188 protein-coding genes and 3 pseudogenes (2 of these 191 cut by a window edge) are annotated in these 230,686 nt (G+C 49.6%); 93 read left to right on the top strand and 98 right to left on the bottom strand.

The window, feature by feature from the left end:
• The 4 genes from ACO6UX_RS08795 to ACO6UX_RS08780 form a co-directional block, all read right to left on the bottom strand.
• On the bottom strand, window positions 1-869 hold the 5' portion of the coding sequence (locus tag ACO6UX_RS08795; RefSeq protein WP_269673042.1) for a type II secretion system F family protein. The gene continues 352 nt to the left of window position 1, outside the view; only the first 869 of its 1,221 coding nucleotides appear in the window; its start codon is at window positions 867-869; the stop codon falls past the left edge of the window.
• 325 nt (window positions 870-1,194) lie between these two features.
• Window positions 1,195-1,998 (bottom strand): symmetrical bis(5'-nucleosyl)-tetraphosphatase, encoded by an 804-nt coding sequence (locus ACO6UX_RS08790; RefSeq protein ID WP_422446787.1) that lies wholly within the window; start codon window positions 1,996-1,998, stop codon window positions 1,195-1,197.
• A gap of 17 nt (window positions 1,999-2,015) precedes the next feature.
• Window positions 2,016-2,822 carry a 16S rRNA (adenine(1518)-N(6)/adenine(1519)-N(6))-dimethyltransferase RsmA gene (gene rsmA, locus ACO6UX_RS08785; RefSeq protein WP_422446785.1) on the bottom strand — a complete coding sequence of 269 codons (807 nt, stop codon included), beginning with the start codon at window positions 2,820-2,822 and terminating at the stop codon, window positions 2,016-2,018.
• 328 nt (window positions 2,823-3,150) lie between these two features.
• Window positions 3,151-5,661, bottom strand: coding sequence for a CoA transferase (locus tag ACO6UX_RS08780; protein ID WP_422446783.1), 2,511 nt, complete (start codon window positions 5,659-5,661; stop codon window positions 3,151-3,153).
• 301 nt (window positions 5,662-5,962) lie between these two features.
• Between ACO6UX_RS08780 and ACO6UX_RS08775 the strand changes: the two genes are divergently transcribed.
• From ACO6UX_RS08775 to gcvA, 4 genes are all read left to right on the top strand, one after another.
• Window positions 5,963-7,552 carry a BCCT family transporter gene (locus ACO6UX_RS08775; RefSeq protein ID WP_422446781.1) on the top strand — a complete coding sequence of 530 codons (1,590 nt, stop codon included), beginning with the start codon at window positions 5,963-5,965 and terminating at the stop codon, window positions 7,550-7,552.
• A 60-nt stretch (window positions 7,553-7,612) separates the two neighbouring features.
• The gene (locus ACO6UX_RS08770) at window positions 7,613-8,773 is read left to right on the top strand and encodes an iron-containing alcohol dehydrogenase (RefSeq protein WP_422446779.1); all 1,161 of its coding nucleotides are present in this window, start codon (window positions 7,613-7,615) and stop codon (window positions 8,771-8,773) included.
• A gap of 61 nt (window positions 8,774-8,834) precedes the next feature.
• Entirely contained in the window at window positions 8,835-10,331 is a 1,497-nt protein-coding gene (locus tag ACO6UX_RS08765; RefSeq protein ID WP_422446777.1) for a CoA-acylating methylmalonate-semialdehyde dehydrogenase, read from the top strand.
• 119 nt (window positions 10,332-10,450) lie between these two features.
• Complete coding sequence (gene gcvA, locus ACO6UX_RS08760) at window positions 10,451-11,398, top strand: transcriptional regulator GcvA (RefSeq protein WP_422446775.1); 948 nt, start codon at window positions 10,451-10,453, stop codon at window positions 11,396-11,398.
• Window positions 11,399-11,477: 79 nt separating this feature from the next.
• Here the strand turns inward: gcvA and pdxA are convergent, their stop codons facing one another.
• Genes pdxA through ACO6UX_RS08745 form a run of 3 tightly spaced genes read right to left on the bottom strand, consistent with a single transcriptional unit; the run spans window position 11,478 to window position 16,611 of the window.
• Window positions 11,478-12,491, bottom strand: a complete 1,014-nt coding sequence (gene pdxA / locus ACO6UX_RS08755; protein ID WP_422447919.1) for a 4-hydroxythreonine-4-phosphate dehydrogenase PdxA — start codon at window positions 12,489-12,491, stop codon at window positions 11,478-11,480.
• A 1-nt stretch (window position 12,492) separates the two neighbouring features.
• Entirely contained in the window at window positions 12,493-13,830 is a 1,338-nt protein-coding gene (locus ACO6UX_RS08750; protein WP_422446773.1) for a peptidylprolyl isomerase, read from the bottom strand.
• Complete coding sequence (locus tag ACO6UX_RS08745) at window positions 13,831-16,611, bottom strand: LPS-assembly protein LptD (protein WP_422446771.1); 2,781 nt, start codon at window positions 16,609-16,611, stop codon at window positions 13,831-13,833. It lies immediately after the preceding gene.
• Window positions 16,612-16,868: 257 nt separating this feature from the next.
• Here ACO6UX_RS08745 and ACO6UX_RS08740 point away from each other — a divergent pair, with 257 nt between their 5' ends.
• The 4 genes from ACO6UX_RS08740 to ACO6UX_RS08725 all read left to right on the top strand — a co-directional run bounded on the left by ACO6UX_RS08740 (window position 16,869) and on the right by ACO6UX_RS08725 (window position 21,742).
• Window positions 16,869-17,960 carry an aminoglycoside phosphotransferase family protein gene (locus ACO6UX_RS08740; RefSeq protein ID WP_422446769.1) on the top strand — a complete coding sequence of 364 codons (1,092 nt, stop codon included), beginning with the start codon at window positions 16,869-16,871 and terminating at the stop codon, window positions 17,958-17,960.
• Window positions 17,957-18,709 (top strand): N-acetylmuramate alpha-1-phosphate uridylyltransferase MurU, encoded by a 753-nt coding sequence (gene murU / locus ACO6UX_RS08735; RefSeq protein WP_422446767.1) that lies wholly within the window; start codon window positions 17,957-17,959, stop codon window positions 18,707-18,709. The genes ACO6UX_RS08740 and murU overlap by 4 nt, the downstream gene beginning before the upstream one ends.
• Complete coding sequence (gene djlA / locus ACO6UX_RS08730) at window positions 18,706-19,527, top strand: co-chaperone DjlA (protein WP_422446765.1); 822 nt, start codon at window positions 18,706-18,708, stop codon at window positions 19,525-19,527. Before murU ends, djlA begins: the two co-directional genes overlap by 4 nt.
• A gap of 511 nt (window positions 19,528-20,038) precedes the next feature.
• Window positions 20,039-21,742, top strand: coding sequence for a hypothetical protein (locus tag ACO6UX_RS08725; protein ID WP_422446763.1), 1,704 nt, complete (start codon window positions 20,039-20,041; stop codon window positions 21,740-21,742).
• Here the strand turns inward: ACO6UX_RS08725 and ACO6UX_RS08720 are convergent.
• On the bottom strand, window positions 21,727-22,149 hold the full coding sequence (locus ACO6UX_RS08720; protein ID WP_422447917.1) for an SDR family NAD(P)-dependent oxidoreductase: 423 nt from the start codon (window positions 22,147-22,149) through the stop codon (window positions 21,727-21,729). The genes ACO6UX_RS08725 and ACO6UX_RS08720 overlap by 16 nt on opposite strands.
• An 11-nt stretch (window positions 22,150-22,160) precedes the next feature.
• Window positions 22,161-23,255, bottom strand: a complete 1,095-nt coding sequence (gene zapE, locus ACO6UX_RS08715) for a cell division protein ZapE (protein ID WP_422446761.1) — start codon at window positions 23,253-23,255, stop codon at window positions 22,161-22,163.
• A 362-nt stretch (window positions 23,256-23,617) separates the two neighbouring features.
• On the opposite strand from zapE, the gene ACO6UX_RS08710 reads away from it, so the two are divergent.
• Window positions 23,618-24,094 carry a YhcB family protein gene (locus ACO6UX_RS08710; protein ID WP_101745134.1) on the top strand — a complete coding sequence of 159 codons (477 nt, stop codon included), beginning with the start codon at window positions 23,618-23,620 and terminating at the stop codon, window positions 24,092-24,094.
• 48 nt (window positions 24,095-24,142) lie between these two features.
• On the opposite strand, the gene trxB is transcribed toward ACO6UX_RS08710, so the two are convergent.
• On the bottom strand, window positions 24,143-25,096 hold the full coding sequence (gene trxB / locus ACO6UX_RS08705; protein ID WP_422446759.1) for a thioredoxin-disulfide reductase: 954 nt from the start codon (window positions 25,094-25,096) through the stop codon (window positions 24,143-24,145).
• Window positions 25,097-25,294: 198 nt separating this feature from the next.
• On the opposite strand from trxB, the gene cysZ reads away from it, so the two are divergent.
• Together cysZ and ACO6UX_RS08695 are read left to right on the top strand one after the other, a co-directional pair.
• On the top strand, window positions 25,295-26,029 hold the full coding sequence (cysZ, locus tag ACO6UX_RS08700; RefSeq protein ID WP_422446757.1) for a sulfate transporter CysZ: 735 nt from the start codon (window positions 25,295-25,297) through the stop codon (window positions 26,027-26,029).
• A 33-nt stretch (window positions 26,030-26,062) separates the two neighbouring features.
• A complete protein-coding gene (locus ACO6UX_RS08695) occupies window positions 26,063-26,404 on the top strand; it encodes a histidine triad nucleotide-binding protein (protein WP_422446755.1) in 342 nt (113 codons plus the stop codon).
• Between the two features lie 136 nt (window positions 26,405-26,540).
• On the opposite strand, the gene ACO6UX_RS08690 is transcribed toward ACO6UX_RS08695, so the two are convergent.
• On the bottom strand, window positions 26,541-26,954 hold the full coding sequence (locus ACO6UX_RS08690; protein WP_422446753.1) for an OsmC family protein: 414 nt from the start codon (window positions 26,952-26,954) through the stop codon (window positions 26,541-26,543).
• A gap of 185 nt (window positions 26,955-27,139) precedes the next feature.
• Here ACO6UX_RS08690 and crp point away from each other — a divergent pair, with 185 nt between their 5' ends.
• A complete protein-coding gene (crp, locus tag ACO6UX_RS08685) occupies window positions 27,140-27,793 on the top strand; it encodes a cAMP-activated global transcriptional regulator CRP (RefSeq protein ID WP_422446751.1) in 654 nt (217 codons plus the stop codon).
• 81 nt (window positions 27,794-27,874) lie between these two features.
• Window positions 27,875-28,450: a superoxide dismutase [Cu-Zn] SodC gene (gene sodC / locus ACO6UX_RS08680; RefSeq protein WP_422446749.1), complete on the top strand. Its 576-nt coding sequence runs from the start codon at window positions 27,875-27,877 to the stop codon at window positions 28,448-28,450.
• A 44-nt stretch (window positions 28,451-28,494) separates the two neighbouring features.
• Here the strand turns inward: sodC and trpC are convergent, their stop codons facing one another.
• The 6 genes from trpC to ACO6UX_RS08650 form a co-directional block, all read right to left on the bottom strand.
• Window positions 28,495-29,298, bottom strand: coding sequence for an indole-3-glycerol phosphate synthase TrpC (gene trpC / locus ACO6UX_RS08675; RefSeq protein ID WP_422446747.1), 804 nt, complete (start codon window positions 29,296-29,298; stop codon window positions 28,495-28,497).
• An 11-nt stretch (window positions 29,299-29,309) separates the two neighbouring features.
• Window positions 29,310-30,365 carry an anthranilate phosphoribosyltransferase gene (trpD, locus tag ACO6UX_RS08670; RefSeq protein ID WP_422446745.1) on the bottom strand — a complete coding sequence of 352 codons (1,056 nt, stop codon included), beginning with the start codon at window positions 30,363-30,365 and terminating at the stop codon, window positions 29,310-29,312.
• A gap of 24 nt (window positions 30,366-30,389) precedes the next feature.
• Window positions 30,390-30,974 (bottom strand): anthranilate synthase component II, encoded by a 585-nt coding sequence (locus tag ACO6UX_RS08665; RefSeq protein WP_422446743.1) that lies wholly within the window; start codon window positions 30,972-30,974, stop codon window positions 30,390-30,392.
• Window positions 30,974-32,464, bottom strand: a complete 1,491-nt coding sequence (gene trpE, locus ACO6UX_RS08660; protein WP_422446741.1) for an anthranilate synthase component I — start codon at window positions 32,462-32,464, stop codon at window positions 30,974-30,976. Before trpE ends, ACO6UX_RS08665 begins: the two co-directional genes overlap by 1 nt.
• A 653-nt stretch (window positions 32,465-33,117) precedes the next feature.
• Window positions 33,118-33,342 carry an AAA family ATPase gene (locus ACO6UX_RS08655; RefSeq protein WP_422446739.1) on the bottom strand — a complete coding sequence of 75 codons (225 nt, stop codon included), beginning with the start codon at window positions 33,340-33,342 and terminating at the stop codon, window positions 33,118-33,120.
• A 28-nt stretch (window positions 33,343-33,370) separates the two neighbouring features.
• Window positions 33,371-33,682, bottom strand: coding sequence for a hypothetical protein (locus ACO6UX_RS08650; protein WP_422446737.1), 312 nt, complete (start codon window positions 33,680-33,682; stop codon window positions 33,371-33,373).
• A 181-nt stretch (window positions 33,683-33,863) separates the two neighbouring features.
• Here ACO6UX_RS08650 and ACO6UX_RS08645 point away from each other — a divergent pair, with 181 nt between their 5' ends.
• Window positions 33,864-35,237 carry a hypothetical protein gene (locus ACO6UX_RS08645; RefSeq protein WP_422446735.1) on the top strand — a complete coding sequence of 458 codons (1,374 nt, stop codon included), beginning with the start codon at window positions 33,864-33,866 and terminating at the stop codon, window positions 35,235-35,237.
• Between the two features lie 106 nt (window positions 35,238-35,343).
• On the opposite strand, the gene rpe is transcribed toward ACO6UX_RS08645, so the two are convergent.
• Window positions 35,344-36,021, bottom strand: coding sequence for a ribulose-phosphate 3-epimerase (gene rpe / locus ACO6UX_RS08640; RefSeq protein ID WP_422446733.1), 678 nt, complete (start codon window positions 36,019-36,021; stop codon window positions 35,344-35,346).
• 389 nt (window positions 36,022-36,410) lie between these two features.
• Between rpe and ACO6UX_RS08635 the strand changes: the two genes are divergently transcribed.
• The 7 genes from ACO6UX_RS08635 (at window position 36,411) to ACO6UX_RS08605 (ending at window position 42,211) form a co-directional block, all read left to right on the top strand.
• On the top strand, window positions 36,411-37,394 hold the full coding sequence (locus tag ACO6UX_RS08635; RefSeq protein WP_422446731.1) for a hypothetical protein: 984 nt from the start codon (window positions 36,411-36,413) through the stop codon (window positions 37,392-37,394).
• 250 nt (window positions 37,395-37,644) lie between these two features.
• Window positions 37,645-38,073 (top strand): 50S ribosomal protein L13, encoded by a 429-nt coding sequence (rplM, locus tag ACO6UX_RS08630; protein WP_101745146.1) that lies wholly within the window; start codon window positions 37,645-37,647, stop codon window positions 38,071-38,073.
• A 12-nt stretch (window positions 38,074-38,085) separates the two neighbouring features.
• Complete coding sequence (rpsI, locus tag ACO6UX_RS08625) at window positions 38,086-38,478, top strand: 30S ribosomal protein S9 (RefSeq protein ID WP_101745147.1); 393 nt, start codon at window positions 38,086-38,088, stop codon at window positions 38,476-38,478.
• Window positions 38,479-38,882: 404 nt separating this feature from the next.
• Window positions 38,883-39,476: a ubiquinol-cytochrome c reductase iron-sulfur subunit gene (gene petA / locus ACO6UX_RS08620; protein WP_101745149.1), complete on the top strand. Its 594-nt coding sequence runs from the start codon at window positions 38,883-38,885 to the stop codon at window positions 39,474-39,476.
• On the top strand, window positions 39,476-40,711 hold the full coding sequence (locus ACO6UX_RS08615; protein ID WP_422446728.1) for a cytochrome b: 1,236 nt from the start codon (window positions 39,476-39,478) through the stop codon (window positions 40,709-40,711). Before petA ends, ACO6UX_RS08615 begins: the two co-directional genes overlap by 1 nt.
• Window positions 40,711-41,481 carry a cytochrome c1 gene (locus ACO6UX_RS08610; RefSeq protein ID WP_422446726.1) on the top strand — a complete coding sequence of 257 codons (771 nt, stop codon included), beginning with the start codon at window positions 40,711-40,713 and terminating at the stop codon, window positions 41,479-41,481. Before ACO6UX_RS08615 ends, ACO6UX_RS08610 begins: the two co-directional genes overlap by 1 nt.
• A 181-nt stretch (window positions 41,482-41,662) precedes the next feature.
• A complete protein-coding gene (locus tag ACO6UX_RS08605) occupies window positions 41,663-42,211 on the top strand; it encodes a DUF2058 domain-containing protein (protein ID WP_422446724.1) in 549 nt (182 codons plus the stop codon).
• A 250-nt stretch (window positions 42,212-42,461) separates the two neighbouring features.
• Here ACO6UX_RS08605 and ACO6UX_RS08600 read toward each other — a convergent pair whose 3' ends face one another.
• Window positions 42,462-42,839, bottom strand: a complete 378-nt coding sequence (locus ACO6UX_RS08600) for a RidA family protein (RefSeq protein WP_422446722.1) — start codon at window positions 42,837-42,839, stop codon at window positions 42,462-42,464.
• Between the two features lie 425 nt (window positions 42,840-43,264).
• On the opposite strand from ACO6UX_RS08600, the gene ACO6UX_RS08595 reads away from it, so the two are divergent.
• Window positions 43,265-43,693, top strand: coding sequence for a secondary thiamine-phosphate synthase enzyme YjbQ (locus ACO6UX_RS08595; RefSeq protein WP_422446720.1), 429 nt, complete (start codon window positions 43,265-43,267; stop codon window positions 43,691-43,693).
• Between the two features lie 160 nt (window positions 43,694-43,853).
• Complete coding sequence (locus ACO6UX_RS08590) at window positions 43,854-44,099, top strand: hypothetical protein (RefSeq protein ID WP_206679310.1); 246 nt, start codon at window positions 43,854-43,856, stop codon at window positions 44,097-44,099.
• Between the two features lie 124 nt (window positions 44,100-44,223).
• Here ACO6UX_RS08590 and selD read toward each other — a convergent pair whose 3' ends face one another.
• Window positions 44,224-45,258, bottom strand: a complete 1,035-nt coding sequence (gene selD, locus ACO6UX_RS08585) for a selenide, water dikinase SelD (RefSeq protein WP_422446718.1) — start codon at window positions 45,256-45,258, stop codon at window positions 44,224-44,226.
• 284 nt (window positions 45,259-45,542) lie between these two features.
• On the opposite strand from selD, the gene ACO6UX_RS08580 reads away from it, so the two are divergent.
• Window positions 45,543-46,028: a hypothetical protein gene (locus ACO6UX_RS08580; RefSeq protein ID WP_422446716.1), complete on the top strand. Its 486-nt coding sequence runs from the start codon at window positions 45,543-45,545 to the stop codon at window positions 46,026-46,028.
• 70 nt (window positions 46,029-46,098) lie between these two features.
• Here the strand turns inward: ACO6UX_RS08580 and ACO6UX_RS08575 are convergent, their stop codons facing one another.
• From ACO6UX_RS08575 to ACO6UX_RS08565, 3 genes are read right to left on the bottom strand one after another with little or no spacing between them, the layout of a single operon-like run.
• Complete coding sequence (locus tag ACO6UX_RS08575) at window positions 46,099-46,632, bottom strand: DUF2878 domain-containing protein (RefSeq protein ID WP_422446714.1); 534 nt, start codon at window positions 46,630-46,632, stop codon at window positions 46,099-46,101.
• A gap of 2 nt (window positions 46,633-46,634) precedes the next feature.
• Window positions 46,635-46,802 (bottom strand): hypothetical protein, encoded by a 168-nt coding sequence (locus ACO6UX_RS08570; protein WP_422446712.1) that lies wholly within the window; start codon window positions 46,800-46,802, stop codon window positions 46,635-46,637.
• Between the two features lie 17 nt (window positions 46,803-46,819).
• Window positions 46,820-47,704 carry a PLP-dependent aminotransferase family protein gene (locus tag ACO6UX_RS08565; RefSeq protein ID WP_422446710.1) on the bottom strand — a complete coding sequence of 295 codons (885 nt, stop codon included), beginning with the start codon at window positions 47,702-47,704 and terminating at the stop codon, window positions 46,820-46,822.
• A 165-nt stretch (window positions 47,705-47,869) separates the two neighbouring features.
• On the opposite strand from ACO6UX_RS08565, the gene ACO6UX_RS08560 reads away from it, so the two are divergent.
• Window positions 47,870-48,472, top strand: a complete 603-nt coding sequence (locus ACO6UX_RS08560; RefSeq protein WP_422446708.1) for a LysE family translocator — start codon at window positions 47,870-47,872, stop codon at window positions 48,470-48,472.
• 78 nt (window positions 48,473-48,550) lie between these two features.
• On the opposite strand, the gene ACO6UX_RS08555 is transcribed toward ACO6UX_RS08560, so the two are convergent.
• The 6 genes from ACO6UX_RS08555 to ilvA form a co-directional block, all read right to left on the bottom strand.
• Window positions 48,551-49,636: a hypothetical protein gene (locus ACO6UX_RS08555; RefSeq protein ID WP_422446706.1), complete on the bottom strand. Its 1,086-nt coding sequence runs from the start codon at window positions 49,634-49,636 to the stop codon at window positions 48,551-48,553.
• Between the two features lie 209 nt (window positions 49,637-49,845).
• On the bottom strand, window positions 49,846-50,907 hold the full coding sequence (locus ACO6UX_RS08550; protein WP_422446704.1) for a ShET2/EspL2 family type III secretion system effector toxin: 1,062 nt from the start codon (window positions 50,905-50,907) through the stop codon (window positions 49,846-49,848).
• A gap of 188 nt (window positions 50,908-51,095) precedes the next feature.
• Complete coding sequence (locus tag ACO6UX_RS08545; RefSeq protein ID WP_422446702.1) at window positions 51,096-52,181, bottom strand: hypothetical protein; 1,086 nt, start codon at window positions 52,179-52,181, stop codon at window positions 51,096-51,098.
• A gap of 199 nt (window positions 52,182-52,380) precedes the next feature.
• The gene (locus ACO6UX_RS08540; RefSeq protein WP_422446700.1) at window positions 52,381-53,448 is read right to left on the bottom strand and encodes a ShET2/EspL2 family type III secretion system effector toxin; all 1,068 of its coding nucleotides are present in this window, start codon (window positions 53,446-53,448) and stop codon (window positions 52,381-52,383) included.
• Window positions 53,449-53,829: 381 nt separating this feature from the next.
• Window positions 53,830-54,900 (bottom strand): hypothetical protein, encoded by a 1,071-nt coding sequence (locus tag ACO6UX_RS08535; protein ID WP_422446698.1) that lies wholly within the window; start codon window positions 54,898-54,900, stop codon window positions 53,830-53,832.
• Between the two features lie 472 nt (window positions 54,901-55,372).
• Window positions 55,373-56,935 carry a threonine ammonia-lyase, biosynthetic gene (gene ilvA, locus ACO6UX_RS08530; protein WP_422447915.1) on the bottom strand — a complete coding sequence of 521 codons (1,563 nt, stop codon included), beginning with the start codon at window positions 56,933-56,935 and terminating at the stop codon, window positions 55,373-55,375.
• A gap of 125 nt (window positions 56,936-57,060) precedes the next feature.
• On the opposite strand from ilvA, the gene rpiA reads away from it, so the two are divergent.
• The 9 genes from rpiA (at window position 57,061) to ACO6UX_RS08485 (ending at window position 70,398) form a co-directional block, all read left to right on the top strand.
• Complete coding sequence (gene rpiA, locus ACO6UX_RS08525; protein WP_422446696.1) at window positions 57,061-57,735, top strand: ribose-5-phosphate isomerase RpiA; 675 nt, start codon at window positions 57,061-57,063, stop codon at window positions 57,733-57,735.
• A 213-nt stretch (window positions 57,736-57,948) separates the two neighbouring features.
• Window positions 57,949-59,073 (top strand): branched-chain amino acid ABC transporter substrate-binding protein, encoded by a 1,125-nt coding sequence (locus ACO6UX_RS08520; protein ID WP_422446694.1) that lies wholly within the window; start codon window positions 57,949-57,951, stop codon window positions 59,071-59,073.
• A 168-nt stretch (window positions 59,074-59,241) separates the two neighbouring features.
• The gene (gene livH, locus ACO6UX_RS08515; RefSeq protein WP_422446692.1) at window positions 59,242-60,168 is read left to right on the top strand and encodes a high-affinity branched-chain amino acid ABC transporter permease LivH; all 927 of its coding nucleotides are present in this window, start codon (window positions 59,242-59,244) and stop codon (window positions 60,166-60,168) included.
• Window positions 60,165-61,505, top strand: a complete 1,341-nt coding sequence (locus tag ACO6UX_RS08510; RefSeq protein WP_422446690.1) for a high-affinity branched-chain amino acid ABC transporter permease LivM — start codon at window positions 60,165-60,167, stop codon at window positions 61,503-61,505. Before livH ends, ACO6UX_RS08510 begins: the two co-directional genes overlap by 4 nt.
• 18 nt (window positions 61,506-61,523) lie before the next feature.
• On the top strand, window positions 61,524-62,291 hold the full coding sequence (gene livG, locus ACO6UX_RS08505) for a high-affinity branched-chain amino acid ABC transporter ATP-binding protein LivG (RefSeq protein WP_422446688.1): 768 nt from the start codon (window positions 61,524-61,526) through the stop codon (window positions 62,289-62,291).
• Window positions 62,292-62,308: 17 nt separating this feature from the next.
• Window positions 62,309-63,010 carry an ABC transporter ATP-binding protein gene (locus tag ACO6UX_RS08500; RefSeq protein ID WP_422447913.1) on the top strand — a complete coding sequence of 234 codons (702 nt, stop codon included), beginning with the start codon at window positions 62,309-62,311 and terminating at the stop codon, window positions 63,008-63,010.
• Window positions 63,011-63,858: 848 nt separating this feature from the next.
• Window positions 63,859-68,037, top strand: a complete 4,179-nt coding sequence (locus ACO6UX_RS08495) for a response regulator (RefSeq protein WP_422446686.1) — start codon at window positions 63,859-63,861, stop codon at window positions 68,035-68,037.
• On the top strand, window positions 68,034-68,864 hold the full coding sequence (locus tag ACO6UX_RS08490; RefSeq protein ID WP_422446684.1) for a CheR family methyltransferase: 831 nt from the start codon (window positions 68,034-68,036) through the stop codon (window positions 68,862-68,864). Before ACO6UX_RS08495 ends, ACO6UX_RS08490 begins: the two co-directional genes overlap by 4 nt.
• A gap of 190 nt (window positions 68,865-69,054) precedes the next feature.
• Complete coding sequence (locus ACO6UX_RS08485; protein WP_422446682.1) at window positions 69,055-70,398, top strand: diguanylate cyclase domain-containing protein; 1,344 nt, start codon at window positions 69,055-69,057, stop codon at window positions 70,396-70,398.
• Window positions 70,399-70,568: 170 nt separating this feature from the next.
• Here ACO6UX_RS08485 and ACO6UX_RS08480 read toward each other — a convergent pair whose 3' ends face one another.
• Window positions 70,569-71,834, bottom strand: coding sequence for a 6-phosphofructokinase (locus ACO6UX_RS08480; RefSeq protein WP_422446680.1), 1,266 nt, complete (start codon window positions 71,832-71,834; stop codon window positions 70,569-70,571).
• A 231-nt stretch (window positions 71,835-72,065) separates the two neighbouring features.
• Here ACO6UX_RS08480 and mpl point away from each other — a divergent pair, with 231 nt between their 5' ends.
• Together mpl and ACO6UX_RS08470 are read left to right on the top strand one after the other, a co-directional pair.
• A complete protein-coding gene (gene mpl / locus ACO6UX_RS08475; protein ID WP_422446678.1) occupies window positions 72,066-73,439 on the top strand; it encodes a UDP-N-acetylmuramate:L-alanyl-gamma-D-glutamyl-meso-diaminopimelate ligase in 1,374 nt (457 codons plus the stop codon).
• A 9-nt stretch (window positions 73,440-73,448) separates the two neighbouring features.
• Entirely contained in the window at window positions 73,449-74,072 is a 624-nt protein-coding gene (locus ACO6UX_RS08470) for a flavin prenyltransferase UbiX (RefSeq protein ID WP_422446676.1), read from the top strand.
• Here ACO6UX_RS08470 and ACO6UX_RS08465 read toward each other — a convergent pair.
• The 6 genes from ACO6UX_RS08465 to tesB form a co-directional block, all read right to left on the bottom strand.
• Window positions 74,040-74,990, bottom strand: a complete 951-nt coding sequence (locus ACO6UX_RS08465) for a hypothetical protein (protein WP_422446674.1) — start codon at window positions 74,988-74,990, stop codon at window positions 74,040-74,042. The two genes, ACO6UX_RS08470 and ACO6UX_RS08465, sit on opposite strands and share 33 nt — an antisense overlap.
• A 58-nt stretch (window positions 74,991-75,048) precedes the next feature.
• Window positions 75,049-75,357, bottom strand: coding sequence for a hypothetical protein (locus ACO6UX_RS08460; protein WP_209203357.1), 309 nt, complete (start codon window positions 75,355-75,357; stop codon window positions 75,049-75,051).
• Between the two features lie 109 nt (window positions 75,358-75,466).
• Entirely contained in the window at window positions 75,467-75,913 is a 447-nt protein-coding gene (locus ACO6UX_RS08455; RefSeq protein WP_422446672.1) for a hypothetical protein, read from the bottom strand.
• Window positions 75,914-76,083: 170 nt separating this feature from the next.
• Window positions 76,084-76,305 carry a c-type cytochrome gene (locus ACO6UX_RS08450; RefSeq protein WP_209203359.1) on the bottom strand — a complete coding sequence of 74 codons (222 nt, stop codon included), beginning with the start codon at window positions 76,303-76,305 and terminating at the stop codon, window positions 76,084-76,086.
• A gap of 265 nt (window positions 76,306-76,570) precedes the next feature.
• The gene (locus ACO6UX_RS08445) at window positions 76,571-77,671 is read right to left on the bottom strand and encodes a polysaccharide deacetylase family protein (RefSeq protein ID WP_422446669.1); all 1,101 of its coding nucleotides are present in this window, start codon (window positions 77,669-77,671) and stop codon (window positions 76,571-76,573) included.
• A gap of 258 nt (window positions 77,672-77,929) precedes the next feature.
• A complete protein-coding gene (tesB, locus tag ACO6UX_RS08440; RefSeq protein WP_422446667.1) occupies window positions 77,930-78,805 on the bottom strand; it encodes an acyl-CoA thioesterase II in 876 nt (291 codons plus the stop codon).
• 387 nt (window positions 78,806-79,192) lie between these two features.
• Here tesB and ACO6UX_RS08435 point away from each other — a divergent pair, with 387 nt between their 5' ends.
• Window positions 79,193-80,425: a VTT domain-containing protein gene (locus ACO6UX_RS08435; protein ID WP_422446665.1), complete on the top strand. Its 1,233-nt coding sequence runs from the start codon at window positions 79,193-79,195 to the stop codon at window positions 80,423-80,425.
• Here the strand turns inward: ACO6UX_RS08435 and ACO6UX_RS08430 are convergent.
• Window positions 80,391-81,128, bottom strand: a complete 738-nt coding sequence (locus ACO6UX_RS08430; protein ID WP_422446663.1) for an FAD-binding oxidoreductase — start codon at window positions 81,126-81,128, stop codon at window positions 80,391-80,393. The genes ACO6UX_RS08435 and ACO6UX_RS08430 overlap by 35 nt on opposite strands.
• A 12-nt stretch (window positions 81,129-81,140) precedes the next feature.
• Window positions 81,141-82,037: an SDR family oxidoreductase gene (locus tag ACO6UX_RS08425; protein WP_422446661.1), complete on the bottom strand. Its 897-nt coding sequence runs from the start codon at window positions 82,035-82,037 to the stop codon at window positions 81,141-81,143.
• A 245-nt stretch (window positions 82,038-82,282) separates the two neighbouring features.
• Between ACO6UX_RS08425 and ACO6UX_RS08420 the strand changes: the two genes are divergently transcribed.
• The 8 genes from ACO6UX_RS08420 (at window position 82,283) to ACO6UX_RS08385 (ending at window position 91,797) form a co-directional block, all read left to right on the top strand.
• Window positions 82,283-83,839 carry a response regulator gene (locus ACO6UX_RS08420; protein WP_422446659.1) on the top strand — a complete coding sequence of 519 codons (1,557 nt, stop codon included), beginning with the start codon at window positions 82,283-82,285 and terminating at the stop codon, window positions 83,837-83,839.
• A 100-nt stretch (window positions 83,840-83,939) separates the two neighbouring features.
• Window positions 83,940-85,178 (top strand): glutamate-5-semialdehyde dehydrogenase, encoded by a 1,239-nt coding sequence (locus ACO6UX_RS08415; protein ID WP_422447911.1) that lies wholly within the window; start codon window positions 83,940-83,942, stop codon window positions 85,176-85,178.
• Window positions 85,179-85,334: 156 nt separating this feature from the next.
• The gene (gene rsfS / locus ACO6UX_RS08410; RefSeq protein ID WP_101746053.1) at window positions 85,335-85,682 is read left to right on the top strand and encodes a ribosome silencing factor; all 348 of its coding nucleotides are present in this window, start codon (window positions 85,335-85,337) and stop codon (window positions 85,680-85,682) included.
• Window positions 85,682-86,149 (top strand): 23S rRNA (pseudouridine(1915)-N(3))-methyltransferase RlmH, encoded by a 468-nt coding sequence (rlmH, locus tag ACO6UX_RS08405; RefSeq protein WP_422446657.1) that lies wholly within the window; start codon window positions 85,682-85,684, stop codon window positions 86,147-86,149. The genes rsfS and rlmH overlap by 1 nt, the downstream gene beginning before the upstream one ends.
• Window positions 86,150-86,359: 210 nt before the next feature.
• Complete coding sequence (gene mrdA, locus ACO6UX_RS08400; RefSeq protein ID WP_422446655.1) at window positions 86,360-88,225, top strand: penicillin-binding protein 2; 1,866 nt, start codon at window positions 86,360-86,362, stop codon at window positions 88,223-88,225.
• Window positions 88,225-89,370, top strand: coding sequence for a rod shape-determining protein RodA (gene rodA / locus ACO6UX_RS08395; RefSeq protein ID WP_422446653.1), 1,146 nt, complete (start codon window positions 88,225-88,227; stop codon window positions 89,368-89,370). Before mrdA ends, rodA begins: the two co-directional genes overlap by 1 nt.
• A gap of 296 nt (window positions 89,371-89,666) precedes the next feature.
• The gene (gene mltB / locus ACO6UX_RS08390) at window positions 89,667-90,737 is read left to right on the top strand and encodes a lytic murein transglycosylase B (protein ID WP_422446651.1); all 1,071 of its coding nucleotides are present in this window, start codon (window positions 89,667-89,669) and stop codon (window positions 90,735-90,737) included.
• A gap of 166 nt (window positions 90,738-90,903) precedes the next feature.
• Window positions 90,904-91,797: a septal ring lytic transglycosylase RlpA family protein gene (locus ACO6UX_RS08385; RefSeq protein ID WP_422446649.1), complete on the top strand. Its 894-nt coding sequence runs from the start codon at window positions 90,904-90,906 to the stop codon at window positions 91,795-91,797.
• A gap of 35 nt (window positions 91,798-91,832) precedes the next feature.
• On the opposite strand, the gene ACO6UX_RS08380 is transcribed toward ACO6UX_RS08385, so the two are convergent.
• Entirely contained in the window at window positions 91,833-92,276 is a 444-nt protein-coding gene (locus ACO6UX_RS08380; RefSeq protein WP_422446647.1) for a hypothetical protein, read from the bottom strand.
• Between the two features lie 231 nt (window positions 92,277-92,507).
• Here ACO6UX_RS08380 and ACO6UX_RS08375 point away from each other — a divergent pair, with 231 nt between their 5' ends.
• The 5 genes from ACO6UX_RS08375 to lipA all read left to right on the top strand — a co-directional run bounded on the left by ACO6UX_RS08375 (window position 92,508) and on the right by lipA (window position 96,566).
• Entirely contained in the window at window positions 92,508-92,975 is a 468-nt protein-coding gene (locus tag ACO6UX_RS08375; RefSeq protein WP_422446645.1) for a GNAT family N-acetyltransferase, read from the top strand.
• A gap of 122 nt (window positions 92,976-93,097) precedes the next feature.
• Window positions 93,098-94,309, top strand: a complete 1,212-nt coding sequence (locus ACO6UX_RS08370) for a D-alanyl-D-alanine carboxypeptidase family protein (RefSeq protein WP_422446643.1) — start codon at window positions 93,098-93,100, stop codon at window positions 94,307-94,309.
• Between the two features lie 104 nt (window positions 94,310-94,413).
• Window positions 94,414-94,680 carry an HP0495 family protein gene (locus tag ACO6UX_RS08365; protein WP_101746054.1) on the top strand — a complete coding sequence of 89 codons (267 nt, stop codon included), beginning with the start codon at window positions 94,414-94,416 and terminating at the stop codon, window positions 94,678-94,680.
• A gap of 14 nt (window positions 94,681-94,694) precedes the next feature.
• Window positions 94,695-95,402 (top strand): lipoyl(octanoyl) transferase LipB, encoded by a 708-nt coding sequence (gene lipB / locus ACO6UX_RS08360; RefSeq protein ID WP_422446641.1) that lies wholly within the window; start codon window positions 94,695-94,697, stop codon window positions 95,400-95,402.
• Between the two features lie 153 nt (window positions 95,403-95,555).
• The gene (gene lipA, locus ACO6UX_RS08355) at window positions 95,556-96,566 is read left to right on the top strand and encodes a lipoyl synthase (RefSeq protein ID WP_422447909.1); all 1,011 of its coding nucleotides are present in this window, start codon (window positions 95,556-95,558) and stop codon (window positions 96,564-96,566) included.
• A gap of 38 nt (window positions 96,567-96,604) precedes the next feature.
• On the opposite strand, the gene ACO6UX_RS08350 is transcribed toward lipA, so the two are convergent.
• The gene (locus tag ACO6UX_RS08350) at window positions 96,605-99,187 is read right to left on the bottom strand and encodes a tetratricopeptide repeat protein (RefSeq protein ID WP_422446639.1); all 2,583 of its coding nucleotides are present in this window, start codon (window positions 99,185-99,187) and stop codon (window positions 96,605-96,607) included.
• 414 nt (window positions 99,188-99,601) lie between these two features.
• On the opposite strand from ACO6UX_RS08350, the gene ACO6UX_RS08345 reads away from it, so the two are divergent.
• Window positions 99,602-100,312, top strand: a complete 711-nt coding sequence (locus ACO6UX_RS08345; RefSeq protein WP_422446637.1) for a DUF3581 family protein — start codon at window positions 99,602-99,604, stop codon at window positions 100,310-100,312.
• A gap of 278 nt (window positions 100,313-100,590) precedes the next feature.
• On the top strand, window positions 100,591-102,432 hold the full coding sequence (ilvD, locus tag ACO6UX_RS08340) for a dihydroxy-acid dehydratase (RefSeq protein ID WP_422446635.1): 1,842 nt from the start codon (window positions 100,591-100,593) through the stop codon (window positions 102,430-102,432).
• Between the two features lie 40 nt (window positions 102,433-102,472).
• Here ilvD and ACO6UX_RS08335 read toward each other — a convergent pair whose 3' ends face one another.
• The 9 genes and pseudogenes from ACO6UX_RS08335 to ACO6UX_RS08295 all read right to left on the bottom strand — a co-directional run bounded on the left by ACO6UX_RS08335 (window position 102,473) and on the right by ACO6UX_RS08295 (window position 110,684).
• Complete coding sequence (locus ACO6UX_RS08335; protein ID WP_422446633.1) at window positions 102,473-103,087, bottom strand: LysE family translocator; 615 nt, start codon at window positions 103,085-103,087, stop codon at window positions 102,473-102,475.
• A 68-nt stretch (window positions 103,088-103,155) separates the two neighbouring features.
• Window positions 103,156-103,593 (bottom strand): hypothetical protein, encoded by a 438-nt coding sequence (locus tag ACO6UX_RS08330; protein WP_269673074.1) that lies wholly within the window; start codon window positions 103,591-103,593, stop codon window positions 103,156-103,158.
• Between the two features lie 526 nt (window positions 103,594-104,119).
• Window positions 104,120-105,169 carry a DNA polymerase III subunit delta gene (gene holA / locus ACO6UX_RS08325; RefSeq protein ID WP_422446631.1) on the bottom strand — a complete coding sequence of 350 codons (1,050 nt, stop codon included), beginning with the start codon at window positions 105,167-105,169 and terminating at the stop codon, window positions 104,120-104,122.
• Window positions 105,166-105,741 carry a hypothetical protein gene (locus ACO6UX_RS08320; RefSeq protein WP_422446629.1) on the bottom strand — a complete coding sequence of 192 codons (576 nt, stop codon included), beginning with the start codon at window positions 105,739-105,741 and terminating at the stop codon, window positions 105,166-105,168. The genes holA and ACO6UX_RS08320 overlap by 4 nt, the downstream gene beginning before the upstream one ends.
• Before the next feature lie 293 nt (window positions 105,742-106,034).
• Window positions 106,035-107,034, bottom strand: a pseudogene (locus tag ACO6UX_RS08315) (peroxidase family protein); the annotation flags it as partial.
• Between the two features lie 227 nt (window positions 107,035-107,261).
• Window positions 107,262-108,152, bottom strand: a complete 891-nt coding sequence (locus ACO6UX_RS08310; RefSeq protein WP_422446627.1) for an aspartoacylase — start codon at window positions 108,150-108,152, stop codon at window positions 107,262-107,264.
• A gap of 204 nt (window positions 108,153-108,356) precedes the next feature.
• Entirely contained in the window at window positions 108,357-108,803 is a 447-nt protein-coding gene (locus ACO6UX_RS08305) for a hypothetical protein (RefSeq protein WP_422446625.1), read from the bottom strand.
• A 192-nt stretch (window positions 108,804-108,995) separates the two neighbouring features.
• Window positions 108,996-109,964 carry an IS1595 family transposase gene (locus tag ACO6UX_RS08300; RefSeq protein WP_422446623.1) on the bottom strand — a complete coding sequence of 323 codons (969 nt, stop codon included), beginning with the start codon at window positions 109,962-109,964 and terminating at the stop codon, window positions 108,996-108,998.
• 66 nt (window positions 109,965-110,030) lie between these two features.
• Entirely contained in the window at window positions 110,031-110,684 is a 654-nt protein-coding gene (locus ACO6UX_RS08295) for a hypothetical protein (RefSeq protein WP_422446621.1), read from the bottom strand.
• A 360-nt stretch (window positions 110,685-111,044) separates the two neighbouring features.
• Here ACO6UX_RS08295 and ACO6UX_RS08290 point away from each other — a divergent pair, with 360 nt between their 5' ends.
• Complete coding sequence (locus ACO6UX_RS08290; protein ID WP_422446619.1) at window positions 111,045-112,406, top strand: hypothetical protein; 1,362 nt, start codon at window positions 111,045-111,047, stop codon at window positions 112,404-112,406.
• A gap of 119 nt (window positions 112,407-112,525) precedes the next feature.
• Here the strand turns inward: ACO6UX_RS08290 and leuS are convergent, their stop codons facing one another.
• Window positions 112,526-115,168 (bottom strand): leucine--tRNA ligase, encoded by a 2,643-nt coding sequence (gene leuS, locus ACO6UX_RS08285; RefSeq protein WP_422447907.1) that lies wholly within the window; start codon window positions 115,166-115,168, stop codon window positions 112,526-112,528.
• 273 nt (window positions 115,169-115,441) lie between these two features.
• Between leuS and ACO6UX_RS08280 the strand changes: the two genes are divergently transcribed.
• Together ACO6UX_RS08280 and ACO6UX_RS08275 are read left to right on the top strand one after the other, a co-directional pair.
• Window positions 115,442-117,103, top strand: a complete 1,662-nt coding sequence (locus ACO6UX_RS08280) for a putative transporter (RefSeq protein ID WP_422446617.1) — start codon at window positions 115,442-115,444, stop codon at window positions 117,101-117,103.
• Window positions 117,104-117,213: 110 nt separating this feature from the next.
• Window positions 117,214-117,729, top strand: a complete 516-nt coding sequence (locus tag ACO6UX_RS08275) for a hypothetical protein (protein ID WP_422446615.1) — start codon at window positions 117,214-117,216, stop codon at window positions 117,727-117,729.
• A gap of 39 nt (window positions 117,730-117,768) precedes the next feature.
• On the opposite strand, the gene ACO6UX_RS08270 is transcribed toward ACO6UX_RS08275, so the two are convergent.
• Window positions 117,769-119,049: a cation:proton antiporter gene (locus ACO6UX_RS08270; RefSeq protein WP_422446613.1), complete on the bottom strand. Its 1,281-nt coding sequence runs from the start codon at window positions 119,047-119,049 to the stop codon at window positions 117,769-117,771.
• Window positions 119,050-119,354: 305 nt separating this feature from the next.
• On the opposite strand from ACO6UX_RS08270, the gene ACO6UX_RS08265 reads away from it, so the two are divergent.
• Window positions 119,355-120,014, top strand: a complete 660-nt coding sequence (locus ACO6UX_RS08265) for a YdcF family protein (protein ID WP_422446611.1) — start codon at window positions 119,355-119,357, stop codon at window positions 120,012-120,014.
• 60 nt (window positions 120,015-120,074) lie between these two features.
• Here the strand turns inward: ACO6UX_RS08265 and ACO6UX_RS08260 are convergent, their stop codons facing one another.
• Window positions 120,075-123,056 carry a hypothetical protein gene (locus tag ACO6UX_RS08260; protein ID WP_422446609.1) on the bottom strand — a complete coding sequence of 994 codons (2,982 nt, stop codon included), beginning with the start codon at window positions 123,054-123,056 and terminating at the stop codon, window positions 120,075-120,077.
• Window positions 123,057-123,208: 152 nt separating this feature from the next.
• On the opposite strand from ACO6UX_RS08260, the gene ACO6UX_RS08255 reads away from it, so the two are divergent.
• The gene (locus ACO6UX_RS08255; protein WP_422446607.1) at window positions 123,209-124,183 is read left to right on the top strand and encodes a hypothetical protein; all 975 of its coding nucleotides are present in this window, start codon (window positions 123,209-123,211) and stop codon (window positions 124,181-124,183) included.
• A 36-nt stretch (window positions 124,184-124,219) separates the two neighbouring features.
• On the opposite strand, the gene lnt is transcribed toward ACO6UX_RS08255, so the two are convergent.
• The 5 genes from lnt to miaB all read right to left on the bottom strand — a co-directional run bounded on the left by lnt (window position 124,220) and on the right by miaB (window position 129,788).
• Entirely contained in the window at window positions 124,220-125,779 is a 1,560-nt protein-coding gene (lnt, locus tag ACO6UX_RS08250; protein ID WP_422446605.1) for an apolipoprotein N-acyltransferase, read from the bottom strand.
• Window positions 125,779-126,621, bottom strand: a complete 843-nt coding sequence (locus ACO6UX_RS08245; RefSeq protein WP_101745588.1) for an HlyC/CorC family transporter — start codon at window positions 126,619-126,621, stop codon at window positions 125,779-125,781. Before ACO6UX_RS08245 ends, lnt begins: the two co-directional genes overlap by 1 nt.
• Before the next feature lie 85 nt (window positions 126,622-126,706).
• Window positions 126,707-127,168 carry an rRNA maturation RNase YbeY gene (ybeY, locus tag ACO6UX_RS08240; protein ID WP_422446603.1) on the bottom strand — a complete coding sequence of 154 codons (462 nt, stop codon included), beginning with the start codon at window positions 127,166-127,168 and terminating at the stop codon, window positions 126,707-126,709.
• On the bottom strand, window positions 127,168-128,337 hold the full coding sequence (locus ACO6UX_RS08235; protein WP_422446601.1) for a PhoH family protein: 1,170 nt from the start codon (window positions 128,335-128,337) through the stop codon (window positions 127,168-127,170). The genes ybeY and ACO6UX_RS08235 overlap by 1 nt, the downstream gene beginning before the upstream one ends.
• 101 nt (window positions 128,338-128,438) lie before the next feature.
• The gene (gene miaB, locus ACO6UX_RS08230; RefSeq protein ID WP_422446599.1) at window positions 128,439-129,788 is read right to left on the bottom strand and encodes a tRNA (N6-isopentenyl adenosine(37)-C2)-methylthiotransferase MiaB; all 1,350 of its coding nucleotides are present in this window, start codon (window positions 129,786-129,788) and stop codon (window positions 128,439-128,441) included.
• Between the two features lie 382 nt (window positions 129,789-130,170).
• Between miaB and ACO6UX_RS08225 the strand changes: the two genes are divergently transcribed.
• Both ACO6UX_RS08225 and ACO6UX_RS08220 read left to right on the top strand, forming a co-directional pair.
• Window positions 130,171-130,497, top strand: coding sequence for a DUF1820 family protein (locus tag ACO6UX_RS08225; RefSeq protein ID WP_422446597.1), 327 nt, complete (start codon window positions 130,171-130,173; stop codon window positions 130,495-130,497).
• Window positions 130,498-130,583: 86 nt separating this feature from the next.
• Window positions 130,584-133,004: a hypothetical protein gene (locus ACO6UX_RS08220; RefSeq protein ID WP_422446595.1), complete on the top strand. Its 2,421-nt coding sequence runs from the start codon at window positions 130,584-130,586 to the stop codon at window positions 133,002-133,004.
• Window positions 133,005-133,235: 231 nt separating this feature from the next.
• Here ACO6UX_RS08220 and ACO6UX_RS08215 read toward each other — a convergent pair whose 3' ends face one another.
• The 5 genes from ACO6UX_RS08215 to ACO6UX_RS08195 form a co-directional block, all read right to left on the bottom strand.
• Window positions 133,236-133,889: a hypothetical protein gene (locus ACO6UX_RS08215; RefSeq protein ID WP_422446593.1), complete on the bottom strand. Its 654-nt coding sequence runs from the start codon at window positions 133,887-133,889 to the stop codon at window positions 133,236-133,238.
• A 52-nt stretch (window positions 133,890-133,941) separates the two neighbouring features.
• Window positions 133,942-135,237: a glutamate-1-semialdehyde 2,1-aminomutase gene (gene hemL, locus ACO6UX_RS08210; RefSeq protein ID WP_422446591.1), complete on the bottom strand. Its 1,296-nt coding sequence runs from the start codon at window positions 135,235-135,237 to the stop codon at window positions 133,942-133,944.
• A gap of 80 nt (window positions 135,238-135,317) precedes the next feature.
• Window positions 135,318-135,962, bottom strand: coding sequence for a thiamine phosphate synthase (gene thiE, locus ACO6UX_RS08205; RefSeq protein ID WP_422446589.1), 645 nt, complete (start codon window positions 135,960-135,962; stop codon window positions 135,318-135,320).
• A gap of 121 nt (window positions 135,963-136,083) precedes the next feature.
• Complete coding sequence (locus ACO6UX_RS08200; protein WP_422446587.1) at window positions 136,084-137,400, bottom strand: dicarboxylate/amino acid:cation symporter; 1,317 nt, start codon at window positions 137,398-137,400, stop codon at window positions 136,084-136,086.
• A 665-nt stretch (window positions 137,401-138,065) separates the two neighbouring features.
• Window positions 138,066-138,308: a hypothetical protein gene (locus ACO6UX_RS08195; RefSeq protein ID WP_422446585.1), complete on the bottom strand. Its 243-nt coding sequence runs from the start codon at window positions 138,306-138,308 to the stop codon at window positions 138,066-138,068.
• Between the two features lie 111 nt (window positions 138,309-138,419).
• Between ACO6UX_RS08195 and ACO6UX_RS08190 the strand changes: the two genes are divergently transcribed.
• Window positions 138,420-138,836 carry a hypothetical protein gene (locus ACO6UX_RS08190; protein ID WP_422446583.1) on the top strand — a complete coding sequence of 139 codons (417 nt, stop codon included), beginning with the start codon at window positions 138,420-138,422 and terminating at the stop codon, window positions 138,834-138,836.
• Window positions 138,837-138,927: 91 nt separating this feature from the next.
• Here ACO6UX_RS08190 and ACO6UX_RS08185 read toward each other — a convergent pair whose 3' ends face one another.
• Window positions 138,928-139,338: a MarR family winged helix-turn-helix transcriptional regulator gene (locus ACO6UX_RS08185; RefSeq protein WP_422446581.1), complete on the bottom strand. Its 411-nt coding sequence runs from the start codon at window positions 139,336-139,338 to the stop codon at window positions 138,928-138,930.
• Window positions 139,339-139,496: 158 nt separating this feature from the next.
• On the opposite strand from ACO6UX_RS08185, the gene ACO6UX_RS08180 reads away from it, so the two are divergent.
• The 3 genes from ACO6UX_RS08180 (at window position 139,497) to ACO6UX_RS08170 (ending at window position 141,335) form a co-directional block, all read left to right on the top strand.
• On the top strand, window positions 139,497-139,919 hold the full coding sequence (locus ACO6UX_RS08180) for an organic hydroperoxide resistance protein (RefSeq protein ID WP_422446579.1): 423 nt from the start codon (window positions 139,497-139,499) through the stop codon (window positions 139,917-139,919).
• Between the two features lie 187 nt (window positions 139,920-140,106).
• Complete coding sequence (locus ACO6UX_RS08175) at window positions 140,107-141,051, top strand: C2H2-type zinc finger protein (protein WP_422446577.1); 945 nt, start codon at window positions 140,107-140,109, stop codon at window positions 141,049-141,051.
• Between the two features lie 41 nt (window positions 141,052-141,092).
• Window positions 141,093-141,335 (top strand): hypothetical protein, encoded by a 243-nt coding sequence (locus tag ACO6UX_RS08170; RefSeq protein ID WP_422446575.1) that lies wholly within the window; start codon window positions 141,093-141,095, stop codon window positions 141,333-141,335.
• Window positions 141,336-141,360: 25 nt separating this feature from the next.
• Here the strand turns inward: ACO6UX_RS08170 and ACO6UX_RS08165 are convergent, their stop codons facing one another.
• The 4 genes from ACO6UX_RS08165 to ACO6UX_RS08150 form a co-directional block, all read right to left on the bottom strand.
• Window positions 141,361-142,407 (bottom strand): START domain-containing protein, encoded by a 1,047-nt coding sequence (locus ACO6UX_RS08165; protein WP_422446573.1) that lies wholly within the window; start codon window positions 142,405-142,407, stop codon window positions 141,361-141,363.
• Between the two features lie 341 nt (window positions 142,408-142,748).
• The gene (locus ACO6UX_RS08160) at window positions 142,749-144,518 is read right to left on the bottom strand and encodes an SGNH/GDSL hydrolase family protein (protein ID WP_422446571.1); all 1,770 of its coding nucleotides are present in this window, start codon (window positions 144,516-144,518) and stop codon (window positions 142,749-142,751) included.
• A gap of 22 nt (window positions 144,519-144,540) precedes the next feature.
• Window positions 144,541-145,059: a C2H2-type zinc finger protein gene (locus ACO6UX_RS08155; RefSeq protein WP_422446569.1), complete on the bottom strand. Its 519-nt coding sequence runs from the start codon at window positions 145,057-145,059 to the stop codon at window positions 144,541-144,543.
• A 200-nt stretch (window positions 145,060-145,259) separates the two neighbouring features.
• Window positions 145,260-145,835, bottom strand: a complete 576-nt coding sequence (locus ACO6UX_RS08150) for a hypothetical protein (protein ID WP_422446567.1) — start codon at window positions 145,833-145,835, stop codon at window positions 145,260-145,262.
• Window positions 145,836-146,630: 795 nt separating this feature from the next.
• Here ACO6UX_RS08150 and ACO6UX_RS08145 point away from each other — a divergent pair.
• From ACO6UX_RS08145 to ACO6UX_RS08135, 3 genes are all read left to right on the top strand, one after another.
• On the top strand, window positions 146,631-146,783 hold the full coding sequence (locus ACO6UX_RS08145; protein ID WP_422446565.1) for a hypothetical protein: 153 nt from the start codon (window positions 146,631-146,633) through the stop codon (window positions 146,781-146,783).
• A gap of 51 nt (window positions 146,784-146,834) precedes the next feature.
• Entirely contained in the window at window positions 146,835-148,019 is a 1,185-nt protein-coding gene (locus ACO6UX_RS08140; RefSeq protein ID WP_422445646.1) for an ISAs1 family transposase, read from the top strand.
• Window positions 148,020-148,365: 346 nt separating this feature from the next.
• Window positions 148,366-149,463 (top strand): hypothetical protein, encoded by a 1,098-nt coding sequence (locus tag ACO6UX_RS08135; protein ID WP_422446563.1) that lies wholly within the window; start codon window positions 148,366-148,368, stop codon window positions 149,461-149,463.
• 13 nt (window positions 149,464-149,476) lie between these two features.
• Here the strand turns inward: ACO6UX_RS08135 and ACO6UX_RS08130 are convergent, their stop codons facing one another.
• The 3 genes from ACO6UX_RS08130 to ACO6UX_RS08120 form a co-directional block, all read right to left on the bottom strand.
• A complete protein-coding gene (locus tag ACO6UX_RS08130) occupies window positions 149,477-150,586 on the bottom strand; it encodes an anhydro-N-acetylmuramic acid kinase (protein ID WP_422446561.1) in 1,110 nt (369 codons plus the stop codon).
• A 131-nt stretch (window positions 150,587-150,717) separates the two neighbouring features.
• On the bottom strand, window positions 150,718-152,163 hold the full coding sequence (locus ACO6UX_RS08125; RefSeq protein WP_422446559.1) for an OapA family protein: 1,446 nt from the start codon (window positions 152,161-152,163) through the stop codon (window positions 150,718-150,720).
• A gap of 202 nt (window positions 152,164-152,365) precedes the next feature.
• The gene (locus tag ACO6UX_RS08120) at window positions 152,366-153,400 is read right to left on the bottom strand and encodes a hypothetical protein (protein WP_422446557.1); all 1,035 of its coding nucleotides are present in this window, start codon (window positions 153,398-153,400) and stop codon (window positions 152,366-152,368) included.
• A 391-nt stretch (window positions 153,401-153,791) separates the two neighbouring features.
• Between ACO6UX_RS08120 and tyrS the strand changes: the two genes are divergently transcribed.
• A complete protein-coding gene (gene tyrS, locus ACO6UX_RS08115; protein WP_422446555.1) occupies window positions 153,792-155,099 on the top strand; it encodes a tyrosine--tRNA ligase in 1,308 nt (435 codons plus the stop codon).
• A 310-nt stretch (window positions 155,100-155,409) separates the two neighbouring features.
• Here the strand turns inward: tyrS and amrA are convergent, their stop codons facing one another.
• Together amrA and amrB are read right to left on the bottom strand one after the other, a co-directional pair.
• The gene (gene amrA / locus ACO6UX_RS08110; RefSeq protein ID WP_422446553.1) at window positions 155,410-155,988 is read right to left on the bottom strand and encodes an AmmeMemoRadiSam system protein A; all 579 of its coding nucleotides are present in this window, start codon (window positions 155,986-155,988) and stop codon (window positions 155,410-155,412) included.
• Window positions 155,989-156,149: 161 nt separating this feature from the next.
• On the bottom strand, window positions 156,150-156,929 hold the full coding sequence (amrB, locus tag ACO6UX_RS08105) for an AmmeMemoRadiSam system protein B (RefSeq protein ID WP_422446551.1): 780 nt from the start codon (window positions 156,927-156,929) through the stop codon (window positions 156,150-156,152).
• Between the two features lie 213 nt (window positions 156,930-157,142).
• Here amrB and amrS point away from each other — a divergent pair, with 213 nt between their 5' ends.
• The 4 genes from amrS to ACO6UX_RS08085 all read left to right on the top strand — a co-directional run bounded on the left by amrS (window position 157,143) and on the right by ACO6UX_RS08085 (window position 159,639).
• A complete protein-coding gene (amrS, locus tag ACO6UX_RS08100; RefSeq protein WP_422446549.1) occupies window positions 157,143-158,243 on the top strand; it encodes an AmmeMemoRadiSam system radical SAM enzyme in 1,101 nt (366 codons plus the stop codon).
• Window positions 158,244-158,370: 127 nt separating this feature from the next.
• Window positions 158,371-158,640: a DUF1778 domain-containing protein gene (locus tag ACO6UX_RS08095; RefSeq protein WP_422446547.1), complete on the top strand. Its 270-nt coding sequence runs from the start codon at window positions 158,371-158,373 to the stop codon at window positions 158,638-158,640.
• A gap of 17 nt (window positions 158,641-158,657) precedes the next feature.
• Window positions 158,658-159,170, top strand: coding sequence for a GNAT family N-acetyltransferase (locus tag ACO6UX_RS08090; protein WP_422446545.1), 513 nt, complete (start codon window positions 158,658-158,660; stop codon window positions 159,168-159,170).
• 40 nt (window positions 159,171-159,210) lie between these two features.
• Window positions 159,211-159,639 (top strand): YkgJ family cysteine cluster protein, encoded by a 429-nt coding sequence (locus ACO6UX_RS08085; RefSeq protein WP_422447905.1) that lies wholly within the window; start codon window positions 159,211-159,213, stop codon window positions 159,637-159,639.
• Between the two features lie 302 nt (window positions 159,640-159,941).
• Here the strand turns inward: ACO6UX_RS08085 and adhP are convergent, their stop codons facing one another.
• From adhP to malE, 10 genes are all read right to left on the bottom strand, one after another.
• Window positions 159,942-160,961, bottom strand: a complete 1,020-nt coding sequence (gene adhP, locus ACO6UX_RS08080; RefSeq protein ID WP_269673119.1) for an alcohol dehydrogenase AdhP — start codon at window positions 160,959-160,961, stop codon at window positions 159,942-159,944.
• Between the two features lie 313 nt (window positions 160,962-161,274).
• Window positions 161,275-162,882 (bottom strand): maltoporin LamB, encoded by a 1,608-nt coding sequence (lamB, locus tag ACO6UX_RS08075; protein WP_422446542.1) that lies wholly within the window; start codon window positions 162,880-162,882, stop codon window positions 161,275-161,277.
• A gap of 353 nt (window positions 162,883-163,235) precedes the next feature.
• Window positions 163,236-163,727 (bottom strand): DUF2244 domain-containing protein, encoded by a 492-nt coding sequence (locus ACO6UX_RS08070; protein ID WP_422446540.1) that lies wholly within the window; start codon window positions 163,725-163,727, stop codon window positions 163,236-163,238.
• Window positions 163,728-164,112: 385 nt separating this feature from the next.
• On the bottom strand, window positions 164,113-167,541 hold the full coding sequence (gene pulA, locus ACO6UX_RS08065; RefSeq protein WP_422446538.1) for a pullulanase-type alpha-1,6-glucosidase: 3,429 nt from the start codon (window positions 167,539-167,541) through the stop codon (window positions 164,113-164,115).
• 29 nt (window positions 167,542-167,570) lie between these two features.
• Complete coding sequence (locus ACO6UX_RS08060; RefSeq protein ID WP_422446536.1) at window positions 167,571-168,350, bottom strand: outer membrane protein; 780 nt, start codon at window positions 168,348-168,350, stop codon at window positions 167,571-167,573.
• A 368-nt stretch (window positions 168,351-168,718) separates the two neighbouring features.
• Window positions 168,719-170,980: a 4-alpha-glucanotransferase gene (malQ, locus tag ACO6UX_RS08055; protein ID WP_422446534.1), complete on the bottom strand. Its 2,262-nt coding sequence runs from the start codon at window positions 170,978-170,980 to the stop codon at window positions 168,719-168,721.
• A 21-nt stretch (window positions 170,981-171,001) separates the two neighbouring features.
• Window positions 171,002-172,138, bottom strand: coding sequence for an ABC transporter ATP-binding protein (locus tag ACO6UX_RS08050; RefSeq protein ID WP_422446532.1), 1,137 nt, complete (start codon window positions 172,136-172,138; stop codon window positions 171,002-171,004).
• Between the two features lie 82 nt (window positions 172,139-172,220).
• Window positions 172,221-173,111 carry a maltose ABC transporter permease MalG gene (malG, locus tag ACO6UX_RS08045; RefSeq protein ID WP_422446530.1) on the bottom strand — a complete coding sequence of 297 codons (891 nt, stop codon included), beginning with the start codon at window positions 173,109-173,111 and terminating at the stop codon, window positions 172,221-172,223.
• An 87-nt stretch (window positions 173,112-173,198) separates the two neighbouring features.
• On the bottom strand, window positions 173,199-174,755 hold the full coding sequence (gene malF, locus ACO6UX_RS08040) for a maltose ABC transporter permease MalF (protein ID WP_422446528.1): 1,557 nt from the start codon (window positions 174,753-174,755) through the stop codon (window positions 173,199-173,201).
• Window positions 174,756-174,789: 34 nt separating this feature from the next.
• Window positions 174,790-176,007, bottom strand: a complete 1,218-nt coding sequence (gene malE, locus ACO6UX_RS08035) for a maltose/maltodextrin ABC transporter substrate-binding protein MalE (RefSeq protein ID WP_422446526.1) — start codon at window positions 176,005-176,007, stop codon at window positions 174,790-174,792.
• A 544-nt stretch (window positions 176,008-176,551) separates the two neighbouring features.
• Between malE and ACO6UX_RS08030 the strand changes: the two genes are divergently transcribed.
• From ACO6UX_RS08030 to dmsD, 4 genes are all read left to right on the top strand, one after another.
• The gene (locus ACO6UX_RS08030; protein WP_422446524.1) at window positions 176,552-179,008 is read left to right on the top strand and encodes a glycogen/starch/alpha-glucan phosphorylase; all 2,457 of its coding nucleotides are present in this window, start codon (window positions 176,552-176,554) and stop codon (window positions 179,006-179,008) included.
• Window positions 179,009-179,012: 4 nt separating this feature from the next.
• Window positions 179,013-181,220 (top strand): 1,4-alpha-glucan branching protein GlgB, encoded by a 2,208-nt coding sequence (gene glgB, locus ACO6UX_RS08025; protein WP_422446522.1) that lies wholly within the window; start codon window positions 179,013-179,015, stop codon window positions 181,218-181,220.
• A 47-nt stretch (window positions 181,221-181,267) separates the two neighbouring features.
• Entirely contained in the window at window positions 181,268-182,017 is a 750-nt protein-coding gene (locus tag ACO6UX_RS08020) for a class I SAM-dependent methyltransferase (RefSeq protein ID WP_422446520.1), read from the top strand.
• Between the two features lie 94 nt (window positions 182,018-182,111).
• The gene (gene dmsD / locus ACO6UX_RS08015; protein WP_269676953.1) at window positions 182,112-182,705 is read left to right on the top strand and encodes a Tat proofreading chaperone DmsD; all 594 of its coding nucleotides are present in this window, start codon (window positions 182,112-182,114) and stop codon (window positions 182,703-182,705) included.
• 100 nt (window positions 182,706-182,805) lie between these two features.
• Here the strand turns inward: dmsD and ydiJ are convergent, their stop codons facing one another.
• On the bottom strand, window positions 182,806-185,883 hold the full coding sequence (gene ydiJ, locus ACO6UX_RS08010; RefSeq protein WP_422446517.1) for a D-2-hydroxyglutarate dehydrogenase YdiJ: 3,078 nt from the start codon (window positions 185,881-185,883) through the stop codon (window positions 182,806-182,808).
• 177 nt (window positions 185,884-186,060) lie between these two features.
• The gene (locus tag ACO6UX_RS08005; RefSeq protein WP_422446515.1) at window positions 186,061-186,627 is read right to left on the bottom strand and encodes a DUF4202 domain-containing protein; all 567 of its coding nucleotides are present in this window, start codon (window positions 186,625-186,627) and stop codon (window positions 186,061-186,063) included.
• A 110-nt stretch (window positions 186,628-186,737) separates the two neighbouring features.
• Here ACO6UX_RS08005 and ACO6UX_RS08000 point away from each other — a divergent pair, with 110 nt between their 5' ends.
• The 5 genes from ACO6UX_RS08000 to ACO6UX_RS07980 all read left to right on the top strand — a co-directional run bounded on the left by ACO6UX_RS08000 (window position 186,738) and on the right by ACO6UX_RS07980 (window position 192,339).
• Window positions 186,738-187,406 (top strand): hypothetical protein, encoded by a 669-nt coding sequence (locus ACO6UX_RS08000; RefSeq protein ID WP_422446513.1) that lies wholly within the window; start codon window positions 186,738-186,740, stop codon window positions 187,404-187,406.
• Between the two features lie 176 nt (window positions 187,407-187,582).
• Entirely contained in the window at window positions 187,583-189,199 is a 1,617-nt protein-coding gene (locus ACO6UX_RS07995) for a VRR-NUC domain-containing protein (protein ID WP_422446511.1), read from the top strand.
• A gap of 234 nt (window positions 189,200-189,433) precedes the next feature.
• Window positions 189,434-189,616 (top strand): hypothetical protein, encoded by a 183-nt coding sequence (locus ACO6UX_RS07990; RefSeq protein WP_422446509.1) that lies wholly within the window; start codon window positions 189,434-189,436, stop codon window positions 189,614-189,616.
• Between the two features lie 175 nt (window positions 189,617-189,791).
• The gene (locus ACO6UX_RS07985) at window positions 189,792-190,970 is read left to right on the top strand and encodes an RING finger domain-containing protein (protein ID WP_422446507.1); all 1,179 of its coding nucleotides are present in this window, start codon (window positions 189,792-189,794) and stop codon (window positions 190,968-190,970) included.
• Between the two features lie 211 nt (window positions 190,971-191,181).
• Window positions 191,182-192,339, top strand: coding sequence for an RING finger domain-containing protein (locus ACO6UX_RS07980; RefSeq protein WP_422446505.1), 1,158 nt, complete (start codon window positions 191,182-191,184; stop codon window positions 192,337-192,339).
• Window positions 192,340-192,673: 334 nt separating this feature from the next.
• On the opposite strand, the gene ettA is transcribed toward ACO6UX_RS07980, so the two are convergent.
• Window positions 192,674-194,341: an energy-dependent translational throttle protein EttA gene (ettA, locus tag ACO6UX_RS07975; RefSeq protein ID WP_422447903.1), complete on the bottom strand. Its 1,668-nt coding sequence runs from the start codon at window positions 194,339-194,341 to the stop codon at window positions 192,674-192,676.
• Window positions 194,342-194,457: 116 nt separating this feature from the next.
• On the opposite strand from ettA, the pseudogene ACO6UX_RS07970 reads away from it, so the two are divergent.
• The 3 genes and pseudogenes from ACO6UX_RS07970 to ACO6UX_RS07960 all read left to right on the top strand — a co-directional run.
• Window positions 194,458-194,570, top strand: a pseudogene (locus ACO6UX_RS07970) (IS200/IS605 family transposase); the annotation flags it as partial.
• A 211-nt stretch (window positions 194,571-194,781) separates the two neighbouring features.
• Window positions 194,782-195,783: a hypothetical protein gene (locus ACO6UX_RS07965; protein WP_422446503.1), complete on the top strand. Its 1,002-nt coding sequence runs from the start codon at window positions 194,782-194,784 to the stop codon at window positions 195,781-195,783.
• 267 nt (window positions 195,784-196,050) lie between these two features.
• Window positions 196,051-197,454 carry an SET domain-containing protein gene (locus ACO6UX_RS07960; protein WP_422446501.1) on the top strand — a complete coding sequence of 468 codons (1,404 nt, stop codon included), beginning with the start codon at window positions 196,051-196,053 and terminating at the stop codon, window positions 197,452-197,454.
• A 49-nt stretch (window positions 197,455-197,503) separates the two neighbouring features.
• Here the strand turns inward: ACO6UX_RS07960 and ACO6UX_RS07955 are convergent, their stop codons facing one another.
• Window positions 197,504-198,490, bottom strand: coding sequence for an SET domain-containing protein (locus ACO6UX_RS07955; protein ID WP_422446499.1), 987 nt, complete (start codon window positions 198,488-198,490; stop codon window positions 197,504-197,506).
• Window positions 198,491-199,012: 522 nt separating this feature from the next.
• On the opposite strand from ACO6UX_RS07955, the gene glyA reads away from it, so the two are divergent.
• The 4 genes from glyA (at window position 199,013) to ACO6UX_RS07935 (ending at window position 202,511) form a co-directional block, all read left to right on the top strand.
• A complete protein-coding gene (glyA, locus tag ACO6UX_RS07950) occupies window positions 199,013-200,278 on the top strand; it encodes a serine hydroxymethyltransferase (RefSeq protein ID WP_422446497.1) in 1,266 nt (421 codons plus the stop codon).
• A 424-nt stretch (window positions 200,279-200,702) separates the two neighbouring features.
• Entirely contained in the window at window positions 200,703-201,164 is a 462-nt protein-coding gene (gene nrdR, locus ACO6UX_RS07945) for a transcriptional regulator NrdR (protein WP_101746570.1), read from the top strand.
• Window positions 201,165-201,848, top strand: a complete 684-nt coding sequence (locus tag ACO6UX_RS07940; protein WP_422446495.1) for a zinc metallopeptidase — start codon at window positions 201,165-201,167, stop codon at window positions 201,846-201,848.
• Window positions 201,849-201,887: 39 nt separating this feature from the next.
• Window positions 201,888-202,511, top strand: coding sequence for a LysE family translocator (locus tag ACO6UX_RS07935; protein ID WP_422447901.1), 624 nt, complete (start codon window positions 201,888-201,890; stop codon window positions 202,509-202,511).
• 1,402 nt (window positions 202,512-203,913) lie between these two features.
• Here the strand turns inward: ACO6UX_RS07935 and nrdG are convergent.
• Window positions 203,914-204,399: an anaerobic ribonucleoside-triphosphate reductase-activating protein gene (gene nrdG, locus ACO6UX_RS07930; protein WP_422446493.1), complete on the bottom strand. Its 486-nt coding sequence runs from the start codon at window positions 204,397-204,399 to the stop codon at window positions 203,914-203,916.
• 67 nt (window positions 204,400-204,466) lie between these two features.
• Window positions 204,467-206,599, bottom strand: coding sequence for an anaerobic ribonucleoside-triphosphate reductase (gene nrdD, locus ACO6UX_RS07925; RefSeq protein WP_422446491.1), 2,133 nt, complete (start codon window positions 206,597-206,599; stop codon window positions 204,467-204,469).
• 435 nt (window positions 206,600-207,034) lie between these two features.
• Between nrdD and ACO6UX_RS07920 the strand changes: the two genes are divergently transcribed.
• From ACO6UX_RS07920 to ACO6UX_RS07910, 3 genes are all read left to right on the top strand, one after another.
• The gene (locus tag ACO6UX_RS07920) at window positions 207,035-208,039 is read left to right on the top strand and encodes a C2H2-type zinc finger protein (RefSeq protein WP_422446489.1); all 1,005 of its coding nucleotides are present in this window, start codon (window positions 207,035-207,037) and stop codon (window positions 208,037-208,039) included.
• 287 nt (window positions 208,040-208,326) lie between these two features.
• Window positions 208,327-209,319, top strand: a complete 993-nt coding sequence (locus tag ACO6UX_RS07915; protein WP_422446487.1) for a C2H2-type zinc finger protein — start codon at window positions 208,327-208,329, stop codon at window positions 209,317-209,319.
• 117 nt (window positions 209,320-209,436) lie between these two features.
• Window positions 209,437-210,177 (top strand): UPF0149 family protein, encoded by a 741-nt coding sequence (locus ACO6UX_RS07910; protein WP_422446485.1) that lies wholly within the window; start codon window positions 209,437-209,439, stop codon window positions 210,175-210,177.
• A gap of 279 nt (window positions 210,178-210,456) precedes the next feature.
• On the opposite strand, the gene ACO6UX_RS07905 is transcribed toward ACO6UX_RS07910, so the two are convergent.
• From ACO6UX_RS07905 to ACO6UX_RS07880, 6 genes and pseudogenes are all read right to left on the bottom strand, one after another.
• Window positions 210,457-212,208: a mechanosensitive ion channel family protein gene (locus ACO6UX_RS07905; RefSeq protein WP_422446483.1), complete on the bottom strand. Its 1,752-nt coding sequence runs from the start codon at window positions 212,206-212,208 to the stop codon at window positions 210,457-210,459.
• A 194-nt stretch (window positions 212,209-212,402) separates the two neighbouring features.
• A pseudogene (locus tag ACO6UX_RS07900) lies at window positions 212,403-212,513 on the bottom strand (aldehyde dehydrogenase family protein); the annotation flags it as partial.
• Between the two features lie 240 nt (window positions 212,514-212,753).
• Entirely contained in the window at window positions 212,754-213,932 is a 1,179-nt protein-coding gene (locus ACO6UX_RS07895) for a pyridoxal-phosphate-dependent aminotransferase family protein (RefSeq protein ID WP_422446481.1), read from the bottom strand.
• Window positions 213,933-214,048: 116 nt separating this feature from the next.
• Window positions 214,049-214,534, bottom strand: a complete 486-nt coding sequence (locus ACO6UX_RS07890; RefSeq protein WP_422446479.1) for a MaoC family dehydratase — start codon at window positions 214,532-214,534, stop codon at window positions 214,049-214,051.
• A gap of 392 nt (window positions 214,535-214,926) precedes the next feature.
• Window positions 214,927-215,871 (bottom strand): alpha/beta hydrolase, encoded by a 945-nt coding sequence (locus tag ACO6UX_RS07885; RefSeq protein WP_422446477.1) that lies wholly within the window; start codon window positions 215,869-215,871, stop codon window positions 214,927-214,929.
• A gap of 36 nt (window positions 215,872-215,907) precedes the next feature.
• Window positions 215,908-217,254, bottom strand: a complete 1,347-nt coding sequence (locus ACO6UX_RS07880) for a hypothetical protein (RefSeq protein ID WP_422446475.1) — start codon at window positions 217,252-217,254, stop codon at window positions 215,908-215,910.
• A gap of 204 nt (window positions 217,255-217,458) precedes the next feature.
• Between ACO6UX_RS07880 and ACO6UX_RS07875 the strand changes: the two genes are divergently transcribed.
• Together ACO6UX_RS07875 and hrpA are read left to right on the top strand one after the other, a co-directional pair.
• The gene (locus ACO6UX_RS07875) at window positions 217,459-219,138 is read left to right on the top strand and encodes an AMP-binding protein (RefSeq protein WP_422446473.1); all 1,680 of its coding nucleotides are present in this window, start codon (window positions 217,459-217,461) and stop codon (window positions 219,136-219,138) included.
• A 146-nt stretch (window positions 219,139-219,284) separates the two neighbouring features.
• On the top strand, window positions 219,285-223,181 hold the full coding sequence (gene hrpA, locus ACO6UX_RS07870) for an ATP-dependent RNA helicase HrpA (RefSeq protein ID WP_422446471.1): 3,897 nt from the start codon (window positions 219,285-219,287) through the stop codon (window positions 223,179-223,181).
• A 45-nt stretch (window positions 223,182-223,226) separates the two neighbouring features.
• Here hrpA and ACO6UX_RS07865 read toward each other — a convergent pair whose 3' ends face one another.
• Window positions 223,227-224,168, bottom strand: coding sequence for a porin (locus ACO6UX_RS07865; protein WP_422446469.1), 942 nt, complete (start codon window positions 224,166-224,168; stop codon window positions 223,227-223,229).
• Window positions 224,169-224,666: 498 nt separating this feature from the next.
• Here ACO6UX_RS07865 and ACO6UX_RS07860 point away from each other — a divergent pair, with 498 nt between their 5' ends.
• Window positions 224,667-225,647, top strand: coding sequence for a DUF3418 domain-containing protein (locus ACO6UX_RS07860; protein ID WP_422446467.1), 981 nt, complete (start codon window positions 224,667-224,669; stop codon window positions 225,645-225,647).
• Window positions 225,648-225,875: 228 nt separating this feature from the next.
• Here ACO6UX_RS07860 and hldE read toward each other — a convergent pair whose 3' ends face one another.
• The 3 genes from hldE to msbA form a co-directional block, all read right to left on the bottom strand.
• Window positions 225,876-227,318 (bottom strand): bifunctional D-glycero-beta-D-manno-heptose-7-phosphate kinase/D-glycero-beta-D-manno-heptose 1-phosphate adenylyltransferase HldE, encoded by a 1,443-nt coding sequence (gene hldE / locus ACO6UX_RS07855; protein WP_422446465.1) that lies wholly within the window; start codon window positions 227,316-227,318, stop codon window positions 225,876-225,878.
• A 246-nt stretch (window positions 227,319-227,564) separates the two neighbouring features.
• Entirely contained in the window at window positions 227,565-228,857 is a 1,293-nt protein-coding gene (locus ACO6UX_RS07850; protein ID WP_422446463.1) for a hypothetical protein, read from the bottom strand.
• A gap of 423 nt (window positions 228,858-229,280) precedes the next feature.
• A protein-coding gene (msbA, locus tag ACO6UX_RS07845) for a lipid A export permease/ATP-binding protein MsbA (protein ID WP_422446461.1) crosses the window boundary here: on the bottom strand, window positions 229,281-230,686 show its 3' portion. Its footprint extends 409 nt past the window's final position; the window shows 1,406 of its 1,815 coding nt (coding positions 410-1,815); its start codon lies off the right edge, out of view; the stop codon is at window positions 229,281-229,283.

The raw sequence follows: 230,686 nt of genomic DNA, 5'->3' as shown, positions 1-230,686 counted from the left end.
AGGGGAACCCCGGCGGCAAAGGTGGTTGACAGGGTTCGGCCAAAACGGGCAACGGCGGATTTATCCAGAATTTCACCAATAATCGGCAGCTTCAGCATCAGGCGATCCAGACCGTCTCTGGCTGCCTTGGATGACTTCAGTGTCCGTGATATCAGGAAGCCGCCAGCGACCAAAGCGCCGAGGACGATATGCCAATATTCCTGGACAACCTCTGATATGTTGATGACAACCTGGGTAAAGGCGGGTAGCTCAGCACCGAAGCCCTGAAAAACCTCTTCAAATTGAGGGACTACCTTCACCAGAAGGATGACGGTAACGATCATAGCAATAAGCACTACGGCAATTGGATAGTTCATCGCTTTCTTGATTTTTGCCTTGAGGGCTTCGGTTTTTTCTTTGTAGGTAGCGATTCGATCCAGCAATGTCTCAAGTGCTCCGGACTGTTCACCAGAGGCAACGAGATTGCAGTACAGGTCGTCAAAATAATCCGGGTGTTGTCTGAGGGAGTCGGCAAAAGTACTGCCAGAGGCTACTTCATTCTTGATCTTGCCAACCAGATTTCTCATGGCCTCTTTCTCGATACCGCCAGAGGTAATGTCAAAGGCCTGAAGCAGTGGTACCCCTGCCTTCATCATGGTTGCCATCTGGCGGGTGAACAGGGCTATGTCCATGGGCTTGACTTTGCCCCCACCGCCAAGGCTCAGGGAGAGGCTTTTTTTAGAGACTTTGGTCGCCAGGATGCCCTGTTTTCTAAGCTCAGCCTTGACCAGCGCAGCACTGGCACTTTGCATTTCCCCTTTGATCTTTTTGCCGGCTTTATCTTTGCCCTGCCAGACAAAGGTGGCTGTTTTGGTTGGTTTTGCGGCCATTGTATGCGCGATCCATAGCTGTTCTTCTTGATGAGCAGATTATAAGTTTACTTTCGCCCAGTTTATATCAGGGCGTTCATAAAAACAGATAATCCTCTGAAATTGAGAGCTGATTACTGTTTGTTTCGGTCAAATACAGTGGGTCATTAGGGCCTGCTGAGGTTTCACTGCACGTTCAGCGGGATGTGCAGTCTGGCTTTTATAGCCGCCTTCAGGCTGCGGTGAGCCGGTTTGATTAGATCCCCGGTCCACCTTGTGGAAGTAGGCTGCAGGAGCCAACGGACCTGTTACCCTTGGTCAACAGAGCCTGATCTGTCGTGTGTTTTTAATTGAAAACTTCGGTTCGCTGGAAACCGTCCACATTGATCGCAGTCAGGCTTTTACCCCAGACGCAGCCAGTGTCCAGGGCGTGGATATTATCATGACCACTGACCCCTTCCAGCGCTGCCCAGTGACCAAAAATGATCTGCTCTCGAAAGCAGGGGCTCCCGGAAAAGCTGAACCAGGGCGCATAACCGTTTTTCGGGACAGACCCTTTGCTTTCCAGGTCCAGCACGCCATGGTCATTGCAGAAACGCATCTGGGTAAAGTAGGCTGCGGTAAGCCGTAGCCTTTTCTTCAGCTTAAGCTCATCATCCCATGGCTGAGGTTTGGTGTTTTTGAAGATCTTTTTAAGCCATTTGACATGGTCTTCAGAGCGTAGAGCCTGCTCCAGTTCCCGGGCTTGTTCGATAGCCTGGTCAATAGTCCAGACAGGAGGAATACCGGCATGCACCATGGTGATCTTTCTCTGGTCGTCATGGTGCAGCATTGGGCGAAAGCGTAGCCACTGGAGCAACTCATCAGCATCAGGGGCTTCCAGCACTTCAGTCAGGGTGTCTTTGCTTTTCTGCTTGCGAATGCCACAGGCCACGGCCAGAAGGTGCAGATCGTGATTCCCGAGAACGGCGATACAGCTATTGCCAAGACTTTTCAGGTAGCGCAGTGTTGCCAGAGATTCTGGGCCGCGATTGACCATATCACCAGCAACCCAGAGGACATCGTGGTCAGGGTCAAACTTGAGTTTATCCAACAGTTGTCGCAGAGGGTCATAACAACCCTGGATGTCCCCGACTGCGTAGGTGGTCATTGGCTGTTCCCGGGCTGTTAATGTTGTCTATCAGTCAAGTAGTCGGCTATTCGAACAAAATCGGCAAGGCTCAGTACTTCTGGCCGGGCGGCAGGATCCATGGCCAGTGTTTCAAGCTCTTCTGCCTTGAGATGCTGCTTGAGTGTATTACGGATGGTTTTACGCCGCTGGCTGAAAGCATCCCGAACAACCTGTTCCAGTTTCAGAATGTCTTTACAGGGATGAGGTAGCTCATGATACGGAGTCATTCGCACGATGGCTGAGTCGACTTTGGGCGCAGGCTTGAATGCTCCGGGCCCTACCGTAAACAGGTAATCGACCTTGCAGTAATACTGCGCCATGATACCCAGGCGGCCATAGTGTTTTTCCCCCGGTGCGGCAGCCAGGCGCTGAACCACTTCTTTTTGCAGCATGAAGTGCATATCCTGAATCATGCTTGCAAAGCTTAACAGGTGAAAGATTAACGGGGTTGAAATGTTATAGGGCAGGTTACCGATGATGCGCAGTGGCCGGTCATCGGTTGTCAGGCTGGCAAAATCGAACTTCAGAGCATCGGCTTCGTGAATATGAAAGTTCGGGTTCAGGCCAAAGCGCAGGAGCAGAGTAGGAATCAGGTCCCTGTCCAGCTCTACCACGTCCAGTCCACCGGCACGCTCAAGCACGTCGGCGGTCAGGGCTCCCTGGCCGGGACCAATCTCAACCAGATGCTCGCCATGTTTCGGGTTGATCGACGCAACGATCTCACCGATAACGCCATGATCGTGAAGAAAGTTCTGGCCGAAACGTTTGCGGGCCTTATGGTAAGGAACGTCTGTCTGGGGCATGAGGAGTATTGCTCATCTGGGGAGAAACAGTCGATGACCATCAGCCATGAAAAATAGATTGCATGGATATCGGTCAAACTGGCAATAATAACGCCCGACTGCTGTTTTCGCGAGACTTTCCGACAATAGATTCACCGGCAGCCAGTAGTTCCCCGAAGAATGCCTCATCCCCAACGGCGAAATTCGAGATGGTTGCCATGCTCACTTCAGATCATCAAGTAATCCTCAGGGAACTCGCATTATACAGAACCTTTACTTGCCGAAGCGCTATCACCAAATGTAGTACCCTTATGGAAGAAGGTGGCAGGTTATGGCTGCCACCTGATTATCAGCTGGGAAGGAACTCCTTGCCCCAGCCAGTACCTGCAATTCCACGCTCAATCATTGATTGAATAGACTCACTGTCATAACCCATTTCAGCTAACACTTCCCTGGTTGAATGACCAAACCTTTCAGTAGGCGTGGCGGCTACGATAGTTGACTCTGTGGGTCGAATGGAATAATGGTCGATCTGTGTGATCTGGTGGCCGCTGGGATGCTCAGGATAGATCGAGAAGGCAAAGCTGCCCAGGCCGGTACCTGCTTTACCATCGGCAACACGGCTGTATTGCTCTCTGAGATGTTCAATAGCCTGTGGAATGGCCGAAGCTACATTTACCTTATCCAACGCGGACTTCCAGTAAACGGCTGGAGCCCTTTTAAAGGCTTCTGTCAGGTAGTCTGAGAGATTGTCAGCAGTCACTATACCTCCGAGACCTTCTACCTGACCCAGTCTGCCCAGCTCGGAGTCATTGCTGTCCAGATAAATCCATCCCTCCTGTGTTTCATAGAAGTGAGACAGCGCGTTATAACCCAGAGCCTGTCGACCTGAAGGCTCATTAAACGGAACTCTTCCCTGGTAGTCAAAGGCAAAGGGAATCTGTGCCAGATTGGTTACCGCAGACAATGACGTTCTTGCCCGGGTAGGCTGACCTGTTTTCTGGCGGTGGTAGAGAGCAACCGCCATAGCCAGTCCGCCGGAGAAACCGCAGTTGACGTCCAGTGTGCCGAGGTGGGCGTGTTCTTCCGGTGTCTGTGAGCCACCAAAGCGACTCATGATGCCACTGTTGGCCTGAATGATGTCGTCATAACCAATGTAATTGGTTTTTGGACCGGGCAAAGGACCGCCCAGGCAATCCAGGCGGCAGAAGAGAACGCCCGGGTTAATGGCTTGCAGTGATTCGTGGTCCAGACCCAGAGGCTTCATCTGGCGTTCAGGCGCATTGATAACCACTATATCCACTGACTTGACCAATCTGTTGAATACCTCTCGTCCTTCTTCAGACAGGATGTTGACCAGCGCGCTGCGTTTACCAACGCCGGTCTGGAAGGTAAACAGGGTACCAATCAGAGGATCATAAAGAGGGGTGACCGGATCCAGCTTAATCACTTCGGCACCAAAGCGTGCCATAAAGGCGGTAGAGTGTGGGCCGGCAATAACATTGGTCAGATCAAGAATTCGCAGTCCGTCCAGCCAGTGCGCGGGGGCTTTCTGCTGGCGGCGAGCGGCAAACCGGTTCTGGTCATCTTCGTCCGTGACTGTATTCAGCGCAAAGAGGGCCTCTTCATAGCTGACATTCTTGCGCGGAGCGGGAGTAATCATTTGTCCGGCAAACTCTTCCAGCCAGGCAATGGGGCCAGGTTGTTTCATCAGACCATAAACGGGGTCATTAACCTCAACGATCAGGCCAGACTGGTTGGTGTGCTCATCATTCACCCACTCCCGGGTTGTTCTGTGAGGAGCGCCTGGAATCTGTCCTTCACCGAAAATCTCTCCCCATTCTTGTGAGGTTTTGGTCAGGAATACTTTCTTCATTTTGGCTGCAATGATGTCAGCCCATTTCTTCGGTAATGGATAGACGCCTATGGACGTTTCACCATCCCACTCCTTAATGGGCTGGTGCAGATCTTTAACGTCTGGCAGTCCCTCAGCCAGCAGCTCGTCATAAATACCCAGAGCCTCCAGGCAGCGGCGGGCATGATTACGGTGGGATGGGCATACGCAGTAGAACATACGGCCATCGGCGCATTCATAGGTTCGGTAGAAGGGGTCCAGGTACTCCTGAAGCGCATCATAGCTGAGAGCCATGGGAATGTTGTTGCTCTTGCGATGCTCGATCTCATGTTCACGCATGGTTTTGTAGCGCTCTGGCAATCCTTCGACAACGTAAGAATTATAGGAGAGGCCCTCCATCATTGCGGCAACAATAGGGACTTCAATGTGATCACCTCTACCGGTTTTCTCACGTGCGGTGAGCGCCAGAACCACTGAGCTGGCTGCCAGGGATGTGGCGTAGGAAGAGGCCAGAGGCAGAGGGGAAAAACTTGGGTTCAAACCCATCAAAATTCGGTTGAATCCCATGTCCGTGAAGGCACCAGCAGTAGCAGCAACAACCGCTTCAGTGGCTTTCCACTCCCTTCTCAACTGGTCATTACTGGCAAAGCCGGGAATCGACAATGAGATAAGGTCGGGGCGTGATTCTCTCAATTGCTGAAAATCGATGCCCAGACGTTTCATTACGTCGGGTCTGAAGCTCTCGATGACGATATCGGCTTTTTCAATCAATGACAGTGCCTGGAGCAAGCCAGACTCAGTTTTAAGATCAAGCTTCAGGCAGAGTTTGTTTCTATTTAGAACGGCATTGGCGGGATGGTCCCATTGAGGACCTTCGGGTGGATCAATATGGACAACGGTTGCGCCCAGATCGGCCAGCGCCATGGCAACAGCCGGACCGGCAATCTGCTGGCCAAAATCAACAACCCTGACACCATTCAATGGCAATTTATTCTTATTGTGCATCTGGTAATCCTGCTAATAAAGAGGCAGCGCTTTATTAAAATACGGTGCGTTCATTGCACGCGTTTATGCAAGGAAAATGTTATGAATGGATTGCCCGATCGACCAGCAAAAAAAAATACCCCTGAGACCTGATTTTTTTTATTGCTGGAAAAGGCTTGTTATAAAAATAATTTGGTCTCAGGTGTCTATTTTATTGTTTCTCATTTTTTTTCCAGCCACTGATAATGATGGCGTGCTCTGATATGCAGATTGCATTTGATGATGTCCCTGAGGATCAATACCTCAAAAAGAAGGGTTAAAAATGAATAATAAAAATAATAATACGACGCCGTATGCTGGCTTGCTTGCGGGAGCCAACCCAGTGATGGCCGTTGGTTCCGCTTTACTGGTTCTGGCATTTATTGTTTTTACCGTTGCCGATCCTGAATACGCCGATGGCATTTATACGGCGGCAAAAAACTTTATTGCTACGGATCTGGGCTGGTATTACATAGGGATAATGTCGTTTTTCCTGTTTTTTTCTGTCTGGCTGGTGTTCAGCCGCTACGGTGATATTCGTCTGGGCAGTGATGATGACAGACCGGAGTTCAGTAATTTCGCCTGGTTTTCCATGTTGTTTGGTGCTGGCATCGGAATTGGAATCCTGTTCTGGAGTATTGCCGAACCGATTTACCACTTTCAAAGCAATCCGTTCATCAGTGATGACGTGGCCATGACGGCAGAAGCGGCCCAGGTTGCCATGAGAATCTCGATTTTTCACTGGGGTTTGCATGGTTGGGGGTTGTTTTCTGTTACTGGTCTGATTCTAGCCTATTTTGCCTATCGCAAAGGGCTTCCCATCACTATCCGCTCAAGCCTCTACCCCATCTTCGGTGACAGGATTTATGGGCCTATCGGCCATGCAGCTGACTTGCTGGCAGTATTCGGAACCGTATTCGGCATAGCTACTTCGCTGGGACTGGGTGCACAACAGATGAATGCCGGGCTGGGCTATCTATTGGGCATAGAAGTGTCGACCACCAATCAAGTGATCCTGATCGCAGTTATTTCGGTTGTGGCAACGCTTTCGGTACTGACCGGTTTGAACAAAGGAATTCGTATCCTTAGTGTTTTCAATATGCATCTGACCATAGTCATTCTGGGTCTGTTCGTCATCTTTGGGCCTACTGCCTATCTGCTGGGTGCATTCTTTACCAATACCGGTGACTATCTGTTGAATGCCGTTTCCCTGGGGTTATGGGTTGATCCAGAGCCAGGCGCTCAATGGCAGGGATGGTGGACTATCTTCTATTGGGGCTGGTGGATTGCCTGGGCTCCTTTTGTCAGCATGTTCATTGCCCGTATCTCCAAGGGCCGGACCATTCGTGAGTTTGTCCTTGGTGTTCTCGTTGCACCCACGACACTGGCAGCTTTCTGGATCACTATATTTGGTAACAGTGCCTTCTATCTGGAACTTTACGGTGACGGCGGTGTTACAGAGGCTGTGAACAAGGATATCACTACTGCTCTGTTTACCACTGTGCAGCTGCTGATTGAGAGTGAGTTGATGTCCGCGCTGATGGCGGGCATCTGCACCATTTTGCTGGTGACTTATTTTGTTACCTCCGGGGACTCGGCGACCCTGGTGATCTGTACCCTGGTGTCCATGGGGAGTGATAATCCGCCTGCCCGGTACAGAGTGTTTTGGGGACTGGTGATTGGTGCCTCGGCAGCCGTTTTGTTGTATGCCGGTGGTCTTAAGGCTCTGCAAACAGCTTCTATTGTCGCGGCACTGCCATTCTCGATCATTCTGTTTCTTGCCACTTATGGTCTTATCAAGGCCCTGCGCGAGGAGGCTTTACCAGGTGAAGAGGCTTACAAGGTGTCCATGGCAAGAAATGGACGTTCCTGATAGATATTGGCTGTGCGCAAGAGGTACACAGCCATTTCAGTAGATTAGACGAGGTTTGTTATGTCTACGCGAGTGATTTTGCCCCGCATCATGCAGGTGGGGGCGGGGGCCAGCCTGGCTCTTCCTGATGTTCTGACTAGTCTGAGCTGTGCGAAGCCTCTCATTATTACTGATGCCATGATGGTTCAGCTAGGTTATGTCCAGGCACTGCAGGACTGTCTGACAAAAAACGACATTGATTCCAGTGTTTTTGCAGATACCGTTCCGGAACCCACCGTCGGCTCCATTCAGGCGGGTGTTGAAATGGCCAGGCAGGGAAGCTACGACTGTGTTGTTGCTCTCGGTGGAGGCAGCCCTATCGACAGTGCAAAGGCAATAGCTGTTCTCTCATGCCTTGGTGGTGAAATGCGGGATTATAAGTTCCCAAGGATCATGGATCAGCCCGGACTGCCGGTGATTGCTATACCCACTACGGCCGGTACGGGTTCTGAGGCCACTCGAGTCACCATTATCACAGATGAATCCTGTGACGAAAAAATGCTCTGTGTCGGGGCTGCTTATATGCCGTCAGCAGCTCTGGTGGACTATAACCTGACATTGAGTGTGCCTCCCCGTACGACAGCAGACACAGGTATTGATGCACTGACCCATGCTATGGAGGCATATGTCAGTAAAAAAGCCAGCTTGTACAGTGACAGTCAGGCTCTGGAAGCCATGCGCCTGATTGCACCGAATCTGCGTACCGCCTATCACAATGGCAAGGATGAAAAAGCCCGTGAAGCCATGATGCTGGGCTCAACCCTCGCGGGTGTCGCCTTTTCCAATGCCTCGGTAGCTCTGGTCCATGGTATGAGCAGACCTATTGGAGCTTTTTTCCATGTTCCCCATGGCTTGTCTAATGCCATGCTGTTGCCGGCTGTTACTGAGTATTCAATTCCCGCTGCGCCTGATCGTTATGCCGACTGTGCGCGGGCTATGGGTGTTGCCGAACAGAGAGACAGTGATGAAGTGGCAAACCATAAGCTGCTGACCGAACTGAAAGCTCTGAATGATGAGCTTTCAGTTCCGGGTCCACAGGAATTTGGCATTGATAAAGTTGCATTTTTTGAAGTGCTGGACACCATGGCATTGCAGGCTCTGGCATCCGGGTCACCTGCTAATAATCCCAGGGTGCCTGACGCAGAAGAAATTAAAGCCATTTACCAGCAGCTCTGGGACTAATTCAACACAAGTCAGTCAGAGAGTTAAGAAAAACATTTCTAACAAAACCATAGAGTGAATCATGAACACAATTGGCCATCTGATCAATGGTAGAGCAGTCAATGATGATATACGTCATCAGGCGGTTTATAACCCGGCAACCGGTCAGGCTGAAAAGCAGGTTGCTTTGGCTTCCAAAGCTACAGTAGAGGAAGCTGTTGCTGCTGCAGAAGCAGCTTTCCCTGCGTGGAGAAACACGCCTTCCATCAAGCGTGCCCGTATCATGTTCCGATTCAAGGAGCTGCTTGAGCAGAATGCTGAGCGTATCTGCGAATTGATTGGCCAGGAGCATGGCAAGATTTCCCACGATGCCATGGGGGAGCTGCAGCGTGGTATTGAAAACGTTGAATATGCCTGCGGTGCGCCAGAGCTGTTAAAGGGAGAACACAGCAGTAATGCCGGACCAGGCATTGATTCCTGGAGCGAGTTCCAGTCTCTGGGGGTTGTTGCCGGGATCACTCCCTTTAACTTCCCGGTCATGGTGCCACTCTGGATGTACCCGATGGCCATTGTCTGTGGCAATACCTTTGTTCTGAAGCCTTCCGAGCGGGTGCCAAGTTCAACACTGTTCGTGGCTCAACTGCTGCACGAAGCCGGTCTGCCAGCAGGTGTCATGAATGTTGTCAATGGTGACAAGGAAGCTGTGGATGCTCTACTCCATGATAAAAGAGTCGAGGCTATCAGCTTTGTTGGATCTACCCCCATCGCTGAGTATATCTACACGACAGCGACAGCCAATGGCAAAAGATGCCAGGCATTGGGTGGTGCTAAGAACCACGCGATCGTAATGCCTGATGCCGAGATGGATAATGCTGTTAATCAGCTGCTGGGCGCAGCTTTTGGTTCCTCCGGCGAGCGTTGTATGGCATTGTCTGTAGCCGTTGCCGTGGGTGATGCAGCGGCCGACCAGTTGGTAGGCAAGCTGAAAGAAGCCATGCAGTCCCTGAAAGTGGGTGCTTACAGCGACAGCTCCAATGATTTTGGACCGGTCATTACCCGACAGCACCAGGAAAAAGTGGTCGGTTTTATTGACAGTGCCGAAGAGCAGGGAGCCGAGATCGTGGTTGATGGTCGCCAGCCCGAGGTCGCCGGTTATCAGGAAGGTTACTTTGTCGGTGGTACCCTTATTGACAGAGTAACGCCAGAAATGACCAGCTATCAGAACGAAATCTTTGGCCCCGTTCTGCAGGTTGTCCGAGTCAACAGTATGCAGGAAGCCATGGACCTGATTGATCGTCATGAATACGGTAATGGTACCTGCATCTTTACCCGGGATGGGGAAGCCGCTCGCTATTTCTCCGCACACATCCGGGTAGGAATGGTTGGCATCAATGTGCCTTTGCCAGTGCCAGTGGCTTATCATAGCTTTGGTGGCTGGAAGCGCTCACTGTTTGGTGATCTCCATGCTTATGGTCCGGATGCGGTTCGTTTTTATACACGTCGCAAGACCATTACTCAGCGCTGGCCCTCTGCGGGCGTCCGGGAAAATGTCCAGTTTTCCATGCCCACCATGAAGTAAGCGGAGCCCAGGTAATAGCCCCGGAAACAGTTTGATTGTCGTTTTGTTACAAAAAATGAACAGTCTTTCGGTTGTCTGGGGTTAATACTGCATGGTCTAGCCATGTAGTGATTATTATAATGAAAAAGCGACTACCTCCTCTGAACTGGCTGCGCTCCTTTGAGGCATCTGCCCGCCTGCTCAGCTTTACCCATGCAGCCAATGAATTGAATCTTACCCAGGCTGCGGTCAGCCAACAGGTTAAAGGTCTTGAGTCTCAGCTTGGAGTAGCCCTGTTCAAGAGGCTTCCCCGTGGGCTGGAAATGACGGAAGCCGGCATGGCTTATCTTCCTGCTGTTCATGAAGCAGTCAGCTCGCTGGTTGTGGCGACGGAAGAGCTGTTTGGTCAGGGCAGGGACAGATTGTTAACTGTCAGGGTGAATCTGGTATTCTTCACGACCTGGCTGACTCCCAGAATGGGCCGTTTCAGGGAAGAGTTTCCTGAGATCGGCATACGTTTTACCAGTAATATCTGGGCAGAGGACAAGGACAGGGAAGCAGACCTTGAAATACGTTATGGCCGGGGTGACTGGCCAGATCTGAAGGCTGATTGTCTCACTGAGGACGAGCTCTTCCCCGTTTGCAGTCCAGAGCTGGCCAATGGTCTGCCACTGCCCGAGTGTCCCGAACAGCTATCAGAACATACCCTGTTGCATGTTATTGGCTATGAAGAAGGCTGGGGGTACTGGTTCAATCAGCTGGATTGTGAATTCCGCGAAAACTCTCCAGGCCTGCAGTTTGATACCCTGATTACAGCACTGGAAATGGCGAAGTATGGTCAGGGTTTTGCGCTGGGCCGGACATCCCTTGTCGCAGGAATGTTGACCAGTGGTGAGCTGGTGGCACCATTGCGGCAAAGAGTCAGGGCTTCTGAGGGATTCTATCTTACTTCTCCTGCCCGTCAGTACTTGCATCCCAAGGCGAAAGTATTCAGAAGCTGGATTCTGGAAGAGAGCCGGAAAAGCAAAGCCTCGTCATCAAAAAGTCAGCTTAGTGAAGATATAAAAGTAGCGGATATTGCATACTGATTGATACAGGAAACTTATTTTATTAAAGGACTAATCCTATAGACCCCACACTGATTTCTCAGAATCAATGGGGAGGATGTCAATCAGGGAAGGAAAGCATCTCCAGTGCCGTTTCGATGGCGGTGTATAAACTGCCTGAGTCAATGTTCCCGGTGGCCGCAAGATCCAGGGCGGTACCATGGTCAACAGAGGTTCGAACAATTGGCAGCCCCAGGGTAATATTGACGGCCTGGCCAAAGCCCTTGTATTTGAGTACCGGTAATCCCTGGTCATGGTACATGGCCAGTACGGCATCAGCCTGTTGCAGCAGTTTTGGGTTAAACAGGGTGTCAGCGGGTAAGGGGCCGGTCAGGTTCATCCCCTGAGCCCTGCAATTCTGCAGAACGGGAATAATGGTTTCAATCTCTTCCATTCCCAGGTGGCCACCCTCGCCGGCATGGGGGTTCAGTCCACAGACAAGAATATGAGGCGTTCGGATCGCAAACTTGTCCTGTAACTCCCGATGAAGAATGTGAATAACCTGGGTCAGGGAGTCATGGGTAATCGCTGAAGAAACTTTTGAAAGCGGCAAATGGGTGGTGGCCAGGGCGACTCTTAAGCCCTCTGTCGCCAGCATCATCACAACTTTCCCGGTGTGGGTCTGTTCAGCAAGAAACTCAGTGTGGCCACTAAAGGGAATACCAGCGTTATTGATTACTTCTTTATGAACAGGGCCGGTCACCATTCCAGCAAAAAGGCCGTTCACGCATCCATCCAGGGCTAACTTCAGGGTATCGAGAACATATTGACCGTTAGCGGGGTTAACGGCACCCGCTGTTGCCGGGGTGGCCATGGAGACCGGGGCAACCACCAGGGTGTTTGCCCGGGAAGGTTCTCTGATATCCGGGCTAAAGAGTTGCAGGTCAACGGAAAGGCCCAGCTGTATTGCCCGTTGTGCCAATAGCTCCGGATCAGCTGCGATCACCAGTTGCACCGGTTTGGAAAGCTCGTGGCCCTGGGTTGCCAGCATCAGGCAAAGGTCGGGACCGATGCCTGCAGGCTCCCCGGCGGTAACCACCAGCCGGGGAATGGGTTGGGTGGTGAAACCGGTCATATCAGAGCTGGATCTCAACGTAGGCCTGATCGCGGATTTCCCGCAGCCAGACTTGCAGTTCTTCTTCAAACTTGCGATTACTGAGCAGTTCTCTTACCTGGTTGCGGCGAACCTGGGTGCTGATGTCAGACTGCCGTTTGCCCAGCACTTCAAGAATATGCCAGCCGTAGGTGGTGCGAAATGGCTCACTTACTACTTTTTCCGGAATGATGTTCATCACGGTCTGGAATTCCGGAACCAGTGTTTCTGGAGAGATCCATCCCATATCACCGCCATTGAGCGCGGAAGCGGTATCGTCAGAATACGCTTTGGCAAGCTCGCTGAACGCTTCCCCCGCCTGAACCCGCTGATACAGTTTCTTCGCCTGCATCTGGGACTCAAGGTTACTGCGAATTTCATTGGGCTTGATCAGGATATGGCGAACATGAACCTGACTCTGAACCACTTTTTTATTCCCCCTGGTATCCATAAGTTTGATGATATGGAAACCGGCAGGGCTGCGGATAGCGTCGGAGGTCTGCCCCGGGGTCATGTTAATGGCCTGTTCCGCAAAAAGTGTGGGGAGCTGGTCGGCTTTTCGCCAGCCGAGGTCGCCACCTTCCAGGGCATTCTGCCCCCTGGAGTTGGCAATGGCCAGGGCCTGAAAGTCTGCCCCCTGGCGCAGTTGTCCGGACAGGTCATCAGCAAGGCGCTCTGCACTCTGGACCTGGTCGGGTGTAGCATTGTCAGGTGTGGCAATCAGAATATGACCCAGACGATATTCCGTCTGCACTTGCGCCAGCCCCTCAGGAGAGCCCAGGAAGTTATCAATTTCCTGTTCGCTGACCTGGACCCGCTGGGCAACCTGGCGCTGGCGAACACGGTTTAGAATCATTTCCCGGCGAATTTCTTCACGGGCCTGGCTGAACGACAGGCCATCCGCTTCCAGGTTTTGCCGGAACGCTTCCAGGGTCATCTGGTTGCGCTGGGCGATTCGGGCAATGGCGTCATTAAGAGCCCAGTCATCAATGCGGATGCCTCCGCGCTTGCCCATCTGGATCTGAATGTTTTCCAGTATCAGCTGTTCCAGTACCTGGTTTTTAAGCACATCTTCCGGCGGCAGGTCGATATTTCTGGATGCCAGCTGGCGATGCACAGCCTCAACACGGGCATCCAGCTCACTCTGCATGATCACGTCCTGATCAATTTTGGCAACGATTCGATCCAGTGCCAGCTGGTTTCGGATGGTGCCTTTCTGTGGGGTTTGCGCCGCGTCATTTGACTGTGCGTAAACGCCACCACTGCTGAAAGACAGCAGGCACAGGGAAGCCAGTGCCATGCTTTTTAATCCCTTCATCATTTACTTCTCATCCCCTGCGTAACCTTTAATACCTTTGATGTACTGTTTTGTGGTGCCACCGGTCAGATCGCCAAGTCCTCTCAGGACAAACTGGAGAAATACGCCGTTTTTGCTGTCAGGGTGATCAATGTTGTCATCATCCTCAACCCACTTGCGCCACAGTACACGTACCTGATAACAGCAACTGTTATATTCGACTCCGGATAATATCTCAAGGTTCCGCCTGTTGGTTAAATCGTACTGCCAGCGGCCCATGGCTGACCAGTTGTTGGTCACAGGCCATGCGATAGAGAGGTCGGTCTGGCTGAGGTTGTTGTCGGTGGTCAGGCCGGTATTTTGATCCAGCTCGTTTTTAACAAAACGATCAGCCTGACGCAGGAAACGATAGCCAGCGTTCATGACACGGCGATCATCCGGCTTGAATTGGTAGTAAAGACCGTAGCTGTCCAGTTTGTTGTTACTGGTATCCCACATCAGATCCTGACGGATGTTCATGCTGCGATTAATGTTGTAGACCAGTTCCGATGCCAGTGGTGACACTGAATCCTGCATTTCTTCCAGCAGACGCTTGGTCTCATCACCCGGGTCGGTATCCAGGTCCTGGTCAATAACACCCTGGTCAATACCGGCGATAGGGCTGATCCAGAGTTGACGATCTTCAAAATAGATGATCTGACCAATGCCAAAGCGCACCCGCTCAAAGCCATCATCTTCTATCAACCGGGTTGTCAGGCCCAGGGAGAGCTGGTTGGCATCACCTAACCGGTCGTGGCCGGAGAAGCGGCTGTCGCGCCAGAGTGAGTTGTAGTTGAAGTTCATCAGTGCGGTATCAAACACCGGGTTCATCTCCTGCCCCTCTTTATAAGGGGAGTAGAGATACTTCATCCTGGGCTCAAGAGTGTGGGTGAATTCGGTGCCACCGATATTGGTGAATCGGTCAAAGTAAAGGCCGCTGTCAATGCTGAATGTGGGCACTGTTGTCTTGGGTGACTCGGTGTAATCTGCTGCGGTGAAGTTGCCGTAGGCAAGACCCAAATCATCAATTACATTCTGTTGGTTCAGGTCCGTCAGCCGGTATTCAACATGTTGCACTTTCACCGCCGGGCGGATAAATGCATAGCTCCAGTCAAAAGAGTAACCTGCCCCGGTTTCCAGGTAGAGCCGTTCACCATTGGCGCTTTTAATACCGTAACCTTCGTCGTATACGCTCTCGAAGTATTCGTTATCCGATGTTGTTTTCGATTCTTCCTTAACATAATGCCAATTATCATCACGGGAGAACTTCGTGTAGTCGGCCACATAATTCAGGTTCAGGCGGCTACTGGCCAGCCAGTTACCAGACAGTTTGATCTGTGGCAGTTTGTTATAGGGGTCATCTGCCGTCTGGTTCATATTCTGGTATTGGTGAGCATCCACACTAAACTGCCAGTTGTGGTTGGTATCCCCTCCCAGGTAGCGGGTACCTATCCGCTGGTTCAGCGGTGCATTGGCAGACAGGTTAAGGCTGGTGCTGAAATCATCCAGATAGTTTTTATCACTGGCTTTGGCGTAGTCGACTTCTGCCGTCCAGCGACTGGTCAGGTTGGTCTGCTGACGATAGTTGAGCAACCAGCGGTGGTCATTGTAATAAGGGTTCTCTTTTTTCAGCTGATCTTTGTCCAGAAATCCGGAAAGCCCCAGTTCACCCCGGGTGTTACCCACCAGATAGCGGAACTCGTTCTCCAGCATTAATCCCCGTTTGCTCATATATCTGGGCGTCAGGGTGGCATCATAGTTGGGTGCAATATTCAGGTAATAAGGGATGGCAAAGTCCAAACCGTTATCACTGCTTTGGGATAACGTAGGGTAAAGGAAACCGGACTTTCTGCGGTCATCAATTGGGAAAGACAAATAGGGCGTGTAGAGGATTGGCAGCCCTTGCACACGAACGACGGCATTTTTGGCCAGACCCTGACCACTACCCATATCAAGGGTTACCTGTTGCCCGGACAGCTGCCAGCCTTTGTCACCCGGAGGGCAGGTGGTGTAGGTGGCGTCAGACAACTCAAGTGTAGTGTCTTCATTGCGGACGATGCGTTTAGCGCTGCCTCGGGCTTTCTGCTCATGCATCACATAAGCGGTATTCTCAAGGGTTGCACGGCCACTGTCGAGCTTTAGATCACCTTTGTCACCGACCAGCAGGACGCCACTGTCCCGAAAGCGAACGTTGCCTTCGAACTGGCCATGGTTCCGACTTTTGTCCAGCGTGGCGTGGTCACTTTCAAACTGCCGACTGCCCTGACGGACCGTAACATCACCCTTGAAGGTGGCAACTGAGTCTTTGTCATAACTTGACTCATTGGACTCGGCGACAATGGGTGCATTATTGCTATCCCCGCTATAGTCCTTGCCAGGTCTGGGCGGCTCGATATAAGCGCCGCAGCTATAGAAAGGCTCAGTTGATCTTCTCTGTGCCGAGAGGTCCCGGATAGGTTGCCAGTCCAGTTGTTGTTTGAGGGCGGCGTTTTGGCCGCTGGTGGCAGGCTTTATCGGCGTCGCCGGTTTTTCCGGGTTTCTGACCTGCTGTTTGGCCCCGGGCTTCGGTTGCACTGGTTTGGATTTGCCGGTGGCAGGATGACAACTCCAATGACCATTAGCCAGTGTCTGGCAGTGCCATTCGCTCTGTTGACCACCCGAGGGTTCAGCGGCAATGACTCTGGCTGCTGTCTGGCTGGCAATAATGCTGGTTGCAATGACCAGTGTCAGTGCTTTTGGGGTAAAGGGTAATGGGGGCATATCCATAAGCTCAGCAATCCTGGGGCAACATTCTTACTGCATTTGAGTCGCAATATTCTATATGCATTTGCACAGGAAATGCAGTGTTAAATCCATTGGGAACTTTGGACACGAGAGCCTGAAATGTCAAATGGCCACAGGCTTTTCATTTTCTCCCGGGGCGGGAACCTTATGTCAATAGAGCCTAAGCGCCAATAGGCCAGAATAGCTCTCTGTGATAGTCTTGGGTATTGATCTGACATTGCTAATGGGAAGCAAAAGCGTTGGCCACAACAATTTCAGAGCTTCAGAACGTTTCTGAAGCATCTTGTCGTCGGGAACAACTGGCACAATGGGTTGTCACAGTGTTATCTGGCGGACAAAGCCCTGCCTTTGATCATGGGGACCTTGATGCAGGTGCTTCAATGCCTTTACAGGCCATTGGCAGTGACGCCGGTTTTCGAAAATATTATCGGGTTAAAACCCCTCAGCGGACGCTGGTTGCCGTAGATGCTCCTCCGGCAACGGAAGATACCCGCACCTTTGTTGAGATAGCCACTCACTGGCGGGCAGGCGGGGTTCACGTTCCTGAGGTGTTTGCGGTTGATTATGAGCATGGCTTTATGCTTCAGGAGGATCTGGGGGATACGCCAATGCAGGTTTTACTGCAAGGTTCTGCCGCCAACCAGCACTATCCGCAGCTTCTGGACACCTTACTCACCGTGCAGCAACAGTTGCCTGATAACCTGCCTCCCTACGATGAAAAGCTGATCCGCCTTGAGCTGTCTCTTTATCCCCAGTGGTTTCTTGGGGCACTGATGGGATTTGATGCTGAAGATCCTCACATTATGCAGCCGCTGACGGGGCTGTTCTCCTCGCTGGTAACAACGTTTCTTGAGCAGCCAAAGGGAACGGTTCATCGTGATTACCATTCCCGAAACCTGATGCTGGCACCGGATGGCACTGTCGGGGTTATTGATTTTCAGGGAGCGCTGCATGGGCCATTGCTATATGACGTCGTGTCTTTATTGAGGGACTGTTACATAGCCTGGCCTGAAGAAAAGATAGATCGCTGGTTATCCTCTTTTATTGCCCGTCATTCGGTGCTGGCAGATTATGACCGGGAACAGCTGAAAATCTGGTTTGATCTCACAGGCTTACAACGTCATCTGAAATGTCTGGGGATCTTTTCCAGATTGTGGCTGCGTGATGGCAAACCCGGCTACCTGAACGATATTCCAAGAACCCTGGGGTATGTGGTGTCCATCTGCCAGCGATACCCTCAATTCAAAGCCCATGCCGAGTGGCTGCAAGAGTGCGTTGAACCTTTGGTTAAAGGGCGGCTCAAACAGGTAATGGAGGAAGCTGGCGTATGAAGGCCATGATACTTGCTGCAGGTTATGGCAAAAGACTCAGACCCATTACCCTGTCCATTCCCAAACCGCTGGTACCAGTGGCAGGAAAACCCCTGATTACCTATCATATCGAGCGGCTGGCGCAGGCTGGTTTCAGGGAACTGGTCATTAATCATGGCTGGTTGGGAGAAAAGATTGAGGAGGCACTTGGCTCAGGTTCCGGCTGGGGGGTAACTATTCAGTATTCTCCTGAAGGTGAGCCTCTGGAAACCGGCGGTGGGATTTGTCGAGCCCTGCCGCTGTTGGCTCAAGGTCAGGCGGGCGAAAGTGATGCACCGTTTGTGGTGGTGAATGGGGATGTATATACGGATATCTGCCTGAAAAATCTGCAGCTCCCGCAAGGAATGCTGGCGCATCTGGTGATGGTCGATAATCCGGACTTCCATCCTGCAGGGGATTTTTGTCTCGACGATGGGATTCTTTTTGAGAAAGCAGCAATGCCGGAAAAAGCCGGACTGACATTCAGTGGCGTCAGCATACTATCCCCGCGATTATTTGACGGCTGTCAGCGTGGCACAGCCTTTGCCTTGGCTCCGTTATTGATTGAGGGCATGCAACAGGGCCGGGTCAGTGGCCAGTACCACCATGGTTTCTGGACGGATGTGGGTTCTGTTGAACGGCTACAGGCACTGGAAGGCTATCTTCAAAAACAGCAGCAGGACCGGCCGCAAAGCCAAAACAATCTTCAAGATCAGAGCAGGACTTCATGACCGCAATAGTAATTGGCGCGTTGGTTGGATTCATGACCGGTGGACCCTTTGGCGCTATTTTGGGCGCATTTGTGGGTTCCTGGATTAACCGGACCTATTTAGGTGGGCAGGGAGCTGCTGGCTTCGGGACTTCTGCCGCTTATCGTCAAAAAGCCCAGACCGCCTTTTTCAGGGCAACGTTTCTGGTGATGGGCCGTGTGGCAAAAGCGGACGGCCGGGTAAGTGAGTACGAAATAGAGACAGCACGAGCCATTATGGACAACATGCGCCTCTCAGAAGAGCAGCGCAGGATGGCAATAGAGCTGTTTAACGAGGGCAAGAAGCCGTCTTCCGATATTGAAGGTGCGCTTCGGTCATTTCGTGAGGTGGCCGGTGCCAGCACACTGATTCCCATGTTTCTGGAGATTCAGCTGTCGGCAGCCTATGCCGACGGTGGGTTGAGCCCTTCAGAAAAAGCGGTATTCAAGCAGGTTTGCAGTATTCTGGGGGTGGGCAACTTTGCTTTTGAGCAAATTCACAAACGGTTTATTGCCCAGAGAGAGTATTACCAGCAAGGTGGCTATCATTCCGGAGCCGGTGGCAACCGATCATCTTCAGGAATGGATCTGAAGCGGGCCTATGATGTTCTGGGCGTGTCAGACAGTGCCTCAGATGCTGAAGTCAAGAAGGCTTATCGTAAGCTGATGAGCGAACACCATCCGGATAAACTGGTGGCAAAGGGTTTGCCTGAGGAAATGATGGCGGTTGCCAAAGAAAAAACCCAGGAAATTCAGGGCGCTTATGATCAGGTTCGGGCAGCCAGGAAGGCCGCAGGATAGTTAGAATAAGCAGCTGTCTTTATGAAGATTTTGGATGGTTGCTACTTTTATACAGCCTTCAGGGGAACTTTTTCAGGGTTAAGTTGACTAAATGATCAACAGGCAAATTCTTTAACTTAATCATCTGGAGGCCGGGGCTGTGATTTATTCAAAACGTAAGCAGTATATGTACTGGTATGTTCCAGCCACTACAAGGATTGACCTTGATTCCAATCGTTCAGTGATCTATTGCTTTTCAGAGTTGCCGCGAAAGGTGAGATCAGCACTGAGAAGAAAAAAGAAGTATCTCATTTTCAAAGAAATTAATGAATTCTCCACCTCTATCGTTGAGAGGGAAGTTCAACCTTCTGTTTAATTCTTTCTATAGATTCTTTGGGTGTTCTGTCATTTTGTGGAAATAATCATAATTCCTGAAATGACTCGATAGAACTAAATCGGTTAATGAAGGTCTGATCTTTCATTGTCAGCAAGTCATCTCAAATGGGTGAAATCACGGGGTGGTGAAAGTTCGATGAATGTAACACTTAAAGTCAAATATCATTGGGACCTAAGAGATTTTTATCGTGTAGATAAACCTTACGATGGGTTTGGGGATGTAACAAAGCTAAATATATATTCAGACGAAAAAAAGGACGAAAAAAAGAACGAAAAAAAGAACGAAAAAAAGAAATCCCACCGTGTCTACAGTGGCCGGATTGTAAGGGCGGTATCCTGCGATCATCCTATCCTGGTCGATCCGTGCAGGGTAGGCAGTTGCCTTGTAGAAATGGATTTATCCAGCCGTTATATGGTGGTTGGCGATGCCTGGCGTGGCACTGATTTTCAAGGGATTGTCAGGAGATTAAGTGAGAAAAGTATTTACGCCTTGACTGAAGTTCAACGACATGATGTTAATGCCGTAAAACTAATGATTGAAAAAAGTTATTACACCGATGACGGTGAGTTAGAGGACACTACATTTACAGATAATCTGTCTCCGGCAAACATGGCTGAAGCGGGATTCGTATTCGTCAGGGATGGGGTCGTATGTTGCTATCATGGCTACATTGGACGTCATAAACACTATACGAATATTTCTTCAGAGTGGCATGGCTGTCAGACTTCACCAACGCTCAGGCATCAAGAGTTGTTTAATAGCCCACCTTGTATCGAGCTTAAAAAATGCCAGTTTCCGATTTTGACCACTGAGTCTGGTGAAGATGCCACTGGAGCAACTTACCGGATGCTTATTCCTGGTGGTGTTGGCGGGCACCCAAAAGTCGGTTGTAACGCAGCAATGCTGGTGACTAACAAAAATCATGAGTTACCGGTAATGGATAGAGAAACCGCACAGCACGAAGTGTTGCTGGTAATCATTGACACACTGAAGAAAAAGATCAGGAACAGGGTTGAGAAAAGTAATATCGGTATTCCGGACTTCACCCAACAGGCTCAGCAGTTGATATACCTTGAACATTTTATCCCCTTATTCGGGAAACTTCAGCTGGCTACAGAGCGATTGATCATGCTGATGAATCGGGTTCAATTGCAGTTGGCAGATAAAGATGACAAGGATACGATCAGAAAAAAAACAGATGAGATTGCTGAAGCTCTGAAAGTGGATGGCATTAAAAAAGAAATGGGCAAAATTATTGAGGCAATCACTGATTATGAAAAGGCAAACTTTTTGTCAGTTATGACTAAATACCCTGCATATCTAAAGCGTGTGGGTAATATTGATGGTATGCCTGGTCTCGATATTGTCGAGCAAGAGCTGGTTAAATTGAGCGAAACTTATTCCGAACATTTTTTTCAGGATGGTTTTTTTAACAGGGTTATCAACACTTCGGATTTTGACGATTTATTTGCTAAATTTCAGCACCTTTTCTGGAACAGATCAGACGACAATAAATTAATTGTTGATATAACGGCTTCCCGAAGTGAACTTTTGAAAAGCATAAATGCGGTTCACGAAAAGGCCGAAGAGCTGTTAACAATCTACCTGGAGGCCTGTAAAAGCAACGTTTCTGTTGATTCAGGCAATCCTGCTCAAACTTTGCAAAGCCCCCTGTTAGGTGAGATTGTACCCGATTGGCTCAAACCGGCATCCCTTGCTAGTGGTCAAACATCTATTGCCCGGGGAAAAACAAAAAATGCTTTTCGACTGCCCAACTGCTGCATAACCGGCTGGTTGACTGATGCGAACCACGTCCTTCACCGTCATTTACCACCCTGATTTCTGGTCACTCTGCACAGTGAAAATATCAAGCTGTTGAGGGCTTGCAGAGAAGTATTGCTTTGAATAAGGATATTGTATTGCGCCAGATCGGTTGCGAGTGTTTTTACCAGGCTGTTGACGCCTGAACGCATGACATTACTCATCACCAGAATATCGATGGGTTCCTTTACGGCGGAAGAGGTCAGGGTAAGAATGCTGCCGCCGTTTACTTTAAGCGCAGGCAGCGTTGCCCTGATCAGTCGTATGGCGCTCATCAGCGTCAATTCAAAAGCAGCCTGCCAGGCTTGATCATCAAACTCTTCAAAGAATCCCGGTGCCGGGCCTCCGGCATTGATGACCAGCCCATCGATATGAAAACTTTGTTTTGAATACCAAGATCCATACGATGAAACTCCTGTATTTATTTTCGACGCACTTATGGCTTATGAGGCCGGGCAAGATACTCTGTAGACTGCATCTCCTGCAGACGACTGCGCGTTCTCTTGAACTCAAACGACAGAGTACCACTGGCATAGAGTGCTTCAAGATGAACTTCACAGGATAAAATAAGTTTTACGCCACGGTCATAGAACTCGTCAATCAGATTGATGAAACGACGGGCCTGATCATTCCGGTTGGCATCAAACTGAGGGACATCCTGAACAATGACTGAATGGTACAGGCAGGCAAGCTCGATATAGTCATTCTGGCTGCGGGGGCCATCGCACAGATCCGTAAAGGTAAACCAGGCCACATCTCTGCCTGACTTTACGGTGTTAATCGGGCGTCCTGATATTTCGATGCTCTGGCCCGACTCAATATGTTCCGGGTCAGCAGCCAGCTCTGAAAATATCCGCTCCAGCTTTTCATGGTTGGCTTTATTGAGGGGGCAATAGTAGGTTTCAGCTTTTTCCAGAAGACGCAGGCGATAGTCAATATTGCCATCAACATTCACCACCAGGGTGTGCTTTTTAATCAGGTCGATGGCCGGAAGGAAGCGGGCCCTTTGCAGTCCATCGCTGTAGAGAAGGTCGGGGTCCACATTCGATGTGGCGACCAGGGTGACGCCCCGCTGAAACAGCTGATCCATCAAACCGGCCAGAATCATGGCGTCCGTGATGTCGGAAACAAAGAACTCATCAAAGCAGATGATCCTTGCTTCTTTGGAAAGACGTTCAGCGACGCTTGATAGCGGGTTTTTCTGCCCCTCCAGTGTCTTAAGCTCGGCATGCACCCGGCGCATAAAGTGGTGGAAGTGCATGCGCAGCTTATCCTGAAAGGGCAGGCAGTGATAAAAGGTGTCCATAAGCCAGGTTTTACCCCGGCCAACGCCCCCCCAGAAATAGAGGCCACGTAATGGCTCACGGGGCTTGCCGAGGGCACCTTTGATCTTCTTGAGGAGTGATCCCCCGGGTGGTTGGATCAGCTGTTCATAGAGGTTTTGCAAGTGTTTTACCGCCTCAGCCTGGGCCGGGTCCCTGCTAAAACCTTTTTGGGTGATATCCCTGTGATAACAAGCTTGCGGGGTCATAATCAAATACTGGATAAAGGAGCGCTGCTTATTGTTTTCATATTTGCCAACGGGGCAAAAGCTGTCAATGTAACTGGACTCCGGTCAGGTGGCAAGGCTTGCTGAACTGAACCTTTTCAGGCCGGGTTCGGTCATTATAGGCTTTGATGTTCTTTTATCACTCTTTGACGAAAGCAACTATACAAAGTAAGTGGTGGACAAAGTCTGCGAGTTTTGCTCGAATCTGGCTTTTGCCGGTATGGGCTAGGCCAACTTCAATGGAATCTATACAATCTGTTTATAGGCAGGCGCTAAAGCACATGGCGTTGTGATTTAATGACAAGGGCGCGGGCCCCACTGAGTGAGGCGATACTGTGGAAAACATGAACGTACTTTGGTTTATCGGTAGTCTGGCGTTTCTGACGGGGATTCTGTGTGGTGCGCTCGTTTACCATTTACTGTCCGGTGCAAAATCCCGTAACGGCAGGCTGGAGAGTCAGCTGGATGAACTTCAGCAGGAATTCAAAGAGTACCAGGAGCGTGTGGGAGATCACTTCACCACATCAGCCCACCTGATCAATAAACTGACCGATACCTACCGGGATGTCCATGAGCATCTGGCCAATGGTGCGGAAGCGCTCTGTAAGGATGAAGAAGTCCGCAACCGGCTCGGCGACTCCCTGTTAAGCAGTAACGCACTGCTGTCCGGGAAGATTCATAAGCGTCGTAATGAACGCACGCCACCCCTGGAGCAGCCCAAGGACTATGCGCCTAAATCCAGCCCTGATGAACAGGGAGCGTTGGCTGAAGAGTATGGTTACGGTGAGTCTGCGAAAGAAGGAACCACCACCGATAAATAAACGGTGACTTACAAGGCTTCCTGTCGAGGAAGCCTGTAGTAGCTCTATTTAAGCTTCCAGGGCATCCAGATACTTCTCGGCATCCAATGCTGCCATGCAGCCAGTACCTGCAGAGGTAATCGCCTGACGATAGATATGATCCATAACATCCCCGGCGGCAAAAACTCCCTCTTTTGATGTCAGTGTGGCATTGCCTGCCAGACCGCTATTCACCCGGATATAGCCATCTTTCATGTCCAGCTGACCGGCAAAAATACCGGTATTTGGCGTATGGCCAATGGCGATAAAGCAGCCCATTGCGGATATTTCTTCAGATTCACCACTCAGCACATTTTTAACCCGGACGCCGGTGACCCCCATGTCGTCGCCCAGAACTTCATCCAGAACAGAGTCAAGAACCAGTTTGATATTGCCGTTCTGCACGCGATCCATCAATTTGTCCTGAAGGATTTTTTCTGAGCGAAATTGCTGGCGTCGATGAATCACGGTAACGGTTCTGGCAATGTTAGAGAGATAGAGTGCTTCTTCCACCGCCGTGTTGCCGCCACCGACCACGACCACATCTTTATTTTTATAAAAGAATCCATCACAGGTTGCGCAGGCAGACACCCCTTTACCCTTGAAGGCTTCTTCACTGTCCAGGCCCAGATAGCGTGCGCTGGCTCCGGTGGCGATAATCAGGGCGTCGCAGGTATACGTGTGGCTGCCTTTCAGGGTGTAGGGCTTTTGGCTGAAATCCACTTCTTCGATATGATCAAAAATAATTTCAGTACCAAAGCGTTTGGCGTGGGCTTCCATCTCCATCATCAGGCCGGGGCCCTGAAGCCCTTCCTGTCCACCTGGCCAGTTATCGACATCCGTTGTGGTGGTCAGTTGGCCCCCCTGTTGCATGCCGGTAATCATGACCGGGTTGAGATTGGCCCTGGCGGCATAGACAGCGGCGGTATAGCCCGCAGGCCCGGAACCAAGAATTAACAGGCGGGAGTGTCTGGTTATGCTCATTATGTACTCCATTAATAAGGGGTAATGATTAAATGGCCTTATAATAGCTATAGCCTTTGAGCCATGGCAATTGGCAAAAATTATGGGTCTTATTGTCTGTCCCTATTGCTCAAGAGAAAAGCACAAGAGAAGAAAACAAGAGAAATAGCTGTTGCTGGTGTAATATTTCGGTTTCTGGCAAGCATTAACAATAAAGTGATGATACATAATACCCCTGTATCAGGCCCCGGTTACTTTATCCAGGGACTGAAAATGATTTTACTGCCACAATTGCGATGGTTTGTTTTGATTCCGCTGGTCATTAATATCCTGGTGTTTTCCGGGATTATTTATTGGGCATCGGGCCATTTCTCTCTGTGGATGGAGCAACTCACCGGCTGGATGCCAGAGTGGCTGGCGTTTCTGGAGTATCTGCTATGGCCGCTGTTTTTTCTGGCCCTGGCGGCCGTGATGTTTTTTACCTTTACCATTATCGGGAATTTTATTGCGGCCCCGTTTAATGCACTGTTGGCGGAAAAAGTGCAGCGAATGGAAGGCGCAGAGCTGCCTGATCTTAAACTGTCTGACTGGCTGACAATTGTGCCGAGAAGTATTGGCCGGGAGTTGCGCAAACTGTTGTATTTCCTGCCCCGGGCAATTGTGCTGCTGATACTGTCTTTTGTTCCGGTGCTGGGATTGGTGTTGTGGTTTTTATTCAATGGCTGGATGATGGCTATCCAGTACTGTGACTATGCAGCGGATAACCGGGGTGTCTCATTTTCCGACATGTTATCACGATTGAAACCAAAGCTATCAACGTCGTGGCCTTTTGGTGCGGTTGTTAACCTGGCCATGTTGATACCGTTGATCAATTTGCTGATTATTCCTGCTGCGGTCGTTGGTGCAACGCTGTTGTGGGAACGGGAAATAGAGCAGCCTGTGACTGCAGGGTGACTGGATTTTTTATATAGGCAAGGAGTGGGTTTAATGAGTTGTCTTTTCTGTAAAATTGCTGAGGGCGATATTCCCGCAGATAAAGTATTTGAAGATGATCAGGTGGTGGCCTTCAGGGATATTAACCCGGCGGCTCCAACCCATATTCTGGTCATTCCCAAAAAGCATATTGCGACCATGAATGACGCCGTAGCAGAAGACCAGTCACTGCTGGGCAAGATGATGCTGGTGGCAAAAGACATCGCGGCCAGCGAAGGGGTAAGTGAGGATGGTTTTCGCCTGGCCGTGAATACCAACAGCCAAGGTGGGCAGTCGGTCTACCATATACACCTGCATTTGCTGGCAGGGCGTCAAATGCAGTGGCCGCCGGGCTGATCGTGAGCTTTAGAGGTTTTGTTAAGGGCCTTAAAAAGCAGGGGACCACAAAGACACAAGGTTTTTTCTGGGCTTGCCTGATTAAGGCTTAGCAAACAAAACAAGGCTTCCTTCGTGTCTTTGTGGTTTAAATCCTTTATTCGGTTTCGATAATCTCGTAACTGTGGGTGATTTCAACACCACCTTTGCCTAGCATATGGGCAACCGAGCAGTATTTTTCGGCGGATAAGTTTACGGCACGTTCCACCTGGGATGCTTTGATCTTGTTGCCTTTCACCACAAAAGACAGATGTATTCTGGTAAATACGGCGGGAATGGCATCAGCACGTTCGGATTCAATGTCCACATGGCAGCTGGTCACGTTCTGACGCGCTTTTTCCAGGATATTGATCACGTCCACCGAAGAGCACCCACCTAAACCCATCAATACCATCTCCATGGGGCTCGGTGCGCTCTTATGGTGTTTATCGGCATCCATAACGATGGAGTTGCCACTGTCTGTCAGTCCCAGAAAACGCTGGTTATCAACCCACTTGACTTGTGCCTTCATTTGAAATTCCTGTTCTCGTTTGACTGTTTCTATTTGGGGGCAATTCTAAAGCCTTTGCGTCAAAACAGCCATTCAATCAGAATTCTGTATTCTTCGTAACAGCACCCATTCATCGAATAGTGCCAAGACAGTCAAGAAAAGTTTGCGGTATGATGTGACCAAAACAAGGCAGTTGTGGTGAAAAGATGTTGGCAAAGAATTTACCTGTCAGACCAGCCTCCGGAGTAAAACACTTTTTGTCTGTTTTTTTGGACATGTGCTCCCGGAAAAACTATCCGGCCAGAAGTACCATACTCTGTGCCGGTGACACTTCAGAGACCCTTTATTACATCGTCAAGGGTGCTGTATCCGTGGTTATCGAAGACGATGATGGTCGTGAGATGATCGTCGCCTATCTGAATCAGGGGGACTTTTTTGGAGAAATGGGTCTTTTCGACGAGGATCAGCAGGAACGCAGCGCCTGGGTTAAGGCCAAGACCGCCTGTGAGGTAGCGGAAATCAGTTACCGGCAGTTCAGGGATCTGGTGCAGAAAGAACCCGAGATTCTGATGATGCTGTCTGGCCAGATGGCTGCCCGTTTGAAGGATACCACCCGGAAGATGGGGGATCTGGCATTTCTCGATGTTACCGGCCGGGTGGCCAGAACCTTGCTGGATTTATGCCGTCAACCCGATGCCATGACGCACCCTGATGGGATGCAGATCAAAATAACCCGTCAGGAAATTGGTCGTATTGTCGGTTGCTCCCGTGAAATGGTTGGACGGGTTCTGAAAAGCCTTGAAGCCCAGGGGCTTGTTTCGGTAAAAGGAAAAACCATGGTTGTGTTTGGCACCCGATAGAATAGCCGAAGCAATCAGCCCTTGTTGAGTGTCATTGAAACCTATACTGAGGCTTATATGTTTTCTCAGGGGTTTCATAACATGGTTAATAAAGGTATCAGGTTCCTGGCTCTGCCGATCGCACTATCTGCTTTGCTGTCCGGGTGTTCAAATAATACGGGTCAGGGTGAAGGCAAGGTAGAGGAAAAGCTGGAAGTTGCGATGTTTCAGGTGACTCCGGCAGGTAATGGGCCAACAATAGGCAACATATTTATACATCATGCTGACGATGATGATGTCACCAAAGGGATTAGACTGCAGCCGGCACTGCATGATCTGCCACCCGGGAAGCATGGCTTTCATGTTCATGAAAACCCCTCCTGTGAGCCAGGAGAAAAAGGTGGCCAGAGCGTTGCTGCCCTGGCCGCAGGTGATCACTATGACCCAAACAGCACCGGTCATCACGAGGGGCCCGAAGGTCACGGGCATTCAGGGGATTTGCCGGTATTAATGGTTGATGAATATGGAAACGCGGTCAGCCCTGTTGTAGCACCTCGACTTTCACTCTCTGAACTGAAGGGGCGTTCACTGGTGATTCATGCTGGTTCCGATAACTATTCTGACAACCCTCCCCTGGGTGGCGGTGGTGCCAGAATAGCCTGTGGGATTATTCAATAGTTGACGTGATAAAGATTGGCCACCCCTCTCAGGGCGGCCTTTAATCATAAGTAACTGCCAAACAATCCGCTGAGCGCTTCTCCCGGATCTTCCTGACGCATAAAAGCCTCACCCACCAGAAAGCTGTTCACATTGTGCGAGACCATGGATTCCACATCCTGCTTTGTGTGTATACCACTTTCCGTAACCACCAGCCGACCATCGGGAATCCGGTTTAGCAACTCAAAGGTATTATCCAGACTCACTTCAAACGTATGCAGATTGCGATTGTTGATACCGAGAATAGCGCCCGGTAATGGCAGTGCCCTTTCCAGCTCATCGGCCCCGTGCACCTCAACCAGAACGTCCATTCCAAGGTATTGTCCCAGCTCATTAAATTCACTGAGCTGTTGGTCAGACAGTGCGGAGACAATCAACAGGATACAGTCAGCACCAATCATCCGGGCTTCATATATCTGATACGGGTCGACCATAAAGTCTTTACGTAGTACAGGCAGAGAGCAGGCATCTCGAGCAGCCTGTAAAAAGCGATCACTCCCCTGAAAAAAATCCTGGTCCGTCAACACGGACAGGCAGCAGGCTCCGGAGCGTTCGTAGCTTCTGGCGATGTCAGCAGGCTCAAAGTGTTCCCGAATAACACCTTTACTGGGAGAGGCTTTTTTGATTTCCGCAATGATGGCGGCCTGCTGCTTTTCCACCCGTAACAGCAGGTTGCGGGCGAAGCCCCGTGTTGGGGTGTTTTGTTCGGCCAGCGTTTTCACTTCATCAAGCGGCCTGATATCGCGGCGCTCAGAAACTTCTTCATGCTTCCGTGCAATGATTTTATTCAGAATCGTCGGTAGCGACATGAATTGGATCCTCACACTGACCAGGTGGCTGCTTCTGCAGAAAAAACGCGGGTGAAGCTGGCCAGCTCTTTCATTTTCTCCAGCGCCAGGCCGCTATCGATAGCGTCCCGGGCCATCAGAATACCTTCCTCAAGGCCACCGGCAACCCCCGAAAGATAGATAGCGGTACCGGCATTCAGGGCGATCATGCTGGCAGCTTTTTCAGCGTGTTTTCCCTCCTGTTTACCGAGGGCGTCTTTGATCAGCGCCAGTGATTCATCACTGTCTTTTACATCCAGCCCGATCAGGCTTTGGGAGTTGATATTGAAATCTTCCGGTGTCAGGGTGTATTCGCGGATGTTGCCATCCTTCAGCTCAGCAACGTGAGTGGCACTGGCAATACTGATTTCATCCAGTCCATCGACGGAGTGCACCACCATAACATGCCCATTGCCCAGTTCACGCAGTACTTCAGCCATAGGGCGGCATAGCTCCCGGTTAAAGACACCAATCAGCAGATTTTTTACGTTAGCCGGGTTGGACATCGGCCCAAGAATATTAAACAGAGTACGAATACCCAGCGCCCGGCGCACACCGACCACATTTTTCATGGCTGAGTGGTGGGCTGGTGCAAACATAAAGCCGACCCCCACCTCAGTAATGCAGCGGGCCACCTGATCAGGGCTGATATCCAAGTTGACACCAGCCTGCTCCAGAAGATCGGCACTACCGCTTGAGCTGGAAACCCCACGGTTGCCGTGTTTTGCCACTTTGGCACCGGCAGCCGCACAGACAAATGCCGACGCTGTCGAGACGTTGAACAGGTGGGCTCCATCCCCGCCGGTACCGACAATATCCACCAGGTGCCCAGTGTTAACCTCAACCCGGGTAGCCAGCTGTCGCATAACCATGGCCGCCCCGGTGATCTCTTCAATGCTCTCACTTTTCATCCGCATGCCCGTCAGAAAAGCCGCAATCTGGCTGTCACTGCACTGGCCTGTCATGATCTGTTGCATGACCTCGACCATTTCATCCCGGCTCAGGTCAAGATGTTGTACGACCCGGTTGATGGCTTCTTTTATCTGCATGTCTTCATTCCCTTAGCTCAATGGTTATATGGACTGTTTGAGAAAATTGGCCAGAAGGTCATGTCCCTGTTCGGTCATAATGGACTCCGGATGAAACTGCACGCCCTCAACGGGCAGTTCTTTGTGGCGAACGCCCATGATCTCGTCATTGCTGCCGTCGGCAAATTGCGTCCATGCGGTGACCTCAAGACAATCAGGAAGACTCTCTTTATCAATCACCAGTGAGTGGTAACGGGTTGTGGTGACCGGGTTGGCCAGTCCCTGAAACACCCCGAAATCCTGATGGAAGACCGGGGAAACTTTCCCGTGCATCACCTGTCGGGCACGAACAATCCTGCCGCCATACACCTGGCCAATGCTCTGATGGCCAAGACAGACTCCCAGGATCGGAACCTTACCCTGAAAATGTCGTATAACATCCATGGATATGCCAGCTTCGTTTGGCGTGCACGGGCCCGGAGAAATAACGATATGGTCTGGCTTTAGCGTTTCGATGTCATCAATGGTGATGTGATCGTTCCTGTGGACATCGACAGTAGCCCCCAGTTCCGAGAAGTATTGAACCAGGTTAAAGGTGAATGAGTCGTAGTTGTCGATCATTAACAGCATCAGTGTTTCATCCCTTTAATGAATCCGGTTTGGGCCATGGCTACCGCACGAAACATTGCACGCCCTTTATTCATGGTTTCTTGCCATTCCAGGTCAGGGCTGGAGTCAGCAACAATACCGGCACCGGCCTGAATATGGAGCTGCCGGTCTTTGATAACCGCTGTTCTGATGGCAATAGCGGTGTCCATATTGCCGTTCCAGGCCAGGTAGCCCACTGCGCCGCCATAGACCCCCCGTTTTACCGGCTCCATTTCATCGATGATTTCCATGGCCCGTACTTTGGGTGCCCCGCTTAACGTCCCTGCGGGTAGCGTAGCTTTTAGTACATCCAGGGCATCCAGTCCACTTTTCAGTTCGCCCGTCACATGGGAGACAATGTGCATAACGTGGGAGTAGCGCTCGATGACCATCTTGTCCGTCAGTTTTACTGAGCCTGTGGTTGCTACACGTCCAACGTCGTTTCTTCCCAGGTCGATCAGCATCAGGTGTTCTGCCAGCTCTTTGGGGTCATTGAGCAGCTCCTGTTCGAGCGCTTTATCTTTCTCTTCGGTATCACCGCGTTTTCGGGTGCCGGCAATGGGCCTTACGGTCACCTCACCATCTTCCAGCCGGGCCAGAATTTCAGGAGAAGAGCCCACCACATGAAAATCCCCCAGATCCATGTAGTACATGTAGGGGGAAGGGTTGGTGCTTCGCAGAGCCCGGTAAAGATTCAGCGGTGAACTGTCATAGGGGATCGACATTCTCTGGGAGAGAACCACCTGCATTGCGTCGCCTGCCAGAATGTAATCCCGAATAGCGCCAACGGAATCTTTGAAGGCTTCTTCGCCAAAGCCTGATTGAAAATCACCTTCACAGGCGGGGTTCAGAGAGGCCTGGACCGGAGGTTGAATGTGGCTGGTTTGCAGCTGGCGTACAAGGTTGTCCAGGCGGGATTGTGCTTTTTCCAGCGCGGCTGGCTGGTCAGGGTCCGCATGGGTAATCAGGATCAGTTTGCCACTGAGGTTGTCGAATACCACCAGTTCGTCAGACACCATTAACAGGATGTCCGGTGTATGCAGTTCGTCCTTCGGGGCGCTTTGTGCCAGTTTGGGCTCAATGTAGCGAATCGTATCGTAACCAAAATAACCCACCAGGCCGCCGGTGAATCTGGGCAGTTCCGGCAACTCCGGCACTTGATAACGTTGCTGGAATGCCTTGATAAACGCCAGTGGGTCGCTGGTGGTGTGTTCTTCGACAATCTGGCCATCGGTTTCGATCTGAATACGATCGCCATTGACCCGGAGCAAGGTGCGACAGGGCAGGCCAATCATCGAGTAGCGGCCCCACTTTTCACCGCCCTCCACGGACTCCAGCAGGTAGGAGTAGCGGCCATTGGCGAGCTTGAGATAGGTGGTTAATGGTGTGTCCAGGTCTGCCAGAATCTCACGTACAACGGGGATGCGGTTGTATCCTTCTCTGGTCAGACGCGTAAACGCTTCAGGCGTCATAGCAGCTCTCTCGAATAAGCTAACAGGATTATTGATTGAAATTATCTATGTTTGGCAACAACCATGTTGCCGTTGGGCTAAGTGAAATTGGCAGGCCTATGGCCAGCGCCAGGAGGCAGTGTGGAGGGAAGTTGAAGACAAGGAAGTATCGGAACAGCCGTTATGGTCGTTGTATCTGAGTCGAAAGCGATGTTGGTGAAAATGGTCTTGGCTTTGACAGGGCTTCACAGCAAACTCCGTACCAGGGCAGGATTTATCCAGACTCTTTAGTACTGCTTTATGTCATTATGATCTGCGCTAAGGGTATATGACTACAGGGGCTATTGCAAATCAGCGAGTATGCTGCCCCGGTTGGGGGCCCGAAGATGAAAGTGCATCGGGCGGGGCAATCAGTGTATCTGGATTTGAGCATGGGTTGCGTATGGCTTTGATATTGATCTTTTCCTGAAATCAGTGGTCAAAGGGCTGCTTGATATGAATCTACAGCCGATGATGTTTTCCCCAGGCTTGATATCTATCCAAAGGCCGCTCCTTCAGTGCTTAAGATAGAAAGAAAACTCTTTTTTGACCTCAGATTATATTTTCCCGGCTTCGATGGGAGTGGGGAGGTGTCAGGATTTTCTTGAGTACTACACATGATTTTATCCGTTTTTTCACTGATAAACTGTTTTAGTGGTTCCCGCCACGATGATGCGATTCTCATTCGCTGCTTCTATATGTCTTAACAATTCGTTAGTCCGTTTAACATTGAACTGCGAAGCATCGTTTCGTTTCGGAAGCATACTGTCAATTTCATCAATCATAATAATGGCCCCTTTTACCTTACAGGCTTTTTCAAACATATCGGCAACCTTTTGCCAGTCAACATTGTTCTTCACGGAATGATTGTGCCTACACACTTACTGATTAATATTGACCAATATCTGCAATGGTAACTTTGCCTATTTTACTAAGACTCAATATGAATGGTTTCAAAAGTATTGACTGAAATTGTAACTGTCTTTCACTGAGTTTTAAGTCAACCGACCAGCCGGGACGCTTATCTGACTTGATCTTTTTGACAAGATTAAGGCGTTGTTCATCAGTTAATTGCTCAGCATGCCTTTTTAAGGCGGATACTGAAGAAGATAAAGATTCTTGCGAAGATCTTATCTTGTTCAAATACCAGAGAGTTTTAGCGCTGAGTGATCCGTCATATGTCGTCGAATTTGCATTCATGGTATGACCGTCATATTGATAATGTGCATGCCGTTCGACTCCCCGTTTCTGAAAAGGTTCCTGAATCTTATTGATGCAGGGCTGCTATTGTTTGTTAGCCATTCTGATCAATTTGTCAGTTTATCCGGTTAATCAATAGGGTAGGTTCTTGATATGGCTAAAACTATGCAGGGTGATTCACATGATAGGAAATTCCAGGGATACTCAGGGTCTGTTGCAGGCTGAAGTTCAGGGACTGGTGCAGACTCAAGGCTTGATGCCGAGCAATTTCAATAATCCAAAAGCGACATCTGGCCAGCGTTCACATAAAGGTTACGGGTCGTCAACGATCAGGAAAAAGATCACCGATTACCTTATTAGCAGGCCTTTGGTTTATATCTGCAATAAAGCATTGTCAATCTATTTGAAAATTGCACTATGTATGAAAGGAGCAGTTGATCGCTCAGAAACATCACTGAGTTCGGCAGAGACAGAAAAGGTCAATGGTTTCCTGAGTGACTTGCATACTCGTGCCAGCAAGCTGATACAGAAGCTTGATGTTAACGAAGTGAGGGAAAAGGTTAAGCAGTCTTTCATAGATCTTGAGCTGATGGATTGCAGAGGTGAGTGGACTCAGGAAATATTCGAAATAATCAGTGGTAACTTATCCGATGATACTTCGCAGGAAGCAATAGAAAAGGCAGTCAGTGAGGTTTTCAGGAATATCAAGGACAATGATTATTTGATGCGTGCTATTCATAACATTATTAATGTCAGTGAAACGAACGAAGGCATGCTCGAAAAGGGTAAAAATGAAATTATTCATGAACTGGAATCGGTATTGCCATTTGCTCTGGCGCTCAATTTACTGACCAAAGCCCAGATTCAAAATGCCGAAGTGCTGGAAGCGTGTGTTCATTTGTGGAAAAAAAAGCGAAATGAAATGGGGGGAGCTATCAGAGGGCTGGGTTTCATAAAAGCGATTAAGCTCATCTCCGTTGAGCAGCCTATTGTGAAGATGTTGAAAGGTCGAAAGCAACGAAATTATCCCCATTCGCAGGGGCGTTGTATTTTGCCCTTTAATATTATTGAAGCGACCGCCGTGGAGGCAGTCAGTGGCCGTCACGAAAATGCCTGTGCAGGCTTGACCCTGGCCCAGCATTATCCGGGTAAATACACCCAATGTGCTTCTGAGTTGGATGAGCAGGGGCAGGAACCTCTGTTTAATTATCCGCTGCCGAAGCATTGGAGTGATCTCTATACAACCTGGAATATGCAGTTTTGCGCTACCAGCAATGAGCGACCCGAACTGCTGAGTAAGTTGTTGATACCGGCGGTGAGTGGTTATCAGGATAAGCCCAGGGCCTATATATCGCGAAGGGCATACGCGTTATATACAGCGCTTAACTATCTGTTTTTCAGAGCTGAGAAGTCGAATCCGGTACCCAGCCTGCCAAGGGTTGCCCGGCAGGCATGGGGGCACAGCAATCGGGTTTGTTCACGTCTTTACCAGCGTAAGGTTAAGGTAACTTCAAAGGCCACTGTTTGGGGAAATGGAATAGCAGTGACTGCATGACACCATTCCCGCACTCAGGCACGCTTTCTACCAGCGTGCCATCCAGGTCGTACATGACCAGGGTCAGGTTGTTCAGAAATGGATGGCCGCTGGATGTTGTCATGGTTTATAAAGCCACGACTTCAGCCAGCTCGGAGCGCATTTGCGTCACGACATCCTGATAGTTGTCAGCACCAAAAATGGCGGAGCCGGCAACAAAGGTATCCGCACCGGCCTCGGCAATCTGGCGGATATTACTGGCCGACACACCACCATCTACCTGAAGACGGATATTCAGCCCGCTATTATCAATCAGCTTGCGCACCCTGCACAGTTTTTTCAGGGTTGAGGGGATAAACTTCTGACCGCCAAAGCCGGGATTGACCGACATCAACAGGACCATATCCAGCTTGTCCATCACATACTCAAGCGCATCGGGGGATGTTGTCGGATTGAGTACCAGCCCAGCCTGGCAGCCACCTTCGCGAATCAGTTGTAAGCTACGATCAATATGTTCAGATGCTTCCGGATGGAAAGTGATCATACTGGCACCGGCTTCAATAAAATCACCGATGATACGATCGACAGGGCTCACCATCAGGTGAACATCGATGGGGGCAGTGACGCCATGCTTTCTCAGTGCCTTGCAGACCATCGGGCCCAGGGTGAGGTTCGGGACGTAGTGGTTGTCCATAACATCAAAGTGAATCCAGTCCGCTCCGGCGACCAGAACATGATCGACCTCTTCGCCCAGGCGGGCAAAATCTGCGGAAAGAATACTCGGGGCAATAATATAGTCGCGCATGGTTTTCCTGATCTGCCTGTGTATGATTTCCGGCGATTGTAGCGGGTTGTCAGGGCCCTGTCAGGTACAACCGGCTCTGACACATCGCAGGGATAGACCGGCCACCATTTCAGGCTGAGACCGCAGCGTAATGCCAGCACAATTAGTCACAATGGTTGACATCGTCTATGCTTTTACGTCACGCACTGTGCTGACTGAGCATCTCGTTATCTTCTGGTCAACGGTCTATCGACTGGAGGAGGGACCGCCTCGAAAAAAGGGTAAAGTTCATTTGGTTGGCAGCATTGTTGGTGAGGCTTGTGGTAAAAATTAAGACGATTTTTTCAAGCGCTTTGGTGTGGGGAATGAGGCGATATTGTTGTATCGCACTGATTATCACCGGCCAGGCAATGGCGAATTATCAGGGCCAGTCTGACGACGTTGTGGCTTCAGACTATGTGGGCTCCGTGGAATTGAGGGATATCTTCGGTGTTAAGGGGGATTTGAAATATACCGGGGGGTGCCAGCAGGGGGTTGCCGAGTCCTGTCGAATAATGATTTCAGTCCCGTCAGAGGCGGAAGAGATTGATCAAATGGAGGAAGTGGAGGATGGAGTTTTTGGTTATGTCAATTACCTCTCTTACCTTAAACGAACCGGGCAATTGTTGTTGGTGGACTATGAGGCAATATTGACTGAATCCGCATCAGAGGTTTCGGGTTACAAGGTGCGATTTACCACGGAAAGTAAGGTCAGGCGGTTGGTAAAAAAAATTGATTCAAGGACAATGCCTGCCCCTTTGCAGAAAAACCCGTTATTACTTTTTTTAATTCTGGCAACCCATCAGTCAGCCCTTGATTTGATGCTGTCCCCGGAAAGAACGCTTTACATTATGAGCCTTGAGTGGATGGATCTTAAGTCACTGTACATTAGTAGCGCGGGGCGGGGAGGTATTTATGGTTATCGATATTACAAATTTCCCAGGGATAATGAGCTTTTTCTCGATCTTGGCGGGCCTTTAAGTATTAACGGCCTCTCAGAAGGTGTCGGGTTCAGTTTTGCCGATAATGACAGAACGCAGCCTCCTGTGAGAATGGTGACCGGGTATCACGGGGATCAGAAAAACGGTTTTGTTAACAGGGTCTCTTTTATCGTCACTTACGCTGCCCTTGCCGGTGGTTTTGGTGTGAGTTTATGGAGTCGAAGCATTATTGGCTTCCTGCTGAACTCCCTGTTACTGGCCGTTGAAGTCCGAACCAGTGCTGCTTCCTCAGAGCTTGAGAGGTTTGGCAGAAGGGTGCTTCCGGAAGGTCTTCAGTTTAACCCGGACTTTCAGGGGCGGCATATTTTAAAAGTCCTCAGGGCTTCTGACAGCGATTTGCGGGTTGCTCGTTAGTCATGTCGCCGTGCTATGTAAATTAATGATGCAAAGTGTGGTTCCGGGTTTTTAACAGAGATCCGGTTCGCAGGGGGCTTTATTTCCTCTTGCCAAACGGTATAATACCGCTCCCGTTTCCCGATTGAGCGCCCAATGTTTTGAACAGGCCGGTATTGCTGATCTGGGGCTATTAGCCTGGCTCTTGCCCAGCAGGGAACGGCCATGTAGGAACAGGTATCGCGTCAGCGGTATCATAGAGGCGAATTTAATGAAAACTTTTAGTGCTAAGCCAGAAACCGTAAAACGTGACTGGTTCGTAGTTGATGCCGAAGGCAAAACCCTGGGTCGTCTGGCAACAGAAATCGCTCTGCGTCTGCGCGGCAAGCATAAGCCAGAGTACACTCCTCATGTGGACACTGGCGACTACATCGTTGTAGTAAACGCTGAGAAAGTACGTGTTACCGGACGTAAGTCTACTGACAAGATGTACCACCGCCACACCGGTTACATCGGCGGCCTTAAGTCCATCAGCTTTGACAAGCTGATCGACCACAAGCCTGAGCTGGTAATCGAGACGGCTGTTAAGGGGATGCTGCCCAAGAATTCTCTGGGTCGTGCCATGTACAGCAAGCTGAAGGTTTATGCCGGAAGCGAGCATCCACATGCTGCTCAGCAGCCTCAGCAACTGGAAATTTAATCAGGGGTGGTTATGTCTGTAACTCAATACTACGGAACTGGACGTCGTAAGTCCTCAACCGCACGTGTTTTCCTGAGAGCTGGTTCTGGCAGTATCACTGTCAATGGCCGTTCCCTGGACGAATACTTCGGCCGTGAAACTGCTCGAATGGTAGTTCGTCAGCCTCTGGAACTGACTGAGCTGACTGAAAAGTTCGACATCAAGATCACTGTATCTGGTGGCGGCGGTTCTGGTCAGGCTGGTGCTATCCGTCATGGTATCACCCGCGCGCTGATGCAGTACGATGAGACTCTGCGCTCTCCTCTGCGTAAAGCTGGCTACGTTACCCGTGACGCTCGTGAAGTTGAGCGTAAGAAAGTGGGTCTGCGTAAAGCCCGTAAGCGTCCACAGTTCTCCAAGCGCTGATATTGTGCTCAGACCACCGGCCGGTTTTCCGGCTGGTTGCCTGGATTACTGGAAAGCTTCCCTTTGTGCCTCTTTCGGGAGAGCGTATCGGGAAGTTTTTTTATGCCTGAAACTTTTATTAAAAAACCTGTGCCTTGTTTTGGGCATTTTTTTTATGCGTTAAAACCAGTATCATTACGCACTGCCGCTTATGTGGGTAAGTATAATGCGAGGCGGCTTTATTGTTGAGAGTTGATTGCAGCTGTCAGGTTGTTATTTGAGGTGCGGGTGGTTCTGCGAGAGAGCTTTTGAGTCTTTGTCCTTTCCGGGTTAACAAAAGCCCTGTTTCAGAAGTAAATCTGTTATCACACCCATGAACAAAAAGAAGTCATTGGGCGTTCAGCCCGGATGGGGAGAGTAGGTTAATGAGTGACAACGGCATAAACAAAGGCCGGCGCCGCTTTCTCGTGGCAGCGACTTCGGTGGTGGGGGCTGCCGGTGCTGTAGGGGTTGCTACGCCTTTTCTGAAGTCGTGGAACCCGAGTGCAAAAGCTAAGGCTGCCGGTGCACCGGTAAAAGTCAATTTAAGCAAACTGGAACCCGGGCAACAGGTTGTCTATGAATGGCGGGGTAAACCAGTCTTTGTGCTGCGACGTACCAAAGATATGCTTAATGAACTGCCATCACAGGATGGGCGTTTGCGCGACCCGAAATCAGAAAGCTCAGAGCAGCCTGAGTATGCCACCAATCCGTACCGTTCACGGACGGAAGATGTTCTTGTTCTGGTCGGTTTGTGTACCCACCTCGGGTGTTCTCCAAAATATCTGCCGGAAGTCAAACCCATGGAGTTTGATGCCAACTGGAAGGGGGGGTATTTCTGCCCCTGTCATGGTTCGCGGTTCGATCTGGCCGGTCGGGTGTATAAAGGAGTTCCTGCCCCAACGAATCTGGTCGTGCCACCTTACTCCTTTGAAGGCGATGATATTCTGATTATCGGTAAAGATGAGGAGAATGCGTGATGGGAAATAAAATAATGGCCTGGGTTGATGCCCGACTTCCCGTCACCCAGGCGTGGGAGAAGCATCTCAGCAAATATTATGCGCCCAAAAACTTCAACTTCTGGTATTTCTTTGGTTCTCTGGCCCTGCTGGTTCTGGTTAACCAGCTCCTGACGGGCATCTGGCTGACCATGAGCTATGTTCCCAGCGCTGAAGCTGCTTTTGCTTCTGTTGAGTACATTATGCGGGATGTGGAATATGGCTGGTTGATCCGCTACATGCACTCTACCGGCGCATCCATGTTCTTTGTGGTGATTTACTGCCACATGTTTCGTGGTCTTCTCTACGGGTCCTACAAGGCACCACGGGAGTTGATCTGGATCTTTGGTATGGCCATATACCTGGCGCTGATGGGTGAGGCCTTTATGGGGTACCTGTTGCCCTGGGGGCAGATGTCCTATTGGGGGGCGCAGGTAATTATTTCCCTGTTTGGCGCTATTCCGGTAATTGGTCCGGATCTTCAGCAGTGGATTCGTGGTGACTTCCTGATTTCCGGTATTACCCTGAACCGCTTCTTTGCACTGCATGTCATTGCGCTGCCGATCGTTATTCTTGGTCTGGTGGTTTTGCACATCCTGGCATTGCATGAAGTGGGCTCAAACAATCCGGACGGTATAGATATCAAGAAGAACAAAGGGCCGGATGGTGTGCCTCTGGATGGTATCGCTTTTCACCCCTATTACACCGTTAAGGATATTGTCGGTGTTGTGGTCTTCCTGTTCGTGTTCTGTGGCATTATTTTCTTCTTCCCGGAGATGGGCGGGTTCTTCCTTGAGCATGCCAACTTTGAACCGGCCAACGGCCTGAAGACGCCCGAGCATATTGCACCAGTCTGGTACTTTGGGGCGTTCTACTCCATTCTCAGGGCGATTACCTTTGATATCGGGCCAATCGACTCCAAGCTGGGTGGGGTTGTCGCCATGGGTGGTGCCATTGCCATTCTCTTTGTTCTGCCCTGGCTGGATCGCAGCCCGGTCAGGTCATGGCGTTACAAGGGCATGATCAGCAGAACCAGCATTGTGGTTTTTGCCTTTGTCTTTATTTTGCTGACCTGGCTCGGAACGCAACCGGCTACTGAGACTTATACACTCATTGCCCAGATCTGTACGCTGATTTACTTTGCGTTCTTCCTGTTGATGCCTTTCTACACACGATGGGAGAAGACCAAACCTGTACCTGAGAGGGTGACCGGCTAATGAAAAGAATAATACTGACCATTAAGTTGTTTCTGGTTTCGGTGCTGTTTTCATCGTTGGCGGCAGCAGCCGGTGGGGGATACCCTCTTGATGAGGCCAATGTGGACCCTTCTGACAAAGCTTCGCTACAGCGGGGGGCGAAGTATTACCAGAACTACTGTGCAGGTTGTCATGCGACCCAGTATCAGCGCTATGAGCGGGTAGCGGATGACCTTGGCATTCCCCATGACCTGATGATGGAGCACCTGGTGTTCGATAAGTCTGCCAAGATCGGTGATCTGATGCATAACAGCATGGACCCGGACGAAGCGAAGGTCTGGTTTGGTGCTACACCTCCGGACCTGACACTGGTGTCCCGCGTTAAAGGTGGGCCTGACTGGCTTTATACCTACCTCCGGACCTTCTACGAAGACCCAAGCCGCCCTTATGGGGTAAATAACAAGGTCTTCCCGGATGTTGGTATGCCCCATGTGCTTCTGGGGCTTCAGGGAGTACAGATCGATAATTGCGGTGATACAGACCCAACGGCCCGTGACCCGCTGACCGGAGACAAGATCTGTGGCCTGACGGTTGATCCGGAGCGTAAGGGGAGTATGACGCCCTCCGAATACGATCAAATGGCCTATGATTTGACCAACTTCCTGGCTTACTCTGCGGAGCCCATGCAAGCACAGCGTAAGCAGCTGGGTATTTATGTATACCTGTTCCTGGCGCTGTTCTTTGTGTTTGCCTATCTGCTCAAACGGGAATTCTGGAAGGATGTCCACTAAGCATTAGTCGCCGTTATCGGCTCTCTGAACCTACAAGCCCACAAAGGAAGGCTTTTCTTTGTGGGCTTTGTGCTTTTTGTGATTATCAAAAAGCAGACAATGGCGGGTTTCATCTCTGGCTGTCAGTAGAAGGGCTTGCTAAGATTCCAGTTTTTTGAATCCCCCTCTGGTATTTAAGACGATGAGTAAATCACTTCGTGACCAGCTGATGAAAGCTGGCCTTGCGACAAAACAACAGGCATTACAGGCCAAGACCAGTAATAAGAAAAAGAAACAGCAGGCTGCCCGCTCTGGTGATATGACCGATCAGGAAAAACGCCGTATTGAGCTGGAGAAAGAGAGGCAGGCTCAGGCTGAGAAAGATCGTGAGCTGAATCGACAGCTTGAAGATGAACGTCAGCGTAAGGCGTTGGACGCACAGGTTCGTCAACTGATTGAGACTAATGCATTGTCCCGTAATGGGGGCGATGCAGAATATAAGTTTGTTTATGAAAACAAAATCAAGAAAATTTATGTGACTGATGAACAGTTAACCAAGTTGGAAAGGGGCTTGCTGGCCCTGGCGATACTGGGCGACGATTTTCTGGTCATCCCTGCGCCGGTGGCCAGTAAGATTGCCGAGCGTAAGCCAGAAGCGATTGTCATACAGAATGATAAGTCTGGCGATCTGACCGAGGAAGAAGAAGACTGGTATGCGGATTATCAGATTCCGGATGACCTGATGTGGTAACGGGGGCTTAAGTAGTTGGCCAAATGGAATCATATATTTCTGGCTAAGTGGGCAGTTGCTATGCAAGGCGCAACGTAGGGAGCATAGCCGTAGCTATGTGACCGGAGTTGCAGCGCCGCAGAGTGACTGACAACTTAGTCGGAAATATATGATTCCATTTGGTTAACTACTTAACCCCCCCGTTCAATTAATGGGTTCTCAAAATCTTACTTAATGAATGAGAACCATTGTTGGCTGCTCTGCCAACGGGTTAGCCAACCGTTGCCAGGGCTTCAATTTCTACCTTCACATCTTTTGGCAGACGAGCAACTTCAACCAGGCTGCGGGCAGGGAAAGGTACTTTGAAGTACTGCTTGTAGACTTCGTTAATATTGCTGAACTCATCCATATCACGAACGAATACGGTGACTTTTTTCACCCGGTTCATGCCGCTGCCGGCCGCTTCCAATACCGCTTTCAGGTTTTTCAGGCACTGATGAGCCTGCTGTTTGGTGTCTTCAGATACTTCTCCGGTTTCCGGATCGATTGGCAGCTGGCCAGATGTGAAAACCAGGTTATCAAAGCGCATACCCTGAGAATATGGGCCGATAGCCGGAGGAGCGTCAGGGGTTTCGATCACTTTGTCCATGATGATTAAGCCGCTTTGTTTAAGGGAAAGGGGCGAGATTTTAGAGATGTCGCGTGTGTTTGTCATCGGTTCAAAGTGAATTTAGGGGTTTATTTTTGACCGGTTTCTCAAAGGTCATGACTGTTATGTTTATTCTTCAGGTGTCGTTTTTTGGCAGGTATGCTTTGTGTAGAACTTGATGGCAAGGAGAAAACTCAGCCGAAAAGCCTCGTCCTCAAAACTCCTCTCCATATAGTGTTTTTTGAATTCTGAAAGCTTAATCTGGACTTATATAAACTGTCATGGGTAGATAGCCCGGTTTCCGGATTATGAACATCACGACAGATTTCAAAACTGTCACACTTTTATCGTAAAGTGACATCATGGATACGGATCCTTTTATGACTGACGGATTGTTATCGGCACCTTTGAGTGAGGGTTAAATTATGTGGTTCCAGAAACAGGTTCAGCTGCGTCCCTACCGGAGGGGGTTTCATGTGGTTACGGCCGAAATTATTGGTCAGTTACCGGAGCTGGAGAATTATAAGACAGGGATTTGTCATATCTTTTTACAGCATACTTCTGCTTCACTGACACTCAATGAGAATGCCGACCCCAATGTCCGTCATGATATGGAAGCCTTCAGCAATCATTATATCCCTGAAAATGAAGAGTATTTTCTCCATGTGATAGAAGGCAGTGATGATATGCCGGCCCACATTAAATCCAGCCTGTTTGGTGCCGATGTAATCATTCCAATCACGGACGGTTCGCTGGCTTTGGGTAATTGGCAGGGGATATGGCTGGGGGAACACAGAGACAGTGGCGGAAGTCGTAAGTTAATCATCACTTTACACGGTGAAAGTTATACGTAATGATAAAAAACAAGCAGCAACAATGTATTTTTTATACAGGAGGGTGAGACCAAACTGGCATTTTTACAATGCTGGACTATAACTATAAAAATTGGACAAGAAGTCAATCTCAATATTTCGGAATGGATATTCCGAAAACCAGTACCTAGAGGACATAGCTATGGCACGGAAAAAGCCGACTAAAGCTGCTGCTGGTTTTGATGGCGCTGATATAGGGTTTCTGGGGAGCCGCGACGAACCTGCTGAAGAGAGGACGGTCGAGTCTCGTAAAAAACTCAGGGCAAGTCTGGATGCCCAGGTAGAAGAGTTTTTGAAGAAAGGAGGCCAGATTGAGGAGATTCCATCGAACATTACCGCAGACCCACCGAAAAAGCCCTCCGGTGAATATGGTAACAGACCAATATAGTTTAACCGTTAAAGCCCGGTATTCGCCGGGTTTTTTTTTGAATATATATTTTATACCAGAAGTGCACGACAGCATGGATGCAAGACTGCCCATGAAAAATGATCAGTGAGCGCTTCCAGAAGATTCAAACGACTTCTACCCAATTACCACCGTCGTAAGGCGATAGTTCTCCAATTGGCTCCAGAGACAATTCAAATCTTGCCGCGACGTTATGGAAAGCTTCTTCCGCCGCCGGATCTACCGCGACCAACAGTCCACCGCTGGTTTGGGGATCACAGAGAATGTGTTTCTGTTGCTCGGTAATATTGGCGGCTTTGTGGCCATAGCTGGCATAGTTTCTTTCCGTTCCGCCGGGAATGCAGCCCTGTTGACGATAGGTTTCCACATGAGGAAGAAGTGGCAGTTTGTCGGTATACAGCGTGGCTTTTACCTTGCTGCCTTCACAAACCTCCAGAAGATGGCCAAGAAGACCAAAGCCAGTAACATCGGTGATGGCACTGATGCCATTCAGCAGAGACAGATCGGCACCCATGGTGTTCATTACGCACATGGAGTCACGGGCAATATGCTGGTGCTCCTCCTGCAACAGCTTTTTCTTTTGCGCGGTTGTGAGAATACCAACGCCAAGCGGCTTGGTCAGATAAAGCTTGTGACCCGCCTGGGCCTGATCATTTCTCTTCAGATGCTCAAGGGATACACGACCGGTGACGGCAAGTCCGAAGATGGGTTCAGGGGCGTCGATACTGTGGCCTCCGGCCAGAGGTATACCAGCATCGGCACAGGCCTGACGACCACCGTCTACTACCTGAGCTGCGACTTCCGGCGGTAGCTTGTTAACGGGCCAGCCAAGAATGGCTATGGCCATCAAGGGCGTGCCGCCCATGGCGTAAATATCGCTGATGGCATTGGTGGCAGCGATGCGGCCAAAGTCAAATGGATCATCAACAATAGGCATAAAGAAATCAGTCGTGCTGATGATCCCTTCACCATTGCCCAGGTCAACAACGGCTGCATCATCTTTGCTGGCATTACCTACAACCAGATTAGGAAACTCAGGAAGAGTAAGGTTGGTTTGCAAAATACCGTCAAGAATCTGTGGTGAAATTTTACATCCACATCCCGCACCATGACTGTATTCTGTGAGCTTCAGATCCTTCATTAATACTGCCTCTGAGCTAACGCTTGAAATGCGCGTACTTTAGCACCGCGAACCCTTTTATTAAATGCCTTAAGGGCGAGAAGGTTGCACACATTTGCGGGGCACCCATAGAAAACAGAGGTTTCTAATGTCATTTCTCTGTGATAAAAGGTAATTTTAGACGTCAGTGTAAGTAGCTAGCTGTATAAAACTATACATTTTGGATTACATATTGCTACTCCCCTGGATCAGGTTGATCCAAAGCGAAAGAAGAATAGCGATAATTGATGAATCAGGAGAATCGGATGGGAGCACTAACTTTGCCTTGTTCTTCTATCGATGATTTGCTGCAGCAACAGTCGGCAGCGTTGCAGCAGTGGCTTGCCAGCGGTGATCGCAAGATCGAAGGTCTGGTTGTTCGTAAATTTCCCGCCTGGCTGGAGTCTGATCAATTTATTAAAGCAGGTTCAGGTGCCCAGTTTGATACTGCGCGTTTTCGCCTGATGATGTGTAATAAATATGATATCTGGCGAGTTAATATAGATATGATCTTTCATCCCAGGGTGCGGCTGTTGGATGACGGCTCTACCGCCGGTCCCGGAATATTATTTAATGTGCTGGATGATGAAGATCAGAGTGTTCTTATTGATTATTTTGAGGCAGGTGTTCCTGCCCCGGCGGATTCAATAACGCCGGAGCATTGGTGTACGTACTGGTTTAAGAAGCTGACCAGAAGTCATCACATCAATCGGATTTTCGCTTATAAAGAGTACGAGGCAGAAATTGATTGACTGTTTACCGGTGGTTTTATAGCTGACAGCAGCTTTTTAAACTGAAAAAGCTGCTGAGTAGCATAAGGCGTTATCCACTTTTTGCTTTATCCAGCCATGCCTGGGAAAAGGACTGAAGCATTGGGATAACAACTGCCCAGATAATGGCCAGGATCAACAGCGTCTGCCATAAAGGCTGGGCAAGGGTTACATCACTTATTTTTGACCCGGCCAAATAGCTTAATGGTCCCCCAAGGAAGCCCAGTATGGCTCCGTAGAGTTTGTGGGTTCTGGACCAGTCAAGGCTGTGCCTTAGAGTGGTGGCGAATATCAGCCACAGACAGGCCAGCCAGAGTGGTAAAATACGTCCAGCGTCATCCAGTTGAGAGCTAAACTGCAGGATTTCCAGATTTCCAAGAAAGCTATCGATAGCGCACCCCAGTAAAAAGGTAAGAGCCAGTATTTGTTTTTCCTTATGCCAGTTACCTATCCATAGCAAGTGGATAAAAAGGACTATTACGGCTGCAGCCAGGGCAATTTGATCCCCCCCAAGAACACAGGCAAGCCAGCCAAGCTGGAAAAGCAGATAATTAGCAATCAGTTTTATTTTGTCGTTTGTCATCATTATTAGAACACCAGTGGTCGATAGATAGGGTCCAGTTCTACGGTCAGGATGTCCCGAATGGTTTCCAAAGCGAACTGAACTTTATTGTCACTATCAGGGCTGCTGATACAAAGGCGTACGGCCTGGGGAACTGAGTAGCTGCCAACGGCAAACAGTTCTGACTGGAGCACTTTTACTCCTTTATTGTTCAGATGTCGTACAAAAGTCTCGGCCCGCCAGGGTTCGGGTAGCTTGATCCAGCCATGAAAACTATAAGTTTGTGCCTGCGTGCTATCTCAATGATTTGCTCTCGCCGTTGTATTGGCATAATAAGCGCTGTCGGATTTTGCAGGGATGGCATTAGATACAGCAGTTTCGGGCGGTGTTGCAGGCAGCACTGTTCCAGTGCTTCTGGAATCAGGCCATGCTCATCCATCGGCAAACCTATATGGTGAGTTTGCCATTGCCTTGCCGCATTGATGAACCCCAGATAGGTAAGGGACTCGGAAACGATGGTGTCCCCTGGCCGGGTGGCTGCCTGAAGAGCCATCATATTGCCATGCTGGCCCCCATTGGTGATAAGAATATTGTCTGGATTTACATGGATCGACAGCGTTGCAAGCCATCCGGCAATGATACTGCGATGCCTTTCAAGTCCGGTTTCAGGCAGATAGTCCAGCAGAGAAGTCATGCGCAGAGGGTCTGATGCAATCATTTGCAGCGTCTCGGCCAGTATCTCTTCTCTCGGTGCCGGAACCTGAAGGGTCAGGCTCATATCAATAAGCGTAGGCTCTGGTTTTTGAGGTACATTGAATTGGGCCTGCTGCCAGACCTTACCGGTAACAAAAGTTCCACTGCCCACTCTGGCGGTAATCAACCGTCGTCTTTCTGCTTCAGCATAGCCCCGGGTAATAGTACCAATGGTTACGTTAAGAACATCGGCAAGCCAGCGATGAGTAGGCAGTTTATCGCCTGAGTGTAATGATCCATTTTTAACGGCCTGCTCGATGGCATCGGCGAGAGCCATATATTTGGGGCCGGAATTGAAGGAAAGGCTTTTCAGCCAGCCCGGGAAGCTTATTTCTTTATCCATTGTCTTTTTATTATGTTTGAAATGATATCTTTGTCATGGTGACAATTTATTAATTGCACGCTTTTTTGTCCATGCATCATACTTCATTGAAGCCTTTGTATCGTCGTTTGTTTGATTGTATGGGGGCAATTTTCAAGGGCATTATTAAAATTTACAGAGGGAAAAATGAATGAGATAGAGATACTCTGGTTACCATTGGTAGCCTTTGCCTTGAGTTCCAGTATTACACCGGGGCCCAATAATATTATGCTGGCAGCCAGCGGGGTAAATTATGGCTTTGCCAGAAGTATTCCCCACATGCTGGGTGTGTCTATTGGGTTCTTTATTCTGTTTCTTGGGGTTGCATTTGGACTGGGGAGTGTCTTTGAGAGGTATCCACAGCTGCAAACGGGGTTGAAATATATTGGGTCCATGTATCTATTGTGGCTGGCATGGAAGATTGCCACGGCTGCCAGTGTTTCAGAACAGGCGGACAGTAAAAGACCAATGACTTTTCTTCAGGCCATCAGTTTTCAGTTTGTGAATGTGAAAGCCCTGATGATGGCCGTCAGTAGCGCTGTTGTATTTACATTGCCTGGTGATAACTACACGTTTTCTGTTTTACTGGTTGGGGTGATATTTACTCTAATCAATCTGCCTTGTTGTTCAGTCTGGGTGGTTTTTGGCTCAGGACTGAGGCGATTTCTGAAAAATGAGCAAAGTTTAAGGGCTTTTAACTGGTCTCTGGCTTCACTGACAGCTGCATCGGTTGCGTTATTTTATGTTTGAGAAACGGTATCTTTTTTATCAGCCGGGACCGCTAATCCAGGTTTATAAAAAATGCCAGGTAAGTTGTGGGGTGATCTGTCAACCATTACGTCTACCTCTGAATAAGGGATGATGTTCATGCCCTGCTTCCGAGCCACATCGCAAGCTGTCAGGTGAGCCACCAAAGCACTGGACATCACATTCATCAGCAGATTTCTTCCTGTCATCAATATTAATTAGTGATCCATCAAAGATGTTACGGTAACTGGCTTGTAGATCTTTGTCGGTAATGTGTGCAGCCAAACCCGGTTCCGAGAGCAGGAATGTTTTGTGCATAATTGTTTCGTTAGGGTCATAAAAAATAACCTTCATGCATCCATCCTGCTTCTTTAATCTCAGAGCCATTACGTGACTAAATCTTGAATCACCTTTTGTATTAAACAAAAAATTCTTTTCATCGCCAGCAGGTATATTCCAATACTTTTCTACCAGCCCTGAAAGAGCCTCAGAAAACGCTCCCTCGTGGAAATAATATCCATCGGCATAAAAGGATTTTGGAGTGGTTCGGATGTTTTTCAATCCATCTGGAATATGGTGTGCGTCTACTGCTGGAAAAAAAGATGTATTTGCAAAGGTTGATTGTATTTTTTTTGGGGTATCTATTGTTTTAAAAGTCTCTTTTCCCCGACCAAACACTTTTGTGGCATAAGCCCAGGCGATATGTCGGCAGACTATTTTTCTTCCAGCTGCTACGGTGTCAGTATCAGAGCGACGTACTGTGCAGTTAAGGCACTTGGAGTGCCAGGGTTTAATGGAGTAATACATGGGAATTGGAGCAACACTGCCATCCTGTTTGAAAGCAAGTTTAACCTTAAGTATGCGCCCTTCATCATGCAGTTTGTCTATCTTATTGGAAACATAGCTGGTTGAGCTCTTGCAGGCTGACGGGATGCTGATGTTATAAGCACTTATTGGCTTATGGAGTCTTTTGGTAAACCATGCATTTGGGTGTTCTTTCATCAGCTTTTGGGTGTTACCGTCTAAAACGCTGACAGAATAACGACCAAACAGTGCCTTGATGCCATTAACAAGAGATTTTATGACCCTGATTGGCAGTAAGGATTCTGAATGTATGCACCATGAATGTGATAGTGCTGACAATACACTTAGCTTGATATGATCCATTACATGATATCCCTTGCTTGATTCTCATGATTCATTTGCTTGAAACCTTCAGAGTACAAAAGTTCCACGGCTATCCCTCAGCTCAGGAAAGAGTGATGTTTTATGTTTGAGAGGTTGTATATTTTTTATAAGCCGGGAGCGCTAATCCCGGTTTATAAAAAATGCCAGGTAAGTTGTGGGGTGATCTATCAACCAATATCTTTTCTCCATCATGCCCCGAATAAGGGATGATCCAGATGCCCCGGTGCTGCAAGCAACAGGGTAGGTGAGCCACCAAAGAACTGAATATCACATTTATCAGCCGACTTTTTCCTGTCATCAATATTAACAAGTGCTCCATCAAAGAGGTAGCTTGCCCCGAGATCTTCGCCGGTAATGTGTGCAGCCAAACCGGGTTCCGAGAGAAGGATTGTTTTGTGCATGAGTGTAGCGTTAGGGTCGTAAAAAATAACCTTCATGCATCCATCCTGTTTCTTTAATCTCAGGGCCATATGGTGGGATTCTAATTCATCACCTCGTGAATCAATAAGAAAATTCTTTTCATCGCCACAAGCCATATTCCAGTACTTTTCTACCAGCCTCGTAAGAGCCTCTGAAAACTTTCCCTCACGGAAATAATAGCCATCAGCATAATAGGATCTGACAGTAGTTGCGCCGTCTTCTAATCCCTCTGGGTGAAGGTGCGCAACCATTGATGGATTAGCATATGTATTGGCAAAGGTTGTTTGTATTTTTTCCGGGGTGTTTATTGTTTTAAAAGTATCTTTTCCCCGACCAAACACTTTTGTGGCATAAGCCCAGGCGAAATGTCGGCAGACAATTTTTGCTCCGGGTGCTTTGGTGTCAGTATCAGAGCGGTGGGCTTTACCATTAAGGCATATGGGGGAGCAGGTATTATCGGAGTTATACATGGGGATTGGGACAACACTGCCATCCTGCTTGAAAGCGAGTTTAACCTGAAGCCTACGCCCTTCATCATGCAGTTTGTCTGTCTTATTGGAAACATAGCCGGTTGGGTGCTTGCAGGCTGACGGGATGCTAATGTTATAAGCACTTAATGGTTTATGGAGTATTTGGGTAAACCGTGCATTTGGATGTTCTTTCATCAGCTGTTGGGTGTTACCGTATAAAACGCTGACAGAATAACGACCAAACAATGCCTTGATACCATTAACAAGGCATTTTATAGCCCTGATTGGCAGTAAGGATTCTGAATGTATGCACCATGAATGTGATAGTGCTGACAATACACTTAGCTTGATATGATCCATTACATGATATCCCTTGCTTGATTCTCATGATTCATTTGCTTGAAACCTTCAGAGTACAAAAGTTCCACGGCTATCCCTCAGCTCAGGAAAGAGTGATGTTTTATGTTTGAGAGGTTGTATATTTTTTATAAGCCGGGAGCGCTAATCCCGGTTTATAAAAAATGCCAGGTAAGTTGTGGGGTGATCTGTCAACCATTACGTCTACCTCTGAATAAGGGATGACGTTCATGCCCTGCTGCTGATAAACATCGCAAGTCGTCAGTTGATCCACCAAAGCACTGGACATCACATTCATCAGCAGATTTCTTCCTGTCATCAATATTAATTAGTGCTCCATCAAAGATGTTACGGTAACTGTCTTGTAGATCTTTGCCGGTAATGTGTGCAGCCAAACCTGGTTCTGAGAGCAGGAAGGTTTTGTGCATAAGTGTTTCGTTAGGGTCATAAAAAATAACCTTCATGCATCCATCCCGCTTCTTTAATCTCAGGGCCATTGCGTGGCCCGAGCCTTTATCAACTTTTGACCGAAAATAGAAATTCTTTTCATCGCCAGCAGGCATATTCCAATACTTTTCTACCAGTCCCGAAAGAGCCATAGAAAACGCTCCCTCGTGGAAATAATATCCATCGGCATAAAAGGATCTGTTAGTAATTGGGCCTTTTTTTATTCCATCTGGATTACGGAGCGCATGCCTTAAAGGAATATCAGGTGTATTTGCAAAGATTGACTGTATCTTTTTTGGGGTGTTTATTCTTTTAAAAGTCTCTTTTCCCCGACCAAACACTTTTGTGGCATAAGCCCAGGCGATGTGTCGGCAGTTTATTTTTTCTCCAGGTGCGACGGTGTCAGTATCAGAGCGACGCGCTGAGCCATTAAGGCACTTGGAGTGCCAGGGTTTAATGGAGTAATACATGGGGATTGGAGCAATACTGCCATCCTGTTTGAAAGCAAGTTTAACCTTAAGTCTACGCCCTTCATCATGCAATTTATCTATCTTATTGGAAACATAGCTGGTTGAACTCTTGCAGGCTGACGGGATGCTGATGTTATAAGCACTTATTGGCTTATGGAGTCTTTGGGTAAACCATGCATTTGGGTGTTCTTTCATCAGCTTTTGGGTGCTACCGTCTAAAACGCTGACAGAATAAGGACCAAACAGTGCCTTGATGCCATTAACAAGAGATTTTATGACCCTGATTGGCAGTAAGGATTCTGAATGTCTGCACCATGAATGTGATAGTGCTGGCAGAACACCAAGTTTGATATGATCCATTACATGATATCCCTTGCTTGATTCTTATGATTCATTTGCTTGAAACTTTTAGAGTATAAAAGTTCTAAAAAGTTCCACGGCTATCCTTCAGCTCAGGAAAGAGTGGTGTTTTATGTTTCAGAGGTTGTATATTTTTTATAAGCCGGGACCGCTAATCCCGGTTTATAAAAAATGCCAGGTAAGGTTATGTGGTGATCTATCAATCAGTTTCTCTTCTCGGCAGGAATCGGGGATGATCGATATGCCCAAGAGCAAGTGCATTCATCCGGAACTGATAATATGAGCCACCAAAAAACTGGATATTACACTCATCAACAGACCTCTTCCTGTCATCAATATTAACAAGAGCTCCTTCATCAAAGAAGATACTGGGTCCAAGATCTTCAATGGTAATGTGTGCAGCCAAACCGGGTTCCGAGAGAAGGAATGTTTTGTGCATGAGTGTATAGTTAGGGTCGTAAAAAATAACCTTCATGCACCCATCCTGCTTCTTTAATCTCAGGGCCATTATGTGGCCAATTATATTGTTCCCTCGTGTCTCAAAAAGAAAATTCTTTTCATCGCCATTCGCCATATTCCAGTGGTTTTCTACCAGCCTCGTAAGAGCCTCAGGAAACATTTCCTTCAAGAAATAATATCCATCAGCATAATAAGTTCTTTCAGTTTTTGGGCCCTCAAGGTACGCATCCTTTGATGGAGTATCAGGTGTATTGGCAAAGGTTGACTGTATTTTTTCCGGGGTAGCTACTTTATCAAAATCTTTTCTCCGGCCAAACACTTTTGTGGCATAAGCCCAGGTGAAATGATCGCAGCTTATTTCTTTTCCAGGCGCTACGGTGTCAGTATCAGAGCGGTGGACTTGACAATTAAGGTTTATGGGGGGGTAGGAATTATCGGAATTATAGATGGGGATTGGGGCAACACTGCCATTCTCATTGAAAGCCAGTTTAACCAGCATTCCGCGCCTTTCTTTGTATAGTTTTTCTATTTTATTGGAAATATAGGGAGTTGAACTCTTACAGGCTGACGGAATGCTAATATCAAAGACATTTAATGGTTTGCGGAGTTTTTGGGTATACAATGCATCTGGGTGTTCTTTCATCAGCTTTTGGGTATTACTGTCTAAGGCGCTGACAGAAAAACGGCCAAAATAGGCCTTGATGCCATTAACAAGACATTTTATTGCCCTGATTAGCAGTAAGGATTCTGCATTTTTGTGCCATGTATATAAAAGTGCTGACTGAGCATTCAGTTTGATTTGATCCATTACTTAATATCCTTGTGTTATTTAATTTTTATAATTAATTTGTCTAAAATCTTAGAGTGCAAAAGTACTAATAAGTTCCGTGGCTGTTCCCCTTTTCAGAAAAGAGTGAAGTTTGTTGTTGCAGGCAGGGTGGTTTGATGGGGGGGGATTTATTGGGTTTAGTTGGAAAGTTGTGTGCTTGTCATAGGAAAGCAGGTGCCAGTTTGGAAGATCGGAGAAGGTTTTTTTTAACCCGGAGGTCATGTTTTTAACTGGTCTATGGCTTCACTAACAGACATTTCGGTAGTGCTGTTTTATGTTTGAGAGGCTGTATGTTTTTTATAAGCCGGGATCGCTTATCCCGGTTTATAAAAAATGACAGGTAAACTATTTGGTGATCTATCAATCAGGAGCTCGTCTGAATAAGGGATGATCTATATGCCCGGGTTCTAAAAGCAGCGAGGAAGGTGGGCCACCAAAGAACTGGATATCACATTCATCAGCAGATTTCTTCCTGTCATCGATATTAACGAGTGCTCCATTAAATAGGAAGCTCGCTCCAAGATCTTCAACAGTAATGTGTGCAGCCAAACCGGGTTCTGAGAGAAGGATTGTTTTGTGTATGAGTGTACCGTTAGGGTCGTAAAAAATAACCTTCATGCATCCATCCTGCTTTTTTAATCTCATGGCCATATCGTGGCCAGCTAATTCTTTATCTTTTCGTGAACCAAAAAGAAAATTCTTTTCATTACCAGCAGCCAAATTCCAGTACTTTTCTGTCAGCATCGTAAGAGCTTCAGAAAACTTTCCCTCACGGAAATAATATCCATCAGCAAAATAAGATTTTTTTGTAATTGGGCCATTTTCTAATCCATCTGGATTATGGTGCACAAATGATGAAGGACGATCAGGTGTATTTGCAAAGGTTGACTGTATTTCTTTCGGGGTAGCTACTTTATGAAAATCTTTTCTCCGACCAAACACTTTTGTGGCATAAGCCCAGGCGAAATGTCGGCAGACTATTGTTTTTCCAGGTGCTACGGTGTCAGTATCAGAGCGGTGGACTTGACAATTAAGGTTTATCGGGGGGTAGGAATTATCGGAATTATAGATGGGGATTGGGGCAACACTGCCATTCTCATTGAAAGCCAGTTTAACCAGCATTCCGCGTCCTTCTTTATACAGTTTTTCTATTTTATTGGAAATATAGGGGGTTGAGCTTTTACAGGCTGACGGAATGCTAATATCAAAGACATTTAATGGTTTATGGAGTTTTTGGGTATACAGTGCATCTGGGTGTTCTTTCATCAGCTTTTGGGTGTTACTGTCTAAGGCGCTAACAGAAAAACGACCATAATATGCCTTGATGCCATTAATAAGGCATTTTATGGCCCTGATTAGCAGTAAGGAATCTGCATTCTTGTGCCATGTAAATAAACGTGCGGCCTGAGCATCCAGTTTGATTTGATCCATTACGTAATATCCTTGTGTTATTTAATTCTTATGATTAATCTGCTCAAATTCTTTAGAGTATAAAAGTACTAATAAGTTCCGTGGCTGTTCCTCTTTTCAGAAAAGAGTGAAGTTTGTTGTTGCAGGCAGGATCGTTTGGTGAGTATCTATTGATTGGATTTTTGGGCTCGAGGCCCCACCGGCATGCGCCATAAAACTTAGAGATCATGGTGCATGACGTTAGGCTCGGGTGTCGGTTTCTTCAGGTGACGACCTGCATGTTTAGCCTCCTGGTACACGGTTTAAAGGTAATTGATGGGTTCCTTTTATTGGCGTCCAAACTCCGTTCGTCCTGAGCGTCCTTCGACCCCGCTCAGGATGCACGGTCGAAGGGCGTAAGCTTCATACCCTGAATAAAGACTGTGCCAATCACCCTTCGACTCCGCTCAGGGTGAACGGAGATTGTACACGTCAAACCCATTGAAACCATGCACTAGTCTCCCAGGAACGCCTTATAAGCCTCATTCTCATTTTCAGACCAGTAACGGTAGCCAATGGCATCAAGATATTCAGGGATATGCTGGTGCTCCTCTTCCGGGACATCCAGGCCTATCGCAACCCGTCCATAGGCCGCTCCGTGGTTGCGATAGTGGAACATGGTGATATTCCAGCGCTGGCCCAGTTTGCTCAGGAAGTTTAATAAGGCTCCCGGGCGCTCCGGGAATTCAAACCGGTAAACCTGTTCATTGTTGACCGCTTCGCTATGCCCGCCCACCATGTGGCGAACATGGAGTTTGGCCATTTCATTGTCGGTCAGGTCAACCACGGGGTAGCCGTGCTGCTGGAGTTCATTAACCAGACGGTCGATGGGCATCTGATCAGGGTGGACCTGAACACCGACAAAGATTCTGGCTTTGTCCGGGTTATGGTAGCGATAGTTAAACTCGGTGATATTTCTGCGGCCCAGCAGTTCACAGAACTGTTTAAAGCTTCCGGGTTGCTCCGGAATGGTAACAGCGATGATCGCTTCCCGCTTTTCACCCAGCTCTGTGCGTTCCGAGACATAGCGCAAACGGTCAAAGTTGATGTTGGCACCGCTGTCAACGGCCAGCAGTGTTTGGCCCCGGACCCTGTCCCGACTGACATACTTCTTCATACCGGCAATGCCCAGGGCACCGGCAGGTTCACAGACAGAGCGGGTATCATCAAAGATATCCTTGATCGCGGCACAGATTTCGTCGGCGGTGACGGTGATGACCTCGTCAATACACTCCCGGCAGATCCTGAATGTCTCTTCACCAATCTGCGCCACCGCTACACCATCGGCAAAGATGCCCACATGGGGCAGGACAACCCGTTCACCCGCATCAAGCGCCGCCTTCAGGCAGGCCGACTCTTCAAACTCAACACCGATGACTTTGACGTCGGGCCGCAGGTACTTGATATAGGCGCTGATACCTGCCGCCAGACCACCGCCGCCCACCGGGATGAACACCGCATCCAGGGCACCGGTCTGTTGACGCAGGATCTCCATGCCGATAGTGCCCTGACCTGCGATGGTATCTATATCATCATAAGGGTGAATAAAGGTGTAGCCGTGCTTTTCAACCAGGGTAAAAGAGTGAGCCAGAGCCTGGTCAAAAGCGTCGCCATGCAGTACGACCCTGGCTCCGTAAGCCCGTACCGACTTCACTTTGATCTCGGGGGTGGTGACCGGCATGACGATGGTGGCCTTGATTCCCATTTCCCGGGAGGCCAGAGCTACTCCCTGGGCATGATTCCCGGCCGAAGCGGCAATAACGCCACGTTCTTTTTCTGCCGTTGTGAGCTGGGCCAGCTTGTTATAAGCGCCCCGAATTTTGAAGGAGAATACCGGTTGTAAGTCTTCCCGCTTCAGGAGAACCCGGTTATCCAGGCGCTGACTGAGGAAGCGGGCCTCATCAATCGGGGTTTCGATGGCGACATCATAGACCCTGGCTTCCAGTATTTTTCGAATATAACGGTGTGGCATGCTGTCCTGCTGGTGTCTTCTGTTAGCTTTATTGAGTTCAGGCAGTGCTGCGAAGCTCTCATTCTATAGGAATAAGCTTCAGGATGGCACTCGTCCAATTTGCCGGAAAATGGTGTAATATACGGCGCGTTTTCAGCCCTATTAACCGCTCAGTATTATCAGGAAACCCCATGAATCAGGATCAGCTCAAAAAGGCCACCGCCGAAGCCGCATTGCAATATATCCTGCCCCATCTGGAAAAAGATATGGTGATCGGTATTGGTACCGGTTCTACTGCGCGCTTTTTTATTGATGCGCTGGCTGAGTACAAGGATGATTTTGATGGCTGTGTCTCCAGCTCTGAGGCATCTACCGAGCAGCTGAAATCCCATGGTATTCCTGTTTATGATCTGAATACGGTGTCTGACCTGCGCTTTTATATTGATGGGGCAGATGAAGCCAATGAACATCTTCACCTGATTAAAGGAGGTGGTGCGGCACTGACCCGGGAAAAGATCATTGCAGCGGTAGCCAGAGAGTTCATTTGCATTGCCGATGAGAGCAAGGCGGTGGGTGTGCTGGGTGAATTCCCATTGCCGGTGGAAGTCATTCCCATGGCTCGCAGTCATGTTGGCCGGGAGCTGGTAAAGCTGGGAGGGGACCCTGCCTACCGCGAAGGGGTGGTGACCGATAATGGTAACGTGATTCTGGATGTCTGGAATATGAAGATTCTGGACCCGGTTGCGCTGGAACAAAAAATCAATGGCATCGTTGGTGTGGTGACCAATGGTCTGTTCGCCTGTCGTCCTGCTGATGTGCTGCTGTTGGGTACAAACGACGGTGTTAGAACAATTACCGGCAAATGATTAAAGCGGGTTCTCTGGAACAGCTGTGATCTTTAGTTATTGATAGGTGGATTCCGCTGTTGCCATAAAAAAACCGCAATATTAGGCTGGATCGAATAGAAAAAATCCTTAATATAGCTATTGCTAATAATAAAAATGCTTGGCGACCTGCGTTGAGCGTAGTGAATGCTCTGTAAACTCAGGCATGAAAAACAACAATAAAGAGTGACTGACATGCTGAAATCATTCAATAAAAAAATGGCAGTCTTGACTGCCGCAGTGGCACTGGGCAGTGCATCCATCGCATCCGCAGAAGATACCATCAAAATCGCCCTGGCAGGCCCGGTAACCGGACCAGTTGCCCAGTACGGCGATATGCAGTTTATTGGTGCCAAAATGGCCATTGAGCAGATTAACCAGGCGGGTGGCGTCAATGGCAAGGAGTTGGAAGGGGTTGTCTTCGATGATGCCTGTGACCCCAAGCAAGCCGTAGCGGTTGCCAACAGGATTGTAAACGACGATATACGATTTGTTGTCGGTCATCTCTGTTCTTCTTCAACTCAGCCTGCTTCTGATATTTATGAAGATGAAGGTGTCTTGATGATCACCGCTGCCTCAACCAGCCCGGACATCACCACCCGTGGCTATGAGCTGATTTTCAGAACCATTGGTCTGGACAGCATGCAGGGGCCAACGGCTGCGAAATACATCATTGATGCGGTAAAACCACAGAAAATGGCGGTGATTCACGACAAGCAGCAGTACGGAGAAGGCCTGGCCTCCAGTGTTCGTGACGAAGTTCAGAAGGCCGGAGTTAACGTTGCGCTTTATGAAGGTGTAACGGCCGGCGACAAAGACTTCTCTGCCCTGATTGCCAAGCTCAAGAAAGAGGATGTCGATTTCGTTTATTACGGTGGTTATCACCCTGAGCTGGGCCTGATTTTGCGCCAGAGTGCAGAGAAGGGGCTGGATGTTAAGTTCATGGGGCCTGAAGGTGTCGGCAACAAGGATATCTCTGCCATTGCCGGTGAGGCCTCAGAAGGCCTGCTGGTCACTCTGCCCAAGAGTTTTGACCAGGATCCGGCCAATGCCCGGTTGGTGGAGGCATTCAAGGCCAGGAGTGAAGATCCTTCCGGCCCGTTTGTCTTTCCCGCTTACTCTGCGGTGCAGGTCATGGCAGATGGCATGAAGCTGTCCGCCAGTGAAGACCCTGAGAAAGTTGCCGGCAGCCTGCGTGCCAATAACTTCAAAACACCAACCGGTGACCTTGGCTTTGATGGCAAGGGTGACTTGAAGGACTTCAGCTTTGTCGTTTATCAGTGGCATTCTGATGGCAGCAAAACTGCCCTGACCAAGTGATCGGAACAGTGCCCTGCCTCCATGGGCAGGGTATCAATAAAGGAAATAGTGCAGTCTAATAACCAGACGGCACCAGTCTAACAATGAGAAAGCAGTAAAAGGCCTGCAGGGAGTGCAGAACGCCATAAGCGTTATTGCAACATGCGGGCCTTTTTTATGGATTCGACCATGCCTGAGTCAGCCTATTATTTTATCCAGCAATTGCTGAACGGCCTTACTGTCGGGAGCACCTATGCCCTGATAGCCATCGGTTACACGATGGTCTATGGCATCATTGGAATGATCAACTTTGCCCACGGCGAGATATATATGATCGGCAGCTATGTTGCCTTTGCCGTGCTGGCCGGTCTTGCCTTGATGGGGGTTGACAGTATTGCCCTGATGCTGGCCGCCGCCTTTATCATCAGCATTATTATTACCAGTACTTATGGCTTTGCCGTTGAGCGTGTGGCCTATCGACCATTAAGAAACAGTAATCGACTGATTGCCCTGATCTCGGCAATTGGTATGTCGATTTTTCTGCAGAACTATGTCCGTATCGCCCAGGGCTCGAGAGATGTCGCAATGCCCAGCCTGATTACCGGTGGCTGGACGTTTGGGCCCGCTGATGCGTTTAATGTCACTCTGTCGTACATGCAGGTGGTGATTTTCATTATTACGTTTATCACCATGACACTTCTGACGCTGTTTATTTCCAAATCAAGGATGGGGCGTGCATGCCGGGCATGTGCAGAAGACCTGGGCATGACCCGGCTGCTTGGCATCAATACCAACCAGGTTATCTCCATGACCTTTATTATCGGTGCGGCACTGGCGGCAGTGGCCGGTGTTTTACTGGGGCTCTACTACGGCGTTATTAACCCCTATATCGGTTTTCTGGCGGGTTTGAAAGCGTTTACAGCGGCGGTTCTTGGTGGCATCGGCAGTATTCCGGGAGCTGTGCTTGGCGGCCTGATTCTTGGTGTTACCGAAGCGTTTACCGCTGGGTATTTCAGTAGCGAATATAAAGACGTCGTCGCCTTTAGTTTGCTGGTACTGATTCTGTTATTCCGACCTTCAGGGATTCTCGGCAAGCCGGAGGTAGAAAAGGTATGAATAGTCAGTCATCTACCACACTGCGCTGGTTTCCCGCTTTTATGGCAACCGGAGCGCTGTTGCTGCTTGCTGTGTTAATGCTCGGGGTTCAGCTATCCACTGAAAATACAGAGTTGGTCGTTTACTTTGCGGCCAGTGAACGGTGGCAGCTGATTCTTGCCGGTGCTGTTCTGGTTTTCCTGGTTCAGTTATTCCGCAACCCCATCTCTGCTTTCTGGCAGGGAGCCAAAAAACACAACCCACTACCGCAGGTTCAGCTGCCATCACTGGATGACAATAAACCTCTGAAGCGGCTGCTGATCAGTTTTGCCGTGGCCGGGCTGCTGGTCTGGCCTTTCTTTGTTTCCCGTGGTGCGGTGGACCTGGCAACGCTGGCGCTTATTTATGTCATGCTTGGTCTGGGCCTTAACGTGGTTGTTGGTCTGGCAGGTCTTCTGGATCTTGGTTATGTGGGCTTCTATGCCGTTGGAGCATACAGCTATGCGCTGTTGAGCCAATACTTTGGTCTCGATTTCTGGAGCTGTCTGCTGATTGGCGGTGTTATGGCGGCATTCTTCGGCTTTATCCTGGGGTTTCCGGTATTAAGGCTTCGTGGAGACTACCTGGCCATTGTTACCCTTGGCTTTGGCGAGATTATTCGTATTTTGCTGAATAACTGGACCTCAATTACCGGAGGGCCGAACGGGATCAGTCAGATTCCAAAACCAACGTTGTTTGGTCTGGAATTTTCCCGGCGAGCCAAAGAAGACGGCAATGTACCATTTCACGAGTTCTTCGGGATTGACTACAGCAGCGGCTATAAAGTGATTTTCCTTTATATCCTGGCGCTGCTTCTGGTGCTGTTAACGCTCTACATTATTAATCGCCTGTTAAGAATGCCGATTGGCCGGGCCTGGGAAGCACTTCGGGAAGATGATATTGCCTGTCGCTCACTGGGTTTGAATCCAACAGCCATCAAACTGTCGGCCTTTACCATCGGTGCGGCGTTTGCCGGATTTGCCGGTACTTTCTTTGCGGCCCGGCAGGGTTTTATCAGTCCGGAGTCTTTTACCTTTATTGAGTCAGCCATCATCCTTGCGATTGTGGTCCTGGGAGGCATGGGGTCACAGATGGGCGTTATTCTTGCCGCCATTATCATGACCGTACTGCCCGAGTTTGCCCGGGAGTTTCAGGAGTACCGGATGCTGATGTTTGGCCTGATGATGGTGTTGATGATGATGTGGCGTCCGGAAGGATTGATGCCCATGAAACGTCCACATCTGACGTTGAAAGATCATCCGTCGGATAAAAAAGATGATGCTTCTGTTAATCGTCAGCCCATTGCTGAAAGCGTTTAATCTGCAGGGAGTTATAAGATGAGTCAGTGTTTGCTGGAAGCATCGGATCTCAGTATGCGCTTTGGCGGTCTGCTGGCCGTGGATCAGATGGCGCTCAAAGTTCGTAAAGGCGAAATTGTCTCCATGATTGGCCCGAACGGTGCCGGGAAAACGACAGTGTTTAATTGTCTGACCGGCTTCTATAAGCCAACCGGAGGGAAGATTATTTTTCAGGGCCAGGCGGTAGAAAAGCTGCCTGGCTTTAAAATCGCCCGTTTGGGTGTGGTGCGAACTTTTCAGAATGTGCGGTTGTTTAAAGCCATGACGGTTCTGGAAAATCTGTTGGTGGCCCAGCACCGTCATTTAAACACAGGGTTGTTGGCCGGGCTGTTTAAAACACCTTCGTTTCGCAAGAGTGAGGCCGAAGCGATGGAGCGGGCCGCTTACTGGCTGGATAAAGTGGGCCTGACTGAGTTTGCCAATCGTGAAGCCGGAAACCTGGCCTACGGTCAGCAGCGACGACTGGAAATTGCCCGCTGTATGGTGACCGACCCACAACTGTTGATGCTGGATGAGCCCGCTGCTGGACTGAACCCTAATGAAACCCGGGAGCTGGATAAGTTGATTTCCGATCTCAGGAAAAATCATGGTGTGTCAGTGCTGCTTATTGAACACGACATGAAACTGGTAATGGAAATCTCGGACCGGATCTATGTTATTAATCAGGGGAGGCCCCTGGCATCCGGAACACCGGAAGCGGTGCGCAATCATCCTGAAGTGATCAAAGCTTACCTGGGGGAGTCCTGATGAATAACGATAAACCACTGCTAAGCCTTGAGCATGTTTCTACCTTTTATGGCCAGATTCAGGCACTGGAAGACGTGAGTGTAGAGATCCGGGCCGGTGAAATTGTGACGTTAATTGGTGCCAATGGTGCGGGAAAAACCTCTCTGCTGATGACACTCTGTGGTGATCCACGGGCGAGCAGTGGACAGATCTTTTATGGTGGGCGGGACATTACCCGGGACGATACGGCGAATATCATGCGCTCCGGTATCGCCCTGGTGCCGGAAGGTCGGCGTGTCTTCTCCCGGCTCACTGTGGAAGAAAATCTCAGCATGGGTGGCTTTTTCACTGATGAGCAGGATTATCGTCAGCTGTATCGCCATGTTCTTGAGCTGTTTCCACGTCTTGAGGAGCGCCTCACCCAGCGGGCAGGCACCATGTCCGGAGGTGAACAACAGATGCTGGCCATAGCAAGGGCACTGATGAGTAAGCCCAGGTTATTATTGCTGGATGAACCATCACTGGGCCTGGCTCCTATCGTGATTCAGCAGATTTTTGACATTATTGCCAGGCTGAGGGATGAAGGAATGACGATATTTCTGGTTGAGCAAAATGCCAACCAGGCGCTGAAGCTGGCAGATCGCGGCTATGTGCTTGAAAATGGGAAGATTGTTCTGCATGACTTCGGACAGGCTCTGCTAGTGAATAAATCTGTCCAGGAGGCCTATCTGGGAGGGTGATTGCGGTATTTTCCTTTGATGTCTGAAGGGATTGCCATACGCGGCTTTGAGAGAACTTCTATCAATGGCTCCCGAGCTCTGTTCGTCCTGAGCGTCCTTCGACCCCGCTCAGGATGCACGGTTGAAGGGCGTAAGCACCATACCCTGAATAAAGACTGTGCTAATCACCCTTCGACTCCGCTCAGGGTGAACGGAGATTGTACACATCAAACTTATCGAAATGATGATGTACCAGCAGGAGCCGCTTTGGTTTCAATAGGTTAACTGGGTAAAGCTCTAGTATCAGCCATATTTTGGAATCAAAATAACAATTTAAATTTTTAATAGTAATTAAAATTATCATTATTTTTTATTTATTCATTTGAAATCAATCTGTTAATGGTGTGGTAGTTCTGGTTAAAAGGCCGTGTTCCCAGTACTATACTTTCCCTATAACTGAACCAGCAGTACAAGGAAGTGCACCATGAAACCTGAATACGATAAGCTGACCACACCGGAAGTATTGATGTTAGCCAGCTCACTGAGCGTTTTGGCGGGTTCACTGGTTACCCTTGGAATGCTGATTCAGTAGTCATCCGGCAATATCAGGGTTAAGTCTACGGTTACAAAGACCTGGCGAGTGCCCGCCAAGGTTTTTACCAGTCCAAAACAACACTCTCCTCCAAATCATCAGCATACCCTCTGGTGACTTCATCTTGATTTATAACCACCTGCAGCAGTCATCTCTGTGATGGATTTTTCTTTGGTTCTTATGGCACCAAACCCTAAGTTTTTTGTGCAATTTAACGATGATTAAGAGATGGAAAAGTTCCAGACTCCATCCTTTGCTAAAGCACAGAGATCAGGCCATGAGTTCAGAATCACCCAGTGAAAACAGTCAGCGAAAGACGGGTGGCCTGGCACTCACGCTTTTTCTCTGGTTTATTGTTTTATCCATTGGGCCTGTTGTGATTATTGGGCTGAATGAGTACAAGACCGGAAAAGAAGCCATTATCAAAGATCGTTATGATCAGCTTTCATCAGTAAATTTTCAGTTAACTCAACGCATTAATGAATACTTTGATACGGTGTTAACCAATTTATTCATTATGGCATCATCTTCCGAAGCATTTATTACCGAACTGGTGCTGGCTCCCGGCTTTAAAAGCCAGCCGGTTTCTGAGTTTATTAATTCCAGGGAATACGGGGATATCTATGAAAAGTACTCCATGGAGTATGTGGATTTCCTGCGATTCTATGACTACTCCGATGTGATTCTGGGCGATGCGGCAGGCAATATTCTCTTCACAGTGAATGAATACAGTGATTTAGGCAAAAACCTGTTCTCTTCAGAACTGGAAAATACGTTGTTTTCCCAGGCTGTTAAAGCCAGCCTGAATGGTCAGCAGCCAAAGTATGCCGACCTTGCTGCCTACCCGCCCATAGGCAATGAGAAAGTCATCTTTTTAATATTACCGCTGGCGGATTCTTTCCAGAAAGCGGTGGGTTTTATTGCGGTGCAGATTCACCCGAAAAATATTCAGGTGATGTTTGATAAAGGTGAGTCCAGTGACGTCGGTCTCTCGTCGTTTCTTGTCGGTAAGGATCGTAAAATTCGCTTTGGTACCCGGTTTGAAAATCAGGAACAGCTTAAATTTGGCGATGATAATCCGCTGATTAACCTGTGGTTAAGCCATCTTGAGGATGATGGGAGCTACAGAGAGGAAGAAGACCATTTCGGAGGATTTTCAGCAGATAATGGTCATGCTTTTGAGTCTATTGGCCAGCATGAGCATGATCTGGAATCCATTTCAGAAGATCTTGACGCTTTAAATCTGGACGAGCAGGACGTGTTCGGTCGGGCGGCTAAAGCGAGCTTGAACCATATTCGCAGCTACATTCATGGTGAAGAAGTTCTGGGGATTTATCTGCCAATCAATATTGCCGGAACCCCTATGGTCATCCTTTCAGAAGTAACGCACCGGCATGCTTTTTCCTCAGTTCAGGACTTTCAAAAACGTCTTTTTGTGCTTATCGCCATCACTTTTGCCCTGGTGGTGGTTATTGCTCTGTTTGTTACCCGACAACTGGTGAAGCCCATCCGCCGGATCACCCGGTGGGTCAATCGAGTCGCCGCAGGTGACTACGCCGAAGGGACTGTCCTGAACGGTAATAATGAGATCAGCGAACTCAGTCGCAGTTTTGCCCAGATGACCGAAAGGTTGCGTACCGTCAGTGCGGAAAATACCCGGAAAAACTGGCTTCAGGAAGGTATGGCCGGGCTGTACAACAGTGTGCGTGGTGAGCAGGCAATGGCTGAGCTGTGTCGTAACATTGTGACTTATATTGCCCGCTATCTGGATATGCATTCCGGTGCCATGTTTGTAAAAGATGATAACAACCGGCTGCAGTTGATGGGCACCTATGCCTGGAGTAAACGCAATCAACAGGCAAAGTCTTTTGCCATGGGTGAGGGGCTGATTGGTCAGGCAGCATTGGAAAGGGAAACGATGGAGATAGCCGATGTACCCGATGGCTATCTTGAAATTGAGTCCGGACTGGGCTCTGCCGGGCCGACTCATCTGATCATTGTCCCGCTGTGCTATGAAAATGATCTGAAAGGGGGCGTTGAGTTTGCACGGCTTGGTCCAATGACGGATGAGCAGCGCCTGTTTCTGCAACATTCTGTTGAAAGTATTGCCATTGCCATTAACTCTGCCCAGTATCGAACCCGGGTTAATCAGCTGCTTGATACCACCACCCAGCAATCAGAAGCACTAAAGGAACAAAAAGAAGAGCTGCGTTCGGTTAATGAAGAGCTGGAAAATCGGGCCGGTATTCTGGAAGAGTCTGAAGAAGAGCTGAAAGCCCAGAGTGAGGAGCTGCAGAAATCCAATGCCGAACTGGAAGAACTCAGCGAACAGTTGATGCTCCAGAAAGAAGAGATTGAGAGAAAGAATAAAGATATTGAGCTGTCCAGTAAAAAGATAGCGGAAAAGGCGGAGGAGCTTGCCCGGGCCAGTCAATATAAATCTGAATTTCTTGCCAATATGTCCCATGAGCTGCGCACGCCCCTGAATTCTTTATTGCTCCTTTCCCAGATGCTGGCAGAAAACGACGAAGGTAACCTGACAGAGGACCAGGTGGAGTCTGCACAGGTGATCTATAACGGTGGTAAAGAGTTACTCGAGCTGATCAACGACATTCTTGATCTGTCCAAGGTTGAAGCGGGAAAAATGTCGGTCAACCTTGATGATACGCCCCTGAATGAGATCAAAGGCAGTATTGAAGCCATGTTTAACCCGCTGGCAGAAAGCCGTGGCCTGCAATTTCAGATCAGCATAGAGAGCGGTACCAGCCGGTCTGTTTTCACTGATAGCCAGCGGCTAATGCAAATTATTAAGAACTTCCTTTCTAACGCGTTCAAATTTACCGAGAAAGGCAGTGTTCAGGTAAGGATGTTTAATGAAACCCGCCCTGGCCATTTTTCAGACGACACCTGGACTGGTTTTGCTATTAAAGATAGCGGGATCGGGATTCCCAAAGAGAAGCAGGAATCGATTTTTGGCTCATTCCAGCAGGCCGATGGGTCTACCAGCCGAAAATATGGCGGCACCGGGCTTGGTCTGGCGATCTCCAGAGAGATGGCAGAACTTCTGGGGGGCTTTATTGAGCTGGACAGCAAGGAGGGCGAAGGAACTACCTTTACCCTGTTCCTGCCGACTAATCCCGTGTGTTCTCTTGGTCCTGAGAAAGTACTGGCAGAAAACTATGTGTCCGATGTGTTTGACCAGTCTATGGGAGCGTCAGAGGCTCCTGCTCAAAAGCCAGAAATAAATAATGCGCCCCAGGAGGCGGAGTTATCTGTGCCTGCGGCATCGTTTGATTACCAGCTGCTGGTTATTGAAGATGATCCTCACTTTGTCACCATTCTTGGTCAACTGGCGGGTAAACATCACTTTGGCTGTATGCATGCAGAAACAGGAGAGCAGGGAATTGCCCTGGCCCGACAACATCAACCATCGGCCATTATTCTGGATTTAGGCTTGCCGGATATGGATGGGCAGGAGGTGCTTGCTCAGTTAAAAGGCGATGAGTCAACCAGGCATATTCCGGTGCATATTGTTTCGGGTCGGGATCCGGAGTTGGTTTCCAGTCTTGGCGCTATTGGCTATTTGAGAAAGCCCGTGACGGTTACCGATATTGATCAAGCGTTTTTGACCCTTGGGCAGGCCATTAGTCAGGAAATTCACGATGTACTGATTCTCGATCTGGATGAAGAGCAAAGATCCCTGGTAGGCAGCATGCTGGAACAAAAAGGGCTCCATGTAGGGTATGCCAGCACCGCAGAAGAGGCTGAGAAGAGGCTTGTTGATCAACAGTGGCATTGCCTGATTATGGACCTGGAGCTGGAAGAGGTACGAGGGTTGGAGTTCCTGGAAAAAATGACAGGCAAATTGGGATCAGATATGCCGTCAGTGGTGATTCACACCGCGCACCCTGTCGATAAGACTGAGCACTCCCGGCTGCAGGAATTCACCAATGCCATGGTGATGAAAGGTGATAGAGCCCTGGAAAGAATCACGGATGAAGTCAGCCTGTTCTTGCATACCGTTAATAAGGATCAGGAGGATGATACGCCCGATGAGCCGGTGGCCGGGTCAGAGAAGCGTCTTGATGGACACAAGATCCTGCTGGTTGATGATGACTTGAGAAATACCTTTGCCCTTTCCAAAGCCCTTCAGGGCATGGGGCTGGAAGTTGTGCTGGCAGACAATGGCAAAAATGCGATCAGTAAGCTTGAGGAAGAAGACGGCATTGAACTGGTGTTAATGGATATTATGATGCCCATTATGGATGGCTATGAAGCCACCGCCACTATTCGGCAAATGAATGAATTCAAAGATCTTCCGGTGATCGCCCTGACCGCCAAGGCCATGGCGGGTGACAAGGCCAAATGCCTTGAGGCAGGCGCCAATGATTACATGAGCAAACCGCTGGATATGGACAAGCTGACAGCAATGCTGAAGGTGTGGCTGCTGCGATGATGGAGACTTGCCCGGTAGCGGATCTGGAACTCGACTTACTGCTGGACGCTGTCAAGAAGCACTATGGCTATGACTTTCATGACTATGCCAAAGCATCCATGATCCGTCGGGTAAGAAAATACATGGAGCAGAGCGGCATCAACCATATCAGTGAGTTGATTCCCTTGTTCCTGCACGATCAACGGGCATTTTATCGCTTTGTGAAAAGTATTTCCGTTGTGGTGACGGAAATGTTTCGGGACCCGGATGTGTTTAAAGTCTTGAGGGAAGAGGTCATTCCTGTGCTCAAGACTTACCCGTTTATCAAGATATGGCATGCAGGGTGTGCATCCGGTCAGGAAGTCTACTCTATGGCGATCCTGTTGGCAGAGGAAGGGATACTGGATCGTTGTCAGATTTACGCCACGGACTTCAATGATGATGCTCTGAATCTGGCCAAAAAGGGGATTTATCCGGCAGAAGATATTGAACTTTATGAAAACAATTACCGCCTTGCCGGTGGGAAGCATAAGCTCAGTGATTATTTGGTCAGCCTCTATGATTCAATCAAGGTCAACAGTCGTTTATCGGAACGGCTGACCTTTGCCAATCACAATCTGGTGACGGATGGGGTTTTTGGCGAAATGCATTTGGTGATGTGCCGCAATGTACTGATTTATTTCAATGAGCAGTTGCAGGACAGGGCGTTAACTCTGATTCACGACAGTTTATGCCCGAGGGGATTTCTCTGTATCGGGCGCAGAGAGAACCTGAAGTTCAGCCAGATCAGTGAGCATCTTGAAGATGTCAGTAATAAGCTGCGAATTTACAGGAAGCTGGGCTCGTGAATTCAGTCGGCTGACAGAATCAATCCGACCTTCACCACCCCTTGGTAACATTTTGATTTTAAACGATTAAATATCGTGCCAACCATATATTCGAATAGAATATATGGTTCAAAATCAAATGATTACGTTATTTTGGTGGTGAAAGTGGGATCAATGGAACCTTTTGGGAATAAGACAGGGATTGTCTGGTATGGAGACAAAAAGCAAAGTCAAAATTCTGGTTGTTGATGACCGTCCGGAAAACCTGCTGGCGATGGATAAGTTACTTAAGCCGCTGGGGGCTGAGATTCACAAGGTGGATTCTGGCGAGAAGGCGCTGTCTGAAGTTCTGGCCCATCACTTTGCGGTTATTCTTCTGGACGTGCAGATGCCCGGCATGGATGGCTTTGAGACGGCGACATTGCTGCACAGTAACAAGCAAACGGCCAATATCCCCATCATTTTTGTGACGGCGATTAATAAAGATCAAAGCTACGTAGCCAAGGGTTATCAGTCGGGTGCTGTTGACTATTTGCCTAAACCGATTGTGCCGGAAATTCTTCTGGGTAAAGTGAAAGTATTTTTACAACTTGAGGAACAGCGGCTGGAGCTTGAACAGGTAACCAGGGAGTTGCAATGGATCAGTCAGAAGAACAAGCTGCTGCTGGACTGTGCAGGAGAAGGTATTGTCGGGGTGGATAAAGAGGGCAGGATAACCTTTATCAATCCGACAGCCTGTGAGTTGTTAGGCGGCGTTGAAGCAGCTTTTCTGGATCAGCATATCAGCCAGTTTCTTTTGGACGACACCACGGGTGAAACAGCTCAGGAGCAATGGCAGAAGTCAGCTATTTATCATGAGTGTCTGGAACAGGGCGGGACACTTAAACAGTCCACCGAATTAATCAACGTGAGCCGGGGACGGTTTCCGGCGGAATTCAATATTGCGGCCATCGTTAATAACAGGAACGCGGTTCAGGGAGCCGTGTTTGTCTTTCAGGATATAACTGAGCGCAAACAGCTGGAAGATCAGCTAGTGAAAATGGCCAAGTACGATAGCCTGACGGGGCTGGCTAACCGGACGTTATTCCTGGAGTTTCTGCAGTCCTCAATGGACCGCAGTGACCGCTACCAGAATAAGACAGTGGTTATGTTCCTGGATCTGGATCATTTTAAACAGATCAATGATCAGCTTGGCCATGATGCAGGGGATCAGTTACTGACCAGTGTTGCCAATCGTCTGGAGGGTTGTATTCGTAAGGTTGACCTGATTGCCAGGCTCGGTGGTGATGAGTTCGCCGTGGTTCTGGACGATGTCAGGAACCCGGAAGATGCCAGAACGGTTGCCAATAAAATTCTTGCGGCACTGAAGGAACCCCATGAACTGGGCGATGTTGCAAGAAAAGTAGGTACCAGCATTGGTATTGCGCTTTACCCTGAGAATGGCAGTGATGCTGACGGTTTGATCAAGGCGGCAGATGAAGCCATGTATGTAGCGAAGAATGAAGGTCGGAATGACTTTCGGTTTTATTCCGACCTTAACCCGGATATTTCATAAACTGCCCCGTTCTCGCTTGTCCTTTGCCACTCTAAGGGAGTTTTGTTCAGTCGACCGTACTCCCCGGTACGGCGCTCCCTCACAAAATCCCTTAGAGCGACAAAGTCCTACGCGAGATTCGGGGCAGTTTATGAAATATCCGGGTTAATCAATGAACGCTTAAGTTAACATTACACGTCGAATGCTGTATCCAGCTGTTTCTCGACAAACACTTTTTTCAACCTGGCAAAACGAGGTAAGCCGTTCAGGTAAGCTGGGTACTCCTCGCCTTCAATCAATGGTTCAAGGTAGCCCCGACAGGTTTGGGTAATGTTGAAGCCATCTTCATTGATAAAGTCCAGTGGCATTGTACGTTCAAAGTTGGCGACTTTTTCCAGTGCTACCTCTTTGATCGCCCAGCGATAGGGCATGTCAGACTCTCGAACGATGGCAGGCATTACGGCATTGTGACCGGTTACGGCCAGTTCAACCGCTGCTTTACCCACAGCGTAGGCCTGCTCTACGTCAACACGTGAGGCAATATGGCGGGCTGAACGTTGAAGGTAATCGGCGACAGCATAGTGGTATTTGTAACCCAGCTCCTGCTTGATCATATTACACAGGGCCGGAGCTACACCGCCAAGTTGCTGGTGGCCAAAGGAGTCAATTACGGTTGTGGACGCGGAGATAAAGCTGCCATCTTCGTATTTGGCTCCCTCTGAGGCAACGATCACGCAATAACCTTCGTTATTGACGGTTTCCTGAACTTTTTTGAGAAACTTTTCTTTGTCCAACGGCAACTCAGGGAACAGGATAATGTGCGGTGGATCACCATCCTGGCGGGCAGCAAGGCCGGTAGCTGCTGCCAGCCAGCCGGCATGTCGTCCCATGACTTCCATGACAAAGACCTTGGTTGAGGTATCGCACATGGAAGCAATATCGTGGCTGGCCTCTTTGGTGGATACGGCAAGGTACTTGGCCGCCGAACCAAAGCCCGGACAGTTATCGGTAACCGCCAGGTCATTATCGATGGTTTTGGGGACTCCGATACAGGTAATCGGGTACCCCATTTTTTCACTGAGCTGGGACACTTTCCAGGCAGTATCCATGGAGTCATTACCACCGTTGTAGAAAAAGTAGCCAATATTATGGGCCTGAAAGACTTGAATTAACCGACGATATTCCGCTTCACTCTCTTCAAATGACTTCAGCTTGTAACGACAGGAACCAAAGGCACCGCCCGGCGTCCTGAGTAATGCGCCGATGGTTTCATCGGACTCGTAGGAGGTGTCGATAAGCTCCTCACGCAAAGCGCCCAGTATGCCATTATGCCCTGCGTAGACTTTACCGATTTTATCCGGGTAACGACGAGCTGTTTCAATAACCGCGCAGGCGCTGGCATTGATAACAGCGGTAACACCGCCAGACTGTGCGTAAAAAGCGTGCTTCAATGTCATCGGTTAAATTCCGGGTGTTGCTGTGTGTTGTTTTGTGTTCTTGACTGGTTGCAGATGATACCCGATCAAGAGTTTATTGGTAGCGCTGTTATGTATCAATTTTATGGGCTGATGGTCTTTCAATGTCAACGTCCTTTTGCGCATAGGGCAAAAACAATGTCAAAATTCTGGTATCAGGGACTTTAGGATCTGTGCCCAAACCTGGAGCACTTTTTTTTGGAGAGATCGGGAATGCACATACACATTCTGGGTATTTGTGGAACTTTTATGGGAAGTCTGGCCATGCTGGCCAGAGAGCTTGGGTTTGACGTGTCAGGCTCTGATGAGAACGTTTATCCCCCGATGAGTACACAACTGGAAGAACAGGGTATTTCATTATTTCAAGGGTATGGTGCTGACGCGCTCAACCCGTCACCGGATCTTGTGGTGGTTGGCAATGCCATGAAACGGGGGATTCCCGCTGTAGAGTACGTGTTAGAGAAGGGGCTTCCCTACGTTTCAGGACCCGAATTTTTTGCCAGGTACATAGCCCCTGACCGCTGGGTATTGGCCGCTGCCGGTACCCATGGTAAAACCAGCACCAGCAGTATGCTGGCCTGGATTCTGGAATATGCCGGTATGTCTCCGGGCTTTCTGATCGGGGGCATACCGAAAGATTTCGGGATTTCCGCAAGACTTGGCGGTACTCCCTTTTTTGTGATTGAAGCGGATGAGTACGACACCGCTTTCTTTGATAAGCGCTCAAAATTTATTCACTACCAGCCACGAACCCTGATTATCAATAATCTTGAGTTTGACCATGCGGATATTTTTGATGATCTTGCGGCTATCCAGCGGCAGTTCCACCATCTGGTCAGGACCATTCCGGGTACGGGGCGAATTATTTATCCTGCCGGTACTCCCGAAATAGAAGCCGTTATGGCTATGGGCTGCTGGTCTGAGCAGGAAGAGTTAGGTGGCATTCATAGCCACTGGCAAGTTGCACCGGTCAGTAGCGATGGCAGCCACTTTAAGGTTTTGTATAAAGGCACTGAGGTTGGAACCGTGAACTGGCAGCAGGAAGGTGATCATAATGTTGCCAATGCCTTGGCCGCCATTGCTGCCGCTCACCATGTCGGTGTCTTGCCAGATACAGCCTGTGAGGCGCTTTCTGTCTTTCAGGGGGTAAAGCGGCGGATGGAAATGGTTGAGGAGGTTGGGGGAGTAAGGATTTATGATGATTTTGCCCATCACCCAACGGCGATTGCCACCACCCTCGCTGGGCAGAGGGCCAAACTGGGGGAAAATGCGAATATTCGAGTGATCATTGAACCCCGGTCAAACACCATGAAAATGGGCGTGCATCAGGAGACATTGATCGCCTCTACCGCAGAGGCTTCCGAAGTTATCTGGTTTAAACCACAGGGGCTTGACTGGCCACTGGCCGAGTTAGTGCAGGATAGCGCGATAAAGTCATCGGTTATGGATTCCACAGAAGCCATTGTGCGTTATCTGGTTGATACCGCCTCGGCTGGTGACCATTTGCTGGTGATGAGTAATGGTGGGTTTGAAGGGATTCATGGCCGTATAGCCAGTGGGTTGAAAGCAAAACTCCAGAAAAAATAAGGTTAAGTGATGAGTCGGTCAAATCCTGAAAGAGTAACATTAGCCATCACGGGGGCTTCCGGAGCCCAGTACGGGCTTCGGCTACTGGAAAGCCTCGTTGCGGCAGAGCGGCAGGTGTTTGTTCTGGTTTCCAGGGCAGCCAAAGTGGTTCTGGCCACAGAAATGGACCTTGAGATCGGTGATACGCCGGACGCTATTGAGCAATTTTTTACCAACCGTTACCGTGCTGCTCCCAGACAGATTCGTGTGTTTGGTGAGGATGACTGGATGTCGCCTGTCGCTTCAGGCAGTGGTGCTCCCAGCTCAATGGTGATTTGCCCCTGCAGTACCGGAACCTTGTCGGCCATTGCCTGTGGTTTAAGTAATAATCTGACACAGCGGGCAGCAACGGTGGTATTAAAGGAGCGACGCAAGCTGATCATTGTGCCCCGGGAGGCCCCCTATTCTGAAATACATCTGGAAAATATGTTGAAATTGAGCCGGATGGGGAGTGTTATTCTTCCTGCGTCTCCGGGCTTTTACAATCGGCCGGAAACCGTGGATGACATGGTCGATTTTATTGTTGCCCGGATATTGGATCAGCTGGGAATTTCTCAGAAGTTAATGCCGTCCTGGGGGGATCATTGTCTTTGAAGGGGCTGGTTGTTCTGCCCCCGGAATAAAAGGTTTCAGGTTGTAAAGCCATAACGCCAAGGCATCCAGATAGATGGGCAGATTGGTTGCCGGGTCTGCCGGACCTGCCGCCAGATCAATGTCAAAACCCGGCAACTCCTGTCTTACGACTTCTTTCTGGTAAATCCCATGGGGCTGTTCTGAGATAACCAGGGCAGTTCCCGGTAGTGGGCCTGATTTCACCCAGTGCTTGAGTGTGTCGCGGGTATTGGGCCTGTGCCAGAAGCCGTTCTTCCAGTTTCGTGGCGTATCAATAAACTCAACCGGGAGGGTTCTCATTGCTTCTGGAATGGGCACCAGTTGATGCAGCATGATTGCCGCCTCTGTTTCGGTAAAAGGGAGTGGGTCCGGGGTCTTCTGGTCAGGCTTTTTGGTGAGAATGTCCAGGTAGTCAGCCCCCGGGGTGAGAGGGCGTTGGCCCACCAGAAAAATCAAACGCTTGAATCGGACACCCTGACGCCACCACTCAGTTAACAAGTCCAGCCTGCGTTTCATGCCAGGGGCAGTGGCTCCCAATAGCAATGCATAATCATATTGCCTGGTTAATGGCCCGATGGGGGATATGAGTCCAAGCTTTTCAAGCAGATCAAGGACTCTGAACCTTTTGTCTGTTGATATATCCAGCCCTGGTAATTCCCACCGTTCCTGTCCCGGTTTTCTGCGCCAGACCTGGGTGGTATCGATCATGGACTCCAGGGTAGGGGCATGGGAAATGCGCAGCTCTGTTAACAATTCATCCAGTGTTAATGTGAGCGTTTTATAGTGTTGACCAGGATCGACGGTATCCGCCTGGGAAAGCATGGAAAGATACATGAGTGTCCCTACCAGAAACCGCTGGTAATTGAATCGGTAATGGAATCGACTCTTCCAGCTGGGCATTGTTTTTGTCCCTGAAGATGGCGCAGGGACAAGCATAGCTGGTTCTCTTAACAGGTTATTAATGCTGAGTTGACGCAGAAGTAGCGGTCTGGGCCTGTTGCTGGAGAATAAGCTGGCTCAGCTCAGGCTGTTCCCAGTTCTCCGGGTAGTGTTTGGCCATTGCTTCCATCATGACGGTGTATTCATCAGCCGGTTTTTTCAGCAGGTAAGTCAGGAAGGTAAAGATTCGGTCAGACATTTCTTTATTGATCTGATTCAGTTGTTGATCGTTTATCTGTCCTTTTTTCTGACACTCTTCAATGGTGGATTGACGAATGCAGTTGGCGGATATGATCAGCGCCAGTTTCTCGATGTTTTGATCTTCCATGATGGGCTCCATGCCTGTATAGATAAAATACGTTTACCTATATAAAACTAGTTGCTGTGGGAGGGGTTTCAAGCCTGACAAATAAAAACAGGAAAAGAGATTCCCCCGATTAAGGTTGAGACGACTTAAGATTGGTTAAATCGGGTTTATCCCGATCATTATTATACTCAACGCCCAGTTGCCAGCCTGTAGCAATCAGCAATCCGCCAACAGTCCCCCACAGCGGTCCGACAGGGGTTAAGACGCCTATAACGAACCCTGCCACACTGCCAATTCCGGTTTTGGTAAAAAAGGGCGGTAACATTTCACCCAAGTGTCTGGACACATAATTGACAAGCTTTACCGCCCGACTGTGGAGGCCTTTGAAAAAGCTTGAGATATTACTCCATGCGGAATGCTCTTCACTGGAGCTGGCGGACATGCGGGTTTTGGTAAAAATGCTGACGATTTTTCTGCCAAAGCTGTTGCCACCTTCATCACTGTGGCTCAGTGAAGCATCAGTAGAAGGGGTTGATGCGTTGGGGTTAATGCCAGCAGAGGGGTATGATACGGTCATTTCAAGCACACTTATAATGTTGGTTTGATAATTAAGACCAACAAAAGCAATTAAGGTTCCCACCTTTACTTGAAAATTTAATAGATCCTGACTGATGGGTAGAAAAACAGATCTTAAAGGGGGCATCCGGGTTTTGTTAATTCACCGGGACATCCCAATTTGGAAGAAACTTATAAGCATCCGGTTATTGAGTACCACTCGCTGATACTCTCGATTTCTTCTTCAGATATCAGCCTGGCAATATTACTCATTGGCTGGTGAGTGGTTCTGGCACCGTTTCGGTAGTATTGCAGTTGTTTAACCATGTATTCTTTTTTCTGACAGGCCAGATTAGGGTTTAGTGGCGTTGTACCAATACCGGTTGGGCCATGGCACCCCGCGCAGAGCTGCATCGCTTTTGCCTGTGCTGCTTCAAGGTGTTGGGGGGGCTGCTGAATTTGAGTAGCAGACTGCTGGTCAGTGCACCCAGCCAGAAGAAAAACGGCGACTGGTACTATTTTTTTGATTTTTAAGACTATTTTCATCAAACCATCGACTTCACTTAAATTGATAGAGCGGTTAATAAGCCACTTTACGTGTGCCACTACATGTTAGAGCCTATCGACGTTTCGTTGCAGGCACGCAACGAAACGTCAACATCTCCAGTCTTCAGCTTGGTCAATCCAGCGCTTTACCTTCATCTGTCAATCTGAGCCAAGCATGGGAGTACCAGAAGTAGTGCCGACCACTGTTGGATGGTGCAGTACAGTTGTAGCGAGTTCGGCCTACTGGTAATGGTTTATTGGCTTGAGTCCTGAACAGAGTCATCTCTTTGTTAAGCCAGGTTACCTTCAGCTCACCCTGGCCGGAGGCATAACACTTAAGCTGTTTTTTCTGGTAATCCCCTTCAGCCAGGGTCAGCTTCAGTTCGGGCTTAAGGTTATCCTGTGTGATCAGTGATGAGTCGGGACTCTGGCTGGTCACTGGCAGAGCCCTGCTGTTGACTTTAATGGCAAAGTCATTCACCCCATAAATACCCGCCATGGGGAAACGTGGCAGACGAGTGAAGTCAGAATATTCACCAGCGGCTCCGGACTGCTGACCAAATCCTGTATAACCCATCTCATCCAGTGTAGCTCTGAGTTCCGGGGTGGTTTCGCCAAAAGTCCAGGCAAACATCTTAACACTTTGACCGGTTTGTTCCCGGATTCTGGCTTCTGTCATATCCAGGTCCTGACGGAACCGGGAAAGCCACTGTGCCCTGGTTTCTCCGGGCAGTCTTTCTACACTGTGGGCGTGGTGCATGGTGTGGTTTGCCAGGGTAGCACCTGCTTCCGTCATTTCCCGCAGTTGCGCCCAGCTGAGAAACTTCTGATAGTTTTTATCCACCGGTGCGGGCGTGACAAAAATGGTAAATGGCAACCCCTGCTCCCTGAGTATTGGAAATGCCTCGGTGTAAATGCTCAGATAGGCATCGTCAAAAGAGATGGCGACTGTTTTTTCCGGTAATGCCTTTTTATTGCGAAGTGTTTCAACCAGATCAACCAGTGGCATCACATTGAACTTATTCTCCGCAAGATAGTTGATATGTTTCCTGAATGTTTCGGGGGTGACACTGGTGATTTTCGGGGTTTCATGACTGACATGGTGATATTGCAATATGACTGCAGAACCGGATCCCTGACTCAAGGCCGGGATTATCGAGAGCAGTGTAAAAATGCAGGGCAGGTATTGCCTTAATCTACCGACAACGGGCTTCAACAGAAATGACAAGCTCACAGTATTCCCTTAATACGGTTTCCCCCAGCTGGATTCGGGGCAGTTGATGACATATCCGGGCTGGGATTTTAACCTTCAACAAGGGGGATTTACTATCGTACTAATGACCACTTTTGGCTACTCAGGTATCCAGAGCCTGGTTCCATTTCCTACATCCGGACAAAAAAAACCACCGATCAGCAAAGGCAGGGCTGATTGGTGGTCCAGATTTCAATAGCGAACAATTAAAAGTTTATGAGCGGTCAGCTCATTCTTCCTTTAGACCTTGGTCTGAACCCTGATCGGCCTGACCAGCCCCTCCTGGATGGTAGACGCTACCATTACTCCAGCCTGATTGAATATCTGGCCTCTTACCAACGCTCTGGCACCGCTGGCATGGGTGCTTTCAATAGAGTGCAGTAACCACTCATCCATCCTGAATGGGCGGTGGAACCACATGGCATGGTCCAGACTGGCTATTTGAACGGGTTTCTGGAAAGCAGCAGCCCCATGGGGATACATGCTGGTGGGTAAGAACTGAAAGTCTGAGGCATAGGCCAGAAGGTATTTATGCAGTCCGGGGTTATCGGGCAGTTTTCCGTTGGCTCTTATCCAGATTTTATGATGTGGTGCCCTGGTGTCATCTGCCATTGGATCAACCGGGTCAGCAAAGCGAATCTCAATGGGGGTATCGCTGAGCAGTCGTTTTTGCAGCGGCTTGGGGATCAGGTCGCTGTGCCTTTGAATCAGGGCTTTTTCGCTCAGGGCTTCTTCCGGGGGTATGACGTCTGGCATCGGGTCCTGATGTTCAAACCCACTTTCGTTTACATGAAAGGATGCGGACAAATTGAAAATAGGGCGTCCATTTTGCACGGCGACTACCCGGCGGGTATTGAAGCTTCTGCCATCGCGAATGCAGTCCACCGTGTAAACAATCGGCTTGCTGCTGTCGCCCTCGCGAAGAAAATAGCTATGCAAGGAGTGAACATGACGTTCAGGATCCACCGTCTGCCTTGCCGCAGACAGCGCCTGGCCTAATACCTGGCCACCAAATACCCGCCCCCAACCAAGGTCCTGACTCTGGCCCCGGAATATATTGTTTTCAATCGGTTCCAGTTTCAGTTGATTAATCAGTTCTTCCAGTACATCACTCATCCTGTAACTCCCTGGCTGCATACCGTTGTTGAGATTGGCGGTAGATATTGTGTTGATGCTTTGAGTTATCGGGTAACAACAGGCCCGCTTTTACCCTGTAAAACTGGCGCAGTTTAAACGCTCAGGCCTGCTTTGCAAATCAGGCTGTACCAGCAGGAAGGATTAGCCCGCAGCCCGTTATAGCTGATAAATTGTGAGTTTTATAAATCTGCCCGGTTAGAACGGTAAGTTCGGGCTGTTTACGATCAAGCATCTGGCATTATTTCTGGTAACGGTCCGATGTCATCATTACCGGGTAGTCTATTAGAATAAAACTGTAGTCTAATTCTGATAACACATCAGTCCAGATCAATAGCAAGGTATTTCCCACCAAGGCCACGGTAACTCATGGATAACGCTTATTTTGATCCCATTCATATATGGTTACAGCAGAACACTGGCCTGATTGGTCCTGCTATAGCAATGGTGGCCTGTCTGGAATCACTGGTTGTGGTGGGCATTGTTCTGCCGGGTGTGGCCCTGCTGTTTGCATTAGCGGCTATTGCCGGGGCGGCTTCCGTTTCTATCTATCCAATCCTCCTGTGGGCTTTTCTGGGAGCTGTTGTCGGGGATGGGGTCAGTTACCTGCTTGGCTATCATTACCACGAGCGAGTCAGGGGCTGGTGGCCATTTAATCGTCATCCTCAATGGTTGGAACGTGGTGAAGATTTCTTCAGGGAGTATGGTTTTTTAAGCATTGTGATCGGGCGCTTTGTTGGTCCTGTCCGCCCTATCATACCGGCAGTAGCGGGTATGATGGGTATGGTTCCCAGGTACTTTTTTACCGTTAATATTCTCTCCGCCCTGGCCTGGTCTCCGGTTTACCTGCTTCCGGGTTATCTGACGGGAGCCGCACTTCAGTGGCATGATAAAGTGCCCGAGCAATTGTTGGTTGTGTTGTCAGCCATTACCGGTGTTGCCATCCTGCTTCCGCCATTGCTGATCAGTGCTCATCGTCACTTCAAGCCCCAGTTTATCGGGTATCTGGTGCTGGTATCAGGGCTGCTTACCTTACTGATTACTGCTCACCGGGCAGGGTTGCTGGAGAGCGTTAATCAAGGTGTTGACCAATGGCTGACAGCGGTTCAATTGCCCTGGTTGCAAAAGGTGATGTACTGGGTGGCCCAGATTGGCAGCATTCCTGTTTTGAGTATTGTTTCCGCAGGTGGCTTATTATGGCTTTGCCGTTCTAATCGGTTTGCCACTCTGTTTAGTCTGCTTTTTGGTGGTGTATTAATGGTTTGCTCTGTCTGGCTTATCAACTGGTTGGCAGACAGTGACAGGTCTGTGATATGGCTTGATCTTTATGCTTTGCCCTCTGTGCATGCAACCGTCATCGTCTATGTACTGTTTTCTTTTGTTGCCTTGGTAGCAGTAAACCGTCCATTTAAAGTCCAATGGCTATCGGCCAGCGTCGCTTTGGGGCTGGTGATGATTGACGCTTTTGCCCGGTTGGTTTTGCAGGTTAACTGGTTTGGCGACGTTATTACGGGATTGTGCCTTGGTTTATTCTGGGGACTGGTTGCTCTTGCGCTGAAAAGCGGAATCAATGCCCGGAGTAAACGTATTTTTCCCGTTTGATCTGCCGGGGGGATAGCCCTCTGTCTTTGAGCAGGGTCACACAATCATCAATCATGCCCGGATTTCCGCAGAGATAAACCACATCGTTTTCAGGGTTCAGGTTGAGGGCGTCAAACTGGTCTTGCACGTGGCCAGTATACTCATGGTTTGCTGTATTGACGGTGGACTCACGGCTTAAACAGGTGCGGTACTTTAAGTTTGGCAGTTGGGCAAAATCTTCAGAGTAAATGCTTTCCTCTCGATACCTGAAACCCTTTACAACGGTGACAGCTGTTCCCTTATCACTAAGCGTTTTCAATTGCGGAATCATACTTCGATAGGGCGCAATCCCCGTACCAGTTCCCACCAGAAGAAGCTGTCCGGGAAAGGTGTCCGGCAGCGTGAGGGCCCCGAACGGGCCAGAAATATTCAGTTCGGTTCCGGCAGGGGCTTTCTGGAAAAGCCCGGAAGCAACCCCACCACTGACCAGGCTGAGCGCTATTTGCAGCAGGCCGGTTGCCTTAAAGTCCTCCGGTGCGTTGGCAATGCTGTAACTTCGTTTATGAAGTTTTCCATCCATCTCAAACTGCAGCTGCACAAACTGTCCGGCAATAAAATTAAAACTCGCTCCTTCGTCCTGTGCCAACTCAAAGCTCAGCTGCAGTGTATTGGCACTGAGCTGTTCAGTCTTAAAGAGTTTTGCAGAGAAAAGAGAACCGGGCATTAATGGCTATCCTCATGACGTTATTTCAGTGTTACCGCTTTCATAATAGCTTCTGATCATCCGGGCGAGGGCTCCTCTCCAGGGTTTATTATGAACGCCAAAGGTACTTAAAATTTTCCGGCAGGAGAGGGTTGCATTGGCTGGTGCCTGAATACCATTACGATCGTTCAATTTATCCATACGCAGTTTTCGGATTTTCAGGTCCTGAAATTGCGATGCCTCAGAAATCACCACCTCGGCAAAACGGTTTTCCGAGATAGACTCTGCACCGGCGTAATGATAAGTACCCCAGGGTTCAGCCCCACAGCCCAGTTGCTGGATGATCGCGACAATAACTCTTGCCGCATCGTCGCTGGGGGTCGGGCACCCCTGTTGATCGGATACCACGGCAACCTCTTGCTCTTTGCTGATCTGGTCCAGAAGGTACTTCAAAAGGTTGGTGCGCCGGTGGCTGATGACCCAGGATAGACGAAGAATGATATGCCTTGGACAGCGCTCACTGATTTGCTGTTCTGCCTGCCATCGGCTGGTGGCCAGAACACCGGCAGGGTTAGGTATATCTTTTTCGGTATAAGCTTCCTTTTTGCTGCCATCAAAAATCCGGTAGGTGGAAATATAGACCAGAATGGCCTGCTGTCGGTGGCAACCATCCGCCAGTGTCGCCATGGCATCCCGGTTGATCCGGAAGCATTTGGAGGGCTCGTTTTCGGCCTTCACCGGATCGTTATAACCTGCACAGTTGACCACGATATCTGGCTGGTAATTTTTCAGGCAGACATCAATGGACTCAGGATTGTCCAGATTTAATTCATCCCTTTTCGGAGCGATACAATGGATCTGCTTGTCAAGGAACAACCGCTGTACTTCCTGGCCGATCAGCCCGGTACCACCAATCAATAGTATTTTCATAAGCACTCGGCCGTTATGAGTTAATGATCACGGGCGATTCAACGCCATTGAATCAATACGGGAAATAGCTCTATTGAAACATGAATAAGAGAACTCAGGAAAAGAATTCTCAATGTTGAAGACATTGGTCAGAGTGATTGATGGCAGTAAGGTCTCTGATAAAAGCCGAAGTTATAGTAAGATAAGCCACTTATTTCCGTCTATTTTTACATTGATGAACCTTCTGAAATCAGGATCTGCTGACGATGTATCTGGCTGAAGCTCCTGTAGAGCAGCATGAAGAAGAGCGTATTCTTCTTGTGGATGACAATCCGACAAATTTGCAGGTATTACTGCAAACCCTCAGTGGCCGTGGCTATAAGCTTCTTATTGCCAAGAATGGAGAGAGTGCTCTCAGGATCGCTGTCAAGGCAAAACCCGCTTTAGTGTTGCTGGATATTATGATGCCCGGCATGGATGGCTATGAGGTCTGCCAACGGCTGAAGGAAAGCCCGGAAACCCGCAATATAACCGTGATTTTCCTGTCCGCCCTGGATGACACCAAAGACAAGGTCAGGGGCCTGGAAACCGGCGCAGTGGACTTTATCTCCAAGCCATTTCAAGCGGAAGAGGTCATTGCCCGGGTACAGACCCAGTTGAAAATCCATAAGCTTGAACAGGCACTTTCCGCGAGAAATCGACAGCTGGAGGCTGATAAGGCCCGCATTCTGGAAAGTATGAATGAAGGGATATTCGGCCTTGATCGACTGGGACTGATTACCTTTGCCAACCCGGCAGCCTCTGCCATGACCGGCTGGTCCATAGAACAACTGACGGGGCAGAACCTGATTCAGTTGATGCAAGGGAGTGAAGATGCCCCATCAGGGCCACTGGTACCGATTGAGGTATCCCTGAACAAAGGTGTCAGTAAAACTGTTGAAAATGCCACGTTCCTGCACAGTGACGGTTCGCCATTTCCGGTGGATTTTTCCTGTACGCCGATTATGGAAAACAGTGCCCCCAGTGGCGCAGTGGTTGTGTTCAGGGATATTTCCGAGAAAAAAAGGCAGCAGGAAGCCCTGCAGAAGGCCCTGGATGAATTGGAAAGCCAGAAAGAGCAGCTGACCCATGTCTCCCGGTTGAGCACCATGGGTGAGATGGCCGCTGGCTTTGCCCACGAGGTAAATCAGCCATTGACCGCGATTTCCAATTACGCCCAGGTGGCCAGAAGGATGCTGGCCCGGCTGGAATTGGCGGATGACCTTGGTCTTTCCGAGGCCATGGAAAAAGTCAATACCCAGGCCCGACGGGCCGGGGAAATCATTGCCCGTATTCGTTCTTTTGTGAAGAAACCGGACCATGTTCTGGGCAGCGTCGATCCCAACCGGTTGATTCAGGATACCTACAAGCTTGCCGAAGTTGACGCCCGTAACAACCATATGGAAATCCATCTGGAGCAGGAAGAGGGGCTTCCGAATGTGAAGGTTGACCCTGTGCAGATCCAGCAGGTGGCATTGAACCTGATTCGTAATGGCATGGAAGCGATGAGAGATATGGAGACCCGCAGTATCGGTGTCTATGTTCGCACCGAAAAGCTGGATGATAACTTTGTCAAAGTGTCGGTCATTGACCGTGGCCATGGTCTGGCAGATGATGCCGAAGAAAAACTGTTTACGCCGTTTTACACTACCAAGGCGGATGGTATGGGTATTGGACTGACGGTATGTCACTCCATTATTCAGTCCCATGGTGGTCGGTTGACATTCCAGCGTCACCCGGAGGGCGGGACGATATTTGAATTTACCATGCCGATTGCGGACTGATAATATGGCTGTTTTGCAGCCTTTTATTGCAGAGAATAAACGATAGTGGTGATGCAAGTTGCCGGGAGAAAAGACATTGGCTGATCAAGTGACGGAGTACATGCATGGACTGGGCCAGAGAGCCCGGCAGGCCAGTAAGGAGATGGCTGTTGCTGATACTGCGATGAAAAACAGGGCACTTCTGGCGATAGCAGACGCACTGGAAGCGGATCGTTCACAGCTGAAGTTTGTCAATACCCGGGATCTGGACGCTGGCCGGGAACGTGGGCTTGATGCCGCCATGCTGGATCGCCTTGAACTGACCGATGCCCGAATTGATACCATGATTGAAGGTCTCCGTCAGGTGGCCGCCCTGCCAGACCCCATCGGCACTATTGATGATATGAAGTATGTGCCCAGCGGTATTCAGATAGGCAAAATGCGGGTGCCTCTGGGCGTCATTGGCATTATCTATGAGTCCCGTCCAAACGTTACCGTGGAAGCAGCGAGCCTGTGTCTGAAATCTGGCAATGCGGTTATTCTCCGTGGCGGCAGTGAGTCCATTCACTCCAATCAGGCTATTGCCCGGTGTATTCAGCAGGGGCTGGCCCAGGCAGGGCTGCCTGAAGATGCGGTTCAGGTGGTTGAAACTATTGACCGTGCCGCTGTCGGTGTGCTGATCACCATGCCTGAGTATGTCGATGTGATCGTACCTCGTGGTGGCAAGGGACTGATTGAGCGCATCAGTGCTGACGCCCGGGTACCGGTGATTAAACACCTGGACGGTGTCTGCCATGTTTATCTGGATGATCGGGCCGATCACAGCAAGGCCGTCCGGATTGCCATGAATGCGAAAACCCATCGCTATGGTGTGTGCAATGCCATGGAAACGCTGCTGGTGCATCAGGATGTGGCTCAGCCTTTGCTGCGGGAGCTTTCAGGACTTTATTCCCAGAAGGGTGTTGAGTTGCGGGGATGTCCTATTACCTGTGAGATTCTGCCCGGTGCGGTAGCAGCAACTGAAGAAGACTGGTCAGAAGAGTACCTTGGCCCTGTTCTGGCCATTAAAGTGGTTCTGGATATGGATGAAGCAATCGTTCATATCAATCGCTACGGTTCTCATCATACCGATGCCATCGTCACTGAGGACTTTACCCGTGCCCGCCGCTTTATGCGGGAGGTGGATTCAAGCTCTGTTATGGTGAATGCATCCACCCGTTTTGCCGACGGGTTTGAATATGGGCTGGGTGCTGAAATTGGTATCTCTACCGACAAAATCCATGCCCGTGGGCCTGTCGGCCTGGAAGGGCTGACTTCGCAAAAGTATGTGGTTTTTGGGGATGGCCATATTCGCCAGTGATACTGCTCTGATAGTGGATTTCCGCCTCTGGTGCGTATCGGGCATTGACTTCTATGATTAATGCTGAGAGCCTGCCCTGTTTAAATGGCCTGATTCGGCACAGGGTAACAAACCATGCTCTGCCGGATCGTCAATACGAGGTTAATTTTGCAGTCTATGCATTCTGATGAGTTAAAACAGCTTGTTGTCGAAGCTATTGAAGAAGTAAAAGGTAATGAAATCACCTGTTTGAATGTTTCGGGTCAAACCAGTGTTACCGATTTTATGGTGATTGCCTGTGGTACCTCCAACCGTCATGTAAAGTCGCTGGCGGATAATGTCATTGAGCAGTGTAAGAAACAGGGTGTTCGACCGTTAGGGGTTGAAGGTCAGGACAAGTCCGAGTGGGTTCTGGTGGATCTTGGTGATGTCGTTGTCCACCTGATGCTGCCTGCTACCCGCCAGTTCTATGACCTGGAAAGACTTTGGGACAGTGCTGACCTGGTTGTCGCTGAGCCCTCCTGATGCGGATTCGGCTGATATCGGTTAGCTCAAAAATGCCGGGTTGGGTTGAAGAGGGCTATAAGGAATACAGTCGTCGGCTGGGTGCGGACGTGAAACTGGAGCTTGTTGAGATTCCTCTCGGTAAGCGCAGTAAAGGCTCTGACATTAATCGCCTTCAGGAGAAAGAGGCTGGCCAGATGCTCGCTGCTGTGGGTTCAAGCGACCTGGTGGTCACCATGGAAATTATGGGCAAGGCCTGGAGCACAGAGAAGCTGGCGGACAATATGGGGGCGTGGCTGCACAGTGGCCGCAACGTCAGTTTACTGGTCGGCGGGCCGGAAGGTTTGCATGCATCATGTCTGGCAAAGGCGGATCTCCGCTGGTCATTGTCGCCATTAACATTGCCGCACCCGCTGGTCCGGGTTGTGGTGGCTGAGCAGGTTTACAGAGCCTGGAGCATTCTTCACAATCATCCCTACCACAAGTAAAACTGATGTAACCTTGATTGACGAAGTACTTTCACTCAAGTAAAAGTGAAGGCTAGCTTTCTGGTGAGAGTTTTTATTTGAAATGCAGTGTTTTTTCTTGAGAAACACTGCATTTTTTACGTTTAATATTTGTGTATTAACAGGCTAATGTATCAGTTGATGCATTTAAGAGCAGCCCCTTGACCATACGACTGATGACTGAGATATAACATGCCGCAGGATACCTTAAAGGACCATGGGGCAGAAAAAAGACTGGTAAATATCCGGATTTGGGCTGCCATTGGCTTTATGGTGCTCCTTGCTATGGGGCTGGTTTCCCGCCTCTTCTATCTTCAGGTTGTTCGCTACAATGAGCTGTCCACGCAATCGGATGAGAACCGTGTACTGGTTCAGCCGATCCCTCCTACCCGTGGCCTGATATACGACACCAATGGCAAGCTTCTTGCCGTTAACAAGCCCAGCCATATATTGTCGATTGTTCGGGAGCAGACCAAAGATCTTGCTGGTTTGCTGGATGATATTGGTCATATTTTGTCTCTGACCGACGGTGAGCTGCAGCGTTTTCATCAACGGGTTAAACGACGCCGACCTTATGAAGCGGTCCCTCTGAAGTTTGATCTTACCGCCGAAGAGATTGCCCGCATTTCGGTGAATCTTTTCCGTTTGCCGGGGGTGGACATCAATGCTGAACTGATCCGGCAGTACCCCGAAGGAAAGCATTTTGCCCACAGCATCGGCTATGTAGGCCGAATTAATGATCGGGATTTGAAACGTCTGGACCCGACTCTCTACTCCGGGACTCATACCACAGGCAAGATTGGTGTAGAGCGCGCCTACGAGTCGGTACTTCTGGGTAAACCCGGTCACCAGGAGGTAGAGACCAATGCCCGTGGCCGGGTATTGCGCGTATTGAAAAAAGTTAGCCCGCACGCCGGTCAGGATCTTAACCTTTATCTGGACAGTGAGCTGCAAAAGGTGGCCATTGATGCAATCAATGGCCGCCGAGGGGCTTTGGTGGCCATGGACCCGAAAACCGGCGGAGTGCTGGCAATGGCCAGCAATCCATCCTTTGACCCCAATCTGTTTGTGACGGGGATTGATAGTAAAACGTTCAATGCGCTCAACAGAGATATCGAGCGACCGTTGTACAATCGGGCATCATTAGGTGAGTACCCACCCGCTTCCACAGTAAAGCCGGTGATGGGGCTGGCACTGCTGGCGAATGATATCGTCAAACCAGAGGACAGAATTTTTGATAAAGGCTGGTTTCAGCTACCGGGCAGTGATCACCGTTTTCGTAACTGGAAACGTTCCGGTCATGGCTGGGTTGATTTATCCCGCGCGATATCAGCATCCAATGATACCTATTTCTATATTCAGGCCGGGAAGCTGGGTATCGATAATCTCCATGATTTTGCTGATCAATTCGGCTTTGGCCACAAAACCGGCATTGATATAAGGGAAGAGCGTCCGGGCCTTTTGCCCTCCAGTGAGTGGAAACGAGGTGCCTATGGCCAGCCCTGGTATCCGGGTGAAACGGTGATTGCGATCATCGGGCAGGGGTATATGCTGGCAACCCCCTTGCAGCTGGCAGAGTCAACGGCGCTTATCGCCAACCGTGGCAAGTATGTTCAGCCCCGCCTGGTGAAAGAGGATATTCCTGAAATCCAGGGGGAATTCTGGGGGGATGACATCACCATTGGCCGGACTCCCGAGGCGGAAGCCAAGAACTGGGAACTCATTATCAAAGCCATGGAAGATGTTGTTCACTCTCCGGGGGGAACCGCACACTGGCGAATCGGTCGGGGACTCAAGTATCGTATGGCCGGTAAAACCGGGACAGCACAGGTGGTCAGTATTCCCCAGGGAGAGGAGTACGATGCTGAGAAGCTGAAAGAGTTCGAGCGGGATCACAGTTTGTTTGTCGCATTTGCACCGGTAGAAGATCCCCTTATTGCCGTTGCTGTTATTCTGGAAAACAGCAATGGTGCTGCCAATGTCGCCAGAAAGGTTATGGATTCCTACCTGCTGCCAAGATTAACGGTCAACAGCCATCAAGTGAAGGGAGAGAAATAATGGCCAACCAGGATTTTGTTCGCCAGATTGATCTCCACGGGTTTGGCCGCGGCCCGGGACTGTCCATGCGCTGGCATATTGATTTTATGCTGCTCGGGTTTCTGCTTTTACTCTGTGGTGCGGGGCTCTTTATTCTTTACAGTGCCACCGGTCGGGATATGTCGGTTGTTATTCGACAGGCAACCTACCTGGGCATCAGTCTGACCGTCATGCTGATCGTGGCCCAGATTCCGCCAAGGGTGCTGATGCAGTGGGCCAAGTGGTTTTATGTGGCAGGGGTGCTGCTATTGCTGGCCGTTCTGTTTATGGGCGTACAGTCCAAAGGTGCGCAGCGCTGGATTCAGCTGCCGGGTTTCCGGTTTCAACCATCGGAAGTGATCAAGCTGATTATGCCGATTACCATGGCAGCTTTTCTGGCCAGGCGTCCACTGCCTCCTTCGTTTAAAGATGTGATTTTCTCACTGATTATTATTGCTGTGCCGGTGGTACTTATTGCCAAACAACCTGACCTTGGCACGTCTATTTTGATTGGCTCATCGGGCCTGTTTGTGCTGCTGCTGGCCGGTTTGCGCAAGCGCATGATATTTTCTGCCATCTGTCTTGCGGCACCAGCGATCTATGTGTTCTGGCAGTTCTTTATGTATGACTATCAAAAGCGGAGGGTGCTGACATTTCTGAACCCTGAAAGTGACCCGTGGGGAGCCGGTTGGAATATCATCCAATCCACCATCGCCATTGGTTCCGGTGGGCTTTATGGCAAGGGTTGGTTACAGGGCACGCAATCGCATCTTGATTTTCTGCCAGAGAGCCATACGGATTTTATCATTGCCGTTCTGGCGGAAGAGTTTGGCCTGATGGGATGTCTGGTGCTCTTTGCCCTGTATACCCTGATTCTGGGGCGGGGACTATTCATCACCCTGAATGCCGAGACGCTCTTTGGTCGTTTATTGGCAGGTAGTATTACTCTGACGTTTTTCGTGTATATCTTTGTCAATATCGGGATGGTCTGTGGACTCCTGCCAGTGGTGGGCGTTCCATTACCCATGGTTAGCCGGGGAGGGACTTCTTTGGTGACCCTGCTGGCCGGTTTTGGTTTTCTGATGTCGATACATACCCATCGCTCTTTTCTGAGGGCTTCCCAATAGATCTTTACCTTTCTTCCATAGAATTCAAAACCACTGTCGATTAATGTAGAGGCAGGTTGGGTTATGTATGTAGTTAACCAAATGAAATCATATATTTCTGACTAAGTTGTCAGTCACTCTGCGGCGTTGCAACTCCGGTCACATAGCTACGGCTATGCTCCCTACGTTGCGCCTTGCATAGCAACTGCCCACTTAGCCAGAAATATACGATTCCATTTGGCCAACTACTTATCGTTGTCGTTGTTTTGGTGTTTGTGAGAACCCTGAGTTTGTTATTTTTGAATAGGTACGGATACATGAAAAATTTTCCCGGGGTATTCCGTCGAATGTTTCGTGGTGGCCTGCTGATGGCTGCTGTGGTTGCTACACCTGTCACCTGGGCACTAGCCCAGGAAAATCACGACAGTGACTATCTGGGCAGGCAGGATGTTGATGCTTTTATTGATGAACTGGTAACTGAACACCGTTTTTCCAGGACAGAGCTTGAGGATATTCTGGCCGGGGCGGAGCGTTCCGAGCGGGCACTGGAGTTGATCAGTCGCCCTGCCGAAGGGACTCTGGAGTGGAAAGACTACCGCAAGATATTTATCACGCCAGAAAGGATAGCGAAGGGTGTCAGCTTCTGGGAAGAAAATGCCGAAACCCTGGCCCGTGTTGAACAGGAGTTGGGGGTGCCAGCCAATATTATTGTGGCGATTATTGGTGTAGAAACCTATTACGGTCGGCAGACCGGTGGCTTTAAAGTGCTGGATGCGCTCACGACGCTGGGCTTTGACTTTCCCCGAAGAGGTGAGTTTTTCCGCAAAGAACTGAAAAATTTTCTGCTGCTCGCCCGTGAACAGAATCTGGACGTTGATGAACTGACCGGGTCCTATGCCGGAGCCATGGGCATTCCTCAATTCATGCCGTCCAGCTACCGCGCCTATGCGGTCGATTATACCGGCGATCAGCAGGCAAATATCTGGCTAAGCGATGAGGATGCCATCGCCAGCGTTGCCAACTATCTGCAAAAACACGGCTGGAAATACGGCAGTGGTGTGGCAGTTCAGGCAAAGGTTTCAGGCGTTAAGCATGAGCAGATGGTCTCTTCAGGATTGAAACCGGACAAAAAACTGAGTCTTGTGCAAAAAGCCGGGTGGGCTGTGCCGAAAATGGTACCGAAATCCTCTAAAGTTCTGGCGATGAAACATGAAGGCAGTGCTGGCGCTGAGTATTGGGTCGGACTGCATAATTTTTATGTCATTACCCGCTACAACCGTAGCCAGATGTATGCCCTTGCCGTTTATCAGTTGTCCAGAGAAGTGAAGGACAGTTATAAACAGTCTCTGGCATTGCAAAAGCAGGTTGCGAAAGGTAAACAGGGATGATGGTTTTCCCGGGGTGGCTGATCTTTGCTGAAGGCTCACTGTAATGAGCCTTTGGCGGCTTCCCGGTTGAGTGATAACGAACCCTCAGGAATATTATTTGTTAACGTTGAAAAGTATGTTTGATCAAATGGGACGATCTGGAGCCGGTCTCTCAGGCCTGGTATCAATGAAGAAAATCGTGGGAATTAACACCCGGGGGTTCCGGCTGGTTCCGGCCATCATGCTATCAGCCCTGGTTGGCTGTAGCAGTAGTCCACAGGTTCAGGATGGCCCACCGGCTGATTCCGTTGATATCAGTACCATTCCTGACGCAGTCCCGTCGCCGATACAGGTCCCTGTTAAAAATACACCCTATACCCTGGGTGGGATTCACTATCAGCCGATGGCCTCTGCCAATGGTTATGCAGAAAAGGGCGAGGCTTCATGGTATGGCACCAAGTTTCACGGGAAGCAGACGGCCAACGGTGAAATCTATGATATGTTCAAGATGACAGCGGCCCATAAAACATTGCCACTGCCCTCCTATGTCAAGGTCACTAATCTGGAGAATGGTCAGTCGGTGGTGGTGCGGGTCAATGACCGTGGGCCATTTCATGGTGACCGATTGATCGATCTTTCTTATGTTGCGGCAAAAAAGCTGGGGTTCGCTGATTCAGGGCTGGCAAATGTGGCAATAGAAGGCATTGACCCGGAGACCTTTGCCCGTTCTCCCGCCCATGAACGGGATGGAGAGTTGCTCTACCTGCAACTGGCCGCCTTTAAAAACTACCATAACGCGCAACTTTTACGTCGGGATCTCTTTTCCCGGGCGGGTGTCCAGGCGAAAGTGGTCAAGGGGGATGCGCCAGAACCGCTGTATCGGGTGAGGATTGGTCCGGTAGAAAGTCCTGATCATCTGGAGGAGTTGCTGGAGGGGTTAAGCTCGGCTGAGTTTGCGTCGCCCTATCTTGTGTATGAAAAGCCTGTCGATGAAAAGTCCATGGGTGATGCGGGAACTTCCGAAAAGATGGTGACTGAAGTAGAGGCAGAACAGTCTGAACAGGTAGTCAAAGCCCCATAAGATTCGGGCTATGGATAGGATGGATTAACTCTGTCCTATTCTCTATCAACCAGTATTTTCAGCATGCCTTTGATTTCGGCCAGCTCGTCTTCTACACGGGTCAGACGATCTTCAACGCCGGTCAACCTGCCTGAAACACCGATCAATTTCCCTTCTACCCCCGTCAGGCGACCTTCAAAATCCGTCAGATGTTCATCGGTTTGAGTCTGCCACTGTTCCATACTGTTGATGCGCTGAATCAGAGCTTTCATCAGTTCTTCAACATTGATCAGGCGCTCATTCATCCCGCTGCTCTGGCGGGTGAGTTCAAAGACCGTTTGTCGTATGGTGACAATGTCTTCGCTCATTTCTGTCAGCTTGGCATTCTCTTTTGCTGCTGCCCGAGCTTTGGGTTCATTGATACCGAGTTCAATCAGACACTCGTACAGGTCTTCATTTAACATTGAGTCACTCCCACTGTCCCATGTTTTATCAATCATAGAGTTATTGATTACTGTTACGGTTGAAAGGCATTGCTGGCTCATAGTCGTGTATTCACAGATAAAAATAGAGGGCGTTTGGCAACCTTGCCCGAATAATTCATTGTCACCGTAAGGCCTTGGGGCGTAAGGTTTGTAGTGTTTTTTTAGCTACCCTGCTTTCCGCAAGGTCAGGTTTTTCAGTGCTTTGGGGTACAATCATGGTTATAGATTTCTTTGCTATTAATCCTGATGAAAATTGTTAATTTGCAAGACCTGCCCTCATGCATCGAAACGGTTGCGCGTTGGCATTACAGGGAGTGGGGGGCTTTATACCCCGGGAGTGATTTGAGTGACTTTCGGGAGGATATGGAAGCTTCTTTGCTGACCGACCTGATCCCGCAAACCTGGGTGCTTGCAGAGGGAGGGAGTGTCTGGGGATCAGTCAGCATTCTCACAGAGGATCTGCCAAACTATCCGGAGTTTTCACCATGGCTGGCCAATGTCTATGTGGAACCGTCGAAGCGGGGGTATGGCTATGGTCAGCAGCTGGTAAAGGTGGCAATGGGATATGCACGGCAGCAGAACCTGGGTCCGCTATTCCTGTATACTCCGGATCAAGTGAGCTTTTATGAGCGGTTGGGTTGGCGTACTTTTCATGAGGATATCCATCATGGGAAAAAAGTATTCCTTATGACGAATAGGCCTGCTCGCGTCTGACCTGACGGGAGGTCTGCTGTGCCAATCGATGAATTGTTATCAGTTGTTGCAAGTTGCAGTTAACCTCTAAAGACTTGAACATTATAATGATGAAAATCCATATATTCAGAGCATTTACCTGCATGGGCAAAAGAATTTTATCTTCCCTTCATAAGCTGGCGGCCCCCCACTGGCTGAGAGCGTTGGCCATGACTGGTCTTGTTTTTGCCGGCCAGGCCAGTGCTTTTGGACAGATTCCTTCACCGCCGGAAGTGTCCCTGAAAAGCTACATTCTGATGGACGCCGCCAGCGGTGAAGTGCTGGCCTCACAGAATCCCGATGAGCCCATGCATCCGGCCAGCCTGACCAAGATGATGACCGCGTATCTGGCTGAAATGGAAATGGCTGCGGGTAACATCCACCGTGACGATCAGGTTCTGGTCAGTGAAAAAGCATGGAGCCTGGGCGGTTCCACTATGTTTATTGAAGTTGGGGAACGGGTAACGGTTGAAGATTTGCTGAAAGGTATCATTATCGTTTCCGGTAATGATGCCAGCGTTGCGGTTGCTGAACACATCGCTGGCAGCGAGGGAGCCTTTGCCCAGTTGATGACCAGTACCGCCCAGCGGCTTGGCATGAACAACACGCTGTTCCAGAATGCTTCCGGCTGGCCAATAGATGACCATTACTCGACCGCCCGTGACCTGGCCACTCTTGGCAAGCATATCGTTCAGGACTATCCGGAATATTACGGCTGGTATGCTGAGAAGTATTTTCAGTACGGCGTCGATAAAAAAACCGGTAAACCCCTGCGTCGTCAGGCAAACCGTAACCGTCTGCTCTGGACCAACCCCTATGTGGATGGTCTGAAGACCGGGCATATTGAAGACACCGGCTACCACCTGGCAGTAACCTCCAAGCGTGATGACCGCCGGCTGATTGCTGTGCTGCTGGGCTCCGCCAGTGAGAAGCAGCGTGCGGATGACGCCCAGAAACTACTGACCTATGGTTTCCGCTTCTTTGAAAATGTGGACGTGAAAAAAGGTGGCGAGCCTCTGCAAACCGTTAAGGTCTGGAAAGGGGACATCAGTGAAATTACTGCGGGTATTACCGAAGACCTGATTGTCACTGTGCCCAGGGGGACGGGTAAGAACCTGACCGCCTCTCTGAAGATCGACCCAAAGCTGGAAGCCCCCATCAAGAAAGGTCAGACCATCGGTTCAGTGAACGTTATGCTGGAAGATGAACTGGTTCGTGAGGTGCCGCTGATTGCTCAGCAGGCTGTTGAGCCGGGAGGTTTCTTCAAGCGTATCTGGGATAGTGTTGTCTTGTTCTTTACCGGGCTGTTTGCATAAACCGGGTTAAAGAAAAGCGTGAAAAGCGCTGTATTCCCGAGGGTGCAGCGCTTTTACTGTTTATAGTCCGACGTACAGTCCGACAATGATGTAGGTAGATGGTTATGAATGAGCCACAGGCCCCGAAAATTGAATTCCCCTGTGATTACCCTATTCGTATCGTAGGGCACTCCGCTCCCGATTATAAAGATTTTGTGCTGCGGGTGGTGGCCAAACACGCACCGGACTTCGATGGCCATGCCAAAATGAAAACCAGCCGAAATGGCAAGTACATGTCAGTGACCGTGGTTATTCATGCCACTGGCGAACCTCAACTGCAGGCACTCTTTGAAGATTTGAAAGCCAGTGGCCGTATTCAGATGGTTTTGTAATGGACAGGGCTTTGATGGCTGAAAGCACCCAACAGTCTGACGGTATTGAAAATGACCTGATCGTTCGTTATCTCGGGCGGAGAAACTACGAGCCTGTCTGGCAGGCTATGAAAGCCTTTACTGCCACCAGGGATGATCAGACCCGGGATGAATTCTGGGTGGTGGAACATCCCCCGGTTTTCACCCAGGGGCAGGCTGGCAAGCCGGAACATGTTCTGTTCCCGGGAGATATCCCGGTTATTCAGGTGGATCGTGGTGGCCAGGTTACCTATCATGGCCCGGGGCAGCTGGTGTTTTACTTCCTGATGGATGTGCGCCGGAAGAAGAGTGGTCCAAGGGCTGTGGTTTCTGCCTTGGAAAGTGCCGTCATTGCAATGCTGGCCAGTTATGGTTTAGAGGCACAGAACAGGCCGGATGCGCCGGGTGTTTATGTCAATGGTGCCAAGATTGCCTCCCTTGGGCTTCGCTTTCGTAAGATGTGTTCTTACCACGGTTTAAGCCTGAACGTCGATATGGATCTGGAACCGTTTAACCGAATTAATCCCTGTGGTTATCGCGGGCTTAATGTGGTGGATATGGCATCGCTGCTGGGAAATGTCGATATGGAGGAAGTGAGTCGGCGTTTACTGGTATGCTTTCAGAAAGCACTCAGTTACATCAATATTGATGAAAGAACGGCGATTGATGAGCTGTTGACGGCAGATAGCGGAGATAAAGGTTAAGCCCTTTACCAGTCCAGTTAGCAGTAATCCAAAAAAACAGGGGGAGGCATGTCTACTCATTCCGAAAACAGCGGTCTTGAATCGTTTGACAGCCATGAGCCATTAAAAGGTCATGAGCTGGTGAATAGCGGCCTCACCGGAGAAAGCCCACGGATGAAACCGGAAAACATTATTCCTACCGTGCAAATAGACGGTAGCGTCAAAGTAGAAAGTGGCACCAAATTTGTCAATGACAAAGGTATCACAGCCATTAAAAATGGCATTAAAGCCAGTGCCGGGGGGCAGCATGCCCCGATTCAGCGGAAACCATCCTGGCTCAGAATAAAAGCAAGTCACGGCACAAAGTACAAAGAAGTTAAAAGTACCGTGCATGAGCATAAGCTCAGTACGGTCTGCGAAGAGGCCATGTGCCCGAATATCAACGAGTGCTGGAGCTCTGGTACTGCAACCATCATGTTGATGGGTGATACCTGCACCCGGGCCTGCCGGTTCTGCGCGGTGAATACCGGGAATCCCAAAGGGTGGCTGGATCATGATGAACCAGAGCATACCGCTAACTCGGTCAAGCTGATGAATCTGAAATATCTGGTGCTGACCTCGGTGAACCGGGATGACCTGCCGGATGGCGGTGCCGGGCATTACGCTGCGGTGGTTCGCCGGGTTAAAGAAGAAAACCCGGATACAGATGTAGAGGTTCTGACGCCTGATTTTCTCGGTGTCATGTCCCATGTTGAAAAGGTTGTTGATAGCCCCATAGCGGTCTTTGCCCAGAATGTAGAAACCGTGCGCCGACTGACTCACCCCGTGCGTGACCCCAGGGCCAGTTACGAGCAGACACTGGCTGTGCTGGAACATGCCAAGAAATACCGCCCTGATGTCCTGACGAAAACCAGCCTGATGCTGGGGCTCGGTGAAACCGATGATGAGATTCTGGAAGCCCTGGATGATCTGAGAGCCATTAATGTGGATATCGTTACCTTTGGCCAGTACCTGCAGCCAACGGTTAACCATCTTCCCATTGAGCGTTATGTCACGCCGGAAGAGTTTGAAAAATATCGGCAATGGGGATTGGAAAAAGGATTCCTGGAAGTCGTTTCCGGTGCGCTGGTGCGATCCAGTTATCGTGCGGAGCAAGTCTTACAGAAGAACAACGTGGGTCTTTGATACGAATGGTGGTGGGGGCAATCCCCCCACCTTTGACGCTATTGCTCTGTTGCCAGTTTTTTCCTTAGTCTTTGAATATTGCCTAAAGGGGTCTTTTTGGCGATGCGATGGCGTAACGAGGGTTCGTTTTTTAATCGAATTCTCCAACTATTAAACTCATTGGCTGTGCTGTAAAATTCCCCCGATTTTTGTTTGAGCCTGTTTTTCTCTTTTTGGTCATCACAATCTGATGCCATATCACCATGTATGTGGCCAATAAGGGATAAAAAAGAACCGGTGACGAATGTCAGTGACAGGCTATGTTCAAATTCGGCTAAATGATGCCTGGCTATAGCGCAGGGCTGAATGATCCACTGAGCCTTATAGTCGGCTAAAGTCTGGTCACGAGGGTGGAGGCAGCATAGCCAGCCCAGCGCTTTATCAATAATCAGTTTTCGAATGGCCAGTTGGGTTTTTGGAATGTCGTCAGATAATAAAACCGTGCCGCAAGCCTTCCGATCCAGGCCGTAATCGGTTAGAGCTTTGCCGGATTGAGCCAGTATATTTAACTCACCGGACTTCTGTTCTTGTTTGGCTGACGCATTGAAGGCTTCCAGATGTTCAGATCCGTTTGCTATCACTCTGAGGCTCCATAAATCCATGTGAGCAAAGCTTGCCTGTTGTATTGTGAGCTGAGTTTCCTGGCAGAAGTGTTCTAATACGGCTCGAGCCTGTTCAAAGTCGCTGTTGTGCAATAACTGTGTAACGGAGAGGCTGATGTAGGACAGCCGGATTCGAGGGATTGATTTAATGCTTTCCCCTTGAATGGGGGGTTCTTCGATGCTTGTGGAGCGCACAGGGCTGGCGTTGATAGAACATTGATCTTCGCCAGGGCTTGGTTTTTGCTCTTTCAGGTCTCTGGGTACACTTCTCTGAAATCTCTTTTTACCCGGTATTTTTGTGGTTTTCTCTTTTCTGGTTGAGCCTGGACGGCGTCGTTGTTTTCTGGATCCCTTTATTTCATCAGATGTTATTTCATCAGATGTCGCTTCCAGAGCGAGAGGTTTTGTTTCGGAGAGTTCCAGTTCATCAATAATTCCCTGAATATAGAATGATACGTCTTTGGCATCGATAAAATCATAGTGCTCTATAGCCCTCTGCAAAAGGGTAATAACTTCCTCTATTGAACCGAGATCATTCTTTCTGTTCTTGATCAGCAGCAAAGCCAGTTGCAGGTTGGCCGCACTGATACCTTGTTGTATGGCCAGTCTGGAGTGGTGAATGGCTTCATCTAATCGGTTGCTTTGCTCATACACCTTGCTGAGTAACCATCGGGCTTCAGGCACCCGGGATTTTAACAGTTCACTTTCTGCTTTTTCAGGTTCTTTTTTCAGGTAGTACAAAACCGCGGATAAATAGAGCCTGCTGTCTTTGTTGGGGACATCGATAAGCTGGAAGGTATCTGGACTAATCAGAAAATTACAAATAGTATTCAAAACTGGCAGGTGTGTTTCTGTTGATGCAATTTCCTGTATTGAAGGTAATACTTTTTTCCTGAATTCGGGGATCTGGAGGAAACGGATGAGCTGTTCCAATGCTGACAGGCTAATGTCCGGTGAGTTATATGCCAGCTGACCATTTTCACCAAACCGAAATACGTAGAATAATAACGAATTCGGGTTTAAATCAGGAATGTCTGTTGAACCGGGAATGATAGGAAAATTACTGCATTTCACTTTATTAACCACATTGAGCGCAGAGCCGAACCATTCTGAAATGGTTAAATTTTTTGCAAGCCATTGATGCGCGTCTTGTCTTCTTTTAAATAATTCGGAGTCATCAATAAATTTTATGATATTGGCTTTTATAGTTTCAGGGTCTCTAAAAAAAAATATGTATTGTAATGAGTTGGTAATGCTTGTGATGATGACAGTGGGCAGTAAGTCTTCATCATAAGGTACCATTTTCTGGCTCCTCAGATCACAGCAAGTGACTCTGTGATTGATTTTGGCGAGCGGTATATTGGCCATTTTTTCATGTTCGAAAAATGATAAAATACGTTTGCTGATTAAAACATGGTTAGCCGATTCTACTTTATCTTTAGATTTTTTTATCCATTGTAACCAAATGCTTATTAAGAAAAGGTCTTGAATTTGCTCCGGGTCCGAAGGTGTGCAACTCAGTAAAAAATCAATAATGTGATTTTCAAACTGTTCCAGATCATCCCCTATGGTTAATAAGCTCTTTTGCGGAGTTTCTGCTCTGGATTCCACGAGTTCCTGTAGCTGCCAGAATTTCACATAAGTGGTCTGGAACTGGTCCAGAAGATGAGAGAGTGTTTCTGCTGATGGCATTTGAAAATATCGTTTTTCTCTTTCTAGAGTGACATTGTTCCCTCGATGACACAGCTTTTTTTTCGTTTCCAGTTGTGCGTTCGTGTACTGAACAACCGGATGTTCAGTTGCTTTGACAGATCGGTTACGTAGATCCAGTGATTCCTGTGTTTGCCGCTCTTTTGGCAGATGTGCCTTCAAAGTCGTTATCGCTTCAGTTAACGCTAATGCTTCCAGAAATGCCCCGTGATCGTTTGAGGTTTGAGGGACAAACGGTAGATGAGGGGATAGGTTATAAGAGTTTGCCATCGGTTTGGGTCTAGCGTCAGGGGTTGAATTGCAGTTGAACTGTATGTTTAGACCACGGCAATAACGTTAAGTTCGGTAATGATGCTTTAAACAAAAAGCTACGATTTACTGATAGGCTTCAGGGGGCTACTCACTTAAGATGTGTTTCCTGAAACTACGGCCTTCGCAATGCTTGCTTGGTATTCATAAAATAAGTGGTTGGTCAACCACTTATGGTAAGGTGCTGGCTATTGCTCTTATGCCTCTGAGTAATACCCGCTTTCCCGTCCCTACTGTTCTGTGGGCGAGAGCAGGGTAGAATGTTCGCTGTTTTACATGGGTATTTGTCACTAATGACTGAACATCCGATAGCCAGGGGCATTGAGTGCCGTCTGACTGAAGGGATGACTGCGGCAGGAATTCAGCTTTAACACTATGTTTATTGATCAATACTGTACCTCTCTGGCAGACAACCGCTTTTCCTTTACCCGCGAACAGGCCAGCCAGTTTGCGAAGCGCATTGCCAATGATTTTAACCCTCTGCATGATGTGGATAACTCCCGCTTCTGCGTTCCGGGTGATCTGCTATTTGCCAAGATCCTGCTGAGCGAAGGCCTGTATAGCGATATGCGTGTCACTTTCAATGGTATGGTCACCGACGGTGTTGAGCTGGAAATCTGTACCAACGATAAAGGGCATAAGAGCATTTATGATCTTTCCGGCAAGCTGTATCTGGATATTGAGCGCCACGGAGCCTGCAGCCACGATACGTTGATGATTGAGCAGCTGGTGCGCAGTTATGTGGCCTTCTCCGGTGAGAGTTTCCCTAATGTCTTTGTGCCGCTGATGAAATCCCATGGGGTAATGATCAATACCGTCAAACCGCTGGTCATTTACGACAGCATGACCTTGAAAATGGCCCGTGTTGACCTGGTAAACCCGCACCTGGAACCAGCAGGCGCGACTCTGGACGTTAATGGCAAGCGCGGTAAGGTAACGCTTAACTTTGTTTACCGTGAAAATGGTGATGTGGTGGGGATGGGGGAGAAAACCATGATTCTCTCCGGCTTGCGGCCCTATGACCAGGAAGCCATTGATATCATGATTGAAAAACACAGCGCCCGGCAGCACCAGTTTGCCGGCTGAGCGTCTTTTTTTGGCCCTCCTGGTAATGGCCACTTTTCAATGGCTACGTCTTATTTTCTGTGATGACTTTGAAGAGTGGATTCGATTCCGGTTTTTCCAGTGGTATTTCCACATAGTCAGACAAATCGCCTGAATTTTGATATTCTAACCGGCCGCCATTGGATGGCGATAAAAACCCCGTCAGCAAGGAGTGCATTGGCTTTCTAAAAAGTTACCGTGTACAGACAGAAGCAAGAATAAAACCATTTGCCATTGACCGTTAGTAGAGGGACTGTTTCATGCCAGCCTATCGCTCCAGAACATCCACCCATGGCCGTAATATGGCCGGAGCCCGTGCGCTATGGCGGGCAACAGGTATGAACGATGGGGATTTCAACAAACCCATTATTGCTGTCGCTAACTCATTTACCCAGTTTGTACCTGGCCATGTTCATTTGAAGGACATGGGGCAACTGGTTTGCCGTGAAATTGAGCAGCATGGCGGTGTGGCGAAAGAGTTCAACACCATTGCCGTGGATGATGGCATTGCCATGGGGCACGATGGCATGCTCTATTCGTTGCCCAGCCGGGACATCATCGCTGACTCCGTGGAATATATGGTCAATGCCCACACAGCCGATGCGCTGGTCTGTATTTCCAACTGTGACAAAATCACCCCGGGCATGTTGATGGCGGCCATGCGCCTGAACATTCCGGTGGTTTTTGTTTCAGGTGGGCCAATGGAAGCGGGTAAAACCAAACTGTCACAACATGGGCTTGACCTGGTTGATGCCATGGTGATCGCCGCTTCAGATGCCGATGATGAAACTGTTGCCGAGTATGAGCGTTCAGCCTGTCCAACCTGTGGTTCCTGCTCAGGGATGTTTACCGCCAACTCCATGAACTGTCTGACGGAAGCGCTGGGTCTTTCCCTGCCGGGCAATGGTTCCATGCTGGCTACTCACGCTGACCGTGAACAGCTGTTTCTGGAAGCAGCTCGCCGTATTGTTGACATCACCCGGCGTTATTATGAACACGACGATGAGAGTGTACTGCCCAGATCCATCGCCAGTTTCAAGGCGTTTGAAAATGCCATGAGTCTGGACATCGCCATGGGTGGATCGACCAATACCATCCTGCATCTGCTGGCGGCTGCCCAGGAAGGTGGCATACCTTTCGATATGCGTAATATTGACGAGTTATCCCGTCGGATCCCCCAGTTATGCAAAGTGGCACCCAACACCCCGAAATACCATATGGAAGATGTTCACCGGGCGGGTGGGGTGATGGGTATCCTTGGTGAGCTGGATCGTGCCGGATTATTGCACAATGATATTCCCATGGTGCACAGCGCCACCGTCAGTGAAGCCCTGTCCCGTTGGGATATTATCCAAACCCGTGATGAGTCGGTAACAACGTTCTTTAAGGCCGGTCCTGCCGGTATTCGTACGACAGAAGCCTTCAGTCAGGATTATCGCTGGGAGACACTGGATTATGACCGGGCAGAAGGCTGTATTCGCTCACTGGAACATGCCTTCAGTACTGAGGGGGGGCTTGCAGTGCTTTATGGCAACATTGCCGCCGATGGCTGTGTCGTCAAAACCTCGGGTGTTGATGATGATAACCTGGTCTTCGAAGGTCCGGCCCATATCTGTGAAAGTCAGGAGGACGCGGTCAACGCTATTCTGGAAGACCGGGTGCAGCCGGGAGAGGTGGTGATTGTTCGCTACGAAGGGCCAAAAGGTGGGCCGGGTATGCAGGAAATGCTCTACCCCACCAGTTATCTGAAATCGAAAGGGCTGGGTAAGGCCTGTGCGCTGCTGACGGATGGACGCTTTTCCGGGGGGACTTCCGGACTGTCCATTGGTCATGCTTCTCCTGAGGCCGCATCCGGTGGTGCCATTGGCCTGGTGGAAAATGGGGATATCATTCGGATAGATATTCCCAACCGAAGCATTAATGTCCAGTTGACCGAAGACCAGCTGGCCGTCAGACGGACAGCCATGGAGGCCCGGGGGAAAGCTGCCTGGCAGCCGGTTAAGTCCCGGCCAAGAAGGGTCTCCACGGCACTTAAAGCTTATGCCCGTATGGTCACCAGTGCAGATAAGGGTGCCGTTCGGGACTTGAGCCTTTTTGACTGATCACTGAGTCAGAAAAATAGGATTCCATCTGGTTAACTACTTACATACACACAATACGAAGAGCCACCAGAATCAACAGGATGCCACACAGCCGGTTGATCAGCGTGGCTCTTTTTCGTAGCGCTGGCAGCACTTTGCCATGGCCTGCTACTGAGGCAACCAGGCAATACCAGACGCCATCGCAGAGTGTGGCAATGGATGCCATCAGTATCTGAGTGATTACCGTGGAATCAGGCGTCACAAACTGGCTGAACAGCGCCAGGAAAAATACGGCAATCTTGGGGTTCAGGAAAGAGACCAGAAAGCCGTTAATTGCCGCCTGTTTCAGGCTCAGCTGTTGCTGTAACTGATGCTGGTCGTTAATTAACGAGGATGCACAGGTAATAGCCTTATACCCCATCCAGGCCAGATAGGCAGAACCTGCATAGGTAATGAATTTATAGAGCCAGGGCGTTTCAGTAATCACAACACCGATACCCGCCGCCACCAGAAACGCATAAATACCAATCCCCAGGGCATGGGAAATCGACGTAACCAGCCCATGGGCCCTGGACCCCTGCACGGTACTTTTCATGACGGCCGCCAGACTTGGGCCCGGTGAGATGGTACCAAGCGCACAAATGGCCAGGATGGATAACCAGGAAGATGCTGTCATTGCACTACTACTTCTATGTGTTGTGATGTTGTATTGGCTGCGAAGTATAGTGCTTTGCCAGCGGTCTTTTAATTAACTTTGCTGGTTCTGTCCGGTTTGGCAAGGACATCCCTGGCTTTTTCCAGCGCGGCATACTCATCAATAAACCAGCCGACACAGCGTTCAGTGCTAATCGGCACTCCTGATTCATTAATGGGCTGATAAACGATCCACCACCGCTCTTCTGGCCGGGGGTCGTTGTATACAAAGACATATTTCATATCGCCCCGGTCAGTAATGGAGACCATTACCTTATCGTAGGGGGTATGCGGGCACACGTCTTCCATCAAAAACACATAAGTAGGCCTGCCCTGATTGAACTCAATGTACTGAAACTCCTTTATCCGGCGAAAGGTAGCAAGCGCCTTTTCGATGTCCGAATTCATCAGGTAGCCGGGAATATTGTTGTTATCCCACCAGAATTTGCCGTCCAGTGATGGCTTTTTAACAAGAAATGATCTGTTCATACTGCATAGTCCCTTAAACATTGTTTTAACTTTTAGACCGTGCGTACCAGATTAGGTTCCATGTCATGTTCGCCGACAGCTCCTGGTGCAGCTTAGCGTTGATACCCATGCTGTTCGTGCTGAGGCCTGTCGAAGGATGTGGACTCCGAACCAACAACGAAGACCGTGCCAATCACCCTTCGACTCCGCTCAGGGTGAACGGAGATATTACTGAACAGCGCCCCCCCCGTTCATCGTGAAGCTTGTCGAAGTACGGTTGCACCATCCTTCGACAAGCTTCAGGATGAACGGGGTGTACGGGTATTAACGCTTTTCTGCACTAGTGCATGGTTTCAATGAGTTTGACGTGCACAATCTCCGTTCACCCTGAGCGGAGTCGAAGGGTGCTTGGCACGATCTATCAGAGTCCGGAGTTTCCGCCTTTAGGCCCTATGATGGATACTTCGACAGGCTCAGGACGAACGGAGTGCGGAGGCACGACAACCCGTCAAACTCATTGAAACCATGTACTGGCTACTTTCTGGAGTCACTTGATGACCTGAATAGGGGGTAAACCTGCCAGATTCAGGGTCAGGGTCAGCAGTTTATCCCAGGCGTTACCTTTCTCTAACCCTTTGATACAACGATCAATCTTTCCTGTATCCAGCAGCATCTGACGCAGGTTTCGCTCGCTGCTCCGGCGAATGGCCTTTTCCAGCAGTGATGACCTGCGCTTGAGCATAAATGGCACGAACCCCAGCGCTTTAGCGGATTGTTCAATGGCCAGATCCCTTGCCATCCCCCGGGATAGCTGTCGGCTCAGATGGCTAAGCAGGCGTATCTCCCTGGCCAGAGCCCAGAGAATGATCGGAGGCTCAATGCCCTCACCTTTCAGAATGCCCAGGATGCGCACACACTGTTTGATATTGCCGTCCAGGGCGCTGTCCAGCAGTTGGAACACATCGTATCGGGCGCTGTCCGACACCGCTTCTCGCACAGTAGCTTCATCAATGGTTTTATCCCTGGCCAGAAGCTTGAGCTTTTCCAGTTCCTGGGATGCCGCCAGAAGATTCCCTTCCACACGCTCGGCTATCAGGCTCAGGGCGTCCGGGGTTGCCCGGTAGCCATCCACTTTAAGCTGTTGAGCGAGCCAGCCTGGTAGCTGTCCGGATTCGATTGGCCAGATGGGAATAAATACCCCGGCCTGTTCCAGCGCCTTGAACCATTTTGATTTTTGCAGGGTATTGTCCAGACGATCCGTGATCATCAGCAGCAGATTGTCCGGTGAGGGGTGGCTGAGGTATTCCAGCAGCGCTTTACTGCCTGCATCTCCGGGCTTGCCATTGGGTATTCGCAGCTCAAGAATCTGCTTCTGGGCAAACAGCGACAGGCTGTTGGCCGTGCTGAGAAAATCCCCCCAGTCAAAGCCGTTTTCAACATGATAAACATGGCGCTCGGAAAACCCGGTGTCCCTGGCATATTGGCGAATTTGATCACAGCACCGGGCAACCTGAAGCGGTTCATCACCGCTGACGATGTAGACAGGTGCCAGCTGTTTCTTCAGCTGTGCACCCAGTTGGTCAATACGAAGCTTCAAGGCAGAGGGTTCCGGCTGGATTCAGTGTTCTCCATCTGGGCTTGCGCCGCAGCCCTGGCTTGTTCAGCGGCCGCTGACAGCTCATTTTCAGACAGGCTGTGAATCCGGCGCAGGGTTGTGGTAACCAGTTCCTGCTGTAGCTCAGAAAGGATAATCCCTTGTTCGGATTCCGCCGCATTCGGCGCATCCTGGTTCTGGGTGATGTAACGTTCGCGGGTTAACTGAACCGGAGCAAACAGCGGCAGGCCAGAGGCGGTTTGTAACTGGTAAACCACCTGCATGGCAATTCTCTGCTCAAAATAGCCCGCACTGGCAACGGTCTGCTGATCCGTATCACGTTCAACGCGGATGATGTTGATGCGCCATGGAGCCGTCTCGCTGATATCGATGCCACTGCGTTCCATCGCTCTGGAGAGGGAGCGAATATAGACAGGATCATTGCCGGTGATGGACAGTTGGCTGACTTCACTGGCAGTACTCATTGCGCCTCTCAGATGGAAGCCACAGGCCGTTAACAGGCTGGTTAACAGCAGCAAGGTCAGCGTGCTCACTGAACGAAAGGGGTAGGTCATGATCTCTCCAGCAATGATGCTTCAAGTGTTCAAATTCGACCTGTAACTCTACCATGACGGCGGTAGGCAGAAAAAAGAAAATTGGCTTTGAGAAAAAAACACGCCGCAATGAATGCGGCGTGTGTATCGGGTTTTAGCAGGTGTTGCGATTAAGCCAGGTCAAATCGATCAGCATTCATCACTTTGGTCCAGGCGGCGACAAAGTCACGAACGAATTTTTCCTGATTATCGTCTTGGGCGTACACTTCTGCGTAAGCTCGCAGAATTGAGTTGGAACCAAATACCAGGTCAACACGGGCGCTGTCCCAGGCCGTAGTGATCATATCGCTGTTGCTCAGGCCGCTGGCGGCAATTCTGGCCTTGAGCGCAGCCACATCGTAATCGGTCTTGCCTGCAGGTACCGGGTCTTGCCAGATCAGCGCTTCCTGTGGTGCATCCGGGCCGATGTAACGGGTTTGTGGTCCCATATCCCGGTGGGTCAGCTTGAACCAGGCACGGGCAAACACGTCGGAGAAGTAGGCGTGGTCATCACGGAAGCGTTCGGAAATCTTGCGATATTCCGGATCCACCTTCAGCGCCATATCCGCATCGGTCATGATGGGGTTGTAGCGGATGGATGGGTCTTCCACATCCACAGGCTTGTCTTCTTCGGCAATGTTAATGGGCTCATATTGCCAGGCACCGGCCGGACTCTTCTTCAGTGCTTGGCTTCAGCCACTCTTTTTCCGAGCCCCAATAGATATCTTTTTCAGGGTGCCAGATATCTTCCCGGCCGAAAGCGAAGCCAAAGGTCTTCAGCCCCATGGATTCATAAGCGACAGTGCCTGCATAAGCCAGCAGGTCAGCCCAGCTCAGTTTGTTACCGTACTTTTTCTTGATCGGCCATAATAGACGACGGGCTTTGTCCAGGTTGGCGTTATCGGGCCAGGAATTCAGCGGTGCAAAACGCTGGTTACCGGTACTGCCACCGCCACGGCCATCGGCAATACGGTAAGTACCGGAAGCATGCCAGGACATACGCACCATCAGGCCGCCGTAGTGTCCCCAGTCGGCAGGCCACCACTGCTGGGAGTTGGTCATCAGATCTTTAAGGTCTTGCTTCAGGCCTGCAAAGTCGAGAGTTTTCACCGCTTCCCGATAGTTAAACTCCGGTGCCATCGGGTCAGTTTTTTGGTCATGTTGATGCAGAATGTCGAGGTTCAGGGTTTTTGGCCACCAGTCAACATTCGACTTGCCGCTCTCTGTTACCACACCGTGCATAACAGGGCATTTTCCAGAGTGGGGTTTATTCATTGTCCGGTTCTTCATGTGGATTAAATCGGAGACATTATTTGACTTGCGTGTTGTTGTTTTAATTTATGTCAATATTTCTTCTTTTCTATCAGTATTTTACGAAGCCCGTTTGATGATTTTCGGGGGGGGGGCGTGTTTTTCAGGTGGGTGTACTGATTGCTGGTGGTTAGCCGCCTGCGGCTTCTGCTTCAGAAAAGGAAAGTGAGCATCGTTAGATCAATAGATGTTCAATCCAGTGAGACTTCAACTTTGTCGGTGATGATGAAAGCCGTATCTTCAAGGTAGTAAGCGGCCTCATTAATAAATACCGGATAGCCAGGTTCCCCGGAATATCGGATGTCATCACCCTGAAATGTCATAAAAATGGGGTGATTGGTTTCTAGCAGGCGATAGTCCCGATCCTGAAGGTCTTTGTGAACCATTGCGGTCAGATTCCCTTGTTCATTTCTGGGGTAAGGTACTTTTTCCCTGAACCTGAATACCGTCACGGCGTCAGGAAGTTTAGGTTCCTGGCGAGTTTTGCACAGAGTCAGGAACTTAACGACCAGATCCACCACTTTCTCGGTGGTTTCAAAGAGGTCATGACGAAGCACGGCATTGGCTAAGGGACCAACCTCAATCACAATACCAAAACGTGAAATGCTGTTTAAAGACGGGTGCTGACTATGGTCAACATCGCTGAGCAGGATCCGGGCTTCGGGAATATTTTTCTGCACATAAGCCGCAGTGTGAAGGTTAAGTGGCTCACTATTTCTGACGATCAGGGTAATGCCCATATTGGCGGTGGTACTGTGGAGATCAACCAGGAAGTGCTGGCCTATGGCATCCTGAGATAAGTGTCGGGCGATTTCTCTTGCCCGCTGACACTCATGGGCGTCTTGAGTGCCGGTGAGAACCCGGTCAGAAAATGAGCGGTTCAAATCCTGATCAATAAACCGCCTTGCCCGGGCAAAGGCTTCCGGATTGGCAAGGAGCGTTGCCACTTCCAGGGCATTATCCTGAAAAATCCCCACTTGCTCTGCCTTACTTATGAAGTAGGGGCCGATGTATTCATTGCCGTGGGTTCCACCAATAATAGTGACTTTTTCAATGATCTGATGGTTGCCATTTTTCATCATTAACCTCTCTGGCAGTGCAATTGTTTATCTGATTTTTTATGACTGCCTGGCTGCATTTGTTATCAATGAACAGCGTATGCGTGATGTGTTTTACCCAATCTTAACCATTGGTTAAATGATACTTCCGGGAGGGATTTCTAGCTGAGAGTAGTTATAGTCTGGTGTTTACGCCAGTTTTACTGTGCCGGGAATCATTCCCGGCGTTTACATTTTTATTTCAAGTTGAACAATTCTTTCAAGTTTTATCGGGAGAACCAGTTCACCTCCTGCCTGCTGGCTTTTAAGCTGAAGCTCACTGTCACTGAGGCTGTTAATAATGCCCTCATACTGGCGTCCATTGCTCAGGGTAATTCTGATTTGCCGCAGCTCACCTTCAGTCAGACTGGTCAGCTCCACAGGCTGGTAACGGATATGCTGACCCACATACACTGCTCTCAGGTCTATTTCCTGTTCAGGCAGGGAGGCTGATTGGTCATCATAGGGTTCAGATACGGGGTTTGCCCTGCGCCCGTCTACTTCCGGCAATTCGACGTTGCTAAACAGTATGGCCTGCAGATCACCCACTTTTTTACTTATCTCCCCCGGAACAACCGTGAGTATTGGCGCAATGATCTCGCTATTGTTAATCGATACAGAGCGCTGGCTGAGCACCGGAACGTCATCTTCCCGGTACTGCCGGTTGAAAAGAAACGGGGATTGAAATTCCAGGCTAATGGAAACGGTCTCTGGATTGTTGAGGAAGTCCTGGTATGCCTCTCGAATAGAATCACCCGGAATAATGCCCCATAATGCTGCGTAGTATTGATTCTCCCGTGATACTTCCCGGGCAACATACTCAGCCGGCTATGTTGCCTTTAAAGGTTGAAAGTGAATAAATTCCAAAATCTTGTTGGCCAACCGATCAGCTGTTAAAGCATTAATGCCAGTTAGAGCCCTTCGCCAGCCCAGGTAATGTGACAGATATTTTGTTGCAACTCCGTGAAAAATCCCTGTAATCCACTGCTTCAAGTGGCTGTGATATGCATTCACACGTTGCAGGTGAAAAACACCTTCTATAACCCGTATTCCAGAGGATGACACCAGTTCTTTAAAGGTGAACCCCAAGGTTCTCGCAAGCTTCTCATGTGCAAGGCTTGCATCGGCGCATACGACTGCTTCAATATTTATTCGACCGTTCAAATGACGACAAAGCTCGTCTGCACTCTGATTCTCCAGAATGCCATCAACCGTCTGATTATCGCGGTCTCTGGCTACCATGACCGGTATTTGTCGACACTCTGTCTTCTTCTCATTACCCCGCTTCCTGGCAGCTCTTGGAAGACCTTTCTTCTGACCTTTGAAGGATTCACGGAAGAAAGTTTCATCCAGTTCTGTGATGCCACTAAGCTCCGGTGCCTGGTCGTGCTCAATAGCCTGTAAAAATCGATGCCTCCAACGGAATGATGTTTTCAATGAAACGCCGCATTGCTTGGCAGCCGGGCGAAGCGTCAAAGAGTAAGTCATCCCCTCAAGATACTGCGGCCAACGCTCAGGATGTCTTAAACGGGCCAGAGGCGTTTTGGAAAAAGAGTTCAGGGTCTTTCGACAAGACTTGCACCGGAAACGTTGTCGTTGGTTCCGCATCCCCCAGCGTTGTAGGTCTTCTGACCCGCAGTGAGGACATTTTGGAGCCCGGACAAAACTATCTTCGATAGACTTGGCAATATCGGAAGGAGAATTCTGCTCTGACAGAGCGTTAATAAGTGTATTTCGCTGCTGGCTGGATAATAACGGTATAGCATTAAGAAGGTCTTGAAACTGTTGGGACTGCATAACAGAATCTCCCATTACATGGTTTTACGACAGTTTAGACCCATCAACCCATAAGGGAAACATAGCCTACTCAGCCGTTGAAACACCAGAGCGTTGAGCGCAGAACCTGACTTTCCGGCTTATATACCCATCATCCTGATACCAGAAAGAAAGTTGCTTCAGTCCCGCAGTTTCGGTTTTGAATGCTGCCCGGTCAAGATGGCTCAGGTTATCGATGGACAGGCCCAACGTAGTAAATCCCAACCCCTGAATTTCGCTTTCAATGGTAAGGTCAAGCGTTTGGTTGAAGTCATGGAATTGATATCGGAGTCCGAGATTGACTAAATTGGCAGAGGTATAACCCATTGATTCAAGCTGTGCAGGGGCAAAGAGACGCTGGTCATGACAAGCTCCGGCAAGGCTGTTTAATGACTCATTCCTTTTGGAAAAATGGGCTTCCAGGTGAGGGTGGTCCAGAAAAAATAAGTTCATGCCCTGCAGCTCTACAGTCAGGGATTGCGGTATCAGAGAGTAATCACCGGTTAAGGCTGGCTGGTACAGTCCATAAAGCTCTGGAAAGCGCAGGGATATTCGCTGTATTTCCAGTCTGGGCTGCTGGCCGGATGGTAGATCCATCGTTGCATTGTGCAGCTTGATAGTGCCGCTCAGGCCTATATCAATTTTCTCATAGCTGACACGGGCATAAGGAGAGAGGCTGGCGACCCATTGATTTACCATCAAGGTGATTTTACTGGATAAAAAGTACCTGATTCCCGGCAAAATAACGGCTGCCAGAATTGTGACAAGCGTAAGTCCTTTTAACAAGCGAAGCACTTCATCACTCTGAATTATCCATAAAATCTTATATGGTCAGGAATTTTGCCAGCAATTCACAAGGGAAGCCAGAGTCCTCTTTGATAGGTTCAGCTCCCGTTTGGCGGATGGACTTTACTGATTGTTGTCAGGTTCCGGGAGGCTGGCCGCCCCACCATGCCGGAACTTATCCGGATTTTCAGTGTCATACTTCTAAAGGAACAAATAATAATTAACTCAATATGATGGCAGAGTGCATTCTTTGCTTCAGGCTAAGCAGGAGGCCCCATGGCAGAAGCTGTATCCATGCAATTAGCGGCATCCATGCCGCCGGATTTGCCCAATTCCGCCCAAACAGCCAATGTCAGCTGCACTGAACTGACCAAAGAAAAGAATCTGTATGTTACCGATGCTATGGGTAACTCCAGGCAGGTGCGGCTGGTGGAGCGTTGGGAGCTGCGGACTGTTCAAAACAGGATTTTTGCCAGGCCATTAGGAAGTGAGTTAAGAACGGTTATTGAGAGGAACGTTACAAGCCGGTGCCCGCAGACACCATCTTCGCTGACAGCGCCGCCTTTTATGCCAGTTGCGGTTTCACAGCCAGCTTTTATCAGCAATGCGGCCTCGGGTAACAGGTTATTGACTGCCTGGACGGCCTTACCCGACAGGTCGATTGCCTCTCTCTTTACCACACCACCTGCACTGCATGTTGTGGTCTGTGGACCTGACCTGACTGAAAGCCCGTCAGCGCAAATGATCATTGAGGTGATTACAAAAGTAGCACAACTGATTGCCCTGTTAACGGGGGGCAGTGTTCAGATCATTGATGGCGGACAGGGGGAGCCTGAGGATCACGCAGCGTCCCAGGGGGGCAGGGTGCCCTTGTCTCAACGACATTCAATCAGTGAACTGTTAGGTAACCTTATTAACAATCTCATGTTGCAGGGGCGTCCGGAAGATATTCAGAAAGCGATGGAGTTATCCAGATTGGCGGAGAAGCTGTCGCTGGCTTTAAAAGATGCTAACTCAGTGACAGACTCTGCTTTATTGCAAGAAGTTGACTCTCTTTTAAATCAGTACGCCACCAAAGCTGGTATTGCTGGTGAAATTGCCCCTGAAAAAGGACTTGCCCTTGTTAACCGGCAATACCTCTCGGAGTTATTAAAGCCGGGGGTAGCTAATGGGCTTGGCTGCGGGGTGGAGCATGATGGATTATCTGCACCAGCAAAGTCCGGGGTGCATAATGGGCATGGCGAGAACAGGCTGAAAAACGGGGAAGGGCCTGTTTCCCCGGGGAGCAAGAGCGCAAATGAAGCTGTTCGCCCTGAGTCAGGTAACAAGGTCGGCACCAGTATCAATATCGGTGTCAATAACAGTGCAACCCCTATCAGTTCCGCGCAGGCAATGGGTTCGTTAAACCAGTTGCTTGCTTCAATGGGGTTGGCCAATATCGCAGCACAACCACCACTGGCTGTGGAAAGTGGTCAAAAGCAGCCGCCTCCCATTATTTTACCTAATCTAACTCCAAATCCTTTGAATCGGTCTGATAGGAAAAGGAAAAGCAGGAAAGAACGTGAAGAAGAGGAAGAAAAAGAAAGGGAAGGGTCACCCTTTTTATTCGATGATGAGCCTTTTGATGATGACGAATAAAGGAAATAGCCTGCCCGGGAAAAACAAACTCTTGCCCTGACTTCCCATTTTTAGGGCGAAAAATAAAGGGGCGTTTGCCCCTTTATGATTTTTCCGGAAGGATGTCCGCTACCTTGCGATTAATTGGCAACAATATTCACCAGTTTACCGGGAACCACAATCACCTTGCGGACTGTCAAACCATCGGTAAATTTGCTGACGTTTTCATGCTCCAGAGCAAGCTTCTCAATGGCGTCTTTACCCAGGCCTGCCGGTACTTCCAGTTTTGCCCGCACCTTACCATTGACCTGAACCACCAGGGTGATGGCCTCTTTCTTCAGCGCTTCCTCGTCAGCTACCGGCCATGAAGCATCCAGTACCGGCTCAGAGTGACCCAACGCCTGCCAGATACTGTGCATGGCATGAGGCGCAATCGGTGCCAGCATCAGCGTGGTAGCCTCAATGGCTTCGTGCATGACGGCGCGATCCTGACTTTGTGCATGGCACACCTGGAACTTGCTGATGGCGTTGTTCAACTCCATGATCGCGGCAATGGCGGTATTGAAGGTCAGGCGGCGCTCACAGTCATCAGAAACCTTGTTGATGGTTTCATGCACTTTACGGCGCAGATCCTTTTGCTCTTTGGTCAGGGCGTTCAGATCAAGAGCGGCCACAGCACCACCGGCAATATGCTCTGCGGCCTGCTTCCAGAAGCGACGCAGGAAACGGTTGGCACCTTCTACAGCACTTTCAGACCACTCCAGGGTTTGCTCCGGTGGCGCAGCGAACATGGTGTACAGACGGATCGTGTCAGCGCCGTACTGATCAATCAGGTCCTGCGGGTCGATACCGTTGTTTTTCGATTTGGACATCTTGCTCATGCCCGCATGTTCAACCACTTCACCTGTCGCTTTCAGGGTAGCCTTAACCAGACGTCCTTTGTCGTCAAACTCGCTGTCGACATCGGTCGGGGCAAGCCACTGTTTGACGCCTTTTTCATCAAGCTTGTAGAAGGTGTCAGCCAGTACCATGCCCTGGCAAAGCAGGCGCTTGAACGGCTCATCGCTGTCGACCAGGCCGGCATCACGCAGCAGCTTGTGATAGAAACGGGAGTAGAGCAGGTGCATCACCGCATGTTCAATACCTCCGATGTACTGGTCCACCGGCAGCCAGTAATTGGCCTGCTCAGGGTTCAGCATCTGGTCATCAGACTGTGGCGAGCAGTAGCGGGCGTAGTACCAGCTGGACTCCATGAAGGTATCAAAGGTATCAGTCTCACGGGTGGCAGGCTGGCCGTTATGGGTGGTTTTTGCCCACTCAGGGTCGGCCTTGATGGGTGACTGAACCCCGTCCATTTCCACGTCTTCTGGCAGCAGCACCGGCAGATCCTCCAGGGGAACAGGAACCTCAGTACCATCTTCCAGGTAGCGCATCGGGATTGGTGCCCCCCAGTAACGCTGACGGCTGACACCCCAGTCACGCAGGCGATAGTTCACCTGACGCTCACCTTTGCCTTCTGCAATCAGGCGGTCGGCGATGGCATTGAACGCCTCTTCTGAGCTCAGGCCGTCAAACTCACCGGAGTTCACCAGCTTACCCTTGTCCGTAAAAGCCGCTGCGCCAAGGTCAATGGCTTCGCCATTGGCCGGCTCGATAACCTGTTCGATGGGCAGACCAAAACGGGTGGCAAACTCGTAGTCCCGCTGGTCATGGCCGGGAACGGCCATCACTGCACCGGTACCGTAATCCATCAGTACAAAGTTGGCCGCCCATACGGGTACTTCACGACCCGTGATTGGGTGAATGGCCCGGATGCCGGTATCGACACCGACCTTTTCCATGGTGGCCATTTCGGCTTCAGTCACGGCATTGGATTTGCAGTCATGGATGAAGGTGGCAAGGGCAGGGTTATTGGCCGCTGCCGCTTTGGCCAATGGGTGCTCTGAGGCAATGCCCACGTAGGTCACGCCCATCAGGGTATCTGGTCGGGTGGTGTAAACCTTGAACTCCTCAGGGGCGCTCTCACCCGCAGCAGCGCCAGGCCCATTGGCAACCTTGAAGGTCATCTGTACGCCTTCGGAGCGGCCAATCCAGTTGCGCTGCATGGCCTTGACCTGCTCTGGCCAGTGCTCGAGTTTATCGAGGTCGGCCAGCAGTTCATCGGCGTAGGCTGTGATTTTAACGAACCACTGGGGCAGTTCTTTGCGTTCTACGACCGTATCACAACGCCAGCAGCGGCCATCTTCAACCTGCTCGTTGGCCAGTACGGTGGCGTCGTTTGGACACCAGTTAACGGTGGCCATTTTTTTGTATACCAGACCTTTTTCGTAGAGCTGGGTGAAGAACCACTGCTCCCACTTGTAGTAATCTGGCTTACAGGTTGCCAGCTCACGGTTCCAGTCATAGCCGAAACCCAGGCGCTTGAGCTGGCCTTTCATGTAATCAATGTTTTCGTAGGTCCAGGGGGCTGGTGCCGTCTTGTTTTTGATGGCGGCATTTTCGGCAGGCAGACCAAAGGCATCCCAGCCCATAGGCTGCAGGACATTCTTGCCGCGCATACGCTGGTAGCGTGAAATCACATCACCAATGGTGTAGTTACGAACGTGCCCCATGTGCAGTCGGCCACTGGGGTACGGGAACATGGAGAGGCAGTAGTACTTTTCTTTGCCCTTCTCTTGTGAAGAGCCTTCTGAAGTGCCTTCGGTGACAGCAAAGCTGTCATTGTCTTCCCAGAATTTCTGGGCTTCGCTCTCAATCTGATGCGGTTGGTAATGCTCTTCCATCATCGCTCAACGGGCTTAATGTAAAGGATCGCTTTGATGCTTTCCTGAAAGCAGTCCGGTGAGGAAAGCTTTGTGGAAAACCAATCAAAGAGTCAGGGAAACTAATAACCCGCAAGGATACAACACTGCCTGCGCAACTGCACTTTTCCTGATGATTTATCCACACAGATTGTCTCGTATTGATCTATATCATCCGGCCTGACTGTCAGTGTTTGGTAAGGTGGCGATCCTTTTTTAATCTTCATCATTCATTCTCACTTTCTGGAAAACATAATGAGCGATATCGCGATATCCATATCGATCCTGTCGCTGGTGGCCGTGCTGGGCCTGTGGATAGGTAACTGGCGCATCCGTGGCGTCGGTATGGGCATAGGTGGCGTGCTGTTCGGGGGTATTCTGGTGGGGCACTTTGTCTATCAGATGGATATCCATCTGGACAGCCACACACTGGAGTACATCAAGGAGTTTGGCCTGATTCTGTTTGTTTACACCATCGGGATTCAGGTGGGGCCGGGCTTCTTTTCATCGCTGAAAAGCCGCGGTCTGAAACTGAATGCCTTTGCCGCAGGGCTGGTACTGCTGGGCGGGGTGGTGGCCACCGTGCTTCATCTGATGTTTGATGTTCCCCTGCCCGTTGTCCTGGGGGTTTATTCGGGCGCTGTGACGAATACGCCTTCTCTGGCGGCGGGTACCGGCATTCTGGCCGAGCTGGGAATGCCAGAGAGCATGCTGGCACTGCCAGGTTCTGCTTATGCGGTGGCTTACCCGTTCGGTATTTGTGGCATTCTGCTGAGCATGTGGTTTATCCGGCGACTGTTCAAAATAGACGTTAACGAGGAAGCGGAAGCCTTTGAGAAAGTGTCCGGTACCGGAAAGGAAAGTCTGTATACCATCAATGTGGCCATTCGAAACCCGAATATTGATGGTCTGGCGCTTCAGGATGTTCCGGGGCTGAATGACGGCGAGCTGGTCTGTTCCCGACTGAAGCGGGGGGAAGAACTGGTTGTCCCCAAAGGCAATACATCAGTGGCGATGGGGGATATTCTCCACCTGGTTGGCAGTCGGCAGAAATTGCAGAATGCCCGCCTTATTCTCGGCGAAGAGGTGCACGCGTCCCTGACCACCAAGGGGACGGAGCTCAGAACTTCCCGGGTGGTGGTAACCAATGAGAAGGTGCTGGGTAAAAAGCTGATCGACCTGAAATTCAAACAGCGTTATGACGTGGTGGTTTCCCGCCTGAACCGCTCCGGTGTGGAGCTGGTGCCCAACCGGGACGCGACGTTGCAGTTTGGTGATATTCTCAACCTGGTTGGTCGCCCTGAGTCGATTGATGCGGTGGCCAATCAGGTGGGCAATGCCCAGCAGAAGCTGCAACAGGTTCAGATGATGCCGGTGTTTATTGGTATTGGTTTGGGGATTCTGCTGGGCTCTGTGCCCCTGACGATCCCGGGCCTGCCAGCGGCGCTCAAGCTGGGGCTGGCCGGTGGACCACTGCTGGTGGCGTTGATTCTTGGCCGAATAGGCAGTATTGGTCGTTTATATTGGTTTATGCCGCCCAGTGCCAACCTGGCGTTGCGGGAGATTGGTATTGTTCTGTTTCTGGCTGTGGTTGGTTTAAAGTCCGGGGAAAACTTTGTGGATATCCTGGTGCATGGGGATGGTTTGCAATGGATGCTCTACGGCGCAGTGATCACCCTGATGCCGTTGCTGGTGATCGGTATTACCAGCCGTATGTTTGGTGGGCTTAACTATTTGAGCCTCTGTGGCCTGCTGGCAGGTTCCATGACGGACCCGCCTGCGCTGGCCTTTGCCAACAGTCTGCATGAAAAGTCCGGAGCGGCGGCACTGTCCTACGCAACGGTTTATCCGCTGGTGATGTGTTTGAGAATTTTGTCGCCGCAGATACTGGCAGTGTTGCTGTGGGGGCTGATGTAAGGAACTGTCCTGAGGGTTGGAACTAAACAGCGCTGGTAATGGTCAAAGCCGTCTTAGTACCAGAAAACATAACCGATTGTTGTTTCAGAGGATCTAGAGGAACTCAGATTATGCCTGGCGTTTTACAGTCCTTTTCAGTGATCACACCCTCAGGTCAACAGGTAGATGTTGCCTTTAGCAATGATTCATCGCAGATATCCGCACTGAGAAGCCTGGAATGCATTCAATGCAGGAATATCACCTACAACGGCAGGAAAATTGATGGTTGTCATCATACGATCTGCCAACCTTGCATAGATAATAACGATTCATTAGCAATAGGTGAGCATAATTGCGATGGTATTGTCGTTACCGGCAAAACATTAACCAGCTACAGTATAGAAACGAGGATGTTTCTGGATAACCTGATTGTTCTCTGCCCCTTTAGCAATTGTAACCAGAAAGCCCTGCTGTCAGATGTTGATCAACACATCAGAGACCACCCGGCTGTTGATCAACACATCGAAGACCAGATAAACCCCGCTAATGGTTCGCTCAGTGAGGCTCAAATTGCTAATGATCCGGGTGAATTGTCTCCGAACTCCCGGTCGTTTGAACATGAAGGTATATTCTTTTTTGTTATTTAATCCAATGCCTCTTTGTGGCATTAAAAACTCAGCAGAGTTTCAATCACTTCTTAACTCATTGCTGGGGGATATCGGTGTTGGCAGTCTGAATACCACCAGGTACGTAGAAACTATAAAGGTCAGAATTGCCGCCCCTTCGATCAGTAATGCGGTCTCCTGCTGGATTCTTCCTGCCGTCATGGCTCCGTAGGCCAGGAGTAGTGAGAATTCACTGCTCTGCCCCAAACGTAACCCCATTTCTGCCGCATTATCGTGTCGTTCGCCTGCCAGATGCTTCAGCAGATATTTAAACAGTATGGGCTTGGCAATTAATACGATCGTTGACGTCAATAGAATAGCCATCAGCAGATGGCTTTTCAGCATCGGTTCAAACTGGGCTCCAACCGAAAAGAAAAACAGAATCAGAAAGAACTCCCTCAACGGTTTCAAACCCTCGGCAATAATCAGTGAGATTGGCGATGTAGCAATACTGACTCCGGCAATAAAAGCCCCGATCTCATGGGACAGACCAAAAGACTCCGCCAGTTGAGCTGCTGTCAGGCACCAGCCCAGAGACACCAGAAAAATATACTCAGAGATAATGTCAAAACGCCCCATTAGCGGTAGCAGGACGTATCGGACAAAACACCAGGCCCCCAGGGCAAATGCACAGGTTTTCAACGGCAGTAATAGCGCTTCGATATGGGCCCCACCGTTGCTGCTGTAAAGAATCAGAATGGTCAGAATGGCCAGAATATCTTCAAACAGCAGAATACTGATCATCACTTCACCGGTTCTCTTATGGTGCAGTGTTGTGGTAGGGATCAGCTTTAAACTGAGTACGGTACTGGAAAAGGCAAGAGACAGGCCAGCGATCAACGCTTCTGTCAATGAAAAATCAAAGAGCAGGGCAAGAGTGGCACAGATCATGGCACCAACAACGCTCAGGCAGAGAAAGGTTACCAGCGCCGTTTGTTTTAACTGTTTGAGCAGGTTTCTGGGGTGCAGGTGTAACCCCAGCAGAAACATCAACAGAATAATCCCCATGGTGGAGATCGCTTCAATATGTCCATCATCCATGACCACATTCAGACCCTGGGGACCAATCAGCATACCAAGGCCTATATAAGCGAGAATAATGGGTTGTTTCAGCCAGACAAACAGGGTGCCCAGTAACGATGCACCACCAAAGATGACTGCCATTTCCAGAACAAGATGCTCAAACGGTCCTTGCACAGCGTAAACCTTATCGTTAAAACTATGGGACTGTTCAGGATAGTTGATCAAACGGGTTGGGATTGTCCGATTTTCAATGAGCGTGTCACAATAACGTGCCGTCACTAAAGTTTTCCCTTTCCGGCCTGTGGGGCTAGGAGCCTGTCGGACTTAAGACTGTCCTACGCGGCAACTGCTCCTGCGTTGCCCTAGCTCCTGCATCCATGCAGTCGTGCGGTTGCGATAAATTGGTCTAAAAATTCCTGCTTCTTCGTCAAATAGCCCCGCTATTCTCCTCAGAAGCAGAAATTTTCATCCTCAATTTCTCGCAATCCTCGCTACGGGGTCGCCTAGACGGACGCTTAAGTCCGACAGGCTCCTAGAAAAACAAATGGACTCCTTTTTTCATGTTGCTGATTTGGCTGATCATAATGGGACTGATTTTTAAGTCATGGATTGCCTGGCTGGCACTGGTCATTCTTTATCTGTTCTCAACCCAGCCGGTTTCATCGCTGCTTATTCGCAGTCTTGAGCGTTACCCGGTCTTTACGCCGGGGCAAACACAACCTGTAGAGCCTCAGGCAGTGGTGATTCTTGGTGGTGGTTTACCTCGTATCAGCCCCGAGATGTCAGGCTTTCGCCCTTCTATGTATACCCTGGAGCGACTCCGTTATGGCGCATGGCTGAGCCGTCAGACTGAGCTGCCGGTTATGGTCAGTGGTGGCGGTTTCCGACCGGAAGCAGCCACCATGGCAGAAAGTCTTAAGCATGATTTTGCTGTGGAAACCCGGTGGTTGGAGGATCAAAGTACTACAACCCGGGAAAATGCAGTGTATGCCCGTGAAATGCTGCCTGAGGATATTCAGTCGGTTTTACTCGTGACCCATGGCTGGCATATGCCAAGGGCCGTTCTCAGCTTTGAACGAGCGGGTTTTCATGTGATTCCGGCACCGGGTATGCTGGCCAATGCCTCAAAAGACACTTTCCGTATCAGTCGATGGTTGCCCAGTGCCCGTTATTTGAGCGACAGTGAACGTGCTTTCAGAGAGTACGCCGGGTATTTATGGTACTGGCTGATCTATCGCAGCTGAGTGTTGTGTTTAACCTCGAAGGCCAGCCTGGGGCAGTGTTATTTAGAAAATTTTTGTCGTTCAATTCATATCAAGCCCATAGTCTTCATCAACAGATAACATGAAGTAAGCCGAAGTCCCATGTTGACCATCAGAGACATCGTATCCGTGAAGACTATCACCGCCAACGGTGTTTTCTCGTCTAAACAGCATATAATCCATTACATTGGTGTCGGTGCTGCATTCTTCAAGCCAGCAAACTAAAGCATAATGCAGTTTACTTTCTTCAGGAAAACTCTTGAGGCATTCTAATACCTGATCCTTATGGATTTGTTGTCCATTAACACACAGGCTGTTGATATAGCAGTGCGCCAGGAAGAAGAAACGTATACGTAAGTTCTGAAATGAGTGTCTCAGTGTTTTGGTGGATTCCAACACCTGTTCTGCTGACAGGTTTTCATGGTCAATTGCCCATTCATTCTGCATAGCCATGAATTTCAGGATACATTGCAGTCGGTGTTGCTCATCGTCCTGAACCGGTGCGTTGTTTGAGATTTGCCAAGCCTGTTGAAGTATATCCTGAGCTTCGTTGGTGTCACCGTACCGCAGAGATTGTTTCAGCCTTTGAATCAGATATTTGGTTTGCACAGCCGAATGATCGCCGGGTATTTCATTAAACGCGTCTAATACTTGCTGGTTATCCCAGATACTTTCCAATACTTTCGTCTTCAATGGCAGCTGAGAATACAAAATAGTGTTTTCGAGCAACCAGCCACCCCGTTCATAATCCACCGCATCCAGCGAGGCCTGCTGGTCATTCAACAGCAGATCTCTCAGGCAACATTCCGCTTTGAAGTGCGCTGCTGCCAATTGGCCCGCCGGATTGTTGGTGAAACCCCGGACCACTTCCTCCGGTGTAATTTGCAGGCCATTCAAGGCCAGGCTCCTCAGGCAACATTCCGCCTTAAAGCAAGCCAGTTCCATTGTTGCCATGGCACCCTGATAGTCATTAACCACTTCATCCGGTGTAATCTGCTGGCCATTCAGCGGCAGGCCCTTCAGGCAACATTGTTCCTTAAAGCGCGCTATTCCCAGTTTGCCAATCTGACTGTCCGGAAAACCCTTAACGACTGCATCTGGTGTGACCGGCTGGCCATTCAATGGCAGGCCCTTCAGGCAACATTGCTCCTTGAAGCGGGCCCTTCCCAGTTTGCCTTCCGGACTATTTGGGAAACCCCTGACTACTTCATCCGGAGCCACCTGCCGGCCATTCAATAGCAGTCCTCTCAGGCAACATTCTGCTTTTAGGCGAGCGGGCTCCAGGGTTGCTCTGGCGGCCTGATAATCCTGCATCACCTCTTCCAGTGTCACCTGTCGGCCCTTCAGTGGCACGCCCTTCAGGCAACACCGTTGCTTAAAGCGCGCCTGCGCCAGTTTACCTTCCGGACTATCCGGGAAATCCTTAACCACCTGATGTGCTGTGACCGACTGGCGATGCAGCAGCTTGCCCCTGAAACAACATCGTTCCTTGAAGCGGGCCCTGCCCAGTTTGCCTTCCGGACTATCCGGGAAATCCGTAACCACCTCTTCGGGGGTGACCTGCTGGCCATACAACAACAAACCCCTGAGGCAACATTGTTCCTTGAAGCGCGCTATCCCCAGTTTGCCTTTCCGACTGTTCAGGAAATCATTCACCACCTCATCCGTTGAGACCTGACGGCCCTGCAACAGCAGGCCCTTCAGGCAGCATTCTGATTTGAAGTGTGCCAGTTCCAGTAGTGATCTGGCGGCCTGATAACCCTTAACCACGGCATCCGCTGTGACCCGCTGGCCATTCAACGGCAGGTTCCTCAGGCAACATTGTTCCTTAAAGCGCGTCAGCTCCAGCAGCGCTTTGGTTGTCTGATAACCGTTAACTACCTCATCCGGTGAGACCGGCCGACCATTCAACCGCAGTCCTTTCAGGCAACATTCTGCTTTAAAGCGAACCATCTCCAGTGGTGCCCTGGCGGACTGATAATCCTTCATCACCTCATCCGGTGAGACCTGTCGGCCAAACAACAGCAGGTGCTTCAGGCAACATTCTGCTTTGAAGCGCGCCAGCTCCAGAGATGCCCTGGCGGCCTGATAATCCTTGACCACCATATCCGGTGTGACCCGTCGACCATACAGCAGCAGGTTCTTCAGGCAACATTCTGCTTTGAAACGCGCGATCCCCAGTTTTCCGGCCGGACTGCCCGGAAAACCCTTAACCACCGCATCCGGTGTGACCAGCTTGCCATCCAACCGAAGTCTCTTCAGGCAACATTCCGCTTTGAAGCGTGCCAGCTCCAGTGTTGCTCCGGCCGCCTGATAACTCTGAACCACTGCATCTGCTGTGACCCGATGGCCATGCAACGGCAGGCTCTTCAGGCAACATTCTGCGGTGAAGCGGGCTACCCCCAGTTTACCGGCTTGACTGTCCGGAAAAGCCTTAACCACCTCATCCGGTGTAATCTGCTGGCCATTCAACGGCTGGCCGCTGAGGCAACATTGTTCCTTAAAGCGCGCTCTTCCCAGTATGCCGTGTGGAGTATTCGGGAAATCCTTGATCACCGTATCCGCTGTGACCGGCTGACCATTTAATGGCAGGCCCTTCAGGCAAAATTCTTCTCTATAGCGTGCTATCGCCAATCTGCACTTATCATTGCCATCTGGCTGTCGGTTGAATTCTTGGATGACCTGCTCCGGGGTGACTTTTTTATTGTCAAGAAGAATGTTCTGTGCACAAAGCCTTTGCAGGAAAAAGCCAGCTCTGAGAGACGAACGGTCACTGCCATAGGCTTTAAACACCTCAGCCGGGGTGATTTGATGTCCCTTTAACAGCCTTTTATTCCAAAAGGCAGCCTCAATACGCCTGGCATCATTCAGGGGTGGGGCTGTGCCTCTGTGAAACGGATGCGTTGAGACATTTTTACCGTTAAATCTACATCCGACGCGGTCAGGAATCCTGTTTGAGCCGACTTGTTGCTTAACCCGGCCCGCAGGCTTCGGGGGGGAATGAGTGGATGCTGCTGCTTTCAAAAAGACACCCTGCACACCTGGACATTAAATATCGCCGTTTGACCTTGCAGCGGCTGTCCGGTTCCATTTTTATATAAGGAACATTGGACGAAACTTTTTTCTGGATTGCCAATCAAAAGTTCAAACTACTTCAGCTTCGAGAGGATATTTTGATGGATGCCCCCGGAACTCAGCCCCTTGATCCGTACAGACATGTGTCTGGTGAGGCGATTGCCAGTGGTGGAATTGCTTCAACTATGGAGCAGAAGGTGCTTGATTTTTCCAGGTGCAGACATGTATCTGATTTTGCTGATAAGGCAAAACCTCTGGCTTCTGTGGCTGCTGAAGCGTTACGTATCGGCAGGGATGTTGATTGCCCTTTTGGCATGAACCCTCTTCACTGGGCATGTGCAGCAGCAGATTCTCAGGCATTTCAGGTGATTTGTAATTCAGTTTCCCGTGAGCGGATTGTTTCACTGTTTAATGAACCCAATGGGGCCAGATCAGTCGATGAAATGGCCTATGAAGTTGCTGGTAAAGTGGGGCCGGCAATCAACAGGGACTGTCCGGATCAAATACTGGTTTTTCTGTTAAACAGTGCTCCCGAAGCACTGCGGACGGAATATTACCAACTGTTTAAATCCATCAAGGCAATATTAACTCCGGGGGATTTAAAGGGGCAGGCTGCCAATAATACGGGTAATAACCGGTTTAATCTGGCAGCCGGTGGCAGGGAGGAGGTGGTGCGGTGGTACTGTGATATGTTCAGGGCTGATCCTGACTATCAAATCGCCATCAATCATCCGACCAATGCGGGTGTAAGGCCACTTCATCACGCAGGCAGAAGTGAACATCCCGAGAGGGTTAAAGTATTTGCATTATTGTTAGCAGAAGGAGCCTGGCCGAGTTTGGAAAATCTGGATGACCGGGGTAATTCGCCATTGGATCATCTCCAGCCTGATGACCGGATGATCGATCAGATAATTGGTTATGTTGAGGAATATCTGGGATTATCCGGGCTGGAAGAAGCTGTAAGACAGAGTAGGCTGGAAATGATAGTGTCTGAACTTATCGCTGCGTTTGAACGATTTGAGCAGGAGGTGGATTTAACCAGGGACGTCGCTCTTGGGAAGACAATGGCCCCCTGAGGGGCTGTCCGGGGGGGCTGGGTCTATCCCACGGCATCACTGACTTCTTTTTCGGGGGGTTCTTGCATACAGCGGCAGAAAAATCAGAAACAAGCCTAGCAGTAACACCGGCCAGGAGCCGTACATCATAAATGGTGTCTGGCCCTCGCGAACCTCTGCGGTTGCTGACAAAACGCCATGGGTAAAGCGCGGAATCGTTTTTACCACACGTCCCTTTTCATCAATCAGGGCGGTAATGCCATCATTGGTGGCCCGGATCATAAAGCGTCCGGTTTCCAGTGCTCGCATCCGGGCAATCTGGAAATGCTGGACAGGGCCAATGGATTTGCCAAACCAGGTATCGTTGCTGATGGTAATCAGCAGCCCACTCTCTTGCGCCATTTGTGCGACAAAGTTCGGGTAAACCACCTCATAACAGATATAAGGGGCAATGGTTACCTCGCCCGCCTTGAGTAAGGTCTGTTCTGAGTCTCCACGGGAGAATTCTGACATGGGCAGGTTAAAGAAATCAATCAGCCCGCGCAGCAGGGACTCCATGGGAACGTACTCACCAAATGGCACCAGCTTCTGCTTGTCGTAGCGGCCGGGGCCGTCTGCGGGTAAATAGCCTTCTCCCAGAGACAGAATACTGTTGAAGTAACGGGTTTCGCTGCCAGCATTATCATCCACTGGCATACCAAGAATTAATGTACTGTTATTCTGACGGGCCAGTCTGTCCAGCTGGGCCATCAAGCCCCGGGCACGGTTATAAAACAGTGGAATGGCATTTTCCGGCCAGATAATCAATTCCTGCTGCCACTGGTCTTCACTCAGGCCAATGTAATTAATGATGGTGGTGTGAATAAAGTCAGGGTCCCACTTCAGGTTTTGGGGAATATTTCCCTGTACCGCGCTGAAGGAGATATCGCCGGTTTTTTCTGTCCATGCCATGTTGTTGAGCGGCCACGAAAGTCCCCAACCTGCCAGGGCGATGAATAAAGCAATAATATTGGGTGTTCGCTGCTGTTTAGCCGGAATAATCAGGGCAAACAACAGGCAGGCGGTGGCTACCATCAGCAGGCTTAAGCCATAGGTTCCGATAACGGGAGCCAGCGTTGCAAAGGGCGTGTCCAGAAGTGCATAGCCCGATAACAGCCACGGAAAGCCAGTCAGCAACCAGCTGCGCACCCACTCAAACAGTACCCAGAGCCCTGAAAACATCAGTGCCTGCTGCCAGGGGGGCATTGCCCCGGCTTTTCGTTGATTAAGCCAGCTGTAAAGCAGGAAGACCGGCATGATCATCAGGGCGGAAATGCCCAGGACAAAAAGCCCGGTCAGCAGTCCGGCCAGCATGGGGGAAGCGGCCCCAAATTCATGGATACTGACGTATATCCACGATGTGCCAGCCCCAAACATCCCGACGCCAAAAAGAAAACCGCACATTGTTGCGGTCTTGACGGGTAATGTTCGGGTCAAAAGAAAGATCATGCCAACAGCCAGCATGGGAACTGGCCAGATGTCAAAAGGGCTGAAGCCCAGGGGCATGGCCGCACCTGCGGCCAGCGACAGCAGGTAGCGCACAACCTGAAGAGATGAACGGGACGTCGCAGCAGGCATCAGCAGGGGGTTACCCGCAACAGTCGAATCCGACGACCATCGGCGTTCAGTACATCAAAGCGGAAGCCGGAAATTTCCACGGATTCATTGCGGGTTGGCATATGGCCAAACTCCTGCATGACGATACCACCAATGGTATCAAACTCATCATCCGGGAACCTGGTGGCAAACTGCTCGTTAAAGTCTTCAATGGGCGTCAGCGCTTTGACAATAAACGCGTGTTCAAGGTCATCCGCCGGTTTGATAAAGGTATCTTCGTCAACATCGGTTTCATCCTCGATATCGCCAACAATCTGCTCAAGCACATCCTCAATGGTGACCAGTCCGGCCACTCCACCAAATTCATCAATAACGATGGCCATGTGGTTACGGTTGGTGCGAAACTCCCTGAGCAAAACATTCAGGCGTTTGCTTTCCGGGATAAAAGTCGCTGGTCGTAAATGGTTCTTGATATTGAATTTGCCCCCGGTGTTAAGAATCAACGGCAGCAGATCCTTGGCCAGCAGAATACCGATGACTTCATCTTTGGTATCGCCGATAACCGGGAAGCGGGAGTGGGCCGACTCAATAACCTGGGGCAGGAACTCTTCCGGGTTCTGGTCTTCATCCACACAGACCATCTGGGAGCGGGGGATCATGATTTCACGAACCTGCATGTCCGCGACCTGAACAGCGCCTTCGATGATGCTCAGCGCTTCATCATCCAGCATGCCCCGGCTTCCGGCATCTCGCAGTATGCCCAGCAGCGCGTTGCGGTCTTTGGGGTCCTGGTGAAATATGCTGGTCAGTTTGTCCATCCATGATGGTGACGGATGATCTTCCGTCGAATGGTCGTCGCTCATTGCCCTCTGTCTTCACGGCTATGCCCACCTCCCGGTGGGCGGTTTACTGATGAATGTGTTAAACGTGATCCAAAGCCTGTCAGGATTACTCTCTGTCCTGATAGGGATCAGGATAGCCGAGCTGACCGAGAATTTCCGTCTCCAGAGACTCCATTTCTTCGGCTTCCTGATCGTCAATGTGATCGTAGCCAAGCAAGTGAAGTGTGCCATGAACCATTATATGAGCCCAGTGGGAATTGAGACTTTTTTTCTGTTCAATAGCTTCCTGCTCAACAACAGGGACGCAGATTATCAAATCACCCAGTAATGGCAACTCCAGTTCGGCAGGCAGATCGGAAGGAAAGGACAGTACATTGGTTGGCCCTTCCTTGCCCCGCCATTGCCGATTCAGCTCGGCACCTTCATCTTCATCGACGATCAGGAGGCTGATTTCAGCTTCCTGACGGTGCTGGCCAACGGCAGCTGCGGCCCACTTTTCCAGCTCACTCTGTTCGGGAAGCTGTGTGCTGCGGCTGTTAATCATCACATCAATATGAACCGAGGCCATTATTGTGCGCCTTTGGGTGATGAAGAGCCCTCGGCTGGTAAAGAGCCCTCAGCTGGTAAAGAGCCTTCAGCGGGTAAAGAGCGTGCAGAGCGGGGAGCAGAAGGTTGCTTACCCGGTCGGGAATACTTTCCTGTTGACTGCTCCTGGGTCAGTTTGTCGAAACGGTCATAGGCCTGCACGATCCGTTGTACCAGGGGATGGCGTACCACATCCTTGGCGTTAAACCAGGTAAAGCCGATACCGTCGACCCCTTTGAGGACTTCAATGGCACTGGCCAGACCGGAGCGTGTCCCCCGGGGCAGGTCAACCTGGGTGATATCACCGGTAATCACGGCGGTAGAGCCAAAGCCGATACGGGTCAGGAACATCTTCATCTGCTCCTGAGTGGTATTCTGGGACTCATCGAGAATAATAAATGAATTATTGAGTGTACGACCCCGCATGTAGGCCAGCGGGGCAACTTCAATCACATTTTTCTCTATCAGTCGGTCAACCCGCTCAAAACCGAGCATTTCATACAGGGCATCGTAGAGAGGCCTGAGATAAGGATCGATTTTCTGGGACAGGTCGCCAGGCAGAAAGCCCAGTTTTTCCCCCGCTTCCACCGCAGGACGCACCAGCAGAATGCGACGGATCTGTTCTTCTTCCAGGGCCTGTACCGCAGCGGCAACGGCCAGGTAGGTTTTCCCGGTACCCGCAGGGCCAATACCGAAATTGATGTCGTGCTGCAGAATCGACTTTACATAACTTTGCTGGTTAGGCCCCCGGGGCGTAATCAGGCCTTTGCGGGTACGCAGAGAGATCAGCTTGTCTTCGGGTTCTTCGTGTATCCACTCAATGGCCGATTCCTGCAGGAACAGGTGAACCGTGTTCGGGCTGAGGGGTTCGTCCTTACCGGTTTCTCTGAACAGTCGCTTGACGACTTCGCCCGCTACCTCCGCACGGCCATTGTCACCCTGGATGGCAAAGACATTACCACGATGACGGATGGTGACACCGAGACGTTCTTCGATCTGTTTCAGGTGCTGGTTGAATTGCCCACAGAGTTCGGCGAACCTCTGTGGCTCATCAGGCTCAAGAGAGAAGCGGCAGACGTTTTGATCAGTGGCATTATGGCCAGAGGCGTTGTTACTTCCGGAAGAGTCCTGTCCTTGTGTTTTGGTATTCAAAGTCAGTGTTTAGCCTTTACTGCAAGTGGATTCAGGTAAGATATTACGATGGTCTCTGAATGTAAGCCAGTCAGGAAAAAGAGGCATTACGCCTCTTTTTCTCAGGCCACGCTGTCCAGCTCGGAACTGATCAGCGTGCCACGCAGAGAGTGCGGCAACGCTTCAACAATCTCGACATCCGCAAAGTGGCCAATCAGGCGAGGGTCAGCACACTGGAAATTCACTACCCGGTTGCACTCGGTACGTCCTGATAATTGTCCCGGATCTTTCCTGGAGTAACCGGTCACCAGAATCTTCCGGGTGCTGCCCACCAGACGACGGCTGATCTGAATAACCTGCTGATTAATGCGGTTCTGCAAAATCTGCAGGCGCTGTTTCTTCACTTCCTCGGGAACATTGTCTTCCATATCGGCGGCGGGAGTTCCGGGGCGCTTGCTGAAGATAAAACTGAACGAGGCGTCAAAGCCCACTTCTGCAATAAGGTTCATGGTGTCTGCAAAGTCCTGATCGGTTTCTCCCGGGAAGCCGACAATAAAGTCCGAGGAGAGCTTCAGGTCAGGGCGGATAGCCAGAAGCTGTCGTATTTTCTTCAGGTAGTCTGCTGCGGTGTGCTCCCGTTTCATCAGTTGCAGGACCCGGTCAGAACCACTCTGTACCGGCAGGTGCAGATGGCTGACCAGCTCGGGAACTTCGGCGTAGACATTGACCAGGCTGTCTGAAAACTCCAGTGGGTGAGAGGTGGTAAAGCGGATACGGTCAATCCCGTCAATGGCAGCCACCACCGTGATCAATTCCGCCAGGTCACAGACGGAGCCATCGTGTTTTTCACCACGATAGGCGTTGACGTTTTGCCCCAGCAGGTTGATTTCCCGAACGCCTTTTTCCGCCAGGCCATAGCATTCAGCAATAACGTCATCCATGGGGCGGCTGATTTCCGCACCACGGGTATAAGGAACGATGCAGTAAGTGCAGTACTTGTCACAGCCTTCCATAATGGAGACAAACGCCGTTGGACCATCCACACTGGGTTCCGGCAAACGGTCAAACTTTTCAATTTCCGGGAAGGTAACATCCACCACAGGAATATGGTTGGCCTTGCTGGCATCGATCATTTCCGGCAAACGGTGCAGGGTCTGTGGGCCAAACACCACATCAACCTGGGGTGCCCGTTTACGGATCTCATCACCTTCCTGGCTGGCAACGCAGCCGCCAACGCCGATGATCAGGTCCGGGTTTTTCTCTTTCAGTTTTCGCCAGCGACCCAGCTGGTGGAACAGTTTTTCCTGGGCTTTTTCCCGCACGGAGCAGGTGTTTACCAGCAGGACATCCGCCTCTTCCGGATTGTCCGTCAGCTCCAGGGTATGAGTCTCGCCGAGCAGATCAGCCATACGGGCGGAATCGTACTCGTTCATCTGGCAACCATGGGTTTTGATATACAGTTTTTTGCTCATTTCACACTTTACTGGCTTGTGCCGGGAGGCTGTCCGGGAATAGTCCACCCTGTGGGCGCTATTCCCAAACAGCCTCCTGGAGGGCTCAAACCTGCAGCGAGGCCAAGCCTGTTGTTCATAAACCGGGCATTATAGCTACCCTGCACCATGGAGGATAGTCAAGGATGAGCCCGGTTAAACCGTGATTACATAGATTGTATTGTGGTCATTGCAGAGTGCGGGCGTGGGATGACGAATAATCGATCCGGTCAGATTTGTACATTCCAGTGTATTTAGGCAAACCATTGCAGTCAGGCTTTGTGTTATGATCTGCGCCCTGAAATCCTATGGTCAGCTCAAGCCGTAAAACGTCTGGGCAGAATTAACGTGGTACTAGAACCTAATGGCGAAAACCCCCATTTTCCGTGTGATTTTTCAAAATCAGGGCGAAGTGTTTGAAATCTACGCCCGACAGATCTTCCAGAGTGAACTCTGGGGTTTCATTGAGGTTGAGGAGTTTGTCTTCGGTGAGCGCAGTCAGCTACTGGTTGACCCGGGCGAAGAGAAACTGAAGGCAGCGTTTGAAGGTGTAAAGCGCAGTTACATTCCACTGAATACCATTATTCGTATTGATGAGGTGGAAAAAGAGGGAACCGGCAAGGTTTTTGAAGCACAGGGTGATAATGTCCGACCCTTCCCCGTGATGCCCCATATTCCCAGCAGGGACTGAACTTAACCGCTGGTTAGGCAGTCACAGCTCGTATCCATGGCATCAGCACCGTCATCCTTTGGCCTGTGCCGGTAGTGGGGGATATTATGGATTCACTGTCAGATTCTCTTAAGTCACTGGAAGTTGGCAGTGCTGTCCCAGGGGGCAGTGATGCGATGTCTGCTTCTGGTTCAGCCTCAGCCATCGCGTGGGGACGAGAGTTGGCAGTGGTTAATGTCTCATCACCGGCATGTTCAGGGTTCCCTGTTGCTACGTTCCCCGATGCCGCTCCCTGCACCTCTGCAACCGCTGTATCTGATCATGGCCCCGGGCTGTTAATGGGTAACCCTGTTAACAGCGAAAAGAACAACCATTTATCGAGCCGGGAAAAAGTGGTCGCGGTGATGTCCGCCTTTGGTACATCGCACCCCTTCGATAGCCGGGCGATAATGCGCATTTTAGCTGCATGCATTTGTGATGAAGAAGAGCAATTGTCTCCCTTCGTCAGTAATGGTAAGAAATGCAATTTTCTGTTGTCAGGATTTCTGGCTTTGCAATATGCCGGGGAGCCTGAAGCCACTGAACCCATCCTGGCAAAGCTTAAGAATATTGATAAGGATTTTCTCGACCTTTATCTCAGGGCTGTTGAGCTATATTTGCTGATTTCCGGACAGTCACCCTCTTCTATGGATTATGAGCAGGTGCAGGAGCTTTCTCAGTTGGTCCGGGAGACTGAATTTTTTCCCGCCGCCTGGCTGCTGGTGAAGCTGAGTTGTAATACAGATAAGCTGCTGCTGGTTTCACCCTTTCTTATCCCGCGTCTGCTGGTTCCGTTCCTGAATCGGAGCTCTGAAATGATTATGTTGGAACGGACTTTTGCCCGGGAGCTGATGGATGCATTCACTACCCTCCTCAAGCTGACTGACAAACACTTCAAAAGCTGTCTTGAAAAAATGACGCCCCGTGACTTGTTCATGCTGGATTTGGGGGGGCTGATAATGGGTACCAATGCCAAGCCTGAGATCAAAAAGTTTGCTGACTATCCGGAAGGGCTGAGGCAGATCATTACTTTGGACTGGAGTGACATTATTCGTTCCCGACAGGAAGGTGGCAGGCTCGAACTTCGCTCCAGGCGCAACCGCTATAACCATAACGATCTCAGGCAAGTGTTTGAGGAATCGGGGGCGAAGTTGCGGGTATCGAAAGGGACAATAAATAATCTGCTTGGCGGGGTATTCAAGGATGCAGGCAAGGGGGATACGAAAAGAAGGCTGTATAAGTACTTCGAGCAACGTCTTGAGGCGAAGGAGTCACGCTTTGTAAGTGGGCTTATGAAGTTGACCAAAGGGCTAATGTACCTTTGTTCCACAGGGTTTGAAAAACATCCGCTGATCGCCCTTATACATCTGGCTAATGCGGCAGACAGTGGCTTGTCCCCGCTGCTGCTCAAAGATGCGGGTGATATTAACCTGGGTTTTGGTCGGTTTGAAAAGTCCCGGGAACTGTATCAGCAGCTGCGCAGCTTACCCGGTTTGCCAGAGTCCCTCAGGCGAAGGCTGGATTCATTAATTGAAATCTGTGAGTTAAATATTCCTGCCGTAACCAGCACTGCAGCAACAGATGCTGTTAAAACGCCGGTTGTCGTTGAATCTGGCAGCAGGAAAAGCAGGAAAAAAAGAAAAACACATCAGCGCAGCAGGGCGGAGTTCAGAGGGAACGTGGTTGCCCCGAAGCAGCACAGTCCGGATACGGAGCAAACACCTGAAGTTGCCCGGCCGGTTAAGCAGAGGCATTTGCCGTCGGAGTCTGATTTGCCTGAACAATCAGATTCTGAAGACCGCGAACATCCGGATAAAACCCCGGAAGCGGTACAGATAGACCAACTTTCACCGGTTACATCTTTGAGGCCAGCGCCTGAGAAGGTGGCCGGGGCAACGGCCCCACGGCAGCTGTTTATGCCAAGGGAGGGGCGCTTCAGCGATAGTGATTTGATGGTTCAGAGGTTTGTCCGGGAGATTAATGCCCATCGAAACAAAAGTGATCTTGCCAGTGAGCAGTTGTGTATTGAACAGTGGCTGATGCAGGACCAGGTCTATGGGCGTGTTTGCGAAGATGCAGCCTGGTTCTACTTGCGGCAGTGTATTTTTCCCGAGCAGATGAACGCGGTCATCCTGGCCGGTGACCAACTGAATGATGAGAAGGAGGCAAAATGGCAAATGTTGCACTTTGCCCTGGATTGGGTCTCCCGGGCCATGGCCTGTTACCTGGCACAGCCCATAGAGAAGCGTATCCTCAGTGGCCGGTTGCAGGAGATGCTGATTCAGCGGCACCATCAGAACCCGGAGCAAAAAAAGGACGCTGAGGCCTGCAAGCGCCTGCGATCCGGATGCTCCGGTTTTGGCCATGTTTTTTCTGAGTTGAGTGGCCTGGTCAGCAGCCACAAGCTAAGAAAAGTTTATGATGACAAGGGGCATGAGTTTTTTGCGTTAAAACGCATTGCCGATCCTCTGTATTACCTGGGGGTGTGATATTGCCTAGTACATGGTTTCAAAGAGTTTGACGTGTACAATCTCCGTTCACCCTGAGCGGAGTCGAAGGGTGCTTGGCACGATCTATCAGAGTCCGGAGTTTCCGCCTTTAGGCCCTATGGGTCCTTCGATACTTCGACAAGCTCAGCACTCAGGACGAACGGAGTGCGGAGGCACGACAACCCTTCACACTCATTGAAACCATGTACTAGGTTCCCGGCTTGATAAGGCTCAGGCCGATAACTGCTTGTCGTTGTCGTTTTGATACCGGTTTTTAAAGAGCAGATACAGTCCACTGCTCAACAGCAGGTTGCCCAGTCCAATCAGGTACCGGAATAAATCCAGCCTCAGATAGCCAGCCAGTGTGCCTTCAGTACCGATGATCAGCGCGCCGGTAAAATAGCTGGTAACAGAAGCGATGATCAGCCACTTCGGCCCGGACTCCACCGTTGAACGCAATAGCAGGCATGACGCGAAAATCAGTAGCACAGCCATTTGCAGGTCACGGTAAATAATGTCTAAACCGTACCATCGACAGACTTCGTAAACCACGCACACACCCAGTATCAGCCGACCCCAGGCGGCCCGACTCCAGCTGCTGACGCTAACGCCAAGACAGGTGGCAATTCCGGTCAGAGGCGGCGCAAGAAACATGGCAGCATTCACCAGCATCTCGTGGGGGCCTGACCAGGCACTGGAGATACCATAACGCAGGCTGCCAGTAATGGATGCCAGCGCCATTAGCAGGAATCCCAGCAAGGCAGCAGTGGCAGAAAAGCGATGAACGTCAGCGAAACTCTTTTGCTGTGCCATAAGAAAAACAGCAAAAAGGCAGGCAAAGGCCAGCACGGCATCGGAAATAGCCAGAGAACTCATTGTTTGCAAAATTGCTTAACCAGTCATTTAATAAAATACTCCGAAGATCAGCCTTCCGGACTCAGGATAATCGGGCGAATGCTTTCTCTGCCGCACTCCATGTAGCGTCCAGCTCTGCCTGACCATGGGCTATGGATATAAATCCAGCCTCAAATGCTGAGGGTGCCAAGTATACGCCATTATCCAGCATGCCATGGAAGAATTTGGCATAGCGCCCGGTGTCACAGGCCATCACTTTGGTGAAGCTGTCTATGGTATTGTCGGTATGATGCTGGTCGGTGAAAAATAGACCAAACATGCCGCCTACCTGGGATGTGGTAAAAGGAATACCGGCGGCTTCTGCTTTTTCTCTGAGACCTTGCAGAAGTACCGTGGTTTTCTCCGTCAGGGATTCATGAAAGCCGTGGGTAGACAGATTTTCCAGTGTGGCCAGACCGGCAGCCATGGCCAGCGGGTTACCAGAGAGTGTTCCGGCCTGGTAAACAGGGCCCAGTGGTGCCAGGTGCTCCATAATCTCCCGGCGACCACCAAAAGCACCCACGGGCAGACCACCGCCAATAATTTTACCCAGTGTCGTCAGATCCGGCGTTACGTCGTAATAGGCCTGGGCACCACCCAGTGCAACCCGGAAACCGGTCATGACTTCATCAAATATAAGGACAGTGCCGTATTCATCACACAGCTTGCGCAAGCCTTCCAGAAAACCGGGAACGGGTGGAATACAGTTCATGTTGCCAGCCACCGGTTCAATGATGATACAGGCAATTTCATCACCAACCTGCTGGAAGGTTTCTTCCACCTCGGCAAGGTTGTTGTAGGTCAGGGTAATGGTTTTTTCCGCCAGTGCAGCGGGCACTCCCGGTGAATTGGGCACACCCAGGGTCAGGGCACCGGAACCGGCTTTTACCAGCAGTGAGTCGGAGTGGCCGTGGTAGCAGCCTTCAAACTTGATGATTCGGTCACGACCGGTAAAGCCCCGGGCCAGACGAATGGCGCTCATGGTTGCTTCAGTGCCGGAGTTGACCATGCGCAGCAGCTCCATGGAGGGCACCATCGCCCGTACCATCTTGGCGAGTCGGGTTTCCAGCTCCGTGGGTGCACCAAAGCTCATGCCAGCCAGGGCCTGATCACGCACGGCAGCGATCACATCCGGGTGGTTGTGGCCGAGGATCATGGGGCCCCAGGAGCCGATGTAGTCAATGTATTCCCTGCCGTCCACATCATAAAGATGCGCGCCACGGGCTTTTTTAAAAAAGATGGGCTTGCCGCCAACTCCTTTAAATGCTCTGACCGGTGAGTTTACTCCCCCGGGGATGACCGTCTGGGCATCGTCAAAAAGTTGTTCAGAACGAGACATGGTGGCAATTCCTTAACATAGGCTGTGCGGCTTAACCCCGGGGTTTTGGCCGCTATTCTTTATTGTGCAACTGTGGAAGGTTAAACAGCTTTACGCTGTGTATCGTTAAACAGAGCTATAAAATTCCGGGCCCGATCCCGGATATTCTGTGCCGCAAACAGGTTATTAACGACGGCAACCATATCAGCACCGGCAGAAATCACCTCAGAAGCATTGTCCGTGGTAATGCCGCCAATGGCGACGATGGGCAGGTCAAACATTTCCCGTGCCCGGGTCAGAATGGCAAGCTCGGCATTTTTAGCATCGGGTTTGGTTCGGGAGGGGAAAAACTTGCCAAAGGCAATATAGTTGGCTCCCTGTTCAGCAGCCGCTTTTGCCTTTTCCAGAGAGCCCTCGCAGCTGATGCCGATAATGGCATAATCACCCAGCCGGGCTCTGGCATCGGCAATACTGTCATCCTGCTGGCCAAGGTGAACGCCATCGGCTTCCACATCAAGGGCCAGCTCAATGTCATCGTTGATGATCAGCATGGCCTGGTATTGATGGCAGAGAACCTTCAATGCTCCGGCCTGTCGCAGTCTTTTACCGGAGTCGAGGCTTTTATCGCGGTATTGCAGGATTTTCATACCGCCCATCAGAGCCTGCTCTACCGTTTCGAACAGTATTCTGTCATCGGGTTGCAGTTGACTATCGGTAATACCGTACAGGCCGTGAAATCTATGCATGCTCCATACCCAATTATTAAATATCCGGCAGATTATACCAGTTTATCGTCCTTGTCTTTAATGGACGTTCATTATTAAACATAAGACCAGTATTCATCATATTCCGTGGAAAAAATGTGTTCTAACAAACATCAGGTTTGCCCGGTAACGCATCAGCATCGATGGCAGCTCTCTCACTGACTGTTGAGCTATCTTCGTCGGCTTCAGGGTGGGCTTCGCCCACTGAGCAGAGAATGCCGGCAACCGTGTTGCCAACAACATTGGTGACCGTGCAGCCGGCATCGGTAATCCGGTCAGTCGCCAGAATAATCGCCATGGCTTCAACGGGTAGCCCCATGGTGTGTAACAGTACTCCGGTGGAGACTGCTGCACCGCCGGGTATACCGCCAGTAGCAACGGCCAGAAGGAAGGTGGTGAAGCCCATGGTGCCCATTTCCAGAAGGCTCAGGTCAATATGCCAGGCGTTGGCCACAAACAGGGCGGCAACGCTCATATAGATAGCAGAACCGGACATATTAATGGTGGCTCCCAGGGGAACCGTGAAGCCGGCGATATGTGCTGGGACCTGGAACTTTTCGATCAGTGTCTGATAGGTAATGGGGATCGAAGCGTTAGAGCTGGCAGTAGAGAGGGCAAAAATGACCTGTTCACGGGTGTGACGGATAAACACCAGAGGGGAACGTTTAATCACCAGCCCGATCAGCACCGGATAAATAACAAACAGCCAGAGGCACATAATGAGCAGGCAGGTCAGCACATAGGACAGCACACTTAAAATGCTGCTGCCGTTTAATGTGGCAGCCAGTTTGGCGGTCAGAAAGAAAACCCCGATGGGAGCCATACTCATGACCATGCCAATCAGTTTCATCATCACGCTGTTGGCCAGTGAAATAGCATTGCTGACACTGTGGGTTTCGTGGTTTTCCAGCTTCTTTATGGCAACCCCGGTAATGATTGCCATAAACAGGATTTGCAGAATATTGCCTTCTACCAACGCCTGAAAGGGGTTCACTGGTACCACGTTAATAATCATATTCAGCAGTGAAGGGAGTTCAGACTGGCCAGAGCGAACCAGTTGGTCAACGTGGCCAAGATTGGCTCCGGTACCCGGTGCCACCATCAATGTGATAACAATGGCTGACAGGATGGCAAAAAATGTATTGCCCAGATAGATGCCAAAGGTTTTAACCCCCAGTCTACCGACTTGGGTGATGTCGTTAATGCTGCACACAGCGTGGGCAATGGAGACAAAAATAAGGGGGACAACCAGCATTTTAATCATTGCCACAAACATCACACCAACGGCATGAAAGAGGCCACTGACCAGATATTTCTGGATAATACCTTCGGGAGAGGCAGCCAACTGGATAATGATACCAGTGGCCATTCCCAGTATCAGGGCAATCAGTATTTGAGGGGCTAAATTTTTCTGCATCATACATTCTCCTCTCAATATGAAAGTGAAACGGCTCTGCTGACTTATGCCCCCTTACTTATTTGGAACGCTTTATCAGTAACAAGTTCCCGACAAAGATGAAAAAATGCTATTTCCTTATGGTAAATCCTTATTTTAGTTGAAAATTATCGGATTTCCTGAAGCCGTGATCAGGGCCGGATTTGTGCAATTGAAGGCATAACCAGCCAGTTTCAGGCGAGTAGGGGGGGCTTTTGATGTCCCCCGGAAAAGTATTTCAGCCATTATTCGCTGCTAATGTTGCCAAAGCACTTTTGTGAAAGTTTTGGAGGCCAGGCATGTTGTCACCATGCCTGGGAGGCTGACCGAGAATAGACTGCCCTACTGCGGTGGCAGCAAATTGGTCTAAAAAGTCGGAAATTTTTAGCAAATAGAACCACTATTCACTAAAAATTTCCGACTTTTTATCCTCAATTTTCTGCCATCCTCGCTACGGGCGCTATTCTCGGTCAGCCTCCTGGATATCAGCCCTGAGGTTTCGCAAGCCCTGGCCTGAGAATGTTGAAACGGCTTATGCCGTGGAGAAAATCATCCGTGATGCTGATGCTGTGCCTAATACCATGATTATTTTGCACGATCGTATTACATCATTCTTGACAGCGGCAGACATTGACTACCCTGTTACTTGATTACCAGATGTCCGGCTTATTCATCGCCTCGACACAGTGTGGTTTGCCAGCGATTGGCTCAATCTCCTTACTAACCAGCGACTGGCCTAACCAACCTTCCGGATGGGACAACGGCAGTGGTGCTTTGATCACGGTTTCACTGACAGGCGCAAAACCTGTTCGACAGTAGTAATCAGGATCACCATAGGTGAATACCAACTCTGTGCCATTGTCTTTTAATGTACGCAGGCCAAAGTGGATCAATGCCTGACCGGTACCTTTACCCTGGTAATCAGTGCCGACAATGCCTCCAAATTAATGACAGTCTGTCTCTTGTGCTACTCTGAGACTTTCGTGATCCTGAGGAAAAGAATAATGAACATAAGCATTTCTTATACGCCTGCTACTTCCGGGCAGCAAGCTGAAACACCTAACCTGGTAAAAGCACTTACAGGCTATGGGGTGTTCGCAGGGTTTCTTATTTGCATTAAAAAAGTCCAGGATCCAGGATTGGTGGCGTTGGCTGCTTCCAGTGCGGTTGGCGCAGGCCTGGGTTACTTATGTGGGTATTCAATTCACCATTCATTATTGGCGGTTGTCGATGGTGTGCGAAATGTTACCAATGGTTTGAATGCGTTGTTCCCGGGTGCAGATAATCACACCGTTACTCCCACAGCAGCCTCAATCAATCAGTGGTTGGAAACCAACGATCAGGATAATAACGTCAGGTTATCTAATAATCCCGGCAACGACGTTGCCCGCCAGACATTGAGTCGACGGCACAGTGTTTAACGGTTGTGTCACATCCTGAAGGCACTGGTATGTCTTTCCCGGGCAGAGAGTGTGCATTGCAGGGGTGTCAGGCCTTTTTTGCATTAATGTTCTACAGCGTTGCAACTATTTTTTCGCACAGCTTTTTTAAAGTGATTAATTCATCAAGGTCAAGCTGGATTTTACATTTCATTTGAGCAGGCACCTGCAACGCCTCTTTTTTTAATCCGGTTCCTTCCTCAGTCAGTTTTAACACGCGCACGCGTTCGTCCTGCTCACTGCGTCCACGTTCGACCAGGCCCTTGCCCTCCAGCCGCTTCAAAAGAGGGGATAATGTGCCAGAATCCAGATGCAGTCTTGCGCCAATATCCTTTACACTGATGCCATCATTTTCCCACAACACCATCATCACCAGATATTGGGCATACGTCAGATCCAGCTTATCCAGTAATGGACGATAAGTCCGAACCACGGCATTTGATGCACTATAAAGCGGAAAACACACCTGATGATCCAGCAACATGTGCTCTTCCGCAGAGAGTTGAGTTTTCTGTTCACAAAGAGCCATCAGCCGCACCCATAAAATAAATTGCACACAATATACTTGTCTTTCGCTCTTTTTCAGATAAAATATTGTCAGCAATTAAGTTGTTCACAATATAAATAGCAAAGGATATTACCATGACTTCTATCTATAAAACTCAGGCAACTGCTCTGGCTGGTCGTAACGGACAGGTAAAAACAGACGATGGTATGTTAAATCTGGAGCTGTCCTACCCAAAAGAAATGGGTGGTACTGGTGCGGCGACGAATCCTGAGCAGCTGTTTGCCGCGGGTTACGCTGCCTGCTTCTCAAACGCCATTCTTCATGTTGCCCGTGAAAGCAAGGTAGCTTTGCAAGCTGCCCCGGTCACATCCGAAGTGGGCATTGGCCCGAATGCCAGTGGTGGCTTTGCACTTACTGTCAGTCTGACAGTAAACCTGGATTTACCCCGGGAGCAGTCTTTGGAACTGGTTCGGGTTGCACATCAGGTGTGTCCATACTCTAATGCCGTCCGTGGCAACATTGATGTTCAGATATCCGCCAATGGTCAGCTTATTTAATCCGGAAATGCACGCCTGAAAATTGTCTTGATGGGACGTAATGATGCATGCAAAAGCGGGCGTCATTACTTTTCAATGCAGCCTCCTGAGTCGGATGATTTATCCATATTCCGGATGAAGCATCCTGCAACCATACAACCATGAATATGTCATAATTCAAGTATCAATCAAAAAAGATGACAAATTCATGAATTCAGTTAATGTCACGGCTAACCAGCCCGGTTCGAAAGTTGAAGTTATCGCTCCATTTTTAGCAACTAAGGCCAGTTCCGGGCAAACAGCATCGGTTTCAACATCTTTTAACCGACAGGTAAGAACTCAAGACAAGCCTTATTACCCTGGCTTAAAACGTCAGCCCGGCGAAGAAAAGCGTGTCACTCAAGACTTCAGCGAGAAAAGATGCACATTAACCACCCTTGCAAACCCGGTTTCTGGCAGACAGGGTCAACAGTTTTCAGGATCGGGTCAGAACAGTCAACGCTACGAGTTTTACCCCTTGGTTGAATGTTATGGGCAAAACTTGCAGACCAGTGAACAGGAGTACCAGCCACCCAGTAAAGTAGCCCTGCCATTAAAAGAAAGAAAAACTTATCGATGTAGATGGGATGGTTGTGGTAAAACATTTACTCGAAGCAATAATCTGCAAGTACACCAACGTACTCATGTGGGGCTGAAGCCGTTTAAATGTGATTTTGCGGGTTGCAGAAAAACATTTGCCAGGAATTATGATCTAAAAGCACACCAATTCATTCATACGGGGCATTGGCCGTATGAATGTGATTCTGAGGGTTGCAGAAAAGCGTTTGCCAGGAAGTCTGATCTAAAAAGACACCAACGCATGCATACGGGGGAGAGACCATATGAATGTGAGTATGTGGATTGCAATAAGAAGTTTACCACGAGTCAAAATCTGCAAGTACACCGACGCATTCATACGGGGGAGAGGCCATATAAATGTGAGTATGTGGACTGCAATAAGAAGTTTACCACGAGTCAAAATCTGCAAGTACACCGACGCATTCATACGGGCTATAAGCCATTTAAATGTGAGTTTGTGGATTGTGGCAGGAGATTTATCACAAAGAACAAGATGAAATTACATGAACGTAGTCATTTAAATGAGAGTTCTTGAATTCGGTAAGAGTTTTGCCATGGAGCTAAATCTAAAATAATATGAATTCAAGGTATGTCAAAGCTTCCGGATCAGGTTCAAAAATTGAAGCTATCGCTCAATTTTTATTGGCTAAGGCCATCGGGCAAACAGCATCGGCCTCAGCATCTTTTAACCGACAGGTAATAGCTCAAGACAAGCCTTATGACCCTGGCATCAAACGTAAGCCGGGCGAAGAAAAGCTTATCCATTTCCATGTGAGTTTGGGGGTTGCGATAGGGGATATATCACGAAGCAAAATCTGAGAAGACACGAACGCACTCATAAGGATCAGTCATCATAATTATCCTGGACTTCCCGGGTAAAGTCGTTCCAGTCGATCTTTGGTGTACGCCATTTATATTTTGTATCAGAGCCATGGTTCTCTGAAGCCCAGGTGTCGTATTTCAGGGCACAATCATGCAAGTTAGTAATCGTGTCAGGAATCACCTTGCCCAAGAGGTTGTTAACCAGCCACGCCGGTATGGAACCCTTTGGATCAGAGTGCGAGATAAATATCAGTTTAGTCCCGCCAAAATGGGTCGGTATCATGTAATACCCAGTGATAAATGAGCGAGCCCTTACAAATCCTTCCCGCTCAGGACAGTCTGCATGGTCCACGCTGTGGTTCATAATGATATACTCACCGTTGGTAAACTCCATCCAGGAGCGCATGTTGCAGAAATCACGTTTCGAGATCGGCCAAGGGGGTTGCACTGCGTAATATCCAATGTCATTCCGGTAATCCAGCTGACAGATGTCGCGCCCCTCAACCATCTTCTTGTCCCAGGTTTTGCGGTAGTCTGCATCATGCAGTGTGTTGAACAGTGTTTCGGGATTAATATCGTCCCACTGGACAGTTGCACGGACAATGTTGAATCCGGTGCCTTTCTCACCAGGCTTCAGATCCTCTGGCCTGGACTCCACGAGAATAGCTTTCTGGCTATCCTCATAGACTTTTGTCCACTTGCCATCCTGGCTCCCGGCGAAGTCACGCAGTTTAACGAAGTCGGGCAGTTGCATCAGCTTGTACCTCTGCCCCTTTGATTCAACAAAGACAGGGGTAACCGGACACCTTGCAGCGTTCCCATCCGGGGAATGTGTTACCTGAAAACCTGGTGATATTTGCCTGTCTTCTAATGGCTTTTTTGCTGATGTTGTTGCTGGTGCCTGCTTGCCACCCTCAGGTAAGGCTTGAATAGAGTGGGCTACATTTTCTTCTACGGAAACTAAATTAGTATGCCATGTACCGACATCATTCTGACGCTGGGTCCCCGGCCTGCTAATTGATCTACTACTGTATTCATCAAATTGGGGATTACCTTGACATGCTCGCATTTTGTAACCAGATAGTCTTGATCAACTCGCACAATGCCACTATAAAAGCCCATGAAAAATAAATGTCAAGTCGAGTAATGTCGGTTTTATCTGCCCTGATTGTCAGGGCAGTCGTTTTCAGCCTCCTGGCATTAAGTAGCTAACCATATGAAATCATATATTTGTGACTCCTTGTTCAGGCACTCCCGGCAACTGCTCCTGCGTTGCTCTAGCTCCTGCATCCATGCAGTCGTGCTTCGTTACAACTCCGGTCACATAGCTACGGCTATGCTCCCTCCGTTGTGCCTCGGATAGCACCTGCCCAAGTAGCCAGAAATATGTGATTCCATATGGCCAGCTACTTAATTACTTAAAACCAATGGATGTTTGCGATGTTGTGCCTCTTTTATGGCCAGTGCCTCAGGGTAGTTGCTGGTATCGCAGGGAATGTTAAACCGGTCTTCCAGGATCTGACACACTTGTTCTGCAATGGCATAATGGGCCTCTGCACTCGGATGCACACTGTCGCTGTAAAATGCTGTTTTTCCCGGAGCTATCTGAGACAAATGATTGCAGACGGGGTGCCAGCTGTCATCAAATGCCGCATTGTTTAGCAGTTCCCGGGTAAAAATGTTGCGCTGCTGTTCAGCCTCTTTTCGCTTTTGTGCAATAAGGGCCCGGCGATCTATTTCAACCTCTCCATCGTCATCTATACCCGGTATCGGAATATTCAGAATAGGGTGCACAAAATCCCATTGAGGATCTTGTCGCAGAACTTCAAACACTTCTTCACCATCAATTTTCATGACACGATAACCAGAGTGCTGAGGAAATGATTCCCTTAGCAGGTTGATTCTCATACTCAGGCTGGCATTGTATACCCGCCATTTTTCATGCAACTTCTGTCGTTCGGGGGCGTTAAGAAACCTGGGCGTGGAAGTGATATCGGGCAGTGAAAACACGATAACCCGCTGAGCACCTGCTTGCAGCACATTGTAAATATCCTGTGCCTGTTCCTGGGCAATATCGTCAGGTTCCTGCCAGTTATTCAGGAAATCATTACCGCCATTAAAAAAGACCACCAGGGTGTCCGGCAGGATCAGTGGGCTGGAAGTGTCTTTACCGACCTTGCCATTGCGCTCACTCAGATAGGACTGAACAATCAGACCCTCACAAGGGGGTATAAGGCTGCCCTGAAAGAGCGTGACAACAGCATCCATGACCCCCTCCACAGAACTCAGGAAGGCACCGGGTCTGCCCAGCTTACTTTCAGCACAGAGTATCCAGCTGCCTGCCATGGCCCGGTTATCAAGGTTCACTTTGTGCTGATTCGGGTATGACATCATTCTGACCAGCACCTCGGGCCACATCAAATCCATCTCTCTGCCGGTGGTCCACTTCCCTTTTTCGTAGTGCTGGCTGTCCGGCAGGAGAGGGATCTGGTCTGCAAACTGGCTGGTGGTTGACAGTAAGGTCTCTTCAGCCACGGCAGGAATCATAGAGAACAGGTCTGCCCTGATAATTTCACCCAGGGCCTCGGTCTTATTGGCCAGAAGTCTGCTGATACTTTTGATGGAAGGCATCTGACGGGCAATATAGGAATGCTGAATAGTGCGGAGAAAGCGGGTGGTGCGTTGTACCGCCCCGAGCAGGGGACTGTCCAGCTTCTGTTCCATGTATTCAAGGCCTGCCAGTATGTTCGTCAGCAGTGATTCCAGCTGGTTCACCGCATGCTCTTCCAACCCGGTCATTAGCTGCCGGATAAAGCTTTGTTCACGTTTTTCTGCCTGAAGTTCTATCCGGTAGAGTGCAAATGTTTGTTTAATATTCCGGATGCTGCTGGCGCGGGAGAAGAACTGGCTCAGATCAATGGGGGGCTCTTCGACCATCGGGTTGAAATCCCCCCTCAGGGTTTTCAGCAGATTGAAGGTAGAAAGCGCTGAATCAGGTGTATGAAAATCATCACCATGACTGTCTGAGAGGCTGTCCCCAAATACCAGTAAGGTATGAGGGCTCCATGGCTCAGGTTTGATTACTACAGGACTGCTTATATTCGGCTCATGGTGCGCACTGGTTTGCAGGGAAAACAAAACCAGGCAGCAGGTGATCAGTGTATACCAACAGTTTTTCATGGTCTGGCCCTGACTGAACTACTTACCCATGTTCCTCAATTTTAACCCAGTTATCATGATTTACAGGCTGAATCTGATGGCAGTTTTTTATATGAGTATATAAGTTAGAAGATTGAGAAAAAGATTTAACGCATATCAGGCAAAGATATGGTTTAACCCCAGAGTGGACAGAGGCATGTCTTTCTAAACCAGCTTTTTGAGTAAACCGTTTTTTACATACGTGGCATTTATAGTTTTTTGTAATCAGATGAACCGATCTCTCGTGTAGGCAACGTGCAATATCAAATCTGAATGTTTCACCACACCCTTTCCGGCTACATGTAAATTTTTTGCTCTTTGAGTCTTTTGCCACTGGATTGCGGCTGGATAACCTTTCCGATCCGTTAGTTAAATTGTTTGGCTGAGGGGAAGCTAAAGAAACAGGAATTTGTTGATAAACGGCAGGGCGTGATTGATCATTGGCCTGAGTATGGGCGACAGGAGCCAGGCCAAGGAGGCCGCAAAAACAGATTTGTCGTAAATTATTGTTATTGCTCAACATGGGATGACTGAATTATTCAATAATACTTTGGATCACTGATCACTTCTCTTTATAAATGTTCCTTCGCGACAGGCTAAGCCCAAGGATGTGTGAGGCTCCATGAGCTGAAATCATTCGTTGAAAGCAGGTTCGACTCCTGCCCGGTAAAGACTCATCTCATGCCGTAAGCGAGTATTTCGTAGTCAGTGTAACGGTCTCTTCTACCTCTTTTGGGGCATAGAGGTAGATTCAAGCCCATTATTTTTTGCTTTATTCCTTACAAAGGCGGCAGCTTGCTTACCAGCGATTTTTGCTTGTTCTTTATCACCGGTATTCCTGAGAACTTTGTAGTAAGCCTTAATATAAGCCTTCCGTTGCTCGGTCTGTCCGTAAGCCCTCTTGGTAGCCTTCCCTTTCTCGGACTGCTGGTAAGTCTTCGTGACAGCCATCCCTTTCTCGGACTGCTGGTAAGTCCTCTTGACAGCCTTCCCTCTCTCGGACTGCTGGTAAGTCTTCTTGACAGCCTTCCCTTTCTCGGACTGCTCGTAAGCCTTCCGGCAATCCTTCTTTTTCTCGGACTGTGCCCGGGCTTTGGCAGCCTTGATTTTCCCGGATTGCTCGTGAGGTACAGCGAGCGTGAGGAGCCGAGGTTCATCAGAACCGGACGATTCATGTGCTTTAAACTGACTGGTTTCAATTGTAACTTGCTCTTGTGGGTCTTTATTTAATGGATCAACTTGAACAACTGGACGTGATGGTGGCTGAGAAAAAACAGCTAATGAATTTTCCGGAGACAACTTATGGGTTATTTGCTCAAATTTTGTTGTGGATGGTAAATGAGAAATTGAAAAATCACTCAGTGAATGTGGAGCCGGTAGTGTGTCCAGATTTATTACATCCTGATTTAAATACCCATCATAGAATGAGTCAGGTGTCTGTATAGAGTGGCCAGCCATACTTGGCTGTGAATCTAAAGGATCATTTGGTATTGAGTGTGCATCCAGAAACTCCTGTAACCATGAGTAGTCAGAAATGAAAATTGAGTCAAAATCGGATATGTACATTGAATTTTTGAATTATTGAGATATTGAATTAAAGCTTAAGACCTCTCATACTTTATAAAAGTTCCCTCCTGACACAAGTCGCTTACTATTTATGTCAAAAATGCATAAATGATTGATATGGATATCAGCAATAACGATGTAAAACTCTTTGGAAACCTTAGCTGTTCCCGACTGCCCGTGAGCCACTGCAAGCGAGAAGGGCACAATTCCAGCAGAACCGGGCGATTCAGAAGCTTTAAACTGTGAATTGAAGTTGTTGGTTGGTATTAAATGTGCTGTTAGAAAATCCTGTAATCGGGAATAACCAAGAATGATATTTGATTCTACGTTAACTTTGTTTATGGAATTATCTAATTGTTGAAATATTAAATTATAGTTTATGACTAATAATTTTTATAAAAGTATTGTTTTATTTTCTTTTATTAGGAAACAAAAGGATTCTGTGCAGATTATTTGCTTAAATGCTGTTTGGATTGTTTTGATTCTCATCTTATGAAAAAAATACTGATAATCAGGTAATAAAGTACTATGGGCATTACAGGCACAGCTTCAGGTAATGAAGTTCAGTATCAGCAGGCTATTTATCCTGCTGATGGCACACTGAAGCCATCATCTTCTCAGGACGCCATTGAATCTAAAGGTTTTACCGGAACCAGGGCCGTGGTCAGGGCGGTAGCATGAGGTGCACATATGTACTATTAACATACCTCCGGTATAGCCAGAGGTACGACAATGGCCAACTACACACCAATGGTCGTCAGGATTCAATCGCTAACTGAGCCTCGTAGCGATATACACGTTACATACCCTCTTCCAGAAGTCTTATTTATCGTTTATGTCAGTATTTTGAGTGGTTACACCACATGGCAAGGCATGGAGCGGTTCGCTAAATACAACCGACGCTGGTTTCGTCAGTTTTTTCCTTATAAATTTGGCTTCCCTACCCATCACACTATTGCAACAGTATGCAAGCTGCTTGACCCAGAAGCTTTTACGCAGTTATTTATCGATTGGGTAAGCGACACAATATCTGAGATAAATGCTCGTAAAATGGGGCCTCATCCAGAAAAAAACGACAATGTCATAGCTATTGACGGCAAGGCTCTGCGTGGCTCACGTCCAGCTAAAGGCAAGAAGTTGGTCCATATGGTCAGTGCTTACAGTTCAGAACTTAAGCTTATATTAGGTTTTACCCCCGTTGATAAGAAGTCCAATGAGATTACTGCCATTCCCGAAGTTATCGATGTGCTTTTTCTCGAAGGAGCCTTGATTACCAGTGATGCCATGGGGTGTCAGAAAAATATTTGCAAAAAAATCATTGATAAAAAAGCTGATTACCTGCTCTGCGCCAAGGACAATCAGCCGACTCTGAGCAGTAATATCGAAGCATATTTTTCAAAGTACATTGAAGAACACCCGGATGATCCGGAACCTGCTGATGACGAACCAGCCTTTGCAGAATCGATGGAGAAAAATCGGGGGCGTCAAGAACACCGGCGTTGTTGGGTTTTTAACGACATTGAGGATATAGACCCCAAGCATGAGTGGCCTGGCCTTAAGCAGTTTTCGGTTATCCAGAGAGACAGATTGGTTGGTAAAAAACAAACAACTGAATTGCATTTTTATATAGAGAGCCGAGAGATGACAGCCTCCAGTGTGCTGGCAGCAGTACGCAATCATTGGAGTATAGAAAATGGACAACACTTGTCACTGGATGTCAGCTTTCAAGAAGATGCCTCTAAAATCCATGAGCGAACAGCGGCAAAGAACGTTGCGACTGTAAGGCGGTGGTGTTTTAATGTACACAAACAAAGTAGCCGGTTTGAGAAAGAGAGTATGTCAGGCCGGATTGAACTGGCAGGGTTAGATCAGGACTATCGAACCGAGCTGGTACTTGAGAAGTTTTATCCTGACTAAACAGCGAGTTTAAATTCAGGCTGCAGAAGCAGCACAAGGTACAAGCTTCGTGTGAGGCCGGTGGCCTTTTGTGTCAATTTTCCATATTTTGGTTTCTTTTCATCAATCCTGCCTAAAATACGCGCTGGATTGTCTGAGAATATTCGATCTGCAATGTTGGCAGTCATGAGTAGAGCAAAAATATGAACTATGGTGCATCTGATGCGACCACCCTGGGGCCGTGGTAAAGGAGGATTCAGACGCCGTTGTTAACTGCAGAACTGAGCCGATCGAGGAACCCGGAGTCCAGAGTCACAGTAAAGCCATATCGCAAAGAGAAGTGACCCAACCCGGTTGTCAGGCAATCTTGCTGGGGAAAAAAACGGATGAAACCCTTGAGGCTATATGTGGAGGAACCTGTCTGGCACTTGTGGGGCTGGCACTTCTGCTCGCTGCCGGGAGTGGTATTTTTAGCTTGAATGAGAGTTCTTCATCAACTGGCAACCATTACAATTCAACACCTCCCTCAAATCTGGCCTTTAATAAAAACACTACGGCATCATTACAAGATGCTATCTCTGCTTCCTCAGCACAGAATAATGAGGACTCTTCCGGTATTGGCGGATTATACGTCGCTGGATTATTTTTTATCACTGTGGGGGTTGCAGGTATTTTATTGACACGCTTTTGTTCCGGCAGTGATACCAAAAAAACGGATAAAAGTCAGAGCAGTAAAATTCTGGATTCAGAATCTGGCCCTAAAGATCAAATAAATAACAGCAAGTCCGTTGAAATTTCCATGGAAGATATTTCAACCCTTCGGCAAAGGGAATCAGTCAACCGCGATACCAGGCCTGACCTGCTGCTGAAAGCGGATTATCAGCAAGCCGGGTCATGGGATGTGGAAAGCGTTAATCAGGATGCCGGTTCTTCAGTTAATGTGGAATATCCACTTTCCTATGACAGTGATGAGGAAGAATTTCAGCCATTTTTACCCTGTTTAGTCAATGTTGAAGCCGAGGTTATGCCTGTGCCTGCTGCTTTTCCATCAGAAAGTCTCGATATGGTGAATATGTCTTCCAATCGTAGTGGTTCACCTGCCCTGCTGATAGCAGATGAACCGTTTGATGAGACGGCATTCTACCCCTGTGCAGGGAATGATGCTGACAGACTGTATCAATTTATTGAAGATAATGCCTTTGAGTCCCTTGAGCCTGAGGTAAGCCAGGCCTTTAAGCGGCACGTGTCCAAAATGAGTTACCTGGATTTCAAGGCATTTGCCAACAATGTTGGAGTCGGAGATGAAGTCAGAATCAGGCAATCCATCAATAATATGGTTACTGGCAGATTCCCTGATGATACTCCTGAACAGAGAGAACTGCTGGTTCAGACACTGGTGGAGGTTATCAGTACATTTCCGGTCGACTCTGCGGGCACAGCGGTTTGTGGAGAAGCCATCGTGTAATGCATTGCCGCTGTCACGGGTAATAACGTCCACCGAGCAAACGCAAACCCGATGCCCCGGTAACCGCAGGCAGGTTGCCGGGTAGCTGCAACATATTCTGTCTTGCTAACCAGGCAAAGGCGATCGCTTCTACCCACTGAGGATCAACACCAAGCTCCGAGGTTGATCCCAGCTTGATGCCGGGCATTTCTTCTTTCAGCATTGCCATCAGGGCGCTGTTATTGGCACCGCCGCCGCAGGTAAACACTTCATCGGTATCGGGGGCATGTTGCTGTATGGCATCGGCAATGCAACGAGCGGTTAAGCGACAGAGGGTTGCCTGTATGGTGGAAGGGGACAGCCCACGAAAGCCTTCGAGCATTGCGTTGAGCCAGGCCGGGTTGAACAGTTCCCGGCCGGTACTTTTGGGAGCGGGTAACCGGAAAAAGGGATCGCTTAACATGGTTTCCAGCAGGATCGGGTCATAGGGCTCCCGGGCAGCATGAAAGCCATCCTTATCATAAGGTTGCCCCCATTGCTGTTGGCACCAATAGTCCATTAAAAGGTTCCCGGGGCCGGTATCAAAGCCGGTTACCGGTTTTTGCTCACCGTTGTCAGCGGGCAAGATCGATATATTGCTGATACCGCCAATGTTGACGATTACCCGGTGGCCGGTTTCGCTGGTAAAAACCGCACGGTGAAAGGCGGGTACCAGTGGGGCTCCCTGACCACCGGCGGCCATATCCCGGCGTCTGAAGTCGGCAATAACGGTAATGCCGGTCTGCTCTGCCAGGATATTAGGGTCACCGATCTGCAGGGTGTAGCCTGACTCGGGTAGGTGTCTGATGGTCTGGCCATGACTGCCAATGGCCTTGATTTGATCAGCACTCAGTCCTGCTTTGTTCAGCAGCGCATTGACCGTTTCTGCAGCGACATAAGCAATGGCCGGGTCCACTTCCGCCAGCAAACGAATTTCATCATGACCTGGCTGGCAGAGCTGTTGAATTTTTTGCTTCAGCTCAGTGGGCCACTCAGTACTGTGGTGGGCCAGGAGGGTTGGACTCTTTCCAGCAAAGTGAACAGCGGCAGCATCCATGGCGTCCAGGCTGGTACCTGACATAAGCCCTATATAGATATCAGACATGGTTCGCCTCTGAAAGGAAGGTTTATCGGGACATTATGGTTAACGACAAAGACAGTGAAGCGCAAAATAAACAGCCAGATGGCTTTGCGCCTTACGTGCCCACATTACGGTTTTTTCAATCACTTGCAGGGCTACTGCGTGGCCAGCAGCGTTTCCCTGTGCTTCTCAAGCCTGGCTATCATCAGTTCGGATTTTTTCCGGAAGTTAGCCATTTCGTTTTTGGCGATAGGGGCTGCATCCGGGAGCTTAACCGTCATCGGGTTTCTGTGCACGCCATTCACACGAAACTCATAATGCAGGTGAGGCCCGGTGGCCCAGCCGGTTTTGCCCACATAGGCTATGGTCTGGCCCTGACGAACTCTCTGGCCTTTTTTCAGACCGGCCAGTTTATTGGCATGGGCATACACAGTCACCACATTATTCGGGTGCTGAATAAATACCACATTGCCAAAACCATTCTGCCAGCCGGAGAACTGCACACGGCCATCGCCTGCGGCTTTAATCGGGGTATTCATCGGGGCGGCATAATCGACCCCCCGGTGAGGGCGTTTGGTCTTGAACACCGGGTGCAGACGGTTGGGGTTAAATCTTGAACTGATACGGGTAAAATCCACCGGAGTGCGGAGAAACGCCTTCTTCATGCTTTTTCCGTCCGGGGTATAGTAGTTGGTATCGCCGTTGCTGTCGGTATAACGGATGGCGGTATAGGTCTCTCCCTGGTTGGTGAAGCTGGCTACCAGAATATTGCCATCGCCCAGTTTTTCCCCTTCCAGGTACTTCTCTTCAAAGAGCAGATTAAAGCTGTCACCACTGCGGATATCCTGAACAAAATCGATATCCCAGCCAAAAATGCCGGCCAGCTCCATGGTCAGATTCTGGGACAGGCCTGCTTTCTGGCTGGCAAGGAAGAGAGAGCTTTCAATAATGCCGCTGGCATAGGTGGGGTGGATTTCCGGTGACAGGGTTACCTGTTCTGCCCGGTAGCCATCGTCTTCCCTGTTAAAGAAAATGCTTTCCAGCCTGGACTTGACGTAGCGCAGCTGGGTCAGGGTTCCTTCCTGATTAATCCGGAACTCCAGGGATTCCCCCGGACGTATGCTGGCCAGTGTTTCGCCATATTTGGGGGTGTTGGCAACCTGGTAAACAACACTGGCATTTAATCCCTGGCTATTAAACAACACCGATAAATTATCACCAGATTTAATGGTGACACTGTGCCATTTTCCCAGTTTTTGCTCCAGGTCGTAGGCGGCTTTTGCCAGAGCCCTGGCTTCTGCTTCCTGTTCTGCTTCTTTGATAGCTGTTTCTGATTGATCAGCGTTCTGATTGCTGACAAATGGGGAAGATTCGGGAATTGTGGGGCTGCTGGTCAGCTCAGTGTTGGCTTCCTGAGGCTGGAATGCGTCAATGGACATCGGGATTTCATTGCGCCTGGCTTCTACGTCACCAGAAGGTAGAAGAGCCATCAATCCCATGACGCTGGCAGCGATGGTACTTGCCAGCAGCAAGTGTCGCCTGGGGAACTGTTTCAGGCGCTGGTTGATCCGTGTTGCGCCCCTCGGGATGGCTTTATTCATTAAGATTTTAACGCTGTCTTCAGTGTGGTGATCAGTAAATTATAACGGTAAAAAATATCGTAAAACATATCCGTCAGAAAAGGTACGTCAATACAAGGCCAATTATCCTGTTTTTTCATTAGTGTCTTGATTATCACGAATCATTCTATTGCCTTGTGGTTTGTCTTTCCAAGGCGGAATGAAAATGCAGGGCTGTTCATCGTCAGAGTTTATGCACTGAAACGGATGTTGGCATGCGATCGCCCGTGGGTGAGTTAATAGGTGAGTGCGGGCTTGTTTGTAGTAAGGGTTGCTGTTCCGAATGTGGAAAGGGTGCAGGACAGGTGGCTGACTGCTGAGTGGTTTGAGCATTGGTCAGTGGCTCATGTAGTGAAGCTGTGCGGTGTTGGTTTTCGGGTTCAGGTTGCTGTTGGGAGCCTTGGCTATTATGGCTTGTTTCTACTGCTGGCGATGATGGGGGACTCTGGCTTGAGGTTACGGCGGTTGGCGGTAGTTCGACAGGGGGATGGCTGGCCGGGTTATCAAGAGGTCGGCTATCCGCTGCCGGATCAAGGGCTGGGGATTGCCTATCCGGATGGTCAGAAGGCAGAGTTGCAGCCGCCTGGAAGGGTGATTGAGGCGAGGGGGGCGTTGGTGTATTGAGATGGATATAAGGTTCTGCCTTAAACAGCCAGTGCGGCGTATGCAGAAGCATTGTACCCACTATACCCAGCACAGATATGGAGAGGGTTATGGATATGACCATACCGGCAAGGTACATCCAGGTGTATTCAGAATCCGGTGAAGTGCCGGACTCCATATAGTGCTTCCACTTGTTGGCACCTTGCCTGACGTACTCTTCCACCGGGGGATTCTGGAGATAAGCCGCTTGCTGTGCTTTATCTCCAGGCTGTTTATCACCAGTGAGTTGTTGTTCAATTCTGCTATTTTCTGCCACTGGTACCTTTTGAACCGTTCTATCCCCCAGGTTCTCATGGGCATATTGCAGCAGCCCGGTAAAACCACCCAAACAAACACTGGACAGGACGGCCACTTTTCTGCAGGCAAAATTCAGACACTCGGCGGCTGTTGACAGGGATCGCATTACCACCCAGGCAGCATCACCTGCGGAAAAATTTGAACCCGTCTGCCCAGATTTGTACGAAGGTTCTTTTTCCTGGGAGGCAGCGGATGTTGCCGGTAGAGCAGCAGAGTAGGTTGAAGCTGTTGGTGTCGACAGTGGTTGTGGCAAATCCAAGACTTTTCCTCCCGCTATGATGGTGCCGGTATTGCGGAGATTTAGCAGAAATATCAAACAGTGCCCGATTGGACAGATTCGTTACGGGGCATGAATCAGCCAATGTATCAGACATTCGCAGGCACTCTGGATTGATTCGACAGTTAGGAATTAACGTAAGTTCCAGTCTGATCAAGTAAAGGCCTGGTAAGAAAAATAGACTGAAATTTACCTTATTTAGAGGTCAGGCATTTGTTCCGGCACGGTTTTGTTGTATTTTGGGCGGCTTGATTTTTTATTGATTGTTTCCTGTCCACCGGAGCAGGGAGTTGTTGCTTGATTTGATGTCAGAGCCCCTGGCATCCACCGCAGTAATCCGGTTGAATCATCGAATCGTCGCAGGAAAAGGCAAATGTCCGATAGTCAAAACCCGTTGCTGAAAGATCTTCAGGCCCGCCAGCTTATCGCGCAGACCACTGCGGTTGAGGAACTGGACACTCATCTGAGCGAACAGCCCCGGGTGCTCTATTGTGGTTTCGATCCTACGGCTGACAGTCTCCATCTTGGCCATCTGGTGCCATTGCTGGTGCTCAAGCGTTTCCAGCAGGCGGGTCATAAACCCATTGCCCTGGTGGGTGGGGCCACCGGCCTGATTGGTGACCCAAGCTTCAAGGCGGCTGAACGTCAACTGAATACCCCGGATGTTGTGGCGGGCTGGGTTGAGAAAATCAAGGGGCAGGTGAGTCAGTTTATCGACTTCGATTGCGGCGAAAACTCCGCCGTTGTGGCCAATAATCTGGATTGGACCGGCGACCTCAATGTTCTGGACTTTCTGAGAGATATTGGCAAACACTTTGCGGTGAATGCCATGATCAACAAGGAGTCGGTACAGCAACGGCTGAACCGGGAAGGCTCCGGTATCTCCTTTACCGAGTTCTCCTACGCCCTGCTGCAGGGCATGGACTTTGCCGAGCTGAACCGCCGTTATGACTGTACCCTGCAGATTGGTGGCAGTGACCAGTGGGGTAATATTGTTGGCGGTATTGACCTGGCCCGCCGTCAGAATAAGGCCCGTACCTTTGGGTTAACGGTACCATTGATTACCAAGTCCGATGGCACCAAGTTTGGTAAAACAGAAGGCGGTGCGGTCTGGCTGGACTCCCGAAAGACCTCCCAATATGCCTTTTACCAGTTCTGGATGAACACCGCTGATGCCGATGTGTATCGTTTCCTGAAGTTCTTCACCTTCCTGAGCATGGAAGAGATTGAGGCCATTGAGCAAGCGGATGCTGAGCGTCAGGGCAGGCCGGAAGCCCAGAGAATTCTTGCCCGTGAAGCTACCCGCCTGGTGCATGGTGAGGAAGGTCTCAAGGCGGCGGAGTGCATCACCGAAGCACTGTTTTCCGGGGACATTACCCAGCTGTCAGAAACCGATATGGAACAGCTGAAGCAGGATGGCCTGCCCAGTGCCACCATCGAGCACAGCGGGCTGGAAGGCCAGGCTATGACGCAGCTGTTTGCAGAAGTCGGCATGGTGAAATCAGGCAAGCAGGTTAAAGATGCGCTGGCTAATAACGCGGTATTCTTTAATGGTGTCGCTCGTGGCTCGGCAGATAATATGAACCTGCCAGAATGCTTTGCAGCCCGGGGTGCCATGTATGATCGGTTCTTCCTGGTGAAACTGGGTAAGAAAAATCACTTTCTGTTTGAAGTGGTTTGATCGAATTGCCGCTCTTTGCTCTTTATTAAGAGAAGAGCGGTTCATTAAAAGCGTGCTCTTAAAAGCTCATGGTCATCGGGCAGTCTATTTTCTGTCAGCCTCCTGGTACATGGTTTCAATGAGTTTGACGGGTTATCGTGCCTCCGCACTCCGTTCGTCCTGAGTGCTGAGCTTGTCGAAGTATCGAAGGACCCATAGGGCCTATAGGCGGAAACTCCGGACTCTGATAGATCGTGCCAAGCACCCTTCGACTCCGCTCAGGGTGAACGGAGATTGTACACGTCAAACTCATTGAAACCATTTACTTGCTTCAGTGCCGCCTCTCTTTGAACTTAATACACTGATAACGAAAGCACTCCATATCATCAGGCCACAACCCCGGAGTCATACCGGCTTTGCTTTTCAAATGGGCCAGAAACTGCCGGGGGGCAGGCAGCTGTTTCCACACCTGCGGTAAGAAGGTTGCGCTGTATTGAGGGTTGCGAATCAATAGTCCGTCGATGCCGGGATTCAGCTGCTGCAAAAGGTCTTTCTCATCAGCAATGTCCATGCGTTCCTGAGGGGTCAGTACGGAAACTTCAATGTTGATATCGGTCAGCTCACTTTCCGTCACCGGGGGAAACCGTGGGTCTCGGAATGCGCTGGCGAAGGCATTGTGAATCACATCATCCAACAGAGTCCGGTAAGCCTGGGTTGAACCGATACAGCCCCGCAGTTCCTCGCGCTTTTGCAGTGTTACAAAGCTGGCGGCCTGTTGCAGAAAGAAATCTGCCAGGTCTTCTTCCGGTAATGGTTTCGGTGGCAGGCTCCGGGTACAGCCTTCACTGATGGTCTTGCGGGCAAGGCGCAATAATTCTCTTTTCTGACTTTCTGTAGGGGCAATTTGCACAGTAAAAATTCCCGTTTTCCTTCGTTAGAGGCATTGATAGCCTCCTTCTGATTTTTATCGCCACTCAACGGGACCACTGAATAACGGCTCCATGTTATCTGACAGCAGTTGAGCGTCTGGTTTGTGGATGTGTGCAGGGCGGATTCTGCAGAATAATCGCTCTATTGAATAACAAAGGCTCCATAGCCCACTACCCTGCTTTTATCGCCAGCAGTATCTCCGGAGTTGCGTACATCAAGCGTAATAACATCCATTCCCCGGTGCTGGGCAACCTTCAACATGCCATTAAGAGGATAGCAGCCACAGGCCTGTCCACCGGTTAAATTACAGCTGAGCTGTTCAATGGCTTTAACCGTCTGGTTATCCCGGTAACAGGCCTCTTCATAGGTGTGGTAATGACTGAGGTCGGAGCTGATAATCATCAGGGTTTCCTCTTCTCCCCAGAGGTGTTCGATCACCTCAGCGACCGCTATAGGGCTGGTGTCGCCAACAACGATTGGAATCAGTTTGAAGTCATCCAGACATTCCTGCAGAAACGGGCACTGGACTTCAAGACTGTGCTCGTGGGTATGGGCTTCATCAACGGTCTCTACCTGGCTGAACTGTTTCAGTTCCTCCATGGCTTCAATATCCAGCGGAATATTACCAAGCGGTGTGGCAAAGGCTTCACAGTCCGGCAGGGCCATACCCTGCAGCGGAACTCTGTGACTGGGGCCGAGCAGGGCAACCCGGCGAATATTCCGGCGCATTGAATTCAGCAGGCGGTAGGCACTGGCCGCAACCGGGCCGGAATAGATAAAGCCGGCATGGGGAACAACCAGCACTTTCGGAGAGAAATCCCTGGGGTGGGCATCGCTAAGCATCTCTTTGACCGTGTTGGCCAGGGCTTTGGGTGAGTCTGGGTAAAAGGTTCCGGCTACAGCGGGTTGGCGAATAATCATTATGGGTTCTCCCCCGGGAGTGGCTGAGCCTACCGGCACATTTCAAGCGAAATAAACCACTCTCTTTATTTGCATCGCTCAAATAATGTCGGCAGAGCCTATAATTATAGCCTTGGTTAGGGCCTGTTGACGTTTCGTTGTGTGCTCAGCGTATCGGGGCCCTACTATCATCAGGATGACAATCAGGCAGTGAACCTGGTCTGGAGATGGAACATGCTCAGGGAAAAAACACCGTCCACAAATGTGTCAACAAACTATTGGCATGCACTTGAGGATGGGCGAATCCAATGTGATCTTTGCCCGAGAGCCTGCAAACTTCGTGATGGGCAGCAGGGGCTCTGTTTTGTCCGTGCCTGTGAAAATGGTCAGATTGTGCTTACCAGCTATGGCCGCTCCTCCGGTTTTTGTATTGACCCTATTGAGAAAAAACCGTTGAACCACTTCCTTCCGGGAACCCCGGTTCTGTCATTCGGTACAGCGGGCTGTAATCTTGCCTGCAAATTCTGTCAGAACTGGGATATGAGCAAATCCCGTGAGATGGACACCCTGGCCGATCAGGCATCGCCCGAGGAACTGGCGGATACGGCTGAACAGCTGGGCTGTCGGTCACTGGCGTTTACTTATAATGATCCGGTGATTTTCCTGGAATATGCCATTGATGTTGCCCAGGCGGCTCATGAAAGAAATTTGCAGTCGGTGGCGGTGTCTGCCGGTTATATCTGTGATAAGCCCCGTGTTGAGTTTTTCCGCTATATGGACGCAGCCAACATTGACTTAAAAGCGTTCAGCGAAGATTTTTATCGAAAGATCTGTGGTGGCGCTCTGCAACCGGTTCTTGAAACTCTGGAATATCTGAAACATGAAACCTCTGTCTGGTTTGAGATCACCACATTGCTGATTCCCGGGGAAAATGATTCCGAGCATGAACTGAACGACATGTGTCAATGGATTGTTGAACACCTGGGCGTGGACGTTCCTATTCACTTCACCGCATTTCATCCCGACTGGAAAATGCGGGAGCATCCCCATACACCTGCCGCTACCCTGACCATGGCCCGACAAATAGCGCTGAATCATGGTATTCGCTACGCCTACACTGGCAATGTCCATGATTCTGACGGTGGCAGTACCCGCTGTCATCAGTGCCATAGTCTGCTTATTGAGCGTGACTGGTATGTGCTGGGGGAATGGGGAGTCGATGCGTCTGAAGGCAAGGGGGTCTGCCAGCAGTGTGGGACACCGGTTGCCGGTGTGTTTGAACAGCAGCCGGGTATTTGGGGCAGTCGTCGGGTGCCGGTGAAGATTGTGGCTTGAGTTCTGGTGCTTTGCCAAGTTACATTCGCTAAATAATCCGTCATTTATCCGTACAACTTGCTTATAGGAGTGCTCAGGTCTAAGCTTTTCCTATACGGAAGATATCCGTACAAATGGAGGGTGAAATATGGCTAATGCACGCCTGGACCTGAGACTTGATGAGGAAATCAAGGCTAAGGCAGAGAAGGCTTCAGCTCTACTGGGACTGAAGAGCTTGACCGAATACGTGGTCAGGCTGATGGATGAAGATGCTACACAGGTTATTTCTGAATATGAAAAGATGACAGTTGAAAACGATGTCTTTGATCGCTTTACAGAAGCCTGCGAAAAGGCAAAGGCACCAAATAAGGCTTTGCTGGCGGCTCTGACATTTACCGAAGAGAAAGGTGTCAAGTGAGCTGGTCAAGGGAGTTTGTGGAACTCGATAAAGGTATCCACGATAGAGCGTCATTTGATTGTGGTGAAACGGAACTTAATTTGTTTATCCAGACTCAAGCCTCAAAACACATGCAGGCAGGTATCAGTCGTACAATGGTTCTGCCTGCATCAAACCCTTTTCCAAATCAAAAAATACCAATTTGTGCATTTTACAGCATTACGCCAGGCTCCATCTGTCGAGACACTTTACCTGAAGCTCTGGTAAAGAAGCTGCCACGGTACCCTGTTCCTGTATTTTTGATCGCACAGCTTGCGGTTCATCGAGAATTTCAGGGCGAGGGGTTAGGAAAAATCTGCCTGGTAAATGCCTTGAAATACCTGTGGGAAATAAACGCTCATATGCGTGCATACGCCATTATTGTTGATTGTTTAACCGATGCCGCAGAGAAGTTTTATGCAAAATATGGATTTGCAGTTCTGTGTGAACATAATGGTAAAGTTCGCATGTTTCTGCCCATGAAAACAGTAGCCCGGCTTTTTAGTTCGTAGCCAATTACAATAACAGGACTTATTACTTATCGTGTCAGATATGGTTAACCGGATCGAAACCAGGGACATCACTGCCAGCAACAAGTGTGATCATTGTACTGCCCTTTGTTGCTCTTACATTACCCAGGAACTGGACACTCCCCGCAGTATGCACGCGTTTGATGTGTTGCTCTGGCAGGTGGCCCATAAGGGCGTGCATATTTTCAAGGATGGCAATGGCTGGTACCTGCTCTGTCAGACCCGGTGTGAATTCCTGTTGCCGGATAATCGCTGTGGTATCTATAAACGACGCCCCATTATCTGCCGGGAACACAGTAACGAAGCCTGTGAGAGGGACGCTCCCATTAATGATGGCTGCGAGCTCTATTTTCAGACCTACGATGAACTGGATGCCTATTGTCGTACACGTTTCAAAAACTGGGACAAGCGGCTGGAGAAGTATGAAGTAGAGCGGGCAAAACGACAGTAGTAGACCATTTTGCCCAGGCTAGGGTTATGGCATAAGGGTTATGGCATAAGACAGATGAAAAAGCGTTTTTGGGAACCACAGAGAGCTAGTACATGGTTTCAATGAGTTTGACGGGTTGTTGTGCCTCCGCACTCCGTTCGTCCTGAGCCTGTCGAAGGGCGGAAACCCCAGACTCTGATAGATCGTGCAAAGCACCCTTCGTCCGTGCATCCTGAGCGGAGCCGAAGGACGCTCAGGGTGAACGGAGATTGTACACGTTAAACTCATTGAAACCATGTTAGAGCACTAAGTAATTGAATAAATTACTGGGCCAGTTCCATAACAACACGCCCGGCAATATCACCTTTCTCCATTTCGTCAAAAATCGCGTTGATCTCTTCAAGGGTTCGTTTCTGGATAATCGCCTTCACTTTACCCTGGGCAGCAAACTCCAGGCATTCCTGTAAATCCTTGCGGGTACCTACGATGGAACCAACAACAGAAACGCCGTTGATTACCGTATCGAATATAGGAATGGGCATATCCTCCGGGGGGAGTCCAACCAGTACACAGGTTCCTCCCCTGCGCACGGAGCGATAAGCACTGTCAAAGCCCGCTTTGGAGACTGCCGTACAGACAGTCGCGTGAACACCATTACCCAGCAGCGACTGAATTTTTTCTTCCGGCTGCTCCCGGATAAAGTCGATAAAGTGAGTGGCTCCCAAGTCTAGGGATAACGCTTTCTTTTCCGCCCCGGTATCCACCGCAATCACATTAAGACCCATGGCTACGGCATACTGAACGGCCAGGTGACCAAGCCCGCCCACACCGACAACGGAAACCCAGTCGCCAGGTTTGGTACGGCTGACTTTCAGGGCCTTATACGTGGTAACCCCGGCACAGAACAGGGGGGCGGCATCGACAAAACTGATGTTGTCGGGCACTTTGACCACATAGTCGGCAGCTGCCAGGCAGTATTCGGCATAGCCGCCATCGATGGAATAACCGGCATTGTGCTGGGCAAGGCAGAGTGTTTCTTTGCCTTCCAGACAGTACTCGCAGTAGCCACAGGCGGAATAGAGCCAGGGAATACCTACACGGTCGCCCGGTTTGATATGAGTGATCTGGTCACCAACTTCGGTGACCGTTCCCACACCTTCATGGCCGGGCACCAGTGGCAGTTTTGGTTTAACCGGCCAGTCTCCATGGCAGGCATGAAGATCGGTATGACAGACACCACAGGCATGGATTTTCACCAGTGCATCCCGTGGGCCTGGTTTGGGTAGCGGTAGATCTTCGATGGTAAGCTGATCTTTGAAATGATGAACGACGGCTGCCTTCATGATGGGTTACCTTGTTGTTCCGAATTGATACCTGTTTGGTTTCTTTGTTGCGGGGAGTGTGGAGTGACGCGGTTTTGTGTTTACGGTTGGGATTGGTATGCGTTCCCACGGAGGAGAGGGTGTTGCGGAAGGCCTTAAAAAGCAGGAAACCACAAAGGCACAAAGACACAAAGTTTTTCTGGGCTTACCTGAGCTATGTCAGTCAAATTAAAGAGGCTTTCCTTTGTGCCTTCGTGTCTTTGTGGTTCAAGGCTTTTATATCTTTTGCAACACCCTTAGGACCGTGGGGGCGAGGGGGAACCAATCTAATGGATTAGAACCAGATTTCCATCTGGGCTCCGTAGGTCCAGCCGTCGGATTTGCTTCCATAGGCCTTCATGAGTTGCTGGGCTGAGGTGAAGGTGTCGAAGTATTCGAGGCCTAATGCACTGCAAGTTTCTGGAGACTCACTGCAGGGTTTTTGGACACCCGTGTCAGGACTCGAGGATGAGCTAAACTGCTTATAGCCTTCTGCTTTATCCCACTTTGCATAAGTTGCAAAAACTCGAATTTGGGGCCTTACCCAGTTTCCGAACTGAGGATGAAACTGTTGAGCTAACGTAAATTTCCAGAGATTGCTTTTGAACGTGTTACTACTAAATAAATTCTTCTTCTGACTGCCTGATTCATCAACTTTTGCTTCGAAATTCGAGTGGGCATTTTTTACATGATCGTATCCGAGCTCAATAGTGGTACTGGTTAGATCATTCCAGTTCCACGATGGACGAATACCGGCAGTGACCCAAGTAGACTTTTGACCATTTTGCGGATAGAACGATTTATCGTATTTTACCTCGGTGACACCGACAACGTACATCATATCCAGTTTTGGCATCAAAGTTACCGCGCCGTGATCCATAATGCGCCAAAGCTTATTGCCCTTAAACCAGTCGGTGGTTTGCAGATACATTCCAGCTGTCCCTGCACCAGGACCTGTCATTGCATCGGTAGCGTACTGGACAATAAACTTATTAAATCCCTCCAAGACATCCCAAGTCAACTCGCCAGTGAACATCCAGCCATTCTTGTCAAAAAAACTTTTTGAGTAAGTTTCTGCTGGGTTGGTAAAGGTGTTGCCGTCAGGGAATTTATCAATAAGTAACTTATCAGGAGGGCTTCCGATACCATAATCTAATCCGACTTCCAGCTTCAGGTGATCCATCAATGGGATATCGTTCCACCGGATATCAATAATGTTGGTAGTGATGGCCTCGGTCAGATAACCCATACCACCAGAGGCTCCAACGCTGCCATTATTCCACTGGTTGTACATTACCCCATTCTGATTCCTCACCCACGCAACATCCAACTTACCCATCCCCACATCAATATTCTCAATACCAACACCGGGACCAGACACATTCCAATAGTAATAATCGATCATATGAACATCATGACGATTATATAAACGCTTGCCGACCCACAGGGTTGAGCCCGGCAGTGCGTCACCAAAAACACCTGTGGCCCTGATATTCATCTCACGGGCCCAGGGTTCAGTGGGTTCAACGTCGGTTTGCTGGCCAACTTTATAGGCAATATTGGTATCCAGGTAAAACTGCACATCGTCCTGATCAAAGAGATCTGCACCAAACTTCAATTCCGCATAGGTTTCGCACTCATTACCCAGACGGTATTTAGAGGGAGCACCTGCCGCTTTAAAACATAACTGCTCACCACCCTTATCAGTGCTGCCAATTCCTGAACGGGCATAACCGTTGAAGTTAATATCGTCACCGGTGACTGCCAGCGCGCAGGTTGAGGCTGACGCAATAGCCACTGCACCACAATACTGGCACGAACGACGGGATATTGATGAAACTGCTTCAGATAACGCTTTTAACCCAGTGCTCAGGGTTGAAGGTGTTTGATGCCTGGAAAGCATGCTTAGCCTACCTTGTGTGTGTTTTTCTGGCTCCGGCTTTTTTCATCCTGCCGCTGAATAAAGGCATGATGTTGTTGAAATAGGCCTGGTGAGGGGCATATATAAAAGCTGGTAGCCGTCAGTTAATGTGTGTTGAAAAAGCAAGGCCCGCTTTCCGTGCAGGAAAAGAGTAATAGTTGCGTCGTATAAATTGGGCCGTATTGAATGGCGTAACACAGCTTCGACGAAAGGTTATAGGGTATCCCGATTTTTTATCTCCGGCTGAGAACCAGCCAGCCAGAGTCTTTTAAGAATTTAGTTCAGGGTTTGGAGATGGGCAAAAAAATGTTTACTTTAGTGCTGCTTCTTTGTGGTCACTGAGACATATAAGCGTTGCTGAACAGTCTTTTCAGGCGCTCAATCAAGATCAGTTTATCCTGCCTGTTCAGAAAAGACCCCAGCTCCAGTTCCTTGCCGTGAGAACGAATATGAATGGAGGGCGCTTTCCAGGGATGAGTCGCTTCGCGAATAATCAACTGACACCACAGGCGGTGATAATGGTGAGTGCTCAGTGGTTGATAAAAGCCCTTCTGAATCGTGACCTGATGCTCCTGAAACGTGATCAGCTCTTTCCGCTGACGTTGCCATGCACAGTAATAGATACCCACAGACAGGGCAGACACTTCCAGTATGGAAAAAGGCAAGATCACTTTAGCGCCAGCCAGATAGAAGCCGACAGCGATGGCCAGGGACACTATGGTTATCAGCCCCAGTAACAGCAGATTCTGCCGCCAGCTCATGGAGTTATTGGGCTCCAGTAGTATCGTTCCTTCCTGGCTGCTTTCTGAAAAATCGATCGTCACCATCACTTCTTAACCTTTTTATGGCCAGGCTCTGCGGGTCAAACCGGAATTTTGAAAAAACGCCGGTTTTCGTCGCTGGCAAAGTAAATCCTTCGTTGCAGTTCCATCAGGTCTTGAGGGTGGGAGTGGGAGATGCAGGTCAGCGTCCATGCCTTGTACGCAGGCTGTCATAAAGTGATCACCAGTTCTGGAAAAAACACCAGTTTATTGGAGTCACAGTGTGCAGCAGGCATTACCGCTTCAATTTGTGGGGGGAATGTCCCCAAGTCTTCACCGAAGATCACAAAGAGGACGCCGCTTCCCGCAGAAGCACAAGCGGCCTGTCTTTTTCGGGCAGCGGGAAGCGGGCAGCGCTTATTAAACTGTCGAAGTTATTAAATGACCGTTCCTAAGTCTCTTTCTGGACAAAAACGACAATGGACAAAGGCGGAATCCGTAATTGACTATTGGAGGATCTATGGTAACCCTCTGGTATATCCTGCAGCAAAAAGGGGTGAAGTGAATAAGTACCACTTTCAGATTCCGGCAGATCGAAAGCCATTTCGTCACCGGATGGGTTCACAGCAACAATGATCACCTCATACTGGTCATCAATACTCTGAAATGGTGCCTTATCGCTGATGCGTTGAACAATCAAACCCGGAATCTGGTCCGGCCCGGTGTTCAGATAAGTAATCCGATCGATAACGTCCTGCTCTGTTTTGAGGCGAAATAGAGGAGAACTTTTACGAATTCTCAGCATCTTCTGAAAACAGGCATCTGCGGCAGCTATATTCTCCTTATTCGGTCGTGTGGTGCTATCTGAGATGATCTTTTTAATCAGGGCCCAGTTCGCTCCGTCCTTGTCTGCTCTTGGCAAGCCCTGATTCCAATAGTTATTGTCGTCGTCAGGCATCCGGTTATACCAGTCGCCGGAATCGTAACTGTCTCTTTCCATGGATTTCGAGCGCAACCGTTCGGAGCCGGCATGAATAAAGGGAACACCCTGGCTTAACAGCGTGATGCCCAGCGCCAGATTATGCAGCTTGACACGGTTGGCCGTCGGCATACCTTCAGGAAGCTTGTACATCAGGATATCCCACAGGGTTTGGTTGTCATGCTTTGAGACGTAGTTGATCACCTCTTGTGGGTCGAGGCTATAACCGGCGGGAGCACCGTTGTAGTCAAAATCAAAACCGTAACGAAGGGTGCCGTGACAATCAACAAATCGGAAGTTTTTCAAATTGGCGGCCATACCCAGGCGGATGATATCCGTATGGGCGCACAAAGCCGCCTTTGCCTCTGCTGTTTTTTCGTTTGGGTGATAATGGAGTCCTGAGGCATAGCCCTGGGTTTGCCGCAGAGCATCACCCTGATCAAAAGGGCTACCACCACGGATCCGGTCTCTCATCCGGTCAGTGAATGTGCCGACCCCTGTCCCGGCCATATTAAACTGATTGGCGTTAATGCCTCTGGCATTGCCAGCGACTTCACCAAACTCCCAGCCTTCACCATAAAAATAGATACCAGGGTTAATGGCTTTAACGGCCACCAGTGCTTTCTCAATATTGCGCTTGAGATGGTGCCCCATCAAGTCGAAACGAAATGCATCCACTTTGTAGTCTTTAACCCAGACCTTGAGAGAGTCGATCATGAGTTTCTCCATCATGTGGAACTCAGAGGCGGTATTTGAACAGCAAGTTGAGTTTTCAACGATGCCGCTGTCGGGGTTTAAGCGTTGGTAATACCAGGGGACAATTCGATCCAGCACAGAATGGTTGCCAACACCGTGGGCATGAGTGTGGTTATAAACAACATCCATTACCACGCCCAGATTTGCAGCTTTCAAAGCTTTCACCATTTCCCGGAATTCAATGATTCGCGTGATCCCGTCTGGATCAGTGGCATAGCTGCCCTCAGGAACGGTGTAATGCAGCGGGTCATAGCCCCAGTTAAAGCTGTCGACAGGGCGGATGTGTTGGTAGAGGTATTGAGCCCGGTCTGTCTCAGAATCAAGGGATTGCAGATAAGCCTGAATGGTCTGGCCTGACTGCAGGTTGCCACAAAAAGTACGGAAGTAGTCGGTATCAGCCTGTACTTCCTTTCTGGCGCACAGTTGCTCCATAGTCTGGGAAATATCAATCCGATTCGCCGGGACTTCATCAACGGTAGCTATATCAAAAGCTGGCAGCAAGTGTATATGGGTCAGGCCTGCAGCTTGCAATTGTTGCAAATGGGTGTTGGCTTTAGCTTCCGTAAAGGCCTTGAATTTGCCAGGATTGGCCAAGCCGGAGGTATTAATGCTGTAATCCCGGATATGGGTTTCATAAAGCACCATATCTTCAGGGGCTTGCTGAGAATATGGGATACTATCCCAACCCTGAGGCTTAAGCGATGCGGCGTTGAGGTCAACGACCTGAGAGTATTGACTGTTAGTCGATAAACTCAGGGAATATGGGTCAGTCACTTCATAAGTTTCGATCTTGTCAGTCTGAGGATGGAAGACAGTAACCTCATAGCGATAAAAAGATTGGTCATAACCCTTATTGTCAGCTCTGTAGCTCCAGACGCCCGCAGCGCTTTCAATCATGTCATGAAACTTACGGTCGGTTGCTTTGTTTGCAGACGTTTTGCTTGCAGACGTGGTCACCAGGCGCACATTCCGGGCAGTTGGTGCCCAGAGTTTAAAGTCGATACCGGAGTCACCCACAATGGCTCCTAATTCACCGTTGTACTTATACAACTCATCAAGCAAGCCCTGAACCTGAACCTTTGTAGCGTATTTGGGCTGGTTTCCTTTATAGGCCACCGCCAGCAACTGACCTTTCAGGGCTTTTTTAATGACCGCAAGATCGGCAGAAACAGTCAGAGGGCTGCGATTCATCAGGTGGGGGAGTTTCTCTCGCACACTGTTGTTATTGCCGCCTTTGGCAAGTGAAATAGTTTGATATTTTCCAGATATATTACCCTCCTTGAGTATGATGCTGGCGTCGTCTGAATACAGCAGCTCTGCTCTATCAACATCCGAACCGCCACCTTCATTCCAGAGCAGGGTGGCAGAGGAAACCCAGTGCGCTTTTGCACCATCAACTATCAGAGGCGGGCCGTCCAGTGGCGTCGATGAAATCAGGTTGTAACCACTGTAGGTATAGGCAAGTTGACTATCGGTATCAGAAAAATGCCAGGCCATGTCACCACCAAGATCTTTTTCATCGCCTTTGTGCACAATAAAATTCAGGCAGCCATCTTGCACCTTGGAAAAAGTGTCCGAAAGTGGTATCCGATAGAGCGCACCATAAGTCTGGGTAATACTTTCTGGCATCCAGGGCTGGTTCCAGTCGGTATCTGTTTTGCCAAAAGCCTTGCAGTTGTCGTTATTGAACAGATGCAGCCCCCAGCCGTGGTAAATGCCGTCCGGGCGTTGGTAATAAAGGATGACTTCTTGGTCAGCAGGTTTACCGGGAGTCTCCTCAAAAACATGCACCGATGCGACTGCACTGGTGAATCGATAAGCCTGTTTTGCCGCGCTGGCTTCAAGCTTAACCAAAACATCTCCGGTTTCATTGGCTTGGAATCGCCCGCTTACCTGACAGATTTCACTGGCAGAAAGCTGATCAGTACAAGTGCTTGCCGTGATTTTCACCCCCGCAGGCGTAACCTGAAAATCAGGGAGTGTGGTTTTTGACAATGACCTGACCAGCCAGGTCACGGTGGCTTCTTCACCTTTTAGCAGCTGTTCCGGCAAGGCCTGTGTTGCAATGATTTCCACCAACCCGGCGGCATGCAAATGATTGGTCAGAACCAGAGCCGGAAACAGAAGTTTTGTCGCAATATTCATAACAGAGATCCATCAGGGAAACCGGGAATTCAAAAACGCCATGTCAGGCGAGCCTCATAGAGATGGAAGGCCAGCGTGTCGTTCACCAGCGGTGAGGAGTACTGACTGCTGCTTGCTGATTTAATCTTGCCCCCATGCAAATAGCGATAGCCTGCCTCCAGGCCCAGCGATTCATGGGCAGGAACAGCAATCGATACGCCCAGGCTCCATGCCAACTGACTTTCTTTATGATCAGAAATATTCAGGGAAGACATACTGCCCGCGGCAGGCGTTATCGAAAATCCTTGAAACTTATTCCAGCCGATGCCAAGACCAAGGCCCAGCTGTATAAAGGTCATTTTGTGGTCTGTTACAGGCAGCTGAATACCGGCTTCAGCCATTAGCTGCCGACTGCGGGTTCTGTAGCGATAATTGAGATCAGTGTTTTCCAGATCACCCGTGGGACCCCTGACGCCTTTGTGTTCGAGCTCGCCCATCTGGTTATAACTAACGGCTAAACGAACTTGATAGTTCTGCCAGGGAATTTCATAGCCTCCGGATAGCAGCCCAAAAAAACCATGCTGGTCGCTTTGCCAGTTTTTAAATCGGTCTTGTAGATCAAACCCGGCATGTTTTAACGTTCGATCATCTTCAAGGCTTCTGCTTAATGCAGTCCCCCCTCCCAATTGGGCAAACCACACACCATTATCCCAGGGATGCTCACTGGCAAAGGATGTTCCACGGAAGAGAAAAGGCAAAATACCAATGGCAAACACCTTCATGCCTGCTCTTGCAAAATATGCAAAATAGCTGTTTTTGCCGCTTATCATAGGTGGTACCAGATCTGTTGTGTGAAGGAGTAGAGTTGGAGAAGATCTAAGATATATGTACGTTCAAAGTCGTACATAACCGGGACGATATTGGGTAAGTGTAGTTTACATCTGAAGCGGTTTTAGTTTTTTGGACACTCAAACACGGTTATGAATTTTGGATACGAATTCAGGGTTAATTAAAGACTGTTCCCTATCCCGGATATTTCATAAACGCGCTCCCGCTCTCGCTTGTCCTTTGCCGCTCTAAGGGAGTTTTGCTCAGTCGACCGTACTCCCCGGTACGGCGCTCCCTCACAAAATCCCTTAGAGCGACAAAGTCCGACGCGAGATTCGGGGCAGTTTATGAAATATCCGGGCCAGGGTTTTCAGGCCTTACGGGTCAGCCCAAGGTTTTTGAACAATACCCGGTTTTCCTCACTGGCAAATATCTCGCTGATAGTGCGGGTCAGTTTGCGGCTCCAGTTACGGTACTCGCTGCTGGTGCCGGGAATATTGACCGGTGTATCCAGTTCAAGCACATCTTCCAGCTGGATAACAATGATTTTGGATGCGGTTTTGCCCAGGTAGTAGTGGATCTTTTCCATCAGTTCCCGGCTATAGCCCATAGAATTTAAATCACTGGGGTCTACGCCATAAGGCGCTTCGCCAATATCCGCAAGTGTGTTGAGCAGAGCCAGTTTGTCTTCATGCCGTGCAACTTTTTCCTGCTCTGTTCTGGCCCAATCGTAGATACCCAGCTCCTGTCGTAAATCAAGATCATTACAGTTCCACCAGGCCCTGAGTGTGGGAATATCGTGATTGGAAATACAGGTCAGGGCTTGGGGTTTGTACTTTGCTGGTGCCAGAAAATGATCTTCGACCCTGGAAAAGAGCACCACTTCATTGGAGTAGCAGTGGGCTGCTGGCAGCGCTGCTTCTACTTCCGGCGGTACGGTTCCCAGGTCTTCACCAAAAATCAGGCACTGCTGTCGCTGGCTTTCCAGTTTAATGATGCCTAACAGATCATTCAGTGGATAATTAACGTAGACACCATAGTCTGCGGTTTTATCCGGTGGACACCACCAGAGCCGGAGTATCCCCATCACATGATCAATACGCAGTGCAGCGCAGTGCTGCATATTGGCATAAACCATATCGATAAATGGTGCATACGCCTGCTCCCGCAGCCTGTTTGGGTTGAAGGGTGGGAGTCCCCAGTTCTGCCCCTGTGGCGCAACGGTATCGGGAGGGGCACCGACGCTGGCATTGAGAACATAGTCATCACGGTGGGCCCAGACATCGGCACCGCCCCGGTCGACGCCTACGGCAAGGTCCCGGTAAATACCGACACGCATGCCGGACTCAACGGCGGCCTGTTGGGCTTCAGCCAGTTGTTGCTCGGCCAGCCACTGCAGGTACATATAAAATCGGATTCGCTCTTTTGACCGGGCAACAAAATCCTTCACATTCGGGCTGTCCGGGTCCTGATAGTCTGCAGGCCAGCAGTTCCAGCCCCAGCTATTGATATCTCTGGATCTGAAGTGCTCAAAGAGGGCTTCATAGGTGGCCTGAAGCTCCAGGTCCTGACCTTTTTCTTCACAGTAATGGCTGAAGTCGGCTGACTTGCAGGATTGATTGGTGCTTTCTTGTTGACCGGAAGCTTGTTGACCAGAAACTTGTTGACCAGAAGCGTGTTTTTCAAAATAGCTGAAAGCCATTTCCAGTACTGAAAATTTCAGTGAAGCCACCCGGTCATACTCCACATGTGAGCTGTCCCTGGCTTTCTGTAACTGACGCAGAAAGTCGTCACTGTTCACATGTTGCTGTATTTCCGCCGAATCCTGATATTCCTGCAACGCCGTAACGTCGATATACAGTGGATTAATAAAATTTCGGCTGGACGGGCTGTAAGGACTGCAATGCAGCGGGTTGGACGGGTAGAGCGCATGAATTGGATTCAGGCCGACAATATCCGCCCCTTGTGGTCCGAGTTTGTTCACCAGCTGCTTCAGGTCACTGAAATCCCCCATTCCCCAGTTGTTTTCTGAGCGGAGCGTATAGAGCTGGACACTGACTCCCCAGATTTTCTCAGTAGGCCCGGGCTGTTCAAAGCTGAGAATATCAGGCTCGTAGCAGGTCTGTGGCGCGACGATCAGGCGGCAGCTGTCGTGATGATCACCCTCTTGATGAGCAGAAAGAGTAACGGACAGCTGATGGTAGCCTGCCGGCAGGTCTTCCGGCAGCGGGCAGAGCAGGCGTATTCGCTCCTGCTGGTCCACCGAGAGCCTGTCTTCTTCCGGAAGTTCTGACAGGTTGATGGCCAGTGGTATTGAACGGTTGTCTTCCAGAATGATTTCACCACGCAGCGATTCATTCCGATGGGCTTCGTCAACCTGAACGGGAACCGTGAAAAGCGCTCCGCAGTGAACCACGTGAACCACAGGAATCAATGATGACCATTGCTTTCTGAGAATGCCGTCGATGGAGGCCTGGACTTCCAGCTCGTTACCCGCAGCAACCCCCATGGCTTTTAGCGCATTGAGTTTATAGTCCGTCTCAATGGTGACTGGATTGCCAGCAGCATCAATATAATGGGCGGGAATACCACAAAGCCCGGCCAGGGCATCAATCTGTTTTATGTCGTGCATGGATGGACTCACTTGGCAAGTTTATTGATCAATTTCCGGTGCCCGGGTTCGGCGAAAGGCCGTGCCGTTGGCATCGAACAGATAACAATGCTCAGGTGACAGCTCGACACGTATTTTACTGCCTTCTTCCCGGCGAAGGGAGTCTTCTACCCGCACAATAAAATGCTCTCGAATGGTATCGTGGCTCATATAGATAAATGATTCAGCACCCAGGCGCTCCAGTGCTTCAATCCGTCCATCAACGGCATTGCCATTGTCGGTCTCCGCCAGGGTATGTTCCGGTCGAATTCCTAACACCACGCGGGAGCCCGGATCAGCTTTGCTGGTATCGACACAGGCTTTCAGGGTTTCGCCAGTGGTCAGACGAACATGCGTCTCCTGTTCTCCGTTTTTTTCAATGACGCCGTCAAAGAGGTTCATTTTGGGGGAGCCAATAAAGCCGGCAACAAACAGGTTGGCCGGGTGGTGATAAAGTTCCAGCGGTTTCCCCACCTGCTCAAGGTTGCTGGCTGCGCCCTGTGCCAGGGGACTCAATACCACAATCTGATCCGCCAGGGTCATGGCTTCCACCTGATCATGGGTGACGTAGATGGAGGTGGTTTTCAGTCGGCGATGTAATCTGGCAATCTCCTGTCTCATCTGGACACGCAGGGCCACATCAAGGTTTGACAGGGGCTCATCAAACAGAAAGACCCTGGGCTGTTGCACAATGGAACGGCCAATAGCAACCCGCTGTCGTTGACCTCCGGACATGGCTTTGGGTTTACGCTCCAGCAGCGCCTGCAGTTGCAGGATGCGGGCGGCTTCACCCACCCGTTCATCAACCACGCTTTTTTGCGCCCTGGCCAGCTTCAGGCCAAAGGCCATGTTTTCTGCCACCGACATATGGGGATAGAGGGCATAAGACTGGAAGACCATGCCCACACGACGCTCATTGGGTGGCCAGTCATTCACCTTCTCGCCATCAATGCTCAGCTCACCGCTGGTGATATCTTCCAGCCCACAGATCATCCTCAGCAGCGTTGACTTGCCACAACCGGATGGGCCGATGAACGCGATAAATTCACCATTACCGATGTTCAGGTTGATGTCTTTCAGAGTCCAGGTTTGTCCCTGGTCATAACTTTTCGCAATGTTGACGAGTTTAACTTCTGCCATAGGACACCTTTAAAAGATCGCTGCCCGCCGCCCGCAACAGCCGAACCACTTTTACAGGCAGCGGGAAGCGGGCGGCGTTTTTTTAACCTTTGACGCCACCCGATGTCAGTCCTCCGACAATCCAGCGCTGGCAGGCCAGGAAAATAATACTGATGGGTAAACCGGAGAGCACGGCGGCGGCGGCAAAGTCGCCCCATAAATAGTTCTGAGGGTTCAGATACTGTCTGGAGCCCACCGCAAGGGTGAGATTATCCATACTTTGCAGCAGCACCGATGCCACCGGGTATTCGGCAATACTGGCGATAAATGCCAGGATAAAAACAACCGCCAGAATGGGGACGGACAGCGGCAGCAGCACAAAACGGAATGCCTGCCAGGGCGTTGCCCCATCAATAGCCGCTGCTTCTTCCAGGGAGTTATCGATGGTTTCAAAGTACCCTTTGATCAGCCAGATATGCAGTGCCATACCGCCCAGGTAGGCGAGTGTGACGGAACCCAGGCTATCCAGACCGAGCCAGGGGATGTAGTCGCCAATCTGGTCAAACAGCGAGTAGATGGCCACGAGGGCAAGAACGGCCGGGAACATTTGCAGGATCATCATGGCCGTCAGCATCTGTTGTTTAAACCGGAACCGCAGCCGGGCAAAGGCATAGGCACCGGTGGTCGCCAGAATCAGGATCAGGGCAGAGCTGATGATGGCCACCTTGATGGAGTTCCACAACCAGGCCAGCACCGGAAACGGTGGCTGGGTAATAGAGCCATCGGCATTCTCCCAGGGGATACCCAGTGCCAGATACCAGTGTTCAAGGCTGGGGTTTTCAGGGATCAGCGAGCCCGTGGCAAAGTTACCGGTGCGCAGGGAAACGGAGATAATCATAAAAAAAGGGAACAGGATCACCAGCAGGAACAGCCACATGACAATACGGGCTGTCCAGACCCGGTATTTCAGATTTCTTGGTTGCACCATTGCCATGATAACGGCTCCTGTATGACTTCTTTCATCTCGTTTCCACGCTCTGCGTGGGAACGATAAAACTCGTCTGCTATCTGTGGTTAAACATTACTGCAATTGTCGTGTTGCTTTCAGGTTTACCCAGGCAATAAAGCCCACCATCAGAAAAATCGCTGTGGCAATCGCAGAGGCCAGACCGTAATCCTGGCCATAGGAGCCAAAGGCAATACGGAAGGTGTAACTCACCAGGATATCCGTAGCTCCGGCCGGGGTGGTGGCGTGCAGCATATCCGGAGCGCCATCGGTTAACAGGGCGATCAGCACCAGGTTGTTGAAGTTAAAGGCAAAGCTGGCAATCAGCAGTGGAATCAGCGGCTTGATAATCATCGGAATGGTAATGTGGAAAAGGTTCTGGGTCGGTGAAGCGCCATCAATGGCCGACGCTTCATAGAGATCATCCGGAATACTTTTCAGCAGCCCGATACAGAGGATCATCATGTAGGGGTAGCCCAGCCAGGTGTTGACAATAATGACCATGGTTTTGGCCAACAGTTCATTACTGAACCATTCTGGTTTAGTTCCGAAGAGCATATCCAGCAGCAGGTTGATTTCACCAAAGTTCTGGTTAAACAGCCCTCTGAAAATCAGGATGGAGATAAAGGCCGGTACCGCGTAGGGCAGGATCAACAGCAACCGGTAAACACCATTCCCTTTCAACGGCTCCCATTGCACCAGACAGGCCATTAACAGGCCGATAATCAGTGTGAAAGCAACCGACAGCGCGGCAAAAATCACCGTCCAGGTAAAGATCTTCAGGAAAGGTCCCTGAATACCCGGGTCAGTAAAGACCCGGACAAAGTTATCCCAACCGGTATAGATGGTGAAACCGGGCCCCATCTGCTCGGTACCGGCTTCGTTGGTGTAATACCCCGTAGCCATATCCGGATAGATGATCTCTCCCGTACGGTTATCGACCAGGGCAAGGCTTTGTTCCGGGTATTGCCGGTCAGTGTGGTCATCGGGACGATAAATCCTGGCAATAGCCCCGAACTTTCTCAGACTGGTCATGGCCAGTTCAGTGCCATCAGGCAGAACAATATCCAGCTTCTGAAGCGTTGAACGTTTTTTGATGACTTCCCGGATTGGGAGGGCCGCTCCGGTTGGCACATGCAGGGACTCAAAGGCTTTCAGCTCCTGAGGCTGACCACTGTCGGTAAATGGCCCGGTCAGATAGTGCGCCTCACCGCCTGCAGCACTGGTCAGCATCAGCCGGAAGCTGGGACCTTCCTGATACATCTTGAAAGAAAACGATTCACCGCCCGTACGGTAGGTTTTTGCCAGGTGTATAGCCCTGACCCGCTCAAGAGACAGCAGGTGGTTGGAACTGTAATTGGTAAAGGCGACATTGACCGTGTAAATCAGCGGAAAGACGATAAAGGTAACGACCCCCAGAAGGCTGGGGTAAACATAGCGGTAGTTGTACCCTTTTTTGCTGACAAAAACCCATGAGCCTGCCGTCGCAAGCACCAGCACGAGCATGGCAAAAGCCAGCTCTCCCTGGGCATACATCAAGGTTACACCGTATAAAAGTATCAGATCGATGACGGCAACAATGGCGATCACCAGATAGGCACCGCTACTGCTGGTCGCTCTTGCTGTGCTCATGACGTGCTGGCCTCTTTTTACCGACAGAAAACAGTTAGCCGATGATGCGTTTGGCCGCATCGTTCAGGGCTTCACGGTAGTTTTGTCGGCCACTGGTAATATTGCGCAGAGCGGTCTCCATGGCAGACCAGAATTTACCCATTTCCGGAACATTGGGCATGATCAGACCCCGTTCAACATTCTGATACGTTGCCGCAATACGAGGGTCTTTCATCAGTTTTTTCATCAACGCCTTATTGGCGACGGCACCAAGAGGGACGTCATTGTTCATCACGGTCAACCCCTGTTCGGTGAGCAGGTAATTCTCCAGAAACTCTTTGGCTATGGACTTGTTGGGGCTGGCATTATTCAGTGCGGGGCCCCATACGCCAACGAATGCCCTGGCCGGTTTGCCATGAAGTTTGGGCAGCGGTGCAACACCATAACTGATTTTACTCTTATCCAGATTCGCCCAGGCCCAGGGGCCGGTAATCATCATGGCTACTTTCTGCTGGTTGAAATTGGCTTCCATCACGCCGTAGTCAACGCCACGAGGCATCACGCCCTTATCGATCAGGTCCACCAGCATTTTGGCTCCTTCCATGGCACCCGGATCGTTGACGCCGGTTTTCTTGACGTTATAGCCTTTGGCCGTTTTCTGAAAAACATAACCACCATCTGCTGCCAGCAGTGGCATGGTGAAATAGGGCTGATCCTGATCCCACATAATGGTGATGATGCCTTTTTCATTTTTCCTGTTGGGGATTGCCTGCTGTTTCAGCTTCTTTGCCAGGGGAAACATTTCTTCAAAGGTGGCCGGGGGGGCTGGCAGGATCGCTTTGTTGTAAATAAGGCTGATGGCTTCCAGAGAAATCGGGTAACCATAAATTTTGCCATTGCTGGTCATGGCTTCCCAGCCAATGCTGTTCACTCTTTTTTTGAACTCTGATGATGGGCTGACAGGTGCCAGCAAACCGCTTCTTGCCCATTCACCGTAGCGATCATGGGCCCAGAAAATAATGTCTGGTCCGCTGCCGGAGGCTGCAGCCTGTTGAAAGCGGTCGGTAATATTTTCCGGTATTTCGACTTTAACGGTTATCTCCATGTCTTTGGTAAACTGGGCACCGACCTTGCGGATACCTTCATAGGCTTTATCGCCACCAACCCATATCAACAGCTCGTCAGAGTTGAAGGCCGATGCGCTACCGGCAAAGATCAGTGACAGTGCTGTCAGGATAGCTGGGCAAGTTTTTTTAATCAGCGAAGGGATCATTTCTGATTTCTCCGGGTAAACCAGGCTGCTGGAAAGCGGCTGGTTATTCGGGTAAGGAAAGTCGTTAACAGGTTAAAAGAACCATGGTTGATTACTAAAAAACCAGTCAGGTCTTAGCCAGATGAATGAGTCGAATACCGACTAATAATAATCGCTGTGTTTGAGTATGCCAGTAAGAATATCCAATACATTAATCAAGGTGATGTTTTGGTTATTAGCAGTTTGTTTTTAATACTGATTATCCGCTGTGTGGTTTTATTTAAGTGTCAGTTGTTGTTTAATTTATATGAATTAATTATTTATCGTCGTTTATATTGTTTAAATTGATATAACCCTAAAAAAAAACGACAAAAGTATACCTAATCAGGGTCAGGCAACTATAACTTACTCATGGTTTTCCATTATTGGTCATGGCGCAAGGATTAACTTTGCCTCCGTGTACCGGTTCGTAGTTTTTAGTGACTTTTCTCAAGCTGTTTTCTGTGACGACTCCTCTCAATTGATCAATCTGAAAAGCTTGAGCTGCCACAAGAGAGTGTTTGATATGGATAGAATCAATGTAGATCTGAGTTCAGTTCGTAATATGGATACGGTTCAGATTGAACAGGGAATTCGTCGTCATCTTGAGCAGTCTCTCGGGGTTGAACCCGAGGAAGCGACCCCCGGGGATTACTGGGAAGCATTAAGCCTGCTGGCCAGGGAGATCAATCTGGATCGTACAAGGAGTACCCGAAGGGATGAAAAAGACCAGGGTGCCCGAAGGGTTTACTACCTGTCACTTGAGTTTATGGTAGGGCGCCTGCTGGGCAACAACCTCCATAATCTGGGGATCTACCATCAGGCTGAGCAAGCCATGGCCAGTTTTGGCGTGAGCCTTGCGGATGTTCTGGAATACGAAACGGATCCGGCACTGGGTAATGGCGGGCTTGGACGACTGGCTGCCTGTTTTCTCGACTCACTGACCACTCTGAACGTTCCCGCTTTTGGTTATGGCATTAATTACCGCTTCGGTCTGTTCAAGCAGGGCTTTGTCAAGTGTAAACAGGTGGAAAGTCCGGATGCCTGGCGGGAAGACAATTTTCCCTGGGGCATTGAAAAACCGAAAAGAAAACAGGTTATCCGATTATACGGCAAGGTCAGGGAAGTTGATGGCAAAAAGCTGTGGGAGGATACCCAGGAAGTGCTCGGTGTTCCCTGGGACTTGCCAATAACCGGCTATAACACTGAGCGTGTTAACACCCTGCGCCTCTGGGAGGGTCGGGCGACAGAAGGGTTCGACCTGGACAGCTTTGATGCCGGTCGTTATCAGGATTCCAGGTTCCGGGAAATTCTCGCAGAAAATATCAGTCAGGTGCTCTATCCAAACGACAGTCATCCGGAAGGCAAAGAGCTGCGCTTTATTCAGCAGTATTTCTTTGTTGCCTGCTCGCTGGCGGATCTTATTGCCCGTTACAAGCGTGAGCATAAAGGCTGGGAAGAATTTACCAGTAAAGTCGTTATTCAGTTAAATGATACGCACCCGGCAATTGCTGTGCCTGAGCTGATGCGAATCCTTATGGATGAAGAAGATTTTGTGTTTACCAGGGCTTTGGAAGTATGCCGCAGCGTTTTCTGCTACACCAACCATACACTGCTGCCTGAAGCCCTGGAAACCTGGCCTCAGGGGTTGGTTGCAAGGGTTTTACCCAGACACATGCAATTGATCTACAAACTGAACTACCACTTCCTGAATAAGGAGGTAGAAGCACAGTGGCCCGGTGACCATCAGATGAAACGTCGTCTGTCGATTATTGAAGAGCCGACAAACCCTGCAGAACCACAAATGGTACGTATGGCATACCTGTCGGTGATCGGCAGTCATAAAGTCAATGGGGTGGCTGCTCTGCACTCAATGCTGGTGAAGGCAAACCTCTTCCCGGAATTTGACCAGCTCTGGCCTGAGAAAATTGTTAATGTCACCAATGGCGTCACCCCCAGACGCTGGCTTGCCAATTGTAACCCTGAACTTGCTGAGCTGATTGATCAAACACTCAGCGGCGACTGGCGCAGCGATCTTGCCCAATTAAGCGAGTTAAAGACCCGGGCTGATGATCCACAGTTTCAGGAAACATTTGCCCGGATCAAACTGGACAATAAGAAACACCTGGCTGGTGTTATTGATGAGCTGTGCGGTGTCAAAGTCAATCCTGAGGCGATCTTTGATGTGCAGATCAAGCGTCTGCATGAATACAAACGGCAGCAACTGAATCTTTTGCATATCATCGCGATTTACCGTCGTCTGCTCGAGGACCCAGACCTGGATGTACCACAACGGGTGTTTATTTTTGCAGCCAAGGCAGCACCGGGTTATCTGGTGGCGAAAAACATTATCTACGCCATTAACCGTGTGGCTGAGCGGGTCAATAATGACCGCCGCATTCGGGACAAGCTGAAAGTGGTGTTCCTGCCTAATTACCGGGTCAGTCTGGCTGAGAAAATCATTCCTGCGGCCAATGTTTCCGAGCAGATATCCACCGCCGGTTTTGAGGCTTCAGGTACCGGGAATATGAAATTTGCCCTGAATGGTGCGTTAACCATAGGAACCCTGGATGGCGCCAATGTGGAAATTGCTGAAGAGGTGGGCGAGGACAATATCTTTATTTTCGGCAAGACGGTGGATGATGTCAGTGATCTGCGTCAGCGGGGTTATAACCCCCGGGATGTCTATCAGCACAATGAAGAACTGAAAGCGGTTATTGACTGGCTGGCCTCGGGAGACCTCAGCCCTGACGAGCCGGATGCCTTTCGTCCACTGGTGGAATCTCTGCTGGATTCGGACTACTTCCTGACCCTGGCTGACTACCAGTCATACAGTGACGCCCATGACCGGATCGTTCAAGCCTGGAAGACCCCATCCCACTGGTGGCGCATGGCGATCATTAATACCGCCTCCATGGGCAAGTTTTCATCGGATCGATCCATTGTCGACTACTGTAAAACTATCTGGAATATTGAAGTCTAGGATTATGGCCGATGCTCTTGAAGGTATCCGGCTGGATTCTGACAGCCGGGATACTGTGCTTGATGACCTTCTGAATACCTGCTGTGCCAGCCCCTTTGATTTGCTCGGTTGGCATCCCGCCAGAACCGGTCAAGGGCTGGTAGTCAGAGTATGGCGGCCAGATGCCATCAGTGTGGAGGTTATTGATGAGGTTACCGGAAAGAGCCTGGGGCCCGCGACTGATATTGCACCGGGGCTGTTTGAGCGGCAATTTCCGGATATCTCGAAGCCTCAGGCATATCATCTGCTGGTCACCAATGCCCAGCATCATCAGTTCAGGGCTAACGACCCTTATCAATTCTCCAGCCTTTGTCGTACAGAGCCGGTCATCCGCCACAACTGGCTGCACCATACACTGGGTGCGCACCTCCATTCGGTGACGCTGTCAGGCCATAGCTGGCAAGGCGTCCTATTTCGGGTTTATGCGCCCCATGCCCGCAGTGTCAGTGTGATTGGTTCATTTAACCACTGGGATGGTCGGCTGCACCAGATGGCTGGCAGTAACAGTGGTATATGGCAGTTGTTTATTCCTGAAGTAACAGCGGGGGATCTGTATAAATTTGAGCTGAAAGACCCGAATGGTCAGCTGCTGCCCCATAAGGCGGACCCCTTTGCCTGTTATGCGGAGCAGCCACCGGGGAATGCATCCATTGTTTATGATTCCCGCAAATATCAATGGCAGAATACGGTGTGGCATCAGTGCCAGGGGTTAGATCGACCGGTCTGTATTTATGAGGTGCACCTGGGTTCCTGGAAAAAAGGCAAGCGTGGTCAGCTACTGAATTACACTGAACTGGCTGAACAACTGGTGCCTTATGTGCAAGGAATGGGGTTTACCCATGTTGAATTTCTCCCGCTTCACGAGCACCCTTTTAATGGTTCCTGGGGTTATCAGCCGGTGGGTTTATTTGCGCCAAGCAGCCGTTACGGAGATCCGGATGGGTTGAAAGCCTTAATAGACCGGTTTCATGACGCCGGTATCGGGGTCATTCTTGACTGGGTTCCGGCACACTTTCCCTCTGACAGTCATGGCCTGGCCCACTTTGATGGCACCCATCTTTATGAATATGAAGATCCCCAGAGGGGATGGCATCCGGACTGGCAGACACATATTTATAACTACGGACGCCCGGAGGTCAGACACTTTCTGATCAGCAATGCGTTGTTCTGGTTTGAACAGTTTCATGTGGATGGTCTGCGGGTGGATGCGGTCGCTTCCATGCTCTATCTCGACTATTCAAGGGGGGAGGGAGAGTGGCAGCCCAATGTTTTGGGGGGCAATGAGCACCTTGAGGCCGTCCAGTTTATCAGGGAGCTGAATGAAGCCGTATATCAGCACTATCCTGATGCCATGATGATTGCTGAAGAGTCTACCAGCTGGCCCGGCGTCTCGATGCCTACTTACGACAACGGACTAGGGTTTGGTTACAAGTGGAATATGGGGTGGATGCATGACAGCCTGAATTACCTGGCCCGCTACCCGGAGCATCGTCGTTATCACCATGATCAGATCCTGTTCAGTATGGTGTACAACGACAGTGAACACTTTATTTTACCGCTTTCCCATGATGAGGTGGTCCATGGCAAAGGCACACTGCTCAGCCGAATGCCGGGAGATGAGTGGCAGCAGTTTGCCAACCTTCGCGCTTTGTATGGTTATATGTTTGGGCATCCCGGTAAAAAATTGTTGTTTATGGGCGCGGAGCTGGGTTCCCTCCGTGAATGGAATCACGATGGTCAGCTGGACTGGTTGTTACCGGAGGAAAAAGAATTTTCCCGTGGCCTGACGACTATGGTCAGGCATTTGAATGCCACTTACCAGGCCTCACCTGCTTTATGGCAGTCCGATTATGACCCAACGGGTTTTCAGTGGTTAATTACTGATGATGTGCTTCAGTCAGTCATCGCCTTCAGTCGGCATACCGTCAAAGACCCACCGGTGGTGGTCATTTGTAATTTTACCCCGGTGGTCAGGCCCCATTACCGGCTGGGAGTCCCCGGAGCCGGTGTCTGGAAAGAGGTGTTTAATTCCGACAGTCGTGAGTTTGCCGGCAGTGGTGTGTTGAATGAACTGCCCCTGGTGGCAGAGCCTGTGCCAATGCATCATCAGCTGCATTCATTAGTGATGACGTTACCGCCATTAGCGACGGTTTTCTTACACCTGACCGAATAATCCACTTCTCTGGATTTGAGCAGACTGCTCATTAAGGATGCGCGAATATGAGTCATTTTTTCACGCCGGATGATTATGCCATTGCGGTGGCTGAGTCCCCCGTTGGCAAATACGTTTACACCCCTTATGTAAAAAGTCTGTTTGTGACACACCCGGTAAATTCTGTGCTGGACTTGCGCTGCAGCGAAGGTTTCTTTTCCCGCCTTGCCCAGGCGGCCGGGGCTGAGTATGTGGTGGGGGTGGATCAGTGCCCGGCCATGCTGGATCGGGCTATACAGTTGAATGAGTCTGCTGAACCGGGTATTGAGTACAAGCAGGCGGATCCAACGACATTGCGACTGGAGCGTTCATTTTCTGCGGTGCTGGCCTTCTGGCTGACCTGTCGCCTGGGCAGCCTGAACCATCTGAAAGAGCTGGCCGAAACCCTCTGGCATCATACGTCACCGGGCGGCTATAGTTATCTGCTGGCGCTGGATTCTGAGCGTCATGCCCGGGTGCAGGGTAATCCTCAGACACCGGATGACTGCTATGGAAAAAAAGTGGACGCTGTGGCAAACCTGCAGGACGGTGATCCGTTTGAGCTGGCCATTCACGTCGGGGATACTGAGGTTCATTTTACCGATTACTGCTGGTCTACCGATACCATTGTTCAGTGCTTACAAGAGGCTGGTTTGACCAACGTGAATGTGCTTTATCCAGCCGTATCGGAAGAAGGGCTTAAGGCCAGGGGGAGCGATTACTGGGCAGCGTATCAGGCCGATCCGTTTATTGTGGCAATTGAGGCGTTCAGGACGTGAGGGAAAGGTTTTCGGTATTAGTCCATATACTCAAGAAAATCGCCTGCTACTATAGTTAGTCGTCTGCGTACGTTTGATTTCAGGAAGTGCCGAGTTGTCTGCTATTGCCGTTCTTCCCAGAATGCTGGGAACCCTGTTTTATTACTCTCCAACCTCCGAAGAAGCCGGTAGCGTTATTGCCGAACTGGCTGAGCTGCCTGCTCTGCTGGACTGGCAGAATCCTTCTGTTATTGAAGAAGCTGCTGCACAGCTGTGTTCTGTGGATATAGCGGAATTGACTTATCAATTTTCCCTGTTGTTTGAGGGGCAGGGCTCTATGCCAGCGCCGCCCTGGGGATCGGTTTATCTGGATCGGGAAAATTTGCTGCTGGGTGAAACGGCGCAGGCCTATCGCCAGTTTCTGCGGGCAAACCAGGTGGAACTGGATACCGACTTGAATGAGCCGGAAGATCAGTTTGGCCTGATGATTCTAGCCATGGCTTACTTTATGGAAACGGAGAATGACGATGCAGTGGTGGAATTGCTTGGCACCCATCTGTTGCCATGGTCTGGCCGTTATCTGGAATTGCTGGCAGAGGCGGATGAGAGTGGCTTTTACCGTGCGCTGGCAGTGGTGGCTGATGAATTCCTGAAGGAAGTCTCTGCAGCCTATGATGTGACGGCGGCAACCCATCAGCTATATCGATAAGATTTTTTCACTGCAATACAAGAAGGTTGTCGTGCAAGCACTGGAACCACAAAGGTCACAAAGACTTAGTGCTCTTCGTGCCCTTCGTGGTTCAAAAAGGCTAATTCAAAGCCTGTTGTTTCATCACCTGCAGCAGTGCCTGAACCGGGTGTGGAATCTTGCCATCACCATAACGTTTCACCTGGCTGCGACAGGAATAACCGGTAGCTACCAGCCTGCCACTGTGTTCAGGGTTCTGCACAACCTCCTTCCAGCTCATATCGTAGAGCTTTCTTGAGGTATCCTGATTACGGGTCTCATGGCCGTAGATGCCCGCCATCCCACAACAGCCGGTGGCTTTATAGGTGAGTTTCAGGCCCAGGTCACTGAATAACTGTTGCCATTGAGCAGGAGCTGCGGGGACATTGGAGATTTCTGTGCAGTGGCCCAGTAGCACAAAGTCTTCTGCCTCAGCGGAGGCAAGGCTTAATTGCAACTGACGTATTGTTTCTGACTGTTTGGCGAACCATTCGGACAGGAGCAGTACTTCCGGGGACCTGTCGCCCATCACTTCCCGGTACTCATCCCGATAGGTCAGGGTAACCGCCGCATCAATGCCCACCAGGCTGATGCCACTGTCGGCCAGTGCTTTCAGCTCCTCACCATTGGTTCTGGCGATTTTTTCAAACCGACCCAGGAAGCCATAGACATGGAGCACTTTTCCATTGGGGCGGTAGGGGGCAATCAATGGGCGGTAGCCAAGACGAATCAGCAGCTCAACCAGGTCGGTCAGCAGCGGTGTTTCAAAGAAGCTGGTAAAGGCATCCTGAATAATAATGACGGTTTTATCCCGTTCACTATCGGGGATGGCATCCAGTAACGTGCGGTTGGCAATGGCCGCACCAGCACGACAGCAGTCGTTAACCGGCGATGAACTGGTAATCGCCGGAATATCCTGCAGACTAATGGTTTTGCTGGCAAGGGTATTGGCCACTGACCAGCCCATAACCAGATTGTAAGCCGGTTTGATCCTGGCGAGTACCGGCAGCATTGGCTCCAGTAAACCGGCCACATGGTGTTTGACCGGTCTCGGGTAGCGGCCGTGGTAAAGTTCGAAGTAACGGGAACGCAGATCGGGAACATTGACCTGAATCGGGCACTGTCCGGCACAGGATTTACAGCTCATGCAGTTATCCAGAGCGCCATACACCTGATGACTGAAGTCCTCTTCACCCCGCCATTTGTTCACCAGGTTTATCAGTTTCTGACCACCGTTGTAGAGTGGGCCCGCCTGACGGATCTTATGGCTTTCGCCAGCTATGTCGGCACCAGCGGCGGTTTGTAACCGCAGCCACTCCCGCACCAGGCCCGAGCGGCCTTTTGGGGATTGCGTCCGGTCATAGGTGGCTTTCCAGGTGGGGCACATGGCGCTGTTGGGGTTGTAATTAAAGCAGGCACCATTGCCGTTGCAGTACAAACTGCTGGTAAACGCGGCAAAGGCATTGCGCTCAATTTCCCGGTCCTGCTGGCCACGGGTGGGCACTTCATCAATCTTCAGCAGCTGAACCGGTTCGGTGGCGGGGGTGGCAATCTTGCCGGGGTTTAACTGGTTGTAGGGATCAAATACGCCTTTAATTTCCTGCAGCACCGGGTAGAGCTCGGCAAAGAAGTCCGGTGCGTATTCCGAACGGATCCCTTTACCGTGCTCGCCCCAGAGCACACCACCATAACTTTTGGCCAGGGCGGCCACGTCATCACTGATTAACCGGACCAGTTTCTCCTGTTCCGGGTCTTTCATATCGATGGCCGGGCGGACATGGAGAACACCGGCATCCACATGCCCGAACATGCCATAGGAAAGGTTGTGACTGTCCAGTAGTGCCCGAAATGCCTGAATAAAGTCAGCGAGATTTTCCGGAGGAACCGCCACATCTTCCACAAAGGGTATAGGGCGTGCGTCGCCTTTCATATTGCCCAGCAGCCCGACAGCCTGCTTGCGCATGTTCCAGATTTTTTTAACATTGCCGGTGCCGTTCACTACGCTGTGACCGGCACGCCAGATACTGACCGGTTGTTCCAGTACGGCTTTCAGGCGATCGATACCCTGCTGAATCTCCGCTTCATCGTCGCCGGTAAACTCGACAAAGTTGATGCCGTCAATATCATCACTCTGCCTGGGAAAGAAGTCTTTGACGCTTTCCCAGACACTGTCAGCCTTTGCCAGCCCAAGCACACGGGAGTCGATGGTTTCAATGGAATCTGGCACGGCGGACATCAGTGTCTGGGCATCCTGCAGCGAGTCCTGGAAACTTCTGTAGAAAACCAGTACCAGGGCAGAGTGTTTGGGAATAGGCAGCAGGTTAACTTTGATTTCACTGATGATGGCCAGGGTTCCTTCGGAACCGCAGAGAATGGCATTCAGATCATGCTGGTTATCTTTATTGACAATATTGGCCAGGTCATAGCCGGTCAGGTTTCGATTCAGGTGCGGGAATACGTCAGACACCTGTTGTTGATGTTCGCGGTGGGTCTTTTTCAGGGTGTTATAAATCTCGCCAATACGATCCTGTCGTTGACACAGTTGCTCAAGTTGATCGTTATCGACTGGTGAGGAGTTCCATACCGTGCCATCGGCAAGCACTGAGGTCAGTTCAAGTACATGGTGGCGGGTTTTGCCATACACTACGGAACCCTGACCACTGGCATCGGTATTCACCATGCCGCCCACGGTTGCCCGGTTGCTGGTGGAGAGTTCCGGGGCAAAGAACAGGCCTTCTTTCGCCGCCAGCTCGTTCAGGTAGTCCTTGACCACGCCGGATTGAACCCTGGCCCAGCGCTCTTTTGTGTTGATCTCCAGCACCCGGTGCATATAACGACTGGTGTCCACCATAAAACCAGACGTCAGCGACTGACCATTGGTGCCGGTACCACCACCACGGGGAGACACGACGATCTGATGGAACGATGGCTTATTGGCCAGGGTCAGAATCTTGCTGATGTCTGCTGTTGAGCGAGGGTAGAGCACTCCCTCTGGCAGTACCTGGTAGATTGAATTGTCTGTTGCCAGAACGGTCCGGTCGGCATAGCCCAGCTCAATATCCCCGCTGAAGCCAGCAGAGGCCAGCTCACGGGCAAAGTGGCTATATAAGGTGTTTGTTGTTTTCTGATCCAGCCTACTGATCACAGCTTTACTCCCCATCAATCCCGTAGGGTATTGTACGTAAAGCAGGGAAGGTAGGGAACAAAAGGTGGTGGGTTTGGGGGGGGCTCTGGTAAGTTGTTGTCTGAGACCGCTGCCCGCTGCCCGCAAAAGCACAGGCACATGCGGTCTGTCTTTTTCGGGCAGCGGGCAGCGCTTATTGAAGTATGACTGTTCCTACGCCAACGCCTCCTGAAGAACCTGCAGGTCAGGCTCTGCAAATGGCAACGCCAACGCTTTCTGCTGGGCCTGCTCAGACATTTTCTTCCAGGTTTTCTGCACAATGGCGATCACCTTGTCCCTGGGGTGTTTGGCGGCAAAGGCCGAAAAGTCGTGGGTCAAAAAGACCAGGCAGGCACAGTCTTCCAGCGTCTGAGTGTCGGCATTTCGCTTGATGCCCTGCTTGCGGATAATCGCGGACGCTTGTGCACAGCTTGCTTCTGAATAACCGTTTCTGGCCATGATTTCACCGGCTTTTCGGGCATGCAGCTTGCCCAGTTCGGTGCGCCACTTCAGGTAGCCGGTTCGTCCTTCAGGGTATTCTGACCGGGGGATTTCCCAGCGGCAGAGGTGCTGACTGCGAACGGCGATCTGCAACTCCTCAGAAGCATCCGGAGCCAGCTGTTGTAACCAGTGGGTCATTTGCCGGGCGTAGTTTAATTCTGCCGGGGTATCATCAATGACGCTTGGGTCCATCTGGTGAAGCTGGTCAATGGCGGCCAATGTTTCTGCAAGCCTGGTCATAAACTGCGATCTCATTTTAAAATAGTTATGCCGCACTTTTTACTTGATTTGCCAGTGGATTTCGACTGGTATTTGTGATTCTACTCAACTGGATAGTCGGGTTAAAAAGGATGAGTAAAGAAAACCCCCCAAGGGTTGCCATGGTGGTTGGTGCGACCGGTGCCACCGGGCAGGTGTTGATGCAATACCTGCTGGAGCGAAGCCACTACTCCGAGGTCGTTGTTCTGCACTACCGAACGACACAATGGGCGGGTCACGCCAAAGTCAGGGAGGTGGTGCTGAGCCTGGATCAGTTACAGGATCTGGATTTAACCGTTGACGTCTTGTTCTGTTGTCTTGGTACCACCATAAAGAAAGCTGGCTCAAGGTCAGCCTTTGCCAAAGTTGATCGTGACTATGTTCTGGCACTTGGTCAGTGGGCAGTGGACCATGGACAGCCGTCGTTTCATCTGATCAGTGCTTATGGCGCAGATAAGGGGTCGCAGGCCTTTTATATGAAGGTGAAAGGTGAGGCGGAGAGTGGGCTGAAAGCACTGGGGCTTCGCTCTCTGGCTATTTACCAGCCGTCATTGCTGCATGGCAATCGTGATGAGTTTCGGCTGATGGAGTCTGTTGGATTTTATCTGCTGTCGCTGTTAGGCAGCCTGCCGGTTTCCGGTTTGAAAGCACTTCGTCCCACCCGGATTACAGCACTGGCAACCTTGATGTACCAGCAGTCATTACTGGATGTGTCCGGTTTGCAGGTGTTCCGCCCTTCCGATATTGCTGTCTGTGAATAAGTAGTTAACCAAATGAAATCATATATTTCTGACTAAGTTGTCAATCACTCTGCGGCGTTGCAACTCCGGTCACATAGCTACTGCTATGCTCCCTACGTTGCGCCTTACATAGTAACTGCCCACTTAGCCAGAAATATACGATTCCATTTGGCCAACTACTTAATAGCGAGGCTGCATTGCACACACCGGTGGTATTACCTGAAGACTATTACCTGACCAATTTTCAGCGGCTGCTTGGTTTTGTTGAGCAGCTGTATGCTGATTTATTGAGTTGCCGCGAAACCGCTTTTCTCAACACCTTCCGACGGCTGGAGGAGGATGCACAGAAACTCTATGTGCGGCTGGTGGGGCGCAAAGGCCCGATGTTTCGGCGGGATAAACTCAGCTATCCGGAAATTGCCGCCATTGAATTGGCGGTTAATGAATTGGTCGGTGCGGGTCTTATGCAGGTTAACCCGCCGCTGGATCTGGTTGCGGTGTGCGAGCTTATGACCAAAAGTGAGTTACTGTGCTGTTTTCCTGACCAGCTTGGCCCTTACCGAAGCGAACGTAAGCAATCTTTGGTAAACCGGTTGGTGGATAGCGGTAACCCATGCCCTGATCTGCCATTTACCATTCTTCAACCGCTGTACCGGGAAGAGCTGAGAACCTTATTGTTCCTGTTCTTTGGTAACCTCAGTCAGGATTTGACGGAGTTTGTACTTCAGGACCTGGGTTTGAATCGCTTTGAAAGCTATCCGCTAAACTCGCGGTTATTTGACCGCCGGGAGGAGCTGGAGCAGGGGTTGAGTCTGTCACTGCTCTGGCAGGCAGTTGCCCGGGACAACAAGAAACTTGACCTTGAAGAGTTGCAGGCCCTGGTCGCTAAATTACCACCGTCGTCTGATTTCAGCCATCCGACCCTTAAGCGGCGGTATGCCCGGCTGGTGAATGCCATTGCCCGTGATCTGGAAAGGCAAGGTGCTTTGCGGGCGGCAGTCGCCAGTTTTCAGCAGTCGTATTTGCCTCCGTCCCGGGAACGGCGGACTCGCATTTTGGCCAGGCTGAATGACACTGCGGGCGCTTTGGCACTGTGTGAAGAGATACAGGCTTCACCAGCCAGCAGCCTGGAGCTGGCTTTTGCCCATCGGTTTGCCAAAACCCTGAAGGGCGAGAAGCGCAGGCGGCAAACCGCACCGTTTAACGAACGGACTCTTGAGCTGAATGACAATGGTCAGCGGGTTGAATTTCAGGTGCAGGCGCATTTCAAAGATCAGGGTTGGCAGGTGTTTTATGTGGAAAATGCCCTGATCAATGGGCTTGCTGGCCTGTGGTTCTGGGATATTATCTTTGCCGACCGGGAGGGGGTGTTTTTCCACCCGTTTCAGAGTGGACCAGCAGACCTGATGACTCCGGATTTTTATCAAAGCTGTAAGGATTCGATTCATCAAAGGCTGGCAGAAATGTCTGAAAGCCATCTTCTGGATACTCTGCTGGCAACCTATAGCGCGAAGCAGGGCATCAGCAATCGTCTGGTTATCTGGCCTGCACTCAGTCCGGAGCTGATTACCCTGGCCGTATCGTTGATACCGATGGCACAACTGCGTGCCATGTTTCAACGACTGATGTTTGATATTGCCCACAACCGAACCGGGTTTCCGGACCTGATCCTGTTTGATCCGGAAAATAACCGGTATCAGTGGCTGGAGGTTAAGGGGCCGGGAGACAGGCTGCAGGAAAATCAGAAATTGTGGTTAGCCTTTTTTCAGGAAAACGGAATTCCAGCGGAGGTGGTGTATGTTGGGTGGGTATAGTTTGATTTAGCCTGAATGTTGAGGATTTTGTCAGTCGGCTTGAGGTTCTTGATTATTCCCCAAAGGCTTCAGCTCATTACGGTGATATCCGGTCTGGCCTTGAGCGTCGCGGGGAGGTGATTGGTGTTAAGTAGTTAACCAAATGAAATCATATATTTCTGACTAAGTTGTCAGTCACTCTGCGGCGTTGCAACTCCGGTCACATAGCTACGGCTATGATCCCTACGTTGCGCCTTGCATAGCAACTGCCCACTTAGCCAGAAATATACGATTCCATTTGGCCAACTACTTAATGACCTGCATATTGTCGGCCATTGTCGAAGTGAAGGTCTGGTACTGGTGACCAATAATACCCGGGGGGTTAAACGGGTGGACGGACTGCGAATTGAGAATTGGGTAGAGGACTCGCTTTCCTGAATCAGAATTCAGGTTTAAATATTGACGATCGTATCTGCTCCCCAGCCAGTCCGGGTGAAGTTCGCAAAGACCTTGTCGTGCCCATCCAGTTTCACCGGTAAGCCCGGTTATGAACTTTTCACTGTGAAATTAGTCGAAAAAATGAAATTCACTTCAGGTTAAGTGGAGATACAATTTGATTAACACCAGCAGTGGGGCACAGCCCAAATACGTTATCCCTGAATCTGCAGCCCCTACATCAACGTCTTCAGCTGATAATGCAAACTTTAAGGGGCACCAGCTTCAAGCTACACAGTCATCCCGGCGAGTAGAAGCTGCTTTGCAAGGTAAGTGCGCTCTGTGCCTGGAAACTTTCATCAATACTGAAATCAAGCCATTATCCTTGTTGCCATGTTTCCATGTGTACCACTCAGAATGTTATGCTCCAGCATTAAGTCAACAGTCCTGTCCTGACTGCAGGGCTCTTGCCAGTCCTTCAAAAATTAAAATTTACCAAAACAGCACATTATTGAGAGAGAATTTGCCACTGGAATGCACTGAAGACCTTTGTCTTGTCGTAGGTGCCAATGCCTCAATCAGCTCCGGCACGCAAGCTCTCTGTCCTTATCCTCTTGCAACTTTCCCATATCAGGAGGCTGAAAACTTTCTGGAAAACAACCATCCCCAAATTATTGAATGGCTCCTTGAGTCATTTGCTCAAAAACACTACACAACGGCTAATGTGCGTTATTACGAAAAATATTGTGGAACAGAATTCGAACACATTCACCAGAAACCAGCGATTACGCTTTCTGTGCAGCACAACCCTAACGAGCCAATGAAAGAATTGTACTATTCGTCTGCAGATATTAATAAAGCAAAAACGGCAGAATCTGCTTTCGCAAATCTTGTGGAAGACATTCGAACCGATTTATTAATTCTCAGTCTGAGAAACTCGCATCCAGCCATTTTTGACTGCAACACAGACCTATACATCTACCGTTATGATTTATGGACATACAACGCTATTTTTATCAATGACAAAAATAACTCCGTCCCTCTTCGCACCATATTCAATCCATCGACTAAATCTTTTAGCTGGGATAGATTGAAACTGGAGCTGGAAAAACAGGGTTTTGAATATAAGAAGTTATTCGAAACAACTCCTTCTCAAAGATTTTTCGAGTGTAATGATTTTTCCCGGATGAGATCTTTTCAGAGCCGGGGATTTGATTCTGTTGTCGGTTTTCACTCCAACAGCCTGAGGGGAACCGCAGACGCAGAATGGAGCACGCCCGGCTCTCAACGCCCTGTCAGTGAAAGTGCGTTGGAAATTCCCTCTGGGGAGTTTGATACCGATAGTTTCTTATTCTGATCTGAAGAAGCTTAACCGGGTAATACCTGATCACCTCGAATTAACTCAGGTGCATTAGCAGCAGATAAGTAGTTGGCCAAATGGAAGTGTATATTTCTGGCTAAGAGGACAGTTACCATTTAACGAAACCTACTGTAAGTCCGGTCAGGAACTTTTCATTGTGAAAATAGTCAAAAGATGAAATTAACTTCAGGAAAAGTGGAGATACAACTTGATTGATACCAGCAGCATTGGGAAACAGCCTGAATACGTTATCCCTGACCCTACAGCCCATACATCTGAATCAACGTCTCCAGCTAATAATGCAAACTTTAAGGGGCACCAGCTTCAAGCTACACAGTCATCCCGGCGAGTAGAAGCTGCTCTACAAGGTAATTGCGCTCTTTGCCTGCAAACTTTAACCAGTACTGAAATCAAACCATTATCCTTGTTACCATGCTTCCATGTGTACCACTCAGAATGCACTAATAGGCTATTAAATTATCAGCAGCCCTGTCCTGAGTGTAAGGGTGCTGTCAGTCCTTCAACGATTAAAGTCTACGATAACAGCACATTATTAAGAGAGAGTTTGCCACTGGAATGCACTAATAACCTTTGTACCGTCGTAGGAACCAATGCCTCGATCAGCTCCGGCACGAAAGCTCTCTGCCCTTATCCCCTGGTAACTTTCCCACATCAAGAGGCAAAAGACTTTCTGAAGAACAACCATACCCAAATTATTGCATGGCTCCTTGAGTCATTTGCCCAAAAACAGTACACAATCGCTGATGTATTTTATGATGAAAAATGTTGCTACACAGACGAATTCATCCAGTTTCACCCTCAACCAATGATTATCATTTATGTGAAGTTTAACCCCAACGAGCCCATGTGTAATTTGGGCTATACGTCTGCTGCTATTAACAATGCGACAACTCCAGAAGCTGCTTTCAAAAATCTTCTGGAAGACATTCGAACCGATTTATTATTTCTCAACCTGAGAAACACGTATCCAGCTATTTTTGACCAAAAGACAGAACTCCACATCGTTCGTTATGATTTATGGAAACAGAACGCTATTTTTATCAATAACTTAAATAAATCCATCCCTCTTCGCACCGTATTCGACCCATCTACTAAATTTTTTAGCTGGGATAGATTGAAACTGGGGCTGGAAAAAATGAATCTTGAATATAAGAAGTTATTCGACACGACCCCTTCTGAAAAGCCTTTCGAGAGCTGGCCGGTTGATTCTGTTGACGCTGTTTACTCCAACAGCCGGAGTGAAACTATAGACTTAGAATGTTACTCCAGCTCTCAATGCCCTGTTAGTGACAGTACGTTAGACATTCCCTCTGGGCAGTTTGATAGCGATAGGTTCTTATTCTGATCTGAAGAAGCTTAACCGGGTAACACCCGATCACCTCGAATTAACCTGGTGCAGAAAAGCGTTAATACCCGTACACCCCGTTCATCCTGAGCTTGTCGAAGGATGCTGCCACCGTACTTCGACAAGCTCAGCACGAGCGGTATGGGTATCAACGCTTAGGAATTCTCTTTTAATAAGTTCCCGATTTCCGTTCACCCTGAGCTTGTCGAAGGGTCGTGCCACCGAACTTCGACAAGCTCAGTCCGAACGGAGTCAGGCAATGAAAATAGGGAAGTTATTTCCAGACAACTCCTTAGCTGGGCTAGATGATCGGGTGCATCATTAGCAGATATCGTCAGGCATCAATCCGTTTGTACTTAATACGGTGCGGACCAGCGGCTTCTGCACCCAGGCGGTCGAGGCGGTCAGCTTCATACTCGGTGTAGTTACCTTCAAAGAAGGTCACTTTGGAGTCGCCTTCGTAGGCCAGAATATGAGTGGCAACACGGTCCAGGAACCAGCGGTCGTGGGAGATCACCATGGCACAGCCGGGGAATGCCAGCAGGGCTTCTTCCAGGGCACGCAGGGTCTCAACGTCCAGGTCGTTGGAAGGTTCGTCCAGTAGCAGCACATTACCACCGTCTTTTAATGTGGCCGCCAGCTGGAGACGGCCCCGCTCTCCACCGGAGAGTTCACCGACACGCTTCTGCTGATCGCCACCCTTGAAGTTGAAGCGGCCAATATAAGCACGGGATGGCACTTCATAGTTGTTGATGCGCAGAATGTCCTGGCCATCGGAAATGGCTTCCCAGACGGTTTTGCTGTCATCCAGCTCATCACGAAGCTGCTGGACGTTGGAGATTTTAATGGTGTCTCCCAGCTCAACGGTTCCGGAATCCGGCTGCTCCTGCCCGGTGATCATTTTGAACAGGGTGGATTTACCGGCACCATTACCGCCGATAATGCCGACAATGGCCCCTTTGGGAATGCTGAAGCTCAGGTCATCAATCAGCAGGCGGTCACCGAACCCTTTGCTCAGGTTGTTGACTTCAATCACCTTGTCACCCAGGCGTGGACCGGGTGGAATGTAGATTTCATTGGTTTCGTTACGGTTCTGAAAGTCCTGGGACTGCATCTCTTCAAAGCGGGCCAGACGGGCTTTGGATTTGGACTGACGGCCCTTGGCATTGGAACGAACCCACTCAAGCTCGTGTTCCATGGCCTTGCGGCGGGCATCCTGTTGCTTCTGTTCCTGTTCCAGACGTTGCTCTTTCTGTTCCAGCCAGGCGCTGTAGTTGCCCTGGTAAGGAATACCTTCACCACGGTCCAGTTCCAGAATCCAGCCAGCGGCATTGTCCAGGAAGTAACGGTCGTGGGTGATGGCAACAACGGTTCCTGGGTATTCAACCAGGAAGCGTTCCAGCCAGGCAACGGATTCCGCATCCAGATGGTTGGTGGGTTCGTCCAGCAGCAGCATTTCAGGGCTGGAGAGCAGCAGGCGGCAGAGAGCCACGCGGCGACGCTCACCACCAGAGAGGTGTTCAATTTTTGCATCCCACTCAGGCAGACGCAGGGCGTCTGCTGCCACTTCCAGCTTGCGCTCCAGGTTGTGGGCATCGGCGGCCTGAATAATGTTTTCCAGACGGGCCTGTTCCGTGGCCAGGGCATCAAAGTCGGCATCCGAATCAGCGTAGGCGGCATAAACTTTATCCAGACGCTGCTGAGCGGCCTTAACTTCCCCCAGTGCTTCTTCAACCACTTCGCGGACGGTTTTGGCCGGATCCAGCTCAGGCTCCTGGGGCAGATAGCCGACGTTCAGGTTGGGCTGAGGGCGGGCTTCGCCATCAAACTCTTTATCCACACCGGCCATAATCCGCAGCAGGGTGGACTTGCCCGCACCGTTCAGGCCCAGAACACCAATTTTGGCACCCGGGAAAAAGGAGAGAGAAATATCTTTTAGGATCTGACGTTTCGGGGGAACGATTTTGCTCACCCGATTCATGGTGTAAACGAACTGAGACATCATGTTTATCCGTGATAAATTGAACTGAATAATACAATACAACAAAGAATGGTAAAACAATGTTGGAGTTGTAAAGTCATTCCCGGTGTTTGAGATTCTCAATGGTGTAACTAGATCTGTTGGTGTCAGCAGCATCAAATATGGTGCCTGGAAAAATTTATGAAGAATCAAAGGAAGATCTTTAACCAGCCTGTTTGAGAGTATTCGGGATTTGAAGAAGCGGTATTGGGAGGCACTTTTGTGATGCTTTTGTGATTACAGACATTTTATCCCTGCTCTGAAAAATTCCTCTGGATCCACCCCATGAAAATGGTGGAAAACGCCGTTTAAGTCAGCATGGAACTTTTTCATAACTGCCAATGTCAAAATATTTATATGTTTCTACTGCCATGCCAACCTTCATGGGATGGCTTCATTAATTTTTGAATGAGGATTTGGTTATGTTAATGCCAGCTGCGAAATTTGTCACTTCAGATTATAACACCTTACTGTGCAATGCTTTGAACACTGACACTGGTGGGGAAGATAATACAACGAATAAGCCAGAGTTTAAGGGGCGATTTATTACCATAGTTGAAAACTGTTTTGAAGATGATTCAATGCGCCGGACATACCAGGATTCAGTCAATACAAAAAGTAGTGCTGACCAAAATTACAATTTTTTAGAGGATTTGGCTTTCGAACCCTTTAAATATAATCGCGTTCCCCTTAAGGGTTGCGAATATGTTGATCTGCTCGGGGGGCGTCGAACAACTGATTTGGGCGTTGATTTAATAGCCCCCTATGTCACATTTGACAAATCTTGTAAATTAGCCAATGAAGTTGATGTGAGAATGAGGCTAGCTAAAAATAATGCCACTGAATCAATGGCTAATTTCGTTTGCTCCAACCTGGAAAAAATGGCAACTCTAGGCAATTGGTCCGGTCAGTCAGTTCCTATGAGTGTCAGAATAGTAAGATACACGCTCAATTCAGACAACCCTGAAATAGTGAATATTCCCTGGAGTACTGGCTGGGCCCCTTTAACCATGTCATCAGTCATTTCGCCATGCAAGCAGAAGGACGGTGCATACTCCGGTGGAGATCTGCTCTTTGCTGAAAAAGCCCAAGAAACGTATTTGTCGAATCTTTTTCCCCAGGTATCTTCCATGTTATTTTCTACATTTTCGAATTTTTTTCCCCAGTTATCTTCTATGTTATTTTCTACAGAAAAACATATTCCTGAAACAGTTAAACAATATCCCTATCCAGAAAACGGCTGCATTGTTTCAGAAAACGTCTTTTCAATAGGCACAGCTAGTGACATAAAATCCAGTGGGAAATCATGTCAACGCATGGTATTTATCTTGTCCGCATTCCCGGATAAACAACAATTTTTGTCCTTTATGAAAGAAAATTCAGGCCAAAATCTAGTGTCAAAAGATAGCCCGGATATTTCATAAACGTGCTCCCACTCTCGCTTGTCCTTTGATTCTCTGGGAGGCTGTCTGAGAAGCTCCCAGGCAACCCCACAGGAGGCTGACCGAGAATAGACTGCCCTGCGCGGCAACTGCTCCTGCGTTGCCCTGGCTCCTGCATCCATGCAGTCGTGCGGTTGCGATAAATTGGTCTAAAAATCAAAAAGTATAATAGAGATATTTTTTGAACTAAAAGCTGTTTTTATGGTCAGAAAAAGTGGAATACCAATAAAACCATGAAGGATAAAATCAATGCTTCCATCTGGAATCGGGTTTGGCCAAACACCGACAAAGGGTCCATCTTACTCAAGAGAGGAAAAATCTGATTTAACAGAAAGTACCCCTTCCCCGGCAAAAAAAATGCGACTCGATCAGGTTGAAAGGAATGTAGCAATTGTTAATAGCGCCCAGCCTTCCGTTAATTCCCGGCCACCCAGCTGCAACAATTGCCTTAATGATATGGAAGCTGTGTTTGGTTATTTAATGGTTCTTTTACGCGCCAGAAATATCGAATTAGTTCCCTGGGAAGATTATTCAGGAATTACAAACCAATTGTTAACTCTCAGAAAAACGGTTGACGAACAAATTCAACGTTTAAATCAGGGTGCCGGGATCACGGTTGTTAATGGTCAAGAGGTGGTGTATTCCCCGGACTCTCCTGTTTCAGAAAGGGCAATGACACCAACATCCCCGGGCACCGATCTCCCTCCCCCATGCATAAGGTCAACAGAAGGTGTTGTACATGGTACCGGCGTCATTGCTAACCAAAACTTCAAAGCGGAACAGATAATATGCCCTTACGATGGACCATTGGTGTTCAGAACCATTAATCCGAAAAATGGCAAATATGTTGTCTTTACCATCAAGGCCCCGGGCGATGCTGACACTGCGGGTGTTAATATCCTGGAAAACGACACTTATGTTGCATGGTCGAACGTTACTATTGCCCAAGCTGGCGTACCTGTCATTGAGCTTGGCCGTGACTGTGAACATGATATCCGATTCCTGAATCACTCCAAGCAACCCAATGTAATGATCAGCTGTACAAATGTGGACTCGTTAGCGTGGGGTGACCGGGAAACTCTTAAGCTGACGGTTGTAGCCCTGAGAGATATTAAGAAGGGAGAAGAGCTGTTATTTGATTATGATACAAATCAGGAAGACTCTGAAATAGACTTCAGTATCTCGTCAGTAGATAATAAGGCAGACAAAAATCAAAGAGAAAAAATAATCCAGAGAGTTAAAAAGCTGAACGAAAAATGTCTAAAGGGTGGGAGGAAAAGGTCGGCAAAAACAAAGGAAAAAGAAGTTGATCTGCCAGAATCACTTGATATTCAAGTCGGTCATATCATGGATAAAATTCAGGGTATTCGTGGCAAAACACTTCATCCGATAAGACTTGAACAATTGAAGGCAGGTCTGGATGACAATAATAAAAAACTACTGAATATAATTTTATCTAATAACCCGTCAATTTTGGAAGATATTGCTTCTTTTTTGTCTTCATTAAAAATTGAACTAAGCAAAGATATGGATAAGTTAACAATGAAAAATATTAATGAGCTACAAAAGTTTTTAATGGGTTCAATGTTTAACGGTAAGCAAACCTGGATGAATATTGATGACTTAAAAAAACATCTCGCTTCCTTTAAGTAACATGAAATTGGTTAGGTGCTATTAATAAACCGTTGCCGGTAGCAGGCATTTAGCCTGCTACCGTTTTTTGATAAACCTTCCTGACAGTATTATGAATAGCTATTGCACTCTTTTGCCCGGGTTTTTCTACTGTTGATAGCGTAAAGTCAATCTCTGACTCTGGTAGGCCCGGATCGTAATCGAATAGCAGTTCTTCTCCGAGGGCAATGTCTTTCAGGGCAGTAACCCTTAACAGAATCTGATCGCATTGATTAACTGGAAATCTACTCAATACCCGGGGTGTGATGATTTTTACATTGGCATTTTTGGAGTGGTTCAGATATCGAATGGGGCCGACAGCATCACGGCCAATCTCAATGCCGGGCGTTCCGGAATACTTGAGAAAAATGCCAGACCAGGCAGCAAAAGTATCTTTCTCCATAAATCGGGGAACAGGCCCTTTTTTACCCTGTTCCAGTTTGAATACATTGAATTTTTGTTGCTGGCCCGACTGTCGGCTTCTTATTCGGAATATCAGTGGGCCGTGATACAGAGAGATGAATTGACCTTTTTTGAACCGCTTTTTCGCCACAACGCCGGTCCCGTGGACAACACCGTGAGTGCTGGCCTGGATCCGTGCCCTGAGTTTGCGGCGATTACCGTGGTCAGAACCGTGGGCGGCCCCGACTTCATGGGCAAGCAACGAGACAGGTGACTCCGGGGGAGTAAATGCAGTCACCTGCGTGTTTTCTGTGTCTTGTAACCGAAGTAAGGCGAGATTGGTCATGTCTCTCAGCTTTCGTATTCTGGTAATCGTCTCTTTATTTTGAAATAACGTGAGTTCTGTCGCATTGACAGTAGTAATTGTTCTGACGCTCCGGATGGTTTGTAAATCATCCAGAATCTCATCACGTATAAAATTTTCGTGAGGAGGCTCTCTGGCAACTGACCGGTTGAAGCAGTGCTCTTTGGCTTCGGAATCAATGCCAAAACGGTGAAGTGCAGGGGGTTCAACGGGTGGTTCAGTCCTGTTGGGTGAACAGATTGCTGGTATCATGTTGTGGCGTGTTTTTTGTAGAGTTGGATCTATTCGACAGAGAAGTTAACTGCTGGTTCAAAATGTTTGTCAGCATTTTTTATTATTTCGCTGGATTATCTGCCAGGGGTGGTAACGTTGTTGCTCAGACACAGTTCCGGGAGCGGGCCGAATGCACGGCGTCTGAGCCATTCCTGAGCCAAAAATCCTTTGGGCCTGTCTTTGCGTAAAAGAGGCGTTAAACAGGGTATTCATCATGGACATTGAGTGGTTTTTACTGCCGATTTCCTGCGGGCTGTATTAGAATAGCGTTTCACCACCAATATCCAGGCATTTCACAGCCTCTTGGAGCCTGTCGGACTTAAGCGTCCGTAGCGAGGATTGCGAGAAATTGAGGATAAAAATTTCTGCTTCTGAGGAGAATAGCGGGGCTATTTGACGAAGAAGCAGGAATTTTTAGACCATTTTATCGCAACCGCAGTAGGACAGTCTTAAGTCCGACAGTCTCCTCGGCGGGCTGTTAACAGGCAACCGAGGTAATGAATGTTCACAAAGGACATGACCATCGCTGAATTTGATCCGGAGCTTAAGGCGGCTATTGATGCAGAAACCCTGCGTCAGGAAGAACATATCGAGCTGATCGCTTCCGAGAACTATGCCAGTCCAAGAGTTATGGAAGCTCAGGGCAGTGCGCTGACCAACAAATACGCTGAAGGCTATCCCGGCAAACGTTACTACGGCGGCTGTGAGCACGTTGATGTGGTTGAGCAGCTGGCCATTGATCGTGCCAGGGCGCTGTTTGGCGCAGGCTACGCCAACGTTCAGCCGCACTCGGGTTCCCAGGCCAACTCGGCGGTATTCATGGCCCTGCTGAAGCCCGGTGATACGATTCTTGGCATGAGTCTGGCCCATGGTGGCCACCTTACCCACGGTGCCAGCGTCAGTTCCTCCGGCCGAATCTATAATGCAGTGCAGTACGGCATTACACCTGATACCGGTGAGTTGGATTACGAAGAAGTTGAACGCCTTGCCCTGGAGCATAAACCCAAACTTATTATTGGTGGCTTTTCTGCCTACTCCAGGATTGTTGACTGGCAGCGTTTTCGGGATATTGCCGATAAGGTCGGTGCTTACTTCCTGGTTGACATGGCGCATGTTGCCGGGCTGGTGGCTGCGGGCGTTTATCCTTCGCCAGTGGGCATTGCTGATGTGGTCACCACCACCACTCACAAAACCCTGGGTGGACCGCGCGGTGGTTTGATTCTGGCCGCTGAAGATGAAGAGCTGAACAAGAAACTGAATTTTGCCGTCTTTCCTGAATCCCAGGGCGGTCCTCTGTGCCATGTGATTGCTGCCAAGGCTGTCTGCTTCAAAGAAGCTATGTCTGATGAATTCAAGACTTATCAGGCCCAGGTGGTCGAGAATGCCCGGGCCATGACCCGGGTGATGATGGAGCGGGGTATCAATATCGTTTCCGGTGGGACCGATGACCACCTGTTCTTGATGGATCTGATCGGTAAGGAATACACCGGTAAAGATGCCGAGGCAGCCCTTGGCCGTGCCAATATCACGGTGAACAAGAACGCGGTGCCTAATGACCCTCGTTCACCTTTCGTAACCAGTGGTCTTCGTATCGGTACTCCGGCTATTACCCGTCGCGGCTTTAATGAAGAAGACTCAGCAGCCCTGGCTGGCTGGATCTGTGATGTCCTGGATGCCCTGGGCGATGGTTCCGGTGATGCACAGGTGGAAGCCGCAGTGAAAGCCAAAGTGCTGGAAATCTGTTCGCGCCTTCCGGTTTACAAGTAACTGTTTGGGTGGTATCGGAAAGCCGCTGTGCCTTGAATGAGTGCAAGGTCAGCGGCTTTTTTTATAGATCGCAATTGAGGTCCAGGGTTAATAAGCGGCTTTCTCCATTGAGTGCTCCAGTCGCTGAAACTGCTTCTGGTTCTGATATACGGTTAGAAACCGGGAACTTGTAATAAAACCGCAGCTGGTTATCATTGCTTTGGTACATAAGTAGTTGGCCAAATGGAATCGTATATTTCTGGCTAAGTGGGCAGTTGCTATGCAAGGCGCAACGTAGGGAGCATAGCCGTAGCTATGTGACCGGAGTTGCAACGCCGCAGAGTGACTGACAACTTAGTCAGAAATATATGATTTCATTTGGTTAACTACTTATAGCAAATGGTGTCCCCTGATCCCCTCAAAAACTCAAGGATTAATTTGCTCAATGCATTGTCCATTCTGTGGTGCTGCTGAAACAAAAGTGATCGACTCGCGTCTGGTTGCAGAAGGCAGCCAGGTGCGCAGGCGTCGCGAATGCCTGTCCTGCATTGAACGTTTCACCAGTTATGAAACAGCAGAACTGCTGATGCCGAGGCTGGTGAAACGGGATGGTACCCGTGAACCTTTTAATGAAGATAAGCTGCGGGCGGGCATGTCCCGTGCCCTGGAAAAAAGGCCGGTAGGCGTTGAGCAGCTGGAAGAAGCGGTGAGCCGCATTACTCATCGCCTGCGGGCCATGGGGGAGAGGGAAGTCAGTTCCCGGATTCTGGGTGAAGAGGTTATGCGCGAATTAAAGCAGCTGGATGAGGTGGCCTATATCCGTTTTGCTTCCGTCTATCGTCATTTCAAGGATCTGAATGAGTTTCGGGAAGAGATCGACCGGCTGGAGACTGAGGATCGGGATTAAATGCCTCTGATTCTGATATTGCTGGCGATTCTGGTCCTGGTTTTTGGTCCCCAGTTCTGGGTCAGGCATACGTTCCGTAAATATGGCAGAGACCGACCGGATCTTCAGGGCACCGGCGGCGAGCTGGCACAGCACCTGATTGAACGATTCCAATTGGATGGCGTATCCGTTCGTGAAGGTCAGGAAGGTGAGGATTATTATGATCCGGAAAACCGGGTAGTTTCGCTCTCCTCATGGCACTATCGGGGGAAAACCATCGCTGCTGTTGCCGTTGCTGCCCATGAAGTCAGCCATGCCTTGCAGCATCAGGAGCAGCACCCCGGGTTTATGCGCCGTCAGAAGCGGGTAAAAATGGCCATGATGATTGAGCGGTTCAGCGTTATGGCCCTGATGGTGACGCCTTTTATTTTCTTATTCACCCGGCTTCCCCAGAGTACCCTGATCACTTTGCTATTGGGCGCTTCCGGGATGATTGCCTCACTCTGGGTGCAATTGATGAACCTGCCCATTGAGATGGATGCCAGTTTTAACAAGGCCCTGCCAATTCTGGAGGAAGGGTATCTTGCCAGAGACGATCTACCGGGGGCGAGAAAGGTCCTGAAAGCCGCGGCAATGACCTATGTTGCTGCGGCACTGGCAAGCTTGCTGAATATCGGACGATGGATAGCTATTTTAAGACGATAAGCCGTTGGGCAAATGGATGCCTTTGGAATTGAGTTAAATATGGTCAATTTATCCCTGCTGGTTCTGTTTGTTCCTACGTTTTTATTTGTGTCTGCCACCCCGGGCATGTGCATGACCCTGGCCATGACGCTGGGTATGACTGTGGGTATTCGCCGGGCGCTGTGGATGATGTTGGGAGAACTGTTGGGCGTTGGGCTTATTGCCGTGCTTGCCGTGGTCGGTGTGGCTGCGGTGATGCTGAACTATCCAGCCGCTTTTACGGTGTTTAAATGGCTGGGGGGGGTGTATCTGTTTTACCTCGGGGGGCAGATGTGGTTGTCCAGGGGGAAAATGGCCATTCCTCATGAGGGGCTGCAACCAAAAGAGACGGGTGCCAGAGAGCTTATGATTCAGGGGTTTTTTACTGCGGTAGCGAATCCCAAAGGATGGGCATTCTTTATCTCATTGCTACCACCCTTTATTTCAGCAGATCAGCCGCTGACTCCACAGCTGATTATTCTGGTGGCCATTATTCTGGTTATTGAATTTATCTGCCTGAATATATACGCAGCCGGTGGCAGAACGCTGCGACATTTTCTGCAGAAAAGCGGTAATGTCCGGGTGTTGAACCGGATTGCCGGTTCTCTGATGATGGGGGTGGGTATCTGGCTGGCGGTTGGTTAAATCTGGCAGAATAAATCAACTGCCAGCGGAGGAACTGTTGCCAGAGAAAAATCTGTTTAATCTGTGTAAGGGGGGTTGTGGAGCTCTCCTCCCTCTCAGAATTTGAATGTCCTGGTTTAAATCCGCAATTTTTCTGGCGTAAAGATGTTGACGGTTCCCGGTGTCATTACAATGGTAAAAATCATGGCATTTTACTTTGAATATGCCTCGTTTTTGAATACGTTCTGCCTCATTCCAATCTTTAAGGCACTCAAAGCAAATGTCATGGTCACAAAAACTGGCATCTGCGGCTGCATTCTGACGTGCATGGAGGCCTGACCGTCGAATGTGATTACAGCCTGAAGATCTCTCAATGAGGTTATCACATTTCGGGCATGGCCTGAATCTACTGTCATCCGCCTGGGCCATCTGGTAGACCTGCAGTTTTGCAGTCAAATCAGAAAGCCGCTGTTCCTGATTTATGATATGTGCTTCATCACAACTCTTATTGAAATGGGGCTTTTCTTCACAGTTTGCGCAAAACTTGCGAGTACAGGGTACGTAACCAATATTGCGTTTGTAAATTTGTCCAGAGCAGCTGATTACAGCCTGTTCAGGCTCTCTCAGATTGACAAAATACTGTTCATTGCAGTCTCGGCATGTAGCATTTTTTGTCACTACAGGGCCAAGCAATGGGGAAAACGGATCCCGGGCAAAAATTCGGAGTTGTGATTGCAGGTGGAAATCTTGCAGCATCTGCAAACATTCCGGGGATGATATCTGTGGAGCAAGCTTGTCGACGGGTATGGAGTGGTGTTTGGACGAATCGCACGTTGGGCAGGCTATGCCAACGCCATTTGTTTCATCATTTGTTATGGGGTCTGCGATTCGATATTGAGTGTGCTGTGCCAGGCAGTCAGAGTGAATCCACGTTGCTGTTTCACATCCGGGGATAAATGCTGCTTCTGGTGCACTTTGAAAATCACTCAGGCAGACAGAGCATTGTGCATCGGTGGGTGGTTGAGCCTTACTTGCATCCGACGTTTCTTGTTGTGGAACAGGTTCCGGGTTTTGTGCAGCAGTAGATTCTGGCATGGGAGCAACAGGATTTAATAAATGGCGGGTTCCGCGCAGGTAGGCACCATCAGTTGCTCTCATTTCATAAGTTATGGTTCTGGGTATGTTGGGGTCAGCCTCAAAAACGGCCTGTAAGGTACGATCCAGCCATGAAGCCAGGGCATCAGTATTCGGGTCTTCATTAGATCGTCCAATATTGTTAGAAGCATTACTGCTAGAAGCATTTCTGCTAGAAGCAGTACTGTCAGGAGCGATATTTAAATTGGAATTGGGAATCATATTTAGGTATTTAAATTCTTGATTTACTCTCAATAGACTAAATTTTGATCCCAAAGTTTCATTTTCTTTAAGTAATCTGTCTCAGTGTATTATTAATATCAATTATTCTCTGATTGCTGCTGCCCCGCCAGGGCAGTGACAGATCTCTCTTATCCAGCTCAAAACGTCCATCAATCAGCACATCAATGTATTGCAAAACCTCCTGTTGAGCCTGGCTGAGCTCTTCCAGCGTGTAGCCAGTCCAGAGCCAGATATTTTTCTGCGGATATTCGGCTTTTACCCGCTGAACCAGCTTCAGTATGCCGGATAGATTGCCGGGAAACAGTGGGTCTCCGCCGGACAGCGACAGCCCATCCCGTTTGATGCGGGAATCCCCAAGGTCGGCAATAATCCGGTCTTCCATGGCCTGGTCAAAAGGGGTTCCCTTGTGGGCATCCCAGGTGGTGGCGTTATGGCAGCCTTGGCAGCGGTGTTCACAGCCACTGACAAACAGGGTGCAGCGGGTGCCTTCACCATTGACCACATCGATTGGATAGTACTGGAGATAGTTCATGCTCTTTGCTTTTCCATGGTACCTGTGGTGCCTGTTCCCACGCAGAGCGTGGGAACAGGCAGCCGTATCAGAGGTGCTTCACCCGACGAACCACTTCTTCCTGCTTACCTTTAATAAACGGGCGGCTGTTCGGTTGACCCAGGTAGCCACAAACACGACGGGTAACGGACATCTTGTCGGAGTCACGGTTTTTGCACTGCGGGCACTCAAAACCACGGCTGGTGGCGTTGAACTCACCTTCATAATCACAGCTGTAGCAGGAGTCATTGGGTGTATTGGTGCCGTAGTATGGGACCTTGTCGTAGGTGTAGTCCCAAACGTTTTCCAGAGCCTTCAGGTTGTTGACCATGTTCGGGTACTCACCGTAACAGATGAAGCCACCGCTGGCGTGTTTGGGGTATACCTGTTCAAAGTCGACCTTGTCGTATGGGTTGACCTTCTTTTCCACATCCAGATGGAAAGAGTTGGTGTAGTAGCCTTTTTCAGTCACGCCTTGAATAACACCAAATTTCTTTTTGTCCAGACGGCAGAAACGGTCACACAGGCTTTCACTCGGGGTTGAGTAGAGGCTGAAACCGTAGCCGGTTTCCTGTTTCCACTTATTCACCGCGGCACGCATGGTTTCCACAATGGCAACGGCTTTCTGGCGCAGCTCTTCACTGTCGTACAGATCACCAGAACCATTTTTGCCACCATAAAGGGCATTGATCGTCTCATGGATACCGATATAGCCAAGGGAGATGGAGGCGCGGCCATTTTTGAAAATATCGCTGATCTTGTCATCGGGCTTCAGGCGAACACCACAGGCACCTTCCACATAAAGAATCGGCGCTACCCGTGCACGGACACTGTCCAGACGCTGGATCCGGGTCATCAGGGCTTCTTTCGCCAGCTGCAGACGCTGTTCCAGCAGCTGGTAGAAGGTCTCTTCACTGCATTTACTTTCAATTGCTATGCGGGGCAGGTTGAGTGAGACGACCCCCAGGTTATTACGGCCATCGTGAATCATCTTGCCGTCTTCTTCATAAACCCCCAGGAATGAACGACAGCCCATGGGTGTTTTAAAGCTTCCGGTCACTTCAACCAGCTTGTCATAGTTGAGAATGTCCGGGTACATCCGTTTGCTGGCACACTCCAGTGCCAGCTGCTTGATGTCGTAGTTCGGATCTTCAGGGCTGAAGTTCACCCCTTTTCTGATGGCAAAGACCAGTTTTGGAAAGACCGGTGTCTTGCAGTTTCTGCCCAGACCGCGAATCCGGTTTTTCAGAATGGACTGCTGCACCAGGCGCTCTTCCCAACTGGTACCCAGACCAAAGCCAAAGGTGACAAACGGCGTCTGACCATTGGCGGTGTGCAGGGTATTTACCTCATACTCCAGTGCCTGGTAGGCGTCATAGCAATCCTTTTCGGTCATTTCCATGGCGTATTCACGGGCTTTCCCTTCATCATGGATCCAGCGCATACCTTGCTGCAGGTGCTTTTCAAAGGTTTTGCGTACGTAAGGTGCGTGAATACGGTCAATCTCATTGATACTGGTGCCGCCATAGATATGGCTGGAAACCTGGGCAATGATCTGGGCTGTGATGGCCGCTGCGGTAGTGATTGATTTGGGCGTTTCAATTTCCGCATTACCCATGCGGAAACCGTTGGTCATCATTCCTTCAATATCGATCAACATGCAGTTGAACATTGGGAAGAAGGGCGCGTAGTCCAGGTCGTGGTAATGGATTTCGCCACGGTCATGGGCCGCAGTAATATGCTTTGGCAGAATATGCTGTTTGGCGTAGTGCCTGGCGACCACACCGGCCAGAAGGTCCCGTTGGGTGGGGATGATTTTACTGTCTTTGTTGGCGTTTTCGTTGAGCAGCTCTTCATTATCCTGGTTGATAATGCTCAGAATGTCCCGGCTCAGGGCATTACGAGACTCACGTTCAATATCCCGGATCTGACGATATTCAATGTATTTGCGGGCAGCGTTATGGTATTCGCTGCTCATCATCAGGTGCTCTACCTGATCCTGAATATCATAGATATCCACCAGTTCCAGACCTTCCACGGTGCTGGCTACTTTTTTCGCAACGTACTCAGCAAAGTCATGGTCTTTGATCTGAGCATCATTGAGGGCGCTGGCAACGGCTTTTACGATGCGTGGTGCATCAAAAGGCTGGCGTGAACCATCGCGTTTGATGATCTCAGTCATGGTGGGTCTCCGGACAAATAGAGTAATGAGATATTGCGCCTTTTCGGGAGGAATATCTACAGGTAGTGGTATGCGTGCCTGGTTGGCACTATATGATGTGGTGTTTTGCGGCGGCTATGATCTACTAAACTGTTTGATTCTGCAATATTGACAAAACGTAAATCTGCATGGGAAAGCGCGGTTTTCATTCGGAAGTCAGGAGTTACTGACAGGGAAAGTCTCACGTACTGTGTGGTTAAACACGATGAGCCTGCTGGAAATAGCATTTTGTAGGTATATGCCGAGATATTTTCATATCAATGGGAAAATGACTGCGACTGTGCAAAACAGTTGCAGCATGGAAAGCGCACTTCATCGCCATTCGGCAACGCTTTCCCGGTTCAGAATCGGTATTGAATAAAATGTTAAAAAAATTTGGAATGAGGGAATTTTGTCTTGGGAAAGTGGTCAAATACTGAATACAATGAAAACAATTTAGTAATAAAGTACAAAAAAATGAATCCATTTTCTGATTACCTTTTTTTTTCCCCTGATACTTTTGGTTGGCCCACTGAAACAACAACATGTGATACCAAAGAGATCGGAATAACAAATGGGCTTTTTTATAATAAAAAAGTTAAAGCAACTGAATCGGCTGGTTCTGGCTATGTTACTGAAATGATCAAACGAAAAGATATTTTTGATTCGCCCATTCGCTCAGTAATGGAGAAGACTTCTCCAATGTTTCCTAAGTTTGATGATATTGTCTCTACGTCTGCTAATAGTGAAGGAAATAAACGCCCACTATTTTCGAACCACGAAAATTGTAATAAATCTGGCAATATTGATATTTCCATAGAAACAAAACTGAATGAACCGGATGCTCAGATAGAAAATTCAACAAAGGTCTTGCACACTGTCAAGAAGTATTTTCAGTGTAATCAATGTGACAAGCGCTATAAACGAAAGTGGGATCTGGAAGAACATAGTCGTGTACACACTGGCGAAAAGCCCTTTAAGTGTAATGTATGCGAAAAGAGCTTCGGGTATGCCTTTAGCCTGAAAATACATACCCGCGCCCATACTGGCGAGAAACCCTATAAGTGTGAGCTATGCGACAAGGGCTTTGCCCAAAGCGCTGGCCTGAAAAGACATGCCAGCACCCATTCCAGCGCGAGGCCCTTTAAGTGTGGGGTGTGCAAAGAGAGTTTCAGTGAAGCCCGTGGCCTGAAATTGCATACCCGTATCCATGCCGGCGTGAGACCCTATAAGTGTCAGTTGTGCGATAAAAGCTATATCCAGAAAAGTGGCCTGATTGACCACAACCGCCGCCTCCACTCCAGTGAGAAGCCCTTTAAGTGTGAGGTGTGCGAAATAAGCTATGCAATAAAAAATGATCTAACAAAGCACCAGAAATCTAAACGCCACTTGCAGACACTGGCTGAACTGTCATCAACCTGACCGACAGGCTCCCAGTCGCTGTCCTCTGGACAGGCAAACGGTAAAACCTGCTTTGCCTGTCCGGGAGCCCCGTTAGATCGGTCAAAAATTATGGAGAACTGTCGGTTATCTCAGAGGGTAAATGTAATTGTTTTACTTGGCCGCCCTGTAAAGAGCAAACAGGTTCCTGGCAAGTCCTTATGCCTGGTTGTGACAAATGTTAAAAAATTTGGAATGAAGGAATTTTTTCTTGGAAAATTGGTCAAATGGCAGATCTATCGAGAACAATTTGGTAACAAAGTACAAAAATGGACCCATTTTCTCATTACCTTTTTTTTTCCCCTGAGGATTTTAACTGGCTCACTGAAACAACAATATGTGATGCAAAAGAAATTGGAGTAAAAAATGGGATCTTCTGTGACAAAAAAGTTAAAGTGATTGAGTCGGTTGATTCTGGCTATATTGCTAAAGTGATCGAACGATACGGTGTTTTTGATTCACCCATTTGGCCAAAAATTAAGAAGACCCCTCCGCTATTTCCTAAGCCTGATGATCTTTACCATACGTCCGCAGATAGTGAGGTAAATAAACGTCCACCATCTTCGCACCTCGAAAATTGTGATAAATCCGGAAATGGTGATATTTTCACAGAAATAAAAATGAATGAACCGGGTGCTCAGATAGAAAATTCAACAAAGGTCTTGCACACTGTCACGAAGTCTTTTCAGTGCCGTCAATGTGAGAAGCGCTTTAATCGAAAGGTGAATCTGACAAATCACATGCGTATACACAAGGGCGTAAAGCCCTATAAGTGTCAGTTATGCAAAAGGAGCTTCACTCATTCCAGCAACCTGAAAATACATACCCGCCGCCATAATGGCGTGAAACCCTATAAGTGCGATCATTGTGACAAGCGCTTTACCCAAAGAAGTGACCTGAAAAAACATACCCGCATCCATACCGGCGAAAGGCCCTATAAGTGCGAGGTGTGTGACATGAGCTTCAGTATGGCCACTGGCCTGACACAACATACCCGCATCCATACCGGCGAGAGGCCCTATACGTGCAAGGTTTGCAAAAAGCGCTTCAGACTCGCCAATAGCCTGAGAAAACATAGTCTCATGCATGCCGGTGAGGATGGTACCTTTAAGTGTGAGTTGTGCGAAAAGAGCTTTAAACTAAAGAGTTATCTAATAAAGCACCAGAAAACCAAACGCCATTTGCAGAAACTGGCTGAACTGTCATCAACCACCAGGAAATACAGGTCGTTGTCCTCTAAACAGGCAAACGGCCGTTTATGAAAAACAATTATAAAATTTACGTCATCTTTGTGGCAGGGATATTGATGGACTCTGTTGATGATGCGATGATTTGCGCCTTTTTTTGTATCTGTCCTGAAATGGAGAGAGGAGATTGAGTTGAGCGCTAGTTCTGGAAAAGCATCCCTGGCCAATTGCGAGTTTGATCAGCAGCAGGAAACCGTATTATCTGCCTATCTGGCATCACGCCCTGGCGGGAAAAGCGGTCAGGTTATGACGCTGCCAGCCATCAAAGGCCTGATGTTTGCCATTGCCAACTCACCGGTTAATGTTCCGCCGGATCGTTGGATGACCCTGGCACTGGCGACTAACACACCGCCGTTTGAATCCCCACAGCAGGAAGATGATATCCGCCATATCCTGTTTAACCTGCTGGATAAAACCAGAAAGACCATCACGGGTGGTTTTGAGGTACTGCCGGAAGAGTGCCGGGCTGAAGATGTGTATTGTTCAGAATTTTCCCGCCTGCAGGAATGGGCGACAGGTTATGGGCAGGGCTGTCAATTGCTGATGGATGTCTGGATCCAGGTGCTGAAGCATCCCGGGGTTCAGCCTATGGAAGAGTCCTGGTCCAGCTGCATGGTGCTGCTGAACGTCTGGAGTCGTGCAGACAGCCTGCTGGAAAAAGCCAAAAAGAAAGATGGCCCGGATGTGAATAAGATGCTGCAGGCAATGCCAGCGGTTGCCCGGGAGATGGCGGTGATGTGTCACGATATTCGCGAGATCTGGCAAAAGGCCCTGGAAAAGCCTGCTCCGGTCAAGGTGACCAAAGTTGGCCGCAATGACCCGTGTCCATGTGGCAGCGGCAAAAAGCACAAGAAGTGCTGTGAAAAGGCTTAAAAGAAAGAACTGTTAACCACAAAGACATCAGGACACAAAGTAACGGCATTTTGATGGTAAGGAATTGGCCCGGAATAATTTGCACATTTCTGAGCTTCAAAACTACGTTCGTCCTGAGCCTGTCGAAGGGCGTGAACTCCGGCCTCATGTATTGTGCCAATCACCCTTCGACAAGCTCAGGATGAACGGAGATCGAGTTCAAAATGTCGAAATTATTTAAGGGCAATTCCTTACCTTCTGTTGCTCTCCTTTGTGCCTTTGTGGTGCAAAAAAAGTCTTTTAAGTACGCCCGTCTTCCCCTTCGCCCACCGTACGCAGCCCGATATCTGATCGTTGCACGGTTACCCGCTCGCCCGGCAGTTCGGCTGGTGCTTTATAAAAGTGCAGTTCCCGTTGCGGGAATGGAATGGTAATGCCTTCCCGATCAAACCGGACTTTTACTTCACGGGTAATATCCCAGTATACATCCCAGTAGTCGTCTGTTTTTACCCAGGGACGAACGACAAAATCCACGGATGACTCATTGAGCACATGCAGACGAATAACATGCTCTGGCGTTTTCAGAATTTTCGGGTGGCTGCTAACAATATCTTCGAGAATCCCTTCTACCTGCTCAACATTGTCGCCGTAGGCAACCCCGAAGACCATATCCACCCGGCGGATCCGTTCTGAGGTGATGTTTTTGATGGTTTCTCCCCAGATCTTGGCATTAGGCACCATAAAGACCTGGTTATCGAAGGTGCGAATGGTGGTGTTGACCAGGCTCATCTTGCCGACTTTACCGGCAACACCGCCCGCCTCAACAAAGTCACCCACATCAAAAGGGCGGTAGATCAGGATCATCATTCCGGAGGCGAAGTTGGACAGGGTATCCTGCAGGGCAAAACCGATGACAATACCGGCAACACCGAGACCGGTCAGTACCGGTGTCAGGTCCAGACCCACCTGTGCCAGGGCGAACAGGAGGCCAAAGATGATCACCAGGTTACCACCAACATTGATAAAAAATTCCTGAACCAGTGTACTGAAACGGGCTTTTTTATGGGTGACGGCACGGGATATGCCCCGCCGAACCAGACGCGCTAACACTATCGCTGCCGCCATCAGAGCGGCAAACAGGAACAGGCGGGAGAGGATGCCACCCAGATTGGCTTTGAACCAGTGCGTCAGGTCGTCCCATAGCCCAACAATTACCGTGCGCAGCGTATCAATGTTAACCACGGCTTCGGCCAGATTGCCGGTTGCCTTGAAGATCAGTTCATTGTAATGATCCACCGGCAGTCCCTGTTCTTCCATCATCATCACGATCTGCCTCAGGTTGGTGACCGCGCTGCGCACCAGGCGATCCTGGGTGGCAATTTTACTTTCCAGAGAGCTTCGGGAATCCGCAGGAAGGGATTTCAGCTCGGTCTGTAACAGTTCTTTCTGACGGTTATTGCTGCGCAGGTAGGTAGCCATAAACTCGGCATAGCGGGTGATCTCATGGTCAAGTTTCTGCTGTAATGCGGTGGTATCAACCTGCCAGCTTTTCAGTAAATTCAGGTTATCCAGTCTTTCGCTCTGTAGCCAGTTGATATAGGCGTAAAAGTCATTGATATGGAACAGCACCAGTAATTGCTCGTCCGTTTCAGCCTGTTCGTATTGTTCAAACATTTTACGCAGGTCGGATGAGGCGGGGGTCAGTCGGGCTTCAAAAAAACGGTTTTCCGCGTTCACCACCTCCTCGCCCAGTTGCACGGCGGCTGTTGTATTAACGGCCTTAACCTGGTCCAGGAAGTTATTTACCCGTTGCGTGGTCGTGCGAATATCGGAGACGATCTGTTGCTGAATCAGGTCGCGGCTCATTTCTGATGTGGTTGCCTCCCAGCTGGCTTCCATCTGATGCACGCGCTTGCCGGTGGCTTTAATATCCGTTATTACCGCAGCATGAGCATCAATCAGCTCCGTTGGTAACGGTGGCTGGGGAGCGGTGATGTCGGCAAAGGTGTTGAAGGAAAAAAACACTAATATCCAGACAAGGTTTCTGAACATCGGAAGTCTCCGAAAGGAACATCAGACGCTGTTCCAGTTTAGGTGTTGATTGTTGGCGCTACGGGAAAATTTGTGGGCCAGAATTTTACCTCTGCTTTGTTTAAAGAGATATGCTGATGTAGCATTTTGGGCAAAATGCTGGTTCTGGAGGAGAGCAAAGGCTGGCAAAAGCCAGCCTTTGAAAGGTTATTTCAGAAGATCTCTTCCCGGTAGATGGCCATCTCCGTAGTAACATCAGTAAACAGTGTTGGCCCGACCCAGTTGCCTTCCGGAAGTCCGGCAGCCGTGCAGTCACTGCCGTCCAGCGGTGACAGGAATAAACTGTGAGCTTTCACTGGTGATGAATTCGCCATCGATAAACAGGGGGATTCTATTGGGCATGGGATTACCTGTCTTATTTTATGATTAAGCGTGTTCTTCCCTACCCAGAGGATCTGGCGTTGCCGGGCGCTCTTGCGGCCGCGCAGCAACTCCAGCTCCTTTGGGAATATAGCCAATACGTCTTAATGGCAGGCTCAAAGGGTTTGCCATTTGAGCCTTTCTTTCTATTGATAAACAGAGATGGCGGCTTTTACCGCTTCGCCGGGTGTGAACCTGTGGCCCTGTCTCAGCAGCGCAGATTCCAACGCTGAGAGACAGTGCAATACATTGGTTTGATTAGCGGCATACCCCATCAGGCCGATCCGCCACACTTTGCCGGCAAATGCGCCGAGACCTGCACCAATCTCCAGGTTATATTCCGCCAATAGTTGCTGTCGAACCGCAAGGTCATCGACACCCTCCGGTATAACCACGGCATTCAGCTGGGCCAGTCGCTCCTCTTCAGGAACCAGCATTTCCAGTCCCATGGCGGCCAGTCCGGCAACCAGTGCCTGATGATGCCGCTGGTGCCGCTGCCAGCTGTTGTCCAGCCCCTCTTCCTGCAACAGGTAGAGCGCTTCGTGCAAGGCGTATAATTGGTTGACGGGTGCCGTATGATGATAGGCTCTTTTGCCATCACCCCCCCAATAGCCCATAACCAGGTTCATATCGAGAAACCAGCTGCGTACCGGTGTTTTTCTGGCCTGGATTTTCTCCACAGCGGCTTCGCTGAAGCTGACCGGTGACAAGCCGGGAACACAGGACAGGCACTTCTGGGAACCGGAATAAACGGCATCGACTCCCCATCCATCGACTTCCAGCTCTGAGCCGGCCAGCGAAGTTACGGTGTCGACAATGGTCAGGCAGTTATGCTTTCTGGCCAGCTGACACAGTGTTTTTGCATCCGAACGTGCACCGGTAGAGGTCTCGGCATGAACAAAAGCCAGAACTTTGGCATCGGGGTGGGCGTTCAGTGTTTCTTCCACGGCTTTCGGGTCCACTGCACGCCCCCAGTCGGAATCGACGGTAATCGCGGTACCGCCCATGCGTATGACGTTTTCTTTCATCCGGCCGCCAAAGACACCGTTTATGCATACAATGACCTTGTCGCCTTCTTCGACCAGGTTGGCAAAACAGGCTTCCATTCCTGCCGAACCGGGTGCGGAAATGGGCAGTGTCAGCCGGTTGCTGGTCTTGAAGGCATATTGAATCAGTGACTTCAATTCATCCATCATCCGGATGAACTCAGGGTCAAGATGCCCAATGGTGGGTCGCGCCAGGGCTTCGGTAATTCTGGGGTGAACATCTGAGGGGCCGGGGCCCATCAGGGTACGTTTCGGGGGGTGAAAAGGGGCGATAGTCATAACTGCCTGTTATTCTCCATTTATGGGCACTGCTGTCGGGTAGAGCGTGCCAGTCTATTATTCTGGGGAAGCCTGACAGCAGAAGGCTTGTCAGGCAGGGCTTTCAGTCGATGTTGCTATTCGGCTCGCTTCAATAATACTACTTCGGGCAGCGGATATTCATCAACAACGACCTTTCCAGAGGACGGCATGATTTCCGCTTTGCCTTTCACAACGGTTTTACCATTCTGGTTGATCACATTGGTCGAGACGGTTGCACGCTTTCGTTGTTCATTGATTTCCAGAATTTCCAGCTCAACCGTTACCGTATCACCGACTTTTACCGGGCGCAGGAATTTTAGCTCCTGGCCCAGATAGATACCACCGGGGCCCGGCAGTTTTGTCGCCAGGGCACAGGAAATCAGAGAGGCGGTCCACATGCCGTGGGCAATACGACCTTCGAACTGGGTGGTTGCGGCAAATGCCTCGTCCAGGTGGACGGGATTAGTATCGCCGGATACTTTGGCAAACAGCAGGAGGTCTTCGTCGGTCAGTGTGCGTGTCAGGCTGGCCCTGGTGCCAATGGTTAATGCTTCAAATGGGATGTTTTCCAGCTTGCGCATAAGTACAGGCTCTATTGCTTTGTTAAAGTATGGGTAACTGTTTTGTCAGAACGGTCTGAGCGTATATTTTCATTGGCAATGATTATCGCACCTTTTGTGGACAGATGTTGCTTTTGTGGTCATTCCGTGCAGCTTCTTTTTGATAAACCAGGGGATCCTGTCTGAAATGGCAATAGAGTCGATCTTCAACGCTTTATTACCTGATGGCAGGTTTCTGAATCGAGTGTGATTTGACTGCAGGGCCCGGATTACTGTTTTCTCAATTTGCTTCTGTAATAGCGGTAATTGTTTGTCACTCACCCCATCAGATTGGAAATAAACTGGTTCTGCGCTGGTCCGCCGATACCTGAAGATCTGTCCATAGTTCAGAAATCGGCGACTTATGGATATTGTTAGCTGTGCTTTTCAAGCCAGGTGCACAGTTGATCAATCACTTCCTGATGGTTGGTTTCATGAAATAATTCGTGTCTGGCACCTGGGTATAGTGTCAATGTTGTATTGTTGTGCCCAGAACTGATCCATGCCGTTTGCAGGTTTTTTAAGCCATCCGGTGCGCTGACAGGGTCTTGGTCTCCCCCTATGATCAGCACTGGCAGCTGATGGTTGATTTTCTTTAACAGGCTTGTTGAACTGATTTCCTGCAGCCCCCCGAACAGGTCATGCCAGAGCTGGTTGCTGCAGCGAAAACCGCAAAGGGGATCCTTGACATATCGCATAACCGATTCAGGGTCGCGGCTTAACCAGTCAAACTCTGTCGTATTGGGTTTAAAGCGGTTGTTGTATCCGGCAAATGTCAGTTGGTGGATGACAGGGCTGTGCCCCATCACTCCCTGGCGCAGGGTTTCAATTTTAGCGACCAGCCGGGCGAGCATCAGCAATGGCTTTGCCACCAAGTTTGACCCGGAGAGAATGGCACCGGATATATTGGGGTTATGCCTGCCCAGATAGCTTTGCAGGATATAACTGCCCATGCTGTGACCCAGAAGAAAGCAGGGTAGAGTCGTGTGCTGGGCAAGGGTGTGGTCAACGACCCGTTTCAGGTCCTGAACCACATTATTCCACCCATCATGGTCACCAAAATGCCCCTGGCTGGACGTTTTATCTTTGTTGATGGTGGCACCATGCCCGCGATGATCATGGGCATAGACATGAAACCCTCTTCTGGTCAGCTGCTCCGCCAGCTCTTGGTAGCGGGCACTGTGCTCAGCCATGCCATGACTGATATGGAGCACAGCCTTTGGACTTTTTTTCGCCAGCCACTGGTAAACCGGAATACGGTGGTGGCCTGACTGGCTGTTGATGGTTACCAGTGAAGGTGGTGATTCCGAGTGGGTCATACAGCGTCCTTGAATAGGCTTTTAGATTCATTATGCTTAACATCTGAATTGAATGGAAACTGGCTCGAGTATTTTCACGTTTATTTTATCAAAGTTTGGCTGAAGGTTGTCCGTAGTGATCACGGACAGTGCTTCTACCTCAATCATCTGTTCAATATCAAAAGAGGTGGCATCACCGGAGCGGTTATCGATCAGCTTGTATTTTTGCAGTGATAAAATCGTCCTCACTGACACATCACCGTTATCAAGAACTCTTGTTTCCGTTCTTATTTGTCTTTCAGGCATAGACAAACTGAGGTTTTTACCAATGAAATACAGATTCAATAAATTGTGGAAAATATTGGCAGATCGTTGGCTACAGAGAAAAGTTAAAATGTGTACCTGTTTATGAGAGCACAGGATCTTGTCAAGTTTTGCTTCAATCAGGGATTGGAATAGCTGTTCACGAGTATCACGGTCTGTAAGGTTCCCTGTGTCAAAGGTCATTTGGTCGATAATAACACCACTCTCCTCCCTTTCCTTAAATGAGCAGGTTTTTGTATTGCTGTAAATGCTAAGCAGGGGGCGGTCTGACGGAGAGTAAATGTCAATATTCATGCCTCTTAATAAATCATTGGAAAAAATGTCACTTAATTTCGTGTTGGAGGAGATTTCGAGATCTTTTTGATATTCTGTTTTCAGGTGCAGGTTGCACTCATCTAACTCTTGGTGCTCCAAATCGTCCATTGACATTGAGTAGTGGTTTTGTGACAGGTTGGTTAAATGTCTTTTAATACCCAGGCTGCTATTAATACAGGCTTCGACCTGATCAAAAATCGTGGTCATCGTTGTTATACTCCGGGCGGGATGGTCCTGGGTTGTTAAATGGTGTTCCACTGACTTTCTGTCATCTGTAAAGCGTTGAATAGCGCTGCCCGGGTTGTCACCGAATGTTATCAGGTAGTAATTTGTCAGGGTTTGCAGTTGCTCATCCCGGGATAATGTCAGCTCATTTAACTGGTTCAGAAATTTGCTCATTCTATTTGGCGAAAGAAGGCTGCCAATAAAAACCTTAATTGCTCTGGTTTCGGTAATATGCTGCCAAAGACGTATAAATTCCTTAACGGGTTTGGTCATGTCAGGATCCCCGGATAAACGAGGCGTACTCTTGCTGCAAAGGGGCGTTGCCCGTTTTCTCTGGAGCGATGACACAGGCCATCGCTGACTCACTACTGGCTGAAGAAGAGGTACCGATATCAATCGCTCAGAAAGATGGGTGCTCAGTGATGAATTTATGGGGCTTGAAGACTGTGGTTGTGCTGTCTTCAGTGGTTGTGCTTTATGGCTATCAGATGGTGGCGTGTAAGTGCCCGTTAGCAGGTGATTGCCGCTTATTCTGTCCATTGGCTTTTCTCTTGTGAATACTATTGTTCAGGCCTTCGTTGAAAGCAGGTTAGAAGTATTTACCGCAGGTCGTCTATCAGGAGCAGCAGAAAACTGATAACCTCAAAAAATTTTCCAATGCGATAGTCTGCAAGACAGGTTGAACAGTTTGCGAGCCAGTTTTTATTCTATACAGCTCCATCATGGATGTGGGAGGCGTACTCCATGACCACCGGTTTCTGGAAAGACAAGTACCCGCAAGGTATTCCTGCAACGATTGATGTTGGTCAGTATCGCTCAATTATTGATGTACTGGAGTACAGCACCCGTAAGTTTGCCAGCAAACCGGCATTCAGCAACATGGGGCATGAGCTGAGCTATTCCCGTCTTTATGAGCTCAGTGGGCATTTTTGCAGTTATCTGCAAAATCACACCGATTTGCGCCCCGGTGATCGTATAGCCATTATGCTGCCCAATGTCATGCAGTTTCCTGTGGCGGTCTTTGGTGCACTGCGTGCGGGATTGATTGTGGTAAACACCAATCCGCTCTATACCGAACGTGAGATGGAGCACCAGTTCCGCGATTCCGGTGCCAAGGCGCTGGTGGTGTTGGCCAACATGGCGCACATGGCTGAGAAGGTGGTTCCCAAAACGGCCATCAAGCATGTTGTGGTGACGCAGGTCGGCGATATGCTACCCACCCTTAAGCGGACACTGGTGAATCTGGTGGTCAAACACGTTAAGAAAATGGTGCCGGATTATTCGCTGCCATCGGCGGTGTCATTTACCACTGTTCTCAGTCGGGGAGCCTTGCACCATTGCACGGATATTCGCCGGGAAAATGATGATGTTGCCATCTTGCAGTATACCGGTGGTACGACAGGTGTCGCTAAAGGTGCCATGCTGACTCACCGCAATATTCTCAGCAATATGTTCCAGGTCAAGGCGCTTGTTGGGGGTAATTTGCGCGAAGGCGAGGAGCTGATTATTGCGCCATTGCCGCTTTATCATATTTTTGCTTTTACCGTGCATTGTATGGTGGCTATCTTGATGGGTGAGCATAACATGCTTATTACCAACCCGAGGGATATGAAATCCTTTATCAGGGATTTGACCGGTAAGCCTTTCAGTATGTTTATTGGTCTGAATACTCTCTTTGTCGGGCTAATGAACCAGGAAGCCTTCCGTCGTCTTGATTTCTCCTATCTGAAAAACACCATTTCCGGTGGTATGGCGCTGCAACTGGATACTGCGGAGCGATGGGAGAACCTGACCGGCAGTTGTATCTGTGAAGGTTATGGTATGACAGAAACTTCACCAGTGGTGACGATTAACCCACTGGGTAAAATCAAGCTGGGTACCATTGGTCTGCCAGTGCCGTCCTGTGAATTGAAGGTGGTTGATGCTGAAGATCAGGATCTGCCCATTGGTGAAGTGGGTGAACTCTGCATAAAAGGCCCTCAGGTGATGAAGGGCTACTGGCAGAGTGAGCAGGCCACTGAAGAAGCGATGCTGGATGGCTGGCTGAGAACCGGCGACATTGCCCGAATAGACGAGGAAGGTTATGTCACCATTGTCGATCGCAAAAAGGACATGATCTGTATCTCCGGTTTCAATGTGTACCCGAATGAACTGGAGGAGGTGCTCTCTGCCCACCCTGATGTCTCTAAGTGTGCCGTGATCGGGGTGCCCGATAAACGCTCGGGAGAGGCGATCAAGGTGTTTGTGGTGTCCAGTAATCCGGAACTGACCAAAGAAGAAGTGATTCACTTTTTCCGGCAAAACCTGACGGGCTATAAAGTACCCAAAATGGTTGAGTTCAGAGATGAGCTGCCCACGACCAATGTGGGTAAGATCCTCCGTCGTCATTTGCGTGATGAAGAGCTGGCAGCCCGGCAAATTTAATGAGTGGTTAGGGCCTGTTGACGTTTCGTTGCGCTGAGCACGCAACGAAACGTCAACAGGTCCTGGAATTCCTCTCAGGCGGCCATTCAGGCCGCTTGTCAAACTTATATAATCATCACTGATTCCATATAAACGGGAGTACCTGGGTGTCCGGCTTTTCCGATAAGCAACTGCGCCAGTCCATCAATCAATGCATGATACGCGATCGTTACCGCTTGCGTGGTCAATTGCGTCGGCTGAAACGGGATGATGAGGCAGGTCTGGAGCGGATTCAGAAAAAAATAGCGTCATCGCTGTTGCTGGTAGAGCAGCGACAAGCGGCTCTTCCTGACGTCCGTTATGAGCAGGCGCTACCGGTGATTGACCGGAAAGAGGATATCGCCAGGGCTATCCGTGAGCACCAGGTAGTGGTGATCGCCGGTGAAACAGGCTCAGGCAAGACAACCCAGCTGCCAAAAATCTGTCTTGAAGCGGGTCGTGGTATTTTTGGTACGATTGCCCATACCCAGCCCCGGCGACTGGCCGCCCGTTCCGTTGCCAATCGCATTGCTGAAGAGCTTGGGGGCGTGCTGGGGGAGCAGGTTGGTTACCAGGTGCGTTTCACCGATCACTCCACCGAAACTACCCTGATCAAGTTGATGACTGACGGTATTCTGCTGGCCGAGATCCAGAATGACCGTTTTCTTAACCGCTATGACACCCTGATCATTGATGAAGCCCATGAGCGCAGCCTGAATATTGATTTTCTTCTGGGCTATATCAAGCTGATTCTGCCTAAACGACCAGACCTGAAAGTCATCATCACGTCGGCTACCATAGACGTCGAGCGGTTTTCAAAGCACTTTGATCAGGCACCGGTGATCGAAGTCTCGGGCAGAACCTATCCGGTAGAGACATTATATCGTCCACTGGAAGATCTTGAGCTGGAAGGGCGTGATGCCGACCAGCGATTACAGCAGGGGATTCTGGGCGCACTGGAAGAGATTGACAGCCTTGAACGCGCAGGAAAGGGCAAACCACTGGGCGATGTGCTGGTGTTTCTCAGCGGTGAACGGGATATCCGGGAAACTCACCAGTTTCTCCGGGATGCCAAACTGCCCCATACTGACATTCTGCCACTGTATGCCCGCCTTTCTGCCGCTGAGCAGAACCGGATCTTCCAGGAACACTCCGGTCGTCGTGTTATTTTGTCCACCAACGTCGCCGAAACCTCGTTAACGGTGCCGGGCATTCGCTATGTGATTGACCCCGGTACTGCCCGTATCAGCCGCTACAGTGTCCGGTCAAAAGTCCAGCGGCTGCCGGTTGAGGCTGTGTCGCAGGCATCGGCCAATCAGCGTAAAGGGCGCTGTGGTCGTGTTGCCGAAGGTATCTGTATTCGCCTTTACTCTGAGGAGGATTTTCTTTCCCGTCCGGAGTTTACCGATCCGGAGATTCTCAGAACCAACCTGGCGGCGGTGATCTTGCAGATGTTGCGGATGGGGCTGGGCGATATCGCCGCGTTTCCGTTTGTTGATCCACCGGATGGCAAAGCCATTAATGATGGCTTCAAGCTGCTGCAGGAGCTGGTGGCGGTGGGTAAAGACCGGCGTATTACCCCGATTGGCCGACAGCTGGGGCAGCTGCCGGTAGATCCACGCCTTGGACGGATGCTGATTGAGGCGAATAACAATAATGCCCTGCATGAAGTGTTGATTATTGTCAGTGCCCTGGCGGCACAGGATCCCAGGGAGCGCCCGCAGGATAAGCAGCAGGCAGCCGATCAGCGACACCGTGAGTTTTATCACGATGACTCGGACTTTATGACCTATGTGAATCTCTGGGAAGCCTATGAGGAACAGCGGCAGGCATTGTCCCAGAACCAGCTGCGCAAATACTGCAATAAACAGTTTCTGTCTTTTATGCGCATGCGCGAGTGGCGCGACCTCCATCGACAGCTGACACTGGCCTGTAAAGACCTGCAATTTCGCGTGAATGACAGCACTGCCAGCTATGGTGATGTTCACAAGTCACTGCTATCCGGCCTTTTGTCCCAGTTGGGCAGTAAAGATGATGAAGCGGATTATATGGGGGCCAGAAACCGGCGCTTCTATCTGTTTCCGGCATCGACGCTTTATAAGCGCAAGCCCAAATGGGTGATGGCGGCAGAACTGGTGGAAACCTCCCGGCTCTTTGCTCGAACCAATGCAAAACTGGAGCCCCAATGGATTGAGCCGCTGGCAACGCATCTGGTGAAGCGGAATTATTTTGAACCCCACTGGGAGAAGAAGCGTGCCCAGGTGGTGGCGTTTGAGCAGGTGACACTGTACGGATTGATTGTGGTCGGCCGTCGTCGGGTGAATTATGGCCCGATAGATCCGGTGGTTGCCCGGGAACTCTTTATCCGTGAAGCCCTGGTTGAAGGGCACTTTGATTCCAAAGGGGCGTTTCAGAAGCATAACCTGGCATTGATTGACGAAGTGGATGAGCTGGAAGCGAAGTCCCGCCGCCGGGATATTCTGGTGGACAGTGACACGCTCTACCACTTTTACGATGCCCTGATTCCTGCGGATATCTGTAACGGTGCGGGCTTTGAGCAGTGGCGCAAAGGGGCTGAACGACAGAAGCCTGATTTGCTCCACCTTACCAAAGAGTATCTGATGCAGCATGAAGCAGAGCATATCACCGTCAACAGATACCCGGATCGCTTCCGCTGGGAGGGGTTGGAGCTGCCGCTCAGTTATCACTTTGCCCCGGATGAGCCGGATGATGGCGTCACCCTGACCGTGCCGGTAGAGGCATTAAGGTTGCTGCCCAGGCATCGTCTGGAGTGGCTGGTGCCCGGTATGCTGTTCGACAAGTGTGTGGCCCTGGTTCGATCCATGCCCAAGCCGGTGCGTAAGAACTTTGTCCCTGTGCCTGATTTTGTCAACGGTGCTTTGGAATCACTCTCTGCCTGTGACGAGCCGCTGACCGACATGCTTGGGCGACAGCTGACCCGTATGTCCGGTGTGCGTATTCTCGAAGAGCACTGGAATACAGATAGCCTGGATGGACATTTGCTAATGAATATCCGGGTGGTGAATGAAGATGGCGATGTTATTGGCCAGGGGCGTGATTTAAATCAGCTCAGACAACAGTTCTCTGACCATGTGCAGGATACCATCCGAAAGCTGGCGAAAAGTCATCTGGAACAGGAAGGTCTGCTGGACTGGACCTGTGGCGAGCTGCCCCATGAGATTACCCGGAAAGCCGGGGGGCTGGTATTGAAGTCATACCCGGCCCTGGTCGACCAGCGTGATTCCGTGGCGGTTCAACTGTTTGAGAGTGCGGCGATGGCGGACGTTGAAAACCGCAAAGGGTTGACGCGATTGCTCAGGATCAGGCTGTCCACCCAGCTGAAGTTTGCCTTGAGTAAAATGACCCGATTGAAGGAAACCCGGTTGCTGGCGACCAATCTGGTGCATCAGAGTCAGCTGGAAGATGATTTACAGAGTTTGATTATCAGCGGCGTCTATCTGAATGATGACAACGGGTTGCCCAGAAACCGGGAGTCATTTCTGGCATTGCTTGAGCGGCATAAAGGCGACATTGTGCCTTTTGCCGAGAAGATCGATCCCATTGTTAATGAGATTTTTCGTATTGCCCAGGGGGTGAGTCGTCAATTGAAAGGAAAGATCAGCTTTGATCGGGCATTGTCGCTGGCTGATATCAAACAGCATTTACAAAGGCTGTTACGCCCCGGCTTTATGGCTGATGCCGGTAGGGAGTGGTTGAGCCACTACCCCCGATATTTTAGAGGGATTGAAGCCAGACTGGAGAAACTGCCCGCCCAGGTAAACAAAGATAGAGCGTGGACGGAAGAGCTGGCTGTACTACAGCAAAAATATGAAAAACGGCTTGATGCGCATCTTCAGCAGAAGATTGTTGATCCGAACCTGCAATTATTTTACTGGATGATCGAAGAGTACCGGGTTTCCCTGTTTGCCCAGCAACTGGGAACCCGTTTTCCGGTATCAGACAAACGTCTTCGTAAACTGTGGGAACAGGTTGAGGATATTTAAGCAAGGTTACTCCCTCGGGATGTCCCGGAGGGAGTATCAGTGAAATCAGAAGTCGTAGCGGATACCGGCCTGTAACTCGTCATCCGTGTTATCAATCTGCTGGAATCTGTAACCGGCGTAGGTTCGCAGGTTGCCATTGAACTTGTAAACTGCCTCAATGGCAAACTCGTCAATTGTGTCTACTGTTGCACCAGCCTTGGGGTCTACTTCCTGATAGTTGTAAACACTGGCCAGGGTAAGTTTCTTTACTGGTTTGTATTTAGCTGATATTTCGTAGCCGGTAATATCATTGTCAGCGTTGCTACCCAAGGTGTACAGGGCACCCAGGGTAATGTCGTCAATAGAGTATTGGACGACAAGATTAGCCTGGTCGTCGTCGTTGACCCCGCTGGTTTGGGAAACATAACCGGCACCAATATCAACTGAGCCAATATTGTAGAGGGCAGCAATACCGTAGCTTTCGGTATCTTTGGTGTTATCTTCATCCGCTGCGGTATAGTTGGCCTGAATGGTCAGGGCATCAAACTCTCCGGAATAAAGGAAGGTATTTTCGCGTTTGTCTTTGTTGCCATCAACGATATCTGCTGCTTCGGCACCAAATGTTGCCATAATATCAGTGATATCAGTCAGCAGTACCTGAGCCGAGTCTTGTTTGCCGTAGGAAAACTCTCCAAAAGAAGTGCCTAAACCTGCAAAGTAGTAACGATTGGTTAGTTCAGACTTGTCGTCAAACTGAGTCTCATATTTACCAAAGCCATACAGCTCTTCGGAGATCTGGGTTTTTCCGGTTATCTTTACGCGGGCGCGGGACTTATCTTTGAAAGAGTCAGTGTCGGCACTTTTATTTTCGTCAGAGATATTAAAACGGGCTTCTGCACGACCCCCGACTTTTAGCAAAGTCCCGTCTTCATCATAAACAGTTACAGCAAAAGCAGGGGTTGATGCCAGTGCGGTCAGAATGGTTGTAGTCAGTGCTGCGTTCTTCATTTTGCTTGTATTACCTTACTTATGTGGATGAACGTTCTGTTCATTAGATTGAGACCGTTATAGTAATTAGCAAAAATGAAAGAAAAATTTCTGTAAAGTTACGATTTTATTGCGATTTTATTTCTGTCTGATGAATTCGGGGGCGATGCTTTGATCCGTCTACTTGATCCGTCTACGATGAGCGGTCGAGGGGGACATTATGGACTGAGTCATTGATATCAGAGAACAATTTTTTTTCCCCTGAAAACTATCACCGTCTTAATTATAAGATTTTTGCATATTATCCATTATAAATAATTCAAACGGTTCTTTTCACCGCCTGAGCCTTGTCTATCCTTGCCTGATTTTGCAAGGCAACAGCTTTGATATCCCAACCTGTCGTTCAGCCAACGGTGAATGGGGGGCTATGGGCCAATGGCACTGACTTAGGAGTTGTCTGGAAATAACTTCCCTATTTTCATTGCCTGACTCCGTTCGGACTGAGCTTGTCGAAGTTCGGTGGCACGACCCTTCGACAAGCTCAGGGTGAACGGAAATCGGGAACTTATTAAAAGACAATTCCATAGAGCGGCAAAGGACAAGCGAGAGCGCGAGCACGTTTATAAAATATCCGGGTTAAGTAGTTGGTTAACTACTTACGATGCCCTGATTCCTGCGGATATCTGTAACGGTGCGGGCTGTGGGAAGTGGTGCAAGGGGGCTGAACGACAGAAGCCTGATTTGCACCACCTTACGTTTGAAAGTCCGGCGATGGCCGACTTTGAAAACCGCAAAGGGTTGACGCGATTGCTCAGGATCAGGCTGTCCACCCAGCTTAAGTTTGCCTTGAGTAAAGTGGCCAGATTGAAAGAAACCAGGTTGCTGGCCACTAATCTGATGAAGCAGAACCAGCTTGAAGATGATTTGCAGAGTTTGATTATCAGCGGCGTCTATCTGAATAAGGACAGTGAGCTGCCCAAAAAACGTGAATCATTCATGGCATTGCTGGAGCAGCCCAAAGGCGACATTGTGCCTTTTGCCGAGAAGATTGATCCCATTCTTAATGAGATCTTTCGTATTGCCCAGGGGATTAGCCGACAACTGAAAGGTAAGATCAGTTTTGACCGGGCCCTGGCCCTGGCAGATATCAAGCAGCATGTGCAAAGACTGTTACAGCCGGGGTTTATGACGTCAGCGGGTATGGAGTGGCTTAGCCATTATCCTCGTTATTTCAAGGCGATTGAGGTCAGGTTGGAGAAATTGCCAGCCAAGGTAAACCGTGATCGCGCCTGGACGGAAGAGCTGACCGCTCTGCAGCAGAAATATGATAAACGCCGAGAGGCTCATTATCAGCATAAGGTGATCGATCCAAATCTTCAGCAATTCTATTGGATGATTGAAGAGTACCGGGTTTCCCTGTTTGCCCAGCAGCTGGGCACTCGTTTTCCGGTATCGGACAAACGACTGCGGAAATTGTGGGAAGAGGTGGAAGCGATTTAATTCATCAGTGTTTTCTCACCAATGTTATCAAGGAGTCACGGTAAATGTGTCAAGCATGGGCCTGATCAATATATCGGCCCTTGATAGGTCTGGTTAATGAGTACGTGTTATTTGATCTGTCATAACCTGTAGATGTTGTTAAGTCCGACAGGCTACTACTCTGCCGGTTGATGCCCGGCAGATAATTCAGATCAGGGGCTGGCCACAGCGGTTATGGCCAGGCAATCATCAGGCAGGTTGTGCTTCTTTTTCATCGCGGATTTTATCGACAATGGCAGTGGTTGAGCAGTTCTCCAGGAAGGCCAGCACTTTCACTTCACCACCGTATTCATGAACAATCGGAGCACCGACCACTTCATCCAGTGAGTAGTCGCCACCTTTTACCAGTACATCCGGCTTGATTGCCTGAATCAGATTTTCCGGGGTATCTTCATCAAAACTGACAACCCAGTCCACCGCTTCCAGGCCAGCAAGTACTGCCATTCGGCGGTCCACCGGGTTAATCGGGCGTCCTTCACCTTTCAGGCGGGTGACAGAATCATCGCCATTAATGGCAAGAATCAGCCTGTCCCCCTGCTTGCGTGCCTGCTCCAGGTAGCCAACATGGCCAGCATGGAGGATATCAAAACAACCGTTGGTAAAAACGATCTTTTCGCCGTGAGCCCGGGCATCTTCAACCGCAACCATCAATTGCTCGGCAGATACCGCACCTCTTTCAGCACCCAGCTCCCGGTTCACTTCACGTCTCAGTTCGGGCATGGAGACGCTGGCGGTGCCTAGCTTGGCCACAACAATGCCGGCGGCAATATTGGCCAGACCGGCAGCCTGGGGCATGTCACAGCCAGCGGCCAGGGAGGCGGCCAGTACCGAGATAACCGTGTCGCCTGCACCTGTTACATCGAAAACTTCTCTTGCCCTTGCCGGGTAGTGGACTTCAGGTTCATTTTCCCGGATCAGGGTCATGCCGTGTTCACTGCGGGTAATAAGCAGTGCTCCCAGCTCAAGGTCTTTTAACAGTTGTTGACCTTTGCTGACCAGCTCTTCTTCGCTGCGGCAGGGGCCAGCAATTGTCTCAAACTCTTTCAGATTGGGCGTTATCACCGTGGCACCACGGTAACGCTCAAAGCTGCTGCCTTTGGGGTCCACGAGAACGGGAATATTATGGGATCGGGCCAGGCGAATCAGTTGCTGACAGCCCTGCAGAGTTCCCTTGCCGTAATCAGAAAGGACAATGGCGCTCAGGTTATGGATAAGCTGGGCGGCCTTTTCTTCAATCACATCGGGACTCAGACCATCAAAGCTTTCTTCATGATCCAGGCGAATCAATTGTTGATGCTGGGAAATGACCCGTAATTTGGTAATGGTTGGCGCACCGGGGATTCGGGCAAAGCAGCAGTAAATGCCAGCGGCCTCCAGTCGGGTCTGAAGGACGTCGGCGGATTCATCGTCACCAGTTGCCGCGATAACCCATGCCGGTGCGCCCAGTGTGGCAATGTTAAGGGCAACGTTGCCCGCTCCGCCCGGACGGTCTTCTATTTGTCCGACTTTGACTACAGGCACCGGAGCTTCCGGTGATATCCGGGAGGTGGCACCATGCCAGTATCGATCCAGCATGATATCGCCAATTACCAGGACTTTGGCCAGATCAAAACGGGGAATCGTCAATTTCATCAATGAGGTCCAGTCAGCTTAATGGCAGTTGGTTAACTACTTACCATACCACAGCCGTGCAATATGCACCTTAAAGTCAGTTGACGGATATTTTGGCAAAGGCTGTACAGCGTGTGCTGGTACACCTTATACGCCTTGTTTCGTGTTTCCGGATCGGGGGCAGTGCAGCTGTTTTACGGTAAATTGGCGACTTTACCATAGATGTTTTCTGCTGCGTAAGTGAGAAATAATATTAATCCTGTGACGTCAGATGGTCGTCGTACTCCTCGACACCTCATCATTGTCAGCCTGGATATCCTGGCATTTAGACAGGTATTTTTGCAGTTTATTATTCTGGGAGTCTTTAAGCTCAGTGGCGTATTGAGGGTTATGTTCAAGTAATGTTTTGAGCTTAGCTGCATCATTGCGTTCGATCAGCAAAGCGATTTGTTTGGCAAGGGATAGTGTTTTTTCTGAGGGATTTTCTAATTTATAGGAACTGGCAGGGGCTACGGCTGGTGATGGTTGAGCTGATGCAGATGATTGGGGTTCTTTTGGTTTTGAAGATCTTGCCTCTTTCGCGCGCAACAGCAACATCTTTTCCAGAAGATTTAAGACACTGTTTTGAAATTTGGTCAGGTTTTCTGATTGGACTTCACTTGTTCTTGGGAAATAAGTTACCCCTGCCGGGTCCAGCTGAGCCCTTTTGAACAACGCATGGTAGGGGTGGCTTTCAGCCAGCGACTTTGAGAATGCGGCGATTAATTTGAATGGCGGGATGTGGCTGGATTGTGTTTTTATGCAGGGAATAACAAGGGTTTTATCCTGACTTTTCCATAATCCCAATGTCTTGAAGAGTATGGCAATGTCACAATTATCATCACTGGTATCAGGGCAAGTTGAGTCAGCGCCTTTGGGTGAATTGGATATTGAGTCAGTAACTGTACTTTCGGTTTGAGCCTGAGCACGCTTCGGGGGCGCAGAATGATCATAAAAAGTAGAAATTGTAGAAAGCAATGCCCCAATGAAATTTGTAGCGGTGGAAGCTGTTTTAAAAGGGTCGTCAGGTATAAAAAACGTAACACCCTGGTGGGAGATGGTCTCAGTAACTATACCTTTTCCTGAATCAGGATCGAGAATGCGCGATATTTGAAATACATCATGTTCCCGGAACATTTTTTTGGCATCCGTCTTATCAGGTGAAAATTCTGCCTTTAAAACATACTTTGGCATGTTGGAGACTCTGCGGGTTGCCATATTCAACGTACCTGACAGAAAAGCCTCGGCAATGTGTGCTGGATTTTCCCTGTCAAACCTGCCCAGTTGAATTGATCGGAGTATTAATGCTCTTTTGCATTTGGTCATGAACTTGATGAGTTCCTGAAACATTAAATTTCGTGGGTAGTTCGTCGAGATTACTTGCCACTCCCGAATACATGCTTGCAACTCATTGGGCAGAGAGCTTTTCGCAATGTCATTATTTTGAGGGCCTTTTAGCGATATAGAAGAACCAGAGCCAGAAGATGCAAGTATTGTTGTGTCGGCGCTACCGGGAAGCACAGCTCTTGCTTCAATGTCAGTGGTTCTGGTGGATGTTATGTCATTGGAGCCGGACTGGCTGGATGTATGCGTCTGACATGTTGCCACTGTTCGGTGAGGAGAAAAAACACATTTGGAGCTATCAGAAGCGGGTGCTAAAGGCCGGGTTAGCTGATTGGCAGGCGCTGCCGAGACGTTTGCCGGGTTGGTGCTTGGATATGTTTCCATTGGAAATGCCTGTTTAAGCTCAAGATACGACCAGTACATGGTTTGAATTTAATTGATGAGTTCCTTCTATCAATGGCTCCCAAGCTCCGTTCATCCTGAGCTGAGCCGAAGGGCACCCGGGGTGAACGGAGATTTTACACATCAAACTTATTGGAATGATGTACTAAGTAAGATTGAAAAAGGGAGCAAAAGTTCCATTTTCTTCCTGAGTAATATTTAAACGTGTTCTACGGTAACAGGCGGTTCATCCTGAAACTGCATCTTGTGCAGTTTGGCGTAATGTTCACCTTTCGCCAGCAGTTCAGTATGGGTTCCTCGTTCAATAATTCGGCCATGCTCCATTACCAGGATGCAATCGGCATTCTCAATGGTTGACAGGCGATGAGCAATCACCAGGGTGGTACGGCCTTTCATGATGCTGTCCAGGGCTGCCTGAATGTGGCGCTCGGATTCTGTGTCCAGGGCTGAGGTTGCTTCATCCAGAATCAGGATGGGCGCATCTTTAAGCACCGCACGGGCAATGGCCAGACGCTGACGCTGGCCGCCGGACAGGAGAACGCCGTCTTCGCCAACAATTGTGTGCATACCGTCCGACATGTCTTTGATGAACTCTGTGGCATGGGCCGCTTCTGCAGCCAGGCGGATATCTTCCTGATCGGCGGTATCCGCCAAGGCACCGTAGGCAATATTTCTGGCAACGGTATCATTGAACAGGGTGATGTTCTGGCTGACCAGGGCAATATGGCTGCGCAGGTTTTTCAATTCAAAGTCATTCAGGGGAACACCGTCAATCAGGATATCGCCTTCGGTATGGTTATAGAACCTGGGAACAATATTGGCGAGGGTGCTTTTGCCGGAACCGGATCGCCCCACCAGGGCGTAGGTTTGTCCGGGTTGAATGGTGAAGCTGATGTCTTGCAGTGCGGGTGATTCCGCGCCTGGATAAGCAAAACCAATCTGCCTGAATTCAACGCAACCGGTTACCCGGTCGCAGGTGTACTGGCCATGATTGGCTTCTGGTGTTTCATCCACCATGGCGAAAATACTTTCTGCCGCCGCGATGCCCTTCTGGATACTGGCGTTCACTTCGCTGAGCTGGCGGATCGGCTTGGGCAGCAGGGCGGCCGCTGTTACATAACCCACCAGGATTGCTGTAGTTGAGTCACCTTTGACAAACAGAACCATAAACAGCAAAAGGGCAAGGGCTATGGAGACAATAAATTGCAGAACCGGCGTATGGACGGAGCCCGCTTTGGCCAGCTTAAGGTTCTGGCGGGTATTGGCGGCACTGGAAGACCGGAAGCGATCACATTCATAACCTTCACCACCAAACCCCCTGACCTCCCGATAGCCATTAATGGTTTCCGAGGTGACATGGGTCAGGTCTCCCATGGAATTTTGCATATTTCTGCTGATCCTGCGGAAACGTTTGCTGGCATAGGCAACCACCATGGCGATGATTGGCAGTGCGGCAATAAAGATCAGGGTCATCTTCCAGCTGGTGTAAAACAGGAAACTGAGCAGGAAGACAACGGTCAGGCCTTCCCGGACGGCAACACGAATGGCATCGGTAGCCGCGGCAGTCACCAGGCTGACGTTATAGGTAATACGGGCAATCAGGT

Origin of the sequence: Endozoicomonas sp. ALB091, assembly GCF_049310265.1 — a bacterium.
Classification (GTDB): Bacteria; Pseudomonadota; Gammaproteobacteria; order Pseudomonadales; family Endozoicomonadaceae; genus Endozoicomonas.
The sequence above is the reverse complement of the archived record's forward strand: the minus strand, read 5'-3'. Positions and strand labels throughout refer to the sequence as shown.

Coding starts and splice junctions, on each gene's coding strand:
- ACO6UX_RS08790 (WP_422446787.1), bottom strand. CDS start 1,998: ATGACCACCTACGCAGTCGGGGACATCCAGGGTTGTTATGACCCTCTG.
- rsmA (WP_422446785.1), bottom strand. CDS start 2,822: ATGCCCCAGACAGACGTTCCTTACCATAAGGCCCGCAAACGTTTCGGC.
- ACO6UX_RS08780 (WP_422446783.1), bottom strand. CDS start 5,661: ATGCACAATAAGAATAAATTGCCATTGAATGGTGTCAGGGTTGTTGAT.
- ACO6UX_RS08775 (WP_422446781.1), top strand. CDS start 5,963: ATGAATAATAAAAATAATAATACGACGCCGTATGCTGGCTTGCTTGCG.
- ACO6UX_RS08770 (WP_422446779.1), top strand. CDS start 7,613: ATGTCTACGCGAGTGATTTTGCCCCGCATCATGCAGGTGGGGGCGGGG.
- ACO6UX_RS08765 (WP_422446777.1), top strand. CDS start 8,835: ATGAACACAATTGGCCATCTGATCAATGGTAGAGCAGTCAATGATGAT.
- gcvA (WP_422446775.1), top strand. CDS start 10,451: ATGAAAAAGCGACTACCTCCTCTGAACTGGCTGCGCTCCTTTGAGGCA.
- pdxA (WP_422447919.1), bottom strand. CDS start 12,491: ATGACCGGTTTCACCACCCAACCCATTCCCCGGCTGGTGGTTACCGCC.
- ACO6UX_RS08750 (WP_422446773.1), bottom strand. CDS start 13,830: ATGATGAAGGGATTAAAAAGCATGGCACTGGCTTCCCTGTGCCTGCTG.
- ACO6UX_RS08745 (WP_422446771.1), bottom strand. CDS start 16,611: ATGGATATGCCCCCATTACCCTTTACCCCAAAAGCACTGACACTGGTC.
- murU (WP_422446767.1), top strand. CDS start 17,957: ATGAAGGCCATGATACTTGCTGCAGGTTATGGCAAAAGACTCAGACCC.
- djlA (WP_422446765.1), top strand. CDS start 18,706: ATGACCGCAATAGTAATTGGCGCGTTGGTTGGATTCATGACCGGTGGA.
- ACO6UX_RS08725 (WP_422446763.1), top strand. CDS start 20,039: ATGAATGTAACACTTAAAGTCAAATATCATTGGGACCTAAGAGATTTT.
- zapE (WP_422446761.1), bottom strand. CDS start 23,255: ATGACCCCGCAAGCTTGTTATCACAGGGATATCACCCAAAAAGGTTTT.
- ACO6UX_RS08710 (WP_101745134.1), top strand. CDS start 23,618: ATGAACGTACTTTGGTTTATCGGTAGTCTGGCGTTTCTGACGGGGATT.
- trxB (WP_422446759.1), bottom strand. CDS start 25,096: ATGAGCATAACCAGACACTCCCGCCTGTTAATTCTTGGTTCCGGGCCT.
- cysZ (WP_422446757.1), top strand. CDS start 25,295: ATGATACATAATACCCCTGTATCAGGCCCCGGTTACTTTATCCAGGGA.
- ACO6UX_RS08695 (WP_422446755.1), top strand. CDS start 26,063: ATGAGTTGTCTTTTCTGTAAAATTGCTGAGGGCGATATTCCCGCAGAT.
- ACO6UX_RS08690 (WP_422446753.1), bottom strand. CDS start 26,954: ATGAAGGCACAAGTCAAGTGGGTTGATAACCAGCGTTTTCTGGGACTG.
- crp (WP_422446751.1), top strand. CDS start 27,140: ATGTTGGCAAAGAATTTACCTGTCAGACCAGCCTCCGGAGTAAAACAC.
- sodC (WP_422446749.1), top strand. CDS start 27,875: ATGGTTAATAAAGGTATCAGGTTCCTGGCTCTGCCGATCGCACTATCT.
- trpC (WP_422446747.1), bottom strand. CDS start 29,298: ATGTCGCTACCGACGATTCTGAATAAAATCATTGCACGGAAGCATGAA.
- trpD (WP_422446745.1), bottom strand. CDS start 30,365: ATGCAGATAAAAGAAGCCATCAACCGGGTCGTACAACATCTTGACCTG.
- ACO6UX_RS08665 (WP_422446743.1), bottom strand. CDS start 30,974: ATGCTGTTAATGATCGACAACTACGACTCATTCACCTTTAACCTGGTT.
- trpE (WP_422446741.1), bottom strand. CDS start 32,464: ATGACGCCTGAAGCGTTTACGCGTCTGACCAGAGAAGGATACAACCGC.
- ACO6UX_RS08650 (WP_422446737.1), bottom strand. CDS start 33,682: ATGAATGCAAATTCGACGACATATGACGGATCACTCAGCGCTAAAACT.
- ACO6UX_RS08645 (WP_422446735.1), top strand. CDS start 33,864: ATGATAGGAAATTCCAGGGATACTCAGGGTCTGTTGCAGGCTGAAGTT.
- rpe (WP_422446733.1), bottom strand. CDS start 36,021: ATGCGCGACTATATTATTGCCCCGAGTATTCTTTCCGCAGATTTTGCC.
- ACO6UX_RS08635 (WP_422446731.1), top strand. CDS start 36,411: ATGGCGAATTATCAGGGCCAGTCTGACGACGTTGTGGCTTCAGACTAT.
- rplM (WP_101745146.1), top strand. CDS start 37,645: ATGAAAACTTTTAGTGCTAAGCCAGAAACCGTAAAACGTGACTGGTTC.
- rpsI (WP_101745147.1), top strand. CDS start 38,086: ATGTCTGTAACTCAATACTACGGAACTGGACGTCGTAAGTCCTCAACC.
- petA (WP_101745149.1), top strand. CDS start 38,883: ATGAGTGACAACGGCATAAACAAAGGCCGGCGCCGCTTTCTCGTGGCA.
- ACO6UX_RS08615 (WP_422446728.1), top strand. CDS start 39,476: ATGGGAAATAAAATAATGGCCTGGGTTGATGCCCGACTTCCCGTCACC.
- ACO6UX_RS08610 (WP_422446726.1), top strand. CDS start 40,711: ATGAAAAGAATAATACTGACCATTAAGTTGTTTCTGGTTTCGGTGCTG.
- ACO6UX_RS08605 (WP_422446724.1), top strand. CDS start 41,663: ATGAGTAAATCACTTCGTGACCAGCTGATGAAAGCTGGCCTTGCGACA.
- ACO6UX_RS08600 (WP_422446722.1), bottom strand. CDS start 42,839: ATGGACAAAGTGATCGAAACCCCTGACGCTCCTCCGGCTATCGGCCCA.
- ACO6UX_RS08595 (WP_422446720.1), top strand. CDS start 43,265: ATGTGGTTCCAGAAACAGGTTCAGCTGCGTCCCTACCGGAGGGGGTTT.
- ACO6UX_RS08590 (WP_206679310.1), top strand. CDS start 43,854: ATGGCACGGAAAAAGCCGACTAAAGCTGCTGCTGGTTTTGATGGCGCT.
- selD (WP_422446718.1), bottom strand. CDS start 45,258: ATGAAGGATCTGAAGCTCACAGAATACAGTCATGGTGCGGGATGTGGA.
- ACO6UX_RS08580 (WP_422446716.1), top strand. CDS start 45,543: ATGGGAGCACTAACTTTGCCTTGTTCTTCTATCGATGATTTGCTGCAG.
- ACO6UX_RS08575 (WP_422446714.1), bottom strand. CDS start 46,632: ATGATGACAAACGACAAAATAAAACTGATTGCTAATTATCTGCTTTTC.
- ACO6UX_RS08565 (WP_422446710.1), bottom strand. CDS start 47,704: ATGGATAAAGAAATAAGCTTCCCGGGCTGGCTGAAAAGCCTTTCCTTC.
- ACO6UX_RS08560 (WP_422446708.1), top strand. CDS start 47,870: ATGAATGAGATAGAGATACTCTGGTTACCATTGGTAGCCTTTGCCTTG.
- ACO6UX_RS08555 (WP_422446706.1), bottom strand. CDS start 49,636: ATGGATCATATCAAGCTAAGTGTATTGTCAGCACTATCACATTCATGG.
- ACO6UX_RS08550 (WP_422446704.1), bottom strand. CDS start 50,907: ATGGATCATATCAAGCTAAGTGTATTGTCAGCACTATCACATTCATGG.
- ACO6UX_RS08545 (WP_422446702.1), bottom strand. CDS start 52,181: ATGGATCATATCAAACTTGGTGTTCTGCCAGCACTATCACATTCATGG.
- ACO6UX_RS08540 (WP_422446700.1), bottom strand. CDS start 53,448: ATGGATCAAATCAAACTGAATGCTCAGTCAGCACTTTTATATACATGG.
- ACO6UX_RS08535 (WP_422446698.1), bottom strand. CDS start 54,900: ATGGATCAAATCAAACTGGATGCTCAGGCCGCACGTTTATTTACATGG.
- rpiA (WP_422446696.1), top strand. CDS start 57,061: ATGAATCAGGATCAGCTCAAAAAGGCCACCGCCGAAGCCGCATTGCAA.
- ACO6UX_RS08520 (WP_422446694.1), top strand. CDS start 57,949: ATGCTGAAATCATTCAATAAAAAAATGGCAGTCTTGACTGCCGCAGTG.
- livH (WP_422446692.1), top strand. CDS start 59,242: ATGCCTGAGTCAGCCTATTATTTTATCCAGCAATTGCTGAACGGCCTT.
- ACO6UX_RS08510 (WP_422446690.1), top strand. CDS start 60,165: ATGAATAGTCAGTCATCTACCACACTGCGCTGGTTTCCCGCTTTTATG.
- livG (WP_422446688.1), top strand. CDS start 61,524: ATGAGTCAGTGTTTGCTGGAAGCATCGGATCTCAGTATGCGCTTTGGC.
- ACO6UX_RS08495 (WP_422446686.1), top strand. CDS start 63,859: ATGAGTTCAGAATCACCCAGTGAAAACAGTCAGCGAAAGACGGGTGGC.
- ACO6UX_RS08490 (WP_422446684.1), top strand. CDS start 68,034: ATGATGGAGACTTGCCCGGTAGCGGATCTGGAACTCGACTTACTGCTG.
- ACO6UX_RS08485 (WP_422446682.1), top strand. CDS start 69,055: ATGGAGACAAAAAGCAAAGTCAAAATTCTGGTTGTTGATGACCGTCCG.
- ACO6UX_RS08480 (WP_422446680.1), bottom strand. CDS start 71,834: ATGACATTGAAGCACGCTTTTTACGCACAGTCTGGCGGTGTTACCGCT.
- mpl (WP_422446678.1), top strand. CDS start 72,066: ATGCACATACACATTCTGGGTATTTGTGGAACTTTTATGGGAAGTCTG.
- ACO6UX_RS08470 (WP_422446676.1), top strand. CDS start 73,449: ATGAGTCGGTCAAATCCTGAAAGAGTAACATTAGCCATCACGGGGGCT.
- ACO6UX_RS08465 (WP_422446674.1), bottom strand. CDS start 74,990: ATGCCCAGCTGGAAGAGTCGATTCCATTACCGATTCAATTACCAGCGG.
- ACO6UX_RS08460 (WP_209203357.1), bottom strand. CDS start 75,357: ATGGAAGATCAAAACATCGAGAAACTGGCGCTGATCATATCCGCCAAC.
- ACO6UX_RS08455 (WP_422446672.1), bottom strand. CDS start 75,913: ATGACCGTATCATACCCCTCTGCTGGCATTAACCCCAACGCATCAACC.
- ACO6UX_RS08450 (WP_209203359.1), bottom strand. CDS start 76,305: ATGCAGCTCTGCGCGGGGTGCCATGGCCCAACCGGTATTGGTACAACG.
- tesB (WP_422446667.1), bottom strand. CDS start 78,805: ATGAGTGATGTACTGGAAGAACTGATTAATCAACTGAAACTGGAACCG.
- ACO6UX_RS08435 (WP_422446665.1), top strand. CDS start 79,193: ATGGATAACGCTTATTTTGATCCCATTCATATATGGTTACAGCAGAAC.
- ACO6UX_RS08430 (WP_422446663.1), bottom strand. CDS start 81,128: ATGCCCGGTTCTCTTTTCTCTGCAAAACTCTTTAAGACTGAACAGCTC.
- ACO6UX_RS08425 (WP_422446661.1), bottom strand. CDS start 82,037: ATGAAAATACTATTGATTGGTGGTACCGGGCTGATCGGCCAGGAAGTA.
- ACO6UX_RS08420 (WP_422446659.1), top strand. CDS start 82,283: ATGTATCTGGCTGAAGCTCCTGTAGAGCAGCATGAAGAAGAGCGTATT.
- ACO6UX_RS08415 (WP_422447911.1), top strand. CDS start 83,940: ATGCATGGACTGGGCCAGAGAGCCCGGCAGGCCAGTAAGGAGATGGCT.
- rsfS (WP_101746053.1), top strand. CDS start 85,335: ATGCATTCTGATGAGTTAAAACAGCTTGTTGTCGAAGCTATTGAAGAA.
- rlmH (WP_422446657.1), top strand. CDS start 85,682: ATGCGGATTCGGCTGATATCGGTTAGCTCAAAAATGCCGGGTTGGGTT.
- mrdA (WP_422446655.1), top strand. CDS start 86,360: ATGCCGCAGGATACCTTAAAGGACCATGGGGCAGAAAAAAGACTGGTA.
- rodA (WP_422446653.1), top strand. CDS start 88,225: ATGGCCAACCAGGATTTTGTTCGCCAGATTGATCTCCACGGGTTTGGC.
- mltB (WP_422446651.1), top strand. CDS start 89,667: ATGAAAAATTTTCCCGGGGTATTCCGTCGAATGTTTCGTGGTGGCCTG.
- ACO6UX_RS08385 (WP_422446649.1), top strand. CDS start 90,904: ATGAAGAAAATCGTGGGAATTAACACCCGGGGGTTCCGGCTGGTTCCG.
- ACO6UX_RS08380 (WP_422446647.1), bottom strand. CDS start 92,276: ATGATTGATAAAACATGGGACAGTGGGAGTGACTCAATGTTAAATGAA.
- ACO6UX_RS08375 (WP_422446645.1), top strand. CDS start 92,508: ATGAAAATTGTTAATTTGCAAGACCTGCCCTCATGCATCGAAACGGTT.
- ACO6UX_RS08370 (WP_422446643.1), top strand. CDS start 93,098: ATGGGCAAAAGAATTTTATCTTCCCTTCATAAGCTGGCGGCCCCCCAC.
- ACO6UX_RS08365 (WP_101746054.1), top strand. CDS start 94,414: ATGAATGAGCCACAGGCCCCGAAAATTGAATTCCCCTGTGATTACCCT.
- lipB (WP_422446641.1), top strand. CDS start 94,695: ATGGCTGAAAGCACCCAACAGTCTGACGGTATTGAAAATGACCTGATC.
- lipA (WP_422447909.1), top strand. CDS start 95,556: ATGAAACCGGAAAACATTATTCCTACCGTGCAAATAGACGGTAGCGTC.
- ACO6UX_RS08350 (WP_422446639.1), bottom strand. CDS start 99,187: ATGGCAAACTCTTATAACCTATCCCCTCATCTACCGTTTGTCCCTCAA.
- ACO6UX_RS08345 (WP_422446637.1), top strand. CDS start 99,602: ATGTTTATTGATCAATACTGTACCTCTCTGGCAGACAACCGCTTTTCC.
- ilvD (WP_422446635.1), top strand. CDS start 100,591: ATGCCAGCCTATCGCTCCAGAACATCCACCCATGGCCGTAATATGGCC.
- ACO6UX_RS08335 (WP_422446633.1), bottom strand. CDS start 103,087: ATGACAGCATCTTCCTGGTTATCCATCCTGGCCATTTGTGCGCTTGGT.
- ACO6UX_RS08330 (WP_269673074.1), bottom strand. CDS start 103,593: ATGAACAGATCATTTCTTGTTAAAAAGCCATCACTGGACGGCAAATTC.
- ACO6UX_RS08320 (WP_422446629.1), bottom strand. CDS start 105,741: ATGACCTACCCCTTTCGTTCAGTGAGCACGCTGACCTTGCTGCTGTTA.
- ACO6UX_RS08310 (WP_422446627.1), bottom strand. CDS start 108,152: ATGATGAAAAATGGCAACCATCAGATCATTGAAAAAGTCACTATTATT.
- ACO6UX_RS08300 (WP_422446623.1), bottom strand. CDS start 109,964: ATGCAGTCCCAACAGTTTCAAGACCTTCTTAATGCTATACCGTTATTA.
- ACO6UX_RS08290 (WP_422446619.1), top strand. CDS start 111,045: ATGGCAGAAGCTGTATCCATGCAATTAGCGGCATCCATGCCGCCGGAT.
- leuS (WP_422447907.1), bottom strand. CDS start 115,168: ATGGAAGAGCATTACCAACCGCATCAGATTGAGAGCGAAGCCCAGAAA.
- ACO6UX_RS08280 (WP_422446617.1), top strand. CDS start 115,442: ATGAGCGATATCGCGATATCCATATCGATCCTGTCGCTGGTGGCCGTG.
- ACO6UX_RS08275 (WP_422446615.1), top strand. CDS start 117,214: ATGCCTGGCGTTTTACAGTCCTTTTCAGTGATCACACCCTCAGGTCAA.
- ACO6UX_RS08265 (WP_422446611.1), top strand. CDS start 119,355: ATGGGACTGATTTTTAAGTCATGGATTGCCTGGCTGGCACTGGTCATT.
- ACO6UX_RS08255 (WP_422446607.1), top strand. CDS start 123,209: ATGGATGCCCCCGGAACTCAGCCCCTTGATCCGTACAGACATGTGTCT.
- lnt (WP_422446605.1), bottom strand. CDS start 125,779: ATGCCTGCTGCGACGTCCCGTTCATCTCTTCAGGTTGTGCGCTACCTG.
- ACO6UX_RS08245 (WP_101745588.1), bottom strand. CDS start 126,621: ATGAGCGACGACCATTCGACGGAAGATCATCCGTCACCATCATGGATG.
- ybeY (WP_422446603.1), bottom strand. CDS start 127,168: ATGGCCTCGGTTCATATTGATGTGATGATTAACAGCCGCAGCACACAG.
- miaB (WP_422446599.1), bottom strand. CDS start 129,788: ATGAGCAAAAAACTGTATATCAAAACCCATGGTTGCCAGATGAACGAG.
- ACO6UX_RS08225 (WP_422446597.1), top strand. CDS start 130,171: ATGGCGAAAACCCCCATTTTCCGTGTGATTTTTCAAAATCAGGGCGAA.
- ACO6UX_RS08220 (WP_422446595.1), top strand. CDS start 130,584: ATGGATTCACTGTCAGATTCTCTTAAGTCACTGGAAGTTGGCAGTGCT.
- hemL (WP_422446591.1), bottom strand. CDS start 135,237: ATGTCTCGTTCTGAACAACTTTTTGACGATGCCCAGACGGTCATCCCC.
- thiE (WP_422446589.1), bottom strand. CDS start 135,962: ATGCATAGATTTCACGGCCTGTACGGTATTACCGATAGTCAACTGCAA.
- ACO6UX_RS08200 (WP_422446587.1), bottom strand. CDS start 137,400: ATGATGCAGAAAAATTTAGCCCCTCAAATACTGATTGCCCTGATACTG.
- ACO6UX_RS08190 (WP_422446583.1), top strand. CDS start 138,420: ATGAACATAAGCATTTCTTATACGCCTGCTACTTCCGGGCAGCAAGCT.
- ACO6UX_RS08185 (WP_422446581.1), bottom strand. CDS start 139,338: ATGTTGCTGGATCATCAGGTGTGTTTTCCGCTTTATAGTGCATCAAAT.
- ACO6UX_RS08180 (WP_422446579.1), top strand. CDS start 139,497: ATGACTTCTATCTATAAAACTCAGGCAACTGCTCTGGCTGGTCGTAAC.
- ACO6UX_RS08175 (WP_422446577.1), top strand. CDS start 140,107: ATGAATTCAGTTAATGTCACGGCTAACCAGCCCGGTTCGAAAGTTGAA.
- ACO6UX_RS08170 (WP_422446575.1), top strand. CDS start 141,093: ATGAATTCAAGGTATGTCAAAGCTTCCGGATCAGGTTCAAAAATTGAA.
- ACO6UX_RS08165 (WP_422446573.1), bottom strand. CDS start 142,407: ATGCGAGCATGTCAAGGTAATCCCCAATTTGATGAATACAGTAGTAGA.
- ACO6UX_RS08160 (WP_422446571.1), bottom strand. CDS start 144,518: ATGAAAAACTGTTGGTATACACTGATCACCTGCTGCCTGGTTTTGTTT.
- ACO6UX_RS08155 (WP_422446569.1), bottom strand. CDS start 145,059: ATGTTGAGCAATAACAATAATTTACGACAAATCTGTTTTTGCGGCCTC.
- ACO6UX_RS08145 (WP_422446565.1), top strand. CDS start 146,631: ATGGGCATTACAGGCACAGCTTCAGGTAATGAAGTTCAGTATCAGCAG.
- ACO6UX_RS08140 (WP_422445646.1), top strand. CDS start 146,835: ATGGCCAACTACACACCAATGGTCGTCAGGATTCAATCGCTAACTGAG.
- ACO6UX_RS08130 (WP_422446561.1), bottom strand. CDS start 150,586: ATGTCTGATATCTATATAGGGCTTATGTCAGGTACCAGCCTGGACGCC.
- ACO6UX_RS08125 (WP_422446559.1), bottom strand. CDS start 152,163: ATGAATAAAGCCATCCCGAGGGGCGCAACACGGATCAACCAGCGCCTG.
- tyrS (WP_422446555.1), top strand. CDS start 153,792: ATGTCCGATAGTCAAAACCCGTTGCTGAAAGATCTTCAGGCCCGCCAG.
- amrB (WP_422446551.1), bottom strand. CDS start 156,929: ATGATTATTCGCCAACCCGCTGTAGCCGGAACCTTTTACCCAGACTCA.
- amrS (WP_422446549.1), top strand. CDS start 157,143: ATGCTCAGGGAAAAAACACCGTCCACAAATGTGTCAACAAACTATTGG.
- ACO6UX_RS08095 (WP_422446547.1), top strand. CDS start 158,371: ATGGCTAATGCACGCCTGGACCTGAGACTTGATGAGGAAATCAAGGCT.
- ACO6UX_RS08085 (WP_422447905.1), top strand. CDS start 159,211: ATGGTTAACCGGATCGAAACCAGGGACATCACTGCCAGCAACAAGTGT.
- adhP (WP_269673119.1), bottom strand. CDS start 160,961: ATGAAGGCAGCCGTCGTTCATCATTTCAAAGATCAGCTTACCATCGAA.
- lamB (WP_422446542.1), bottom strand. CDS start 162,882: ATGCTTTCCAGGCATCAAACACCTTCAACCCTGAGCACTGGGTTAAAA.
- ACO6UX_RS08070 (WP_422446540.1), bottom strand. CDS start 163,727: ATGGTGACGATCGATTTTTCAGAAAGCAGCCAGGAAGGAACGATACTA.
- pulA (WP_422446538.1), bottom strand. CDS start 167,541: ATGAATATTGCGACAAAACTTCTGTTTCCGGCTCTGGTTCTGACCAAT.
- ACO6UX_RS08060 (WP_422446536.1), bottom strand. CDS start 168,350: ATGATAAGCGGCAAAAACAGCTATTTTGCATATTTTGCAAGAGCAGGC.
- malQ (WP_422446534.1), bottom strand. CDS start 170,980: ATGCACGACATAAAACAGATTGATGCCCTGGCCGGGCTTTGTGGTATT.
- ACO6UX_RS08050 (WP_422446532.1), bottom strand. CDS start 172,138: ATGGCAGAAGTTAAACTCGTCAACATTGCGAAAAGTTATGACCAGGGA.
- malG (WP_422446530.1), bottom strand. CDS start 173,111: ATGGCAATGGTGCAACCAAGAAATCTGAAATACCGGGTCTGGACAGCC.
- malF (WP_422446528.1), bottom strand. CDS start 174,755: ATGAGCACAGCAAGAGCGACCAGCAGTAGCGGTGCCTATCTGGTGATC.
- malE (WP_422446526.1), bottom strand. CDS start 176,007: ATGATCCCTTCGCTGATTAAAAAAACTTGCCCAGCTATCCTGACAGCA.
- ACO6UX_RS08030 (WP_422446524.1), top strand. CDS start 176,552: ATGGATAGAATCAATGTAGATCTGAGTTCAGTTCGTAATATGGATACG.
- glgB (WP_422446522.1), top strand. CDS start 179,013: ATGGCCGATGCTCTTGAAGGTATCCGGCTGGATTCTGACAGCCGGGAT.
- ACO6UX_RS08020 (WP_422446520.1), top strand. CDS start 181,268: ATGAGTCATTTTTTCACGCCGGATGATTATGCCATTGCGGTGGCTGAG.
- ydiJ (WP_422446517.1), bottom strand. CDS start 185,883: ATGGGGAGTAAAGCTGTGATCAGTAGGCTGGATCAGAAAACAACAAAC.
- ACO6UX_RS08005 (WP_422446515.1), bottom strand. CDS start 186,627: ATGACCAGGCTTGCAGAAACATTGGCCGCCATTGACCAGCTTCACCAG.
- ACO6UX_RS08000 (WP_422446513.1), top strand. CDS start 186,738: ATGAGTAAAGAAAACCCCCCAAGGGTTGCCATGGTGGTTGGTGCGACC.
- ettA (WP_422447903.1), bottom strand. CDS start 194,341: ATGTCTCAGTTCGTTTACACCATGAATCGGGTGAGCAAAATCGTTCCC.
- ACO6UX_RS07965 (WP_422446503.1), top strand. CDS start 194,782: ATGTTAATGCCAGCTGCGAAATTTGTCACTTCAGATTATAACACCTTA.
- ACO6UX_RS07960 (WP_422446501.1), top strand. CDS start 196,051: ATGCTTCCATCTGGAATCGGGTTTGGCCAAACACCGACAAAGGGTCCA.
- ACO6UX_RS07955 (WP_422446499.1), bottom strand. CDS start 198,490: ATGATACCAGCAATCTGTTCACCCAACAGGACTGAACCACCCGTTGAA.
- glyA (WP_422446497.1), top strand. CDS start 199,013: ATGTTCACAAAGGACATGACCATCGCTGAATTTGATCCGGAGCTTAAG.
- nrdR (WP_101746570.1), top strand. CDS start 200,703: ATGCATTGTCCATTCTGTGGTGCTGCTGAAACAAAAGTGATCGACTCG.
- ACO6UX_RS07940 (WP_422446495.1), top strand. CDS start 201,165: ATGCCTCTGATTCTGATATTGCTGGCGATTCTGGTCCTGGTTTTTGGT.
- ACO6UX_RS07935 (WP_422447901.1), top strand. CDS start 201,888: ATGGTCAATTTATCCCTGCTGGTTCTGTTTGTTCCTACGTTTTTATTT.
- nrdG (WP_422446493.1), bottom strand. CDS start 204,399: ATGAACTATCTCCAGTACTATCCAATCGATGTGGTCAATGGTGAAGGC.
- nrdD (WP_422446491.1), bottom strand. CDS start 206,599: ATGACTGAGATCATCAAACGCGATGGTTCACGCCAGCCTTTTGATGCA.
- ACO6UX_RS07915 (WP_422446487.1), top strand. CDS start 208,327: ATGGACCCATTTTCTCATTACCTTTTTTTTTCCCCTGAGGATTTTAAC.
- ACO6UX_RS07905 (WP_422446483.1), bottom strand. CDS start 212,208: ATGTTCAGAAACCTTGTCTGGATATTAGTGTTTTTTTCCTTCAACACC.
- ACO6UX_RS07895 (WP_422446481.1), bottom strand. CDS start 213,932: ATGACTATCGCCCCTTTTCACCCCCCGAAACGTACCCTGATGGGCCCC.
- ACO6UX_RS07890 (WP_422446479.1), bottom strand. CDS start 214,534: ATGCGCAAGCTGGAAAACATCCCATTTGAAGCATTAACCATTGGCACC.
- ACO6UX_RS07885 (WP_422446477.1), bottom strand. CDS start 215,871: ATGACCCACTCGGAATCACCACCTTCACTGGTAACCATCAACAGCCAG.
- ACO6UX_RS07880 (WP_422446475.1), bottom strand. CDS start 217,254: ATGGACAGAATAAGCGGCAATCACCTGCTAACGGGCACTTACACGCCA.
- ACO6UX_RS07875 (WP_422446473.1), top strand. CDS start 217,459: ATGACCACCGGTTTCTGGAAAGACAAGTACCCGCAAGGTATTCCTGCA.
- ACO6UX_RS07865 (WP_422446469.1), bottom strand. CDS start 224,168: ATGAAGAACGCAGCACTGACTACAACCATTCTGACCGCACTGGCATCA.
- hldE (WP_422446465.1), bottom strand. CDS start 227,318: ATGAAATTGACGATTCCCCGTTTTGATCTGGCCAAAGTCCTGGTAATT.